Here is a 218,506-nt window from a genome sequence, read left to right as displayed (position 1 = left end):
CAGTCGTGGATCGGGTTAGTCGAGCGAGATCTTGGCGGCGGCGGCCACCTTCTTGTTCTTGGCCACCTCGGCGGTGATCTGCTGCGCGAAGTGCTGCGGCGTGTCGCCCACCGGGGTCGCGCCGAGCTTTTCCAGCTTGGCCTTGACCTCGGGCATGGCCAGCACCTTGATCGCGGCCGCGTTCAGCTTGGCCTGGATGTCGGCCGGCAGCTTGGCCGGGGCGATCAGGCCAAACCAGGCGGCGTCATTGACCTCGGGCAAGCCCAGTTCGGCAAAGGTAGGCACGTTCGGCAGGGCGGCCACGCGCTTCGGGGCGGCCACGGCCAGCGCGCGCAGCTTGCCGCCTTCGATGAATGGCAGCGACGACGGCAGGTTGTCGAACAGGATCTGGACCTGGCCGGCCAGCGCGTCGTTCAGCGCCGGGCCCACACCCTTGTACGGCACGTGCAGCAGTTCGGTCTTGCTGCTCATCTTGAACAGCTCGCCCATCATGTGCGACACGCTGCCGTTGCCGGCCGAGCCATAGGCCAGCTTGTTCGGCTCGGACTTGGCCAGCGCGATGAACGACTTCATGTCGGTGGCCTTGACCGCCGGGTTGATGCTCATCACGTTCGGCACCGAGGCCAGGTTCGTGATCGTCGTGAAATCCTTGGTCGCGTCGTACTGCAGGCGCGGGTAGACGGCCGGGTTGATGCCGTGCGTCGATGCGGTGGCGATGCCGAGCGTGTAGCCGTCCGGCGCGGCCTTGGCCAGGTAGCCCGTGCCGATGCTGCCGCCGGCGCCGCCGCGGTTGTCCACGACCACGGCCTGGCCCAGTTGCTGGCCGAGCTTGTCGGCCACGATGCGCGCGACGATGTCGGTAGTGCCGCCGGCCGGGAACGGCACGACGAGCGTGATCGGCTTGGTCGGATAGCCCTCGGCAAAGGCGGGCAGGGTCAGGCTGGCGGCCGCGAAGGCGGTGGCGGCGGCAAGGACTTTCAGCAGGGGACGGCGTTGCATCGAAGGGATTCCGTTGAAAGAAGAGAGGAAGGACGGTCTCTGGCGGACCTGGCGACCGGATGGATCGCGGGACGCGGCGGGCCGGCGGGCCCATCGGCATCGTAGGAAATCCATGTGTCGAGCGCTTTTCGATTCTGCGCGCCCGAGCACGCGGCTGGCAAACGATTTAAAATCCCAGGCTCATTCCATTTGGTATTGAAGTAGGAGTGCATCATGCGGCGCTTATGTCCGTCGATGACCGAACTGGTGGCTTTCGAGGCGGCGGCGCGGCATAGCAGTTTTACGGTGGCGGCCCGCGAGCTGCATGTGACGCAGGGCGCCGTCAGCAAGCAGGTACGAAGCCTGGAGGCGTTTCTGGGCGTCGAGCTGTTCGAGCGGGTGCGCCAGCGGCTGCTGCTGACCGAGGCCGGCGCCCGCTACCTGGAGCGGATCGGCCCGAGCCTGGCGGCCATCGAGTCGGCCAGCGTGGAGTTGATCGCGCGGCAGGGGCGCGGCGGCATCCTGCATATCGCCAGCATGCCGACGCTGGGCGCCAAATGGCTGATCCCCCGGCTGCCGCAGTTCTTTGCCCGGCATCCCGAAGTCACCCTGGAATTCGTGCCGCACGCGCAGGGCTACGACTTTTCCCAGCCCGATCTGGACGCGGCCATCCGCTTTGGCGACGGCGTCTGGCCCGGCACGCAGGCCGACTACATGACTGGGCGCGAAGTATTGCCGGTCTGCCGGCCTGGCCTGCTCGTGCACGAGCCCGACGGCGTGGCCAAAACGCCAGCGGCGCTGCTGCGTTATCCGCTGCTGCACCATACGACGGTGCCCGAGGCGTGGCCCGACTGGCTGGCCGCGCTGGGCATCTCCACGCGCGAAGCCTGGGCCGGCGCGCGCTTCGACCAGTTCACGCTGCTCACGCAGGCGGCCATGTCGGGGCTGGGCATCGCGCTGATCCCGCGCTGCCTGATCGAGGAGGAACTGGCCACCGGCACGCTGATCGTCGCGCATCCGGCGCGCGTGCTGGCCCGCAAGGGGTATTACCTGTGCTATCCGGAGCAGAAGGCGCACCTGCCGGCGCTGCAGACGTTCCGGCAGTGGGTGATGGAAGGCGTGGACGTCGTCGCGTGACCGGGCGGGCGGCCCGGTGCCCGGTTACTTGGTCAGCACCTTCATGGCTTCTTCCAGCCCGGCCAGCGTTACCGGATACATCCGGTTCTTCATGATCTGGTTGATGACCGTGATCGACTGGCGGTACTGCCACAGGCCCTCCGGCTCGGGATTGAGCCAGACGAAGCGCGGGAACTGCTCGATCATCCGGTTCAGCCAGACCGCGCCGGCCTCCGGATTGTTGTACTCGACCGATCCGCCCGGCTGCAGGATCTCGTAGGGGCTCATCGTCGCGTCGCCGACGAAGATCACCTTGTAGTCGGGCGTGTACTTGTGCATCAGGTCCCACGTGGCGATCTTTTCGGCGTGGCGGCGCCGGTTGTTCTTCCAGACGTAGTCGTACAGGCAGTTGTGGAAGTAGTAGTACTCCAGGTGCTTGAACTCGGTCTTGGCGGCCGAGAACAGCTCCTCCACGCGCTTGATGTGGTCGTCCATCGAGCCGCCCACGTCCATCAGCATCAGCACCTTGACCTTGTTGTGGCGCTCGGGCCGCAGCTTGATGTCGAGCAGGCCGGCGTTGGCGGCCGTGGCGTGGATGGTGTCGTCCAGGTCCAGCTCGGTGTCGGCGCCCTCGCGCGCAAAGCGGCGCAGCCGGCGCAGCGCCACCTTGATGTTGCGCGTGCCCAGTTCCACCTGGTCGTCGTAGTCCTTGTAGGCGCGGCTTTCCCAGACCTTGATCGCGGTGCGGTTGCCCTTGGACGGCCCGCCGATGCGGATGCCCTCGGGGTTGTAGCCGCCGTGGCCGAACGGCGACGTGCCCCCGGTGCCGATCCACTTGTTGCCGCCCTCGTGCTTTTCCTTCTGCTCGTCCAGCAGCTGCCTGAGCCGCTCCATGAGCTTGTCCAGGCCGCCCATGGCCTCGATCTTCGCCTTCTCCTCGGCCGACAGCTCGCGTTCCAGCGTCTTCTGCAGCCAGTCCAGCGGGATGTCGCTCTTCCCGTCCACCAGGCTCTGCACGCCCTGGAAGTACGCGGCGAAGGTCTGGTCGAACTTGTCGAAATGTTTCTCGTCCTTGACCAGCGTCATGCGCGACAGGTAGTAGAACTCGTCGATCGACGGCGAGATCACCTGGGCGCGCAGCGCTTCGAGCATCGTCAGGTATTCCTTGACCGATACGGGCAGCTTGGCGTGGCGCAGCGAGAAGAAGAAGTCGATCAGCATGGCGGGCCTCCGATCAACGCGGGCGGTCGAGCTGGAATTGCAGGTGGGCGCGCACGGCCGGCCACTCGCTGGCGATGATCGAGAAGACCACCGTGTCGCGGAACGACCCGTCGGGCATGCGCTGGTGGTTGCGCAGCACGCCGTCCTGCCTGGCGCCCAGCCGGGCGATGGCCGTGCGGCTCTGGTGGTTCATCCAGTGCGTGCGGAATTCCACGGCGATGCAGTCCAGCGTCTCGAACGCGTGGCGCAGCAGCATCAGCTTGCATTCGGTGTTCAGCGCGGTGCGCTGCACGCGCTGCGCGTACCAGGTGGAACCAATCTCGACGCGGCGGTGCTTGCCGTCGATGTTCATGTACGTGGTCATGCCGGCCACGCGGCCGGCGGCGTCCAGCACCGTAAACGGCTGCATCGTGTCCTGCGCCTGCAGCCCCAGGCGGCGCTCGATCTCGGCGGCCATCGCCTCGGGCGCCGGCACGCTGGTGTACCAGAGCCGGTGCAGCGCGCCATCGGCGGCGGCGGCCTGCAGGCCGGCCAGGTGGTCCGTCGACAGCGGCGCCAGCGTGGCGTGTTGCCCGGTCAGCGTGACGGGCTGGACAAACTTCGTCATCGTGCCGGCTCCGCTCAGCGGTTGGCGCGGTTCATGAACACCAGCCGCTCGAACAGGTGCACGTCCTGCTCGTTCTTGAGCAGCGCGCCGTGCAGCGGCGGGATGGCGGCCTTGCGGTCCGGGCTGCGCAGCGCCTCGGCCGGGATGTCCTCGGCCATCAGCAGCTTGAGCCAGTCGATCAGCTCCGACGTGCTCGGCTTCTTCTTCAGGCCCGGCAGGTTGCGCATCTCGTAGAACGCCTCCAGCGCCGCGGCCACCAGTTCGCGCTTGATGCCGGGGTAGTGGACGTCGACGATCTGCTGCATCGTCTCGGCGTCCGGGAACTTGATGTAGTGGAAGAAGCAGCGGCGCAGGAAGGCGTCGGGCAGCTCCTTCTCGTTGTTCGACGTGATGATCACGAGCGGGCGGTGGCGGGCCTTGACCAGCTCGCGCGTCTCGTAGACGTAGAACTCCATGCGGTCCAGTTCGCGCAGCAGGTCGTTCGGGAATTCGATGTCGGCCTTGTCGATCTCGTCGATCAGCAGCACCACGGGCGCGTCGGCCTCGAACGCCTGCCAGAGCACGCCCTTGACGATGTAGTTGCGGATGTCGTGCACGCGGTCGTCTCCCAGCTGGGAGTCGCGCAGGCGCGACACGGCGTCGTACTCGTACAGGCCCTGCTGCGCCTTGGTGGTGGACTTGATGTGCCACTGCAACAGCGGCATGCCCAGCGCGGCGGCCACTTCCTCGGCCAGCATGGTCTTGCCGGTGCCGGGCTCGCCCTTGATCAGCAGCGGCCGCTGCAGCGTGCGCGCGGCGTTGACGGCGAGCTTCAGGTCGTCGGTGGCAACGTACTGGGCGCTGCCTTCGAACTTGGCCTGCTGGGACGGATTGGCGTTGGCGGTGGCGGTGGTGGACATGGGGCAACCTGGCGGAACGCGGCCGGCCTGCCTGGCAGGCCGGTCGAATGACAATGGGAAGCGACAACCGGCGGGGCCGGAGCGCGCCGACAACGGGCCTCGACAACCCGAAATCCGGCCGGAATGGGCCAGTATAAGAGCAGATCGGCATTCGTGTTCAGTGGGGCACACCCGAAGGCGGGTGGCGTGGACCGCCGCGTGCACGCTGCGGTACAATGCGCCGGTTTGACGCGCCCCCAGTCAATATCCTCCTCAAGCCCGGCAGTTCTGCCACCAGAGACATGGCAGAGCATCGGGAGGCGGCAACAGCGCGAGATGGTTGCAGAATGGTGTTCGAGCACCGCGGCACATCAGCACACGCCCCGGCTGCGCCCCGGGCCCGACCGGCAATGCCCGGCCGGCCCAGCGGCGATCCGCTCCATATCCCCATTTCCGCCCGGCCGTCTGGCGCCCCAAACGAGGGCAGGTCACACGCGGTTTAACACTTCCCAATCAGCTACGACAATGAAAAAGCTCCTCACGACGGTAGTGTTGGGCGCTGCCGCAACGGCTGCGCATGCCCAGGACACGGGCACTGTCGACGCCGCCAAGGACAAGGTTGCCATGTGCATCGGCTGCCATGGCATTCCCGGGTATCGCGCCTCGTTTCCGGAGACCTACGAGGTACCGATGCTGGGCGGCCAGAGCGCCAAGTACATCGAGAATGCGCTCAACGGCTATAAGAAGGGCGATCGCAAGCATCCCACCATGCGCGCCATCGCGGCCAGCCTGACCGACAAGGACATCGCCGCCGTGGCGGCGTACTACGCGCAGCAGAAGCCGGGTACCCAGAACAACACGCTCAAGTAGGAAGGCCGCAAACCATGAAGAAGCTGAACGTTGTGTCGTACGCGCTGGCCGCCGCGGTGCTGGGCGCCGCCGCGCTGTCCGCGCAGGCCGCCGATATCGCGGCGGGCAAGGCGCTGGTCGAGAAGGGTGGCTGCGTGGCCTGCCACGGCAAGGACATGAACGCGCCGATCTCGCCCGATTACCCGAAGCTGGCCGGCCAGCATCCGGACTACCTGTACCACGCGCTGACGTCGTACCAGGTCAGCGGCAACCCGCTGGTGGGCCGCACCAACGCGATCATGGCCGGGCAGGTCAACAGCAACCCGGCCGTGACCGGCAAGGACGGCAAGCCGCGCCCGTTCACCAAGGCCGAGCTCAAGGACATTGCCGCCTATATCGGCTCGCTCAAGGGTGACCTGGTGCTGAAGAAGTAGGCGGCCGGCGCGCTGGCCGCGCCAGCCCCATGAAAAACGCCGACCCGTGGGTCGGCGTTTTCGTATCCGGGGCCAGGCTCAGTTGCCGCTGCCGGACACGAGCCGGCGCTGCTTGACCGCGTTGGCCAGTGTTTCCAGGATCCCGATCGAATCGTCCCAGCCGATGCAGGCGTCGGTCACAGACTGGCCGTAGGTCAGGTTCTCCACGGGCGTGCCCTGCACGTGATCCTGGCGGCCGGCCACGAGGTGCGATTCCACCATGACGCCGACGATGCGCTGGTCGCCGCCGGCGATCTGGTTGCCGATGTCCTGGCACACCGGCAACTGGTTCTCGTGCTTCTTGCTGCTGTTGGCGTGCGAGGCATCGATCATCAGGCGGGCGGCCAGGCCGGCCTTGGCGATGGCGTCGCAGGCTTCCTGCACGCTCGCGGCGTCGTAGTTCGGCGCCTTGCCGCCGCGCAGGATGATGTGGCAGTCCTCGTTGCCGGCCGTCGACACGATGGCCGAGTGGCCGCCCTTGGTCACCGAGAGGAAATGGTGCGGCTGCGACGCGGCCTTGATGGCGTCGACCGCGATCTTCACGTTGCCGTCCGTGCCGTTCTTGAAGCCGACCGGGCAGGACAGCCCCGACGCCAGCTCGCGGTGCACCTGCGACTCGGTCGTGCGCGCCCCGATGGCGCCCCAGCTCACCAGGTCGGCAATGTATTGCGGGCTGATCATGTCCAGGTATTCGGTGCCGGTGGGCACGCCCATCTCGCTGATGTTCAGCAGCAGTTCGCGGGCCGTGCGCAGGCCGTCGTTGATCTTGAAGCTGCCATCCATGTGCGGGTCGTTGATCAGGCCCTTCCAGCCCACCGTGGTGCGCGGCTTTTCGAAGTAGACCCGCATCACGACCTCCAGCTCGCCCGCAAACCGCTCGCGCTGCACCTTGAGCAGCTTGGCGTATTCCAGCGCCGCGCGGGTGTCGTGGATCGAGCACGGCCCGATGATCACGATCAGCCGGTCATCCATGCCGTGCAGGATACGGTGCATGGCCTGGCGGGCGCCATAGATCACGTCGGACGCGGCTTCCGAGCAGGCGAACTCGCGGATCAGGTGCGCCGGGGGCAGCAGCTCCTTGAGTTCTCGAATACGCAGGTCGTCGGTGTTCTTCAGCATGATGGCTCCGGGTCTTGTGAGGTCTTGATTCTGTTGGGATGGTGCGTCGCGGTCGTGGCGGACATAAAAAAACCGCCAGGGTCGCTGGCGGTTTCTCTTGCATTGGGGGTCTGCCTACAGCCGTCCCTCTCTATCCGCCAGCGGTGTGAGATGCCAAAAGAAGTAAAAGTAAAACTTGGCGGACATGGCGGGAAACGGTCTGGCTGTAGCGAGCTTGTGTCGGTTTGACGCCGAGGCGTGAAATTAATGCTGCGGCGCGGGGTGGCGTGGCATTTAATTGCGCCGCGGCCTGCAGATTCTGCGGGCGCGGTCGCCGCCCGTGCGACAACGAAGCATCTTTATAGCGCTTTTCCCGGGGCCTTGCAAGCGGCAACCGCAACAGTTTTAAGCCGATGCAGGATATTCCGGCTGCCTATATTACAAAGGCAAGCCCTGGTACGAAGGGGCGGCGAACAATAATCAGCAGGCGGAGGTGCCGATCATGTCAGTCGATGAAGCAAGGCTGAATGCCTTTATGGAGAAGTTCGTGCATGACATCGGGGCCGTGATGCACGCGGCCACCGTGGTGGTGGGTGACGAGCTGGGCCTGTACAAGGCGCTGGCCGAAAAACCGATGACCAGCGACACGCTGGCCGCCAAGACCCGGACCGACGGGCGCTACGTGCGCGAGTGGCTGTCCGCCCAGGCCGCGAGCGGCTACGTGGAGTACGACCCGGCGACCGACCAGTTCTCGCTGACCGAGGAACAGGCGTTCGCGCTGGCCCAGGAAGGCAGCCCGGCCTTCATCCCGGGCGCGTTCCAGATTGCGGTGGCCCAGTTCCGGGCCATCCCGCGCATGATCGAGATCTTCCGCAACGGCCGAGGCCTGGGCTGGCACGAGCACGATCCGGCGCTGTTCCACGGCACCGAGCGGTTCTTCCGGCCCGGCTATGCCGCGCATCTGGTCAGCGAATGGATTCCGGCGCTCGAAGGCATGGCGGCCCGGCTCGCGGCCGGGGCCGTGGTGGCCGACGTCGGCTGCGGCCACGGCGCGTCGACGATCATCATGGCCCAGGCGTTCCCGCACGCCACGTTCCGCGGCTTCGACTACCACGAGCCGTCGATCCGCTACGCCACCGAGGCCGCCCGCCGCGCCGGCGTGGCCGACCGCGTGCAGTTCGAGGTGGCATCGGCCAAGGACTACCCGGGCCGCGACTACGACCTCGTGGCCGTGTTCGACTGCCTGCACGACATGGGCGACCCCGTGGGCGCGGCGCGCCACGTCCGCGAGACGCTGAAGCCCGACGGCTGCTGGATGATCGTGGAACCGTTTGCCAACGACAGCCTGCAGGACAACCTGAATCCCGTCGGCCGCGTGTTCTATTCGGCGTCGACGTTCATCTGCACGCCGGGATCGCGGGCGCAGGACGGCGCGATGTGCCTGGGCGCCCAGGCCGGCGAGGCCCGCATGCGCGGCGTGACCGAGCAGGGCGGCTTCGGCAGCTTCCGCCGCGCGGCGCAGACGCCGTTCAATCTGGTGTATGAGGTGAGGCCGTAGAAAAAGGCCGTCCGGTGTGCTCCCCTCTCCCGCGCGGGAGAGGGGAGAAAGACGTCAACCCATCAGGCCGTGCCGCCCACCGTCATGTTTTCGATGCGCAGCGTCGGCTGGCCCACGCCCACGGGTACGCTCTGTCCTTCCTTGCCGCAGACGCCTACGCCCGAATCCAGGCGCATGTCGTTGCCGATCATCGTCACGTCCTTGAGCGATTCCGGGCCGTTGCCCACCAGCGTGGCGCCCTTGACCGGGTACGTGATCTTGCCGTCCTCGATCATGTACGCCTCGCTGGCCGAGAACACGAACTTGCCGTTGGTGATGTCCACCTGGCCGCCGCCGAAGTTCACGGCGTAGAGGCCGCGCTTGACGCTGGCGATGATTTCCTGCGGGTCGCGGTCGCCGTTGAGCATGTACGTGTTGGTCATGCGCGGCATCGGCAGCGCGGCGTAGCTTTCGCGGCGGGCGTTGCCGGTGACCGGCATCTTCATCAGGCGCGCGTTGAGCGTGTCCTGGATGTAGCCGGTCAGGATGCCGTCCTCGATCAGCGTCGTGCACTGGGTCGGGTTGCCCTCGTCGTCAAGGTTCAGCGATCCGCGGCGGTTCTCGATCGTGCCGTCGTCCACCACGGTCACGCCCTTGGCGGCCACGCGCTCGCCCATGCGGCCGGCGAACGCCGACGAACCCTTGCGGTTGAAATCCCCCTCCAGGCCGTGGCCCACCGCCTCGTGCAGCAGCACGCCGGGCCAGCCCGGGCCCAGCACCACGGTCATCGCGCCGGCCGGGGCGGGGCGCGCCTCCAGGTTGACCAGCGCCGATGCCACGGCTTCGTCCACGTACTTGCGCAGCAGGTCGTCGGTGAAATAGCCGTAGGCGTAGCGGCCGCCGCCGCCCGACGAGCCAATCTCGCGCCGGCCGTTCTGCTCGGCGATGACCGTCACCGACACGCGCACCAGCGGGCGGACGTCGGCCGCGATGATGCCGTCGCTGCGCGCCACCAGCACCACGTCGTACTCGCCGGCCAGCCCGGCCATGACCTGCACCACGCGCGGGTCCTTGGCGCGGGCCATCTTCTCGATCTTTTCCAGCAGCGCCACCTTCTCGGTGGCCGTCATCGAATCCAGCGGATCGTTCGGGGCGTACAGGCTGCGCCCGCCCTGCGACGCCATCGCGCTGGCCACCTTGACACGCCCGCTGCCGGCGCGGCCGATCGTGCGGGTGGCCGCCGCGGCCTGCGACAGCGCGGCCAGGCTGATGTCGTCGGAATAGGCAAAGGCGGTGCGGTCGCCCGACACGGCGCGCACACCCACGCCCTGGTCGATGCTGAAGCTGCCCGACTTGACGATGCCTTCCTCCAGGCTCCACGCCTCGTTGCGCGTGTGCTGGAAGTAAAGGTCGGCGTAGTCCACCTTGTGCGTGAAGACGTCGGCCAGCACGCGCTGGAGCGCCGCCTCGTCCAGGCCGTAGGGCGCCAGCAGCAGCTCTTGCGCCGTGGCCAGGTTGCGAATTCCGAGATCTCCGGCGTTCATGATTGTCCTTGGTCTTGAAGCGCCACGGCGCGCGGCCATGGCGAAAAGCAAACGGTAATGCCCTGCATGCTACAGCACGCGATGCCGCAGCGCCGGCAGGTTCTGACGCACCTCGGCCAGCCGCGCCGGGTCCACCAGGCCCGACACCACGCCCTCGCCCTCGGGCAGCACGCCCATCAGCTCGCCCCATGGGTCCACCAGCATCGAATGGCCCCACGTGCGCCGGCCATTCTCGTGCCGCCCGCCCTGTGCCGCCGCCAGCACATAACACTGGTTCTCGATGGCGCGGGCGCGCAGCAGGATTTCCCAGTGGGCCTGCCCGGTGGTGTAGGTGAAGGCGGCCGGCATCAGAATCAAGCTCACGCCGTTGGCGCCGCGCGCCAGCCCCCGGTACAGCTCGGGAAAGCGCAGGTCGTAGCAGACCGACATCGCCACGCGGCCGCAGGGCGCCTCGAACGTCACGGGCGTCTTGCCGGCCAGGATGGTGCGCGACTCGTCGAAGTTTTCCTCGCCCTTGGTAAAGCCGAACAGGTGAATCTTGTCGTAGCGGGCCACGCGTTCACCGTGCGGGTCGAATGCCAGCGAGCTGTTGTAGACGCGGTTGTCGTCGCCGCACCACATCGGCAGCGTGCCGCCCACCAGCCACAGCCGGTGCCGGCGGGCCGCGTCGGCCAGAAAGCGCTGCACGGGCCCGTCGCCGTCGCGCTCGCGGATGGCCACCTTGTCCGATTCATGCCGGCCCATCATGCAGAAGTACTCGGGCAGCAGCACCAGCTCGGCGCCGCCGCGCGCGGCATCGGCGATCAGCGCGTCGGCGCGCGCGAGGTTGTCGTCGAGCGACGTGCCCGTCACGGTCTGGATGGCGGCGACGCGGAACGGATGGGCTGCGGTCATCGTGGCTTCCTTTCTCGGCGGGTGGGGCGGGGGCGCGGGGGCGGGGCGATCAGCGCGGGAACACGCTGGAGCGGTCCTGCACCGGCGCCGGGCGCGACTTATTGTCCTCCACTTTGCTGACCTTGGGGTCGGCCCACGATCCGCTCACGTGGTAGTGCTGGGTGAACACCTTCGAGAACTCGTCGGCGAACAGCAACTGCGCGGCCAGCGTGCCGATGCCGAGCACCGGGTTGATGAACGCGGCCGCCACCGACGTGGTGGTGGCGTTGATGCGCGGCACCACGTCCACCTGCACGTCCTGCGTCTCGCGCAGCAGGTCGGCCGTGCCGGTCATCGACGCCATCACCTGGCTGCTCTTGAAGCGGAACTCGTCGATCTTGCCCACGCCGTTCTCGATCGTGCCCGACCCGCTGATGTCGTCGAACACCAGGCCCTTGCTCGACAGCGACCGGAAGTCCAGCGTGGCAAAGCGCAGCAGGCTCTGCAGGCTCAGCACGCCCAGCAGTCGCGCGGCGCCCGGCTCCACGCTGAGGATCTGGCCGTTTTCCAGCTTCAGGTTCAGCCGGCCGGACAGCGTCGGGTAGTCGATCGACATGGGCGACCCGCGCCACGCGATGCGGCCTTCCAGCGCGCCGTTGCCGTCGCGCACGGTGTGCGGCAGGCCAAAGCGGTCCAGCACGTCGCCGGCGTTGCGGATGTCGAGCTTGAAGTTCAGCAGCGTGCGGCGGCCTTCCGTGGGCGACACATTGCCCTGCGCGGCGGCCTCGCGCAGCCGGCGCGGCAGGCGCCAGCTACCGCTGCCGGTCAGCGTGGCGCCGGGCTGCTCGATGCTCAGGCTGTCCAGCGTCCAGACCGGCTGGTTGTCGGTATGGCTGGTGTGGGCCTTGACCGCCAGCTTGCCGAAGTCGCGGCCGTGCAGCACGAAGCGGTCGACCACCAGGTCCAGCGCCGGCATCTCCTCGACGCTGCGCGTGATGGCCTCGGCCGCGTGGCCGTCGTCGGTGGCCTCGGGGATGTCCAGGTGCGACAGCCGCACCGTCAGCGCGCCGGTGGGGTTGCTGCTGTCGCGGCGCCACTGGCCGTTGCCGGTGATCTGGCGCGACGCCATCTGCAGGTTCCAGCCGGCGGCCTCGCGGGCGGCGTCGATCGACACGTCGTCCAGGCTGCGGCCGAACGCGTCCAGCGTCCGCGCGCGCACGCCCACGCGCTCGGGCAGGAACGGCGACGAGCGGTCGACCGTATCGGCAGGCTTGCGCTCGCCCGAACCCGTGTCGAGCACCATGCGCCAGCCGTCAAGGTCGAGCTTGTCGGCCGTGATCGCGGCGGTCACGCCGCTGGCCGGCTGCGGCGCGGGCTGGCCGATGCCGATGCCGCCCGACACCACGTCGGTCGTCTCGCCCCGACGCAGCACGTAGCGCACGCTGGCGACGTTGCCGGCCTGGATCGTCATGTCGTCCAGCGCGGGCCGGCTGGCCGATGGCCGCAGGTCGAAACGCAGCGGCAGGTCCTGCCCGGCCGGCTTGCCCAGCGGGGCGGGCAGGTTCAGCGCCAGCCCGTTGAGGTCGGACGCCACCTGCACCTGCAGGCGCTTGTCGCGCACGCCCACCACGGCCGTGTAGGGCGTGGTGCCGTCGATCCGGGCGCCCAGCCCGCCGGCGCCGGCGCCCAGCGCATCGCGCAGGCCCTGCGCCGTGGCCGTGCCGCCAATCGCCACGCGCGTCGTGCCGTCCGGCTGGGTGCCGCCCGTGATGCGCGTCTCGCCGCCGACAAAGCGGCCGCGCACGTTGTGGAGCTGGAAGCCATGCTCGTCGAAGGCCACCGCGCCGGTGGCGCCGAACAGCGTGGGCAGCTCGGGCATCAGCGTCACGTCGTTGCCGGGAAAGCGGAACTCGCCGTTGACCTTGGCGCCCGCCGCGTGGCTCAGCGGCAGGTCCAGCTTGAGCCGCAGCTCGCCCTGGCCGGGCGCGTGCGCGGCTTCGGTGACGTTGCCGGTCCAGCCCTTGACCGGGGTGGCCGCGACGTAGCGCAGGAAGCCCTGCACGGGCCCGGTGGCGCCGCCATCGACCATCAGGTGGCCGTGGTCGCTCAGGTCGTCGATCTGGCCGTTGACGTCGCGCAGCACGATGCCGGGGATGCCGCGCACGCCGGCCTGCTTTGCCTGGAACGACATCGTGCTGCGCTCGAACAGCAGCGTGCCGGAGATGTCGGTGAAATCGGGCCACGCCATGCCGGGGGGGCCATTGCCATTGCCGGTGCCGTTGCCGGTGCCATTGGCCGCGCCGCCCACGTTGGGGCCGGTCTCGTGCGGGGCGATCTGGTAGCTGACGTTGCGGATCGGCACTTCCACGCGGAAGTCGCCGGCCTTGGCGAACGGCGGGTGGAACGGAAAGTGGTACAGGTCGCCCTTGACCAGGAACTTGACGTTGTAGGCTTCGCCGCCCACCAGCGCGCCTTCCAGGTAGTGGCGCGTGGCCGGCATCGTCGACGGCAGGTAGCGCGGCACGCGGTGCGCCAGCGCGCGGTCCAGCTCGCCGGACAGGTCGGCGATGCCGCTGTGGCCGTCGCCGCCCTCGCGCCAGTTGCCGCGCACGGTGCCGGCCGTGTCGGCATTGGCAAAGCGGATGCCGTCGGTGGTGACCACGAGCTTGCCGTTGTCGCGGCGCCAGCGCACCTCGCCGCGCAGTTCGTCGAACGGCACCAGCGGGTCGTCGAACACGCCCGGAAAGCTCAGCGTGGCGCCGGTGCTGTCCACGCGCGCGCTGCCCTGGCGGTCATCGAAGCTGAAATTGCCGGACAGCCGGGTAAAGCCGGGCGTGCCGGTGTGCGGCTTGCCGTCCGGGCCCACGGCCGGCACGGCCGGCTGGCTGTTGACCGATACCCCGCGCAGCGTGCCCTGCACCGTGTAGTGCGGCGTGCCGGGCGCGCGCGCCAGCAGCCCGGCGCGCTCGCGGGCCCATGCCACGTCGAGGTTGTCGATATGGCCGGCCGGCTGCAGCGCGCGTAGCTGGCGCAGCACGGCCGTGTCGATCGGCAGCGACGTGGCCAGCGCGCGCACCGTGTTCAGGTCGAACGTCGGCGCCCGCAGCGCGAACTTGCGGAGCTGGCCGTCGTTGTCGCGCGCCCAGTCCACGGTCACCTTGCGCATGCCTTCGCGCCACGACGGATCGGTGGCGGACGGCGGGCCGGCCTGGGGCTCGGCCTGCCACAGCAGCGTGTCGATGGTCAGCGAATGGTTGCCGTTGCGGTCGCCCTTGTGCAGCAGCAGCGCCTGCGCGTTGGCCAGCTTCAGCGGCTCCGGCGCGCCGGTCAGCCGCAGGTCCACGCCGCTGGCGCGCAGCCGGGTCTGGCTGCGCAGCACGTGTCCGCCGCGGAAGTCGATGGTGCCGTCGGTGCTGAACACGCCGCTGTCGACGCGATCGAAGATGGCCAGGTAGCGCTGCACCACGGGCAACTGCAACTGGTTGAAGGCCCAGTTGGCCTGGCCGGTCCAGTGCTGCCAGTTGCCGGCGCCGTACAGGTAGTCGTGCCGCAGGCTGGCCTGGAATACCAGCGGCTGGGGCGCCAGCGACGTGCTGCTGGCATCGAGCCGCACCGTGTGCTGGGCGCCGTGGCGGCTGGCCAGGAAGTGGATGTCGGCCACTTCAAGCTGTGGCAGGCCGGCTTTCTCGTCGAGCCAGCGCAGGTTGCCGCTCTTGAGTTCGATGCGGCCCTGCGACAGCAGCCAGTTCAGGAACGGGTCGTTGTCGGTCGACTGCTGCGACGCCTCGATCGGCATGCCGGCCACCAGCACCCGGCCGGCCGGCGTGCGGCGCACCAGCACGTCGGCGCGGTCGGCGGTCAGGCTGGCGAACTGCAGCGCCAGCGCGGGCACCGACTGCCACGACAGCCGGCCTTCCAGCGTGGCCGTCGACAGCAGCATGCGGCGCTGGTCGTCCACGGCCTGCACGTTGCTGGCGCGGAACGCGGGATGCCAGCCGTCCCAGTAGGTGTCGAGCTGGCCGATCGTGAGCTGGGCCGACAGCGCGGCCGAACCCTGGCGTTCCAGCCACTGCCGCGCGGCATGGGCCTGTGGCCAGAGCACGAAGCGGATCAGCAGGACGGCGACGACGGCCAGCGCGGCCAGCACCGCGACGATGCGGGCGAGCATGCGCCAGAGCCGCCGCCAGGCGGGATGCCGCGCCAGCGTGCCCAGGCCGTCCCAGACGGCGCGCGGCCAGCGCCGGACGTGCGCCAGCGCCCGGCGGCCACGGCCGGGGACGTGCGGATGCGGGACTTGGGAAGCGGCCACCGGGGGCGCGACGGAAGCGGCGGCCGGCGCGGTGCGGTCACCGCCCGCGCGTGGGGCTGTGGAACCGTCGTCGGGGGCGGTGGAGCGGCTGGACATGCGCAGATTATCCGACAATACTAGCCGCTCTCCAAAGTGGTGCGTGCAAGCGCCACGGCGGTTCCCCGGCGCCTGCCCAATTGCAACGTAACTGGAATGACTGTCCCTGATCCGACGAGTTCCGCCGCGGGCACCGCCCCGGCATCGACCGGCCCGCAGCACCCGATGGATGGCGCCGGCACCACTTCGCTGCCAGCCTCGGCGGGCGCCGCCGGACCGCTCGGCAACATGGCCCACGGGGCCTTTGCCACGATGACGGCGCAGGGACTGACCCCCGCCGACTGCGAGGGCCACACATTGTACTCGGCGGCGTACTCGCATTACGCGCGCCGCGTGCTGGCCGCGCGGCCCGGGCTGCCGGCCATCGTGGCGGACGCCGCCGTGGGCCCCATCACCCGCGACTGGATGGAAGCGCGCCTGCAGGCGCTGCACGCGCCGTCGGCCGACGCCGAGGCCGCCGCCGGCCAGGCGCTGCGCCGGCTGCGCGCCGAGGTGATGTGCACGGTCATCGAGCGCGACCTGCGCGGGCTGGCCACGCTGGCCGAGATCACCGGCGCGATGACCGACCTGGCCGAACTGGCCATCCAGTACGGCCTGCGCGTGCTGGGCGACGACCTGGCCGCCACCTATGGCCGCCCCACGGGCGCGCAGGGCGGCGAGGTGCAGGAACTGGTGGTGGTGGGCATGGGCAAGCTCGGCGGGCGCGAGCTGAACGTGTCGTCCGACATCGACCTGATCTTTCTGTATGACGAGGACGGCGACACCCAGGGCGGGTCGCGCAGCCTGTCGAACCACGAATACTTCATCCGGCTGGGCCGGCGGCTGATTACGCTGCTGTCGGAAGTCACCGGCGACGGCTACGTGTTCCGCGTGGACATGCGGCTGCGGCCCAATGGCGATGCCGGCCCGCTGGTCTGCAGCTTTGGGATGCTGGAGGAATACCTGGTGGTGCAGGGCCGCGAATGGGAGCGCTACGCCTGGATCAAGGGCCGCGTGGTGTCGGCCGTCGACACGCCGCACGCCCAGCGTGCCGCCGCGCTGCTGGGCCGCATGACCACGCCGTTCGTGTTCCGCCGCTACCTGGACTATGGCGTGATTGCCGCCATCCGCTCGCTGCACGCGCAGATCCGCGCGGAAGCGGCCAAGCGTAGCGGCGGGCTGGCCGGGCACGGCGTGAACCAGCGCTCGTTCAATATCAAGCTCGGGCGCGGCGGCATCCGCGAGATCGAGTTCATGGCGCAGGTATTCCAGCTGATCCGCGGCGGCCAGGACCCGGCGCTGCGCGTGCGGCCCACGCTGGAAGTGCTGGACGTGGCCGTGGCGCGCAACCTGCTGCCAGCCGGCCAGGCCGAGCAGCTGGCCGATGCCTACCGCTTCCTGCGGCAACTGGAACACCGGCTGCAGTACCGCGACGACGCCCAGACGCACCACCTGCCGACGTCCGACGACGAGCGCCAGGCCGTGGCCGAGATGATGGGCTGCGCCGACTGGGACGCGCTGGCCGCGCAGATGTCGGCGCTGATGGCGCCGGTGGCGCAGCAGTTCGAGGCCACCTTTGCCGATCCGTTCGCCGATGGCGAGTCGGGGCAAAGCGAGCCGCTCTGGCCGGCGCTGGTGCGCGAGGAAATGGCGTCGCGCGCCACGCAGGCCAACCCCGGCGACGAGGACGAGACCGATCCGCAGTCGTCGCCGTGCCAGGCGCTGCAGGCCGCCGGGTTTGCCGACTGCACCGGCCTGTACGACCGCCTGCGCGCCATCGGCACGTCGCTGCGCTACCGCGCGCTGTCGGAAACCAGCCGTGGGCGCTTCGACCTGCTGGTCAACCGCGCGCTGGACCTGGCCGCGCGCCAGGACGACGCCGACGCCACCATCGCCCGCTTCCTGGACTTTCTGGATGCGATCAGCCGGCGCGCGTCGTACCTGTCGCTGCTGTCCGAGTATCCGCAGGCCATGGACCGCGTGGCGCAGACGCTGCACGCGTCGCGCTGGGCGGCCACCTACCTGACGCGCCATCCGCAACTGCTGGATGAACTGCTGGACAGCGACGCGCTGGCCAGCGCGCCGGACTGGCCCGGCTTCCGCCAGCGGCTGGCGGAGCGGCTGCAGGCGTCGGACGGACAGGTCGAGACGCAGATGGACATCCTGCGCCGCGAGCACCATGCCGAGATTTTCCGCATCCTGCTGCAGGACCTGCAAGGCATGCTGACCGTCGAGCAGGTGGCCGACCGCCTGTCGGACCTGGCCGACGCGATGCTGGAAGTCACGATGCAGGCGGTCTGGCGCCAGCTGGCCACGCGCCACTGCGAGACGCCGCGCTTCGCGGTGATCGCCTACGGCCGGCTGGGCGGCAAGGAACTGGGCTACGCGTCGGACCTGGACCTGATCTTTCTCTACGACGACGACCACGAGCGGGCGCCCGACGTCTACGCCGCCTATGCGCGCCGGCTGATCACCTGGCTCACGAGCCATACGGCGGCCGGCATGCTGTTCGACGTGGACACGCGGCTGCGGCCCAATGGCGCGGCCGGGCTGCTGGTGACCAGCTTCGACGCGTTCCGCCGCTACCAGCTGCGCGAGGGCGACAACACGGCGTGGGTCTGGGAGCACCAGGCGCTCACACGCGCGCGCTTCTGCGCCGGCGACCGCGAGATCGGCAACCGGTTCGAGGACTTGCGCGACGAGATCCTGCGCCAGCCGCGCGACGCCGTGGCGCTGCGCGAGGAAATCGCCCAGATGCGGGCCAAGGTGGCGGAGGGGCATCCGAACCCGACCGCGCTGTTCGATCTCAAGCACGACCGGGGCGGCATGGTCGACATCGAGTTCACGGTGCAGTACCTGGTGCTGCTGCACAGCGGCGCCCACCCGGAGCTGACGCGCAACGCGGGCAACATCGCGCTGCTGCGGATGGCCGGCGTGCTGAACCTGATCGACGCCGGGCTGGGGCTGGCCGTCGGCGACGCCTACCGGCTGTTCCGCGCGCGCCAGCACAAGCTGCGGCTGGACGGCCAGGACCAGGCGCGCGTGGCGCCGGACAGCGTGGCCGAGCAGGCCGCATCGGTGCGCGCGCTCTGGCACGCCGTGTTCGGGCAGGGGTGACGCGCGCCGTGCCCGTCGTGCCGCCAGAGCGACCGCCCGAACCTGTGCCCGCCGTCCTGCCGCCGGCGCGCCTGCCCGGCTGGCCGGCCATGCTGGCCACGGTGGCCGGCATGGCGGCGGTGGCCGCGCTGTTTTCGTTCGTCCCATGGATGCATGCGCACGGCCTGTACGTGCGCGACGCCGTGCGGCTGGACCACCAGTGGTGGCGGCTGGTCACGGCGATGTGGGTTCATCTTGGCTGGCAACACTACCTGGCCGACGTGGCCGCGACGGCCGGGCTGCTGCTGCTGGCCGGCCGCGTGACGCGCGTGCGCGAGATGGTGACGGTGCTGCTGATCTGCGGCGTGGCCGCCCAGGTGGCGCTGCTGCGGATGCCGGCGGTCGGCTGGTACGGGGGGCTGTCCGGCGCCGCCCACGGCCTGGCGCTGTGGACAGCGCTGCGGCTGCTGCCCGTCCCCGGCTGGTCACGGCTGATCGGCGTGGTTACGTGCGTGATCGTGCTGGGCAAGGTGTGGATCGAACAGTCGTGGCTCGCGGCCATCGTTTTCGACCCGTCATGGGGCTTCGGCGTCGTGCGCGGCGCCCATGCGGCGGGGGCGGTGGCGGGGCTGGCTTGCTGGCTGCTGCAGGAGTGGTGGGGGCAGCGGGGGCGGCGGGATTGATGCGTTGACAGGGGATGAGGCGCCGGCCCTCACCCCCGGCCCCTCTCCCGCGATGCGGGAGAGGGGAGACAACAATCTGTACTTGAGGAATTGCCCGATCCCACGGTCTTGCTCCCCTCTCCCGCTTGCGGGAGAGGGGTTGGGGGAGAGGGCCAGCCGTCGAGCCGCGACGTGTTCACGCCGCAGCCCCCCGACTACCCCCGCCGCCGCGTCACAAATCCCGCCAAGCCAATCCCCAGCAGCAGCACCGCGCTCCACGGCGCGAATGCGCCGCCGCCGCCGTCACCGCCACTGTCGGCGGCCGACGACCCGGTCGATCCGGGGGCTGCGCCGGCGGTGGCCGGGTTCGGTGCCGCCGCCAGTGCCTGGTCGGCGTCGAGCAGGCCGGCGCCGCACTTGCCCGTGTTGCCGCTCGCTGTGCAATAGGTGCCGGCCGGATGCGGTCGAGCCGTGGCCTTGAGCACCTGCGTGACCTGCGCCGGCGACAGCGCCGGGTTGAGCGACAGCATCAGCGACACCACGCCCGAAACCATCGGCGCGGCAAAGCTGGTGCCCTGCGAGCCGACGATGCCGTAGGTGGTGGGGCTGGCGGCGCCCGCGTTGGTCAGCGTGCGGATGAACGACTGGCCGCCCGTGCAGCCGGTGGCCACGTTGTTGTTGACGATGACCTTCGAGTTGCCGCAGCCGCCGCCCGGCGCGCTCAGCGCCACCTGCGGGCCCACGTTGGCAAAGCTGGCGTTCTCGCCGTCGTTGGCGTGGGCCGTCACGGCGATCACGCCCGAGCAGTCGGCCGGGGCCTCGACCGCGCCGGCCGAGTTGCCGGCCGCGGCCACGACGATCACGCCCGCCGCGTTCAGGTCGTTGACGGCCTGCTGCTCGATGGTCGAGCAGGTGCCGCCGCCCAGGCTGACGTTGACCACGCGCGCTGGCGTGGCGTTGTTCGGCACGCCCGGCACGGCCAGGCCGCCGGCCCAGCGCATGCCGTCGACGGTGTCCGACAGCAGCGCGCCGCAGCGGCCCGATACGCGCACCGGCTGGATCCGCGCGCTCCAGTCGACGCCGGCGATGCCCGACACGTTGTTGGTCGCCGCGCCCAGCACGCTCGCTACGCGCGTGCCATGCCAGGTGCTGTTGGTGGCGCCGCTGCCGTCGGGGCAGGTCGTGCCGGCCGGCACGTAGTCGCCCGGATCGGTCGGATCGCTGTCGCGGCCGTCGCCATCGGCTGAAACCGTGGTCGTCGAGATGAAGTCGTAGCCGGCCACAAGCCGGGGCGCCAGGTCAGGGTGCGGCAGGTAGCCCGTGTCGACCACGGCGATCACGATGCCGGTGCTGCCGCGCGAGCGGTCCCACGCGCGCGGCAGGTTGGCGCCGCCGACCACGGTGGCGGGCGCATTCATATAGACCTGGTTGGCAAAATCGGCGTCGTTGGGCACCGTATCGTGCAGCCGCAGCCAGCGGTCGGGCACGGCGTCGGCCACGCGCGGGTCGTCGCGCAGCCGTTTTGCCACGGCGTCGGGGGTCTCGCCGCGGCTGTCCTTGACCGTGACGAGGTCCATGGTGCCGGCCATCGGCCGCTTGACCGACAGCGACAGGCCCGTGTTCGACGCCACCCGCTTCATGCGCGTGGCGCTGGCGTCGGTATCGAGCGACTGGCCGCCGTCGCGCCAGCGCACGATGTAGTTGCCGGTGTAGACCGGCGCGGGGCGCGCGGTGGGCGTGGTGTCCGCCTGCGCGGCGGGGGCCAGGCTCAGCAACGAGCCGACGACGGCCAGCAGCGCGGGCAGCCGGGACCGGTGGCGGGGATTCATCTGGGGGCGCGGCATCTCTGCTCCTGTGGAGTTCTGGTGATGCGGTTGCTACGGCGAACGGTGAATCGGACTTCGTCTGGGCGATCTCTCGGTGCTCAATGTCTCGGGTTGGTGCCTCCGGTCATGTCAGCCCGCCGTCTACGGCTTGGGCATGTCCCGGCTGACCGGGCGGTCGCGATGGGGCCGCAGCAGGCGGTCCGGCGTGGCCGAGGTCACGCGCGGCGCGGCCTGCAGCGTTGCCACGGCCTGGTCCAGCGTCACGTCGGCCGATGCCGTGATGGCGGTGACCAGCCACGTGCCGCCCGACATCGGCCGCTTGACCACGTAGCGCACCGGACCGGGGATGGCGGCCAGCAGCTTGCCGGCATCCTCGGACACCGTCACCTCGGGCGGCGAGAACTGGACGAGGATGTCGCCGATGGCGCGGTCGTCGGTGATGCTGCCGCGCGGCGGCGCGAACGATTTCGACTCCGACGCGCAGCCGGACACGGCGCTCAGCGCGGTCAGCGTCACCGCGGCCAGCGCGGTGGCGGCGGCGCGGCGCACGCCCGGGTGCAGCGGCTGCAGGCGGCGCAGGCAGTGGGGGCGGGGCAATGGCAGCTTGCCATGTGTCATCGGTTTCAAACTCCTGTTTCCGGATCGCCGTGGCATGGTGTCAGCCCGCCGCGCGGCGCGGCTTGCGGCCGCCGCCGTCGCGCGGCGCATTGGCGGCCTGGGCCGCCGTGCGGGCGCCCTGGGCCAGCCCCTGGGCCAGCATCTCCTCGGCATGTTGCATGGTTGTGGCAGTCACCGTGGCGCCGCCGAGCATCCGCGCCGTCTCGCTGACGCGGCCCTCGGCGTCGAGCACGCGGATGCGGGACCGCGTCACGGCGCCCGACTTGTCGGCCTTGCTTTCCTTGCTGACCAGCAGGTGCGTGCCGGCCTGCGCGGCCACCTGGGGCAGGTGGGTTACGCACAGCACCTGGCGCGACCGGCCCAGTTCCTGCAGCCGGCGGCCCACCACCTCGGCCACCGCGCCGCCGATGCCGGTATCCACCTCGTCGAAGATCAGCGTCGGCGTGGGCGCGGCCTCGCTGGTGATCACCGAGATCGCCAGGCTGATCCGCGCCAGTTCGCCGCCGGAGGCCACGCGCGCCAGCGGGCGCGGGCTCACGCCGGCATGGCCGGCCACGAGGAATTCCACCTGTTCGAGCCCGTGGCTCTGGCCTTCGTCCAGCGGGTGCAGCGCCACGGCGAACGCCCCGCCGGCCATCGACAGGCCCTGCATGGCGTCGGTCACGGCGGCCGACAGCGCGTCGGCGGCCACCTTGCGCGCGGCCGACAGGTGCTGGGCCAGCGTCAGGTAGGCGGCGCGCGATGCGGCCTCGCGGGCCAGCACCTTGTTGATGTCCTGCGCGGCCTGCAGGTCGTCGAGCTGCTGCCGGCGTGCCAGCAGTTCGTCGGCCAGCTGCTCGGGCGGCAGGCGGTACTTGCGCGCCGTGGCGTGCAGCGCCTGCATCCGTTCCTCCACGGCCTGCAGCCGCTCGGGATCAAGTTCGAGCCGGTCGACGTAGCGGTTCAGCGAATGCGCGGCTTCCTCGACCTGCACCAGCGCCGGTTCCAGCGCCGCCAGCACGTCGCGCAGCGCCGGGTCGACATCGGCCAGTTGCTGCAGCCGGTGCACCACGCCGTTCAGCACCGACGCCACGGCGCCGTCGGCTTCGGACAGCGCGTCCAGCGCGGCGCGGCTGCCGTCGATCAGGCCGGCGGCATGCGACAGCCGGTTGTATTCGGACTGGATCTCGTCCCACTCGCCCGGCTGCGGGGCCAGCTTGTCGAGTTCGCCCACCTGCCATTCCAGCCGCTCGCGTTCGAGCTGCATCTCGCGCGACTGGTGCTCCACGGCCTCGCGCTGCTTGACGCAGGCCCGCCACGCGCGCCACGCCTCGGCCACGGCGCCGGCCTGCTCGGTCAGCCCGGCGTGGGCGTCGAACAGCTGGCGCTGGGCGTCCGGGCGCAGCAGTTGCTGGTGCGCGTGCTGGCCGTGGATGTCGACGAGCTGGTCGCCCACCTCGCGCAACTGGGCCAGCGTGGCGGCGGCGCCGTTGATGAACGCCTTGCTGCGGCCCGACGCGTCGACGGTCCGGCGCAGCAGCACGGTGTCGTCGTCGCCGGCCAGTTCGCGGTCGGCCAGCCAGGCGTCGAGCGCGGCATGGGTGTGGAACGTGGCGCTGATGCCGGCCCGGGCCGCGCCTTCACGGACCACACCGGCATCGGCGCGCTCGCCCAGCACCAGGGCCAGCGCATCGATCAGGATCGACTTGCCCGCGCCGGTCTCGCCGGTGAAGACGGTGAAGCCGCCGGTGAAGTCGAGGTCGAGCGTATCGACGATGACGAAATCGCGGATGGACAGGCTGCGCAGCATCTTGGACCGGGGCGTCAGGCGGAGGGGTTGGATACGGGCGGCTCAGAGCCGGTTGTCTTCGGTGGGGTACTCGTGCCAGTGCAGCTTCTTGCGCAGCGTGGCGTAGTAGTTGTAGCCCACCGGATGCAGCAGGTTGACGGTCTTGGCCGAGCGGCGCACCACGATGCGGTCGCCCGGCAGCAGCGACGCCAGCGACTGCATGTCGAAGTTGACGCTGACATCGCGCGCGCTGGCCACCTCGATCGTCACCTCCGCGTCGTGCGGCAGCACGATCGGGCGGTTGGACAGCGCGTGCGGGGCAATTGGCACCAGCACCAGGCCGGACAGCGTGGGATGCAGGATCGGCCCGCCGGCGGCCAGCGCGTAGGCGGTGGAGCCGGTGGGCGTGGAGACGATCAGGCCGTCGGACCGCTGGTTGTACATGAAGTAGCCGTCCACCGAGACGGCCAGTTCGACCATGCCCGAGATGCCGGACCGGTTGACGACCACGTCGTTGAACGCCAACGCCGAGAAAATTACCCCATCGTCGCGGATCACGCGCGATTCCAGCAGCATGCGGGTCTCGGCCTCGTAGCGGCCGGCCAGCATCTCGGGCAGCGTGCGGGTGACGTCTTCGAGCGGGATGTCGGTCATGAAGCCCAGCCGGCCGTGGTTCACGCCGATCACCGGCACGTCGTGGCCGGCAAGCTGGCGGGCCAGGCCCAGCAGCGTGCCGTCGCCGCCCAGCACCACGGCCACGTCGGCCTCGCGGCCGATTTCCTCGGGCGTCAGCACCGGGTAGCCGGTCAGGCCGGTGGCCGCGGCGGTCTCGCGCTCGAACACCACGTCCTGGCCGTTGCGGGAGATGCAGGACGCCAGTTCCTCCAGCGGGCCTTCGATACCGGCGGTCGAATGCCTGCCCACCAGGGCGACGGTCTTGAACGGCGCGCGCGTGGCGCTGGGCTTGGAGGGGGCAGACATGGCGGGATTAGACCATACCGGCATGACCATTGCCAGCGTCGGCAGGATCGGTGCGGCCGGCGCCCGAACGGGCCAGATTTGATTAAAATCCGATGCATCATGGACGAACGTTCGAAAACCCTTCTCAAGACCCTGATCGAGCGGTACATCGCCGAAGGGCAGCCGGTGGGCTCGCGGACCCTGTCGAAGTACTCGGGTCTGGACCTGTCGCCGGCGACCATTCGCAATGTGATGTCCGACCTCGAGGAGATGGGGTTCATTGCCAGCCCGCACACGTCGGCGGGCCGCATCCCCACGCCGCGCGGCTATCGGCTGTTCGTCGACACGATGCTCACGGCGCGGCCGCTGGAGGGCCAGACCGGGCTCAGCGCCGAGCTGGCCGGGCTCAAGGACCAGATCCAGGGCCAGATGGCCAGCCAGCAGCTGGGGCCGCAGCGGATGATCACGGCGGCGGCGCACACGCTGTCGAACCTGTCGCGGTTCGCGGGCGTGGTGATGACGCCACGGCGCGCGCAGGCGTTCCGGCAGGTGGAATTCATGCGGTTGTCGGACAAGCGCATCCTGCTGATCATCGTGAGCCCCGAGGGCGACGTCCAGAACCGCATCATCCAGACCGAGCTGTCCTACACGCCGGCCCAGCTGATCGAGGCGGCCAACTTCTTCAACACGCACTACGCGGGCATGAGCTTCGACGCGGTGCGCGACCACCTGCGCGGCGAGCTGCAGGCGCTGCGGCGCGACATGTCGTCGCTGATGCAGGCCGCCGTGGAAGCCGGCAGCAGCGCCATGGCCGAGGACAACACCGAGCAGGTGTTCATCTCGGGCGAGCGGCGGCTGCTGGAGGTGGAAGACCTGTCGTCCAGCATGGACAAGCTGCGCCGGCTGTTCGATGTCTTCGAGCACAAGACCAGCCTGCTGCAACTGCTGGACGTGTCCAGCCACGCGCAGGGCGTGCAGATCTTCATCGGCGGCGAAAGCCAGCTCGTGCCGCTGGAGGACATGGCCGTGATCACGGCGCCGTACGAGGTGGATGGGCAGATCGTCGGCACGCTCGGCGTGATCGGCCCCACGCGCATGGCCTACGAACGGGTGATCCCGATCGTCGACATCACGGCCCGGCTGCTGTCCAGCGCCCTGAGCCAGAACTCCTGACGCGCCGCCAGGATCTGTACCCTGCGAGGCGGCGCCTCGCGGCCGCCCGCGTGCGTCCCCCGTCGTATGATGCGACTTGTTGCCAGCGCCCCGGCACCCGACCCGGAACCTCCATGACGTTTTCGCCTGAACCGGCATACCAGCACGGCCAGCCGCCGCGCACCGCAATCCTGCTGATCAACCTCGGCACCCCCGACGCCCCCACGCCCAAGGCGGTGGGCCGCTACCTGAAGGCGTTCCTGTCCGACCCACGCGTGGTGGAAATCCCGCGGCTGGCGTGGCTGCCGATTCTGCACGGCGTGATTCTGCCGTTCCGCTCGCGGGCATCGGCCATGAAGTACGAGTCGATCTGGCTGCGCGAGGCCCATATGACGGGGTCGCCACTGCTGGTGCACACCGAGCGCCAGGCCCACGCGCTGCAGTTGCTGCTGCACAAGCTTGGCCACGACGTGACCGTGGCCTGCGCCATGCGCTACGGCAATCCGTCGATCGACTCGGTCATGGAGGCGCTGCGCCGGCAGGGCACCGAGCGCGTGCTGGTGCTGCCGCTGTATCCGCAGTTCTCCGGCACGACCACGGCCACCGCGTTCGACGAACTGTTCCGCGTGCTGGCCGGCTGGCGCAACCAGCCGGAACTGCGGCTGGTCAAGCATTTCCACGATCACCCGGCCTACATCGCGGCGCTGGCGGCCCGCGTGCGGGAATACTGGGCGGCGCACGGCCTGCCCGACTTTGCGCGCGGCGACCGGCTGATCCTGTCCTTCCACGGCCTGCCGCGCAGGCTGCTGGACCTGGGCGATCCCTACCATTGCGAATGCCTGAAGACGGGCCGGCTGCTGGGCGAGGCGCTGGGACTCCAGCCGGGCCAGTACCAGGTGACGTTCCAGTCTCGTTTCGGCAAGGCCGAATGGCTGCAGCCCTATACCGCGCCGACGCTGGTGGAACTGGGCAAGGTCGGCACGCAGCGGGTGGACGTGTTCTGCCCCGGCTTTCCGGCCGACTGCATCGAGACGCTGGAAGAAATCGCCATGGAAGGCCAGAGCGAGTTCCGCGTGGCCGGCGGGCAGGATTTCCATTTCATTCCGTGCCTGAATGATTCGGAGCCGTGGATTGCCGGGCTGGCCGACATCGCGTTGCAGCATCTGCAGGGCTGGCCGCTGGACCTGCCGCATCCACATGAACTGGAGGCACGGCGGACGCGGGCGCAGACGCGCGGCGCGGCGGCCTGACGGCGGCAGGAAGGAGAGCAAGATGCAAGTGGATTTCGACGCCGATGCGCGGATGCGGATCGACAAGTGGCTGTGGTGCGCGCGGTTCTTCAAGACGCGCTCGCTGGCGGCCGATGCGGTGGAGCGCGGGCGGGTGACGGTCAACGGCCAGCCGGTCAAGAATTCGCGCGAGGTAAAGCCCGGCGACACGGTGGTGCTGGACGCCCACGAGCAGCGCTGGGAGGTGGTGGTCAAGGGCGTGCCGGCGTCGCGCGGATCGGCGCCGATCGCCCAGACGACCTACGCGGAAACGCCGGAAAGCCAGGCCCGGCGCCAGCAGGAGGCCGACCGGCGGCGCCTGCAGCCGGAACCGGCGGCGCAGTTGCAGGGCCGGCCGACCAAGCGCGACCGGCGCCGCATCGACGACTTCAGAAGTTGATGAGGCAGGAAAGGAAACGCGGCGGGCCAGCCGGAGCGCTTGGCCTCGGCTGGCGGATGAAGAGGGGTCAGCGGACGTACTGGACGATGTAGTGCTTGAACACGGCCTTGCCGCTGCCATATTCGGTATCGCGCGGGGCGACCGCCTCTGACAGGCAGATGAAGGCCGTCATCGCCGACAGCGCGGCAATCAGGCATAACGTCACGACAGGCAACTTGTGCATGGTGAAGCGTCCCAAAGATGCACCAATGTGATCCACCTTCTTGCTCCCGTTATTTTTGTCATTTTTCCTGCTATGAATCTTAGTGTTTGCGTTGCAGCAAAGCAATAAACACCAGATGTCATGAAACGCCCCTTTGTAACGGCGTATTTCCGGGTCCCTGAACGCGCACACCTTGAAAAAGTGGAACCGTGTCGCCATCTGCGGCTAGACTTGCCGGTTGGCATCCGATCCATCCCGTGGCCACGTCGTTGCCTTGAGCGGCCGCGGTTTTAGCTATTTGATACGAATCGACATGGAAGAACAGAATCTGACGCCAGACCAGAACCCGCAGCAGGCGGCCAATGCCGCCGCGGCTGCGCCGGCGCCCGAGGCTGCGGCCGCCGGTGCTGACGAGATCGCACGCCTGACCCAGCAGGTGGCCGAGCTGGAAGCCAAGGCCAAGGAGCACTACGACATGTTCCTGCGCGCCACGGCCGAAGGCGAGAACATCCGCCGCCGCTCGCAGGACGAAGTGGCCAAGGCCCACAAGTTCGCGATCGAGAATTTTGCCGACAACCTCGTGCCCGTCATGGACAGCCTGCAGGCCGCGCTGGCCGACAATACCGGCGACCTGAAGAAACTGCGCGAGGGCGTGGAGCTGACCGCCCGCCAGCTGGCCGCCGCCTTCGAGCGCGGCAAGATCGTCGAGGTCAATCCGGTGGGCGAGAAGTTCGATCCGCACCGCCACCAGGCCATCTCGATGGTGCCGTCCGAGCAGGAGCCGAACACCGTGGTGTCGGTGCTGCAACGGGGCTACACGATTGCCGACCGCGTGCTGCGTCCGGCGCTGGTGACCGTCTCGGCGCCGCGCTGACCGGCACGATGTGAATGGTTCGAACGACGCCCGGGGGCCGCAAGGCTGCCCGGGCGTCGTCGTTTCTGGAGATACCGCCATGGCGGACAACGCATCGCACACCGCATCAGACACCCAGGGCGACGCCCCGCACCTGGACCATCGCGCCTTCGACGCGCTGGCCATGCAGGCCGTGGATCCGGCCACCATCGACCCGGCCATCGCGTCCGCTGGCGACGACCTGGTCTGCGTGTTCTTCTGGGGCGTGGACTGCTTCAACTGCGAAATGGCCAAGAAGGCGATCCTGGCCGATCCGGACAAGCTGCGCGTGCTGAACCTGCGCTGGCTGCACACCAACGTCTACGCCCATCCCGAACTGGGCCGCCGCTTCGGCCTGCACGGCATTCCGGTGTTCATGTTCTTCCACCGCGGCAAGCGGCTGGGCCGCGCCACGGGCTGGCACGGCTACGGCCAGTTCGCGGCGGCGGTGGCCAACGCCCGGCTCAAGGCCGAGGGCAAGCCGCTGGCGGGCTGATCAGCGCGACAGCGCGTAGCCCACGCGGAACTGCCACGGCGTCTTTTGGTTGTAGTACAGCAGGCTCTCGCCGTAGCCGTAGAAGAAGCCGGCCATCAGATAGCCGGCCGTGCCGGGCAGCAGCCGCGCCAGCGGGTAGGTGAGCTGCGTGTCGACGCTGCCATAGCCCTTGCGCGTGCCCTTGCGCAGCGTGGCGGCCACCTCCCACGAATCGGGCCGGCCGTAGGCGATGTTCAGGTCCATGTAGCCCCGGTAGTGGGCGATGTCCTCGTTGTCGCTCTTGCCCACGTAGGCGTACAGCTTGGGCGCCACGCGCCAGTGGAAGTCGGTCTGGTCCCCGAAATACATCGTCGGCTTGACGAACAGCGTGTTGACGGCGCGCGAGTTGTCGCCGTCGCGGCCGTTCGATTCGTGCTCGAAGCCGGTGGCGATCGACATCCGGCTGATCACGCTGTTCTTCACGCCCGTGTCCGACAGGTAGTAGTACAGGCTGGGCCGGTAGTTCGTGTCCTTGAACGGGCGCGATTCGCTGGCCAGGTCCCACAGCGAGAACTGCGTGTAGGCGAAGTACAGGTTGTCCAGCACCGACTTCGACTTGGGGTCCTCGCCCTCGAAGATCCGGTACTTGAAGCTGATCTGGAACTTGGCGTTGGCGCCGTTGTGGCCGCCGAACATGATGTACATCGGCTCGTTGAACGACAGCCGCTGGGCGTCGCGCAGGTCGACCGGGGCGGGCGGCGGGGCGCCGCCATCGGCGGTGACGATGGGCGTGACCGGCGTGGCGGCCGGGTTGGCCACCGGGGCTGGCGCGGTGGCGCCATCGGCTGGTGCCGCCGCCACCACGGGCGGCCGGGCCGGGGTCTCGCCCGGTACGGGCGCGCGGTTCAGCGTGACCAGGACCGGCGCGGCGTCGATGCCGGTGACGTCGATCCGCACCAGGCCGCGCAGCGTGGCGGGCCATTCGGCGGTGTAGCTGATGGTGCGGTTCTCGCCGCGCCGCAGGTTCAGGATGGCCGGGCCGCTGCCAACGCGCCGCAGCGTGACGCGCACCGGCGCGGCAAGGTCGCCGGAGACCGTGGCTTCGAGCGTATCGGGCACGGCGTAGCGGCGCAGGTCTTCGTCACCGGTGGCCAGCAGCGTCAGCGTGAGCGGCCGGGTGCCGTCGATCTGGCGCGGCGGCTGCAGCAGCGAGACGGCCGCCTGCGCGGTCATCGGCATGGCCAGCGTGCCAAGCGCGGTGGTGGCGGTCAGCGCGGACAACAGCGCGGCGGCGCGGCGGCTGCCCGCGCGCGGGGAAAGAGGGTAGGACATGGGACATCGGCACGCCGGCGCCGCGCGGCATCCACGGAGCGGGCTCCGGTGGCGCCGACGAGACGGGCAGGCGTGGCAAGGAATGGCAACCGGCAGAGATTAGCATGCGCCGCCCGCGCCGCTTGTCAGTGTGCGTCGGACAAATCAGCCTTTGGCGCGGCGCTGGATATCGTCGACGTAGGCCTGACCGTCGGGCGGCATGCCGGTGCGCTGTGCGTTCCAGAGCATCTGGCCCAGCGCTTCCATGATCTCGTGCTGGGCGTCGTGCGGCGAGTCGAGCCGGCGGCTCAGCGCCTCGTAGGCGGCGCGGATGCCGGGCGGCTGGTCGATCGACACCTGTTCGGAGATCGACAGGTGCATCGCCAGGTGCAGGAACGGGTTGGTCTGGCCGGCCTCGGGCGTGTAGTCGCGCGCCAGGGCGCCTTCGGTGTCGTCAAGCTGCGCGTGGTACTCGGGATGTTGGTCGATCCAGTCGACCGCGATCGCCTCCAGCGGCGTCAGGACACTGCCCGCAACGCGCTTCTGCCACGCTTCGCAGAAGAACCGGCGGACTTCTTCTCTTGAGGGATTGAACATGATGGCCGCTATTGTAGTGCAGCGGTCCGGGCGCTGCCGGCCGGGCCCGGCGCGTGCGTAGAATGCGAGGTTTCGATCCCTTGCCGCCACCATGACCGTCTCTGCCGCCGCCGCCCGTGGCCAGGCCCGCGACAAGCTCGCGGGCGTGCTGCTGATCGCGCTGTCCGCCAGCGCCTTTGGCGCCATGGCCATCTTCGCCCGCTTTGCGTATGCGGCTGGCGCCGATGTCTACGGCCTGCTGGCGGTCCGGTTCGTGGTGGCGGCGGTGGCGATGGCGCTGGTGATGCGCGCGCGCGGGATCCGCCTGCCGCCGTGGCGCCGGGTGCTGGCGCTGGCGGCGATGGGCGGCATCGGCTACGTCGGGCAGTCGTACTGCTTCTTTACCGCGCTGAACCATGCGCAGGCCAGCCTCGTGGCGCTGCTGCTCTATCTCTATCCGCTGTTCGTGACGCTGCTGGCGGCGGTCTTCCTGAAGGAGGCGCTGACCACGCCGGCCGTGATCGCGCTGGTGCTGTGCTCGGTCGGCGCGGGGCTGACGGTGGGCGGTGGCGAAGGCGAGCCGATCGGCATTGCGCTGGGCGTGGCGGCGGCGGTGATCTATTCGGTCTACATCGTCGTCGGCGCGCGGGTGACGGCCGGCGTCAATGCCATCGCCACGACCACGGTGATCTGCACGGCGGCCGCGCTGGTCTACGTGACGGTGGGCATCCTGCGCAGCGGCGCCGGCGTGCCGCCCCAGTTCCCGGCCACGGCCGGCGGCTGGCTGGCGCTGGTGGCCATTGCGCTGGTGTCGACGGTGCTGGCCATCCTGACGTTTTTCGCCGGGTTGCAGAAGCTGGGCGCGGCGCGGGCGTCGATGCTGTCGACGCTGGAACCCGTGGTGACCGTGGTGCTGGCCGCCCTGCTGCTGGGCGAGCACATCGGGCCGACGCAGGCCGAGGGCGGCGGGCTGATCGTGCTGGGTGTCCTGTGGCTCACACGGCGGGCCAGTGCTACGCCGCCGCTGGAGTCCGCCGACGAACGGAATTGAACGGCTTCGTCAAACCGGCTGTCTACGGCGACGCCCTGCTTGGGTACAATCGCGCCTTCTTCCTTCACAAAACCCGGAAACCGCGCAATGAAACCCGTCGATCAGGCCGTGATTGCACAATTGTTCACCGAAGCCCGCACCCATAACGTGTGGCAGGACAAGCACGTGGACGATGCCCTGCTGCAGCAGGTCTACGAGGCGATGAAGTTCGGCCCGACGGCCGCCAATGGCTCGCCGGCCCGCATCGTGTTCGTGAAGTCGGCCGAGCAGAAGGCCCGCCTGGTGGAGTGCGTGTCCGCCGGCAACGTCGAAAAGACGCGCTCGGCGCCGGTGACGGCCATCATCGCCTTCGACAACGCGTTCCACGACCAGCTTCCGAAGCTGTTCCCGCATGCCGACGCCCGCGCCTGGTACGCCGGCAACGACGAGAAGATTGCCCGCGACGCGCTGATGAACAGCTCGCTGCAAGGCGCCTACTTCATCCTGGCCGCCCGCGCGCTGGGCCTGGACTGCGGCCCGATGGCCGGTTTCGATGCCGACAAGGTCAACGCCGCGTTCTTCCCGGACGGCAAGTGGTCGGTCAACTTCCTGGTGAACCTGGGCTACGGCGACGCCGACAAGCTGCACCCGCGCCTGCCGCGCCTGTCGTTCGACGAAGCCTGCCGCATCGTCTGACCGGCCCTTGCGCCATGGAAAAAGGCGACCCTCGGGTCGCCTTTTTTGCGTCCACGGACGATGGGTTGGCTGCTCAGGCCGTCCACGCCTGCATGGGGCTGCAGGCCAGATAGCGCACCGGATCGGCAATGCCCAGCCGCGCGCGGGCCGCGTCCAGCGGTTCGTGCAGCAGCCTCTCGTAGTCCTCGCCCAGCAGCCAGCCGGCACGGCGGCCCCGGCGGTAGCCTTCCAGCACGGCTCGCGCAAAGGCCAGGCTGCGCGTCACGCGCCAGCTTTTCAGCGAGGCGGCGATGGCGATGAAAGCCCAGCCCTTGCCGTCGGTCTGCGCGTAGCTGAACGCCACGAGCGCGGCTTCGCCCAGGCTCTCGTCGGCACGGTAGCCGGTCAGCACGTGCCAGATGTCGTGCACGTCGCGCGTCCGGCGGCCAAACCACATGTAGGCGTCCTCGACGATCGGCTCCTGGTTCAGGTTCGACACCTTGGCCAGCCCGTCGGCGCTGTAACCGGTGGCTTCCAGGAAGCCACGGTACGCGGCGCCCACCGTGCCCGGCGCGAAGCTGGCGATATAGGCCGGGTCCGATAGTTTTTCGGCCAGTTCGATGCGCTGGTAGGCCATGCGGCGGCCGTCGGGCGTGCTCAGCAGGCGGCTGTAGTTGCGCGGCATCGACGGCCCGTTCAGCGCGCGCATGATGCGGAACACCTGTTCGGTGTCGTTGCCATCGGCCAGCAGCTTGCGGATGGCCTGGAACGCGGTGGGCAGGTCGCGCCGGTACGGGTTGGAGCCTGTGGAGGTAGCCATGGACGGGTCCTTTCGGCGGGAGGGCGATGGGTCAGGCGGTGGCCGGCTCGCGCAGCCGGGCGGCGGCCGTGCGCACGAAATCCACGCTGGTGTCGATGGCCGTCACGGGCAGCATATGCCCGCCCGGCACCAGCGTCAGTTGTGCGGCGGGCACGCGGGCGACAAATGCTTCGCCGTTCTTGCGGTAGTCGAGGATGCGGTCGTCGCGGCCGTAGAGGATGCTCACCGGCACGCGCAGGTCGGCGTACTGCGCCACCAGCGGCGGCAGGCTGTGCGCGGCGCCGATCAGGTCTTCGGACGCGCCAAGGAAATGGCCCGGCCGCAGCGCCAGCAGGCCGCCGCCGCGCACGGGAAAGTCGGCCGGCACGGCGTCGGGGCCGAACACGATGTCCATGACCTGCGCGCGATTGCGGATCGACATCGGAATCAGCAGCGTCCACGCGATCAGCTTGCGCAGGGCCGGGCTGGGGATCGTCATGGCCTTGAACACCGGCGAGATCTGCTCGGGCGGGTGCGTCAGCGGCGCAATCAGCGCCAGGCCGCCCACGCGCTGGGGGTGGTAGGCGGCCAGCGCCAGCGCGATGGCGCCGCCGAGGGAATGGCCGACCACGAGCGGCTGGTGCAGCCCGAGTTGGTAGATCAGTGCCGCGAGCGTGTCGGCCTGCGCGCGCAGGTCGGCCGGGGCGCCGGCATCGCGCGTGGACCAGCCGGCGCCGGGCCGATCGACCGCCACCACGCGGAAGTCGCGCGCCAGCGGCGCGATCATCCCGTAGTCGAAGTTGGCAAGCTGGCCCGACAGGCCATGGACCAGCAGCACGGGCTGGCCCTGGCCCTGTTCGACGACATGCAGCCGCGCGCCCGGCACATCGACGAAGCGGCCCGTGGGCGGCAGCCCCGCCTCGATCTTGCCGACGGTGTGGCGGGTAAACAGGTAGAGCAGGGCAAGCAGGATCAGCAGCGCGGCGGCCAGCACGGCCACGGCGGCGATCAGCGTCGGCAGGAGGGTCAAGGTTGGGCCTCGGCGAGTGGGTCGTTGGGGGCGGTGGCCGGCACGGCGGTGGCCGGCGCGCGGGCAAAGCGCAGCACGCCGTCGTCGATGCGGCCATGGCGGATCGTCAGCATGTCCATCAGGTAATTCTGATACACGCGCCACGGCTTGCGGTGGCCCTGGCGCGGCAGCACCGACGCGGCGCGCTGCACGTAGCCCGACGTGAAATCCAGGAACGGCACGGCCTGCACGGTTGGGTCTGGCGCGGGCATGGCGATGCGGTAGCCGCGGCGGTCCATGAAGCGCAGCAGCCGGCAGGCGTACTCGGCGGTCAGGTCGGCCTTGAGCGTCCACGACGCATTGGTATAGCCGAACGCCAGCAACAGGTTCGGCACGTTGCCGAGCATCATGCCCTTGTACGCGAGCGATTCCGACGGGCGGCGCGGCTGGCCATCGACGGTCAGGGCGATGTCGCCGAGCATGTTCAGCTTCAGGCCGGTGGCCACGACCACCACGTCGGCCGGCAGCGTCTGGCCCGATTGCAGCACGATGCCGTCGGCCGTGAAGCGCTTGATCTGGTCAGTCACCACCGAGGCACGGCCGTTGCGGAGTTCGCGGAACAGGTCGCCGTCGGGCACCAGGCAGACGCGCTGGTCCCACGGGTTGTAGCGCGGCGTGAAATGCGTGGCGACGTCGAAGCCCGGCGCCAGCTGCGCGGCAGCCATCTCCACCAGCCGCGCCTTGACCTTGGCCGGGCGGCGCCGCGCGAGCTGGAAGAAGAACATGCCGAGCAGCACGTTCTTCCAGCGCGTGGCGCGGTAGGCCAGCCGTTCGGGCAGCACGTCGCGCAGCTTGCGGGCGATGGCGTCCTCGCCGGGGCGGGTGACGATGTAGGTCGGCGATCGCTGCAGCATTGTCACGTGCGCGGCGGTCTCGGCCATCGCCGGCACCAGCGTGACGGCCGTGGCGCCGCTGCCGATCACGACCACGCGCTTGCCGGCATAGTCGATCGACGGGTCCCAGAACTGCGGATGGACCATCTGGCCACGGAAGGCGGCCTCGTCCGGGAAGCTCGGGCGGTGGCCCTCGGCGTAGCTGTAGTAGCCGGCGCAGACGTAGAGCAGGCGGGCGCGCAGGCGCTGGCGGCTGCCGTCGGCGGTGCGCTCGGCATCGACGGTCCAGCACGCCTCGGCGCTGTGCCAGGCCGCCGCGACGACCTTGTGCCCGAAGCGGATGTGGCGGGTAATGCCCGTCTCCTCGGCGGTCTCGCGGATGTAGGCCAGGATCGACGGGCCGTCGGCGATGGCCTTGGCGCCGCGCCAGGGCTTGAAGCGGTAGCCGAGCGTGTACATGTCGGAGTCGGACCGGATGCCCGGGTAGCGGAACAGGTCCCAGGTGCCGCCGATGGCGTCGCGCGCCTCCAGGATGGCGAAACGCTTGTCCGGACAGCGCTGCTGCAACTGCCGGGCGGCGCCGATGCCGGACAGGCCGGCGCCGACGATCAGCACGTCGAGGACATCGTCTTCGGGCGGGGGAGGGCGCATGTCAGGGACCGGAGGCGAGTGGGTATTCTGACAACATAGGTTGTCAGACGCCATCTGACAATAGGGAATGTCATAATGGCCGCCATGACCACCGAGCTCTCTCCCGCCCGCCGCTACCGCGGTGCCGAAGCCGAGGAGCGCCGCGCCCAGCGGCGCGCGCAGCTCATTGCCGCCGCCGTGCAGGTCTACGGCGAGCGCGGCTACCAGAACGCCACGGTCAAGGCCGTGTGCGAGGCGGCCGGGCTGACCGAGCGCTACTTCTACGAATCGTTCGCCAACTCCGAGGCGCTGCTGCTGGCGTCGTATGAAACGGTCACCCACCGGCTGCTGCAGACGCTGGCGCGCGCCGGGGACGAGGCCGGCGGCGACGGCGAGCATCGCGCGCTGGCCATGCTGCGCGCGTACTTTGGCGCGCTGCAGTGCGAGCCGCGCTCGGCGCGTGTGTTCCTGGTGGAGATCCGGGGCGTCAGCAAGCTCGTCGACGAGGCGCTGGCCGTCTCGCTATGCGATTTTGGCGCGCTGCTGGCCCGCACGCTGGCGCCGCCGGGCACGCCGGTCGACCCGATGCTGGCCGCCGGCGTGGCGGGCGGCGTGGTGCACGTGGCGCTGTACTGGATCCGCAACGGCCATGCGCCCGGCGTGGATGCCGTCGCGCAGACCGCGCTGCAACTGGCGCGGGTGCTCGGCCAGCGCTAGACGTTCGGCGCCGGCGTCTTGGGCCGGAATTCGCAGAGCGGCTCGATCGCGCAATGCCAGCACTCGGGCTTGCGCGCCTTGCAGACGTAGCGGCCGTGCAGGATCAGCCAGTGGTGGGCGTCGTGCAGGAATTCGGTCGGCGTCACCTTCAGCAGCTTCTGTTCCACCGCGTCGGGGTTCTTGCCAGGCGCCAGCCCGGTCCGGTTGGCCACGCGGAAGATGTGCGTGTCCACCGCGATGGTCGGCTGGCCGAATGCCACGTTCAGCACCACATTGGCCGTCTTGCGGCCCACGCCGGGCAGCGCTTCCAGCGCCTCGCGCACGGGCGGCACCTTGCCGCCGTGCTGCGCCACGAGGATCCGGCAGGTTTCCATCACGTGCCTGGCCTTGGTCTTGAACAGGCCGATGGTCTTGATGTACTCGATCAGCCCGGCTTCACCGAGATCGAGGATCTGCTGCGGCGTGTGCGCGACCGGAAACAGCTTGCGCGTGGCCTTGTTCACGCCGACGTCGGTGGCCTGCGCGGACAGCAGCACCGCGATCAGCAGCTCGAACGGCGAGCTGTATTCGAGCTCCGTCTCCGGATTGGGGTTGACCTCCCTCAAGGTCTCGAAAATGGCGAGGCGCTTCGCAGGATTCATCGGTGGGAATCGTCGGTATCGCTGGTATCGTTCCGGTCGGGCGTGCCAGCCAGGCCAAGCCTGGCGCGACGGGCTTCGGCAGCGTCGATCTGGGCCTGGACGGCCGGCGACACGTTGTCGGTGTTGCGCGGCTGCACGGCGGCGGCTTTCTGGCGCGCGCGCTCGATGGCGGCCTGGATGATCGCCTTCTTGCGCGCCTGGGCGGCCTGCTCGGCTTCGCTGGCGGCGGCTTCGCTGGCGGCGGCTTCGGCCTGCAGCGCTTCGAGCTTGGCAGCGGCCTTGGCGGCCAGCCGCGCGTCGTTTTCCTCGCGCTCGCGCACCAGCCGGGCCTTGCGTGCGACGTAGCGCGCATGGGCCGCGTCGGCCTGGGCCTGCGACCACGCGGCCCAGCCGGTGCTGGCGCCGGTCACGGGAATCATGTCGATGCAGTCGACGGGGCAGGGCGCCACGCAGAGGTCGCAGCCGGTGCACCAGTCGGGCAGCACGGTGTGCATCTGCTTGGGGGCGCCGACGATGGCGTCGACCGGGCATGCCTGGATGCACAGCGTGCAGCCGATGCAACGCGATTCGTCGATGCGGGCCACGGCGCGCGGCTGTTCCACGCCGCGCGCGGGGTCCAGCGGCTGGGGCGGCGCATCGAGCAGCGCCGACAGCCGCACGATGCCCTGGGCGCCGCCGGGCGGGCAGCGGTTGCTGGCCGCCTCGCCCGCGGCCATGGCCTCGGCGTACGGGCGGCAGCCGTCGAACCCGCACTTGGTGCACTGGGTCTGCGGCAGCAGGGCTTCAAGGCGGTCCGCCAGGCTGGGGGCGCCGGCGGCGGGTGGGGAAGAACGAGTCACGACAGCAAGACTGCAAAGGGATTCGGGGGGACGACTGTGGCGTCGGGCATGCCTCTATCGGGCGTGTGCGCGGCAAGGATTATCCCCGATTTCGCGGCAGTGCAGAAAAGGCGATCATGCCGCGTCACCCATTCGGGAGGGGAGCCCGGACGAGGTGGCGGGCTGTGCCATAATCCGCGCAACTGACAGATCAGATATTCATGTCGAACGAGCCAAAAACCAAGCGGGATCCAGAGGGCACGCGCCGGCGCATCATGGCCGCCGCCACCGAGGAATTTGCCAAGGGCGGGCTGGCCGGCGCACGCGTCGACCAGATCGCGCGCCGTGCCGAAACCAACGAGCGGATGCTCTATTACTACTACGGCAGCAAGGAAGGGCTGTTCCTGGCCGTGCTGGAAAAACAGTACGCCGAGTTCCGCGCCGCCGAGGAGCAACTGCACATCACCGACGAGGACCCCGTGGCGGCCGTGCGCACGCTGGCCCGCTTTGTCTGGGACTGGTACTACGCCCACCCCGAGTTCATCCGGCTGGTGAACAGCGAGAACCTGCACGAGGCGCGGCACCTGAAGAAATCGGCGCAGCTCCACCAGCTCATCAACCCCGTGGTGGACGTGCTGGCCGACATCATCCGGCGCGGCCAGGACCAGGGCGTGTTCCGCGACAACATCGACGTGCCGCAGTTCTACCTGACGATTTCGGCGCTGGGCTACTACGTGCTGTCGAACCGGTACACGATCAGCGCCGTGATCGGGCGCGACGTGGCGTCGGAAGAGGAGCACGCGCGCTTTGCCGAGCTGCACACCGACATGCTGCTGTCGTACCTGACCAACCGCTGACCGACCGCTGACCGGCACCCGCCGCCGCAAACGAAAACGCCCGCGACTTCCACATCGCGGGCGTTTTTGCTTTGCCCGGCCTGCCGGTCAGGCTTTCTCGGCCTTGCGGATGAAGTCGCGCAGCTCCGGGTAGATGTTCTCGCGCCAGCGGCGGCCCGAGAAAATTCCGTAATGGCCGCACTTCGGCGCGGTGATGTGGTGCTTCTTGGCCTTCGGAATGCCCGCGCACAGGTCGTGCGCCGCGGCGGTCTGGCCGGCGCCCGAGATGTCGTCGAGCTCGCCCTCGATGGTCAGCAGCGCGGTGCTCTTAATGTCCTGCGGGCGCACCGGCGCGCCGTCGATTTCCCACGTGCCATTGGCCAGCCGGAATTCCTGGAACACCTCGCGGATCGTGTCGAGGTAGTACTCGGCAGCCATGTCCAGCACGGCGTTGTACTCGTCGTAGAAGCGCACGTGGGCCTCGGCGTCGTCGGCGTCGCCTTCCACCAGGCTCAGGTAGTAGTCATAGTGCGACGACAGGTGGCGGTCCGGGTTCATCGCCACGAAGCCGGCGTGCTGCAGGAAGCCCGGGTACACCTTGCGGCCGTGGCCCGGGTAGTTGGCCGGCACCGTGTAGATGACGTTGTTCTCGAACCACTCGTACGACTTGTTCGTCGCCAGCGAATTGACGGCCGTCGGGCTCTTGCGCGCGTCGATCGGGCCGCCCATCATCGTCATCGTGCGGGGCGTCTTCTCGCCGGCCGACGCCATCAGCGAGATGGCCGCCAGCACAGGCACCGTCGGCTGGCACACCGAGATCACGTGCAGGTTCTCGGCGCCGATGTGGCGGATGAATTCCTGGATGTAGTAGATGTAGTCCGACAGGTGGAAGCTGCCGTTTTCCACCGGCACCATGCGGGCATCGACCCAGTCGGTCACGTAAACCTTGTGGTCCTGCAGCAGCGTGCGCACGGTGTCGCGCAGCAGCGTGGCATGGTGGCCGGACAGCGGCGCGCAGACCAGCACCACCGGCTCGTCCTTGAGCAGCTTGATGGTCTCCGAATCGTCCGCGTAGCGCTTGAAGCGGATCAGCTTGCAGAAGGGCTTTTCCAGCACGGCCTGCTCGACGATCGGGATGTCGCGCCCGTTGGAGCGCACGGCCTTGATGTCGAAGGAAGGTTTCTCGTACTCCTTGCCGAGCCGGTACAGCAACTCGTAGCCCGCCGCCATGCGGGGGGCGCCCGGCAGCAGGGAAAGGGGGCTGAGGGGGTTTGTAAACGTCTTGGCGGTCGCCTGGGCCCACGCGGTCAGCGGGTTCAGCATCGAGCGCTGGAATTCATGCAGTTGGTAAAGCATGCCGGTACCTGTCTAGCCTTTCTTGTCGCGAGTGCTTGTCGCGCAACGATTATGCCCGCAATCGAACGATCGTGCTCTGCAGCATATGTCTTCAAGTTACTTCTTTAGCCGACGAAGACAATAGGACATTGGCGCTAATTCCGGATGACACTGGCTGACAGGAAAGAAAAAGGCGACCGGAGTGGCCTCCAGGTCGCCTTTGGCGTCCGACGCGCGCGTCAGGTGTTGCTTTTTAGTACACGGCGGCGATGGCGTTGACCACGGCGTCGATGTTGCGGCTGTTCAGCGCGGCCACGCAGATGCGGCCCGTGCCCACGGCGTAGATGCCGTGCTCGTTGCGCAGGCGATCCACCTGGTCCGAGGTCAGGCCCGAGTACGAGAACATGCCGCGCTGCGCCTTGACGAACGAGAAGTCGCCCGGCACGCCCTTGGCGGCCAGCTTGTCCACCAGCGCGTTGCGCATCAGCTTGATGCGGTCGCGCATCTCGCCCAGTTCCTGCTCCCACATGGCGCGCAGTTCCGGGCTGTTCAGCACGGTGGCGACCACGGTGCCGCCGTGCGTGGGCGGGTTCGAGTAGTTCGTGCGGATCACGCGCTTGATCTGCGACATCACGCGCTGGGCTTCTTCCTTGCCCGTGGTGACGATCGACAGGGCGCCCACGCGCTCGCCGTACAGCGAGAAGCTCTTCGAGAACGAGCTGGACACGAAGAACGGCAGGCCGGAGTCGGCAAACAGGCGCACGGCCGCGCCGTCCGGCTCGATGCCGTCGGCAAAGCCCTGGTAGGCCATGTCCAGGAACGGGATCAGGTTGCGTTCCTTGACCAGTTCCACCACCTGCTTCCACTGGGCCTCGTCCAGGTCCACGCCGGTCGGGTTGTGGCAGCACGCGTGCAGCACGACGACCGTGTTGGCCGGGTACGACTTCAGCGACGCCACCATGCCGGCGAAGTTCAGGCCGTGCGACGGGGCGTCGTAATAGGCATAGTTGACCACCGGGAAACCGGCCGACTCGAACAGCGCGCGGTGGTTTTCCCAGCTCGGATCGCTGATGGCGACCGTGGCGTCCGGGTACAGGCGCTTCAGGAAGTCGGCGCCGATCTTCAGCGCGCCGGTGCCGCCAAGTGCCTGGGCCGTCACGACGCGGCCTTCGGCGATCAGTGCCGAGTCCTTGCCGAACAGCAGCGTCTGCACGGCCTGGTCATAGGCGGCGATGCCCTCGATCGGCAGGTAGCCGCGCGGGGTGGCGGTGGCCAGGCGGGCCTTTTCGGCTTCCTGCACGGCGCGCAGCAGCGGAATTTTCCCTTCGTCGGTGAAGTACACGCCAACGCCCAGGTTCACCTTGGTGGCGCGGGTATCGGCGTTGAACGCTTCATTCAGGCCCAGGATCGGGTCGCGCGGGGCCATCTCGACGGCAGAAAACAAACTCATTTGGGATCTCGTGGTCAGCTTTGTAACAAAACGGAGGGCGTAGAATGCTTCGAACTGCGCTGGCTGCGGCGGCGACTGGCTCCCGCATGACTGCCTCTCCTGACAAAACCTGACAGGAACCTCAGGCAAACTGGACTTGAACCGATCCGCGCAACCCCAAGATTCTAGCGTAATCCGCCCGCATTCCTCAGGTTTTTCCCTACGTTTATGACGAATCTCGCCGAAGTCGCCCCGCCCCTGGACGAAGACAAATTCGTCACGTTTGCGGGTTCGCCGTTCCAGCTTTACCAGCCGTTCCCGCCTGCCGGCGACCAGCCCGAGGCCATCCGCCAGCTTGTGGAAGGCGTGGAGGACGGCCTGTCGTTCCAGACGCTGCTCGGCGTGACGGGGTCGGGCAAGACATTCACGATGGCCAACGTGATCGCCCGCATGGGGCGCCCGGCCATCGTATTTGCGCCAAACAAGACGCTGGCGGCCCAGTTGTACTCGGAATTCCGCGAGTTCTTCCCGCGCAACGCGGTCGAGTACTTCGTCAGCTACTACGACTACTACCAGCCTGAGGCGTACGTGCCGCAGCGCGACCTGTTCATCGAGAAGGACTCGTCGATCAACGAGCATATCGAGCAGATGCGGCTGTCGGCCACCAAGAGCCTGCTGGAGCGGCGCGACACGATCATCGTGGCCACGGTGTCGGCCATCTACGGTATCGGCAACCCGAACGAATACCACCAGATGATCCTGACGCTGCGCACCGGCGACAAGCTGAGCCAGCGCGACATCATCGCCCGGCTGATCGCCATGCAGTACACGCGCAACGAGAGCGATTTCCAGCGCGGGACGTTCCGCGTGCGCGGCGACACGCTGGACATCTTCCCGGCCGAGCATGCCGAGATGGCCGTGCGCGTGGAACTGTTCGACGACGAGGTGGATTCGCTGCAGTTCTTCGACCCGCTGACGGGCCGCGTGCGCCAGAAGATTCCGCGCTTCACGGTCTACCCGTCGAGCCACTACGTCACGCCGCGCGAGACCGTGCTGCGCGCCATCGAGAACATCAAGGTCGAGCTGCGCGAGCGGCTGGACTTCTTCTACAAGGAAAACCGGCTGGTCGAGGCCCAGCGGCTGGAGCAGCGCACGCGCTTCGACCTGGAAATGCTGTCGGAACTGGGCTTCTGCAAGGGCATCGAGAACTATTCGCGCCACCTGTCCGGCGCCCAGCCGGGCGAGCCGCCGCCGACGCTGGTGGACTACCTGCCGCCGGACGCGCTGATGTTCCTGGACGAGTCGCACGTGCTGATCGGCCAGTTGAACGGCATGTACAACGGCGACCGGGCGCGCAAGACCACGCTGGTGGAGTACGGCTTCCGGCTGCCGTCGGCGCTGGACAACCGGCCGCTCAAGTTCGACGAATACGAGCGCAAGATGCGCCAGGCGATCTTCGTCACCGCCACGCCGGCCGCCTACGAGCGCGACCATGCCGGCCAGGTGGTGGAGCAGGTGGTGCGGCCGACGGGCCTGGTCGACCCGGTGATCCAGGTGCGGCCGGCCACGACCCAGGTGGACGACCTGCTGGGCGAGATCCACGAGCGGGTGAAGGTCAACGAGCGCGTGCTGGTGACCACGCTGACCAAGCGGATGGCCGAGCAGTTGACCGAGTTCCTGTCCGAGAACGGCGTCAAGGTGCGCTACCTCCATTCGGACATCGACACGGTCGAGCGCGTGGAGATCATCCGCGACCTGAGGCTGGGCACGTTCGACGTGCTGGTCGGCATCAACCTGCTGCGCGAGGGGCTGGACATTCCCGAGGTGTCGCTGGTGGCCATCCTCGATGCCGACAAGGAAGGCTTCCTGCGCGCCGAGCGGTCGCTGATCCAGACCATCGGCCGCGCCGCGCGCAACGTCAACGGCACCGCCATCCTCTACGCGGACCGCATGACCGATTCGATGAAGATCGCGATCAGCGAGACCGAGCGCCGCCGCGCCAAGCAGATGGCGTTCAACGAGGCCAACGGCATCGTGCCGCGCGGCGTGGTCAAGCGGATCAAGGACATCATCGACGGGGTCTACGATGCCAACGACGTCAAGGCCGAGCTGAACGCGCAGGCCGAGCGCGCCAAGTACGAGGACATGAGCGAGAAGCAGGTGGCGCGCGAGATCAAGCGGTTGGAAAAGCAGATGCTGGACCACGCCAAGAACCTCGAATTCGAGAAGGCCGCCCAGGTGCGGGACCAGCTGGCCAAGCTGCGGGCCCAGGTGTTCGGGGCCGGCGCCGAGGGCGATCACATCTGAGCGCTGCCGGCCGCCGCAACCGGGGCGCGCCCCGATGGGCACGGTGCGCCACGGCATCCTATAGTGGTTAGGCAGTCGGCCCGAACGGGGGCGCGCCGGATCACGAACCTGAGGAGTGTGCCGTGGTGACACAGTTCGAATATGGGGGGTATGCGGTGGTCGCCCGGGCGGTTGCGCGGGCCGGCGGCGGTTTTGCCGGGGTGCTGACCATCGCGGACGCGTTCGGCGAGCCCGGCGGGCCGACGTTCGAAGTGGAAACCGGCGCGGCGGAGACGCCCGAGGCGGCCATCGCCCTGGCCGAGGCCGAAGCCATGCGAACCATAGATGCCGGCGAGGTGAGTTGATTCCGGACAGCCGGCACATCAGGAGACACGCTGATGTCCTACAGCAGTGAATGGAAGAAGAGGGTTTTCGAGACGCACGAGATCCAGGTGCTGGTGAAACCCCGGTCGCCGATCGAGTGGGACTACACGGTGCGGGTGTGCCGCAAGGGCACGAACATCCGGGCCGCCGACACGCTGGTCGAATCGTCCCCGCCATCGGAACACTTCAAGGCGCCCGAAGCCGCCGAGGCGGCCGGCTTTGCCCGCGGCAAGCAACTGGCGGAACGGCTATAGCGCACTCCCGGCGGGATGGGCTGCAAGTTGCCGAAGCGGTAGAATCCCGGGCCCGGACGGCCGGGATACCCGCAGGCGGGCGCCGGCGCGCGCCGATTGGCGATACCTGATCGCCACTTCTGCCATGTCCCCGATCAAGCCTGAGCGCTTTCCATGGCCGTTCGGCCAGTATGGTTGCCCGGATCGTTATCGCAGGCGGAATAGTGCGTTGCTGGACAGGGAACTTGACTGATTTAGTCGGGATATCTTAAACTCGACCGAAATTCTCAAGTATTCCCTCTCCCCGAGCATCATGAGACTGACCACCAAAGGCCGTTTTGCGGTAACCGCCATGATCGACCTGGCCATGCGCCAGGATCAGGGCCCTGTCACCCTGGCAGGCATCAGTCAGCGTCAGAAGATCTCCCTGTCGTACCTGGAGCAGCTTTTTGGCAAGCTGCGCCGTCACGAGATCGTGGAAAGCGTGCGCGGTCCGGGCGGCGGCTACAGCCTGGCGCGCAAGGCCGAAGACGTGACGGTGGCGGACATCATCATCGCCGTCGACGAGCCGCTGGACGCCACGCAGTGCGGCGGGAAGGGCAATTGCAATGGCGACGACGGATCGGGCCGCTGCATGACCCACGAGCTGTGGGCCACGCTGAACCAGAAGATGGTGGAGTACCTGGATTCCGTTTCGCTCAAGAACCTCGTTGACCAGCAACGCGCCCGCCAGCCCGCCGTGCTGCACGACATGCGCGACGACGCCGCGCAGCAGCCGGTGACGGTGTCGCGCTCCAAGGCGGACAAGCAGGAAAAGCCGGCGCGCGCCCGCGTGGTCAATTCGGTGTTCAGCCTGGCACAGTCGTAAGCAAGGTTGCGGCACCTGCATTAAACTATCGGTAGGCAGTACGCGATTAGCGATCCCTATAAGGCAGTCATAAGATGAGCACCACCCCACATTTCCCGATCTACATGGATTACTCGGCCACCACGCCGGTGGACCCGCGCGTGGCGGACAAGATGATTCCGTATCTGCGCGAGCAGTTCGGCAATCCGGCCTCGCGCAGCCACGCCTACGGCTGGGACGCCGAGCGTGCCGTGGAAGAGGCGCGCGAGCAGGTGGCCGCGCTGGTGGGCGCCGATCCGCGCGAGATCGTGTGGACGTCGGGGGCTACCGAGTCGGACAACCTGGCCATCAAGGGCGCCGCGAACTTCTACTCGGGCAAGGGCAAGCACATCATCACCGTGAAGACCGAGCACAAGGCCGTGCTCGACACCACGCGCGAGCTGGAGCGCCAGGGCTTCGAGGTGACGTACCTCGACGTCAAGGACGACGGCCTGATCGACATGGACGTGTTCAAGCAGGCGCTGCGCCCGGACACGATCCTGGTGTCGGTGATGCTGGTCAACAACGAGATCGGCGTGATCCAGGACGTCGAGCAGATCGGCGAGATCTGCCGCGACAAGGGCATCATCTTCCACTGCGACGCCGCGCAGGCCACCGGCAAGGTCGGTATCGACCTGGGCAAGCTCAAGTGCGACCTGATGTCGTTCTCGGCCCACAAGACCTATGGCCCGAAGGGTATCGGCGCGCTGTACGTGCGCCGCAAGCCGCGCGTGCGGATCGAAGCCCAGATGCACGGCGGCGGCCACGAGCGCGGCATGCGCTCGGGCACGCTGGCCACGCACCAGATCGTCGGCATGGGCGAGGCGTTCCGCCTGGCCCGCGAGGAAATGGCGACCGAGAACGAGCGCATCCGCATGCTGCGCGACCGGCTCTGGAACGGCCTGTCGTCGATGGAAGAGGTGTATCTGAACGGTTCGATGGAACACCGCGTGCCGCACAACCTGAACGTCAGCTTCAACTTCGTCGAAGGTGAATCGCTGATCATGGCCATCAAGGACGTGGCCGTGTCGTCGGGTTCGGCGTGCACGTCGGCGTCGCTGGAGCCGTCGTACGTGCTGCGCGCCCTGGGCCGCAACGACGAACTGGCACACAGCTCGATCCGCTTCACGGTTGGACGTTTTACGACGGAATCGGAAATCGACTACACCGTCGAGCTGCTCAAGAGCAAGATCGGCAAGCTGCGCGACCTGTCGCCGCTGTGGGAGATGTTCAAGGACGGCGTCGACCTGAATTCGATCCAGTGGGCCGCGCACTGATCGCGACCCGCGTCACAACAAGAACCCCATAAAGATTCGTCAGAGGTAACCAAAATGTCTTACAGCAACAAGGTTCTCGACCACTATGAAAATCCGCGCAACGTCGGTTCGTTCGACAAGAACGACGACGCGGTGGGCACCGGCATGGTCGGCGCCCCGGCCTGCGGCGACGTGATGAAGCTGCAGATCAAGGTGAACGAGGCGGGCGTGATCGAGGACGCCAAGTTCAAGACCTACGGCTGCGGCTCGGCCATCGCGTCGTCGTCGCTGGTGACCGAATGGGTCAAGGGCAAGACCGTGGACCAGGCGCTGGAGATCAAGAACACCCAGATCGCCGAGGAACTGGCGCTGCCGCCGGTGAAGATCCACTGCTCGATCCTGGCCGAGGACGCCATCAAGGCGGCGGTCGAGGACTACAAGAAGAAGCACGGCGGCGCCGAGCAGAAGGCTGCCTGACAGCGGCCTGCCGCGTCAGATGGTTTGGTGTGGCCACGCGCGCTCCAGCATGTGCGCGTGGCGTTCGACAGCAAGGCAAAGATGATCACGATGACCGAAAAGGCGGCGAAGCACGTCGCCCGTTACCTGGAACGCCGCGGCAAGGGCCTGGGCCTGCGCCTGGGCGTGAAGACCACCGGCTGCTCCGGCCTGGCCTACAAGCTTGAGTACGTGGACGAGCTGCAGCCAGAGGACCAGGTGTTCGAGACCCATGGCATCAAGGTGATCGTCGATCCGAAGAGCCTGCCGTACATCGACGGCACCGAGCTCGACTTTGCGCGCGAAGGGTTGAACGAGGGCTTCCGCTTCAACAACCCGAACGTCAAGGACGAGTGCGGCTGCGGCGAGTCGTTCCGGGTCTGAGGGCCGGGCCTCGCCGCGGATCGGCTACCGATACGCGGCGCGGCGACACGACAAGGGGCGGCATGACCGCTCCTTTTTGTTGCGACTGTTTGGGAACCACGTGCTTTGAAAGACGATTTTTTCTCGCTGTTCGGGCTGCCTGCCCGGTATGAAGTGGACGAGGCCGCGCTGGACGCGGCCTATCGCACGGTGCAGTCGCAGGCCCATCCGGACCGCTTTGCCAACGCCGGCGACGCCGAGCGCCGCGTGGCCATGCAGTGGGCCGCGCACGCCAACGAGGCGTACCGCACGCTGCGCCAGCCGCTCAAGCGCGCCATCTACCTGCTGCACCTGCGCGGCGTGGACATCCAGGCCGAGAGCAACACGGCGATGGCCCCGGCCTTTCTGATGCAGCAGATGGAATGGCGCGAGGCGCTGCAGGACGCGGTGGACGCCCGCGCCGTGGACCGGCTCGACGCGCTGCTGCGCGAGCTGCGCCAGGAAAAGCGCGAGCGCCACGCCGCACTGGGCGCGCTGCTCGATGCCGGCGACGACGAGTCCGCCGGCGCCGCCGCGCGCCAGTTGATGTTTATCGAGAAGATCGAGCACGACGCCAGCGAGGCGATCGATCGGCTCGAAGATTAGAAGATTCCCATGGCACTGCTTCAGATTTCCGAACCCGGCATGTCGCCGGCGCCGCACCAGCGCCGCCTGGCCGTCGGTATCGACCTTGGCACCACCAATTCCCTGGTGGCCGCCGTGCGCAACAGCATTCCCGAAGTCCTGCCCGACGACGATGGCCGCGCGCTGCTGCCGTCGGTGGTGCGCTACCTGCCGGACGGCCGCGCCCACATCGGCTACAAGGCGCAGGACGAAGCGGTGCGCGACCCCAAGAACACGATCGTGTCGGCCAAGCGGTTCATGGGCCGCGGGCTGCGCGACGTCTCGAACATCGAGCACAGCCCGTACGACTTTGTCGACGCGCCAGGCATGGTGCAACTGAAGACCGTGGCCGGCATCAAGAGCCCGGTCGAGGTGTCGGCCGAGATCCTGGCCACGCTGCGCCAGCGCGCCGAGGATTCGCTGGGCGACGATCTGGTTGGCGCCGTGATCACGGTGCCCGCGTACTTCGACGACGCGCAGCGCCAGGCCACCAAGGATGCGGCCCAGCTTGCCGGGCTGGACGTGCTGCGGCTGCTGAACGAGCCGACGGCGGCGGCCATCGCCTACGGGCTGGACAACGCGGCCGAAGGCATCTACGCCGTGTACGACCTGGGCGGCGGCACGTTCGATATCTCGGTGCTCAAGCTGACCAAGGGCGTGTTCGAGGTGATGTCCACCGGCGGCGATTCCGCGCTGGGTGGCGACGACTTTGACCAGCGCCTGCTGTGCTGGATCGTCGAGCAGGCCGGCCTGCAACCGCTGTCGGCCGAGGACACCCGGCTGCTGATGGTGCGCGCCCGGGCCGCCAAGGAAGCGCTGTCGGCCAGCGACAGCACGGTCATCGACGCGGTGCTGACCACCGGCGAGATCGTGCACCTGCCGCTGGACGCGCAGACGTTCATCGACATCACGGCCCATCTGGTGCAGAAAACGCTGGCGCCGGTGCGCAAGGCGCTGCGCGATGCCGGCGTGACGCCCGAGGACGTCAAGGGCGTGGTGCTGGTGGGCGGCGCGACGCGCATGCCGGCGATCCGCAAGGCCGTGGGCGAGTATTTCGGCCAGCAGCCGCTGACCAACCTGGACCCGGACAAGGTGGTGGCGCTGGGCGCCGCCATGCAGGCCAACCTGCTGGCCGGCAACCACGCGCCGGGCGAGGACTGGCTGCTGCTCGACGTGATTCCGCTGTCGCTGGGCGTGGAGACGATGGGCGGGCTGGTCGAGAAGATCATCCCGCGCAACAGCACCATTCCGGTGGCGCGCGCGCAGGAATTCACGACGTTCAAGGACGGCCAGACCGCGATGGCGATCCACGTGCTGCAGGGCGAGCGCGAACTGGCCAGCGACTGCCGCTCGCTGGCGCGCTTCGAGCTGCGCGGCATCCCGCCGATGGTGGCCGGCGCCGCGCGCATCCGTGTGACGTACCAGGTGGACGCCGACGGGCTGCTGTCGGTGTCGGCGCGCGAGACGCTGTCGGGCGTGGAGGCGTCGGTGTCGGTCAAGCCGTCGTACGGGCTGGCCGATGACGACATCGCGCGCATGCTGCAGGACAGCTTCCGCGAGGCCGAGCACGACATGAAGACCCGCGCGCTGGCCGAGGAGCGCGTGGAGGCCGAGCGGCTGGTGGAAGCCACGCGGCGCGCGCTGGAGGTGGACGGCGACCTGCTGTCGGCCGAGGAGCGCGGCGCCGTGGACGCGCTGATCGCCCGCGTGACCGAGATTGCCACCGGCGACGACCATCGCGCGATCAAGGCCGCCGTGGAGCAGTTGTCGCACGGTACCGACGAGTTTGCCGCCCGCCGCATGGACCGCTCGATCAAGAGCGCGCTGGCCGGGAAGAAGGTGCAGGAACTGGGCTGAACGCCAGACCGCCACCACACGCGCCAAGCCTGCGAATAAGGATAGAAATGCCACAGATCATTGTTTTGCCCCACGTAGAGTTGTGCCCCGAGGGCGCCGTTTTCGAAGCCGGTAGCGGCACGACCATTTGCGACGCGCTGCTCGCCAACGGCATCGAGATCGAGCATGCCTGCGAGAAGTCCTGCGCCTGCACCACGTGCCACGTGGTGGTGCGCGAGGGGTTCAACTCGCTGGAAGACGCCGAGGAAAAGGAAGAAGACCTGCTGGACAAGGCGTGGGGGCTGGAGCCGAACTCGCGGCTGTCGTGCCAGGCCGTGGTCGCCGACACCGACCTGACCGTCGAAATCCCGAAATACACGATCAACCACGCCAAGGAAGGCCACTAAGGCCCGCGCGAGGAGTTATCCGATGAAATGGACCGATACCTACGACGTTGCCGCCGCGCTGTATGACAAGTTTCCCGATGTCGATCCGCTGACGGTGCGCTTCACGCAGTTGCGCCAGTGGGTGCTGGAGCTGGACGGGTTCGACGACCTGCCCGAACGCTCGGGCGAGAAGATCCTGGAGGCGATCCAGCAGGCGTGGATCGAAGAGGCGGCCTGACCGCCGCCCTGCGGCCCGCACCGGGTCAGCCCGAAAAAAAAGCACGGCAGATCGCCGTGCTTTTTTGCTTGACCGGCGCGCGCCGGTGGATCAGCCGCGCACCAGCACCCCGCGCTCCAGGTGGACGCGCTCGCCCACCTCCACCCCCGGCGGGTTCTGGTACGTGAACGTGCGGCGCGTGCCGTCGTCCATCTTCACGCTGACGCGGTAGCTCTTGTCCTTGTTCAGCTTCTTCTCGGCGTAGTTGCCGCCGAAGCCGCCGGCTGCCGCGCCGGCCACCGTGCCAAGGATCCGGCCATTGCCGCTGCCGATCTGGTTGCCGACCAGCCCGCCAACCACCGCGCCACCGAGCGCACCCAGGCCGCTGGTCGGCTTTTCAGCCTCCACCACCTGCACGCCCGTCACGCGGCCCGCCGTGTGGCTGGGCTTGGGCGCCTGCTGGGGCTCGGCCTGCGCCTGCTGGGCGGCGGGGGGCGGCGGCGCAGCGTCATAGGCAGGCGGCCGCGTGGTCGATCCCGGCGCCGGCTGCGTTCCGGCCGGCGGGTCCACGTTCTGACTGTAGTTCTGGCTATATTGCGATGCCGCCGGCTCGGCGTTCGGGGTGGCCTTGCCCACCGGCAGCACGCCGGTCACGGCCGCGACGGCCGTCAGGCTGGCAATCACCACCGCAATCGCCGCCGTCGCCACCAGCGGATGAATCCGCCGCGAAGGGGGGAGGGAAGGAAGCGTGTTCGGACCAGACATCGTCGAATCTCCAGGTTGCTGCAGCGACGCAGCCAATACTTGAAGTTTCTCCGATCAGCGGGACGATTTCCGTTCGATTTTGTAAGGGTTTGTTGCGCGGAAATCGCTTTGGAATCAGTGGGTTACGGCGGATGTCGGCGGGTGTCCGACGAGGGCGGCGTAACAATTGGCGGTGGTGACTGAATCCGCGATGGTTTGCTCCCCTCTCCCGCAGGCTGTACAGCAGGCGGGCGAGGGGAGCAAAGAAAAAAACCGCCGCTCAATCCTCCCGCCGCAGATGCGGGAACAGGATGACGTCGCGGATGTTCGGGCTGTCGGTCAGCAGCATGACCAGGCGGTCGATGCCGATGCCGCAGCCGCCGGTCGGGGGCATGCCGTATTCGAGCGCGCGGATGTAGTCGGCGTCGAAGTACATCGCTTCCTCGTCGCCGGCGTCCTTTTGCTCCACCTGCTTGCGGAAGCGTTCGGCCTGGTCTTCCGGATCGTTCAGCTCCGAGAAGCCATTGGCAATCTCGCGGCCCGTGATGAACAGCTCGAAGCGCTCGGTGATGCCGGGCTGGGTGTCGGACCCGCGCGCCAGCGGCGAGACCTCGACCGGGTAGTCGACGATGAAGGTCGGTTCCCAGAGCTGCGACTCGGCCGTTTCCTCGAACAGCACCAGTTGCAGCGTGCCCAGGCCGGCGTTCAGGAACTGGGGCGCGCTGGTGTTGATCTTGAACTTGTCCTTCAGCTCGGCGCGCAGGAAGGCGGCGTCGGCCAGTTGCGCGTCGGTGTACTCGGGCGCGTATTTCTGGATGGCCTGGCAGATCGTCAGGCGGTGGAACGGTTTGCTCAGGTCCAGCTCGCGGCCCTGGTACGTCAGCACGGCGCTGCCGCTGGCGTCCACGGCGGCCTCGCGGATCAGGTTCTCGGTGAAGTCCATCAGCCAGCGGTAGTCCGTGTAGGCCGCGTAGAACTCCATCATCGTGAACTCGGGGTTGTGGCGCGGGCTCACCCCCTCGTTACGGAAATTGCGGTTGATCTCGAACACGCGCTCGAAGCCGCCGACGATCAGCCGCTTCAGGTACAGCTCCGGCGCGATGCGCAGGAACATCTGCATGTCCAGCGCGTTGTGGTGCGTGATGAACGGCTTGGCCGCGGCGCCGCCCGGAATCGGGTGCAGCATCGGCGTTTCCACTTCCATGAAGCCGGCGTCGGCCATGTGGCGGCGCAGCGACGACATGGCCTTGGTGCGGGCGCGGAACGTGTCGCGCGTTTCCGGCGAGACGATCAGGTCGACATACCGCTGGCGGTACTTCATTTCCTGGTCGGCCAGGCCGTGGAACTTGTCCGGCAGCGGGCGCAGGCTCTTCGACAGCAGGCGCAGCTCGCGCACCTGCACCGACAGCTCGCCCTTGTTGGTGCGGAACAACTCGCCGCGCGCGCTGATGATGTCGCCGAGGTCCCAGTGCTTGAACGCCGCGTAGACGTCCTCGCCCACCTTGTCGCGCGTGATGTAGAACTGGATCTGGCCGCTGCCGTCCTGCACGGTGGCAAAGCTGGCCTTGCCCATCACGCGCTTGAGCATCATGCGCCCGGCGATCGACACCTCCACGGGGCTTGCCTCCAGCGCGGCCTGGTCGGTCTCGCCGTACTGGGCGTGCAGCGCGCCGGCCTGGTGCGTCGGGCGGAAATCGTTCGGGAAGGCCACGCCTTGCTCGCGCAGGGCCTGCAGCTTCTCGCGCCGCTCGGCGATGATCTTGTTCTCGTCTACGGCAGGCGCGTCGGCGGCGGGCGTGCGGGTCGGTTCGGTCATGATGTCAGGTTCGGCCGCGCGGGACGGGTGCCCCGCGCGATGGGTCGGTTCAATGGTTGCGGATGTCGTCGAGCTCGGTCTGGCCGAAGTCGGGGCGGTCCAGGTAGGCGGCGATGCGCTGCGCGACGTCGTCCGGCGAAGCGAGCTGCTCGTTGGCCTTCAGGTCGCGGAAGCGCTGCACCTGCGCAAAGTCGGCGCCGCGGATGGTTTCCTGCATGCCGGTGTCCACCACGCCCGGGGCCAGCGCCACGGCGCGCACCGCCCGGTCGCCCGGCAGGCCCGCGTATTCGGCGTTGACCGAGCGGATGAACATGTCCAGGCCAGCCTTGCCGGCGCAGTAGGCGCTCCAGCCCTGCACCGGGTTGCGGGCCGCGCCCGACGAGATCGCCAGCACCTTGCGCGGGCAGTCGAAGCGCGCGGTGGCGTCGATGAACGCGCCGGTCATCGTCATCGGCGTGACCAGGTTGGTCTGCAGGTGCGGCACCAGCGTGTTCTCGTGCAGCGCCGTGATCGGGCCGATCGGCTCGACCACGCCGGCGTTCAGGATCAGCGTCACGCTGGCCGGGGTATCGTCGACGGCCTCCAGCACGCTCGCCAGCCAGCCGGCCGACGGGCCGGGCTGCGACAGGTCCTGCAGGTGCCACGCCACCGGCACGCCGCTGGCCGCGGCTTCGCGTTCCAGGTCGGTGTTGCGGCTGCGGGCCACGCCGATGACGCGGTTGCCCGGCTTGAGCAGCGCGCGCACCAGCGCGGCGCCCAGGCCGCGCGAGGCGCCGGTGACGATGTAGAGGTGGGTGGAGCGGGGCGATCCGTTGGACATGGCGAGGACCTGTTCGAATGAGACAGCGGCTTCGGGGGTGGAGACTCTGGGTTGTCGTCGCACCGCCCCGCCGGCTTGGGGGCCGGCGGGCGGGGCTCGGGGTCTTGCGGCGTTACAGGCCCTGTTTCAGGCTGGCCTCGATGAACGGGTCGAGGTCGCCGTCCAGCACCTTCTGCGTGTTGGACATTTCCACGTTGGTGCGCAGGTCCTTGATGCGGCTCTGGTCCAGCACGTACGAGCGGATCTGGTGGCCCCAGCCCACGTCGGTCTTGCCGGCTTCGAGCTTGTCGGCCTCGGCCTGGCGCTTGCGCATCTCGTGCTCGTAAAGCCGCGATTTCAGCATCGACATGGCCTCGGCACGGTTGCGGTGCTGCGAGCGGTCGTTCTGGCACTGCACGACGATGCCGGTCGGGATGTGCGTGATCCGCACGGCCGAATCGGTCTTGTTGATGTGCTGCCCGCCGGCGCCCGACGCGCGGTACGTATCCACGCGCAGGTCGGCCGGGTTGACCTCGACCTCGAACGAGTCGTCCACCTCGGGGTAGACGAACACTGACGAGAACGACGTGTGGCGCCCGCCCGACGAATCGAACGGCGACTTGCGGACCAGGCGGTGCACGCCGGTCTCGGTGCGCAGGTAGCCGAACGCGTAGTCGCCCTCGATCTTGATCGTCGCGCTCTTGATGCCGGCCACGTCGCCTTCGGACTCTTCCAGCACCTCGGCCTTGAAGCCCTTGCGCTCGCAGTACTTCAGGTACTGGCGCAGCAGCATCGACGCCCAGTCGCACGCCTCGGTACCGCCCGCGCCGGCCTGGATGTCGATGAACGCGTTGGCCTGGTCCATCTCGCCCGAGAACATGCGCCGGAATTCCATGTCGGCCACGATGGCCTCGAAGCCCTGCACGTCGGTCTCGATCGACACCAGCGTGTCGTCGTCACCTTCCTCGCGCGCCAGCTCGAACAGCTCGTCGGCGCCGCTCAGGTCGTCGGTGAGCTTGCCGAGGGTCTGCACCACGGCTTCCAGCGCCTTCTTTTCCTTGCCCAGGTCCTGGGCGCGCTTGGGGTTGTTCCAGACGTCCGGGTCTTCCAGCAGTCCGTTGACTTCGTCTAGGCGGTTTGCTTTGACATCGTAGTCAAAGATACCCCCGTAGATCTTCCGTCCGGGAACGGAGATCGGAGATGGCACCGGAGATGGCGTTGAGGCGTTCTGCTTCCATGGAGATTCCTAGATTCTGCGCTTGCAAAACACGGAATTATAGCGGATCGGCGGCCCGATTCCGCCGCCGCCTGCACGATGGGCGGCACCTTTTCGCTGAACTGTTCGGGAGGCGAACTGTCTGTTGCCAGACATTGGTGGCCGGCAGTTGCCGATTTTTGGTGTGACTTCGGCGACAATGGCGGCCACGATCAGGAGTTTCCCCGTACGCATGACAGGAATCCACGCAGTCCATCCCCACGCCCGGCATCGCCCGGGCGCCCGCCGCCGTTTGCTGGGGCGCCTGGCGGCGCTCTCGCTGGCCGCCGCGCTGGCCGCCTGCGGCACCACGCCCAGCGAGCCGGCGCCCGAGGGCTACTACCGCGTCGAGCGCGGCGACACGCTGTACTCGATCGCCCGGCGCCACAACCGCTCGGTGTCCGAACTGGCGCGCTGGAGCAACATTTCCGATACCAGCCAGATCGAGGTCGGCCAGCTTGTCCGGGTCAAGCCGCCCGCCGGCGCTGGCATTTCGGCGGCCAAGGCCAACGACCGGCCCGCCACGCAGGCCACGCCGCCGCGCGGCACGGCGTCCGAGCCGGCCCCGTCCCGGCCGCCCGCCAGCGCCATCCGGCTGCAATGGCCGGCCGACGGGCGCGTCACGGGCAGTTTCTCGCCCCCGGCCGAAAAGGGCCTGCGCATCGAGGTACCGGCCGGCGGCAAGGTGCGCGCCGCCGCGCCGGGCTGGGCCATCCATGTGGGCACGCTGCGCGGCTACGGCCAGCTGGTCATCATCAAGCACAACGACGACTGGCTGACCGTCTACGGCAACCTGGACCGCCCGCTGGTCAAGGAAAACGACCGCGTGGCGGCCGGCCAGGACATCGGCAGCATGAGCCGCGCCAGCGAACTGCACTTCGAGGTGCGTGGCAACGGCAAGCCGGTGAATCCGGCAAGCTATCTGCCGCCGAGGGGGTAGGCGGGTTGGCCGACCTTTGTTGAGGTTGGGGACGTAATCCCTACTGCGCGTGTTCCACCACCAACTGCACGCGCGTCACGCCGTTGAACGTGTTGTTGTCGAGCCGGTAGGCGACCAGTGCGCTGGCGCCGTCCAGCGCGTCGGCGTGGTTGAACCAGATCGCGTCGAAGCGCTGGCTGCCGCGCCCAAGCTGCAGCTTCAGGTGCTTGCCCTTGAGCACGGTCTGGCGCAGCACCTCGAATTCGCCCGAGAACGTCGGCGGCGGAAAGCCCTGGCCCCACACGTGGCCCTCCAGCAGCGTCACGAATTCCGGGCTGAAGCAGGCGTCCTCGATGTCGCCGTCGGTCTCGATCACGCGGGCAAGCTGATCGTCGTTGAGCCATTCGCGGCCGACGGCCTCGAAGGCCGCCACGAATGTGTCGAAATGCTCGGCGCGGACGGTCAGCCCGGCCGCCATCGCATGGCCGCCGAATTTCACCAGCAACCCCGGATGGCGCTTGGACACCAGGTCCAGCGCGTCGCGCAGGTGGAAGCCCGGGATCGAGCGGCCGGAGCCCTTGATGTGGTCGTCGTCCCCGCGCGCGAACGTGATGGTCGGGCGGTGGTATTTCTCCTTGAGCCGCGACGCGACGATGCCGATCACGCCCTGGTGCCACGTCTCGTGGAACACGCTCACCGTGTAGCGCGACGCCGGGTCCAGCCCGTCCAGCGGCTGCTCCAGGATCTGCAGCGCCTCCTGCTGCATGCCGGCCTCGATGTCGCGCCGCTCGCGGTTCATCCCGTCCAGTTCCTGGGCGATTTCCCACGCGCGGTTGGCGTCGTCGGTCAGCAGGCATTCGATGCCCAGCGACATGTCCGCCAGCCGCCCGGCCGCATTGAGCCGCGGGCCCAGCCCGAAGCCGAGGTCGAACGTGTTGGCGCGCGCCGCCTCGCGGCCGGCCGCCCGGAACAGCGCGGCCACGCCCGGGTGCATGCGCCCCGCGCGCATCCGCTTGAGCCCCTGCGCCACCAGGATCCGGTTGTTCGTGTCCAGCTTGACCACGTCGGCCACGGTGCCCAGCGCCACCAGGTCCAGCAGCGTCTGCAGCGGCGGCTGCGTGTCCTTCGTGTAGACGCCGCGCTGGCGCAGCTCGGCGCGCAGCGCCAGCAGCACGTAGAACATCACGCCCACGCCGGCCAGGTTCTTGCTCGGGAACTCGCAGCCGGGCTGGTTCGGGTTGACGATCACGGCCGCGTCGGGCAGCACCGCGCCGGGCAGGTGGTGGTCGGTCACCACGACGTCGATGCCGCGCGCATTGGCGGCCGCCACGCCGTCGACGCTGGCGATGCCGTTGTCGACCGTGACGATCACGTCGGGCTGCTGCCGGGCCGCCAGTTCGACGATCTCGGGCGTCAGCCCGTAGCCGTACTCGAACCGGTTCGGCACGATGTAGTCCACGCGCGCGCCCAGCATGCGCAGGCCGCGTACGCCCACCGCGCAGGCGGTGGCGCCGTCGCAGTCGTAGTCGGCCACGATCAGCAGCTTGCGGCCCGCGGCGATGGCGTCGGCCAGGTAGGTGGCCGCGTGGCCGATGCCTTTCATCCGCGACGGCGGCACCAGTTCCGGCAGGTCGGTGGCCAGTTCGGACGGATGCAGCACGCCGCGCGCCGACAGGATGCGGGCCAGCGTGGGATGCAGGCCGGCCGCGGCCAGCACGCCGGCGTGTTCGTGGGAATGGGAGCGAATGGCGATCCGGGTCATGTCTGGATAAGTCGGTCAGGCGGCCATGGCCAGGTTCGAAAGCAGCGCGCGCCAGTCGCCCCGGGCACCCATGCCGCGCCAGAACTTGCGCAGGTCGGCGCGCGTGACGGTGAATTCGGCAAAGTGGTTTTCCCCGCCCAGCACCAGCGTGACGGCCTGGAGCCGGCCGGCGGCCAGCGCGTCGAGCACGGGCTGGAACCAGTCGGCATCGAGCGCGTGCATCTGGTCCAGCCACAGGCCCCAGTCCGATGCGATATGGGCCTGCGTGGCGCCGTCGAGCATCACCATCGCGCTGCCGTCCGTGGCGTCCAGCGCGGCAAAGCGGGCCGGCGCCGGGCCCGTCCGGCTGCCGGCGGCCAGCGCCAGGCCGGCCATGAACGGGTCGTCGGTCAGCACCGTGTCGGCCAGCTTGCGCACCGTGCCGGCCTGGCCGCCGCCATGGAGCCAGACCGAGTTGACCGGCAGCTCGCCGGCGTCCTCGCGGGCCGCGTTCACGGGATGGGCGTGCCAGGTCATCTGGATCTCGTTCTGCAGCCGGCGCCAGTCGCGGGCGCGCGGGCCGGCCTGCATCCAGATGTCGATATTGCGGCCGGTGGCGCGCACCGGCGTGGTGGCTTCCAGGTCGCCGAACACGTCGGCCGGCACGTACCAGCGGGCCGGGTGGGGCGCCTCCAGCGGGATGCCGGTCTCGGCCATCAGGTCGGCAATGGCGGCGCGCAGCGCGTCGGCCTCGTTCGGGCGGATGGCGATCTGGTCGGGATGCAGCAGCACCAGGTGGTCGCGCGCGGCATGGATGTGCACCGGCTGCAGGCAGGCCCAGCCGGCCGGGGCGGCATCGGGCGCATCGGGCGTGGCCGGCAGACCGGCGGCGGCGCGGTCGGCCAGCCGCATAAAGGGCGCAGTCGGCACCCGGGCCGTGTCCAGCCCGGCGCGGGCGGCCAGCCAGCGTTCCTGCGGCAGCGATCGCAGGTACGGGTCGTCGTGCGTTTCGCGGGGTCCCGGGGTGGCGCGCGTCAGCAACTTTCCGAGCGCGGGCAACTCCAACTGGCGCAGCAGCGCGCCGGGGACGACGTCGTCCGTGGCGTCGTCGCCGGCGCCAGGCGGGACGGAAAAGGGCACAATCAGGGTCAGGTGCGTCATCATGGTTCGCGAGATTGTAAACTTCCGGCTGGCTGGCGCCAGTTTTCCGTCACCCGTGACAGGGTAGACTGCCGCCCGGCGCATTCCCAGAACAACAGGACTCTCCTCTTGAACTTCCCCTACGAGTGGCAGATCGGCTGGCGATATACCCGCGCAAGCAAGCGGGCCAGCCGCAATACGTTCATTTCGTTCATCTCGATGATCTCGATGCTCGGCATCGCCCTGGGCGTGGCCGCGCTGATCGTCGTGCTGTCGGTCATGAACGGCTTCCAGAAAGAGGTGCGCGACCGCATGCTGTCGGTGCTGTCGCACATCGAGGTCATCGGCGCGGCCCCGCTGCAGGACTGGCAGAAGACCGCCGCCGAGGCCGAGCGCAACAAGGAAGTGGTGGGCGCCGCGCCCTACGTGGCCGCCCAGGCCATGCTGACCCGAGACGACGCCGTGCGCGGCGTGCTGCTGCGTGGCGTGGACCCGGCGCAGGAGCCGAAGGTGTCGGACATCGGCAGCCAGTTCCGCGCGGGCAGCATGAACGCGCTGGTGCCGGGCGGCTTCGACATCGCGCTGGGCAGCGAACTGGCCAGCGCGCTGGGCGTGCGCGTGGGCGACAAGGTCACGCTGGTGGCGCCGCAGGGCACCATCACGCCGGCCGGCATCCTGCCGCGCCTGAAGCAGTTCACCGTGGTCGGCATCTTCTCGTCCGGGCATTACGAATTCGACAGCGCGCTGGCGCTGGTCAACATGGAGGACGCCGAGGTGCTGTTCCGCCAGAACGGCCCGTCCGGCGTGCGGCTCAAGCTGCAGGACATGCAGCGCGCCCCGCAGGTGGCCCAGGAACTGGCCGGCACCATGAGCGGCGACCTGTACCTGCGCGACTGGTCGCGCCAGAACCGCAACTGGTTCGCGGCCGTGCAGACCGAGAAACGCATGATGTTCATCATCCTGACGCTGATCATCGCCGTGGCGGCCTTCAACCTGGTGTCGACGCTGGTCATGACCGTGACCGACAAGCAGGCCGACATTGCCATCCTGCGCACGATGGGCGCCCAGCCGCGCTCGATCATGAAAATCTTCATCGTCCAGGGCGTGGCCATCGGCTTCATCGGCACGGTGCTGGGCGTGCTGGGCGGCACGCTGATCGCCACCAACATCGACGTGATCGTGCCGTTCATGGAACGCCTGCTGCACGTCCAGTTCCTGCCCAAGGACATCTATTTCATCAGCGAACTGCCTTCGGACCCCCGCGTGAACGACATCGCCACCATCGGCATCATTTCCTTCGTGCTGGCCACGCTGGCCACGCTCTACCCAAGCTGGCGGGCCGCCCGCGTGAACCCGGCGGAGGCGCTGCGCTATGAGTGACACGACGCTGATCCGCGAGATGGAGGCCGCCGCGCCCGCCGGGGCGGCGCCGGCCGGCGGCACGCCGGTGCTGGTGGCGGAGGGCCTGACCAAGCGCTTCCGCCAGGGCGGGCTGGACGTGGACGTGCTGCGTGGCGTGGACATCCGCATCGATGCCGGCGAGAAGGTGGCCATCGTCGGGGCGTCCGGCTCGGGCAAGTCCACGCTGCTGCATGTGCTGGGCGGCCTGGACAACCCCGACGCGGGCCGCGTGGCGCTGCTGGGCAAGCCGTTCACGGCGCTGCGCGAGAAGGAACGCAACATCGTGCGCAACCGCGCGCTGGGCTTCGTCTATCAGTTCCACCACCTGTTGCCCGAGTTCACGGCGCTGGACAACGTGGCGATGCCGATGCGCATCCGCGGCCTCAACGAGCAACCCGCCCGCGACGCCGCCCAGGCCATGCTGGAGCGCGTGGGGCTGGGCGGCCGGTCCAGGCACCGGCCCGGCGAGCTGTCGGGCGGCGAGCGCCAGCGCGTGGCCATCGCGCGCGCGCTGGTGGGGCAGCCGGCCTGCGTGCTGGCCGACGAACCCACCGGCAACCTCGACGACCACACGGCGGGCGGCGTCTACGATCTGATGCTGGAGTTGTCGCGCACGCTGGGCACCAGCTTCGTGATCGTCACCCACGACATGGACCTGGCCGGCCGCTGCGACCGCGTCTTCCGCCTGCGCGACGGCCACCTGCATCCGGAACGCTGACCCGGCCGGCCCATGTGGATCGATACCCACTGCCACCTCGATGCGGCCGAGTTCGACGCCGACCGTGACGCCGTGATCGCGGCCGCCACGGCGGCGGGCGTCTCGGGCATCGTGCTGCCGGCCGTGGCGGTGGCCAACTTCGACGCCGTGAGCGGGCTGGCCCAGCGCCACGCGCACTGCGTCTACGCGCTGGGCATCCATCCGCTGTGCACGCCCGGCGCCGGCCAGGCTGACCTGGATGCGCTGCGCGCCCGCGTGGCCGCGGCCATCGACGACCCGCGCCTCGTCGCCATCGGCGAGATCGGGCTCGATTTCTTCGTGCCCGGCCTGGACGCCGCGCACCAGACCTGGCTCTACACCGAGCAGCTCAAGATCGCCCGCGAATTCGACCTGCCGGTGCTGCTGCACGTGCGCAAGTCGCAGGACCAGGTGTACGCGGGGCTGCGGCGGGTGGGCGTGCGGCAGGGCATTGCCCACGCGTTCAACGGCAGCCACGAGCAGGCGCGCCGCTATGTCGAGCACGGCATGAAGCTCGGCTTTGGCGGCAACGTCACGTTCTCGCGGGCGCGGCAGATCCGCCGGCTGGCGGGCGAACTGCCGATCGAGGCCATCGTGCTGGAAACCGACGCGCCCGACATCGCCCCGGCGTGGCTGTCCGACGACCAGTTCGGCGAGCAGCACAAGGCGCGCAACACGCCCGGCGAGGTAGCCGGCGTGGCGCGCGTGATGGCCGACCTGCGCGGCCTGCCCGAGCGCGAACTGGCCGATGCCATGTGGCGCAACGCCGTGGCGGCCCTGCCACGGCTGGCCGCCTTTGCCGACGTGATGGCGCCGCGCTGAGCGCGTCTTTCCTCCTTTTTCCTCCGCTTTCCCTCCGTTTTAACCTGTTGACACATCGCCGCAGCAGACGGACACGTTTTGCCGTGTGCCGGCGCGGTACAACTACGCCCGTTGTTCAACCGGTCGGAGGGTTTCGATGCGCGTGCTGCTGCTGGCGTTGGTGGCGGGCTGCTGGCTGCTGCAGCAACAGGCTGAACTGCCGGCGTCGCGCGCGTGGTGGATCGGCTGGGCCGTGGCGGCCATGCTGGCGGGCGCGCTGCTGGTGCGCGGACGCCCGGCCTGTTGGCGTGATGCGCGCTGGGCACTGGTCATCGCTCTGGCCGCGCTGGCGGCCTTCGGCTGGGCCGCGTGGCGCGCGGAGCTGCGCATGGACCGCTGGCTGCCGCCGGACCTGATGGCGCGCGACCTGGTTGCCGAGGGCGTGGTGGCGGGCCTGCCCGACGACGCCGGCCATCGCACGCGGTTCCGCTTCAACGTGGCGCGCTGGGACGACGATCGGGCGCAACGCGCCGGCGTGTCGTCGGTCATGCTGACGTGGCGCGATCCACCGGAACGGCTGGTGCCGGGGCAGCGCTACCGGCTGACGGTGCGGCTGCGGCCGCCGCGCGGGCTGGCCAATCCGCATGGGTTCGACTACGCGTACTGGCTGCTCGCCGAAGGGATCGACGCCACGGGCTACGTGCGGGAGGGCCAGCCAGCCGGGGGCGACGACGGCGCGCTGCCGTGGATGGTCCGCGTCGCGGCGTGGCGGGCGGCCGTGCGCGACCACCTGCGCGCGGCGATGCCGGCCGATGCGCGGTACGGGCCGGTGCTGGTGGCACTGGTGATCGGCGACCAGCGCGGCATTGCGCAGGCCGACTGGGAGGTGTTCCGGCGCACCGGCATCTCGCATCTGGTCAGCATTTCGGGCCTGCATATCACGATGGTCGCCGGGGCGGCCGGCGCGGTGGCGCGCGGGCTGTGGCGACGGTCGTTCGGCCTGGGCGGCGTGCTGCGGCGGCCCTTGCCGCTGCGCTGGCCGGCGCAGCAGGCCGGACTGGTGGTGACGGTGCTGGCCGCGCTCGGCTATGGCCTGCTGGCCGGCATGCAGATTCCGGCGCTGCGGACGGTCACGATGCTGATCGTGGCGGCCGTCGCGCTATGGAGCGGCCGGGCGCCGCCGGTGTCGGTCGTGCTGGCGTGGGCGGCCGGGGTGGCGGTGGCCATCGACCCGTGGGCCGTGATGTCGCCCGGCTTCTGGCTGTCGTTTGGCGCCGTGGCGGTGATCTTCTTCCATGCGCGGCGGCCGGAGGCGGGCGAGCAGGAAGCGGCGGGGCAGGAAGCGCGGGGCGGCGGGGCGCCTGTCATCGGCCAGGGCTTCGGCGGGTTCGTCGCGCGCTGCTGGCGGCGGATTGTCCGGGCACTGGTCGAGGCCGCGCGGGCGCAGTGGGCGGTGACCGTCGGGCTCGTGCCGTTGACGCTGCTGCTGTTCGGGCAGGTGTCGGTGGTCTCGTGCCTGGCCAATGCCGTGGCAATACCGGTCGTCAGCCTGTTCGTGACGCCAATGGCGCTGGCCAGCGCCGTACTGCCCGCCGACGTGGCGACGATGCTGCTCGGCGTGGCCCACGCGCTGCTGGCATCGCTGGTGGACGGGCTGGCGTGGCTGGCGGCGCCGTCATGGGCGGTATGGGAAGCCGCGCAGCCGGGGTGGCTGGTCACCGGCCTGGCGCTGGCCGGTGTGGTGGTGCTGCTGACACCGGGCCGGGTGCGGCTGCCCCGGTTGCGGGCGAAAGCGGGTGGCCGGGCACTGCCGCGCTGGCCCGGTGCGGTACTGATGCTGCCGATGTTGCTCGGCGGGCGCGACGCCATCGCGGAAGGGGAAATGCGGGTCACCGCGCTCGATGTCGGGCAGGGCACCGCCGTGCTGGTCGAAACGCGCCGGCATGCGCTGCTCTATGACGCGGGGCCGTCCTACGTATCGGGCGCCAGCGCGGGCGCGCAGGTCGTCGTGCCGTACCTGCGTGCCGTCGGCGTGCGCCGGCTGGACATGCTGATGGTCAGCCACGAGGACGCGGACCACGCGGGTGGCGTGCTCGATGTCATGCGCGCGGTGCCGGTCAGCGCGCGCCAGACCGCCGCTGCGCCCGGTCACCGGCTCCTGACCCTGCCGGGACGGCCGTGGGTACCTTGTGCTGCCGGGGCAGGGTGGGTGTGGGACGGCGTCCGGTTCGACGTGATGCATCCCACGGCGGAAGACCTGACGCGCGCGACGCTATCGAGCAACGCCAGAAGCTGTGTCCTGCGCGTGGCAACGGCCCACCGCAGCGTGCTGCTGACGGGCGATATTGGCGTGAACGAGGAGCTGGGGTTCATCGCCCGGGCGCCGCCGGCCCAGGTGCGGGCCGACGTGCTGGTCGTGCCGCACCATGGCAGCGGCACGTCGTCGCATGTGGCGTTCCTGCGGGCCGTCCAGCCGGCGGTGGCGGTCTTCCAGCTCGGGTTTGCGAACCGCTACCGGCATCCGCGCGAGGACGTCTGGCAGCGGTACGGGCGAGCCGGCATCGCAAGGTACCGGACCGACGAGACCGGCGCGGTCACGATCGTCACGGATGGCGACGGGCTGCGGGTGGTGCCGTATCGGCAGCATGTCCGCCGCTACTGGCGCGACCGGCCGCCGGCGCCGCGTTGAAGGGCTAGTCGACCTTGGCGGGCGTCCTGCCGCGCCGGGCGGACGGGGCCGGGGACGCCTTGGATGCTGGCTTGGGGGATTTCCTTGGGGCGCGTGTGGTGGCGGGGGTGTCGGTGTCCTCGGGCTGCGCGGCCAGCGGGGCCGGGTCGGCGCCGGCGATGCGGCGCTCGCGCAGGTGGGCCTTGGCGCGCTGCAGGCCGGCGGCGACAGACTCCGCGCGTTCCAGCGCCACGCCGGCGGCCAGCACGTCGCCGAGGACGAGGTGGCAGATGCGCGAGGTCATCGGCGTGTAGACCTCGCTGTCCTCCTCGACGTCGGAAAACACGCAGACGTCGGCCAGCCGGGCCAGCGGCGACCCGCTGTGGGTCAGCGCCAGCACGCTGGCCCCGCTGCCCCGGGCCAGCGTGGCGGCGGCCAGCATGTCCCAGGTGCGGCCGCTGTTGGACACGAGCACGGCCACGTCGCCGGGCCGGAGCAGGGCGGCGGACATGCTGAAGACGTGCGAATCGGAGTAGGCCGTGGTGGGAATGCCCAGGCGGAAGAACTTGTGCTGGATGTCGAGCGCGACGATGCCGGAGTTGCCGCAGCCGTAGAACTCGATGCGCCGGGCGCTGGCCAGCAGGCGGATTGCGTGCTCGATCTGGTCGGCGGACAGCGCGTTGCGCACGCTCATCAGCGTGGCGATGGTGCGGTCGAACACCTTGCCGGCGATGTCGGCCGGGCGGTCGCTGGCTTCCACGTCCTGGTGGACGAACGGCGTGCCGCCGCCGACGTTCTGGGCGAACTGGAGCTTGAATTCCTTGAAGCCGTCGTAGCCCAGCGCGGCGCAGAAGCGGGCGATGGTGGGCTGCGAGACGCCGGCGCGCTCGGCCAGTTCCGGCATGGTCAGGCGGATGACGCTGGCGCCGTGGCGGGCCACATAGTCGGCCAGCCGGCGTTCGGACGGGCGTAGCGTGTCGTAGACGGCGAGGATTCTGTCGCGCATGGTGAGGGTCGGACGGGAGGTCGTGGGTGTCGTACCGGGCTTCTGGTTGTACCGGGCTTCGAGCTTCAGCTTCTCGGCTTCGCTTCTCGGCTTCGCTTCTCGGCTTCGCTTCTCGGCTTCGCTTCTCGGCTTCGCTTTTCGGCTTCGGTGGCAGCCCTGAATTTTGTAGAGATTCTACACATTTGAATCATGAAATCGAACCATTGTTGCGTGACGTCGCCCTCGGGATTTACCCGGATTCCACTGGAATTTGCGCGTATAACGCCATTTCGCCGCCGAGGCAAGGCTTCCGGGCGCCTCCCGGCCGTGGCTATAATGTAGAAAATCTACAGATTCGGACGGCCCCGGGCTGCATTGACTGCCCGTTCGGATCGCCCCACGAGGACCCATTCCGCCATGACCCAAGCCGCCAGTGGCAATGTCCGCGCCGAAATCTCGGCCGTGACCCAGCGCATCATCGAACGTAGCCGCACCAGCCGCGCCGCCTACCTGGCGCGCTGCACGCGCGCGCAGCAGGACCTCGGGCCGCTGCGCGGCATGTCGTGCGCCAACCTTGCCCATGGCTATGCGGCGCTGCCGGCCGACGACAAGCTCAAGCTGCGCGTCGAGCATGCGCCGAATCTCGGCATCGTCACCGCCTACAACGACATGCTGTCGGCGCACCAGCCCTACGAGCGCTACCCAGCCGTGATCCGCGAGGCCGCCCGTGCCGTGGGCGCCGTGGCGCAGGTGGCGGGCGGGGTGCCGGCCATGTGCGACGGCATCACGCAGGGCAATGCCGGCATGGAGCTGTCGCTGTTCTCGCGCGACGCCATCGCCATGGGTACCGCCGTGGCGCTGTCGCACAACACGTTCGACGCCGCGCTGATGCTGGGCGTCTGCGACAAGATCGTGCCCGGCCTGCTGATGGGCGCGCTCCAGTTCGGCCACCTGCCGGTCGTCTTCGTGCCGGCAGGCCCCATGGCGTCGGGCCTGTCGAACAAGGAAAAGGCGCGCGTGCGGCAGCTCTACGCCACGGGCCAGGTGGGCCGGGATGCGTTGCTGGAGGCCGAATGCGCGGCCTACCACGGCGCGGGTACCTGCACGTTCTACGGTACCGCCAACAGCAACCAGTTCCTGATGGAAGTCATGGGCCTACACATGCCGGGCGCGGCGTTCGTGCATCCGGACAGCGGCCTGCGCGATGCGCTGACCACGGCGGCGGCCCAGCGGGCGCTGGCGCTGATCGCCCGCGGGCGCGAGTACACGCCGCTGGCGCAGATCGTCGACGAGCGCGCCATCGTCAACGCCATGGTGGGCCTGCTGGCCACGGGCGGGTCGACCAACCATACGATTCACCTGGTCGCTATGGCGCGGGCGGCCGGCATCCTGATCGACTGGAACGACTTCGACCAGCTCTCGGCCGTGACGCCGCTGCTGGCCCGGGTCTATCCCAACGGGTCGGCCGATGTGAACCACTTCCATGCGGCCGGCGGCGTGGCCTTCGTGATCGGGCAACTGCTGGACGCCGGGCTGCTGCACGAGGACGTCAACACCGTGGTCGGGCGCGGGCTGGCCCGCTATACCGAGGAACCGGTCATGACCGACGGCAAGCTGCGCTGGCGCGACGGGCCCACCACGAGCGGCGATACCGCCGTGCTGGCGCCCGCGTCGGCGCCGTTCTCGGCCGAGGGCGGGCTGCGGCTGATGGCCGGCAACCTCGGACGCGGCGTGATCAAGGTCTCGGCCGTGTCCGACGAACACCGCGTGGTCGAGGCGCCGGCGCGCGTCTTCGACTCGCAAGAGGCGCTGCAGGCCGCCTTCGAGGCCGACGAGCTGAACCGCGACGTCGTGGCCGTGGTGCGCTTTCAGGGGCCGAATGCCAATGGCATGCCCGAACTGCATCGGCTGACGCCGGCGCTGGGCGCGCTCCAGGATGCGGGCCACAAGGTGGCGCTGGTGACCGACGGGCGCATGTCCGGCGCGTCCGGCAAGGTGCCGGCTGTGATCCACGTCGGCCCCGAGGCGCTGGCCGGTGGCCCGCTGGCGCGCGTGCGTGACGGCGACATCATCCGCGTCGATGCGGTGGCCGGCACGCTCGAACTGGTGGGCGACGCCGCCGCGCAGCAGGCGTTCGCGGCCCGTCCGGCCGCGCCGGCACCGGCCGACCCGTTCGCGGACTTCAGCATGGGTCGCGGGTTGTTCGGCCTGTTCCGACGCCACGCCCGCATCGCCGAGGAGGGCGGCAGCGCGCTGGACCTGTCCGAGGCCGACGCGGCTGTCCAAACGGGCGCCGCCGTCGCACAATAGGCGCCGTCAGGGCGCCGGCTTTCTTCCGAAACTTTGTATTCCCCGGCCAGGGCGTGCCGGGGCACCGCCGTGCCGCGCCGCACGTGGCCGGCGGCTACCGACAAGGGTGGCAACACCACCCGACACCATGTTCGATGGAGCAGACATGATCTATATCCTGATGGGCGTTTCCGGCAGCGGCAAGACCACGGTCGGCCAGTTGCTGGCGCAGCAACTGCACTGCGGCTTTCATGACGCCGACAGCTTCCACAGCGAGGCCAACAAGGCCAAGATGCACGCTGGAGTGCCGCTGACCGACGAAGACCGCTGGCCGTGGCTGGATGCCATGCGCGCGGCCATCGACACCGCCCGCGCCGAAGGCCGGACCCACGTGTTCACCTGCTCCGCGCTGCGCCAGGCCTACCGCGACCGCCTGACCCCGTCCGACGGCGGCGTGACGTTCGTGTTCATGAAGGGCGATGCGGCAACGATCGGCAGCCGGCTGTCGGTCCGCTCGGACCACTTCTTCAACCCGGCGCTGCTGCAGAGCCAGTTCGACACGCTCGAAGAACCGCACGACGCGCTGGTGCTGGACATCCGCCGCCCGCCCGAGGCACTGGTGCAGGACATCCTGAGCAAGTGCCCGCCGGATTCGGTGTCGTGCGGGAGAGGCGAGCAAACCAGGCCGTAGGGCCTGCCACCCCCACCCCCTGGCGCGCATCTTGCTAAATCGTTCCGCGTACCCCAACCCTGCCAGATGCATGCCCCTTGCGGGTTTGGCCGGTACGGATATGCTTCAAGCGTCGACTCGACGAGGCATCGATAACAAGGGCGGCTGGCGGTATGGCCGTGCGGGACGGGACCGGTAGCTGGCTGGCGGCACGGCCCGGGCGGCGGGCGCCCACATCCACGAAGGAGCGGCCATCATGGCGGCGCGGTTTTTCGACGAGATGCTGGAAGGGCGGGAGGACGGCACGGTGCCGGCCATCGAGGCCGGGCAGGCGTTGCCGCAGGGCGCGGTGCGGCCCCATTACCGGAGCTTTGCCGACTGGCTGGGCCGGCAGTCGGCGGCGACGATGGACAACAAGCGTGCCGAGGCCGACCTGATCTTTCGCCGGGTGGGCATCACGTTCGCGGTCTACGGCGACAAGGACGAGTCCAACAGCGGCACCGAGCGCACCATTCCGTTCGACGTGATCCCGCGCGTGTTTCCGGCCAGCGAATGGGCCACGCTGGAGCGCGGCCTGCGCCAGCGCGTGGCGGCGCTGAACCGGTTCATCCACGACATCTACCACGGGCAGGACATCATCCGCGCGGGCGTGATCCCGCCGGACCAGATCTACAACAACGCCCAGTACCGGCCCGAGATGCTCGGCATCGACGTGCCGCGCGACATCTACGCCCATGTGGCCGGCATCGACGTGGTGCGTGCCGGCGAGGGCGAGTTCTATGTGCTGGAGGACAACCTGCGCGTGCCGTCCGGTGTGTCGTACATGCTGGAAAACCGCAAGATGATGATGCGGTTGTTCCCGGACCTGTTCGCGCGCAACCGCGTGGCGCCCGTGGCCCACTACCCGGACCTGCTGCTCGACATGCTGCGCAGCGTGTCGCCGCAGAACATCGCCGATCCCACCGTGGTCGTGCTCACGCCGGGCATGTACAACTCCGCCTACTTCGAGCACGCCTTCCTGGCCCAGCAGATGGGCGTGGAGCTGGTGGAAGGCAGCGACCTGTTCGTCGACGACGACCACCTGTACATGCGCACCACGCAGGGCCCGCAGCGCATCGACGTGATCTACCGCCGCGTGGACGACGACTTCCTGGACCCGCTGGTGTTCCGGCCAGACTCGGCGCTTGGTGCCGCCGGGCTGCTGTCGGTCTACCGGGCCGGCAACGTGACCATCTGCAACGCCATCGGCACCGGCGTGGCCGACGACAAGTCGATCTATCCGTACGTGCCGGACATGATCCGCTTCTACCTGGGCGAGGAGGCGATCCTGTCCAACGTGCCGACCTACATGTGCCGGCGGCCGGACGACCTGCAGTACGTGCTGGACCACATGGCCGACCTCGTGGTCAAGGAAACGCACGGCGCGGGCGGCTACGGCATGCTGGTGGGGCCGGCGGCCACGAAGGCCGAGATCGACCAGTTCCGCGAAGTCGTGAAGGCCCGCCCCGAGCAGTACATCGCGCAACCCACGCTGGCGTTGTCCACGTGCCCGACCTATGTGGAATCGGGCATCGCGCCGCGCCACATCGACCTGCGGCCGTTCGTGCTGTCGGGCAAGGAGGTACGCATGGTGCCCGGCGGCCTGACGCGCGTGGCGCTGCGCGAGGGGTCGCTGGTGGTGAATTCGTCGCAGGGCGGCGGCACCAAGGACACCTGGGTGCTGGAGCGCTGATCCATGACCGCCGACCGCCGGGAGAACCTGCCATGCTGAGCCGCACCGCCGACCACCTGTTCTGGATGGCCCGCTACACCGAGCGCGCGGAAAACACCGCGCGGATGCTCGACGTCAACTACCAGACCTCGCTGCTGCCGCAGTCGGCCGAGGTGGCCGAGCAGGGCTGGTGGGCGATGCTCGACATCTCCGAGCTGACCCGCGCCTACGACCACAAGTACGGGCTGCTGCACCGCGACGACGTGATCGACTTCATGGTGCGCGACATGACCAACCCGTCGTCGATCATGAGCTGCCTGCGCGCGGCGCGCGAGAACGCGCGGGCGGTGCGCGGGTCGCTGACGACCGAGGTCTGGGAGACCATCAACACCACGTGGCTGGACGTCCAGCGCATGATCGCCGATGGCGAGCTGCGCGACGACCCGTCGCGCTTCTTCGAATGGGTCAAGTTCCGCTCGCACCTGGCGCGCGGCGTGCAGTTCGGCACGATGCTCAAGGACGACGCGTTCCACTTCATGCGGCTGGGCACGTTCCTGGAGCGGGCCGACAACACGGCGCGGATCCTCGATGTCAAGTTCCAGGCGTCGGCGCGCGAGCACGGCGACCTGGACCCGAACCGCGAGCAGAACGACTTCTACCACTGGGCCGCCGTGCTGCGGTCGGTCTCGGGCTTCGAGGTCTACCGCAAGATCTACCGCGCCGTCATCACGCCGCAGCGCGTGGCCGAGCTGCTGATCCTGCGGCCGGACATGCCGCGCTCGCTGGTGTCCAGCCTGGACGAGGTGGTGGCGATCCTGGCGCTGGTGCGCAACCAGCAGTCGGCCGAGACCGAGCGCCAGGCTGGTAAACTCCACGCCGACCTCAAATACGCGCGCATCGACGACATCTTTGCCGTCGGGCTGCACGCCTTCCTGACCAGCTTCCTCGAACGCATTGGCGACCTGGGCAACGGCATCAGCCAGGACTTCCTGGTGCCGCTGCTGGCGGCCTGAGCGCCACCCGGGTGCCGGGCACGCCACGTCGCTGGCCGGCAGGGCGGCAAGGCATGCCATGTGCGCGATACGCAACGTGAAATACAAGATCCACCACAACACCGTCTACCGATACACCGAAGCGGTCCGCCGCAGCGTGCATGAGCTGCGGCTGGCGCCGCGTTCGGGGCCGCTGCAGTCGGTCGAGACGTGGCAGCTTTCGGCGCCGGGCAACCTGTCCGAGGCGCGCGACGGCTTTGGCAACATCGTCCACAACTTCACGATGACGGGCCCGGCCCATACGATCGCCATCGCGGCGTCGGGCGAGGTGGAGGTGACGGCCGGCGAGGGTGGCGACCACCGCGCATTCGTTGATGTGCCTGTGCCTGGCGAGTCGCGCGTGTCGCCGCTCTACTTCATGGCCGGCACGCCACTGACCGAGGCCCCGGCCGACATGCGCGCGTTCGCCGCGCCGTACCTGGCGGCCGGCCACGACGCCCCGGCGCTGGTGGCGCTGGCCGGCGGCATTGCCGACCGCGTGCGCTACCAGGCCAATACGACCCACGTCGGCACGTCGGCCGCCGAGGCGTTCCGCGAAGGCAGCGGCGTCTGCCAGGACCAGGCCCAGGTGATGGTGGCGGCCTGCCGGGCGCTCGGCATCCCGGCGCGCTATGTCAGCGGTTACTTCTACGACCCGGCCGCCACGGCGCTGGCCAGCCACGCCTGGGCCGACGTCTGCCTGGACGCGGCGCAGGGCCTGTGGTGCAGCATCGACGTCACGCACCGTTGTGTGACGGACGCGCGCCATGTGCGGCTTGCCGTGGGGCGCGACTACGCGTCGGCCGCACCGATCCGGGGCATCCTGGAAGGCGGCGCCGGCGAGACGCTGGAAGTCGATATCTCGATCACGCCCGTTTCCTGACGGTTGTTCCGCCCGCTCCGGGGGGCGGGCGCCGGGCAGAATGTCCGCGCGCCGTTCAAACGCTTGACCCCCAGGGCTTCCCCATTTCCGCGACCGGCTAGAATGCAAGCTTGCCGTCGCCAACCATTGATACTCATGACGTATTGCGTAGCCATGCGGCTCGATGCCGGCCTGGTATTCCTGTCCGATTCCCGCACCAACGCCGGCGTGGACGCCATTTCCACGGCCCGCAAGATGACCGTCTTCGAGGAACCGGGCGACCGCGTGATGGTGCTGATGACGGCCGGCAACCTGGCCATCAGCCAGTCGGTGCGCCAGTTGCTGGCCGAGGCGCGCGACGAGAAGCGGTCGCTCTGGACGGCCCGCGACATGTTCGAGGCCGCCTCCATCGTCGGCGACGCCGTGCGCGCCGTGCACAAGCGCGACGCCCACGCGCTGCGCGAGGCCGGCATCGACTTCAACGTCAGCATGATCTTTGGCGGCCAGATCCGTGGCGAGCGCCACCGGCTGTTCAACATCTACGCGGCGGGCAACTTCGTCGAGGCCACGCCCGAGACCTGCTATTTCCAGATTGGCGAGGCCAAGTACGGCAAGCCGATCGTCGACCGCGTGGTGTCGCCGTCGCTGCCGCTGGGCGAAGGCGCCAAGTGCGCGCTGATCTCCATGGATTCGACGCTGAAGTCGAATATCTCGGTGGGCCTGCCGCTGGACCTGCTGGTCTACGAGACCGATTCGCTGCGCGTGACGCGCTTTGTCAACATCGACGAGAAGAACGCCTACTTCCGGATGATCCGCGACACCTGGGGCCATCGCCTGCGGCAGGTCTTTGGCGAAATCAGCAACCCCGAGTGGGACGCCACCCAGCCGGCCGAATTTCCGCTGGCCCGCGACGACGTGGACCGCTGGGGCCAGCCGGTGCGCGCGCGCCGCGAGCGGTAGGGCGGCCGGCGGCCGACGCCCGGCGGGTAGAAGGATTCCCCTACGCGCCGGACGGGTCGGGGGCCCCGAACGGCGCGGGCGCGGCATTACACTCTGCGGCGATCCTTATCTTCCCGACGCCATCGCCCCCATGCGCGACCTCCTGCTGTTCTCCCATGCCAACGGCTTCCCCGTGCCGACCTACCGCAAGCTGTTCGGCGCGCTCGAAGACGAATTCGAGATCCGCGCGGTCGAGCGCTACGGCCACGACCCGCGCCTGCCGGTCACGCGCGAATGGCCGAACCTCGTCGAGGAACTGCTGCGCGAGATGGCGCAGGCCCGGCGCGGCGGCGACGATCCGCGCAAGGTCTGGCTGGTCGGCCATTCGCTGGGCGGCTTTCTGTCGCTGATGGCGGCACTGCGCGATTCCCGGCACGTGCGCGGCGTGGTCATGCTCGATTCGCCGATCATCGCCGGCTGGCGGGCGTCGCTGCTGCGGGCGTCGCAGGTGCTGGGGCTGGACGAGAAACCCAGCCCGGCGGCGGTGACGAAAAAGCGCCGCACCCACTGGCCCGATGCCGAATCGGTCTGGACTCACTTCCAGGCCAAGCGCAACTTCCAGGTCTGGGACCCCGACGTGCTGCGCGACTATGCCGAACACGGCACCGAGCCCACCGGCCGCGCCGCCGAACGGCGCCTGCGCTTCGACCGCGACGTCGAATACCGGATCTACCGCACGCTGCCGACCAGCCTGGGCCGCCGCGTGGCGCAAGGCGTGCCGGTGCCGGTGGGCTTTGTCGCCGGCACGCGCTCGCGCGAGGTGCGGCAGGTGGGGCTGGGCGCCACGCGCAGGCTCGTCGGCGAGCGCCTGCGCTTTGTCGAGGGCGGCCATCTTTATCCGATGGAACGCCCGCTGGAGACGGCCGGCGTGGTGCGCGACCTGATCGGCGGAATGCGCCAGGCCGAGGGGCAGGCCGGGCGTTGACGGCGGCGCGCCGCTGCCGGGCGGCGCATGCGCCGCAGGCGGCCGGGCAGGGCCCCGGGACACCCCGTTGTCACAAATTCCGGGTCGGCGGCGCTCGGGCTCTCATGTATAATCCCGATTTCCCCGGCAAGCTCGGTTTATGACCAAATTCGTCTTCGTCACCGGTGGCGTCGTCTCTTCTCTCGGCAAGGGCATCGCTGCTGCTTCGCTCGCGGCCATTCTCGAGTCGCGCGGCCTCAAAGTCACCCTCCTCAAGCTCGATCCCTACATCAACGTCGACCCCGGCACGATGAGCCCCTTCCAGCATGGCGAGGTGTTCGTGACCGAGGATGGCGCTGAAACCGACCTGGACCTTGGCCACTACGAACGCTTCGTGTCGGCCAAGATGCGCAAGTCGAACAACTTCACGACGGGCCAGATCTACGAGTCGGTGATCCGCAAGGAGCGCCGCGGCGAATACCTGGGCAAGACCGTGCAGGTCATTCCCCACATCACCAACGAGATCCAGGCGTTCGTGGAACGCGGCGCGGCCGCTTCGCACGACGGCAAGGCCGACGTGGCGCTGGTGGAAATCGGCGGCACGGTCGGTGACATCGAGTCGCTGCCGTTCCTGGAGGCCGCGCGCCAGATGAGCCTGCGCCTGGGCCGCAACCACTGCGCGTTCGTGCACCTGACGCTGGTGCCGTTCATCGCCAGCGCGGGCGAGCTGAAGACCAAGCCGACCCAGCACTCGGTGCAGAAGCTGCGCGAGATCGGTATCTCGCCCACGGCGCTGCTGTGCCGCGCCGACCGCCCGATCCCCGACGACGAGCGCGCCAAGATCTCGCTGTTCGCCAACATTCCGCAGGACGCCGTGATCTCGGTGTGGGATGCCGACAGCATCTACAAGATCCCGCAGATGCTCAACGAGCAGGGGCTGGACCGCCTGATCTGCGAGGAACTGCGCCTGGACCCGAAGCCGGCCGACCTGTCGATGTGGCAGAAGCTGGTCAACGCGCAGGAAAACCCCGAGCACGAGATCAAGATCGGCATGGTCGGCAAGTACGTCGACCTGACCGAGTCGTACAAGTCGCTGATCGAGGCCCTGCGCCACGCGGGCATGCACACGGCCACGCGCGTCAATATCGAATACATCGATTCCGAGGAACTGGAATCGGGCCACCTGGAAGTGCTGCAGCCGCTGGACGCCATCCTGGTGCCGGGCGGCTTCGGCAAGCGCGGCACGGAAGGCAAGATCCGCGCAATCCAGTACGCCCGCGAGAACAAGGTGCCTTACCTGGGCATCTGCCTGGGCATGCAACTGGCCGTGATCGAGTTTGCTCGCCACGTGGCGAGCATGGCCGACGCCAACTCGACCGAGTTCAACCTGGAGACCGAGCACCCCGTGGTGGCGCTGATCACCGAGTGGGTGGACCGCGAAGGCAAGGTCGAGCAGCGTTCGGCCGAGTCCGACCTGGGCGGCACGATGCGCCTGGGCGCCCAGCGCGTGCCGGTGCAGGCCGGCACCAAGGCCGCGCAGATCTACGGCGCGGAGGTCAACGAGCGCCACCGCCACCGCTACGAGGTCAACAACCACTACGTGCCGCAGCTGGAAGCGGCCGGCATGGTGATCTCGGCGCGTACCCCCACCGAGAACCTGCCGGAAATGATGGAGTTGCCGGCGTCGATGCACCCGTGGTTCGTCGGCGTCCAGTTCCACCCGGAATTCACCTCGACGCCGCGCGACGGCCATCCGCTGTTCAAGGCGTACGTGGAAGCCGCGCTGGCCGCGCAGCAACGCAAGGGCGCCTGACGCCGCGCGACGAAGGAGAGAGAAGCCATGAAACTGTGCGGATTCGATGTCGGCCTCGACAAGCCGTTCTTCCTGATCGCCGGCCCCTGTGTCATCGAGTCCGAGCAGATGGCACTCGACACGGCCGGCCAGTTGAAGGCCATCACGGCCGAACTGGGCATCCCGTTCATCTACAAGTCGTCGTTCGACAAGGCCAACCGGTCGTCGGGCAAGTCGTTCCGCGGCCTGGGCATGGAGAAGGGCCTGGAGATCCTGGCCACGGTCAAGCGCGAGATTGGCGTGCCGGTGCTGACGGACATCCACGAGATCGACGAGATCAAGCCCGTCGCGGCCGTGGTGGACGTGCTGCAGACGCCGGCCTTCCTGTGCCGCCAGACCGATTTCATCCGCGCCTGCGCGCAGAGCGGCCGGCCGGTGAACATCAAGAAGGGCCAGTTCCTGGCGCCCCACGACATGAAGAACGTGATCGACAAGGCCCGCGACGCCGCGCGCGAAGCCGGCCTGGCCGACGACGTGTTCATGGCGTGCGAGCGCGGGGTCTCGTTCGGCTACAACAACCTGGTCTCGGACATGCGCTCGCTGGCGATCATGCGCGAGACCGGCGCCCCGGTGGTGTTCGACGCGACCCACTCGGTGCAGTTGCCGGGCGGCCAGGGCACCAGTTCGGGCGGCCAGCGGGAGTTCGTGCCGGTGTTGTCGCGGGCGGCCGTGGCCACCGGCGTGGCGGGCCTGTTCATGGAGACCCATCCGGACCCGAGCAAGGCGATGTCGGACGGCCCGAACGCGGTGCCGCTGTCGCGGATGAAGGAACTGCTGGCCGTGCTGAAGGACCTGGACACCCTGGTCAAGCGCGCCGGCTTCCTGGAAGACAACTTCGGCTGGCCGGCCTGCGCCTGACCCAGCCTGCAGTACCCGCCGCCCGCGCCCGCCGCGGGCGGTGTCGCTTCCGGCGACGCGCCGGTATCGAAAGACAATACAAAAGATTCGGAGATAGCGTATGGCCGCCGGCCTTATCATCGCGTACGTCGACGTGACCGACCCCCAGCAGTACGAGCAATACAAGGTGCTTTCCACGCGCGCCATGCAGGCGCACGGCGCGGAGGTGCTGGTGCGCGGCGGCCGGACCGAGCCGCTGGAGGGGGATTGGGCGCCGACGCGCGTGGTCGTGCTGAAGTTCCAGAGCTACGAGGCCGCCAAGGCTTTCTACGACAGCGAGGAATACCTGGCGGCGCGCCGCTCCCGCGAGCACGCGGCAAAGATGAACATGATCGTCGTGGAAGGCGCCTGAGACTTCCACCCGTCATCTTGCACGTAGAAGATTCACGAAGATTCAACAGTCCTGAGAGGAAATATGAGTGCAATCGTAGATATCATCGGTCGCGAGGTGCTGGACTCGCGCGGCAATCCCACGGTCGAGTGCGACGTGCTGCTGGAGTCGGGCGTGATGGGCCGCGCGGCCGTGCCGTCGGGCGCATCGACGGGCTCGCGTGAAGCCATCGAACTGCGTGACGGCGACAAGTCGCGCTACCTGGGCAAGGGCGTGCTGAAGGCCGTCGAGCACATCAACACCGAAATCTCCGAAGCCATCATGGGCCTGGACGCGTCCGAGCAGGCGTTCCTGGACCGCACGCTGATCGAGCTGGACGGCACCGAGAACAAGGGCCGCCTGGGCGCCAACGCCATGCTGGCCGTGTCGATGGCCGTGGCCAAGGCCGCCGCCGAAGAGGCCGGCCTGCCGCTGTACCGCTACTTCGGCGGTTCGGGCGCCATGCAGATGCCGGTGCCGATGATGAACATCGTCAACGGCGGCGCGCACGCCAACAACAGCCTGGACATCCAGGAATTCATGATCATGCCCGTGTCGCAGACCAGCTTCCGCGAAGCCCTGCGTTGCGGCGCCGAGGTGTTCCACGCGCTCAAGAAGATCCTGGCCGACAAGGGCATGTCCACGGCCGTGGGCGACGAAGGCGGCTTCGCGCCGAACTTCTCGTCGAACGAGGAATGCCTGAACACGATCGTCCAGGCCATCGAGAAGGCCGGCTACAAGGCAGGCGAGGACGTGCTGCTGGCGCTGGACTGCGCCGCGAGCGAGTTCTACCACGAGGCCGAGGACGCCTACGCGCTGGAAGGCGAGGGCCTGAAGCTGTCGTCGACGCAGTTTGCCGACTACCTGGCCAACCTGTGCGACAAGTTCCCGATCGTGTCGATCGAGGACGGCATGGCCGAGGGCGACTGGGAAGGCTGGAAGACGCTGACCGACAAGCTCGGCAAGCGTGTGCAGCTGGTGGGTGACGACCTGTTCGTGACCAACACCAAGATCCTGAAGGAAGGCATCGAGAAGGGCATCGGCAACTCGATCCTGATCAAGATCAACCAGATCGGCACGCTGACCGAGACGTTCGCCGCCATCGAGATGGCCAAGCGCGCCGGCTACACCGCCGTGATCTCGCACCGCTCGGGCGAGACCGAGGACAGCACCATCGCCGACATCGCCGTGGGCACCAACGCTGGCCAGATCAAGACCGGCTCGCTGTCGCGCTCGGACCGGATCGCCAAGTACAACCAGCTGATCCGCATCGAGGAAGACCTGGGCGACATCGCCACGTACCCGGGCAAGAGCGCGTTCTACAACCTGCGCTAAGCCCCGGCGCGCGGGTGGCCTGGCCGCCCGCACGCATGAAAAACGCCGCTGCCGGATTGCCGGCGCGGCGTTTTTTTCATCGAAGCTGTGGCGATTGTGCCGATGGCGGACGGCCGGCGCACCGTTGTTGCGCTTTGTAGCGTCTTTTGTTTTGCAATCTTCGGCCGCTTGATGGATCATTGGTGCCCATCGGAAACGTCCGACACGCCCTGACACGCCCTTTCCCTAGCGGCTTTTGCTCCGATGCGCCTGATTTCCCTGCTGCTGTTCGTGCTGTTGCTGGCCATTCAGTACCCGCTCTGGCTGGGCAAGGGCGGCTGGCTGCGCGTCTGGGACCTGAACCGCCAGGTGACCGAGCAGGCCACGCACAACCAGGGCCTGAAGCTGCGCAACGCCAAGCTGGAAGGGGAAGTGAAAGACCTGCAGGACGGCACCGGCGCCATTGAGGAACGAGCCCGCTACGAACTCGGCATGGTCAAGGACGACGAGGTATTCGTCCAGTTCGTCGCCCCGGCGCCGAAGGTCAGCGCCACGCCGCCGCTGCCGCCGCCCGCGAATTCCGTCGCCGGACGCGGCGGCCACTAGCCATCAGGGCCACCAGAGCTACCTGGCTGGCGGGCCGCTGCCGTCCCCGCCTCCTCCATCAAACCGGTACGCCGGTTACCACCAGCCGTACGGGTAGCCGCCCCAGCCGTAGCCGCCGTAGCCCGGTGTGCTGAATCCGACGCCGGCGCCCCAGCCGCTCCCCCATCCGCCCCCGCCCCATCCACCGTAGTAGAGACTCATGCTCGTGTTCGGGTAGGCGTACGCCGCGCGGCTCCATGCCGCGGCCTGCTGCTCGCTGGCCATCACGGCGGCCTGCTCGCGCAGGATCTGCTGGTTCAGCGTGGCCAGCCGCTCGCGCTCGGCGTCGTTGAGCGGGGCGGGCGGGGTGGACCCCGGCGCCAGGCGCGCCGTGGCGGGCACGCCGTTCACATCGCGCGGCACCGGCGCCGCGCAGCCGGCCAGCACGGCCGCGCCGACGGCCACGGCCAGCAGGGAAGGAAAGATCGCAGTCATGTCGGACTCCGTTCGGCGGCCGGAAAAGCGGGCCTGCCATCGCCAAGCATGCCATTGGACCCGGCGGACCGGGTGTGTGGTTCCGTACGGTGCGCCTGCCTGGCCGATGGTGGGCGCCGGTCTGCCGCATTGCGGAAACGGCGCCGCCCAGGTCAATGCTGCTGCTTCGCCCCGTCGCCGGCACCGGTCGCCACCGGCGACGTGAACAGTTGTGCCGCGTCCACCGGGTCGAACGCATAGCGCTGGCCGCAGAAGTCGCAGTGGATTTCCACCTCGCCGCGCTCGGCGATGATGCCTTCGATCTCTTCCTGGCCCAGCGTCTGCAGCATGCCGGCCACCTTGTCGCGCGAGCACGAGCAGGCGAAGTGCGGCGTCATCGGCTCGAACACGCGCAGGCCGGCGTTCTGCAGTTCCTCCCAGAACAGGCGGCGCAGCAGCGTTTCGGGCGATTCGGCCAGCAGTTCGTCTTCCTTGAGCGTGGCGCCAAGCTGGCAGGCGCGGTCCCAGGTGTCCAGGTCCTGCGGCTGGCCTTCGTCGGTCAGCGCGCTGCCGGTCTCGCCGATGCCCGCGCCGGCCGTGCCGCCATAGGCGGGCAGCTTCTGCAGCAGCATGCCGGCCGCTACCTGGTCGTTCGACGCCAGCCACAGGCGCGTGTCGAGCTGTTCGGACGCCTTCATGTAGTGCTCCAGCACCTCGGTCATCGTCGCCAGCGGGCCGTGCTCGTCGGCCAGCGGCACGATGCCCTGGTACGGCTGCTGGCCCGGCAGCTTGTCCTGCGGGTCCAGCGTGATGGCGAAGCGGCCCTTGCCGTGCACGTTCACAAGCTGCTTGAGCGTGGCGTCGTCGGGCACCTCGGCGCCCTCGGCCAGCTTGGCCGTGGCGCGCAGCGACAGGTCGGACAGGCATTCCACCACCAGCATCCGCACCGGGCCGTCGCCGTGCAACTGCATGACCAGCGCGCCGTTGAACTTCAGGTTGGCCGACAGCAGCGCCGCGGCCGCCATCATCTCGCCCAGCACGCGCCGCACGGGCAGCGGGTAGGCGTGGCGGTTCAATACCTCTTGCCACGAGGCCTCCATGCGGACCAGTTCGCCACGCACGGGGGCGGCGTCGAACAGGAATTTCTGGAGCGTATCGGGATTCTGGGAAGCGGTCACGGTTCTGGTCTGTCGGTTGAAAGTGGCGGTCGGCGGGGGTCAGCCGATCCGCTTCAGTTGTGTCTTGTAGACGGCCTGGCGCCGGGCATACGTCTCGGCGTTGCGGTACAGGTTGGCCACGTCGTCGTCGGTCAGTTCGCGCACCACCTTGGCGGGCGCGCCCAGGATCAGCGACCGGTCCGGGAACACCTTGTTCTCGGTGATCACCGCGCCGGCGCCGACCAGGCATTCCTTGCCGATCACGGCGCCGTTCAGCACCACGGCCTGGATGCCGATCAGCGAGCCCTCGCCCACCGTGCAGCCGTGCAGCATGGCCTGGTGGCCCACGGACACCTTGTCGCCCAGCGTCAGCGGCCGGCCGGGATCGGTGTGCAGCACAGAGCCTTCCTGGATGTTGGTGTCCTCGCCCACGACGATCGGCTCGTTGTCGCCGCGGATCACCACGCCCGGCCAGGCACTGGCACGCGCCTTGAGCGTCACGTTGCCGATGATGGTGGCCTCGGCCGCCACATAGGCATCCTCGTGAATGGACGGGGCGATATCGCCGAGCTGGTAAAGCGCCATGGGGTCTCCTGCTGAATGTGCGTAATTGGGGATGGCCGCCCCGATTAAAAGAGCCCGATGGGGGCCGGACCGGTGCCGGCGAAGCTCTACAATGGCGGCTTCCCGAATTTTACGCCTATGCCAGTGATCGCACCCGCCGACATCGCTGAAGCGCCACATTCCGCACGCCGGCAGGCGCTGGACGTGCTGTGCATGACCGATGCCCGCGCCAAGGCCGCCGCCGCGCGGGCGCTGTACGCCCGGCTGCAGGCCGGCCAGGACACCATGGTCGATCCCGATGAAGTCCTCGTGGCGGCGCCCGGTGCCGTGCCCGGCCGGCCGGCGCGCCCGGAGCTGGTGCCGCCGATGCGCGTCGAGCGCCGCCGGTCCATCCACACCACGGCGGGCCGCGCGAACATGATCCACGCGCTGTGCCACATCGAGTTCAACGCCATCAACCTCGCGCTGGACGCCGTCTGGCGCTTCGCGGGCATGCCGCACGACTACTACCGCGACTGGCTGCGCGTGGCCGACGAAGAGGCGTACCACTTCACGCTGCTGGCCGACCACCTGCAGACGCTGGGCGCCACCTATGGCGACTTTCCGGCGCACAACAGCCTCTGGGAAATGACCGACAAGACGTCCGGCGACGTGCTCGCGCGCATGGCGCTGGTGCCGCGCACGCTGGAGGCCCGCGGGCTCGATGCCTCGCCGCCGGTGCGTGCCAAGCTGGCCGAGGCCGGCGACGCCGCCGCGGCCGCGATCATCGACATCATCCTGCGCGACGAAGTGGGCCACGTCGCCATCGGCAACCGCTGGTACCGCTGGCTCTGCGCCGGGCGCGGGCTGGAGCCGGTAGCCACCTACGCGCGGCTGGCCGAGCAGTACCAGGCGCCCAAGCTGCGCGGCCCGTTCAATCTCGACGCCCGGCGCGCCGCCGGGTTCGACGACGCCGAACTGGCCTGGCTCGAAGCCTCGGCCGGCTAGCCGGCGCGCTGTGCCGCCTGCTGCGCGCGCTCCTGCTCCAACAGCCGCAGCACGCGGCGCTGGATCTTGCCGGTGGTGGTCATCGGCAACTGGTCGATGAACTCGATGGCCTTGGGGTACTCGTACGGCGCCAGCTGGCCGCGCACGTGCTGCTGCAGCTCGGCCACCAGCGCCGCATCGTTGTCGAACGACCGCGCCACGGCCGGCGTCAGCACAATGAACGCCTTGACGATGGCACCGCGCTCCGGGTCCGGCGACGGCACCACGGCGCAGTTCGATACGGCCGGATGCTTGAGCAGGCAGTTCTCGATCTCGCTGGGGCCGATGCGGTAGCCCGACGACTTGAACACGTCGTCGGCGCGGCCCTGGTACCAGAGGTAGCCGTCGGCGTCGATGCGCGCCAGGTCGCCCGTGCGGCACCAGCGCAGCCCGTCGTATTCCGAATACTTGCCGGCCGTGGCGGCCTCGTTCTTCCAGTAGCCCAGGAAGAAGACCGGGTCCGGATGGCCGTGGATGTCGGTGGCGCAGACCGCCACCTCGCCGTCCTCGCCGGGCGGGCAGGGCCGGCCGTCCTCGTCGATCACGGCCACGCGGTGGCCGGGGTAGGGGCGCCCCATCGATCCCGGCCGCGCCGGCCAGCCGAGCCGGTCGTCGTCGTACTGGGCGGTGCAGTTACCCACGATGTAGTTGATCTCGGTCTGGCCGAACATCTCGTTGACGATCACGCCGAGCGCGTCGCGGCACCACGAGAACACGGTTTCGCCCACGGCCTCGCCGGCGCTCATGATCGCGCGCAGCTTGAGATCATATTTTTCCGAAGGCGCCGGGCATGCCTTCATCATCTGCTTGAGCGCCGTGGGAAACAGGAACGTGTTGGTCACGCCGTAGCGCGCCAGCAGCTCGAACGCGCGCTCGGCCGAAAACCGGCCCTGGTAGCCGACGATGGGCCGGCCGAAGTAGAGCGCCGGCATCAGCGCATCCCACAGGCCGCCGGTCCAGGCCCAGTCGGCGGGGCTCCAGAACACGTCGTCGTCCTGCGGATACCAGTTCTGCGAGCAGACAAAGCCGGTCAGGTTGCCGATCAGCGCGCGGTGCGGGATCAGCGCCCCCTTGGGCGGCCCGGTGGTGCCGCTGGTGTAGATCAGCACCGCGGCTTCGTCGGCCTTGGTCTGCTCGGCGGTGAAGGCGGGCAGTTGCGCGGCCAGCAGCGCATCCCAGTCCAGGTCGCCGCGCCCGGTGGCGTCGCCCACGCCGATGATGGTCTGCAGCGTCGGGCAGTCGGGGCGGGCGGCCAGCAGGTTGTCGATCGACGTCTCGTCGGCAATGGCCACGCGCGTCTCGCTGTGGTCGATCCGGTAGGACAGCGCCTCCGGGCCGAACAGCATCGACAGCGGCATGGCGATGGCGCCAAGCTGGTACACGGCCATGCCGGCGATCACGGTTTCGATGCGCTGGGGCATGACGATGGCCACGCGGTCGCCGCGCTGGACGCCCAACTCGCGCAGCGCGCGCGACAGCCGGTTGGCCTCGGCCTGGATATGGGCGTAGGGGTATGCCGCGCGGCGCCCGTCGTCGTGCTCGGTGTACACGGCGATGCGGTCGGCCGTGGCCGGGTCGCGCGCCCAGCGGCCGCAGCAGACTTCGGCCAGGTTGAAGAACTCGGGCACGTTCCAGTGGAACGCGTCATGCAGCGCGTGATAGTCGTCACGGCGCGTGGCCGGCAGGGCGGTCATGCGATTGTCTCCAATGTTCTCGATCGCCCGGCGCGCCTTTCGTAGCCGTTTGGCTATAATCCGGCGAGCGAACGATCGTTCTATTTTTATCCGGGCCGCCGCGTGGCCAAGGCTGCGCGCGCATCAGAAGACCCGGGCACAGAGGGTAGACACCATGACCATCACGGAAACTTCGCGTTCCGAATTTATCACGCTGCGCGGCCTGCGCACGCACGTCCGCCACTGGGGCCAACCCGGGGCGCCCAAGCTGTTCATGCTGCACGGCTGGATGGACGTGGCCGCGTCGTTCCAGTTCCTGGTCGACGCCTTCACGCGCGACTGGCACGTGATTGCGATGGACTGGCGCGGGTTTGGCGAGACCGACTACCCCACGCGCTACCCGGGCACCGGCTCGTACTGGTTCCCCGACTACGTGGCCGACCTGGAGGCGCTGCTGGACCACTATCAGCCCGACGGGCAGGTGGACCTGGTGGGCCACAGCATGGGCGCCAACGTGGTGTGCATCTACGCCGGCGTGCGGCCCGAGCGGGTGCGGCGCGTGGTGGACCTGGAAGGCTTCGGCCTCACGCGCACCCGCCCCGAGCAGGCGCCGGGCCGGCTGGCACGCTGGCTGGACGAACTGCGCACGGCGCCGGAACTGAAGACCTACGAGAGCGAGGCCGCCGTGGCGGCGCGGTTGCAGAAGACCAACCCGCGCCTGCCCGACGACCGCGCGGCGTTCCTGGCCGCGCACTGGTCGCGCCGCAACGACGCGGGCCGCTGGGAGATCCTGGGCGACGCAGCCCACAAGATGACCAACCCCACGCTGTACCGCATCGACGAGATCATGGCGATCTGGGCCCGAGTCACCGCGCCCGTGCTGCACGTGGAAGCGCGCGATTCGGCCACGCTGGCCCATATCGCCCACAAGCAGAGCATCGAGGAGTTCAAGGAACGCTTCCGCGCCTTCCCGGACTTCCGCGAGGTGTTCGTCGACGACGCCGGGCACATGCTGCACCACGACCAGCCAGCGGTGGTGGCGAGGTTGATCGAGGAATTTCTGGCGTAAGTACGATTTTCGCCAGCTTTGCTCCCCTTTCCCGCACGGCGGGAGAGGGAGGCTGAACCCAATCCCTCAACCGTGCGTCAGCTTTTCCTTGAGCGCCGCGTTGTTGCTCGTGTGCACGTGCACGAGCGCCTTGTCTGGGAAGGCGTAGTGGTAGGCCTTGCGCAGGGCCAGCGCGGCTTCGTGGAAGCCGGAGAGAATCAGTTTCTGCTTGTTCGGATAGACCGCGATGTCGCCGGCCGCGAAGATGCCGCGGCGGGACGTTTCGTAGGTGGTCGTGTCGTCGATCTGGATGCGGCCAGCGCGCATGGCCAGGTCCCAGTGGGCGATGGGGCCGGGCTCGGAGACCAGCCCGTAGAGCGCCACGAGTTCGTCGGCCGGTACCGTGTGGTCGCCGTCGCGGGTCTTGATGCCGGCCTCGGTCAGCGCGCCCGACGCGTCGGTCTGCAGGCTGCCGAGCATGCCGACGACGAAATCCATCTCGCCGGCGTCCACGGCCGCGCGCATGGCGGCCACGGTGTGGTCCGCCGCGCGAAAGCCCTCGCGCCGGTGCAGCAGCGTGACGCGCGCGGCCACGCCGCGCAGGGCCAGCGCCCAGTCCAGTGCCGAATCGCCGCCGCCGGCCACGATCACGCGCTTGCCGGCAAAGCGCGACAGGTCGCGCACGGCGTAGTGCACGTGGCGGTCTTCCAGCGCCGCCGCCTCGGGCAGCGACACGCGCTGCGGCGCGAAGGCCCCGGCGCCGGCGCAGATCAGCACCGCCGCCACGTCGAACCGCTTGCCGCCGTCGGTTGTCACCAGCAGCCGCGGATGGCCGTCGGCGCCCGTGGTGTCGCTGACCGACTGCGCGCGCTGTCCGAAATGCATGGGCTGGGCAAACGGCGCGCATTGTTCGAGCAGCCGGTCCACCAGTTCCTGCGCCAGGCAGCCCGGCACGGCCGGGATGTCGTAGATCGGCTTTTCGGGATAGAGCTCGGTGCACTGGCCGCCGGCGCGGTCCAGCACGTCGATCAGCTCGCACCTGAGCCCGAGCACGCCGGCCTGGAACGCCGCGAACAGGCCCACGGGGCCGGCGCCGACGATCAGCACGTCGGTCTGAATGGTTTCCGGGGTCGGGGTGGCGTGGGCGCTGGGCGTGGAGGACATGGGGGGAACAGGCGGTCGAGGCGGTTGCAACAAGGCCCCCATCATACCGCGCGGGTTGCCGCAATCCGGACACGCCACCGCTGGCGGCAGGGCTAAAAAACCCTGCCGGGAGTAGAATGGCACCCATGCAAAATGCCCACGCCGTCAACGCCGACCTGCACTGCCATTCCACCGTGTCCGACGGGATGCTGCCCCCGTCCGAGGTGGCCGCGCGGGCGCATGCCGGAGGCGTGGCGTTCTGGGCCCTGACCGACCACGACGAGGTGGGTGGCCAGACCGAGGCGCGCGCCGCCGCCGAGGCGCTGGGCATGCGCTACGTGCCCGGCGTCGAGATTTCCGTCACCTGGGCGGGGCAGACCGTCCACATCGTCGGCCTGCAGATCGACCCGTTCAACGCCGACCTGATCGATGGCCTGGCACGCACGCGCGATGGCCGGGCCCGCCGCGCGCAGGACATCGGCGAGGCGCTGGCGAAGGTGGGCATCCCCGACGCCTACCAGGGCGCGCTGCGCTACGTCGGCAATCCGGACCTGATCTCGCGCACGCACTTCGCGCGCTGGCTCGTGGACGAAGGCCGTTGCAAGACCATCGGCGACGTGTTCAGCGAGTACCTGTCCGAGGGCCGGCCGGGTTTCGTGCCGCACCGCTGGTCGTCGCTGGCCGAGGCCGTGGGCTGGATCCGCGGCGCCGGCGGCATCGCCGTGATGGCCCACCCGGGCCGCTACAACTACACGCCGCTGCAGCACGACGCGCTGTTCGACGAATTCACGCAGCTCGGCGGCCGGGCCGTCGAGGTGGTGACCGGCAGCCATACCCCCGACCAGTTCCGCCGCTATGCCGACGTGGCGCGCCACTACGGCCTGCTGGCCTCGCGCGGGTCGGATTTCCACGGTCCCGGCGAAGGCCGCGTGGAAATCGGCACGCTGCCCCCGCTGCCGTCGGACGTGACGCCGGTCTGGCACGACTGGTAAGCTGATCCGTCCCGACTTTCCGCGCCCTCCATGTCCCAGTATTTCGAGATCCATCCCGACAACCCCCAGGCGCGGCTGGTCAAGCAGGCCGCGCAGATCGTGCAGAAGGGCGGCCTGATCGCGCTGCCCACCGATTCCAGCTACGCGCTGGCCTGCCAGCTCGACGACAAGTCGGCCGTGGAGCGGCTGCGCCGGCTGCGCGGCATCGACGAGAAACACCACCTGACGCTGATGTGCAGCGACCTGTCGGAACTCGGCAACTTCGCCCGGGTCGATAACCGCCAGTACCGGTGGATCAAGGGCGCCACGCCGGGGCCGTACGTGTTCATCCTGGAAGCCACCAAGGAAGTGCCGCGGCGGCTGTCGCATCCGGCCCGCAAGACCATCGGCGTGCGCGTGCCCGGACATGCGATTCCGCTGGCGCTGGTGGCCGAACTGGGCCAGCCGCTGATTTCCGCGACGTTGCAGATGCCCGGGGACGAGGCGCCGATGAACGAGCCGTCCGAGATCCGCGCCCGGCTGGAAAAGCAGCTCGACCTGGTGATCTGCGGCGGCCCGGCGCCGGCCCAGCCGACCACCGTGATCGACCTGACCAGCGGCGAGCCCGAACTGGTGCGGGCCGGGCGGGGCGACGTCGAGCGCTTCGGCCTGACGGCCGCCGCCTGATTACCTGATCCCGCAGCCGTGGCGCGCCATGTTTCCGTCGGCCCGCCATTTTTGATACATACCGCACACCCGCAAACATGCCGGACAGCCTCGCGCGCCGGCGGCCCGATAGAATAGCCCGCATGGATTCCTCGATCGTCCAGACCCTCGCCGTATATGCGCTGCCCGTGCTGTTCGCCATCACGCTGCACGAGGCCGCCCACGGCTACGTGGCCAAGTATTTCGGCGACAACACCGCCTGGCTGCTGGGCCGCGTGAGCCTGAACCCGGTGCGCCATATCGACCCGATCGGCACCGTGGCCGTGCCGCTGCTGTTGTATTTCCTGACGGCCGGGCAGTTCGTGTTCGGCTTTGCCAAGCCGGTGCCGGTGGTGTTCAGCCACCTGCGCAACCCGCGCTGGCACGGCATGTGGGTGGCGCTGGCCGGGCCGGCCAGCAATATCGCGCAGGCGTTCCTGTGGGCGCTGGTGGCCGTGGGGCTGGCGCTGGCCCAGGTGCAGGAGCCGTTCTGGGCCCAGATGGCGCGGGCCGGCATCCTGGTCAACGCCGTGGTGGCCGCATTCAACCTGTTCCCGATCCCGCCGCTCGATGGCGGCCGCGTGCTGACCGCGTTCCTGCCGCAGTCGATGGCCGCTGCGGTGGCCCGCATCGAGCCCTATGGCATCTTCATTGTGCTGGCGCTGGTGGCCGCGGGCGTCATCACGCGGATCTGGATGCAGCCGGTGATGACCGCGCTGCTGTCGCTGGTGGAGTTCATGCTGCGGCCGGTGCTGATGATCCTCCAGTAGCGGCATACCCGCCGCCCGCCGTTTCCCATATCCCGATTCTTCGCCGCGCATGACCCCGACGCATCCGCCACTTGCCGCGCCTTCCCCCTGGCTGACCCGCTGGGCCCATCTGATCCGGCCCGGCGGCCGGGTGCTTGACCTGGCCTGCGGCAGCGGGCGCCATGCCGCCTGGCTGGCCGGCCACGGGTTTGCGGTGCTGGCCGTGGACCGCGATGCCGACGCCGTGGCGGGGCTGCCCGCCGGCGTGCAAGGGCGCGTGGCGGACCTGGAGCAGGGCACCTGGCTGCTGGCCGATGACGGCCCGTTCGACGCCGTGGTGGTCACCAACTACCTCCATCGCCCGCTCTGGCCGCACCTGCTGGACGCGCTGGCGCCGGGCGGTGTGCTGGTCTACGAGACCTTCGCGGCCGGCAACGAGACGGTCGGCAAGCCGTCGCGGCCCGATTTCCTGCTGCGGCCGGGTGAATTGCTCGATGTGGTGCGCGGCCGGCTGCGCGTGGTGGGTTACGAGGACGGCACGCTGGAATCGCCCCGCACCGCCTTCGTCCAGCGGCTGTGTGCCGTGCGGGAGGCGCCGGGCGGCCATTCCGACGGCGCGCCGCCGCGCTACCGGCTGCCCGGCTGAGGCGCCGGGGGCGCACCGCGCGGGGCGGCGCCGCTGTCAGCGAGACGGCCCCGCCACACGTTACGCCCGTTAACGTTTTCCCTCATTGATAGGGGGTCCGGAGCCCCTGACGGTTCCGGTACAATCCCGGTTGTCCGAATTTCCCGAATTCCCTGAGATATGACACAGATTACCGGCAGCATCGTGGCCATCGTCACCCCGATGCATGAGGACGGCAGCCTGGACTACCCGGCCCTGCGCAACCTCATCGACTGGCATGCGGCGGAAGGCACCGATGGCATCGTGATCGTGGGTACCACGGGCGAGTCGCCGACGGTCAACGTCGAGGAACACTGCGAGCTGATTCGCGTGGCGGTGGAGCAGTCGGCCGGCCGCGTGCACATCATCGCGGGTACGGGCGGCAATTCCACGCGCGAGGCGATCGAGCTGACCGCTTTTGCCAAGCGGGTGGGTGCCGATGCGTCGCTGCAGGTCGTGCCGTACTACAACAAGCCGACCCAGGAAGGGATGTACCGCCATTTCCGCACCATCGCGGAAGCCGTGGACCTGCCGGTGGTGCTCTACAATGTGCCCGGCCGTACCGTGGCGGACATGAGCAACGAGACGATCCTGCGGCTGGCACAGGTGCCGGGCATCGTGGGCGTGAAGGAAGCCACCGGCAACATCGACCGGGCCGCGCAGCTCATCAAGGACGCGCCCGAGTCGTTCGCGGTCTACAGCGGCGACGATCCGACGGCCGTCGCACTGATCCTGCTTGGCGGCAAGGGCAATATCTCGGTGACCGCCAACGTGGCGCCGCGCAAGATGCACGAGATGTGCGCGGCCGCCCTGAAGGGCGACGTGGTCACGGCCCGCCGCCTGCACATGGAACTGATCGACCTCAACCGCGCGATGTTCGTCGAGGCCAATCCGATCCCCGTGAAGTGGGCGCTCCAGCAGATGGGCAAGATGGGTGGCGGTATCCGCCTGCCGCTGACCCCGCTGGCGGAAGGCCAGCACGAAACCGTGCGCCGCGCGCTGGCAGCGGCCGGCCTGCTGGGCTGAGATTCGCCGGCTGAACGTTCGGCTATTCGCCGATTCTTGAAACCAGGATTACGTGTCAATGAAACAGAAGCTTAACCGTCGCGGCGCGACGCAGGTTCGCCGTGTCGCAGTGGTTGCGCCCATGCTGGCGCTGACGCTGATTGCCGGCTGCAGCAGCATCAACGAGGCCATGCAGCCCGACAAGATCGACTACAAGTCCCAGGGCAAGAAGACCGCTTCGCTGGATATTCCGCCGGACCTGACGAAGCTCGAAGGCGATCGCCGCTACACCGTGCCCGACGCCGCGGGCACGTCGACGCTGTCGAACTATCAGCAGGCCACCAAGACCCGCGAGGCCGAGCCGGCGACGAACGTGCTGCCGTCCACGCAGGGCATCCGCATGGAGCGCGACGGCAACCAGCGCTGGCTGGTGATCAGCAACGGCATGCGCGCCGACCAGCTCTGGGAGTCGCTGCGCGGCTTCTGGCAGGAAAACGGCTTCCTGCTGACGCAGGATTCGCCGCAGACCGGCATCATGGAAACGGACTGGGCCGAGAACCGCGCCAAGATTCCGCAGGACATCATCCGCAACACGATCGGCAAGGTGTTCGACGGCCTGTACTCGACCTCCGAGCGCGACAAGTTCCGCACCCGCGTGGAGCGGGCCCAGAACGGCCAGCTGGAGGTGTTCATCAGCCACCGCGGCGCGCAGGAACAACTGACCGGCGTGGACAAGTCGACGACGGTCTGGACGCCGCGTCCGGCCGATCCGGAACTGGAAGCCGAATTCCTGTCGCGCCTGGCCCAGCGCCTGGGCGTGCAGAAGGAGCAGGCCACCCAGATGGCCAAGAACCCGACGGCGGTGGGCAACGCCGCCGCGCCGGCGCCGGCACCGTCGGCCAGCGCCACCGGCATCGGTGCGGCTGCTGCCACGGGTGCCTCCGGCGACGCCGAAGGCAAGTCTTTCCTGAGCCAGGTCAATGGCACGCCGGCGCTGCAACTGCCGGAGCCGTTCGATCGCGCCTGGCGTTCGGTCGGCCTGTCGCTGGACCGCGTGAACTTCACGGTGGAAGACCGCGACCGCGCCCAGGGCCTGTACTACGTGCGCTACGTCGATCCGAAGCAGGCGGTGGACGATCGCGGCTTCTTCTCGAAGCTGTTCACCAAGGCCAACGACGGCAAGACCGCGAAGAAGTATCGCGTCTCGCTGAAGGGCAGCGGCACGGGCACCACGGTCACCGTGCAGAACGACGCCGGCCAGCCGGAAAACACCGAAGTCAGCAAGCGCATCCTGTCGCTGCTGGACGAACAACTGCATTGATGTTCGTTTTCTGTTGCAATTCGATGCCGACGGCGCCCGCCGTCGGGCATCGCACCCGGCGAGCGCATCGATGATGCGCTTTGCTTTTTTGGGCAGCGGCAGCGAGGGTAACGCGCTGCTGATCGAGGCTGGCGAGGGCGTCTCCGTGACGCGCGTGCTGCTGGACTGCGGCTTTGGCATCAAGGAGACGTCGCGGCGGCTGGAGCGGCTGGGCGTATCGCCCGACGACCTCGACGCCGTGCTGGTCACGCACGAGCATGGCGATCACGTGGGCTCGGCCTACGCGTTTGCCGCGCGCCACAAGCTGCCCGTCCACACGAGCCACGGCACCTGGCTGGCCACGTCCCACATGCGCGGCGCCGACCAGGCCGACGTGCGCGTCTGCTGCGCCGACCATGTCTTCTCGGTAGGCGGGCTCCAGATCCATCCCTATACGGTGCCGCACGATGCGCGCGAGCCGCTGCAGTTCGTGCTGACCGATGGCGACGCGCGGCTGGGCGTGCTGACCGACGCCGGCATGGAAACGCCCTATGTGACGGCGCGGCTGGCCGGCGTGCACGCGCTGGTGCTGGAATGCAACCACGACCGGGACATGCTGCAGAACTCGGCCTATCCGTGGTCGCTCAAGCGGCGGATCGGCGGCGATTTCGGCCATCTGGCGAACGATATCGCCGGCAGCATCCTGTCGCGGGTTGCCCACACGGCGCTGTCGCGCGTGGTGGCGGCGCACCTGAGCAAGCAGAACAACACGCGGGAACTGGCGGCCGGCGCGCTGGCGGCGGCGCTGGGGGTCTTGCCTGAGGAAATTCTGATCGCGGATCAGGAGGAAGGGCTGGGCTGGCAGCCGGTGCGGGCATAATCGGCGTGGCCGCCGGCGCCGCTAATGTGGAGGCGTCAGATAATCGCCCAAACAAAAAGCCGACCCGAAGGTCGGCTTTTTGTTTTTCGGAAAGATCCGATTACTGCTTGGCAGCCGGAGCCGAAGCGTCAGCAGCCGGGGCCGATGCGTCAGCGGCCGGAGCCGAAGCGTCAGCAGCCGGAGCAGCGGCCGGAGCCGATGCGTCAGCAGCCGGAGCAGCAGCGGCCGGAGCCGAAGCAGCCGTGTCAGCGGCCGGAGCGGCAGCTTCTTCCTTCTTGCCGCAAGCGGCCAGGGCAACAGCAGCCAGCAGGGATGCGATCAGGAGAGACTTCTTCATTGTTCGTCCTTTAACTTTTAATAAAACGAAAACAGGCGATGAATAATTACCGGTAATTATCGCTCTTGTGCTGCAAATATAGGCTCTCCCGGGTGCCGACAGTGCAGTGGTCCACAGTACTAGCCAGCGGGCGATTATATCCGCGTTTTCCCGCCTTGTGTACAGCGAAAATATGCCGGTTCATTCTGTTACGCAAAATTACACACGTGCCGGCGCAAACTGCAACCAGCCCTCCATGGCCCAGTCATGGAACGTGTCCATGAGATCCGGAAGCGCCGCGCACGCGGCCACTTCCGTGGCCGTCAGTTGACGGTGGTCAGCCAGCCTGCGCAGCCATTTTGCTAGCGGCGGGGGCGGCTCGTAGGCTTCGCCGTTCAGGAAGAAGTGCGTGCGATCGTATAGCGCTATGGAAGCCGGAGCAAGGACCACGCCATGCGCCTTGGCCAGCTTCGTGTACTGCTTCAGGCTGATTTCGGCCACCTCGTCGAACTGCACCGACGGCTTGGGCTCCGACAGGTACGACCCCAGGAACTCGGACACCATGCCCGCGTTCCACTTCAGCGACTGCAGCCGCTCGGCCACGGTCTTGGCAAGCCCGGCTGGCAACTGCGCCGGGGTGGCCGTGGCGGCCTCGCCGGCATCGGCGTAGCGGCCGTCGAGCCCCTCGTTGTGTTCCACCGTCTCCGACAGCCACGCGAGGAAGTGCCCGGCCAGCTCGCGATAGGCGGGCGCACGGAAGCCGATGGAGGCGGTCATGCATTCGCCCTCGGCGATGCCGTCGTGCGCGTACTGCGGCGGCAGGTACAGCATGTCGCCCGGCTCCAGTACCCACTCCTGCTCGGCGCTGAAGTCCGACAGGATCTTCAGCGGCATGTCCGGGATCAAATCAAGCTTGGTCTGCGACGAAATGCGCCAGCGGCGCCGGCCCGATACTTGCAGCAGGAACACGTCATACGAATCGAAGTGCGGACCCACGCCGCCGCCGTCTGTGGCGTAGCTGATCATCACGTCGTCGAGCCGCGCATCGGGCACGAAGCGGAACTGGCTCATCAGCTCGGCCGCGGCCCGGCTGTGCAGGTTCACGCCCTGGACCAGCAGCGTCCACTTGCCAGTCTTGCGTGACGGCAGGTTGTCTTCGGCGAACGGGCCATGTTCGAGCTTCCAGCGGTTGCGAAAGTACGACACCAGGCGTGACTCCACGTCGTCGCGGTCGGCCAGTTCGAAAAGCGCTTCGCGCGACACAGGGGGCACGATTCCGGGCACGGCCTGTCGAATCAGCAACGGTTTGCGGTGCCAGACGTCGCGCATGAAGGCCGCGGGCGTCATGCCCCCGAGCAGCGTGAGCGGTGCGTCGGGATCAAGGGGGCCCGCAGGCAGGGCCTGCGCGTATAATGCGGAATCGCTCATGGAGTCAAGAATTGAAAATCGCTAAGAACACGGTGGTGTCCGTTGTGTACAAGCTGTCGGACGCGCAGGGCAATCTCATCGAGGAATCCGATGAGCCCATGGTCTACTTGCACGGCGGGTATGATGGCACGTTCCCCAAGATCGAGGAAGCGCTGGACGGCCACGACGCCGGCTTCCAGACCGAGCTTCAGCTCGAGCCCGAAGACGCGTTCGGCGACTACGACGCCGAACTGGTGAAGGTGGAGCCGCGCGACCGTTTTCCCGAGCCGCTCGAAGTGGGCATGCAGTTCGAGGGCGTGCCCGAGGACGGCGACGACGAAGATTCCATCATCTACACGGTGACCGACGTTGCCGAAGACAAGGTGGTGCTGGACGGCAACCATCCGCTGGCCGGCATGGCGCTGCGCTTCTGGCTCAAGGTGTCGGAAGTCCGCGAGGCCACGAGCGAGGAAGTCGAGCACGGCCACGCCCACGGCGCCTCGGGCATCGAGGTCGTTGACGAGGACGAGGAAGAAGGCGGCGAGGGCAACAGCCCGCGCACGCTGCACTGAACCCGTCGAGCGATACGCGACAGGTCATCGCGAACACGAGAAAAGCCGGCTCCCGCCGGCTTTTTTCATTGCTGCGCGCGTGACGCAGGTCAAATCCGGCGGGGTGCCCGTCCGGCGTCTCGTCAATTCGTTCGCGGCCCGTCTTCCAATGCCACCTGGAACACCGACTTCGTGCCGGGCGTGACGGTCAGTTCCACCCAGCGCGACGGGTTGCCGATCGGCAGCGCCACGCGCGTGAAGTTGCCGACGACCTTGCCGGCGGTGTCGCGCAGCGGCTTGTCGACGCTGAAGCCGCTGTCGCTGGCATGCACCAGCAGCACCTGGCCGGCGTACTTGGCCGACAGGTCGCGTAGCTGGCGCTTGAATTCGAGATAGCCATCGCGCGTGCCGCGCCGCAGGAAGCCGTCGAGCAGCGTCGGCTTGCCGCGCTTTTCCCAGCCGTTGCCGAACTGCGGGTCGGCATGCACCACCACCAGCACGCCGGCCAGGTCGCGCTGGCCCGCGATCGAAAACGCGCGGCCCAGCCACTGGCGATTGGCCTCGCGCCGGTCCTCGAACTCGCCGTTCCGGCCGCCTTCGCTGCGATAGTGGTTGTTGTCGCCGGGCAGGTTGAGGCCGACGACCAGCACGTTGCCGATCATCAGCCGCACGTTCTCGCGGAAGCTGCGGAACATCGCCTGGTCCGACTGGCGCACCACGGGCAGCGTGCGGCGGCCCAGCGTGGTGTCGGCCGGAAAGTACAGCTCGCGCAGCCGGTTGAGCCGCTCCACCGCATCGAACTTGCCGTTGACGGGCTTGTGGCATTCGGCCCAGTCGGTCTCGCCGGGCACGAACAGCAGCGGCGCCGGCGCGTCGTCCAGCACCCGCAGCCGCGCGCTGAGCACCGGGTCCGCGCACGATTCGGTGTCGCCCTTGATGCCGCCGGCGTGGACGATCAGCGCCACCTTCTGCGACGCCATCTGTTCGAACAGCGCGGACGTGTCGGCTTCGGCAGTCGGCCACTGCGGCACGTCGGCGATCAGCGCCATGCGCGTCACCGGTTCCGCCGCCGCGGCGGGCGGCGCGACCTTGCCGGCGCGCGCCGCGTGGACCGCCATGGGCGCCAGCAGGCAGGCACCGCAGGCCAGGGCCGCCAGGGCCCGGGCCGCGCGCGCGGGGCGGAGGGTGGGTGTCATGCGTTGCGCGTCGGGGCTGCCAGCGCCTTGAGCCGGTACAGCACCTCCAGCGCATCGCGCGGCGACAGGCTGTCCGGGTCGATCTCGGCCAGCGCATCGAGCGCGGCCGCGTGTTCGGCGGCCAGGGCCCCGGCCAGCTCCGGGGCTTCGTCGTCGTCGAGCGGCGTGGCCGGAGCCGCGAACAGGTCCATCTGCGGCGTCGGCGTGGCGTCCGCCGACTGCTGTTCCAGCCAGGCCAGGTGCTTGCGCGCGGCGCGGATCACGGGCTGCGGCACGCCGGCCAGTTGCGCCACCTGCAAGCCGTAGCTCTGGCTGGCCGGACCGTCCTGCACCGCGTGCAGGAACACGATGCCGTCGCCATGTTCCACGGCGGACAGGTGGACGTTTGCCGCCTGCGGGAATTCCTGCGGCAGTTGCGTCAGCTCAAAGTAGTGGGTGGCAAACAGCGCGTGGCTGCGGTTGTGGGACAGCAGGTGGCGGGCAATCGCCCACGCCAGCGCCAGGCCGTCGAAGGTCGACGTGCCGCGCCCGATCTCGTCCATCAGCACCAGGCTCGACGGCGTGGCGTTGTGCAGGATGCCGGCCGCCTCGGTCATTTCCACCATGAACGTCGAGCGCCCGCCGGCCAGGTCGTCGGCCGCGCCAATGCGCGTGAAGATGCGGTCGATCGGCCCGATCACCGCGCGCTGCGCCGGCACCCAGGCGCCCACGCAGGCCAGCAGCACGATCAGCGCGGTCTGGCGCATGAACGTCGATTTACCGCCCATGTTCGGGCCGGTGATCAGCAGCAGCTTGCGCGCCTCGTTGAGCTGGCAGTCATTGGCGATGAACGCCACCGATTCGGCCGCCAACTGGCCTTCCACCACGGGATGGCGGCCCTGCGCGATGTCGATGACGTTCTCGGCCACGCGCTCGGGCTGGCTCCAGTCCAGCGTGCGCGCCCGTTCGGCCAGCGTGGCCAGGACGTCCAGCCGGGCCAGCGCGGCGGCCACGCGCTGCAGGGGGCCGATATGGGGCAGCAGGGCCTGCAGCAGCGCGTCGTAGAGCTGTTTTTCGCGTGCCAGCGCGCGGTCCTGCGCCGACAGCGCCTTGTCCTCGAACGCCTTCAGCTCCGGGGTGATGTAGCGCTCGGCGTTCTTGAGCGTCTGGCGGCGCCGGTAGTCGTCGGGCACCTTGTCGGCCTGGCCGTTGGTGACCTCGATATAGAAACCGTGCACGCGGTTGTACTCGACGCGCAGGTTGTTGATGCCCGTGCGCTCGCGTTCGCGGGTTTCCAGTTCGATCAGGAACTGGCCGCAGTTTTCCGAAATGTCTCGCAGTTCGTCCAGTTCGGCGTCGTAGCCGCGCGCGATCACGCCGCCGTCGCGGATGACCGACGACGGTTCCTCGGCCACCGCGCGCTCCAGCAGCGACAGGCACGCCTCCGGGATGCCCAGCTCGTCCATCGTCTGCGCCAGCAACGGCGATTCCTGGGCGGCGCTGACGCTGGCCTGCACCGTCGGCAGCGCCTTGAGCGTGTCGCGCAGCGCGGACAGGTCGCGCGGCCGGGCCGACAGCAGCGCCAGCCGCGCCGTCACGCGCTCGACGTCGCAGAGCTTGCGCAGCGCCGCGCGCACGGCGTCCGGGTCCTGGGCGATCAGCGCGCCGATGGCCTGCTGGCGCGCACGCGGCAGCGCCGGGTCGCGCAGCGGGTGGTGCAGCCAGTGGCGCAGCGCCCGGCTGCCCATGGTCGTGGAGCAGGTGTCGAGCAGCGAGAACAGCGTCGGCGATTCACCGCCGCGCAGCGTCTCGGTCAGTTCCAGGTTGCGCCGCGTGGCGGTGTCGAGCCCGACGAACTCGGATTCACGTTCGACCGTCACGCCCTGCACGTGGCGCAGCGACTGGCCCTGCGTCGTGGCGGCGTAGTTGAGCAGCGCGCCGGCGGCCCCCAGCGCCGCGCCCAGCCCGGCGCAGCCGAACGGCTCCAGGCTGGCCACGCCAATCTGCTCGCGCAGGCGACGGGTGCCGGCGTCCTGGTCGAAATGCCATTCGGGCAGCCGCGTGCGGGCGCAGGTGAAAGCGGGCAGGTCGATGCCATCGGCATAGAGCAGTTCGGCCGGCCGGATCCGCTCCAGCTCGCGCGACAACTGCGCCGCGTCGCATTCCATCAGCCGCAGTTCGCCGCTGGCCAGGTTCAGCCACGCCAGCCCGACCTTGCCCACGCCGCGGCGCAGCGTCTGCTGGTGCACGGCCATCAGGTAGCTGTCCACCTTGTCGGGCAGCAGCGCGGCGTCGGTCAGCGTGCCGGGTGTGACGATACGGACGACCTTGCGCTCCACCGGCCCCTTGCTCGTGGCCGGATCGCCAATCTGCTCGCAGATCGCCACCGATTCGCCCAGCTTGACCAGCCGCGCCAGGTACTGGTCGACCGAGTGGAACGGGATGCCGGCCATGCGGATCGGCACGCCGCCGGACTGCCCGCGCGACGTCAGCGTGATGTCGAGCAGGCGGGCGGCCTTCTCGGCGTCGTCGTGGAACAGTTCGTAGAAGTCGCCCATCCGGTAGAACAGCAGCGTGTCCGGGTGGTCCGCCTTGATGCGCAGGTATTGCTGCATCATTGGGGTATGCGTCTCTTTGGCAGTCTTCTTAACTGCTTGATCTGCCTCGGTTTTCGCCCGCAATCCCTTTGTGGGGGCGGTTTCTACGTCTTTTGGCTCGATCTCGCCAGCCACGTCAACACTCGTCATTGCAAGCCTTCACTCCAGTCGTCGGCGTAGGTTTTTGGCGTATCATCTAAAAAAACCTACGCCGCATCGCATCCATCCCTTTGCGGCAAAACCTACGCCGGGGAAAACCTACGCCATGTACTTCGACGCGCGCGCAGCCAAGCTGCTCAAGCCCGGGGAGCATATGACAATCGCCGACCATCCTGGTCTGCGTCTCGAATGCACCGTCACGCGGCGGACCTGGATCTACCGCTACAAGTCACCCATCGACGGGAAAATGAAGCAGTCGAAGATCGGCGCCTGGCCGGCGATGTCTCCGGCCGCCGCCATCGTCGAATGGGAGCGGCTGAGGGCTGTGCGCGATAGCGGCCGGGACGTCGCCGCCGAGAAAAAGGCAGCGCGAACCATGGCGCGGTCGGTATCGGAGGGCAGTTTACCCCAGCCGGGCCCTTATACAGTGCGCCGGCTGTGCGATGACTTCCTTGTCGGTCACATTGAGCGCAAGAGAACAGCCAAGGGAGCAAAGGAAGTCCGTCGAATGTTCGACACAATGCTGGGGGACTTCGCCGACCTGCGACCGGAAGAGGTGACAAGGGCGCGCGCATTCGACCTCCTGGACTCGCATGCCCATATCCCGGTCCAGGCCGCGAAGCTGCGCTCGGAACTGGGCGCCGCCTGGGACTATGGCCTAGATTCAGGCCGGCTCGATCCGGCCATTGCCAACTGGTGGCGACAGATCATGCGCGGCCGGCTGCAGAGCCGCGGCAAGATGATCGAAGGCAAGCCGATCGGCGAGGTAAAGCGGGTACTTTCGGAGGTTGAGGTAGGAGAGTTGATCCGCTGGTTGCCGAACTTCAGCCGGGTCGTTGCCGACGTCCTAACGCTCTATCTTTGGACCGGGACGCGGGGCTCCGAGATCGTCAGCATGGAAGCGGGCGAGATCCAGGAAGAGTCCGGTGGCCTTTGGTGGACGATCCCGAAGGAAAAAACCAAGAACGCGAAGCGGGCGGGCGCGACGGACTTGCGCGTGCCGCTGTTCGGTCAAGCCGAGCAAATTGTCAGGCGTCGGCTTGCGGTTGCAGGAAGCGGCTACCTGTTCCCATCAAGATTCGGCGGGTCGATCGAACAAAAAGCGATCCAGACCGCGGTGTTCTATCACCAGCCTTACTCTAAGACTCGTCCGAAGGCCAAACGAGCCCGGCTAACGGTCACGCACTGGGCCCCGCATGACCTTCGGCGGACCGTCCGAACGATTCTCGCTTCAATGGGCTGTCCAAATGAGGTTGCGGAGTCGATCCTCGGGCATATGCTTCCCGGCGTGCAGGGTGTTTACAATCGGCACACCTACGATAAAGAGCGGCACGAGTGGCTGGGCAAGCTGTCCGCCAGGCTTGAGGCGCTGGCGTCAGCTCGACCATCAGCCGCGCCGTGATGTGTTGGCGGGAGGAGGGAGGTCTGATACGGGCCGTGTTTCGGCCCATTCTTCGACCTCCCGCGTCAACCAGGCGACGCGGCGTCCAGATAGCACCCGCGGTTTCGGAAACTTCCCTTCGCGCACCAACTTTTCCAGGCTTGTGTCTGACAGGCTAACGGCGGCTGCGGCCGCGTGCCGATCAAGATAGATCGGTTTCATCAAACTGCACCTCCAATCCATGCTGCGGCCGGGTCGCGGTGCGGCACCCAGGTTGCAGCCCATTTTGCATGGGCGTTGAGTACCTCGGTGCGCGCGATCTCAGCGAAATCACTGCCGTCGTTCTCGGCCTTCTTTCCTCGCATGCCGCCAGTCCAATAGGGTTCCGGTCTGGGCACGTCATTCAACTGGCCGGCAGCATACGCGGGCTGACCTTTACGCCATGTAGCGACGTAGATTTGCCCTTCTTTGTGGAGCTTTTTAATTGCGGCGAACGATCCGTCGAGCCCGATATCGATGCGTCGCTGAAGTTCGGCGCGCGTCAAGCCGCCAGCTCCGACTGACGCGAACGCTTTCATCGCCTCGCCGGCCAGCCGTTCGAGTTCTTCGCCGATCGCCGCAGGGCGCCGAAGGCGGTTCGTTCCAAATACTGTCTTGCCCGGCTCGCGGGGTCTCCTCTTGGACATTTCTACTCCTCCAGATTCATTGCTTCCGCGACCTCGCGCTTGATGGCTAGGCGGACGGCGGTACCGCCTTCCCTGGCGCCCATCTCGTAGCACCGGTCGTGGGCCAGCCCTTTGCATTCGTCGGGCATGATGGCGATGTGGGCTGCCGCCTCCAAAGCTTTGAGCACGCGTGCCCGCTCGCTCGCGTGGGCGGAAGCCATTGCGTTGATCAGTTCGGCCAACCGGCCTGTCATCTTGGAAAGCGTCGCGGCGATATCCGCGCGGACGTACTCGACGCCGTCTGGCACCGGAGTCAAGCTGACACCGGAACCGCCCACGTAGATGCGCTCCGCCGCCGGGTTGTCGTCTACAGGCGTGGAGTCAATCGCCACGTTCAGGCAGTGGGCGATGTACCGGGCGGCTGCCACTTTCTTGTCGAGCGACGCGAACTCGCCCTCCACGGAAAGCCGGACATCGGGCAGCAGGCGGGCATGCACGACGTCGCCGCGCTCGTCCGCGAGCCAATGGCCGGTTGCCAGGCTCTCCATGATCAGTGGCCGCAGGGGGGCGTTTCGCCGTCGATGACTTCTGCGCCGCAGCCGATGCAGCGCTTGGTCGGCTCGGATGCCGGCTCTTCCGACAGGGATCGGTCCGGGGTGATCCAGTCCTTCGGGTCCGTTGTGTGGTTCATGGTATATGTTTGTTGAGTGTGCAAATCGCACACATGTTAGCCAATGCGGCGAAAAATAAAGGCGGCAAGAAGCAGGGCGAGCACCAACCCGTAAAGGGCGCCGGCAATAACCGCTCTGACGTCGGCCGCTTTCACAGGTAGCCCCTCGACTCCATCCAGCGATCTTCCCCAAATGCATAGGCGAGGTCCGAGCGGGCATCGTCTTCTCGATCCCTCCACGCGCGCAGGGCGGCATCTGCGAGCTCGTCTTCGTCCAGGTCGTCCACGGAAACGGGGTCATCAGCGTCAGCCTGCTTGATGATGGCGGCTTGGTGGATAGAGAACGATTCCGGCTCGGGCGGCGATACGTCGCCGGAGTAGCCGGCGTAGTGGTAACCGGTCACCTCGACCTTATGGCCGTCGAAGTCGAATGTGAGTCGAGTGAGGTTCATGGCCTAATTCCTAGATCGGAAGGCGGTACTGTCCGGGCCCGGTACGCGACACCAGCGTGCGGAGCAGCGTTACGACCTCGTAAAGCAGCGTGAACAGCGGGTCGGCCGGCAGGCCCTCCGAACTGGTCGTATTGGGTTCGGCGCTCTGGTCAGGATCTGCGGGCGCAGGCGCCCGCTCATCCAGCCAGGCGCGCGGAACGTAGTAGACCGGGTGCTCGCCCGCCCCTGCGATGTTCTCCAGCGGAATCTCGTTCGCCATGTACAACTGGAGTTCCTTCGCCTTGTCGTGTGGCGAAGACAGGCCGAGCCGGGCCAGTGCCTCGCTGGGCGGTACATGCGTGTTGCCGCCGCGTCGCGCGATCGCTCGGGGGCCGGCGTTCGGTCCCTTGCGCCACACCATGACTGCCACCTTGCGCCGGCCGGTCGCGCCGTCGTACGTCTTGTCGCCCGGGGCATGGACTACCCCGGTCGTCTCCAGGTGGCGGAGGGCATTGGTAATCATGGATGGCTTGTGCTCCGGCATACGTTGGGCAAGCACGCGCACGTTGAAGTCAGGCGGAAGGTCCTCGAAATGGTCCCGCATGATGCTGCGCGCGCATTCGATGTACTCGGGCGTTCTTCTCTGCATGGTCGGTCTTCCTGTCAGGGATGCGGTTAGGCGGCCTGCTTGTGCAGGGCGGCCTCGATATGACGGGTCAATGCTGCGCAGATCAGCTCGAAGTCGCTTTCGTGATAGAGCCGTGCGGCTTTGTCCGTCGCTGCATGCTTGAACCCGAGCGAAGCCAGACCTTCGGCCGTCAGCGTGATGGGTGCGAGTCGCTCGTTGATCTGGCCCAAGCGGAGTGTTGGGGCGCTGGTCGAGGCCGAACGTGAAACGACCGGGCGAGCGACAACGATCGGCGATTGGTCGAGCGGTCGCGGCGTTGCCGTTTCGATAATCGGCTGCAGTTCTGCCTGAGCCTTCGCCTTCTCCTCGTCTTTCCGCTTGTGCTCGGCAATCCGCGTCGTCACTGCCAATTGGAAATCTTCGACCGGCTTCTGAATCAGCGTCTGCAGGTCGCGGAACAGGAAAGCGTGTTCGGCGTGCGGCTTGTACCAGTCCAGCTTGGCGCGGAGATCCTTGGCCGCCGCATCGGCGGCGATCTTGCCATTTGCCAAGGCCGTGTCGAGCTTGTCGTAAAGGCTGGCGATGGTCTTCAGTCCCTTGATCGCGCCCAGGAAGTCGGGAGCCTGGACGACGATGCTGACCTCGCCCAGTTCGGCGTTCAGCGCAGCAACGTGCGCCATGTACTTCTGGCGTCGTTCGGCGACGGCGTTTTCCTTGATCTGCTTCTTGCGCTGTTCGACCAGTTTGTCCAGCGCAAGCCGTTTGTCACGGAGTTGGGCCTTGATGTGGTCGACCGTGCGCATCAGTTCGTCGATACTGGCCGTTTGCGCGATGGCCGCGTTCTTCGCTACTTCGAGGTTGTCCTCGGCTTCCTTGCAGAACTTGACCGTCGCGTCGGCCTGGACGAAATCTTCGTCCGTCTTCAGGTCGGTTTTGATGTTCGCAATGAACGTCTCGGCAGCGCTACGGAACGCCGGCAGGTTGCTCGCGATGACTTCGCCTCGGATCTGGACAGCCAGCGCGGGCAGCGCCATCATTGCTTCGGCCTTGGGCTTCACAGGGATGTCGACGGGCACGTATTCGGCGAGATCCTTTTCGAACTGCGCCCAGCCGGCGATGATGCGCTCTTGCCACGCCTGGTCCGGATGGACCTCCATGTATTCCATGTTCTCGCGGGTGCCGTCAGAGACGACGAAGATCACCCGCTTGGCGTCATGCACCAGCATGATTTGTTGGCATTGGGGCTGATACTCGTCCGGCAATACCTTGGCCCGCACCGAGGCGGCCAAAGCCTCGTTCCATTGCTTATGCTCGAACGCGGTTTCGTCGTCCAACGTCAGGCCGTCGCAGGACGCAGACAGTAGCCCCAGGGATCGCGTCACCGGGTACAGGTCCTGCCCGATGATTTCTTCAATGATCGGGCGAGCCAGCGCTTCGACTTCGTGGCCGTAGTCCAAAATATTCGTCTGTACCCAGTCGCTGAACTCCTGCGGCGTGCCGGTGTGCTTCATATGAAGCAGTTCGTTGCGCTTGACCTTCGTCGAAATGCCGAGCATGGCTGCCGCTTCGCTGGCGCCGAACTTCGTCAGGCGGAACTGAGCCCATTCATCAGTTCCCTGGACCAGGCTGTGTGTGACGCGCTCAGTCATTCTCGTGGCTCCAGCTATCGATAGTGTTCTTCTGGTCTTCGGTCAGCTTTTCTTTCGTCTCGATCATCGCGATCAGGTCGGCCGGCGTCTTCTTCTTGTCGAGGATCAGCTTCCGCCACTCCGGCGTCTTTTCCTTGAAACGCTCGTCGCTGCACACAGGGGTCACCTTGGTTTCCGGCTTCTTCTCGTCGCCGCTGTTGCCCCCGGCGTGCTCGGCCTTGTTTTCCATGACGGACTTCCAGGTGGCTTCGCCATCCCGGATTGCGCCGTAGATACCCCGGAGATCGACGAGTTCGGTCGGGGAGCAACTGTCCAGGGCATGACCCAAGTAGGCCACCAGATCCGACGCCTTCACGCCGATCTCGGCGAAAGCATCGGCAATGCGCTTGCGCTCTGCGTCGGGATCCTTCGCCGCCTCGTCCATACGGATGTCCTTGATGATCCGCTCGGCTTCGTCCTGCAGGTCCCCGGGGACGATGCGCAGCCCAAGCGTCCGAATGGCCTTGGAAATCTGCGCCGCGCGCTTGTTCAGCAGGTCGTCGTCATTGGCCGGCACGGTGTACACCGGCTTGTTGTAGCTGTTCTTGCGCATGGAGATGAAGCTGCCATCGTCCATCGGCTTCGAGCGCTCCACGGTCTTGGACACGCGGACGTCGAGCGGGTAGGTCAGGTTCGACTCCAGGTCGGTCACCGAGACGCGATGCACCTCCTTGCTGTCGTCCTCGAAGATCATGGTCGTTTCGACCAGGACGTTGGTCATGCAGCGCAGCGCCACCTCGACGAAGCGGATGCCGAGCCCTTCGACGCCTTGGCCGATCGGCTTGCGGTAGTAGGCGCTCTTGTTATTGGCGAATGACGGTCGGCGGCACTCGCGCAGGAGCGTCTGACGGACTTGGTCCCAGTCGCGCGGCCGCTGCATGGCCATGACATAGCGGGCTTCGACCATGGCCTTCGCCTGGGCCGCTACTGCGGTGGACGCGGTCTCGACGAGCGCGGTGGTGGTGGTTTGGGCGCCGAATTCGTTTCGGGTGGCCAGTGCGGTTCCAGTGTTCATCTTCTCCTCGCAGGCGGTTTGCTAACTGACATGCACACACATTAGCAAAAGAATAACGCGTGCGCAAGTGGGATTCAGCGCCGCGCGGAGCGCGACGCCGAATTAATCAGTGGAGTTGGGTCAGGGCAGGGCTGCGGGCCGTCAGCCACGCGGCGTGGCCAAGAGTTCCGAAGAAGCCGCAGTAGTGGCCTTTGAGGATGTGGAAATCCATCCAGCGGCAGGCACCAGAAGCGGAAGGGGGAGTTGACGTCGATGAACGGAAGCGACAGGAACTCGGTCGGCGTCGCCACCTTCCTCTCCACCGGCGCTGCCGGCGTCTCGTAGCGCCCCGTCTTCCGGATGGCCGGCAACACCTCAGCCGTCACCCACTTGCGGAATTGGCGTGCCTCCGGCTTGCGGCTGCGCAGCACCAGGGCATAGAGGCCGGACTCGCTGATGATGGTGACGCGTTGTTCGCCACCAGGGGTACTCATATTGTGAGTACCCTTCTCGTCTGCATCTAGGATGCGTACAGCATTGAAAGCGTCACGATAGTCGAGTACCGCGCATACGTCAGAAGCCACGAACCAAGGCTCGTCCAGAACCATGACTACTCGGATGGGATGAGCTTCGTGAAAACGGAATGAGAGGGTCGACATGTCACGCTCCCAAGCCAGTGGTATGAGCGTGCTGTGCCGTTGAGGCGTGCGGCAGCGGACGACGATTAGTGTGGAATTCGTCGAACCGTGCTTCGCGGGCGCATTCGATAGCGCGGAAGAGGTCCAGCTTAGGGTGCGCGACGGCGCGGCGAGTCGATACTTGCATGACAACTCCTGTGTTAGCGGGTAATCCGCCCCCCGACGCCAATCGGGGTGGTGGACCGAAACGAGGTTGGCGTGCCGGAAACACAGGAACCGGTGGGCCTTGCGGCCCCCTCGCCCGGCCCACCATAGGAGATGCCAAGCGTTGCGAACAAAAAAGCCGCGAGCATATGCGGCGCGGCTTAGTTGTGCGCCTGTGTATCCGGGACGCCAATCCCGTATCGCTGTTGTCTCAGCGATGAGCAAAGGTTAGCCACGCGACGCACGAGTGTCAAGCTTCATTTTATGCTAACACGTTAGCGTTCCTGCGCGCAACACCTTGCATCGTAGAATTCCGGCCAGCGGTGCTCTTACGACTCCAAGAATGACCGCGTCATCATTGCGCAGGTAAACGAAGGCCGTCTTTAACCCACAGACATGACTAACGGATACGTACCCCCATCAGCAGATGCCCAACGATTTTCCTGCCCGCACTGCGGAGCGTACGCGCACCAGACTTGGGTGCGAGCGCTGGCGTTTTCGGACATAGGCGGCAAACCTTTCGCGAACAAAGAAGACGGGCCAGTGTCTCTAGCAGAGAACGTTGGTCGGACTGCGCCCCTTATGAAGAATTTTGCTGCCTCAATGTGTGCCTCGTGCAAGGGTGTTGCGCTATGGCACGGTCCGAGATTGATCCATCCCACGGCGACTGCCGCCCCTCCTGCCAACCCTGATCTTCCAGACGCCTGCAGGCAAGATTACGAGGAGGCTGCTGCGATCATGGCGGTTTCTCCGCGCGGAGCTGCTGCTCTTCTTCGACTGGCAATACAAAAGCTGTGTAGGGAGTTGGGGGGTAAGGGCGAAAACATCAATGAGGACATCAAGTTTCTGGTGAAGGAAAAGGGGCTTCCCGAGCCGGCGCGCCATGCACTTGATGCCATACGGGTCGTTGGGAACAACGCGGTGCATCCCGGTGAGATGAATGTCGACGACACGCCAGACGTCGTGGCAAGGTTGTTCGCCGCTTTGAACTTTGTCGTTCAGACAACCATTACAGTGCCGAAAGAGATGGAGGCATTGTATGGCGCCATTCCTGCGGGGGCACAGGCGGCGGCGGACAAACGTGATGGGAGGGGAAATTAATGCTCAAGAACGTGGCTCTCGTTATGCTCGTTGCAGCAGTGCTCTACCTTTCTCACGTTATAGCGCGGGTCGAAAATGAGAGGTATGCGCTTCTGACAGGTATGTGCCAGCGCAACTCCGACGGAATCGTTGAAGCCGACTGTCTGAAGAGCGCTGATAGTAGAACCAGCGCCTTATGGCATATCTACCACGCGATCACGGGGTCATGATGGACGCTACCACCCAAGCTTTCGTGACCGAGATCGTTTCCAGGCGCATCGCCGAGAACTGGCTTTACTGGTGCCTCTTCCTGGCAGCATCGTTCCTTGCCTCCTTCGCAGGCGCATACATCAAGCGCCGTGCCGAGAATCTTGCAACCCGAGATGATTTCGATGACCTCAAGCGGCAACTGCAGGAAAACACGCGAGTCACCGAGGAAATCAAAACCGAGATCGGTCATGCCGAGTGGAGGGCGAGGGAAGCCAATGCGCTAAAGCGCGTCAAGATTGAGGAACTTCTTCGAGATATTCTGGCTAGCCACCAGAAGGCTAGTGACTTTTTTAAGCAATGTGCAACGGGCACTGTAGAAAGCTTTGATTCGACGGACGTGGATACTGCGAGCGTCATAGCGACTCTGTACTTTCCAAATCTCCGGATGCCCGTGGAAAATTACGCGTACCATATATTTAGCATGGGGAGCATAGCTTTTGATGTGGCGGCTGCCGTATCGAAGGCCACGAGGGAGCGGAGCCCGGACCTTGAGGTCGTGAGGGCTTCAGCAAGAGAACAGTACGCCGATAACTACCAAACGTTGGCAAGATTTAAGCGTGTGGTGGAGGAGGCGGCGCGTGCTGAAATGGACGCGCTGCTTTACGTCGAGCGTTAAGCCGCCTTTCTTGCCAGCTCCAAACAAGCCGTAACCGCCCGCTGGCACATCGGCACATCGAAGCGGCCGATCTCGCACTCCTCCTCTGGGATGCCGAGCTTGCCGGCCAGCCAGCGGACGGCGTCTGCCTTGGTCATGTGGCCGCTCTGCCAGACGCCGCTGAATAGCTGCTTGGCCCAGCCGCGGGCCTGGCGGGTGGCAGAGTCGGCCAGCGTCCCGCGCGGAATGCCGGTGCCGGGGTACATGTCGATGTAGGCGCGGCACTCTTTGTTGCCGCAGAGGAAGATCCACGGCCAGTCACCGTGCGGGCTGCCGTAGATCTCGCTGTTCTTCACGATCGACACACGGGCTTGGCACCATGGGCAGTGCGTCGGCGCTGGCAACGGGGCTTTCACGCGGCGCACGGCCCGGGGGTCGGGATTCCATGGGGTGAGGGCGGTCATAGCTGCCCCTCCGTCACCATCCCCACGAGCGCGCTGTCGAGCAGGTACCCGAACATCCGGAGCTGGCGCGCCAACTCCCACCGCTGCGCCGGGCTATGGGTGAGCCACATGCAGCAGTCGACGGCTCTCTCGATCGTTTCGAAGGTGTTGCCGCACTGAGGACAGCATGCCTTCGCTAGGTCGCGCTCCGGTTCATCGACGTCATCGCAGCAGTCGACGGCATCCTCTTCGTCGTCGAACTCCTCGAAACACTCCGGGCACTTGTAGACGATGATGGCCACCTTCGAGCGCTTGGCGCTATTTGCGGGCGGAGGAGCGTCATCCATTTCTGCAGGGCGGGGAAGGCGGATGGTCAGCATACTCAGTCCTCCGCATCGCCGCGATACGCCGCCCGGAACGCATCCTGATCGCACTGCGACACCCATGCGCTTTCGCCTTCCCCGAACTTGTACGTAGCGGGAAACGCCCCGCCCGGAAAGGTGAAGCAGGCTTGGTCGTGGCCGTGCTTGGCTTCCAAGCGGTGGCCATAGACATTGACGTGGGTCACCGCGCTGCCAGGGAACTTGGTTTCCACCAGCTCAATGAGCGCCGACTCGGCGGCTTTCCGGGATTGCCGCTCCGCGCGCTCCATTGCCGCGCAGGAGTGGCTGCAGTACACCATCTGACCCACAGCAACGGGGCCTACCTCTGACGCGTCGAAGTGCGGGTCCGGCTCGACGTCATCCATGTCCTCGTCAACGCGACAGCCGCAGTGGCCGCACTCGTAATGCCAGCCTTGCTCGATGAGTGCAAGCGGCGGCACGGGGCCAGGGGCGTACTGATCGAGCGCGGGTCTGCGGCGGCAGTGGTCGACGTCCTCCCAGTCGCAGCCGCACTCGCTAGCGCCTTCACGGCGCGCGGTGGCAGAGTTGGTGGCGAAGACAATCGTCCAGTTGTCGCCGCCGTCGTAGACCTCGTATGCCTTCAGGGGTTTCATGCCGGGCTCCCAGCTTCCTCAAACATGTCGATGGTGCGGGTGTCGCGCACCGGCTCAGTCTCTGGCAGCAGATCCTTCAGGCGCGTCTCGCCGTCGCCGCCGTAGGGGATGCAGTCTGCATCCCAGCCCTCCGGCAGCCTGTCCAGAGATTTCAACTCTCCAATAACGTCGAAGTCGTCCAGGCTGTCGCTCTGGATGTCGTACTTTCGAGCGTCGGCCACAATGCGCGCGTGCCTTTCGTCATCTGCCATCACCACGGCGGTTACGGTCAGTTCCACGGTGAAGAGTTTCATGCTGCCCTCCGAAACTCGACGACCCATACCCACGGGTTCGCAGCCCAAGCGCCTGCGCCGTTGATCTGGTCCCATAGCTCCCGATACTCGGCGGTAGCCATGCCACGTTGGCAGTAGACGATCTCGTTCCCGTCCGAGACTCGCTCGACGCACGGGCCGATGGGAAGGTTGCCGCTAGGGCCCGGTTTGAAGACGCCCTCCGCGAGCGCGTCCTCCTCGCTGCAGTCGTTCAGCCGCTCGACCAGTACGCTGGTGATTTCCAACGTGATGCGGCTCGCCCAGCGCGGCATGTGGATGCTGACGCGAGTCTTCCCAGGCGATACGTCGCGTGCCGGCGGGGTGCCGACCCACATCCAGTCCCGGCGCTCGCCGTCTGCTTCGTAGTGGATCGGGGCCCAAGGTTTCGTGTAGCCGGCATCGATGCAGCGCTCGCCCACGCGTGCAGGGCTGTCGCCGTCGAAGTCGGACGTGAACCGGAAAGTCTCCCGCACCCACAGACGATCGCCTGGCGCTCCGTAAGGACAAGGGATGATCTCCCCAAGGCGCCCAAGCGCCATGTCCTTCGGCGTGTGGCGGGCAACGATGTCCCCATGGACGATGTCGGGGACCGGTTTCACCACACGCCGCGTCTGCGTCTTCCGGCCGTCGAGGATGGCGCGCACCATGGCGCCGCTGAAGAGGATGGGGCGCTCTTTCATGCGACCTCCTTGCTTGCGTTAGCTTCCTTTGCCGACCAACTAGCCATTTCAGGGGCGTTTGCGCGCACGAGAGCCGCTGCCATGGGAGGGCTGACGCTGTTTCCGCACATACGCACTTGGGCACGCTTTGGAAGCGGTTTCCCATTGGTCATGATCGGCGCAATCACATAGGTGGAAGGGAATCCCTGCGCGGCGTAGAGCTCGTGGGGCTCCAGCATGCGCATGCCGATGTCGGCAATCTGGTATTGCTCGCCGGCGACGGTCACCAAGCCCAGGCGGTCCTTAGTCGGAATCGTGTGCATCGGGTCTCGGCAGTCCTGATCCTGGCCGCCTTCGCTGTAGTACTTCACGAGGAAGGCGCGCACTTCGCCAATGTGGTTGCCCTGGGCCGAAATGGTTGGCACCGGCTCGCCCGTCGCGCTTCCCGTGCATTGGCCGCGCAGCTTTACCAGGTGCGACGTGGTGATGGCGGTATCGCCCTTGGCCGTGATCGTCTGCATTGGCTCGCCTGCGTCGCGCGGGCGGCTCTGACCGGCTCGGCCGCCGCAACCGACCAACTGCGCCGCTACCAGCGCGTGGTGGTCGGTGGTCGTGATGGTGCTGGCCGGGTCGGTCAGCGAAACACCGGGTCCCTCATAGTTCCCGCCATAGTGCTTGGCGAGGAAGGCGGACACCACGGCGTGCTTGGCTCCGCCAGCAACGACGGTACCCAAGGGCTTGTCCAATCCTGGTGCGCGTGGCGCCTGGCCGGCACGCTCGCCGTATCCAGTCTGCACAAGCGTGGCGCTCGCCAGTGCGAAGTGGCCGCCCTTGACCTCGGCACACTGGGTGCGCAGGGGCTCGTCGGTGCGGAAACTGCGCTGCCCGGACGCATTGGCGCATTCGGTCAGAACGGGAGCGACGACGGCATATGAACTGTTCGCAGTAACCGTCTGGAACGGGTCGTCAGTGCTACGGGCGCCCGAACCCCAGCGCCGGGCCGCCCCCGGCTTTCCTTCGCCATGGGAAAGCGTAACGATGAAGGGCTTTGCCGCGCCGATGACGTAGCGCCGCAGGCCTCGCGCGATACGGCGCTGCGTGGCTTCGGCCAGCGGCTTGGCCCGCTCGAAGATCGACGGGCAGGGAATCGACCAGTCAATGCACTCTGCGGCTGTACGCCACGGTTTGCGCTGCTTCGCCTTAACGAGAGGGCTATCGGGCGCGCCATGGGTCGGCTCGGGCCAGACGATGGGCTGCCCGTCGCAACGTGCAATCAGGAATAGGCGTTTGCGGATAGTCGGTGCGCCGAAGTCGCAAGCGCGCAACTCACGCCATTCGACGGCATAGCCCTTCTCCTGTAACTGGCGCACAAACGAGCGGAATGTGTCGCCTTTCCGTTTCGGGCAAGGCGTGCCGTCATCGAGCACGGGGCCCCACGTCTGAAACTCCTCGACGTTCTCCAGCATGATGATGCGCGGGCGCACGAGGGCCGCCCATCGCATCGCCACCCATGCGAGGCCCCGGATTTTCTTGTCCCGCGGCTTCCCGCCCTTGGCTTTGCTGAAGTGCTTGCAGTCTGGGCTGAACCAGGCCAGACCAACTGGGCGACCCTGCACCAAGGCGAGTGGATCGACGTCCCAGACGCTCTCGCAGTGGTGCTCGGTCTGCGGATGGTTCATCGTATGCATATGCACCGCTTCGGGATCATGGTTGATTGCGATGTCGACGTGGCGGCCGAGCGCCAGTTCGATACCGCAGCTTGCTCCACCGCCGCCGGCGAAGTTGTCGATGATGATCTCGGGAGCGATGTCGAGAATGAACTGATCTCTGATCATTTGGCAGACTCAGTAGAAATAGAAAGGCGGCGCCCCGGCGGGGGGATGCAGGGCACCGCAAAAGGGGTGTTCAGAACCGGTACTTGAGCATCAGCGTCGTGGTGCTTTTCCAGATGGGAAAAGCCGGGTCGCCGCGCGTCTTGTTGAAGTAGTGGAGGGCGGCAACGCTGAATCCGCCGCGGCCGATCGACACGCCCACGACCGGCGCAACCTGAATCCGACTGTCGCTAGCAACATTCAGGGTCTGCGGCTCGCAGGTCTTGCACGGAGGCACGTCGTAGACCGTGGCGTGCCAAGTAGGCCGGAACATGTAGGCGCCGGCTTCGAGACCGAACCGCCATCCCATGTAGGTGTAGTTCGGCTCGATGGTCAGCTTGATGCCTTGGTTGTGCCCGTTGGCCACGTACCGTGACATGGCGTAGCACTCGCCGAAGCACGTCTTGTTGACCTTGTCGTAGTTGCTGTCGACCGGCGTCGCAATGGCGTCCGAGTGGACGTTGCCCATATAGACGTAGCTCGCGTGCCAGTCGATGCCGAAGCGGCCGTTCTGGTAGAAGTTGTCTGCGAGACCGGCCTCGAAGGCGGGGGCGTTCAGATCCAGTGTGTGCGGGAAGCCTTCCTGGTACCACATCATGTTTCCGCGCGTGGTGTACCGGGCGACGCCCGCTCCGACCTCGAAGTCCAGGGCATGGGCGGCCAGCGGGAACAGCGTCGACGCAATCAGCGCCACGCTGAGGAGCAACTTCTTCATTTTTCTTCTCCTGGGAAGACTCAGTGGTGCGCTTCGGACACCCGCTCGCGGTAGTTGGAGCGGGCGTTGCGACGATCCTCGGCGGCGGCCGTGATCACGGAATCGACGTTGTCGGCGATGACCTGCTCGGTGAACTTGGCGAGTTCGCCGGCAATTGCCAGATTCACTTGGCGCAGGTGCTCGACCATCGGGATGCCCGGCTTGGCTCGGGCGTGGAAGAGCTTGACGAGGTTGCCCAACACCGCCAGTGCCGTATCGCCGTCGACGTACTCGTCGATGGCGCCGGCGCGCAGGTTGTATTCGATCTCGTCCTCGGCTTGGTAGCGGTCCACGGCCGGCTCCGATCAGTGCAGATCGGCGCGGCGGATCGAGACGATCTCGCCGTGGCAAACGCCTACCTGCTCCATCAGGTCGATGGCCGCTTCCTGAGCGTCGTCGCGGTCGAATGCGGCAACGTCGACGCGCATCGTGCCGAGGCTCGTTGTGAAGGTGACCTGGTAATTGTTCATCTCGCGCTCCCTGTTTGCTAACGTATGTGCACACTGTAGCAAACAGATAACACGTGTGCAAGAACATTAGCAAAAGAAATTACGGCAATATCAGGCCAGCCCCCACAAAGTAGGGGTCGAGCGCGTCGAAAAATTGAGCGGTGACCGCCTGCATGGCCGATTTCACTGCGGGTTCGTATCGTTGGATGGTTCTCTTATGGACGCCGATCTTCTCTGCGATGCGTTCGCAGGACATGCAGCGGTGTTGGCCGAACTCGATGTGCCGGCGCATCAGCAAGAAGCGCATCCGGTTGTTTCGAATCGCTGTTACTTCGGCGAGGTGTTGGTCGAGGACGTGATTGCCGGCCTTTCGCTCGTGGTCTTCCCAGGAGTAGGCGGCCCAGCAGTAGGCGCTGAGCAGCTCCGGCAGGTTTTCCACGTGCCCGCGGATCATGGCGGCTTGGGCATGCTGGTCCTGGATGCTCAGGTCACCGTCGGCGCTCTTGTTTGTAGCGCTGGCGCCGGCCATGGCGCGTTGGGCGTCAGACACCTTGCAAATGGGTTGCTGGGGCAGGGCATACGCCCAGCGCAGTACGGCGTCCGTGTCCCGGAATACCTTCATTCATCTCTCCCGTCGAAATACGTTCTGTGGCTCAGATCAGACCTTCGCACGCCAGGATCACGAGCGATCGGATGTGACCGGTCATCCAATCGAGGTCTACTTCCTCTTTTGTCATGCCTGGGGGGCGAGGGCGCTGGCCGTCATAGACTGCGTCGCAGGCTGTGCAGGCATAGGCGCCGCACAGATCGAGCGCCTTGATGCTCAGGCCCTTGCCGCCGGCCGAGCCGCGGTAGTGGGACCAGATCGTGTGGGTCGGGTCGAAGGTGCAGACGCCAGCGATACGAACTTGGCAGTCCTTTCCGTTGGCGGATTTGCGGATCTTGCTCACTGCGCTTCCCATCTCAGCTTGCCCTGCGTCGGGTGCGTATCCACGCGCGGTCTACTTGGGCAACTCCATGTGCCGCCATCCGTCTGCGCGACGACATGCCAACCAGCTGCGCGAAGGGACGCGCCGCCCTCCTCAGGAAGGGTGTAGGTGATCAATTTCTGATAGCCGAGCGCGCGGGCCGCTCGCCAAGCCGCGGCATAGAGCATCGAACAGGCGTTCTTCGTGCCGTCTGTGCAGCACCTGTTCACTTCCAATGTCCAGCCATCATCTAGCGCGCGAGAGACCGGCCGACCGATCAGCGCGACACCGGACACTGCGGCATCGGTTGCGACAGCCACGCAGAACTTCGTGCCAGCGACGGGCTTATGGTGGCGGTGGTGCTGTGCGACAAACGCATTCGCCTCTGCAAAGGAGATTGGTACGACGCGTAGGGTCATCGCTCGAACTCCGCAAGCACTGCCTCAACCGCTTGCTCGGCTGCGCCCGGCTTCAGCGCCGGCCACAGGTAGCGCTGCGCATGCGGCGTGCGCAGGAACGCGACGGCCGCCTCGTGAAACTCGCGCATCTCGCCTTCTTCAAGCTTGGCGTACGAAATCGACTTCGGTACAGGGAACACGCCGCCCTTCGCGCCAGGCATCCACGTCACGTGTCCGGCGCCAAGCTTCAGCCAGAGGCGGAACTGCTCAAAGTCTTCGATCCGCTCTTGAGCTTCGAATACACGCTGTTCGAGTGCCATATGGAATCGGTGAAACGGCCCGCTGCGCGCCTTGTGCGTGATGATCTCGACCATCTCGCCCGGCTCCAGGCTGAAGAGGCCGTTGACGAACCTGCGCCATTGCTTCCGACCCTTCTCCCCAAGTCCGTCCACGGCTCCGAAGAGCACGCGTCGAGCTGCCTCCCGGTCTGGCTGCGAGATCTCGGCCGTTGGCCTCCGCACGAGGGTGATTTCGCTCATGGCCTTTACTTCGCGTGAGGCGCCTTGGCGCTGTTGCCGCGCCATTGGTGACGCACGTCCGGCGTTCCTTCCGGTCTGGGATCGGGGAATACCTCCTCGACGTCGTCTTCGCCAAGCTTGCCGCCGGCTGTCAGCGACCAGGCCACGCCGGCGGCTACCCCGACAATGATCAGGAGCCACATCAGTAGCTTCAGGCCGAATCCGAAGGCAAAGCCGATGGCGACCAAGGTGACGGCGACTACGATGTTCTTTTTCACGGCGCTCCTTACATCACAAAGGTTGTAAATTCCGCTTACAACGTATCGGTTGTACTCACTTCCGCTTGCCCGACTCGCGCCAAGCGCCGGCGTACCCCTGCAGCCAGTTGTCGTGCAGGACGGTGCCGGGCGGGTAGGGGTTGAAAGCGAAGCCCTTCGGCATGGCATGCATGCACATGGCCTGCCCACGCTCGAAGGCCGCGGCACCTTCTTGCTCGACGCCGGGGAGGGCGATCAGGGGCTCGGGCATGTGGACTCCCGAATTTGGTGTGCCGCAGTGACCGCCACCCCCAAAGCCGCCCAAGCGTGGGAGCGAACCCCATGAGTCGGGCCCGGCGCCTTCTTGGTGCCCTGCGGGCCGATTAGGTCGATCAGGGCTTGGCGAACATTGGCGTCTTTGGCTTGAGTCGTGCCGCAAAGGTGCAGCTTCACGTCGCGGCGGTAGACCAGGCGAACTTCGTTTGGCGCATGCCATGCCTGGACGAAACGGCCGATCCACACGCAGGTTTCGAACACCTCGCGGCCAACCGCCATGCCGTAGCTCGCGATCATTTCCATTGCCAGAGCGTCGGCCGGCATGTGGCCGATCTCCATCAGCATCAGATCGTTCGGCTTGACGCCTGCGCCGAGAATGCCGCGCTCGGGGTGATAGAGGCACCAGCCGCTTTCCGTCGTGCCTGGATCGATGGCGAGGATCGTCATGCCGGCACCTCGGTTGCGAGGATTTTTTCGCGCACGCGCGCGACCGCCGCTTCGATGGCCTCAAGCCCGCCAATGTTGGCGAACGTGAAGACGGCGAGCGTTTCCCCTTCTTTGGCGGGTTCGTTGCGATCTCGGACAACCCCCATCCCCTGGCCATCGTTACCGAACCACAGAGCTGGCAGGCCGCTCCACACAGCGTCGCCGACCTCGATCTTTCCGTGACCCATGGCGATGATCGGAAAATCAGCAGTGACCATCGGGACGTCATGGAATTCCTGGAGTCCGAGCTTCCTCGCGATGTGCGCTTCCAATGACGCACCGCGCGAGTTCTCCCATCCAGGCAGCAGATAGATGGCGTCACACGTCACCAGTTCGCGGATGTCGGCCCGCATGCAAGTAAGCCAGCCTGCAGACGGGTCAGCGTTGATTTCTGCTGGGTTGACGACGTCGTAGCCTTCCGCGCGAAGGCGCTCGGCGGTGGCGTGAAACAAGGGGAAATTGAGTTCCGGAATCCCCGTCATCGGACCGGCGACGTAGATCCTCATGCGTACCTCGCAAAGGGAGCTTCTTCGGCGATCCGCCAGTGCGAGAACACGTAGGCTTCGTAGCCGCGCATGTCGCCTTTGTGGCGGTTGCGCTCGACCTCCTGCTCGCTGATCGTCGGCGCCCAGTAGACGACGTCGCCTGCAACGTCACGACCCTTGCGGAGTAGGGCGGACTCGGAGGCCCGGTTGGCGATCTTTGCCAGCTTCTCCGGCGTTGAGCCGAAGCGGGCTACCAGATCCGCAAGGGTGAACTGCTGGCCGGCGTGCGATACCAGCGCGTCGACGATCTCGATCTGACGCACGGTTCGGGCGCGGTCGGCCTTCGCGGTTCTCATGACGGGGGACGGCATCAAGCGTTCTCCTTTTCGACTCTGAATACGTGTTCCGGGTTGGCTTTGCGGCGGTTCATCTCGCGCAGCACGGCAGACATCTGCGCTTGTGTTGCGATTTCGAGCTGCTGGTCGTGGAGATCAATTGCCTGCTCAATCGCCGCGATTCCGGGGCCGTCCAATCCCCATTTGCCGGTGCGCTCGGCACGCGCCTTACAGCGCATGACGGCTTCCTGGCCTGCAATGGCGATGCTTAGGTATTCGCGCCCTACGCCGATCTCCGACAGCAGCATCGACAGGTTCATCGCGACGGCTAGGCACCCCACGTCAAAATCCGATCCCTTTCCTTGCGTCAGCGCCGTCAGGGATTGGTGGGCTACCAGTGAAACGTCTTGCTGCTTGTCGACCGCCATCGGCAGTCGCGCGGCGAATGCGTCGACGATCGCTCCGGGATTGATATGCTTCGGCCGGTACTGCTTGCGAGGGCGCTTGCTTCGAGCCATGACAGGGACCTCAACGACGGCTTGCCCACTGGACCCGTTTGTCGACGAGGTCCTGAGAAAGGCGCTCAAACTTGTCGCATTCAATCTCTCGCTCGAATGCGCGGAACTTGCCGGCTTGCGTATCCTTCTCGCAGTGACCCCAACCGAGCCGCGCCATCGCGGGATCGCTCTTGAGGTTGCAGCTTTGGCAGGTGAGGCAGGTCGGCATGGCTAATAGCGAAACAAAACGCTAACACGTTAGCATGATAGTCAAAAAGAGGCGGCTTGGGGAGTGGTTTCGTCACCCGTCTTACGAGCGTCGTTCGCTACCAATCGCAGCGCTTGTGTTTGGGGCCTCGTGATTTGGAGGAGGGGGGTATTGGTGCCGCGTCTGGCGACCATGGCAGCGGTATCCGGGTTTCCCAGCAGCAGCGGTGCTTCCACATGGAACCCAGCTTTTGCGTTCTGCGCCTCGGAAATGCCAATCAGGTGAGGCGGATAGTCCGGAGTTTCGCTGCGCATGCGATAGCCGCGGTACCGATTTACGAACTCGTTCCGAACGAAGGGCCATTCGTCTTCGGACTTTCGGCCGACTTCGATCCATCCCCCCATTTCCGTCAGCACGCGATGGATGAGTGGATCGTCGAAGACGACAGACCGATAGGTGCCGACAGTCCGTACGGAACGGTCAACTTTCGCCCATGCGACCAGCGCGCTATCCTGCGTCGAGCCTTGCAGCATCTTGACGACATCAGCCGGCTTGGGCATGAACTGGCCGGAATCCGGGTTGACGCAATGGCGGTTCAATGCGTCGGCTACGGCCGTGAAGTCGAATGGCTGCATTGCCTGCCACCAGACCTTGACCGCAAAGGTCGATGAGTCCTGGCGATAGAAGGCATACACGTCGGAGATTAATGCGGAAAAGGGGGCGACGTCTTGCGGGGTCATTGCGTGGCTCCAAGGATCTCTGCGGCTGCTCTCTCGGCTACCGCTCGGTTATTCGCTTCGAGTGCTTCCTGCCGATTCGGCGGCTTGCGTTCGCCCTTCATACGCTGGCAGGCTGCCTTGAGGTACGCGACGGGATCTGCAGGGCGTTCGACGACCGCCGCTCGCACGGCGTCCACGACGATCTGAGGGTCGTAGTCCTTGACCAGCCTGCCCACGAAGCTGCCGCATTGCTCCTTTGGCATGCCGGACTGCTGCAGCAGTGATTTGCCAGCAGCCCATAGCTCGTCCTTGGTCATCTGCTCGGCGGTCTTCACAGGCGGCTCGCCGCCTTCTATTCCGTCAGGAATAGAAGAGATATAGGTACTGGTACTGGTTCTGGTTCTGGTGTCGTCCGTCCCATGAGAATCCACCGTCTTTCCGGCGTCTGTCCCGTGGGACAAATCAGTGACGTCGTGTGTTGTCCCGTGTGTTCCCGCAGCCTTCCGCGCTTCTTCCTGCCTCCGGCGCCACTCGGCCTTGCGGTTTTTCTCCTTGTCCCGCAGCGCTAACATCTCTACGACGCGTCGAGTCAATGTGTCGTGGTAAAGACGGCCATCTTCAGCCTTCCACCAGCCGCGCATGAGCTTGGCGCGATGCTTGGCGAAAAGATCTGCGTCCATGCCGAGCCGGACGGCGATCAACTCGTCGTCATCGGGAAGGGAGCCGCATGGGGTCTGACGCCAAGACACGGCCCAGAGCATCAGCAGCCAGGGGCGAATCTCGGCGGGTGTCAGCGCCCATGTATCGGACTGGTCGATCTGCTCTAAGTCCAACTCGAAGCGCCACCCTTTGGCGCGGGTGTCGGCTGGGTATGGTGCGGGTCTATCGCTCATGAAGAGCTCCCCCTTGGGCGACCGCCACTCTGCTGTATCTCATCATTCTGAGTCCCTACTGCCCAAGAAATAGGCCGGGCGGCGCGAGCCAGGGCGAGCCCGCGCGGCGGTGGCCACCGCCTGCCCGATTGATCGGTGATGCACGAAAGCGACGCACACATGTATGCATGCGTCGAAGTTCGTCAGGATTCGGCTTCGGCGGCGGCTTGTTGCCCGCGTTTGCTGAGTTCCGCGGTGAGGGCCTCGGGCAATCCCTTAGCGTCCTCGGGCCGGAGTTCCGTAGACGGAAGGTCCGCCGGCGGAGGGTCGTTGTCCACCTTGCCGCGCAGCTCCGGCATCTGGTCGAGCAGCTTGAACTCGGCAAAGGTGCCCTTGGTGGCCGCTTCCAGCCGTTTCGCCAGGTCGCGGCCCAGCTTGCCGCGGCTGTGCGAGATTCGGATCGTGCTCATGCTGGTCTTTGCGCGCTTCAGGACCCGCGCTCTGTACTCGCGTCGGCGCTCTCTTTCGCCCGAGGTGATGTCGGAACCGTTGATGCGCGTGGCTTCCAGCCATTCCCGGAGGTTCATTTCGCGTCCTTTCCTTGTTGATGGCGACGCTAATAGTTTAGCAGGAGTAACGGGTTAGCTAGACGAACATGTGTTGACAGCGATGTGGTGACACATACAATAGCGAAATGGACATCAAAACTATCCGCAAACTGAACGTGCGCCTGCTGGAGCGGGATATCGGTAGCCTCTCCGGACTCGCCCGGATGGCAGGCACGTCTCAGTCATACCTGTCGCAGTGCGTCGGGCCGGCCGCGATTCGATCCATTGGTGACGAGATGGCCCGCCGTCTCGAGCACGCCATGGGGAAACCGTTTGGATGGCTGGATGAACTGCACACGGACGAGAGCGAAATTCTGCTCGCCCGTAGGGTCTATGATCGTCTGCTGACGGTGCCGAGCAACAAGCTCCGCGCCATCGCGGAGTTGCTGGACGTCCGCACGGACGATGTAGAGATGCCCGTAGACGAGGCGACTGTTCAACAAGGGAATCAAAAACAAACGGGACGGGTCATTACCCTGGAAGACGATGGAAAAACCAAGAAGCAGCGAAGTGGTAAGTGAGGGTGTCATGGTCCTGGAGCAATTGCTCGAGGACTTCAAAGCCGGGAAGGTCAGCGGCGTTGTGCTGACCTATCAGACAGCCGACGGCGCTAGCAAGCACCAGTTGATGGGTGAATTTGCTGACGACCTGTTGGCGGCATGCAACCAAGTGAGGAAGCTGGATGTGGCATTGAACCGCCATTCTTTGTGCCCCGAGAGCTAACATGTGTGCAAAGTGTTTGCATATGTGCGCCGAGTTTGCTAAGATTCGGCTAGCTTAGAGACTGGTCACCCGAACCAAATGAAGCGACCCAACAGCAGAGCCCGGCATTGTCCGGGCTCTTGGCGTTTCTGGGACGGGGTCCGACCATTCTACGCGGCCCTCAAAAGCCAAGAGCCCCACGGCGGTGGGGCTCTCGTCTTGTTCTGGTCTGGTGTTCTGGCGCGGGAGGGCAACCCCCGGGCTCTTCCGGATTAGCGCGCGACCCGTGCGCCAGGTACTTGGGGTCGCGCGCGGGCTCTTCTTTTGCGGCACCCGGGCGCCGGCGGTCTTCTGGCGCTGGATGACGTGTAGAGGGCGTTGTTCATAGGCTGTACTCCTTGTCGGGTGGGCTATGAGCAACATGCTAATGCATGTGCCGTTTGCGCGAACTATAGCGCAACGATTAGCAGAAGGCAAACTACTTTTCTGCGGCGAAGGCGTTCAGCCGTTGGTAGAAGCCTCAGAAGAAGGCCGGGAGAGCCCGGCTCTCTCACGTTTGGCGGTGTTCGCGTGCTAGGCGCGTGAGCATCCGAGCGATGGTCGGGGACGCCCTGACGCCGCCAACCTTGAGGGATAGCGCAGAGATGCGCTGTGGCATGGCAACGCCTTGGAGGCCATGGACCGCAGGAGCTGGCAGCGGACGCATTCGTGCGATTGACCGCGGGTGATCTGAGCACGGGTCGGAAGGAAGGCTCCCTCAATCTGTACGCGGCCCGCAGGGGCGGCGAAGCGGTCCCCTTAACACGGGACGCCGGGCGCAACCGGCACCTTCACGCATGAGACCTGATGCCCGTGCTAGCCGGGCGCGGCGATCCCGCCAGGTTTCAGTCGTGAGGGGATGCGAAAGCTGACGGTCTTGCCCACTGCGGGGCAGATGGAGAACCCCGCCCCTCAACCTTCACGTAAGGCGGTAGTTCAATTTCAGAATCCGGCTGCGCGCTCGAAAACAGGAGAGCCGGGGTTGCCGGTGGAAGCCCGCCGACCTAACCATAACCCTTAGGAGAAAGCATGTCGAAGATGCGCGCCAAGATGCGAGTGATGGAAGTTTCCGCTGGCGAAGGCCACGGCCCGAAACACAAGCCCGGCGACCCGATGGTTAAGGTAAGCGAACGACTGAAGCTATGCGCGGTTGGCAACGGCCAGCCGTACAACGCTGATGGCACCGGCGACGAAGACAACACGTTCTCGCGCTGGACGCCTTGCGCCAACCTGGACATCACGATCCAGAATCCAGCGCTGTTCGACCAGTTCAAGCCGGGTGACAAGTTCTACGTGGACTTCACGCCGGCCTAAAGGACGAAGCTTCGCGCAAAGCGAGGCGCCTCACGCATGGCGTAGCTCAGTCGGTAGAGCCGAATGCGATAGTTGCGAAGGGTCGTTGGTTCAAATCCAACCGCCAGCCGTGAGGGAATGCGCAGGCTGATGCGCGGGGAATGGAAACAACCGACGTGGGTAGAGCCTCCTAGGCCAGTCTGCTGGCTGCTATGAAAAATGGTGCCCCACTCTGTGCCGGAGATCAGCACCGGCCCCTCCGACATTTGCGGGCTTGGCCGAGACGCCGGTTCGATCCCGGCAGCCCGCTCCACGGTGTTACGCGACGACAACGTCCAGGTGCTTGCCCAGAACAGCCAGCGCCTCGCCAATCCGATCGATCTTTGTGGTGTGCTCCAGGTTGATGAGACGATTCACTTCCTGCTTCGTCGTCCCCAGTCGTTCAGCCAGGTCGATAGGGCGGATCTGCTGCGCGACCATTTCGTTCAGTAGAAGCACCTTTGCCGCCACGCTGGCAGGAAGCGCCACCAACTGCTCGCCTTTGCGAGCCTTCGAGGGTGCCGGAACCGCGCGCTGGTCGTCAAAGTAGAAGTCCATCGCAGTTAGAAGCGCGTCGGTAGCCATATCGAGGGCTTCCGCCTCGGTATCCCCTTGAGTGATCGCCTCGGGGATATCGCGGAAGGTCACGACGAAGCCGCCTTCGGATGCAGGTTCCAACAGTGCCGGATATTGCATGGTCTCAGTCCTCAGTTTCTGGTTGTGAGGTGAAGCGAGTGGGACAAGCCCCTTTCGGGGCCGCCCTCACTTAAGTCCGAGTTGTTTCTTGATCGCCTCGACTGTGCCGGTCTTCAACTCCGCAGCATGTCTTGGCACCACCGTTTGCTTGCCGTTCAGGGAAACCTTCAGGTGTTTCTTGCCCTGCTTGAAGGTAGCGCCTTGATCGGCTAGCCAACGGACAAACTCACTTTGCTTCACCGCACCTCCGTTGTTTGTTGCGATGAATGAATAGTAAACAAAAACGATTACCCAAGCAAGGACTTTCGTAATCTTTTTTGTGTACCGGTTTTGCGGAATAGCTCAGCGGTAGTAGCGACGGGCTCATAACCCGTAGGTCGGTGGTTCGATTCCACCTTCCGCAACCAGCGTCTCCTCCCGGCGTGCTTGCACGTCTTGCCCGCTTCGGCGGGCCTTTCTATTCCTTGAGGTGTGCCCATGTGGGGAATGACCTACGCCGGCTACTGCGTCGGTCTGTGGTTACTCATGTGTGGCGTACCGATGTGGCCGAAGAACGACGGTTGAAGCGATGGAACTGACCGAAGCACTCCGCATCGCTCAGGCCGCGCTGCTCGATACGCCGGGGATTGTGCTGAACCGCAAGACCGGGTTGGCTCACGTTCTGCCGGGTGCGGCGGATGACCTATACGCTCGGGCGGACGCCTACAACCTATTGGCGCGGCATGTCGCGGCTCTCGAGGGCTGCGGGAAGTAACCCATGGCCAAGACGAAGACCCAAAAGGCTGGCAGGCCGATGCCCCCCGCCAACATGGGGGAGTGGGATGGGACACGATGGGGCCCGCTTTACGTGCCGGTGCCTGCGCTGAACGACTGGGTGCACGCCAACATCCTCCGGGACGGTGCGCCGCTGTACAACCCGGACCACGATCACCTGGCCCATGCGGACGTTGGGTATCTCTGGGCTGGGGAGCCCAACAAGAGCAAGATGCGCAAGATCATCGGACAGACGGAGGAACTCGTCTTCCGGGTGGGCCGATGGCAGCGCGGGCGCCAAGAGCAGCAGCTATCGGAGTGGTTCGGCCGTGTGCCTGGGTGGTTGATCACGCTCGACGCCTCATATTGCGCCACATGCACGGACGCTGAATTCTGTGCGCTCATAGAGCATGAGCTCTACCACATCGGTCACGACCTCGACGACTTCGGGTCGCCGCGCTTCACGAAGGAAGGTTTGCCCAAGCTGGCCATGCGGGGGCACGACGTGGAGGAGTTTATTGGGGTGGTACGAAGATACGGCGTTGGCCATTCCGATGGGGCTCTGGCGCGGCTGATCGATGCCAGCAACGCGGCGCCTGAGGTGGCTCGCTTGAACGTCGCTAGGGCATGCGGCACATGTTTGTTACGTGCCGCATAGCTTTTACTCCACTTTTACTGATCGCTCTCTATGGCAACGCTTAACGATGACGTGAAAGCGTTCATTGTGCAGGCGCTGGCGTGTTACGACACGCCGAGCCAAGTAGTGGACGCCGTGAAGGAAGAATTTGGCCTCGAAGTTAGTCGGATGCAGGTGCAGGCATACGACCCGACCAAGGCGCAGGGTAAGGCTCTAAGCCAAAAGTGGCGGGACGTCTTCGCCGCGACCCGTGACAGCTTCGTCAAGGCGACGGCCGAGATTCCAATAGCCACCCAGGCGTATCGCCTCCGGGTGCTGAATCGACTGGTGTCGAAGGCAGAGAAGCAAGGGAACATGGGCATGGTCAGCCAGTTGCTCGAGCAGGCTGCCAAGGAAACTGGCGGCATGTTCGTCAACCGCCTGCGCGGGGATACGCCGGACGACACACCGCCAGCGCCGAAGACCTTCACTTTCAAGGTGCAGGACGCGCGCCGGCCGGGGGATGACCCTGATGGGGATGATTGAGACGCTGTCCGATGGCATCGAAGCCACGCTGAACATCCCGCAAGCGCAGTTCCTGCAGATGCCGCACAAGTTCCGCGCCTACGTGGCGGGGTTCGGCTCTGGCAAGACGTGGGTAGGCTGCACGGCCATCGCCGAGCACTTCTGGAACTGGCCCGGCATCAATCAGGGCTACTTCGCGCCGACCTACCCGCACATCCGCGACATCTTCTACGAGACGATGGAAGAGGTGGCCTTCACCATGGGGCTGCGGGTGGTGATCAACCAGGCGAACCACGAGGTGCACGCCTTCGAAGGGCGCAAGTGCCGCGGTACGGTGATCTGCCGCTCCATGGAGCACCCGGCAAAGATTGTCGGTTTCAAGATCGGCCACGCGCTGATCGACGAACTGGACGTGATGCCGCTGCTCAAGGCCGAAATGGCCTGGCGCAAGATCATCGCGCGGATGCGCTACAAGGTCCCCGGCCTGAAGAACGGCGTGGACGTGACGACGACCCCGGAAGGGTTCAAGTTCGTCTACCAGCAGTTCGTGAAGCAGTTGAGCGAGAAGCCGAAGCTGCGCGAACTGTACGGGCTGATCCAGGCCAGCACGTATGACAACGCGCTGAACCTGCCGGACGACTATATCCCGTCGCTGCGGGAGAGCTACCCGCCGCAGCTAATCAACGCGTACCTGCGTGGCAAGTTCGTCAACCTGACATCTGGGTCCGTGTACCCAGATTTCGACCGCGCGCTGAACCATACGGACGACGTTCTGCAAGAGGGCGAGCCATTGCACGTCGGCATGGACTTCAACGTGCTTAAGATGGCGGCCGTCGGATACGTGATCCGGGACGGTGAGCCGCGCGCGGTGACGGAACTGACCGAGGTGCGTGACACCCCGGCCATGGCCAAACTGCTCAAAGAGCGGTTCAAGGACAAGGGGCATCACGTCAAGATCTACCCCGACGCCAGCGGCCAGAACACGAGCAGCAAAAACGCGTCGGAGTCGGACCTCTCCATCTTGAAGGCCGCCGGCTTCCAGATCGAGGTGAATTCGACGAACCCGGCCGTGAAGGACCGTTTGAACTCAGTGAACGCGCTGATCCTGAACGACCAGGGCGCGCGCCGGCTGAAGGTGAACACCAGGCTCTGCCCGGTCTACACCGAGGCGCTGGAGCAGCAGCCGTACGACAAGAACGGCGAACCCGACAAGACGACCGGGCACGACCACGTCAACGACGCCGGCGGATACCCGCTGGTGAAGATGTTCCCGATCGTGAAGCGTCAGACGCGCGTCACCAACCTCGTTATGTAAGCGAACCACATGGATCAGCAGCCAAACGTCCGCACTCGCTCGAAGGCGGCCGAAAAGATGGCCGCGAACTGGGCCCTGATCCAGGCGCTGCTTGGCGGAACGTCTGCCATGCGCGCCGCCGGCAAGGAGTATCTGCCGCAATGGCCGAACGAGGAAGCGAAGTCGTACGAGAACCGCCTGAAGACGGCGACGCTGTTCCCAGCATTCGCCCGTACCGTCGAGGTTCTGGCTGCAAAGCCGTTCTCCAAGCCCGTCACGCTTGGCGACGACATGCCGGCCAAGATCAAGGCGTGGTGCGAGGACATCGACCTCGAAGGACGGAACCTGCACGCATTTGCCGCCGCCACGTTCACGGATGCGCTGGCCGCCGGCCTTGTTGGCATCCTGGTCGATTTCCCGACGGTCAACACCGCCGAGGTGAAGACGCAAGCTGCGGAAGCGAAGATCGGCGCGCGGCCGTACTTCGTGCCGATCACCGTCGACGCCATCCTTGGGTGGAAAGACAAGCGCATCAACGGGGTTCGTACGCTGACGCAACTGCGCCTGCTTGAGACGGCCGTAGAGGACGACGGGCCGTTCCACGAGAAGGAAATCGAGCAAGTCCGGGTGCTGGAGCCTGGCCGCTGGGAGATCTGGCGCAAGAAGAAGGTCGACGGCAACAAAGAAGACTGGGCAAAGTACGACGAAGGCGTGACGACGCTGCAGAAGATTGCTTTCGTGCCGTTCTACGGCAAGCGCAAGGACTTCATGATCGGCGTTCCGCCGCTGCTCGAGCTTGCACACATGAATGTCGAGCACTGGCAGTCGAAGAGCGACCAGCAGACCATCCTACACGTCGCGCGCGTGCCGATTCTGTTCGGCAAGAAGCTGGACGTCGATGATGCAGGCAATGTAAAGCTTGTGGTCGGCGGCTCAGCCGCGGTTACTACCGACGACGCTGACGGCGACCTGAAGTACGTCGAGCACACCGGCAAGGCAATCGAAGCAGGACGGCTGTCGTTGCAGGATCTGGAGCACATGATGCGACAGGTCGGCGCCGAGTTGCTGGTGATCAAGCCGGGCAACACGACGATCAAGCAGACCGAGGCTGACAACGAGCCCGCCATGTGCGCGCTCCAGCGGATGGCCGAGGATCAAGAGGATGCGCTCGACGCGGCGCTTCAACTGATGGCCGAATGGGTCGGAGAATCGACAGGCGGTCACGTCCAGTTGTTCAAGGACTTTGGCGTGACGTCACTGTCCGAGGCCTCGCTCGAGCTGCTGCGTGAGATGAATGTCGACGGAACGCTCTCGGATGAGACGCTGTTCGAAGAGACGCAGCGCCGCGGGGTCATCGGCCCAGAGCGGCAGTGGGACGAAGAGAAAACCCGAATCAAGGCCAACGCGCCGAAGCTGCCGGCTCCCGCCACCAGCCCTAACAAACCAGCTAACCCGGCCGCAGCCTAACCCGCTGCAGCTTTTTCTTGCCCGGATACGGTGGATGCCGTAGGGCGCGTCGCGGTGGATGCCGCAAAAGTCTCAGGGCGGATGCCCAAGGAAAGTCACCATGCCATTCAAGTACGACGAAGCCGGAAACATCGTTCTCCAGGAAGTGAGCGGCAAGAAGCTGCCTGTGTTCATCGGCGCCGACGGCAAAGAAGCGCCGTTCGATGGCGATAGCACGGTCGGCACCATCTCTCGACTCAACGGCGAGGCCAAAAGCCACCGTGAGCGCGCGGAGACTGCCGAAGCCGCCCTGCGGACGTTCGAAGGGATCTCGGATCCGGCTGCCGCCATCAAGGCGATGGCCACGGTCAAGAACCTGGACGACAAGAAGCTGGTGGACGCCGGCGAAGTCGAGCGGGTGAAGGCCGAAGCGATCCGGTCTGTCGAAGAGAAGTACGCCCCCGTCGTCAAGAAGGCCAAGGACCTCGAGTCGCAACTGAACTCGCATCTGGTCGGAAGTGTTTTCAACCGCTCGAAGTTCATCGCCGAGAAGTTTGCCGCCGAAGGGCCGGCCGGCGCCGAGATCGCGCAAGCGCTCTTTGCGAACCGGTTCAAGGTCGAAGACGGCAAGGTGGTCGGCACCAACCCTGACGGTACCAAGATCTTCTCGCGCACCCGCCACGGCGAACTCGCCGATCCGGACGAGGCGCTGGAGATCATGGTCGATGGTTATCCGCACAAGGCTCACATCCTGAAGGGCTCCGGCGCTTCGGGGAGCGGTGCTCAAGGCGGCCAGGGTGGCACCGGTGGCAAGCGCACGATCTCCCGTGCTCAGTACAACGCAATGACGCCGGCCGATCAGGCCGCCGCTGCGCGCGATCAGAACACGGTGATTACGGACTAAACGTCCGCCCTCAAGCAATCCCAGGCCGCCTAGAGCGGCCATCTTCTTTTTCAAGGGTCTATCCAAATGAAGAGCACTTTCTCGAAGCTGCGTGTGATGACGCTTGCCGCGGTGGCGTTCGTCATCGCTTTGTACCCGATGGCGGTCGTGGCCAAGGTCACCGCGCGCCTGTTCGAGGTGATGCAGGACGCGGTAACGCGACCCCCGCAGTTCGGCGTGGCGGCCTCCAATACGCTGACGGGCCTGATCCCGACGCTGTACAACGCGTTGGACGTCGTCTCCCGTGAACTGGTCGGATTCATCCCGGCCGTTACCGGTGACATGACTTTCGAGCGAGCGGCCGTCGGACAGACTGTCATGTCGCCCGTGGTGGGCGCCTCCCAGGCAACCGACATCACGCCCGCCGTGACCCCGCCCAACGACGGTGATGCGACCGTCGGCAACGTTCCGATGCAAATCACCAAGGCGCGCCGCGTGCCGATCCGCTGGAACGGCGAGGAAAAGCTCGGCCTGGACAACAACGGCGCCAGCTACAACATCATCCTTTCGAACCAGATCCAGCAGGGCATGCGCACGCTGGTCAACGAAGTCGAATCGGATATCGCCGCACTGAACGTGTTCGCGTCGCGCGCCTACGGTACGCCGGGCACCGCACCGTTCGGGACCGCGAACGATCTGACCGACTCGGCCGGCGCTCTGCGCATCCTGGAAGAGAACGGCGCGCAGGGGCTGGACTTCCAACTGGTGCTGGGCACGGCGGCGATGTTCAACCTGCGCGGCAAGCAGTCGGTGCTGTTCAAGGTCAACGAAGCAGGCCGCTCCGACATGCTGCGTGACGGGATTACCGATCGCCTGCAGGGTCTGGCGCTGCGCCAGTCGGCGCAGGTCAAGCGACCGGCAGTCGGTACCGGCGCGGCCGCAACCACCAACGCCGCTGGCTACGCTGTCGGCGCGACCGTCATCACCCTGGCGTCGGCCGGTACGGGCACCATCGTCGCCGGTGACGTGATCACCTTCGCGGGTGACACCAACAAGTACGTCGTGGCGGCCGGCGACACCGACGTCTCGAACGGCGGGGCCATCACTCTCCAAGCCCCCGGCCTGCTGCAGGCGATTCCGGCGGCCGCGACGAACATCACGGTGGCCGCTGCTGGATTCCGGAACATGTTCTTCGCCCGTTCGGCCATCGTTCTGGCGACCCGCGCGCCCGCGCTGCCGGCACAAGGCGACTCGGCGGTGGACCGCATGATCATCACCGACCCGCTGACCGGCCTGTCGTTCGAGATCGCGATGTACGCCCAATACCGCCAGATGCAGTACGAAATCTCGCTGGCATGGGGGTGCGCCGCGGTCAAGCGCGAGCACATCGGCCTGCTGCTGGGCTAATCACCGGCTCGTCACGCTCCGGGGCTCGGGCCCCGGAGTGCTGCAACTGCACTGGAGACACAACCGTGAAGACCATCAAAGTGATGCCGTGGGGCGAAGATCAAGGCGATTTCGTCCTCATCAACGAGGAAGACTTCGACCCCAACGTCCACAAGCGATACGACGAAGGCGCCAAGAAGGCCGCCACGCAGCCGAAGGCCAGCGTGGACGAACTGAGGGCCGCGCTGACTGCCAAGGGCATCGAGATCCCCGAAGGCGCCAAGAAGGCAGACCTGCAGGCGCTGCTCGACAAGGCGGATGCCGAGGGCGCGAGCGACGGCGACAACCAAGGCTAAGCCATGCTGACGGATGCGCAGATGGTGGACGCGCGGCGCTATGCGGGCTACTCGCTGGTCGGAGATACCGTCGTCGACGACCGGAGCGACCTCGCTTGGGGCGTGGTCGGTCCGATCCAGTGGCAAACGCTCGATCACCGCCTGCGCAACCTCAGTGCCGCCGAAGAGTCGGTAGCAGCCAGTTTCCTCGGCACGCTAAACGTCCTGGAGAAGGCAATCACCGATTCCGGGGACAACCTGGACACCGCTCAAGCGGCGGTGTGGACACACAACCCCAATGAAGTGCGAGACCGGACGAAGCTGTACAACCAGCAGCGTCGCAGCTTTTGCGGCTTCCTCGGTATCCCGCCGGGCCCTGCACTAGGGGATGGCGTCGTCAGAGTCGGAAGGGCGTGAAATGACTGTAATCGCATGGGATGGCGAAACGCTTGCCGCGGATCGCCGGGTCACCTCCGGCGGTGGCATCGCCAGGTCGGTCACCAAGATTCAGAAGCATGGCGACGTGCTACTAGGGATGACCGGCAACTGGGATGTCGCCGCTGAAATGCGGGAATGGTTTAAAGCCGGTGCCGTGCCGGCGGACTTCCCCGCCAAAGCGCGCGACGGAGACGCAACGCTGATTGTGATCCGGCGCGCTGGGATCGAATCGTTCCATTCTGGACCGTTCCCGATGCCCATCGAGGTAGCGCAGGCGGCGTGGGGCTCCGGACGCGACTACGCCGAAGCCACGATGTATCTCGGCGGAAGCGCGGTACAGGGCGTGCAGGTCGCCAGCCACTTCCAAACAGACTGCGGGAACGGCTTCGACACGCTCAAGCTGGACTAAGGAGGGCGAATGGACGCGGCCAAGCTGCAGGACAAGATCTACGCTGGCTATGGCAAAGCCGCGAAGCGAATCGGCTACGTCTATGACGTGTTCCGACCGGCTGGCGCCGCTGACCCGCTGACTGCCAAGGTCGCAAGCCTGAACGCGTCGTTCTCGGCGCAGGAGTGGTCGTACACCCGGCCCGGGCTGCCTGAAAAGCCGTACTGGTACTGCCTGATCGATGGTCGGCAGACCCAGTTGGGTGACTACCTGGTGCGTGGCGGGCAGATCTACTTCATCGGCGGCATGCAGGACAACCTGCCTATCGTCGCGGTGGAGTGCAACCGGCGTATCTGGGTCACTCGGCCGACATCGGACGACGATGCAGTGGGCGACGTTGGCTATGGCGGTCTCTGCGCTGGCGACGACGAACCTGTACTTGGCTCCCCGGGCGGGCTAGGCGGTTGGCCATGCGCCGAGCTCTTCGGCGGAAAGACCCGGACTCATGCCGAACTGCCTGCGTCCGGCGATGAGCACGGTTTCCGCATCTGGTTGCCGGTCAGCGTGCCTATCGTGATCGCTTCTGGCGACATCGTGGTCGACGACCTCGGGCGCCGGTTCAGCGTGGGCGGCGCGGAGCGCTCCGAGCAGATGTGGCGGCTAGATCTGACGGAGGTGCATGTGTAATGGCTGGACTTGCAGAGGTATCCGCTGCGCTAGTCGCCCGCATTGCCCAGATCGTCTACCCGAACGGCACCGGCCAGCTTCCGATCGCTGGGCAGGCGATCAAGATCTACGGCGGCTGGCCGACTCCGGACCAGTTGGCGAAGGACCTGAAAGCTGGGAAGCAGCACATCTCCGTGTTTCCGCGCACTGTGAAGTACCTCCAGAGCGCGAAATCGAAATGGCGAACGATCACGCCAGCGGTCCACACCATATCCCTAACCGTGGTAGGACAGACCGTGACGGTCGGCGGTACCGTTTCGACTCCGCAGAATGCCTCCCTCGTCGTTGACGGCCGCGCCTATCCGTATGCAGTGCAGGCTGGCGACACGCTCGCCTCCATTGCAACCGCGCTGGCGGCTTTGGTGGCGGCTGACCAGGCGGCCACTTCGGTTGGAACAGTAGTGACGATCCCAGGCGCTCATGCGATCTCGCAGAGAGTCGGCGGCAGGGCTATCCGAACCCGCGACGTCAGGCGGCAGGATCAGGAATTCCTCATCTCGGTCTGGGCGAACTGCTTTGAGACCCGCGACCCCTTGGGGGATGCGGTCGATGCTGGATTGGCGCGGATTGACCGGCTGGACCTACCCGACGGCAGCTACGCCAACCTGCGATCGCGGCCGCTTTCCAATCCGTGGGATGACGACGGACAGAAGGAGGGCGTGTATCGACGCAATCTCAGTTGCTGGGTGGAGTTCCCGACAACCGAGGTCCAGGAGCAGTACGAGGTGACGCAGGGCCAGGTCGATCTCGATCTGCCGGGCGGCGTAACGAAGACCACCATCATTTGAGGACACCATGATTCTCCGCGTCATTTCGCCGTTCAACGGCTACCAAGTCGGTGACGAGATCACCGACGAGAAGGCCATCGCCGCAATCCTGGACTCTGAGCAGCAGGTCCACGTCGTGAAGGTCGCCGCGCCGGCCGCGAAGGCGACGAAGTAGGCCCTCCCTCGATTTCCGTCTCTCCAAGCCACCTTCGGGTGGCTTTTTCGCTTTCTGGAGTCATTCCATGACCGTTGTTCAAGCAGGGCAGGTGAACCTGACCGCGCAGCAAGTGCCCGGCATGATCGTCGCCATCCAGCCTCCGGGCCCGGCGCCGATCAATGGCGTGCCGAGCAATATTGGCGGCATCGTCGGCACGGCCGTTTGGGGCCCGGTCGGGGTGCCCGTGATGGTCTCGGACTATGGCGGCGGCGCTGCCATTTTTGGCCCGATGCAGGCGCGCAAGTACGACCTGATGACAGTCCTCAACTGGGCTCGGCTCCAGGGGGATGTGGGCGCCTATCAGTTGGTGCGCGTCACCGACGGCACCGACGTAGCAGCCACGCAGACCTTCGGCACGAACTTCGTGACGCTGACGTCGAAGTACACGGGGACGCTGGGGAACAGCATCTCGGGGACGCTGGCCGCCGGCACCGCCGCGAACACGACCAAGCTGACCATCACGATGGCCGGATTCCAGCCCGAGATCTACGACAACATCCCCGGCACTGGCGCCACCCTGCGCGACAACATCGTCAAGGCGGTGAACCTGGGTAATAGCCAGTTTCGCGGTCCGTCGAACATGTGTGTGGCGACTGCCGGTGCAGGCACGGCGGCGCCCGCGTTGCCGGCGACGATCACGCTGGCGGGGGGCACCGATGGGGCGACGACCATTACCGGCTCGGTCCTGGTCGGCGTGGACACAGCACCTCGCAAGGGGATGTATGCCCTTCGCAACACCGGTGCCAGCGTCATCGCACTGGCCGACTGCGACGACTCGACAACCTGGTCCACTCAGGTCCCGTTCGGGCTGTCCGAAGGGGCGTACATGCTGTTGGTCGGGCCGGCCGGCGACTCGATCACGAATGCAATTGCGACGAAGGCATCCGCCGGCATCGACAGCTATGGCGCCAAGGTCATCCACGGCGACTGGGTGTATGTCAACGACACCACCATTAACCAGCTCCGCCTGATCTCGCCGCAAGCATTCGCGCTCGGCAAGATGGTCAACCAGTCGCCGCAACAGAGCACGCTGAACAAGCAGTTGCAGGGCATCGTTGCGACGCAGCGCACCTACAACAGCCAGCCGTACCAGAAGGGCGACCTGCTCCAACTGGTGCAGGCCGGCATCGACGTGCTGACGAACCCGTCGCCGGGCGGCAAGTACTTCAGTTTCGTGCTTGGTCTGAATTCCAGCAGCGACGCCGCCTTGCGCGAAGACAGCTACACGCGGCTGACCAACTACATCGCCTTCAGCATCGACCAGTGGGGCGGAAAGTTCGTCGGTGAGCTGCAGGGATTCGACGACGAGGACGAGACGCGCGCCGCGGCTTTCGCTGGCCTTGATCAGTTCATGTCGGCCATGAAGAACGTCCAACCGGCCATGATCGACGACTACGTCGTCAAGCTGGACAAGACGAACAACCCGGACGATCGCATCCGTGCCGGCTGGATGCAGGGCAATGTGCAAGTCCGCTATCTGGCCGTGGTCCGGAACTTCCTCGTGAACCTGCAGGGCGGCCAGACAACTGTGATCGTCAAGCCGTAACGCCAACCCGATAACTCCTGAGCCCGGTACGCCGGGCGCTTCCTTTTCCGGAGAACAACATGCCGCAACAAGGGCTTTCCGTCGGGCGCGACACTACGCTGGTGTTCCAGACACCGACCGGCCGCCTGTCGGTTCCGAACCTGACCGGATTCCGCAAGAAGCAGGACGCCACCATCGAGCGTGTCAAGCTGATCAGCGGAATCACCAAGACGCTGCGCTTCTTCGACGGCTGGTCCGGTTCCTTCAACGTGAGCCGGGCAGGCCCCGAACTCGACATCTACTTTGCACAGGCTGAAGCGGACTACTACGCCGGCCTGGACGAGCAAGGCTGTCAGATCTACGAAACGATCACCGAGCCCGGCGGCATCATCACCCAATGGCGCTACGACGACGTCATGCTCGAGTACGCCGACGCCGGCGAGGCAGCCGGTGACGCGTCGGTCAAGAGCATGGTCAACTTCACGGCCTCGCGCCGCACCCGAATCGCCTAACGATGAGCGCAAACCAGCAAAAGACAAGGGTCACGGTCAATCCGTCGACGCCCTCGCAGCAGATCGTTGCGCGGGCTAATGCCGAGGTCGTCGAAATCGACGGCAAGGGACGCCAGATCACCATTCGGCGCCCTGGCATCCTGGCTCAGTACCGTCTTGTCGAGGCGATGGGTGCTGAATCAGCCGCCAACGAGGTGTATCGGAACATGTGCATGCCGCTGTTGTACGTAGCGGCCATCGACGGCGATGACGTGTTCATGCCGACCAACAAGCGGGAGTTGGAGGCGCTGATCCAGCGCCTGGATGAAGACGGGATGCTCGCGATCCAGCTCGGCATCGCCAAACTGGAGCCGAACACGTCGGGCGGCGGGGAAGAGTCGGCAAAAAACTAGCCCAGAGCCCAGTGTTTCGGCAGGCACTGTGGCTCTTGAAGAACGGCGTTCCCTTCGACGTCGCGTTTAGTTGGAGCGATGCGGAGCGGTTTGCCGCCGGCATCGTCTTCAGCGAGTTCGAGGGCAGGCGGTTCGACTGGACCGAGATGGCATTCAGGGAGCAGGAATGAAGACGTTCAAAAGCATGAGCGACTTCGCCGATCACCTGGTGCGTCTCGCTGCCGAATCTGAGGTGGTGACGAACCACCTCACGGAAAGCGCCGCAGCCGAGATCGAGAAGGTGGCCAAGTCTGAGATTGGCCATTACCAGCCAGCGGTCGGGAAGTTTGCTGCTTGGGCTGAGCTAAAGCCGGAGACCGAGGCGGAGAAAAGCAGGCTCGGCTACAAGCTGAACGCCCCTCTGGAGCGTACCGGCGAGATGCGCGACAGCATCCAGCGCACGGTCATTCGGAATGAGGCGGCCATCGGGTCGAACAGCGACAAGATGGTTTGGCACGAGCTTGGGAAAGGACGGAACCCGCCCCGGGCGGTGTTAGGCCCGGCGGCTATCCGTGTCGGTGAGGACCTGCAAAGCCGGTTTGGCCGGACTGTCGCCGCTTGGCTGGCTGGTCGGAACTGGCGTCGTCCACGACTGAAATAGCCCCGAGACAGCACCGCATAGGAATGGAATCCCTACCAGTGCAACGAAGATCGCGCCAGTGATACGCCGCGCGCGGCGGTCGAGATGGCTGAACACCGTCTCCGGAATGGGCTCGCGCGGGAATTCGCGCTTTGGATACTGAACCCACGAAAGGTGATCCGCTAGCCACTCGTGCGTGCGGTGTTTGATCGAAGCCATGTGGACGTCGGTTTTACGCATGAATGAACAGTATAGGTCACCATGATCGACGTCTATAAGATTGGCACGACTCTGGTTCTGAACGACCTGATCGCTCCGCAGTTGCTGAAGCTGGCTGTGGAGTTCAAGAAGGTCGACGCGCTTTCGCAGAGCCTGAACCTTCATCTGTCGCGGATTGCCAGCCACGCGCCTGGCATTCGGTCGATCTCGACTTCCACCCGTACCCTGGCGACCAACATGGGGCGGGCCAATGCCGAAGCGGCGCAATTGGCCCGCAGCATCAACGCGGTGCACGCCGCGGGGGCGGCGGCATCTCGGTCGTCCTTCATGGGAACGATCGGCGGAACAGGCTCGGGCGGCGGTGGCGGTGGGCCGCGTGCACCCCTCATGATTCCCGGTCCTCGCGGATACGGCCGTCGTCCTTATGGTGGAACGGCTGCCGGTGGCGGGGGTGGCGGCGGATTCCATGGCGGCAATGTCCATGTCGGCCCGGGGGGGTTCGGCGTCGGCGCGGTTGGGGCGGCGCTTCCCGGCGGCATGCTGGCCCCGGTGGCTGGGGCCGGCGCCGGCCTGTACATGACCAAGGTTCTGTACGACGCCGGCAAGGAGTACCAGACCGCCTACACCCGGTTTCGCACGCTGAACCTCGGGGAAGAGGTGAACCGCCAGGCTGATCAGTTTGCGCGCGGAACGAAGGTGTTCGGCACGTCGAGCGCCAACCTCATGGAGACGCTGCGCGAATCCGTCGGCATGTTTGGCGGCTTGGATATGGCGAAACAGGTCGCCCCGACACTGGCCGCGCTCAATGCCGCGAACTCTGGCCTGTTTGGCGGGAAGGTGGGCTCTATCGACGAGGGAGCCGCGCGCTCGGTCATGCGCTTCAACGACATGCGCGGCAAGACCAACAACGCGCAGGAATTCCTCGCTGGGCTGGATCTGGCACAGCGCATGGTGACCGGTTCCGGCGGCGCGCTGACCTTCGGCGATCTCGAACAGATGGCTAAGACTGGCGGCGCGGCGTTCAAGGGCCTCAGCGACAAGGGCATCATGAATCTTGCGACGCTGGCTCAAGAGCAGGGCGGGGCGCGGACGGGTACCGCACTGATGTCGCTGTATCAAAACCTGATCGCTGGCCGGACCCCAAAAAAAACGATGGCCGCGCTGGCGGACGCCGGCTTGGGCGAGATCGGTGAAGTCGTCAGCGGCAGTGTGGGCGGCAAAACGATCAAGTCCACCGTCCTGAAGAACATCAAGGACGAGCAGATGCTGCGCGAGGATCCGGCAGGCTGGCTCATGAAGTACGGTACGGAAGCTGCCAAGCGCGCGGGTAAGACCACCGATTCCGAGGTCATCGGCTTTATGAACAACCTTGTTTCGAACCGGCAGGGTTCGAACATGGCGGCCAACTTCACCACGCAGCAGGCCCAGGCGCTGCGCGATGCGAAGCTGGTTTCCAACGCCAAGGGTGTGCAGGGCACGATCGAAGAGTTCAAGAAGTCGGCGCCTGGTGCCGAAGCCGACTTCGTCGCCGCATGGACGTCTATGAAGGCGGAAATGGGCCGCGGCATTCTCCCTGCTGTGGTCAAGATTCTGAACGCAGGCACGGAACTCTTTCGTGGCTTGAACGACTTCGGGCAGAACAACGCCGGGTTGTACGAGCGGCTGAAGGGTGCCGGCTCGCCGGTTTCCTTCGATCCGACGGACCTTGGGCCAATCGGCTGGGCGTGGCGGACGGGCAAGGCGTTCTTTAGCGGTGACTCTACTGCTGGGAAGGAAAGGAACGATCGTCTCTCCTCGGCGGACCCCGTTGGGGCCGGAGCGCCCAAGATGGTCCAGGTCAATACTGCGATCAAGCTCGATAGCCGCGTGCTAGCGGAGGTGACTACGTTTCATCAATCGAGAGATTTGGCGCGGCCGCAGACAGGGCCCAGCGGCTTTGACTCTTCGATGACGCTGAGGCCGCCATCACTTAGGAACTGAAATGGCTGATTTGGTGCTGTTCCTCGGGGACTTCGAGTTCAAGAAGGAAGAGGTTCCCGAGCGCATCGCCATCGGGGGCGAGCAGCGCCTGGTGACACGCGAGCTCGTTGGTGGCCTGAAACAGGTCCATGCGATGGGAGCGTCTGCCGACCCTATCGAGTGGCGGGGTTGGTTCCGCGGCCCGGATGCGCTTGAGCGCGGCCGCTATCTCGATACCCTGAGGGTGCAGGGCAATCAACTGACGCTGGTGTGGTCAGAGTTTGTCTACACGGTTTTGATCCGCCGCTTTGCCGCGGACTTCGAGCGCTACTACCAGTTGCCCTACACCATCGTCCTGGAGGTGGTCGAGGACCTAAGTCAACCAGTGCGATCGCAGTCCGCCCAAAGCATCGACAGCCTCATCTCCGGAGATATGCTTTCCGCAGGCGGTCTGGTGGAGAGCTTGGGCATGCCTAGCATCACATCGCTCTACGCGGACGTGCAAAGTGCCATTGGAACAGTCAGTTCGTTCGCAAACGCCGCGCAGTCGACGTTGAACAGCGTTCTGCAGCCGATTGCTGCCCTTCGGAATGAAGCGTTGACTCTGGCGGCCACCGTGAACAACACCCTGGTCAACGTAACGACCGTCGGTGGAATCTTGCCGAACAACCCCATCGCCCAGCAGGTGCAGAAGATCTCCAGCCAGATCGTCGCCGCTCAACAATTGCCGGCCCTCATCGCGCTGGACCGGACGATGGGACGGGTGCAGGGGAACATTGGCAGCATCTACAACAGTGCAAAGCGTCAGACAGTGGCTGGTGCCAATCTGATGGACATGGCGTCAAAGATCTACGGTGACGCCATGGCCTGGACAGGCATTGCGAAGGCCAACGGTATGACCGATCCCCAGGTTGCCGGTGCCGCGGAACTGACGATTCCGCCAACAGCCGACAAGAGCGGCGGGGTTCTCAACTCGTAGGAATCTCATGCTGAACAGTATTCCCGCGGTGGCGGCCGTCCGCGCACCGCGCGGGATCGTGCGCATCAACGACGAGCAGGTAGTTGGATGGGTCGATTGGGCGGTTGACCAGAATACCTACTACCACGCCGATACCTTCCGGGTGACCTTCGACGAAGATCTGCTGCCGGCTGATCGCAATGGCGATTGGCTATCCAGCATCGACGAAGGATTCGTAGAGATCTTCGGTGGGTATCCGGCGGATCCGGCGAGCTTCACGGAATCCGACCTGGTCAGCCAGATCTACGGCCGAATCGACGACATCGATTATGACCCGGCGGCGCGGCAATTCATCCTGGCCGGCCGTGATCTCACTGCGGCATTCATCGACACCAAAACGTCGCTGCAGTACCAGAACATGACTTCGTCTCAGATCGCTGAGAAGCTGGCGGCCGCGCACGGGATGAGTGCGTCGGTCACGAAGACGACGGAGCTGGTCGGCACCTATTACATGCGCGACCACGCTCGCATGAGCGAGGAGCGCAGCGAGTGGGATCTGCTGACTTACTTGGCCAGTAACGAGGGGTTCCTCTGCTACGTGCGGGGCAAGACGCTGTATTTCCACCCTCGGCCGACGGACAACGGGGAGCCTTACGTCATCCGGTGGGAACAGCCAACCCTTGAGCGGGCCGCTCGCCAAGCCAACGTTGAGGACATGCAGTTCTCGCGCAGCCTGACAGTCGCCAAAGGCGTAGTGGTGGTGGTGAGGTCATGGAACACCAAGCAGAAGGGCGGCTTTACGGCTTCGTATCCGAGTAAGGGCAAGACGATCCAGGCGGGCAAAGCCACGCCCTTCGGCAACTCGCAGATCTACAGCTTCCGCTTTCCAGGGCTGACGATGGACCAGGCGACCAAGAAGGCTATGGAGTTGCACCGCGAGATCTCGTCGCACGAGATGAAGTTCTATGCGAGGTTGCCGGCCGATGACCTACTGACTGCCACCGCAATTGTCGAGGTCGAAGGTACTGGCACCAAGTTCGATCAGACCTACTTCCCGGTGTCGGTTTCGAAACGGATGAGCATGACGGATGGTTACACCATGACTGTTCAGGCCAAGAACCATAGCCCGGAATCGGAGCCTTCGCCATGATGCAGCACTTCCGCAACCAGATGGCGCTCTCGGCCCGGCTTGCCGCCGGCGAGAAGGCCGAGACCCGTGCGGGCATCGTTCGCAGCTATGACCCTGACCAGGCGGCGGCAAAGGTGGAGTTTCTGGATCGTTCGAATCCGGATGATTCCAGCGGGCAGTATCTCTCCGGTTGGCTCCCAGTGACGTCGCCCTGGGTCGGCAATGGCTGGGGGCTGGACGCACCGCCGAGCCCGGGCGATCAAGTGGAAGTCAAGTTCTTCGACGGAGACATCGAGAACGGTTACGTCGGTGGACGGCTGTATAGCGACGCTGACCGGCCGCCGGGCGCGCCGTCTGGCGAGTTCTGGGTCGTGCACGAGTCAGGGTCGTGTCTGAAGTTCAAGAACGATGGCTCAGTGGAGGTTGTGGCGTCGACAACAGCTAAGTACACCGCGGCCCTTCATCACTTCACTGGACCGGTGCAGATGGACGACACGCTTCTGGTGGAAGACACCATCACCGGAATGGGCGGCATGGCCGTTTCGGGCGACAACGGTGGCGGAAAGTCCATGACCATCAACGGCGATTTCGAAACGGAAGGCACGTTCACGAACAACGGTCATGACGTCGGCAGTTCGCACCGACACCTCAACTCTGGTGGTTCAGGACTCGGCGGAGTACCCCAATGACGCAGCAACTCCTCAGCGACGCCGATCATTGGTTCGGCGGCGACATTGGCGCGTCGCCGACAGGCGACATCGGCCTGTCCAGCGGCGAAGTGCGAACTCAGCAGCGCATCGTTCGCCGGCTGTGCACGAATCCGGGTGACTACATCGCACATCCATCGTATGGAGCTGGCCTGCCGCGAAAGATCGGCGAGAACGCTGACCTGGCGGCCCTGCGTGCTTTGGTTCGGACGCAAGTCTTGCTGGAAGAGTCGGTGGCCAGGCTGCCGGAGCCGAAGGTGGAACTGGTCCAGATCAACTCCGGGTTCTCGATCACGATCAAGTACACGGACGCAAACACCCTTAACCCGGTGACGCTAAGTTTCGAGGTGAACCGCTGACATGGCCATTTCCACAAAAGACTTCACGACGCTCGTGCGCGAGCAGGTCACCGCTGTCCAGGGCTATGCCAGGGTCCTTGTTGACCTGACGGTCGGATCTGTCTTTCGAGCCATCGTCGAGACAAGCGCATCTGGCACTGTCTGGCTTCAGAGCCTGATTCTTCAGGTACTAGCCATCACGCGCGCCGCGACGTCGAGCGGTTCTGATCTCGACTCGTGGGTCGGCGATTTCGGTGTGACGCGACTTCCCGCCACGTTTGCAACGGGGCAGGTCACGTTCAGCCGATTCACGCCGGCACAACAGGCAGTGGTGCCGGTGGGCGCCACTGTGCAAACCGGGGACGGAAGTCAGCAGTACTCCGTTGTGGCTGACGCGTCGAGCCCAGCGTACAACGCTACCCTCGGCGGGTATGTGGCGGCGGCTGGGGTTGCCAGTGTGACCGTGCCGGTCGTCGCCGTGTCTGCGGGGTCGGCGGGGAATGCCATTGCGGGGGCAGTGTCCGTCATCTCGGGCGCTATTGCTGGAATCGACACAGTCACCAACGCGGCGGACTTTTCCAACGGCGCCGACGCCGAATCTGATCCTGCGCTGCGGACGCGTTTTGTTGCATATGTGCGGAGCCTGTCCAAGGCAACGAAAGACGCCGTGCGGTATGCCGTCACGTCGCTCCAGCAAGGCGTCACGGTCTCGCTGGTGGAGAACCAGACCTACGCCGGCGCGGTACAAATGGGCTACTTCTATGCTGTGGTCGATGACGGGACCGGCGCCCCGACCGGCACATTCCTTTCGACGGTCGCCAACGCAATTGATGCAGTTCGTCCGCTATGCAGTAGCTTCGGAGTCTTTGCACCGGTACTGGTTGGGGCGTCAGTTTCGATGACCGTGACGGTTGCCGCCGGTTATGACCCGGCCGCAACTAGAGCGGTCGTTTCGGACGCTCTCAAGTCCTATATCAATTCCTTGGTCCGGGATCCAACAACGCAGGTCATGACACTGCCATACAGCCGGCTGGCACAGGTGGCCTACGATGCGTCTCCGGGGGTGACGAACGTCACGGCGGTGACGCTCAACGGGGGCGCATCGGACCTGACGGCAAACGCCAAGCAGGTGATCAAATGGACGTCCGTTACGGTGCTCTAAATGGCTACAGGTGATCAGCAGGACGTCTACAACCGGCTTCGTGGATTTCTTCCGCCGTGGTTTGGCGACGAAGAGGATTCGCCAGATATCACCGGGATTCTGAACGGCCTGGCGTACGTAGGTGCGTTCATCTACAGCCTGATCAGTTACACCCGTCTGCAGACCCGCATCAAGACGGCCACCGACGGGTGGCTCGACATGATTGCTGCCGACTTCTTCGGCAACGCATTGCTGCGGGCCGCGAATCAGTCCGACGAGTCGTTCCGAGCCCGGATTCTGATCAACATCTTCCGGGAGAGGGCGACGCGCGCTGGGCTGATCAGGATCCTGCAGGACCTGACCGGCCGCACTCCGATAGTCGTGGAGCCGACCAGGCCCGCGGACACCGGTTCGTACGGTGGACCCTTGATTGGCTATGGGGTGGCGGGTGCTTATGGCTCGATGCTGATGCCTTTTCAGGCGTTCGTGACGGCGTTCCGCCCGACCGGGTCAGGAATCCCGCTGATCGCAGGCTACGGGGTCTCGACAGGCGGATATAGCCAGCCGTCCCGGGCGTCGTATGCCTCGTTGAGCATGATCCAGGGATCGGTGACCGATGCGGACATCTACGCCGCCATCGACAGCGTGAAGCCGGTGGCCACCATCGTGTGGGCGCGGATTTCTAGCTGAGAAGATTCGCTAATCCGGGCGCGGCTATCGCGGCAAGCGACGCGGCGATCGACAGACCTTTCTCCAGCCCTTCTATATGGGGCCAAAGCCTGCTTTGCTTGACCACGTCAATTCGTGAGGCTTCGTCAGAGGCGGTGGATTTTCTGAGCTCCTCGAGGCATGAACGCAAGTCTTCCGGGTCCGTGGTTCGGGGCAACCCTCTAGTCATCACTAGTTTCTCGAAAAGAACCGTCAACTCAGTGACTTGACTGTTCTCGGAGATGTTTGCATTCGTGATCTTGGCGCCCGTCCCGACGGACAGAAGTGTGGCATCGCCAAAAGTCTTGTTGTTCGAGATATTCAGCCCTACAACCTCGACTCCGTCCCCAATTTTGATGAACTCGGTCACAGTCCCCTCCCTTAGTCGAATGCCAGGTATGTGCAGATCACTTCTGCATTGTCATGTTAGCTCAACGAATCCCGCGTCTGCGGGATTCATTCCTTCCGGAGCCTGAATGGACCGCCAGATTGTATATCCGGGTCAGATTCCCCTCGAAACCGACCTGCTCAACAGTAACCGCTTTGCGATGATCGCAATCGCAAAGTTGGCCGCGGCCATGCTCGGAACGGGCACTGTCGCAAACGGCTTGGCATGTGCCCCGACGTCCCCGGCGTCCCTCCAGGTGAAAGTGGGTCCGGGCGAGATGTACAGCCTCGCGGCGCTCGATGCGACCGACTACTCGTCTCTGGCCGCCGACACGACCCACAACATCCTGAAGCAGGGCATCTCGTTGGACGATGTCCTCCTGACCTGCACGCCGCCGGCGACAGCGGGGCAGAGCATCAATTATCTAGTGCAGGCCGCTTACCAAGACTCTGACACCGGTCTGGTGACGCTGCCGTACTACAACGCCAGCAACCCACAGCAGGCATGGTCGGGGCCCAACAATTCCGGGGCACAACAGGCTACCGCGCGCAAAGGCGTAATCAGCATTAACGCGAAAGCGGGGGTTGCTGCGACTACGGGCTCGCAGACCACGCCGGCGCCTGATGCTGGCTGCTCCGGCCTCTGGGTGGTGACGGTAGCAAATGGGCAAACGACCATCACGGCGGGCAACATCGTCGCCTACAGCGCCGCTCCGTTCTTGTCGGCGCCGCTCCTGACGCAGGTCAAGCAGGCGCCGGCAGTGGTCGGGATGGTCCGGAACCTTGTCATGTCCGTCACGACGGCGTCGGCGACCGCGACCCTGTCGGCCGATGAGATCGTGGTGGAAAGCGCCCTGGGTGGCAACACTTACAAGCTTGCCAACTTCAGTCAGGTAATCAACCTCGGCGCCACCGGCGCAGGTGGTATGGATGCCGGTGCCGCGCCCGCCAACGGGTGGGTCGCGGTGTACGCGATCTATAACCCGGCGACGGGAGCGCGCGCCCTCCTTGGCGTCAACGCAACGTCCGCGGCCGCACCTGAGGTGTATGGCGGCGGCAATATGCCTGCCGGGTACTCTGCATCGGCGTTAGTCTCGGTGCGCCGAACGAACGGGAGCGGTCAGTTTGCGGTCGGCGCTCAGCTTGATCGCTCCGTGGAAACCGGCGTGGTGAGTGTGCTGGCGTCGGGGGCTGCAACCACTTACACGGCGGTGAGCATTTCGTCCACCGTGCCGCCAAACGCTCGGTATGTCAGCTTCACTTTTGGGATGTCAACAAACGGTGCGAGCAATGGGGTGTACGTGATCGCGACGGATCCCACGAACGAGGTCGGCCTGCGTCGCGCCCTCAGCCCAGTCGCCACTCAGATTCTGGGAGGAGCATGGAACGATGTGCGGCTGGTCACGCCGCAGTCGGTCCTTTACAAGAACGACGCAGTCGGAGGCACGTTGGGCCTCAACGTCGTCGGCTACAAGTTCTAAGGAGAGTTAGACCATGACCACTGCATTCATCAAGACCGCCGAGCGCTTTCTTGTTCGCATCGCTGAAGATCCGACCCCTTCGCCGGACGAGAGCGCCATCCCACTGGCAGACGGCGAGTTCCTGGAGGCTGGCAAATGGCGCTGGACCGGAGACGGATGGGAGCCCGGGGAACTGGTGTGGGAGAGCAGCCTCCCGGGCTATGTTTTTGTCCCCAACTAGAACGCGCGCGGCAGGCACCGCGGTCATCGATATCGGTGCGGACTGGTCACCGCACTTCAGACCACACCAGTTTCTAGAGCCCGCTTCGGCGGGCTTTTTCATTATCTCCGGGGAAATTAATGATCGAGGCCGACATGGCAAACGAAGCAGTGAAGCTTGCACCGGCGGCGCCTGTGACCGTGATGACCTTCATGGGTTATAGCGTGCAGGACTGGGCCAGTTGGCTGACGGCCTTTTATGTACTACTGCTGATCGGGAATTTCATCTGGAAGGCCGTCCGCCCCTGGCTGCGACGTGGGCCGGATGCGGAGGCGCCCGATGCTTAAGCAGCGGATTGCGGTCGCAGCGCTAACGATGTCGGCGGCGGGCTTCGCCGGATGGCAAGCCTCGGAAGGTTTCACCGACCACGCCGTCATACCAACGAAGGGAGACGTCCCGACAATCGGCCATGGATCGACCCGGTACGAGGATGGTCGGCCGGTTCGAATGGGCGACAAGATTACGCGGGAGCGGGCGGCGATACTCGCCAGAAATCTGATGACGGCTGACGAGAAGCGCTTTGTTGCGAGCCTGCCAGGCGTAAAGCTTCACCAGGCGGAGTTCGACGTCTACATGGACTTCGTCGGTCAATTTGGTATCGGGAATTGGCGGGCGTCCAGCATGCGCAGGGACTTGCTGATGGGCGACTATGTAGGCGCGTGCAATGCGTTGCTGCTCTACAAGTACTCGGCCGGGTACGACTGCTCGACGCCGGGGAACAAGCGCTGTTATGGCGTATGGACTCGCCAACTGGGTCGCAACCGCAAATGCCTGGAGTCCCAATGAGATACGGAAGCCGCAAGTTCCTGGCTGCGTTGCTGGTCATCGTGTCCGCCGACGGCATGCTGCTGATCGGCACAATCGATGCCGCGGTGTGGGGCGCGACTGTAGGCAGCGTCGTCGCTGCCTACATCGCAGGCAACGTTGCGCAGAAGGCGGTGACGAAGTGAGGGCCCCGATCTACCGAGTGGTGGCTGTCGTCGCCTTGGTCGCTGCCATCTTTGCCGCCGGCTGGGTAACGAACGGGTGGCGCAAGGACGCCGAGATTGACCGGATGAAGGCGGCCGGCGCTCAGGCCGACCTCGCTGGTGCCAACAAGGCGATCGAGGACCTGGGTGTGGCCACGCGGACCATCCGGTCCAAGGCCGACGAGTTCAACGCCAGCCAGGCCACGCTGGCCGCCAAGGTCGATCAGGCCGTGAAGGAATTCCGAAATGCGAAAAAGCCTCTGCCCGTGGATTGCCGCCCTGATGATTTCCGGGTGCGCAAGCTATCCGACGCCGTCGATGCGGCCAAGCAGGCCGCCGCCGCTCGATAGTGCATTGGCCGCGCCATGCCGGATCCCGGACGCGCCGGCGGCGGCCGACTATGACGCTTGGCAGGAATGGGTGATGGGCGATGTCCTCAAAGCGCTAGGTGACTGCGCCGCCCGGCATCGCATGACCGTAGAGGCGTGGCCTCGGTAGCGGAAAAAGACGGCGAGACGTGCGGGGCGCCACCTCGCCGGGTGAACGCTGTGATCTTTCACAGCAGCAAACCTTTGTTATCGGCGGCACGCCGAAATTCCGTAGGACTTAGCGTGCGGCGGGCGCCAGCCCGGTGAACGCATTGAACTGGCGACGAAAGCCCGTGTTGATAGAAATCAGAAGGGCGAAATCGAGGAGGAGGCCAAAACACAGTCCGATCAGCGCGCCCACCAGCTTCTTGGGCTTGATGGGACGCTCAGGTGCGTAGATAGGAGCAACCGCTCGTGTGTTAAACGTGCGTGACGGGTCCAGTTGTTCTTCCAGGGAGCGTTGCATTTCGCGCAGTACGCGCAGTTCCGTGTCGCTGGATCGAATCGCCTCGGAGAGCATCACGTTCTCAGAGAACTTCTTGGCTGCCGAGTCTCCGTTGCTCTGGATCCGTTCCAAGATAAGCGTGCGTTCACGGGTCAAGGATTCAATCGACTTGTTGGTGTCCGCGAGGCTCTTTTCAAGCCGCGCTTTTCCCGGCTGAAGAATCTGAGCATGTTCTGCTTGCAGGATGCCCAATGCGGCCTCAGCAACTTTCATTGCTTGGTCACGGGATCGAGCTTCTACGCTGAGTTCGACGAAATGGTCGCCCCCACGCGCTACCGTTGCCTTCAGCGTACTCATCGGGAGAGCCGACATATCGACGCTGGAATCCGGGGGTAGCCCGGCCGCTTTCAGCGCCTGTTGCGCGAAACCCTTGAAATTGACGCGCTGGACCAACGCACCTGGATCAGTCAGGCGACGGTCCCTTCCAATCCCGATTTGGCCGATGCCGACAAGAACGGTAGCCTGCCACCTGGGCGCAAACGTGGTCGATATGAAAGCGCCGCATGCTGCGGCGGCTAGTACGATGACGATGAGGAGTGCTGCGACGCGAGTGCTCGACTTCATATCTCTCGGCTGGGTCCGTGAAGATTCACCTTGTCAATGTATCGAGACAAGGAACGGCGGACCCTCGAATATACAACCAACTGCGGCAACTCGTTCCCTACCTTTGTGGGGATTTTGCTATGCGGAACAGATTTGGCATTCTGGCTAATGTGAGGCAGACATACCATACCGCCCCGTTTCGCCGTAAATGCTGCTTTGCGCGGTGGTCGGCCTAGCGGCAAACTTCCGGAATGAAGGTTAGGGCGGGGTTAGAGCGAGGCACGCGGTCACAATCCTCTTCTTCGGCGGCTAGCAGCGACCAAATGGAGATGGCCGCGAGGGCGGCGCAGATGAGGATGGTCTTCCAGTGCTTTTTCATGGCGCGGATTGTAACGCATCGTTCTGGACAAAAAAACGCCACGGCCGCCATAGCCTTGGCTCAATCGATTTAGGAAGTAATCGCCGGTTTTCCCGGCGGTGCCGAGGATGTCACGGGAAAGCGGCCTGGCGCATCGCCCAAAAGGGTGATAACTACCGCTTAAATCGCTCGGGGTACAAAAACCGCGGCCCGGATGGGTCGTGGCTGAATGTAAGTTCCAGTTCCCGGAACTGTCCTACGCTGGCGCCCCGCTAGGGGCGTCTAACGCGCAATACCCGTGGGCCTCAATATCGTTCATGACGGCGGACGGCATCAGACCCAGCATGGGGGTGTCGACGTCTAGTCGAGAGTCTGCCGATGTTTCGATGGGCCCTAACCACTCGATGACGTGAGAGGGGAGCGTCGCCAAATCGGTACCAACGCGGACAAAAAGCGCCCGATGTCCGCTGCGATGGAGCGTGATCAACATGATGATTTGGGCACTTCCAGATGGGCATATCGTTCGGCGCATGGCCGGCTTCAAAGGGAACGTGTTTGGGGCGATTCAGGCGATAACGTTTAGCTGGCCAGGCGTGATGCCGAGCGCAGAGGCTACCTTCACCCGCGTCGCCTTGCGCATCTTGCCGTTGCCGTTCTCCATCTCGGCGTAGCCAGGCTGGGAAATGCCCATGCGGTTGGCAACTTCTTTCTGGGTCAAGTTCAGATGCTCGCGCCAGGCGCGGGCCGGGCTAAGGCCCTCCACCAGGAGACGGTGGGCAACCTCATTGGGAACCCAGTCACGGTCAGCGCCGCTTTCGGAGACATAGTCGGCGTATGGGATCACCACGAAGGCCGGCTTGCCTTGTGCGTCGTGGATGATCTGAATGTTTGGCGGTGTGTACATCGTGTTTCGTGTTGTCCGGGTAAAGAAGTATAGGACAACATAAGAAAACGTAAAATTAAAATATAGGAAAGGTATGCGGAAGCGCTACGGGCTCTCCGGGCGGGGACGATCCGTTGTGGAAGGTCATCGCTTGAAGCGTTCAGGCGGCACCGCGCCGGGGCGCTTCACCTTGATCCAGTCCGCCGAGCGTACCCCGTTCTGATAGGGCGAGCCGAGCCGCTTCCCGACCACGCCCTCCAGCTTCAGCTCTAGGGCGGAGCGATACAGCCAGTCGCCGTCGTCGACGCCCGTGACATGGAGCACCTGGCCGCCGTGCGAGCGCAGCAGCTTGGCCAGCATTGCCTTGCGCTTCTCCAACGCTACGGGCCGGAAGTCCCTACCCATGGCGACCAGAACGTCGAACACGCAATAGACGACCAGGTCCGCGCCTTCGTACCAACCCTTGCGCCGCGCACGCGCGTGCAGGCGGTCGAAATTGCTCCGACCCAGGTCGTCCAACACGCATACCTCTCCATCCAGCACGCTGCCACTCGGCATGTCCGCGACTGCGGCGGCCACCTCCGGGAACCAGGCAGTCGCGTCAATCCCGCCGCGGCTCTTCAGCCGGGCCGTGGATCCGGTACTGGCCAAGACGCGGTAGCCGTCGTACTTGATCTCGTAGAGCCAGTCGCCCTCGCGCGGAATGGTTTTTCGCTCTGTAAGCAGCATGGGGCAGAGCTGGTCCAGTGTCGGGGCGCCGTCGCCTCGGGGCATGGCGCTTAGCCCTTGACGTCGCGGGGGTCATGGCCGAAGGAGTTCCGAGCGCGGATCTGGCCGTCGAGGCCGTGAATCAGCAGCTCGACCTTGTCGCGCTTGGCGCGCTCGGTGCCGGCGGCAATCGCTTCCTCCTGCGTGAAGAACATTGTTCGGTCGCCGCCGCCGGCCGTCTCGACGGCCCATTCGTTCCCGGCCGGTACCACATGGATATCTGCTGCCATGGCTGTCTCCTAGAGTTATGAAGACAGTCTGCGCGCGGTCCACGCATCGCCACTATCGGTAGGCGTCTGACATCCACCTAAGGGACGCGGGCAAAAAAAACCACGCAGGGATGTTCCGCGTGGCGACATGGAAAATCGCGGGGTCAATCGCGAACCTTTAGTGTGCCCCGGTCGTGTGATGTTGTCGTCCCTACGCCGGGGGGGCGCCACGCTCTAAAGTTAAATCGTGTTGTGACGTAATACCGGATTCACTTGCTTTTCCAGTGAACCCGTTCCGTAGTAGTTCGGGGCTGGCGGCCCCGCCGGCCTCGCTTTTTTGCATGCAGCTACGACCCGTCCTTGGCAGGCAGGGTCCGCCGAATCTTCTCTAGCACCCTGCGGTGCTTGTCCTCAGCCTCTTCCCACGTCTCAGACTCGAAGGACTTGCTCATGCCGCCGTTGACGGTGGTCCGGAACATGGGCGGCTTGTCGTCTCGTAGGCTCGCCCAGCCGGAGAAGTAGGTCCAGACCTCGACCGCGTATTCCGGCAGCAAGTCCTTAATCTGCCAGGCTTTGCCATCGCAAGTCATCCACATGGCGTGCTCGGTGTAGTCGTAGCAACGCCGCGGCGCGCCCGCTTCGTCCAGGACGTAATAGCGGTCGTAAGCCGGCTCGATTGGATTGCTGGGCAGGCCGCCCGGCGGCGCGGGTGGGCGGGGCAGGGCTTTAAGCCGAGGCATCTAGCAACACCTCCAGTTCCCGTCTCGCTTCCTCGACGGCCTCACCGGCTGGTTCGCCGTACCCGTTCTCCCAGCCGTGGAAGCCAGCAGCCTCCGTTCCGGCCGTCAAGTTATCCAGCGCAGCTAGTAGGCGCCTGGCCGCGTCGATCACTGTCCGGCGAGCCAGCAATGGCTCTCCGCACCGGTCGTTCATCTCGCCCTCATGTCTTTAATGTATGCCGCTCAATGGGTGTCAAGAAGCACATTGAAAAACCCAATTGGCAGGTTGTGGCAACAGCACTCACACTGGCTATATACTGTATGAATATACAGTAGTTGTACAGGGGTTCGGTGGGACTTGCGCGGGTCCCCCGGTCGGTCAGGCAGGGATGGTCAATCCAAAAAAGTGAGGGGTACGTGAACGCAATGAACGAAAGAAGCACGCCGCCGGTGCCGGCCGGCTTGGAAGGGGCAAGGAAAATCGCAGAGGGTGTCGCTGGCATCTTCAGCGCCTTGCAAGCGCTGGGGGTGGACGACCAAGAGGTCGAGCGGCTTTGCCAGGTGGGAGCCGCCCTAACGCAGAACCTCAGCAACGAGCTGGAGATCGCGCAGGAGGAGAGGGCGGCCCGGCCTCAGTTGCGCGCAGTGCCGGTGGTCAGCTTCTTCAATGCCGACGATTCCCTAGAAGGCGAACACTAGGCGCAAGCCTGGGCCCGCGCGATTGCGACCAGACGCGGGTCCGCCTGCGTCAGCACGTCCAGAAGCGGCCGTTTCTCCTCGAGGTAGAGCTTGGCAAACTCCGGGTCGTGCATGACGATGCTCGATGTATTGCTGATCAGGTCGGCACACTTGACCGTTTGGACCCAGCCTGGCGCAGCGGCCAGGCGAGCCCTGGAAGCGGCTTTCCTTTCGGCCCGGTTACCCTGTTCGAGGTCGGACAAGAACATGACTCCACGCGAAACGAACTCACCGAAAGCCTCGGTCAAATGATCGGGCGTTACGGACTGGTCTTCTACGCAGTCATGGAGCCAAGCGGTGGCCACCATTTCCTCTGCGCGATCCCCATAGCTTGAGAAGGCAACCGAGCTCACAATCCCCGCTACCTCGGCAAGATGGTCCAAATAGGGGTTGTTTGTGTATTTCCGCCGCTGGTCCTTGTGGACTTGGCGGGCGAACATCATGGCGTTGTAGGCAATGCTCATGCTTCCTCCGTACCTGATTCTGCGAGTCTCGTGCTTGCGAGCAGTATACGGCGGCTGCCCGCACCTGAATTATTGGTTTTGAATAATTTGGACTAAACGGAGGCGCGGCTTGAATGGCCCGCCCAGTTTGCCTATCGTAGAGGTCCGCACCTTCAGGGGGGAGGCGGCCATGTGGATCTGCATCCGATGCCGCGCCGAAATCTCCGCCGACGCCGTGGAGCCTGGCATCGACGACTTCGGCATCTACTTCATCTGCCCGCATTGCGGTCGGCGCAACAAGCTGATCAACGTTAGCGCGCGGGACAGAAACGGCCGCCGGCGAGGTGGACTCTTGCTGCAGCAGACCGGTAACTGACGCAGGCGGCTGCTTGCATCAGTCTTTCTGCATGGCCGGTGGTTGCGGTAGGGGCATCCAGTTGGTGTATGGCGCCTGCTCGCTCGGGCCCGGTCCCATGGAACCGCCTACACAGAGGTAGTGCTCGTAGTCCTCCGAGTGCTGGCGCCAAATGCCTTCGTCCTTGAAATCGAAGGCATGACGTTCCGGATGCTCTATGTCGCCCTTGTCCAGCCAGAGCACAACGACAAGCTGCCCATCGGGCGCCGTCGCAATCGGCTGCCACCCAGCCTGCTTGCGCGATTCTTGCCATGCGGCGCGAGCCCCTTCCTCATCGGCCGGGTACAAGCGCTCAGCGACTACCTCTGCTCGGAACCACTTCTCAAATTCCTTGTTCACGGTTGTCCCCCGCCAGCTCCATATCGGCTATTCCAATTGGCAATAGCTGCATCGATATTCATCTTCTCCCCGATTGCCTCTGCGACTGTCACGATGGCATGACGGGTGGCACTGCATGCATCCCCGCCGTGCTCAATTGACGACAATGCGTGCCATACGCCATCAGAGTAGGAAACCGATGTGTATCCGCGGGCGATATCCACATGGACATTGAGTCCCAACTTAACCGCTATCCTCATAGCGTCACCATCACTCGCCAAAGGGTCCCACTCCACCCACCAGTTAGGTTCTTTTTCGATCTTCCAATGATCTGGTGTACGGTCGGAATAGTCAGTCATTTCCGCACCAACAGCTTTTGCTGCCGCTGCCAATTGTTTAGTGTATTTCGCCATGGTTGTTACCCTTCCTCCCTCCGCCCGTCCAGCGAAGCGCGGATCATTGCTTGCCAGTCTTTGGTTGCGTTCGTCGCTTTCCAGACGCCCCATTCTTCGTCGGTGAACTCTGAATAGTTCGGGTCCTTAATCTTGAAGTCGTCGGCACCACTGTTATTCCACGCCTCGATCATCGCTGTTGTAGGCACTAACGGCACGATTGCGTACCCGTCCGCCGGAACAGCCTCCCGCCACCAGGCTGGCTGGCGCGCTCCAGTTCGCGGGCGTCGTGCCACGCAATTTGCCACGTGAACCAATCTACGTTCACGCCAGAACGCCGTTGCGCTTCGAATCCTTCACGCATCGCGTGTTGTAGCTTCTCACTCATTTCCCGCCCTCCATTTCGCCAACACGGCGCGGGCAGGCTCGTTGGCTTTCCAGTAACGAACTTCTTCTCTCTCGGCGATCTGCTCATCCGTCAGCGCCACCCCCTCCGCATTGCGGGCCTTACGAATGCCAGCCGCTTCCCCGGCGGCGAATCCAGAATTGAATGCATCACATACTTCTTTGTCGATCGCATTGCGGGCATCCGCAGAATGGGCGGCGAGTAGCACGTCATCCAAGTCCGTGACCGAGATGGTGACTAGCGTTTGTTCTTTGCTTCGCGCATCGGCGATGACGCCGTAAAGCTGCTGGATTAGCTCAGTCAGCCCCGCTTGGCGTGCGGTGGTGTTGGGGTTCGTCATGATTGCTCTCCCTTGTCGAACCGCCCGTTGAAGTTGCCCCATGCATAGCCAAAGATCAGCCCAAGGCCAAACATGAATAGCGATATAAGAAGTACATCCCAACGGTCGTAAATCATGCTTGCTCCTTGGCTGCAATAGCGTGGTCTACTGCATCGATGGTTTCGCGCACCTCGATTGCGCCGTGCTTTCGCAGCATCATCCTGACATGCATGCGCCAGCGCGCAGCGTCACGCTCATGTACCGAACCAGATTGCTCTCCCTTTGCTTTGGCGAGGATGGCGTCTGCCCGTTGGATTGCGGCTTGCGCGCCTTTCACGTAAGCCGGGTCGAAGCCACCGGCGAGGTGAATCACCGCCTGACAGGCGTGAAGTTCGCGGCGCGCTTCTTCGAGGGCACCAACCAATTCCACCCCCTTCGCAGCGCCCAACGCTTCCGGGGCGGCGTTCCGGGCAGAGATTTCCTTCTCCAACTGTTCTAGCCGGTCTGATCGATCGATCAGACGACGCGCTTCCCTTACGCTTGCTTCGTTTCCGTGGAGATTAAAGCCACTCCATGAGATCGCGGAGGACAACGCTTCCTGGGCGGGGCGGGCGAGGATTCGAAGCTCTTCTGCAAGCTCCGTCAGCGTCGTGTAGTGGTCCATCTCTTCTTGCCGACCGAAGCAAAGAGTTCCGCCAACGCCGTAGCCAAGATCGTTGGCATGAGTTTCTGCTTTGCGTTCGATATGGGCGGCCGCATCCTCAACAGTCGCCAGCGTTCCGTGTTTGCGCTGCAACGCCTCCCGCGCATCAATATCGCGTTGGTCCTGCGCCTTGTCGGCACTCGCGGCACTTCGAAACTGCGCAACCGATTCCAGCAACCGTTCGCCATTCTTGCCGGCCAGCAGGTATGCGGTCTCGTCGGCCATCGCGTTGACGGCTGCCGCGATCCCGGCTTTGCATTTCGCAATGCTGCTTTCCGGCCAGTCGTAAACAGCATTGCAACACCAGTGCTCGTTGAACGCCTCCACGGCTTCCATCGGCACCTTTTCGGCTGTCCATTCCCCGTCGTTGGTCTTTTGGGTCATGTCTTTCTCGTTCAGTTCAGGGGCGGGCAAGCGTTACCCGGGCGAATCTGGTCCATGGACAACCGGCTACGGTGTGGTCGCCGGCGCCGCAGTAGCAGCAGATGTAGGCTTTCATCGCAGCGTGGAAAGCAGGGGCACGCCGACAACCAGCACGAAGGCCAGCAGCGCCCAGATCATTACGAAGTCGTCCATGTCCAGACTCCTGTTAAAGGGTGATCAGGCAACCGTGGCCGGCTCGACCTTGGTGAAGGGATACTTGGCCGTCTCCGGTTTGATGTACTTGCCGAAGTAGGCGCCGATCGATTCCGCGTTCTTGAATGCCTCGAACTCTGCTGCCGTGAAGTTGGCGTAGTGGTACAGGCTCCCCGCACCGGCCTTGCTTTTGAACCGGATGGCGAGGGTGTTGCTGGTGACGTCGTGGCCGATGCTGTGGAATTGCGACGAGTCGACGTCCTGCATTGCGATCTGCGGCATGGTTGTCCTCTCTGGTGAATGGATTTGGGGTTAGCGATAGGCGCCCGTCAGGAACGGGAAGGCCATTGCCAAAGCTGCGATGACGGCGATGCCGACGAGAGTCCAGCGCTGCACGCGCTTGCTGTCTCGAAGCCGGATGAAGATGGGGTCTTGCATGTCGATCATGGCGCGCGCTCCATCGTTTCCACGATCAGCTTTGCCCAGCACTCGGCACGAATCAGGCGCTCGTCGCCGTTGTAGGGGAACCGATGGGGTCCGACCTGAAGGGTGGTTTCGGTGACCTCGATTTCGTTGGCTTCTTCGTCGTGAATGAAGCCGACGCGAAGGAAGCCTTCGAGCACCGCGCCGTGCGGCCCTGTGAAAGGCGCGTCCAGCGTGAAGGTGTGGCCCGTTCCGATCACGATTGAGTTCCGACTTTTGCAAGGGCGGCATCGGCGGCCCGGATCTCGTCCGACCGCGCTGCGTCCGACGCCAGAAGGCGCTCATGGGCCCGCTTAAGGTTGGCGAGGGCCTGGACAAGTTCAGGCATCAGGTTTTCATGCGCCGCTTGTCTTGCCGTGGCTTGGCTCGTATTCATTGCCGCCTCCGTGCATTCGTTATCAACATGCACACATATTAGCACACGCATTAGCAAGCGCAAGGTTGACGACGAAGCAGTTCTAAATTCGGGAGGGGAGTAAGACGCGCCGGAAGCGGCGCAAAAGAGGCGTAGCTTTTAGCGTAGGTCGCTGCTGGGACCTAGCATTGGCGCGCTACAGGTATTGCTGCATCATCGGCGTCTGCTTGTCAGCCTTGTCGGCCGGCTCCGCCTTGTCGGCGCGGCCCTTGCGCGGGGGCTTGCCTTCCGCGGCGGCCAGGGTCTCGGCGGACACGGGCGCGGCGTCCGGGACGGCATCGGGGCGCGTGGTTTCGGCTGGTTGGGAAAAGGCTTCTGCGGACATGCATTCCTCTCGGGCGGCCCACGGGCCGGGCCGCCGGTATATCGGTTCGCGCCGGGGCGCAAAGGGGCATTTTACTGCCTGCCTCGCCAATCTAGCGGGAAGCCGGTGCGTTGTAATGCGGAGGATTCTTAAACTGGGTCGGACCAGACCGAGGATGTCGGCTGGCGGCCCGCCGTGCGGCGCGGGGAGGGGCCGGCACAGGCGCCGGCGGCAGCACGGATGGCAGGCGGGAAGGCAGCGGGGGCGCCACAGCGGGCCCCCGGCGCTGTCCGGCTTCAGCCCTCGATGGGCTTCAGCGCGGGCTTGGCGTTGTCCAGCGAGTATGGCGACAGCAGGCGCACCATCTGGGCGAACGCCTTGGGGTTGCCGGCCAGCACCTCGCCCTGTTCCATCTGGCGCGATTCGCCGGCGTAGTTGCCCACCAGGCCGCCGGCCTCGGTGATCAGCAGCATGCCCGCGGCCATGTCCCACGGCTTCAGGCCGCGCTCGAAGAAGCCGTCCAGGCGGCCGCAGGCCACGTAGGCCAGGTCCAGCGCGGCGGCGCCCGGGCGGCGCAGGCCGGCGCAGCTGCGCGTCATCAGCGCGAACATTTCCAGGTATTCCTCGACGCCTTCGAGGTCGCGGAACGGGAAGCCGGTGCCGATCAGGCAGTCGGCCAGCTTGTCGCGGCGGGTCACGCGGATGCGGCGGTTGTTCAGGAACGCGCCGGCACCCTTGCTGGCCGTGAACAGTTCGTCGCGGGTGGGATCGTAGACCACGGCCTGGGACGGCGCGCCCTTGTGCAGCAGGCCGATCGAGACCGCGTATTGCGGAAAGCCGTGGATGAAGTTGGTGGTGCCGTCCAGCGGATCGATCACCCAGGTGAATTCGGCCTGTTCCTCGCCCTCGGCCCAGGACTGGCCGGACTCTTCCGCTAGAATGGCGTGCTCGGGGTAGGCGGTGCGGATGACCTCGATGATCGCGGCCTCGGCGGCGCGGTCGACTTCGGTCACGAAATCGTTGTGCTGCTTGCGCGAGACGCGGACCAGATCGACGTCGATCGACGCGCGGTTGATGATGGATCCCGCCTTGCGGGCCGCCTTGACGGCGATATTGAGCATCGGATGCATGAATCTCTCCAGGGGCCCGCGGACCTGCCCGGATGGCGGCCTGCCGCCAGGATCATCATGGCGGACGGGGCGCACGGACAGTCCGGCCAGGGCCGAACAGCACAACGGATTGTCGAAGAACGAGGGGCGTCGCCAGAGCTTCGGGCGCCGCGCCGCAATTGGAAGGCTGCATTGTATAGGAACCCGGCCCGCCATACGAGTCGCGCACGGCAAACGCCGCGGCCAGGGCATCCCAGATGACTGACGCATTGAATTCCCAGGCGGGGCAGGCCCCCGCGGACGCCGTCGCCGGTGGCTTGTCCGGCATTTTTTCCCGTGTGCGCGTGGTGCTGGTGGAAACCAGCCACCCGGGCAATGTCGGGTCCGTGGCCCGGGCCATGAAGACGATGGGCTTTGGCGACGCGCCGGGCAGCCTGGTGCTGGTGTCGCCGCGCGAGCCGGGCGTGCTGGCCCATCCGGACGCCGTGGCCATGGCCAGCGGTGCCGACGACGTGCTGGCCGGCGCGCGGATCGTCGGCGACATCGAGGCGGCGCTGGCCGGCACGGCCTTCACGGTGGCGATGACGGCCCGCCAGCGCGAATTCGGCCCGCCGCGCCTGCTGCCGCGCGCCGCCGCGGCCCGGGGTAGTGCGCTGCTGGCGGCCGACGACGGCGCGGAGATCGCCCTGGTGTTCGGCAACGAGCGCTACGGGCTGCCCAACGAAGCGGTGCTGCGCTGCTCGGCCGTGACCCATATTCCTGCCAATCCGGCCTATGCGTCGCTGAACCTGGCCCAGGCCGTGCAGCTGGTGGCCTACGAGCTGCGGCTGGCGCTGCTGGACGCCCACGCGGCGGCCGGCGTGGTGCCGGACGGCGCACCGAATATCGGCTATGCTGGCGAGCCGGCCACGACGGAGCAGGTCGAATCGATGTTCGACCATTTCCAGGCCGGGCTGGTGGCCATCGGCTTCCTGGACCCCGACAACCCCCGCAAGCTGATGCCGCGCCTGCGGCGCATGTTTGCCCGGGCCGGGCTGGAGCGCGAGGAAGTGAACATCCTGCGCGGCATCGCCAAGCGCATGCTGCTGGCCGGCAGGCAGACCGAAGGCAACAAGGAAGGCTGAATTCCGTGACCCGCGTCCCGGCACCCGACATGCAGCGCGCCATCCGCGGCCCCGCCCCCGGCCGTGAGACGCCGCGCGCCTGCGCCGGCCAGCCCGCGCGATGTTGAAGCCGCCGCGACCCGAAAAGCCCTGATGGCCTCAGGGCCCGGCGGCAGGCGCTTAAATCTCTTACACTCCCTGCTCGCCACCGCGAGGCCGTCCCCCTACCAGAATCAGGCCCTACCGGCTCATGACCGTGCCGGCGCCGTCCGCATGCCGTGCGGACGCGCGCACGGCCCGGCAACACGACACGACGAAGATGTTCACTCGCCTGAAGGAAGATATCGATGCCATCATGCGGCGCGACCCCGCCGCGCGCAGCCGCCTGGAAGTGCTGACCTGCTATCCGGGGCTGCACGCCGTGATGTTCCATCGCGTGGCCCACGCCTGCTGGCGCGGCGGATTCCACTGGCTGGGCCGCTGGATCTCGCACTGGTCGCGCTGGCTGACCGGCATCGAGATCCATCCCGCCGTCCGGCTGGGCCGGCGCGTGTTCATCGACCACGGCATGGGTGTGGTGATTGGCGAGACAGCCGAGATTGGCGACGACTGCACGATCTACCAGGGCGTGACGCTGGGCGGCACGTCGCTCTACAAGGGCCAGAAGCGCCACCCGACGCTGGGCGCGGGCGTGGTGGTCAGCGCCGGGGCCAAGGTGCTGGGCGGATTCGAGGTGGGCGACGGCGCGCGCGTGGGATCGAACGCGGTGGTGCTCAAGCCGGTGCCGCCGGGCGCCACGGCCGTGGGCATCCCGGCCCGCATCATCATGCCGGACGCGCCGGCCACGCAGCAGGGCGCCAAGCAGGAGTTCTCGGCCTACGGCATCACGCCGAATGCCGACGATCCGGTGTCGCTGGCCCTGAAGAGCCTGATCGACAACGCGGCCAAGCAGCATGACCGGATCGAGGCCGTGCTGGCCGCGCTGGACCGGCTGGGCGAGCACCTGGAAAACACGCCGAACGATCGCTTCGACGCCAGCGAACTGCGCAAGCTGATGAAATAGCGCCCGCCGGCGTGCGGCGGGGCAGGACCGGCGGCTCCGGTCAGTCCACCCGCGGCAGCAGGCGGAAGCCGTCGGCGTCCAGTTGCAGGACGGCCGCGCGCGGGCGCCGGCCGTCGAGATCCCAGTCGGTCAGCACCCAGCGTTCGCCGCCGGCATGCGTGTGGCGCGCCGGGCGATGGGTGTGGCCATGGACCAGCGTGCGGGCCGCGCTCGATGCCAGCAGCGCCTCGACGGCCGCCGGCGACGCATCGCCATAGTCCGGCGGCGCCGCACCGTCGGCCTGGCGCGCACGGCCGGCCTCGCTGTCGGCCCGCAGCCGCCGGGCAATCTTCAGCCGCGTGTTTAGCGGCAACGCCAGGAACAGCCGCTGCACCCAGCCCTTGCGCGTCCAGTGCCGGAAGCGGTTGTAGCGCGGGTCGTCGATGCAGAGCAGGTCGCCGTGGCTCAGCACCACGCGCGCGCCGCCGCAGACAATCACGGTCGGGTCCGGCAGCAGCGTGGCACCGGCCGCCCGCGCAAAGCGCTGGCCGATCAGGAAGTCGCGGTTGCCGTGCATCAGGAAAACCGGCACGCCCGTATCGGCCAGCCGGCGCAGCGCCGCCGCGATGCCGGCCGCGAACGGCGTATCGGTCTCCTCGTCGCCTACCCAGAACTCGAAGAAATCGCCCAGGATGAACAGCGCGCGGGCCTGCCGCGCGGCGTCGTCCAGCACGTGCTGGAAGGCAGCCAGCGTGCGGGGCATGCCCGGCGTCAGGTGGAGATCGGAAATGAACCACGCCGGCGCCGGCACCTCGATCGGTGCGGCTGCCGGCGCGGGCAGGGTTGCGGTCATGCGGGTCGGAAAGGTCGGTTCACGAGCGGCATGCCGCGTGGGGGAGGAAGAGGGCGGTCGAACGATTATTCGACGATGGTGGCCTTCTGGATCACCACGTCGTCCATCGGCACGTCCTGGTGGAAGCCCGAGCTGCCCGTGCGCACGGCCTTGATGGCGTCCACGACGTCGGTGCCTTCCACGACCTTGCCGAACACCGCGTAGCCGAAGCCCTGCGGCGTGGGCGAGCTGAAGTTCAGGAAGTCGTTGTCCACCACGTTGATGAAGAACTGCGCCGTGGCCGAGTGCGGCGCGTTGGTGCGGGCCATGGCCACCGTGTAGCGGTCGTTCTTCAGGCCGTTGCCGGCTTCGTTCTCGATCGGTGCGTCGGTGTCCTTCTGCTTCATGCCCGGCTCGAAGCCGCCGCCCTGGATCATGAAGTTCTTGATGACGCGGTGGAAGATCGTGTTGTCATAGTGGCCCTTGCGCACGTACGACAGGAAGTTCTCCACCGTCTTGGGGGCCTTCTCGGCGTCCAGTTCGATGGTGATGACGCCTTGCGTCGTTTGGAGTTGTACCTTGCTCATGGGTGACCTCTGTCTGGTGACGGTGAGGCCCGCGCGGCGGCGGGCCGGGAGTTACTTGGTGACGACGGTGGCGGACTCGATCACGACCGGGGCGGCCGGCACGTTGCGCATGGCGCCGTAGGCCGTGGTCGGCGTGGTCTTGATCTTGTCGATCGTGTCCATGCCTTCCACCACCTTGCCGAAGACGGCATATCCGTTGCCATCGGGCTGCGGGTAGTCGAGGTTCGGATTATCCACCACATTGACGAAGAACTGGGCCGTGGCCGAGTTCGGGTTCGACGTGCGCGCCATGGCCACGGTGCCGGCCTTGTTCTTGAGGCCGTTCTGCGACTCCAGCGGGATTGGCGCGCGCGTGGGCTTTTCCTTCATGTCGCGGTCAAAGCCGCCGCCCTGCACCATGAAGCCGTTGATCACGCGGTGGAAGATGGTGCCGCTGTAGAAGCCGCTTTTCACGTATTCCATGAAGTTGGCCACGGTCTTGGGCGCGGCGTCGGGGTAGACCTCGATCGTGAACTTGCCGGCGTTGGTGACGAACTGCACACGCTCGGCCTTGGGAGCGGCGGCGGCCGGGCTGGCGCCCTGGGCCATGGCGGCCAGCGGGCTCAGCGCGGTGGCGGCGGCCACCAGGCCGGCCAGGACGATGCGTCGGGAAAGGGTCATGTCTGGAACTCCGTCTTTCAGTGCAGGTAAATCAAGGGAGATCGGGCGGCAGCGGCCGGGCGCGGGCCCGTCCGCCGCGATGTGCCGGGGTCAGCGGGCCGCGGGGGCGCTGGCGGGCGCCTTGCGCACGCGCGGCGCGGCGGCCGGCGCACTGGCCGGGGCCGGCGTGCCGCCAAGCTGCTGCAGGCTGGCGGCGGCGCGGGCGTCGGCGGGGTTGCGGCGTACCGCATCGCCATACGCCTTTTCCGCCAGGCGCCGGTAGACGTCGCCCAGGTTGCTGTAGGCGATGGCGTAGTCGGGCTTGGCATCGATGGCCAGCAGCAACTCGGCCTCGGCGCGCTTCAGGTCGCCGCGCTTGGCATAGAGCAGGGCCAGGTTGTTGTGCGGCTCGGGCAACTCGGGAAAGTCCTGCGCCATCTCGGCGAAGGCCTGGATGGCTTCGTCCTCGCGGCCGGCCTTGGCCATGGCCCACGCGCGCTGGAAGCGGGCCTGGGCGTTGCGCGGGTTGCTGGCCAGCACCTTGTCGAAGCCCTTGATGGCGTCGTCGTAGCGCTGGTCGTTGACGGCCTTCTGCGCGGGCACCATGCCGGGGTCCGCCGACGCCACGCCGCCGGTGGTCACCGTCGCCGCGGGCATCGACATCGGGCCGTTCTGGGCGGCGGCCGGCCGGGCCAGCAGCGCCCCGGCGATCGCCAGCGCACCCGCGACGGGAAGCGCGACGGAAAGGGCGGCGCCACGGCGGGCCGTCGCGGAGATCGGGAAAGGCAGAAGCAGGCTCATGTAAGGGCGGTCCGTTATACTCCGCGGCATTCTAGCAAAGCGGCACGGCGTGCACGGCGCGCCCCAGGCGCCGCCACCCGTCCCCCGGCCGGCCCAGCGGGGTTCCGGTAAGATATGGGGCCCGTGCGCCATGGCGCGCCCGCCGCGCACGCCGCCCTGCCACTCATCACACAAGCTCCATGCAGCAACTGAACATCTACAACACGCTCGCGCGTGAGAAGCAGCCTTTCGTGCCAATCGAACCCGGCAAGGTCCGCATGTACGTGTGCGGCATGACCGTGTACGACTACTGCCACGTGGGCCACGCGCGGGTGATGGTGGTGTTCGACATGGTGCACCGCTGGCTGCGCGCCGCCGGCTACGATGTGACGTATGTGCAGAACATCACCGACATCGACGACAAGATCATCCGCCGGGCGGCCGAGAACGGCGAGACCATCGGCCAGCTCACCACGCGCTTCATCCAGTTCATGCACGAGGATGCGGCCGCGCTGGGCGTGATCCGGCCCGACTACGAGCCGCGCGCCACGGAGTTCGTGCCGCAGATGCTCAACATCATCGACAAGCTCGAAGCCCGTGGCCTGGCCTACCAGGCGGCCGACGGCGACGTGAACTTCTCGGTGCGCAAGTTCCCGGGCTACGGCAAGCTGTCCGGCAAGTCGCTGGAGGACCTGCGCGCCGGCGAGCGCGTGAGCGCCAACGACGCCAAGCAGGACCCGCTGGACTTCGTGCTGTGGAAGTCGGCCAAGGAGTCTGAGCCGCCCGAGAGCAAGTGGGATTCGAAGTGGGGCAGCGGCCGCCCGGGCTGGCATATTGAATGCTCCGCCATGAGCTGCACGTTGCTGGGCGAGCATTTCGACATCCACGGCGGCGGCGCCGACCTGCAGTTCCCGCACCACGAAAACGAGATCGCGCAGTCCGAAGGCGCCAGCGGCAAGCCGTTCGTCAACATGTGGATGCACAACGGCTTCGTGCGTATCAATGACGAGAAGATGTCGAAATCGCTTGGCAATTTCTTCACGATCCGCGAAGTGCTCAAGCAGTACGACCCCGAGGTCGTGCGCTTCTTCATCCTGCGCGCGCACTACCGCAGCCCGCTGAACTACAGCGACGCCCACCTGGACGACGCCCGCCATGCGCTGACGCGCCTGTACACGGCGCTCAAGGAAACGCAGCCGGGCGGCTGCGCCGTGGACTGGGACGAGGCGCACGCGCGCCGCTTTGCCGAGGCGATGAGCGACGACTTCAACACGCCGATCGCCATGTCGGTGCTGTTTGACCTGGCCAGCGAGGTGAACCGGTCCGGCTCGCTCCAGGCCGCCCACCAGCTCAAGGCGCTGGCCGGCACGCTGGGCCTGCTGGAGCGCGATCCGCACACGTTCCTGCAGGGCGGGGCCAGCGTGGACGGGCTCAGCGCCGAACAGATCGACGCGCAGATCGCGGCACGCCGCGCGGCCAAGGCCGAGCGCAACTTTGCCGAGGCGGATCGCATCCGCGCGGCGTTGCTGGAGGTCGGCGTGGTACTGGAAGACAAGCCGGGTGGTGCCACCGAGTGGAGGCGTGCTTGAACGCTGCCGCGCGCAAGCCGAAATCCGCAACCGTCGCGCCCAAGCCTGCCGGCAAGGCCGCCGCCAGGCAGGCGCCCAGGGTGCCGGCGCGCGACGAGCCGAAGGCGGCTGCCGCCACCAAGACCGGCGGCAAGGGCCGCAAGGTCGACCTGCCCGAGGCGCGGGCCGTGCCGCTGCCGGTGGAGACCGTGGTCGACGCCGTGCGCCCGGCCTACTGGGACGAGGCCTGCGCCGACCTGATGAAGCGCGACCGCATCCTGCGCAAGATGATTCCGACCTACGGGCCCGCCCACCTGGTGTCGCGCGGTGACCCGTTCATCACGCTGGCGCGATCCATCGTCGGCCAGCAGATCTCGGTCAAGGCGGCGCAGTCGGTGTGGGAACGGCTGGTGACGCTGTGTCCGCGCGTCACGCCGGCACAGTTCCTGCGCGCCGGTAACGAGCAACTGGCCGGGTGCGGGTTGTCCAAGCGCAAGGCCGAGTACATCACCGACCTGGCCAGCCACTTCAAGGCCGGCACGGTCCACGTGAACGACTGGGCCGGCATGGACGACGAGGCCGTGATCGCCGAGCTGACGCAGATCCGGGGCATCGGGCGCTGGACGGCCGAGATGTTCCTGATGTTCAATCTGATGCGTCCGAACGTCCTGCCGCTGGACGACGTGGGCCTGATCAACGCGATCTCGGCCAACTACTTCAGTGGCGAACCCGTCACCCGCAGCGAGGCGCGCGAGGTGGCGGCCAACTGGGAGCCCTGGCGCACTGTGGCCACGTGGTACATGTGGCGCAGCCTGGACCCCCTGCCAGTGACGTATTAGCGGCAGGAAGTGGCAGCATGAGGCATCGGCGGGTTGACGCCTGCCAAAAATGCATAGAAATCAACATATTGGGTCGCAGTCTTCTGGAGTTTTTCCGGTAGAATGCGCCCCTTCACAGACAGGTCCGCGTTTTTATGAAAACCACCTTCCTGGATTTCGAGCAGCCGATTGCCGAGCTCGAGGCAAAGATCGAAGAACTGCGCTTTGTGCAGGACGACTCGGCTGTCGATATTTCCGAAGAGATTTCGCGGCTGGCCGGCAAGAGCCAGCAGCTGACCAAGGATATCTATGCCAACCTGACCCCGTGGCAGGTTGCGCAGATCGCGCGCCACCCGCAGCGTCCGTACACGCTGGACTATGTGCGCGAGATCTTCACCGACTTCCATGAACTGCACGGCGACCGTGCGTTTGCCGACGACCTGTCGATCGTCGGCGGCCTGGCGCGCTTCAACGGCCAGGCGTGCATGGTCATCGGCCACCAGAAGGGCCGCGACACGAAGGAACGCGCGCTGCGCAACTTCGGCATGTCCAAGCCCGAGGGCTACCGCAAGGCCAAGCGCCTGATGGAACTGGCCGACAAGTTCGGCCTGCCGATCTTCACGTTCGTCGATACCCCGGGCGCGTTCCCGGGCATCGACGCCGAGGAGCGCGGCCAGTCGGAGGCGATCGGCCACAACCTCTACGTCATGGCCGGCCTGAAGGTGCCCCTGATCGCCACGATCATCGGCGAGGGCGGCTCGGGCGGCGCGCTGGCGATTGCCGTGGGCGACGTCGTGCAAATGCTGCAGTTCGCCACGTACGCCGTGATTTCGCCGGAAGGCTGCGCGTCGATCCTGTGGAAGACGGCTGAGAAGGCCCCGGAAGCCGCCGAGGCGCTGGGCCTGACCGCGCACCGCCTGAAGGCGCTGGGCCTGGTCGACAAGATCATCAACGAGCCGCTTGGCGGTGCCCACCGCGACCCGAAGGGCATGGCGACGATGCTCAAGCGGTCGCTGGCCGAATCGCTGCGCCAGTTCCAGGGCATGAGCGTCAAGGAACTGCAGGCGCGCCGCCACGAGCGCCTGATGGCCTATGGCAAGTTCAAGGAAACCGGCGCCCAGGAGTGACGTGGGCACCGAAGACCCGACGCACCTGACCGCGCGTCTGACCGACAAGGTCGCACAGGCTCTACAGGCCAGTGCGGCCTTTGTTGTTTCTGGCGCCCCGGAAGCCGCCGGCACGCCGCCCGCCACGGTGGCCGTGGCGCTGTCGGGCGGGCGCGATTCCGTGGCGCTGCTGCATGCCGCGCGCGCGGCGCTGGCCGCTACGTGGCCGCTGGCGCGGCTGGTGGCGCTGCACGTCCATCACGGGCTCCAGCCGCAAGCCGATGCATGGGACGACTTCTGCGCGACGCTCTGTGCCGAGCTCGACGTGCCGCTGGCCAGTACCCGTGTCGCCGTTCGGCCGATGGCGGGCGAGGGCATCGAGGCCGCCGCGCGACGCGCCCGCTATGACGCCCTGGGGCGGATGTGCCGCGAGCAGGGCGCCCGGCTGCTGCTGTTCGCCCATCATCGCGACGACCAGGTGGAGACCGTACTGCTGCGGCTGTTCCGGGGCACCGGCGTGGCCGGCATGGCCGGGATGCCGGCGCGCCGGCCGCTCGATGCGCGCGGCGACGTGCAGTTGCTGCGGCCCTGGCTCGACGTGTCGCGTGCCGAGGTCGACGCCTATTGCCACGCGCACGGCCTGCGCTGGATCGACGACCCTTCGAACGCCGACACACGGTTCGCCCGCAACGCGCTGCGCGCGCAGTTGCCGGGGCTGCTGCAGGCATTTCCCGCGCTTTACGAGAATGTGACCCAGGCTGCCGCCCATTTCGGCCAGGCCGCCGGCATGCTCGATGCGCTGGCCGAGCAGGCGCTGGCGCGGCTGGTCTGCGCCGGGCGCGATGCCGATACCCTTTCTGAACTCGACCTCGCCGGCCTGCGCGCCTTGCCGGCCGAGCACGCCGATGCGGTGCTCCGGCACTGGCTGCGCGACCTCGGCGCCCAGCCGCCCAGCACCGCGCGGCTGGCGGCGATGCGCGCGCAGTTGATCGAACATGGCGGCGGAGAGCCCGCCATTGCGCACGATGGACTGGTGCTGCGCCGGTTCCGTGGCCGCGTGCTGGCCTGCCAACGCGTGCCCGACGAGACGCCGGCGCCGTTCGCGTTCGACTGGCACGGCGAAGCCCGCATCGTGGTGCCAGCATGGCGGGGCGAACTGCATTTCGCGCGGGACGACACCTTCGGCGTGCCCGAAGCCGTGCTGCGCGCACCGCTGCGGCTGACCGCGCGGGCGGGGGGCGAACGCATCGTCCTGCGGCCCGGCGGCCCGGCGCGGGCGCTGAAGCAGGCGTACCAGGAGGCCGGCATCCCGGCCTGGCGCCGCCTGTATCTGCCGCTGCTGTGGAGCGCATCGACCGAGGGTGGCCAGCAGCTTGTGATGGCCGGCGGCCTGGGCATGCATCGCCGCTGGCCGGCCGCCGTGGAGGGGGCGCCGCGCTGGCGCGTGGAGTGGCTGGCGGCGCCGGTTGCCGGACGCTGAAGCGCTGGCAAGCGGGCCGGGTGGCCCCACCTTACGTCATAAATAGGGACAGATTTAATTCTCTATGTGAATAGAATTCACATAAAAACAGCGTCAAATTTGCCACGTTTTTGGCCTTTCTTCGCCCGCTGGCCTTTACGGGACGCGACACATCGTGTAATTTCATCGGCTTTGCACAATCGCTGGCGTCGACAAGAAGATGGCTCTCATCGTTCACAAATACGGCGGCACTTCGATGGGTTCTACGGAACGCATCAAGAATGTCGCCAAGCGCGTGGCCAAGTGGCACCGCGCCGGTCACCGCGTAGTCGTGGTGCCTTCGGCCATGTCGGGCGAGACCAATCGCCTGCTGGGCCTGGCCAAGGAAATTTCCGCGCAGCCGGACCCGCGCGAGCTGGACATGCTGGCGTCCACGGGCGAGCAGGCCAGCGTGGCCCTGCTGGCCATCGCGCTGCATGGCGAGGGCATCGACGCGGTCAGCTACACGGGCTGGCAGGTGCCGGTGAAGACCGATTCGGCCTACACCAAGGCCCGCATCGAATCGATCGACGACGAGCGCATCCTGGGTGACCTGGAGGCGGGCAAGGTGGTGGTCATCACCGGCTTCCAGGGCATCGACGACGACGGCAACATCACCACGCTGGGCCGCGGCGGCTCGGACACCTCGGCCGTGGCCATCGCGGCCGCCATCGAGGCCGACGAGTGCCTGATCTACACCGACGTGGACGGCGTGTACACGACCGACCCGCGCGTGGTGGAAGACGCCCGCCGGCTCGACCAGATCACCTTCGAGGAAATGCTGGAAATGGCCAGCCTGGGCTCGAAGGTGCTGCAGATCCGCTCGGTGGAGTTCGCCGGCAAGTACCGCGTGAAGACCCGCGTGCTGTCGTCGCTGACCGATCCCCTGATGCCGCTCGAGCAGGAAATGCACTCGGGCACGCTGATTACTTTTGAGGAAGATTCTGAAATGGAAGCAGCCGTCATCTCCGGCATTGCCTTCGCTCGTGACGAGGCCAAGATCACCGTGCTCGGCGTGCCGGACAAGCCGGGCATCGCCTACCAGATCCTGGGCCCGATCGCCGACGCCAACATCGACGTCGACATGATCATCCAGAACCAGTCCGTCGAGGGCAAGACCGACTTCACGTTCACCGTGCCGCGCGCCGACTACCAGCGCGCGCTGACGATCCTGAACGACGGCGTGAAGGCCCACATCGGCGCGGCCAGCGTGTCGGGCGATCCGAAGGTGTCGAAGGTGTCGGTGGTGGGCGTGGGCATGCGCTCGCACGTCGGCATCGCCAGCAAGATGTTCCGCACGCTGTCGGAAGAGGGCATCAACATTCAGATGATTTCCACGTCGGAAATCAAGATCTCGGTGCTGATCGACGAGAAGTACATGGAGCTGGCCGTGCGCGCGCTCCACAAGGTGTTCGAGCTGGATCAGGCGTGATCCGCGGCTGGTAAGGCCGTTCCGGCGCGACACGATCGCGGCGCCGATTGCCGCGATTTTTGTCACGGTTCATCGAAAATTCGTTGACCAGTCGGGACTGCCTCGCTAGAATACGCGCTCTGTTGTGCAGCCTCCCTTGCACAACAAAAGTTTGGGAGACGTGGCCGAGAGGTCGAAGGCACTCCCCTGCTAAGGGAGCATCCGGGCCAAAACCTGGATCGAGGGTTCGAATCCCTCCGTCTCCGCCACTACATCTGTATTGGCGGCGAACCCCGGAAGATCGCGGTCTTCCGGGGTTTTGTTTTTTGGGCCCGCTTCCGACGCGCGCGCCCTGGACGGTGGCTGTTGCACCGGCCCTCACCGACGGGGTCTTCTCGCCCTGGCAAGCCCAAGCCGCATGCCGGTACATCGCAGTGATCGGCATCCTGCAACCTCGCTGTAGTCGCCCGTTTCCCTGCTCCGCCCGCATCCGCCGAGGCTTCCCCGCCGGGGAGCATGCCATCGCCGCCCTGTGCCACCTTTTCGGCGTCCCTTAGACCTGGATTAAGAAACCCCCACGACAAGCCCGCTGCGCGTTGCGTATCGGTCACGATCGCCTTCTCGACCGGTTTCGATATTGCTAGAGTCGCGCCCCAGAAAAACGTGGCCCGGGCCGGATGCGCGGCATGGCAGCGACGTTCCACACCATGTCGTGAGAAGGGGTCGTTCTTTGTACCGATTCTGGCTTTCAGGAAGCGGCGCTTGGGTGCCGCTGATGTTGTGCGTGTTCGCTGCGCCTGCGCTGGCGTCCGGCATCGTGCCGGATGGCAGCACTGCCACGACGGCTGCCGTCGGGGCCGGCGGCCGTATTGCCGTGGGCGTGGCCGCGGCCGTGGGCGGCGTGTCCACCAACAACTATCGCGAGTTCAACGTCCCGGCGGCGGGTGTGGACCTGAACAACGCCACCGCTCGCGCCCGGACGATTCTCAACCAGGTCACGGGCACCCGCCCGTCGCTGCTGGAAGGCCCGCTGAACGTGCTGGGGCCGCGTGCCAACGTCGTCATCGCCAATCCCAACGGCATCAGCGTCAACGGCATGGTGGTCCAGAACATCGGCAACCTGGCGCTGACCACCGGGCAGGTCACCTTCAACGACGTCTCGGTCAACGGCCAGCTCCAGCGCAACCTGGTGCTCAGCACGCGGCAGGGCGCCATCGATATCGGGCCCGGCGGGTTGTCGGGCACGCTGCTGAACCTCGAACTGATCGCCAAGCAGCTCCGCGTGGCCGGGAAGGTCGAGAACCGCTATACCGATCCGAACTCTCGCGTCCGGGCCGTGGTTGGCGACAGCCACGCCGAGATCGATGCCAGCGTATCGCCGGGCGACAACCTGTCGCCGTGGATCTCGTACGCAGCCGGCGGCGCCTCGTCCGGCAACCTCGCGCTGGACATCACCAGCGCGGGCAGCCTGCTCGGCGGCCGGGTGGAAGTCATCGTGACCGATCAGGGCGCGGGCGTGCGGCATGCCGGCGCCGCGTATGCGACGGCTGGCGATTTCCTGATCTCCGGCAGCGGCGACCTGCAGCTTGGCGCGGGCAAGGTCGGTGCCACGCGCGATGTGTGGATCGATAGCGGCGGGCTGTTCGGCAGCGGATCGATGACCGCAGGCCGTCACGTCCAGGTAACTTCCGAGCGCGTCGCACTGGCCGACAGTGCCATCGCGGCAGGCACGTCGACAACAGGCGACATCGTCATCGGGGCGCCGGGCCAGACGCGCAGCCGGACGCTGGCGCTTGCCGACACCGCCCTGGACGCCAGCGGCGGTATCGGCCTGTTCGATGCCGGCGCGGGCATTGCGCTGGCCGGTGTACGGCTCAACGCCAACGGCAACCTGGTGATCGAAGGCCAGGGGGTGCGCGGACTAAGCGTGAGCGCCGGGCGCGGGCGATCGGCACTGACTTCCAGGCAGGGGGTGCTGTCGGTGCTGGCCACGGACCTGCTTGCCAGCGGGGCCGATATCGACGGCGTCGGCGGGGTGTCCATCAGGACCGGAGACCTGACGTTGCGCGATGCGACGCTGTCGTCCACGGGCGGTGCCGTGGAGGTCCAGGCAGGCGGGCTCTGGCAGCAGCAGGACGCGGACGTGCTGGCGGCGTCGAACGTCAAGATCCAGGCCGGCGCCATGCAACTGGCTTCGGCCACGCGCCAGTCGACCGTCATCGCCAGGCACGGCGGCGTCCGCGTGAGCATTGATGGCGATCTTGTCAACGACGGCGCGCTGGTGCAAGGCCAGACCCGCTCCGATCAGGCCGGGTCGGAAGGCGCGCTGGCGGTGCGCGCGGGTGGCGCCATCCTGAACAGCTCGACGCCGCAGTACCTGGGCATCTTCTTTGGCGCGGCCGACGATGTCGTCGTGCGGGCCGGGGGTGACATCGTCAACCGGCACGCGCGCATGCTGTCGAACGCGCGCCTCGATGTGGCGGCGACGGGCGACCTGATCAATGAGATCACCAGGCAGCCCGGCGCCAACGGCGACCGGGCCGTGGTGGACGCCACGTCGGGGCGGCGCTGGCTGGTGCTCTCCAAGCGGTCCAGCACGTACGACATCGACTATGGCGCGGTGGATCGCCCGGGACAGACTGCCTATCTGCTGTCGGACACCGGCACGACGCTCAGCGGCCGCAACGTGATCAACACCGGCGGCGAGATCTACGCCAACAACGGCGCGATATCGATCCATGCCGCGGACACGTTCCGCACACAGGGCGTGCCGACCGGGCAGGCCCACTACGCCCGCACCTGCATGATCGTATGCCGGACGTCGGCGGCGTCGAACACCGCGGTGACCGGCGGCCTGCTGTCGGCGGGCGGCGGTATCGACATCACGGCTGGCCGGGCCGCCGAGAACATCGGCGGCCGCGTGCTGGCGCTGGGCGACCTGACCGTGGATGCGCCGGTCACGTATGCGTCGGGGCTCACCGGCTACACGGCGATCGCCCGCGACCGGGGATTCAAGGCGTTCTTCGGCGATACCTGGGCGCGGCTGTATGCGATGGACGTCGGCGGAAGCTGGATGGCGACCGGCCGCACACGCATCGGCGGGGATGCCGTCGTCAATGGCGGCAGCTTCGATGGCGACGTGGCCATCGCGGGCGCCACCACCGTGAGCCGGCCGCGCCAGCAGGATCCCGTATCAGTGGAAAGCCATCTGGGCCTGACGACATGGCTGTGGCGATGAAGCGGGTGGCCGCCGCCGCGCTGATGGCGATGATGGCTTCGGCCGGCGTGCAGGCGCAGGTGTCGCCCATCGGGCCCCTGCCGCCGGAGGACCCGGCGCAACGCCTGCTCCGGGAACAGCGGCAGCGCGATCTGCAACGCGAGGCCACCCAGCCGCCGCCGCAGATCGACAGCCGCGTGCCGATGGCGCCCGACGTGCGCGTGGAGGACGTGGAGGAGACGGCAGCAACGTTCGACATCCGCCGCATCGAGGTGGAAGGCAACACGGTGCTGTCCGATGCGGAGGTCGATGCCGTGACGGCGCCGTTCATCGGTCAACGGCTCGGCGCCAACCGCATCAACCTGCTGCTGCGCCGGTTCACCGAGGCGTTCGTGGCCAAGGGCTATATCACCACGCGCGCCTACCTTGGCGAGCAGAACCTGGCCAGCGGCGTGCTGCGCGTGACGGTTGTGCCGGGCCGCGTGGAATCGCTCCAGCTCAACGGCAAGACACTGCGGCCGGGGCCGCTGCCGCTGTTCGACACGGCGGCCGGCGGCTGGATCACCGATGCCGGGACGGTGTGGCAGTTTCCCGCGCCGGGCGACACGCTGCGGCTGGCCGACCTCGAACAGGGTGTCGATCAGCTGAACCGGCTGCGCCGCAATCGCGCGGAGCTGCAGATCCTGCCGGGGCAGACGCCGGGAGGCTCGGTGGTAGCGCTGGCGAACCAGCCCGGCGACCGGTTCCGCTTCAACGCGGGCGTGGACAACTACGGCAGCCGCGTCACCGGTATCTCCCGCACACGGCTGGGCGTCGACGTCGACAACGCGCTGGGGCTGCAGGAATCGCTCGGCGTGAGCTACGTGGGCACGTCGGACACCAATGCCGCCGTGGCGTCGGCTGCGGTGCCGTTCGGCTACAACACGTTCAGCTACACGGCTTCGCTGTCGGAATACCAGAACACGATCGGTGACACGGCGCTGCTGTACGGCCGGTCGATGGGCCATACGCTCGGATGGAACCGCGTGCTGACGCGCAACCAGCGCGGCCGGCAGGCCGTGGACCTGACGCTGACGTGGCGCAAGAGCGAGCGCGAGATCAACAACCTGCAACTGGACCCGCAGCGGCTGACCGTGTTGCGCGCCGCCTGGAACGGGCTGTGGCGGTTCGCCGCCAATGCGCAGCAGGGCTACGTGACGGCGGAAGCCGGCTACTCGCGCGGCCTGACATCGTTCCACGCGACCGACGATCCGTCCGATATCCGCCGGGACGAAGCGCACGCGCAATTCAACAAGTTCGACGCCAGCACGACCCTGCAACTGCCGCTGCCCCCGGTGGCCGGACGGGTGCAGGTGGCGTGGCGGGCCCAGCTGGTCGGACAGTGGACCAACGTCGCGCTGTTCGGGTCGGAGCAGGTCTACGCCGGCGGCATGAGCACGGTGCGCGGCTTCCGGGAAGGCGTGATCGCCGGCGACCGTGGCGCCTATCTGCGCAACGAATTCGCGTGGATCAACGCGCCGGTGCTGGGCGGCCTGCGCATGGAACCGTATGTGTTCCTGGATGGCGGCGAGACGCAGTACGTGGCTACGCGCCAATGGCAGGCCGTTGCCGGCGCGGGCGCGGGTATCCGTCTGTCGGCGCAGTGGGCGGGACAAACCTTCACAAGCGAAGTTCTGGTGGGCGCGCCGCTGGCGCAGCCTGCCAGCCTGGGGCCCCGGCGCGCGATCGCGCTGGCCACCCTGAACTGGATTTACTAGGAGCAGCAAGCCATGCAAGCGAAAGTCACCCGCGCAGTCCTCGGTGCCGTGATGGCCATCGGCCTCCAAGGGGCGCACGCCGCCACGGTCAATGGTGTGGCGATTCCGGACAGCGCCATCACCCAGGCCGTGCAGGCAGCCGGGCTGCCGGATTCCCCGGCCGCGCGCGAGGCCATCAAGCAGCAGCTCATCGCGCGCGAGCTGTTCCGGCAGGAAGCCGCCAAGGACAAGGCGCTGGAGCAGCGGCCCGAGGTGCAGGCGTTGCTGCGCGAGGCACGCCAGCAGATCCTGACGCAAGCCTGGCTCAAGGACCATATCAAGCCCGCGCCGGTGACCGACGCCGAGGTGCGCGCGCGGTACGACGCCATCGTCGCCACGCTTGGCGACAAGGAATACAAGGCGCGCGTGATCGAGGTGGCGGACGATGCCGCCGCCAATGCCGTGCTGGGCCGGATCAAGGCCGGCGAGGATTTCGCGAAGGTCGCGCAGGACGTGAGCCTGGCGCCGTCGAAGGCGGCCGGCGGCGCGATGGACTGGGTGAGTTTCAAGGTGCCGGCGCAGGAGGGCAAGACGCAGACCCTGCCGTTGCCGATTGCGCAGGCCGTGTCGATGCTGCCGCCGGGGGCCGTCAGCCCGTCGCCGGTGGTGCTCGGCGAGCGCCGCTACGTCGTCAAGGTCGATGCCGTGCGGCCCACGGAGGTGCCGTCCTTCGACACGGCGGCGCCTGGCATCCGGCAGGCCCTGCAGGCGCAGGCGCTGGAACGCGCCACGGTGGCGCTGGTGACCGGCCTGCTGGCGAAGGCAAGGATTACCCAGTAACGACGGGCGCCGGGCGCCCGAGCGCTCGTTCTCCCCTTCCTGTCTTCGACGGCATGCCCGCAGGGCACGCCGGTTGACGACCTCCGACTGAAGCACGCTGTTCAGCCATTCCATGCATCGCGACCGCCCGGCCACGCTGTACCCCGTTCCCTCGTCCAACGCTTCCGCCACCGACGTCTCGCTGGCCGACCGCGGCCGTCGCAGCCTCGTCGCGCGCGCCTTGTCGACGTTGCTCGCCATCACAATGTGGGTGGGCCCGATGTCGATCACGCTGCAGCAGTCCAGGCAGGCGGCTGGGGTCATTGCGGCGGGCGTTACGCCGGTCGACGGCCTGGCGACCCATGTGGGCGCGGTGCGGCAGGGGCTGCTCAGTTGGGCGATGGCCCGCCTGCCCGTCGTGGTGAGCTTCGGCCCCGCCGAGGCCGCCGCGGCACCCGTGGTCGACCCCAACGCGCCGATCCGGTTTACGCCGGCAATCACCGCAACGACGGGCCCCGGTGCGCCGGCCGGCGGCGTGCCGGTCGTGGGGATTACCACGCCGAACGCACAGGGCGTCTCGCTGAACCAGTACCGGTCCTTCGTCGTCGACCCCATCGGGCTGATCCTGAACAACAGCGTCACCGGCGGCGGCGCCTTCCTGGGCGGACAGGTGGCCGGCAACGCCAATCTCGCGGCGTCGGGCCCCGCGCGGCTGATCGTCAACCAGGTCACCAGCAGTGCGCCGGCGCAGATCAACGGCATGGTCGAGGTCTTCGGCGCGCAGGCCGGCGTGGTGATTGCCGCGCCCGGCGGCATCTATACGAGTGGCGCGGGCTTTACCAATACTTCGCAGGTCACGCTGACGACGGGCACGCCGCAGTGGTTGTCGGCTTCGGGGGCGTCCACGAGCTTCGATGCCGCGGCGACGGCGGGCTTTCTGGTGGAAGGCGGCCGCATCCAGATCGGCAACCCCACGCCGGGCGCGTCGAGCACGGGCATCGAGGGTAGCGTCGGCAGCATCAGCCTGATCGCGGAATCGATCGGTGTCGACGCCGCGATCAACGCCGGGCGACAGATCAACCTGATCGCTGGCCGGCAACTGGTCAGGCCCGATGGCGACGGATTGGCGACGAGCCCGGCTGGCGCCAATACGGCCGCGGTGAACACCACGGCGGCCAACGGGCTGGCCATCGACGCCACCGCATTCGGCGCGATGAATGCCGGGCAGATCCACATTGTCAGCACCGCCGCTGGCGTGGGCGTGCGCGCGGACGGCAATCTGGCCGCGTCGGCTGGTGGCCTGACAATCGACGCCGCGGGGAACCTGAGGATCGGCAGCAGCTACGCCAAGCAAGAGGTTGCGCTGAAGGCGGGCGGCGCGCTGGAGGCGGCGGGCAATGGCATCGGCGAGGCGGGTTACACGGTCAATGCCCAGGGCGACGTGGCGCTGGGCGGCACGCTGGAATCGGGGCGCGGCTTGACGGTGACGTCGGCAGAAGGCGCGATCCAGGGCGCCGGCGGCGTCAGGGCGCAGCAGGCGGTGGCGCTGGACGCCGCAACCCATGTCGACGTCGGCGGCGCGGTCAACGGTGCCACGATCTCGGTCAAGGCGGCTGGGCAGGGCGGCAGCGGCGATATCCGGCTCGGCGGCGACGTCACCTCGCCGGGAACCATCGCCCTGCAGGCCGCGCGCGACACGGTGATCGACGGCAGCGCGGTGTCGGCAGGCGACCTGAACCTTGCGTCCCAGCGCAACCTGACGATCCGGGGCGCGGCGGGCAGCACCACGGGCAACGTCTCGCTTGTCGGCGTGGATGGCAGCGTGACGACATCGGGCAACGTCGTGTCGCCCGGCACGCTCAGCGTGAAGGCCGGGACCGACGTCCAACTCGGTGGGCAGGTGGTGGCCGATGGCGCGCTTGACGTGACGGCGCAGACCGGCAGCATCGCAACGAGCGGGCAGATCGGCAGCAATGCGGGCATGACGTTGCGTGCAGCGCGGGACGTGACGATCGGCGGCCAGGCGCAGAGCGCCGGCGATGCCGCCATCACGGCGACCCAAGGCAACGTCGCCGTCAACGGCGCGATGATCGCCAACGGCAACGCCACGGTTTCGGCGGGTGGCAATGCAGTGGTGTCGGGCAGCCTGTCGAGCGGCGCCAATGCGAACGTGACGGCTGCCACGGGGTCGGCCACGATCAGCGGTGCGCTGACGAGCCTGGGCAACGCCGGCGTTTCGGCGGCGCAGGACGCCACGTTGTCCGGCAGCACGATGACGGGCGGCAATCTTGGCGTTTCGGCGGGACGCACGCTCCAGGTGGGCGACCTGACGTGGGTTGGCAAGGACGCCACGCTGCGCGGCGGCGATGTGGCGATCGGCGCGCCAGCGGGCAAGCAGAACGCCATCAACGGCACGCTCGACGCCGCTGCCACGCGCGGCCTGACGATGACCGGCGACACCACCGCGACGAACATCACCCTGAGCGGCGCCACGGTGAACAATGCCGGCGGCACGGTTGCCGTACAGCGGTTGCAGGTGTCGGCAGGGTCGCTGACCAATGCGGGCACGCTGGCTGGCAGCACGGTGAAACTCGACGCCGCGAACCTGACCAACCGGGGCGTGCTGGGCGGGCAGACCGTCAACATCACCGTCGCCAATGCCTTCGACAACGCGGCGGGCCTGCTGTCCGGCGCACAGAGCCTGACGGTGTCGACGGGCGCGCTCGCCAGCAATCAGGGCGGCACGATTTTCGCGGGCGACCTGAGCGGCCAGAATCCGCTGGCCGGCAATCTCGTGATGTCGGTGCTTGGCGGCGATGGCAGCTTCAACAACGTCGGCGGGCAGTTGCTGGCTGGCAATGACCTGACGTTGCACGCGTGGAACCAGGTGTTCGATCCATCCGCGGCGGCCATGGGAAAGATCGATGCCAACGGTACGGTGACGCTCGGTGCGCTGGCGATCCACAACACGGGCACCTGGACCGTCCCCGGCGGAAGCGTCGTGCTCGATGCGAGACAGGGCATCAGCAATAGCGGCACCATCCAGAAAGCCGGCGATCTGTCGCTGGCGACCGGCGGGGCGCTGACCAACACGGGGCAGATCGTGGGCGGGAGCAACGTGTCGCTGTCGGCGGGCAACCTGACCAACACCGGCACCCTGCACGCCAACGCCGACCTGGCGCTGGATGGCAATGTCACGAACCGCGGGGTCGCGGAGGCCCTGGGCAACATCGCGATCACCGGCAGCCACTACGACAACACCGGCGCCAAGACGCAGGCCAACGGCAGCCTGAAGATCGACATCGACGGCACCGTCACCAACACGGGCGGGGTGCTCGGCGCCATCGGTGACCTGCATATTGCCGCAGGCGCCGTGGTCAACGACCGCGCGGGGCCCGTGGATGCGGGAAGCACGACGGGCAAGGTGAACAACGACGCGCTGCTGGCCTCGACGGTCATCGGCAGCTATGCGCCGTGGGTGTTCGGCAACACCTTCTGGCCCAGGCCCGGGGTGCCGGTCAATCTCACGCTCGGCGATATTCGCAAGACGGCCGACGGCAAGGGCATCGCGCCCGAACTGGGCTGGCAGCCGTACTCACCAGGTGGCGACGCCGGCATCACCTACCTGCAGATGTGGCAGCTCGTCGACGCGACCAGCCGGTACCCGGTGAACGGCGCAGGCACGACGCTGGCGCTGCCGACCGTGGACCGTACGGTGGTCAAGCAGACCGATGGGACTGCCGGCCAGATCATCGCGGGCGGCAATCTCGACATCGCCGCGTCGACCCTGTCCAACAAGGGTGGCGTCATCTCGGCGGCGCGCGACGTCACGCTCGATGTCGGCAGTCTCGACAACGGCCGCTCGGCAACGCTGGTGAATGGCGTGACAGACGCCGTCAACCAGGCGGAGTTTGCTGCGCTGCTGGCCAGCCTGAAGGATCTGGCCCAGAACGTGCCCAACAGTCAGCTGCGCAACGAGAACAACAAGCTGCTGTTCGGCACCATCCCGCCGCCCTGTATGGCCGACAGCTGCGGTGCGGCGCCGATCACTGCGGCACCGGTGAACGTCGGGCTGGACAGCAACAATGCGGCAGTGGCGGCGCCCACGCAGTCGTCGACCACTTACCAGCTGGGCAAGGCCGGGCAGATCACCTCGGGCGGCAACCTGGCGCTGAACGGCACCGGCGATCTGACCAACGCTGGCGATATCGCGGCGGCCGGCAATATCCGGATCACCACGCCGGGCACGTTCACCAACCAGGGCGTGCACGAGGTCAACGTCAGCACGGTGCAGGGCTGCGTGCCCGGCGCAGACTGTCCGGACGACAGCAGTCCCACGGTGCAGTCGGTGGTGTGGAAGCAGACGCCCAGCACGGTGGCTGCCGGCAACGCCCTCACGATCAACGCCGGCGGTGTGCAGAACCTCAGCGCGACGCTGGCGGCGCAGGGCAGGGTGGATATCACGGCGGGTGGCACGGTGACCAACGAGGCCGGCGCCATCCAGTCCGTCGCCGGGGACGTGGCGATCACGGCCGCGTCGCTCGTCAATACGTCGCTGGACCCGGTGCAACTGCACAAGAGCTACGGCGGCCAGAATCCGCCCTATGCCGGCGGCTGCAATCCGGGTGGCACCTATGGCAACAGCCAGTGCGCGGCCAAGGAGGATGCGGCGACGGGCCCAGCCGGCGTCATCAGCGGCGCGCGCGACGTCACCATCGAGACGGAATCGCTGGACAACCACGGCGCGTTGATCAGCGGCGGCCGGGACGTCAGCATCCGCGCCAGCGGCGGCGTGGACAATACGGCCATCGCACTGAACGCCGACTGGATCGGCCGCTGGCAGGAAGACCGCAGCGGCGGCGACCGCTGGCACGACACCGGCGGCCGCGCGGCCATCGGCAACATCGCGTCGGGCATCCGGGCGGGCAACACGCTGTCGGTCAGCGCGGGCGGGCAGATCGTCAACACCGGCAACCTGATGGGGGCTGCCGTGGATCTGACCGGCGCCTCGATGGTCAACGGCATCACCAGTCCGGACCAGCCGACGCCCGGCAACGCCGCGCCACGCCAGGTGATTCCGCTCGGGCCCATGCCCGTGCCAGCCGGATCGCTGCCGGCCACGACCCCGGCCGCCGACCCGACCCAACCGTGGCAGTTCACCCCGGTGATCGTCGCCACGCCGGGCGCGCCGACGACCGGCTCCACCCCGACGGTGGACTGGCATTTCAGCGCCAGGCCGGACGGCACACCAATTTCGACGCCAACCGGCCAGGATGATCGCGCCCGGTACGTCAGCCCGAACCCGGCGACGGGCGTCCTGGCGGGCGTGACGCCGGACAGCCTGATCGGGCAGCTCCCGCCGGCACTGCGCCCGGGGAACGTGACGTTCTACTACGACCCGTACACCGAAGGCCAGAAGCTGCAGCAGGCTGCGCTGGCGCAGACCGGGCAGGACAGCTTCATCAATGGCCTGGCGTGGGACAGCCAGAACAACCTGTCGGTCGCGGACCAGGAAAAACTGGCGCTCTACAAGAACGCGGCGGACTACGCGAAGGCGCACCACATCGCGCTGGGCACGGCCCTGAGCGATGACCAGGTGAAGGCGCTGGACGCGCCGATGCTCTGGTACGTGGAGCAGGCCGTGCCGGATCCCCGATGCACGGCGGCGAGCACGATCTGTCCGCCGGTCAAGGCGCTGGTGCCGCAGGTGTACCTGCCGGAAGGCTACGCCCAGGCCCTGGCGGCGCCCACGGGCGGCACCATCAGCGGCGAGACCATCAGGCTGACGGTCGACGGCCAGCTACGCAACAGCGGACAGGTCATTGCCACCGACACGCTGGCGGTCAAGGCGGGCAGCCTGGACCTGAGCCCGAACGTGGTGTCGATCGGCACCAATGCCTACAAGGCACAGGGCGGCTGGAACGTTGTTACCGGCACCGTGGTGCAACCGGGCGGCTTCCTGTCGGCGATGCATATGGAGATCGAGGCGGACAGCATCCGCGCGATCAACGACGCGTTCCGCATCACACGCCCGGACGGGTCGGTGGACGAGGAAGCCAGCGCGGCACTGGTGGCCCAGCTCAAGGAAAGCCTGGGCCTGGACTACACCGAAGGCACAGTCGCCGACGACATCCACACGCGGTTCATCAAGGAAAAGAAGGGCTTCGGCGTCATCGGCCAGATCGTGGCGATGGTGGCGGCGGTGGCGATCTCGATTGTCACGGCGGGGGCGGGGGCTGCCCTGATGGGCGTGGCCGTGGCACAGATGACGGCGATGCAGGCAGCGGCCGTGGCCATGGTGTCGGGCACGTTGTCCAGCATGGTGAGCCAGGTAATTACCACCGGTTCGCTGAACATCGGCGCTGCGTTGAAGGCCGGTGCGATCTCCGGCCTGACGGCTGGACTGACGCATGGCGCGCTAGGCGCGCTGGGGCTCGACAAGGCTGGCATCGGCAGCATTGGCGACAACATCGCGCAGGGAAACTGGACCCAGGCGGCAGGGCAGCTGGGCAGCTATGCCCAGGCAAGCGTTGTCCGCTCGGCGATCAGCGCCGGGATTACGACGGTCGCATACGGCGGCAGCTTCGGCCAGGCATTTGCGGGCGGACTGGTGAGGGATGCCGCAGCGCTCGCGGCGAACGCGGCCGGGGTGAAGTTGCCGGGAATCGGGTCGGAGGGGGCGACGACGAACAGCATCATCGCCAACGCGGCAGCCCACGCGTTGATCGGCTGCGCGGCGCAGGGGCTGACGGGTGGGGATTGTGCGGGTGGGGCGGTTGGCGGGGCGGCGAGTGCGATTGCGGCGCCGTTGATTCGGGATGGGATCTACGCCGACAGCCCGGTGCTGAACTACAGCGATGACCCGGTGCGTCAGGCGGTGACGGTGGGGTTGGCGACGCTGATCGGCGGGGCGACCGGCGCGCTGCTCGGCCGCGATGCCACCTCGGCATCGCTCGCAGCGCAGAATGAGGCGCTGAACAATGCGACTTCGACGGGACCGGCACGCGGCATTGCGAATCGTGAAAATGCGCGGCTGACTAAGCTGTGCGAGCCAAATTGCACGCAGGAGGACTTCAACCGCATCGATACCCAGGTGCGGCAGGTGGAGGCAGCGGCGACGCTCGCTCGGTTGAACAATCTCACGCCGGAACAGGCACTGAAGCTGGGCGACATGTTGACCAGCTTGCTTCCTCTCTACGGCACCCCGGCAGCACTCTATCAAGCCGTCACAGGTCAAGGCCTGAGCGGCCAGCCGCTGGGCACGGCGGAGCGCTGGCTGATGAGCATTGCTGGCGTACTCCCAGTGGCCGGGGTAGCCTATAGCAAGATCAGTGAGTTTATAGCGACAAAGGGGGCCGCTGCCACTGCCGAGATAATCTTCAAGACAGCGCACTATGCGTCGCGTCTTGACGCGGCTGGTGTGAACATTGCTCGGGCTGAGGCAGCCGTGGTGAAGGAAGTCAACGCCATGCGCGGCAACATGGCCGCGAATGCAGACGTCGTTGGTCGTCTGATTGTCGATGGCGTGAAGGTTGAATATCGGGCGCGGCTGCTGCCGAATGGCACGGTAAATGTCGGAACGCTCTTTCCAGTGAAATGAACATGCGCCCACTAACTACCGAAGAGAGAAAGCTCATAGCCGGCTTCGCTTCTAAGCTTGAGGAAGCTGAGCGGATACAGCTCCTCAAGGATCTGAGGAATTCCTCAGCAATTCCGGCCAGCTCTGATGGATCTAGAGTCATGTTTGAAATCGCAGGTTACAAGCGGCCCATGTATCGTGGACAGCATCCGTTTGGCGTTGAAGGAAGAATGCTTGACAGTGACGGCGTCGAAGTATCTGTCCTGCTCCATGCTGATGAGAACGGACGTTTGCTTGAACTGGAACTCATACGTTGGGACTCAAATGATCTTCTCGGGCCGCGTTGGGAAACGCTTCGGCTGCAGTAATTTCTTGCAGGAAAGGAGCATGGCGGCGACCCAAGTATGAAATAACGATCCAACTGTAACGCTACTGGGCTGCGCGGCCCAGAGCCTGGACGGGGGGCGATTGCGCGGGGCGGGGCGGCATCGCTATTGCCGCGCCGTTGATTCGTGACGGGCTGTATGCGGGTAGCCAGACCGTGATCGACAACTGGGATGGTACGCAGACGGTGAAGTACGAGAACACCGGCTACAACGCGGCGACCGTGGCACTGGCGACGCTGATCGGCGGTTCTGCCGGGCAATTGCTCGGCGCGAACGCAACGGCTGCGGCACTGGCGGCACAGAACGAGGCGCTGAACAACTCCACGTCCGACAAGGTGGTGAAATGGGCTAAGGAGACCTACAAAAATCCTCTTGGGGACTTGGCACGTTGGGGCAAGGAGTTTCTCGGCATGCTGCCGGGGCAGACGCCGCCGGCTGAAGCGAATCCTTTGGTGGACGCGACGAACGCTGGTAATCCGCCGGTGACGGGCGGCGCGGTAGTTACGCCGCCGACTATGGCCTGCAGCCCCACTGGCCAATGTGTCATGACTCCGCCGATAGCGTCGCCTGGAGTACCAGGGAATGCGATCCTGTCGAGTGGTACGGGTGCTAATGAAGGAGGCTCGACCGGGAGCAATCTTGAAAATGCGGGGCAAGCTGTTATAGATCCGTAGAAAGTCACTGGTTATGCTCTTGACCCGACTCATCCTGTCGGAGGAAACAAGGCGATTGTTTTTGACTCGGCATTGGGCTTCAATCAGTCGAATGCAGATCAGCTCATAAGTCAAATTCAAAAGGGGGTCACTGAGAATCCCGCAATACCTGGAAAGTCAGACCAGTTTGGCCAACGGTTTACCGTCGATATGCCGATAACGGGGCCAAATGGCAACACTGTGACTGTTCGCTCAGGTTGGATATACGATCCAGGTTCATCCACTCCTCGACTGACTACTTTGTACGTGAAGTGATCCTAGCTATGACGAACGCGAATCTATTAGACGTTGTGGTCTTGTTAGAAGACCTACCGGCTGACGGGCTTCAGGTGGGTATGAGGGGTACGGTAGTTGACATCCACCATAGCCCATGCCTTGCCTACGAAGTTGAATTCTGCGATGACCGAGGCGAGACAATTGCATTAGTTGCCTTGCTCCCGAATCAAATTGAACGAGTATGGATTCGTCGCTGAGCTACTGAGCCGGGCTACGGCCGGGTTCGTCGTTTCTGCTGGTTGCTTTACGGTTCCGACGCGGAACCGGATACCGTTTGCACGTCATCGACGACGACGTGCTCGCCCTGCAGATCGAAGCGCACGAACTGGCGCCGACCGTCGGGGAAGCGTTTCTCGACGAGCCCCTTTGGGGTGTCTGGGGTCGGGACATAGATGGGGTTGCCACGAGCGAGGTGGGCGCGTGCGGCCTCGTTGGAGATCGAGGCGGACAGCATCCGCGCGATCAACGACGCGTTCCGCATCACACGCCCGGACGGGTCGGTGGACGAGGAAGCCAGCGCGGCACTGGTGGCCCAGCTCAAGGAAAGCCTGGGCCTGGACTACACCGAAGGCACAGTCGCCGACGACATCCACACGCGGTTCATCAAGGAAAAGAAGGGCTTCGGCGTCATCGGCCAGATCGTGGCGATGGTGGCGGCGGTGGCGATCTCGATTGTCACGGCGGGGGCGGGGGCTGCCCTGATGGGCGTGGCCGTGGCACAGATGACGGCGATGCAGGCAGCGGCCGTGGCCATGGTGTCGGGCACGTTGTCCAGCATGGTGAGCCAGGTAATTACCACCGGTTCGCTGAACATCGGCGCTGCGTTGAAGGCCGGTGCGATCTCCGGCCTGACGGCTGGACTGACGCATGGCGCGCTAGGCGCGCTGGGGCTCGACAAGGCTGGCATCGGCAGCATTGGCGACAACATCGCGCAGGGAAACTGGACCCAGGCGGCAGGGCAGCTGGGCAGCTATGCCCAGGCAAGCGTTGTCCGCTCGGCGATCAGCGCCGGGATTACGACGGTCGCGTACGGCGGCAGCTTCGGGCAAGCATTTGCCGGCGGACTGGTGAGGGATGCCGCAGCGCTCGCGGCAAACGCGGCCGGGGTGAAGTTGCCGGGGATCGGGTCGGAGGGGGCGACGACGAACAGCATCATCGCCAACGCGGCAGCCCACGCGTTGATCGGCTGCGCGGCGCAGGGGCTGACGGGTGGGGATTGTGCGGGTGGGGCGGTTGGCGGGGCGGCATCGGCTATTGCGGCGCCGTTGATCCGGGATGGGATCTACGCCGACAGTGCGGTGCTGAACTACAGCGATGACCCGGTGCGTCAGGCGGTGACGGTGGGGTTGGCGACGCTGATCGGCGGTGCCACTGGGCAGTTGCTGGGGGCGAATGCCACGTCGGCGGCGCTGGCCGCGCAGAACGAGGCGCTAAATAATGCGACCTCGCGCGGTCCAGCGCGAGGCATTGCTGCACGGGAAAATGCGAGGTTGATGACCGAGTGCGGCACGGAGTGCACGCAGGAAGACTTCGTCAACATTGATAAGCAGGTTCGCGAAGTTGAACGCGTCGCCACGTTGGCGAAGTTGAATAGACTTACGCCTGAGCAGGCGATGCAATTGGCTGACTCATTGTCGAATCTGTTGCCGTACTATGGTTCAGCGGCGATGCTGTATCAGGCGGTGACGGGGCAGACGCTCAGCGGCCAGGAACTGGGGACGGCGGACCGGTGGTTGTCGGGAATTCTGGGGGCGATTCCGGCGGGCGCGGCCGCTTATGGCAAGCTCAGCGAGTTTGTAGTTACCAAGGGCCCACTTGCTAGTGGGGTACTTGCGACGTCTGGGGGAACAGCGAATGCAGCAAATGCAGCTAAGCTTGCGGACGATCTCGCATCGAAGATGGCCAAACCTATTGTCTCAGACACAAAGCTTGGCGGTTTGATCGACGACTTGTATCGTGATGGTGCGAAAATTGGCACAGGAAGCACAGCTGATGCTGTCCGTTATGAAGCCCACACCGGCAACCCTGTAGGTGGTGTGTTCCATACTCAGAAGGCACAAGACTATTCGGTTGCGCTGCAAAAATGGCTGGACTCGAATCCAAACGCGCCGTTTAACGATCGCTCCGCAGCTCAGAACGTTTTGCGAGACCTTCAGAATGCATTGAAAGGGAAATTATGAGTACTTGGCAAGAGTTCGTTACTGAACTGATCCGATGCGATGTGCTCAGTTCGGCCAGAATACAGGCCATTGAGGAGTGGGGTGAGGACATTCCCACAACCGTTCTGTTTGGAAAACTAGGCAAGGCTCTCGCCGAACATTTTGACGAACTGAATCCTGATGCACGTACCCATATTTTCCAAGTTATCGAGAGCGGCCTCATTACCAACGACGGCGCTCTCAAAGCGTTTGTGGCAACTGGCTTGCTAGAGGCGCTTTATTTACGTGCATCTACTGGGCCTGGGCGTTGGAATCGGATTAGCGACTATCTCGGCCCGCTTTCCGCGGCCTATCTGGCGGAGTGGGAAAGACTGCATCATTAGTAGAGGAACCGGATTTCGCAATCGAAAGCCACAGCCGGCGGCTAGACTTGCGCATTGGCGCGCCCATGTGGGCGCGCCTTGCTCTTTGACGAAGCCTGATTGTTCGGCCAAAAACGGCGTCTGGGGCAAAAACTCGGAAGGGAACCTGCGTCGGGGCGCTGATGGCCTGCAAAGCCAGGTTGCATAGGTTGCGGGCCGTCGCCAACGTGGGGCGCGTCGGGTGCTGGATATGGTGCCATTGGCGGCGCGGCCTCGGCCATCGCTGCGCCGTTGATTCGGGATGGGCTGTATGACGGTAGCCAAACCGTCGTAGAAAACGACGATGGCACGCAGACGGTGAAGTACGAGAACACCGGCTACAACGCGGCGACCGTGGCACTGGCGACGCTGATCGGTGGCTCTGCTGGTGCGTTGCTCGGCGCGAATGCAACGGCTGCGGCACTGGCGGCACAGAACGAGGCGCTGAACAACTCCACGTCCGACAAGGTGGTGAAATGGGTTAAGGAGACCTACAAAAATCCTCTTGGGGACTTGGCACGTTGGGGCAAGGACTTCCTCGGTATGCTACCGGGGCAGACGCCGCCGACAGAAGCCAACCCGCTGGTGGACGCCACCAACAGCGGCAACCCGCCGGCGATGGGCGGCGCGGTAATTACACCGCCAGTGGCAGCGTGTACGCCCGGTGGACCGTGCGTGATGACGCCTCCGATCGCTGCGCCGGGGGCCCCAGGCAATGCAATGCTGTCAAATGAAAATGGTGGCGAGAATGCAGAAAATAAAGCCACGAACTCTGGTGATTCTTCGCTTCTGGACCCCAAGGCTGAGAAGCATGTTCTCTACGGCGATGGTCCCAATTCCGGAGGCCACCTTGCCGGTGTTGGTAAACCAGGGAAATCAGAGTTTCTGACATCGTGGGGGCCACAAGAAGTCACCAATGCGATATTGGATATTGCCACCAACCCTCAGACGCGGTGGTCCGCATCTGACCCAAGAAATGGGTATGTGACGGGTTCGGGAACAGTCAACGGTGTCGAAATCAAGGTGGTCATTGATCCAAATAAGGGGCGCATCGTGACCGGCTACCCAACCAATTTGCCGAGGAATCCAAAATGACCACGCTGTCGAACAATGATCTGATTGAAGCCAACTTGCTGTTCGTTCTGAATGAGTTGGAGGGTCAGCCAGAGATTGCGGCCTACTACTCGACGACGACGTTATCGTATGAGGAGCAGATGGCACAAATACGCGAGTTCATTGAGCTAGCGGGGGAGTACGGTCTTGCCTATGAATACATCGGTGGCGCGCTGGAGTCCTTTCCATTCAGAGTCTCCGGAGCTGCGGCTATCAAGCTCTTGGAGGTTGGTCTGCTAATGGGCTTTAAATCGGAGCTGGATTTGGACAAGAGGTTTGACCGACGCTAGCAGGGTTGGTTACTTACCCCTGTGCGGCGAGACCCGGCTCCGGCGGGTTCGTCGTTTCTGCGGGTTGCTTTACGGTTCCGACGCGGAACCGCATACCGTTTGCACGTCATCGACGACGACGTGCTCGCCCTGCAGGTCGAAGCGCACGAACTGGCGCCGACCGTCGGGGAAGCGTTTCTCGACGAGCCCCTTGGGGGTGTCCGGCGTGGAGACGTAGATGGGATTGCCCCGAGCCAGGTGGGCGCGGGCGACCTCGTCACTGTCGTCGTTGGCCATAGCGTCGAAGAGCGCGTCCTGCTCGGCGGGCGACATCTGATCGAACGGTGTCAGCGGTGACATAGCGACGTGGGACAGTTCTCCAAGGCCGGACAGCCTGATCGGGCAGCTCCCGCCGGCACTGCGTCCGGGCAACGTGACGGACCCGTACACCGAAGGCCAGAAGCTGCAGCAGGCTGCGCTGGCCCAGACCGGGCAGGACAGCTTCATCAATGGCCTGGCGTGGGACAACCAGAACAACCTGTCGGTCGCGGACCAGGAAAAACTGGCGCTCTACAAGAACGCGGCGGACTACGCGAAGGCGCGCCACATTGCGCTGGGCACGGCCCTGACCGATGACCAAGTAAAGGCGCTGGACGCGCCGATGCTCTGGTACGTGGAACAGGCCGTGCCGGATACCCGATGCACACGTTCGACGATTTGGCTAAACTGCAGATAAAAAATAACAAGCTACCGCCTACAGGGAGTTCCGACATTCCAAGAAGGAGTAAAAAATGAAGGCAGGTCGATGTATTGAGGTGCTGAATCCTTATGATTGGATGCCGCCGTATGGCGAAAACGGTGTTTCACTCGTTAATCAAGGTTTAGATTTAGTTATTTCGATCGGATTCGATGGTCCAGAAGGTCTTCCAAATCATAAAGAATTGCTGTTCACACATGCGCCATTTTTTTGTAAGAGTTCGTTCCCTGGGCCGGGAATGCTTGTTTTGGACCCTGCCAGAACCATCGACCCCGAGCTATTGGGAGCACTCGTCGAGTATCCAGAATCTGAGGCGGCTGTCGTTTGGAGCGATCACTTCGGCGGGCTTTGGAAAATGAAACATTATAGAATAGCGTTTCTTTCCGAGAATTTGATGATCGAGGTTATCGCCAATAACGTTATATTAAGAAGTGCTGCGGAGTCGTCCAATTTGTAGAGTTTTGTTGGATTTTGTCGCGTCGCTGCCTCCAAGGGGTAATGAGCGGGGACCGCCGCCATGCCCGACGACGTGCGCAAGATGGCCAGGTAAATGAAATGAATGAAAGGTTGAAGGTGAATGAAGCCTATCGTGCGATGTTTATCTTCTTGGAGCAGTACTACGAGAGGGATGGTTGCCAAAGCGACGACATCGCAGTAATGCTGAGCGGGATGGCGCAGACGATTTGGGCTGACGGAGGTACAAACGATCCCGCTCAATGGAGCGATTGGCTAAAGGCAGTCCGCACCGCCAAGAGTGAAAACCCATGATAGATTTGCAGAACCTGGCTCCAGGCCGGTTCTTCGCTTCTGCGCGGCTGCATTACGGGCGCAGACTGTTTGTTACCTTTCAACTCGGCTGACTTTTTTGCTGCGCTGTTGAGGGACCTTGAAAGCAATCGGTCGGAGTGGGAGAACATAACGCTCGACAGCTTTTTAGAGACGATGGAAAACTGAATCCGATCGATGGATAACTATTCCGCACAGGAAGTCGGGCCGCAAGTGGGCAAATTCCCTTGATCTAGCACCGGCCCTCCAAGCCGGACATTTACTCATAGATCCTAGACGCATACAGAATATCGGCCAACGTCCTCCAACTCGGCGTAATGGGAATCTCTTGACCCGTGTTCTTATCTGAATTCGAATGGCTTAGGGGCCAAATGTGTAGTTGGGGTGACGCTGGAGCAGCTAGCGGTTGCGACAGCAAGTGGGAACCCGGCAAATATGAGCGAAATTCAAAATTTACGGCTTGTCATTGCCGAAGTACTGGATGAAGTGGCTTCTTCTTTTCCTGACGACACTGCGAAGAATGTTCAGGAGCTACTGAGCCACGGCGAGCCTGGCGTGGCATTAGAGATCTTATGTACGCAACTGGCTGAGTATGAGATCGAGGTGGCTCCTGACAGTAAGTCCCGGCTGCGGCTGGCTGCTGAGTTATTGGGCATGTCTTGGACCGCCCTTTGGGGGGCAAATAGCCCGCCATGATGTAAGTACACGGGACGAGGCCCTAGCACCGGGCGGCATGGGACTGTGCAGGCGGGGCCATTGGCGAGGCGGCGAGTGCGATCGCGGCGCCGATGATCCGGGACCAAATCTATGCAGATAGCCCGGTGCTGAACTTGGTTGTCGGGGATTCTGGGGGCAACCTGCTGGTGCGGTGGCTTACAGCAAGCTCAGCGAGTTTATAACGGTACTCCGTTACCAAAATTAGACTAGCTATGACCTATACGCACTACGCCGTTGTTAGCGAAACTTGCCCGGTTTGTAGTCAAGGCCGTGTACTTGTGGCATCGGAGGGGGCTGGGGGCGACCTATTTGTTTTCTGCGAAGACTGTGAGTCCGAATGGTGTGGGCCGCAAGATTCACGCGACGCTAGCTTAGCTACCCGAGATAAGCACCCGTTCTCGCGTTATCTCGAGCCGGAAGATTTGGTGGGCCATCAGTGGTGTGCCCGGGTGCTAAATAGGTAAATACAAGCGGTAGCGCCGAGTGAAAGATCTCGGTATGGGACCATGGGCGATATCTTGGTCGAGAGAACCTTCGGAGGAATCAAAAGTGACCGCAGATCCCGACCGTTACGCGAAGCTCGAAAAGTTACTCCGCGATGCCTTGGATAAGGTCAGCACCGTCCTGCCTGAGCGCGATAAAACGGATGTGTCCGAGTACTTGGACTATGGCGAATATGGGGTTGCGTACGAGCTACTAACCTTCGTGCTCGACAAACAGCAGATTGCGCATCCGAAAGAGTTGCGTCAAGCGGGGGGGGAGATGGGCTTGCTTGAATAAGCAGGTTTGCGAAGTTGAACGCGTCGCCACGTTGGCGAAGCTGAATAGACCTACGCCCGAGCAGGCGATGCAATTGGGCGACTCATTGTCGAATCTGTTGCCGTACTATGGTTCAGCGGCGATGCTGTACCAGGCGGTGAGGGGGTAGACCCTCAGTGGTCAGGAACTGGGGACGGCGACCGGTGGTTGTAGGGGATTACGGGAGCGATTCCGGTGGGTGCGGCGGCCTATGGCAAGCTCAGCGAGCACGGGCATTGGTGGAGGTCCAACCGGGGCGGTCTGGGCCTCAATAAAGGTGACCCAGCCAACCTATCCGGGGGCCGTCATTCCCAAGTCTTTTGAGACGTAATTGCCAAATGGGCAAAGTGTTTGCGTGCATGGCAATGCGACCTAGCATTTGGCTGAATATGCTCAGATGGTGGCTACAAACAATCCTCCAAATGTTGTCCGGCTCACGACAAACAGCAACTGGCGAGCTTTCGGAACGCTCTTTCCAGTGAAATGAACATGCGCCCACTAACTACCGAAGAGAGAAAGCTCATAGCCGGCTTCGCTTCTAAGCTTGAGGAAGCTGAGCGGACACAGCTCCTCGTGGATCTGAGGAACTCCTCAGCAATTCCGGCCAGCTCTGATGGATCTAGCGTCATTTTCGAGATCGCGGGCTACAAGCGGCCCATGTATCGTGGGCAGCATCCGTTTGGCGTTGAAGGAAGGATGCTTGACAGTGAAGGCGTCGAAGTATCCGTCATGCTCCATGCTGATGAGAACGGACGTCTGCTTGAACTGGAACTCATACGTTGGGACTCAAATAATCTTCTCGGGCCGCGTTGGGAAACGCTTCGGCTGCAGTAATGCCCTGCAGGAAAGAAGCATGGCGGCGACCCAAGTATGAGATAAGGATCCACCTGTAACCTCTGGTGTGAAAGTCGAAGGCTTCACTTCTCCACGAGTTACTGTGTACCCAATTTACCAAGGATCTAAATGAAGCTCGTATTCTCATATGCAGATGGCGGCGTTCATCCGGTCGCGGGACAAGTGTATTACTGGCGACCTATGGCGGTCGACGTGGAGGATGCTTCTCGCTATAACCGTTATGTTTGCGGCGCCCTAGGCGCGATTGCTCAGACCACCGATGACTGTGATCGTTTGTTATCCGCTTTCGATGCAGTCGAAATGGGCCAAGAGAAGATGATTGAAACAGGCGGCAATGATGTCACCTTGACAATTACTTTAAGCGGAGTCCAGATCGACATTGAGGCAAACGACAACTGGGTGGGAACGCCAGAAGGGAAGTTTAGTTTGCGGGAGTGGCGTTTGATATTGGAGGGTTGGAAACGCTTTCTTGCAATGCCAGAAAGCTTGGATTCAATTGTCGAGGTGTTGCTGTAGCCCTTTACGCCTGTAATTTCCACGTAGAGTCCGCTGAATCGTGATTGTGCGAAGGGTGCCATTGGTGGCGCGGCCAGTGCGATTGCGGCACCCCTGATCCGGGGTGCGTTATATGACGGTAGCCAGACCGTTGTGGACAACGGCGACGGCGCTCAGACGATCAAGTACGAGAACACGGTCTCCAACGCTGCGATGGTCGCTCTGGCAACACTCATTGGCGGTCTGCACCGCAGCTCGAGGCGATGTACGCTAGGAATCTTGAGAAGTACGGCGATAAGCTGGGGCCAACAGTCGACTGGCTTAGAGCCAAAGGAAAGAGCTGGGAGGAAATTAAAATTGAATCTGCAAGCTTGTCTGGCGGCAAGGATTTGGGATTCTAAGAATGGGCACAGAGGAAGCAACTATTATTCTCGGAAATGAATATGACGATGCCCTTAGAGATGCCATTCATACTGTCCTTGTAAGGAACGGTGCGGTCGGTATCGATAAGCTTTGGGGCGTTGGTGGATCCCAAGAAATTGAAAATCTGGTAGTTAGGCTCGGCATCGACTTGATAACGATCGAGGCAGAAACTTTCGTCGGCCTCACTATTGCTGGGCCGAAGGCGATTGTGGAGGATATTGCTCGACAAGTGGGGCAGATACACTCTTCTGACTGTACAAGGGAGCGTTAATGAAAATCTCAATTTACAACCGCGTGCGATATGTCGGCCGGGAGAACCCGCACGACGGACTTAGCGTGGGAGCTATCGGGTACGTTATCGAAGACTATGGCGATGGCAACTACGAAGTCGAGTTCTCCAATGCTGACGGCACAACGAGGGTACAAGCTGTGATCCAGATACGGGATCTAGAACTTGCAGAAGTGTAGCAAGGCGAACCCGGCCGGGGCAGGGTTCGTCGTTTCTGCGGTGTTGCTTTACGGCTCTGGAGAGGAGCCGGATACCGTTTGCACGTCATTGACGACGACGTGCTCGCCCTGCAGATCGAAGCGCACGAACTGTCGCCGGCCGTCGGGGAAGCGCTTCTCGACGAGCCCCTTTGGGGTGTATGGGGTCGAGACATAGATGGGGTTGCCACGAGCGAGGTGGGCGCGGGCGACCTCGTCGCTGTCGTCGTTGGTCATTGCGTCGAAGAGCGCGTCCTGCTCGGCGGGCGACATCTGATCGAACGGTGTCAGCGGTGACATAGCGACGTGGGACAGTTCTCCAAGGCCGGACAGCCTGATCGGGCAGCTCCCGCCGGCACTGCGCCCGGGCAATGTGACGTTCTACTACGACCCGTACACCGAAGGCTAGAAGCTGCAGCAGGCTGCGCTGGCGCAGACCGGGCAGGACAGCTTCATCAATGGCCTGGCGTGGGACAGCCAGAACAACCTGTCGGTCGCGGACCAGGAAAAACTGGCGCTCTACAAGAACGCGGCGGACTACGCGAAGGCGCACCACATCGCGCTGGGCACGACCCTGAGCGATGACCAGGTAAAGGCGCTGGACGCGCCGATGCTCTGGTACGTGGAACAGGCCGTGCCGGATCCGCGGTGCACGGCGGCGAGCACGATCTGTCCGCCGGTCAAGGCGCTGGTGCCGCAGGTGTACCTGCCGGAAGGCTACGCCCAGGCCCTGGCGGCGCCCACGGGTGGCACCATCAGCGGCGAGACCATCAGGCTGACGGTCGATGGCCAGCTACGCAACAGCGGACAGGTCATTGCCACCGACACGCTGGCGGTCAGGGCCGGAAGCCTGGACCTGAGCCCGAACGTGGTGTCGATCGGCACCAATGCCTACAAGGCACAGGGCGGCTGGAACGTTGTTACTGGCACCGTGGTGCAACCGGGCGGCTTCCTGTCGGCGATGCATATGGAGATCGAGGCGGACAGCATCCGCGCGATCAACGACGCGTTCCGCATCACGCGCCCGGACGGGTCGGTGGACGAGGAAGCCAGCGCGGCACTGGTGGCCCAGCTCAAGGAAAGCCTGGGCCTGGACTACACCGAAGGGACGGTGGCCGACGACATCCACACGCGGTTCATCAAGGAAAAGAAGGGCTTCGGCGTCATCGGCCAGATCGTGGCGATGGTGGCGGCGGTGGCGATCTCGATTGTCACGGCGGGGGCGGGGGCTGCCCTGATGGGTGTGGCCGTGGCACAGATGACGGCGATGCAGGCAGCGGCCGTGGCCATGGTGAGTCGCTAAATAACGCTACTTCGCAAGGGCCGGCACGCGGCATCGCTGCTCGGGAAAATGCGCGGCTGATGGCGGAATGCGATACCTCGTGCACGCAGGAGGACTTCAACCGCATTGATACCCAGGTTCGGCAGGTGGAAGCTGGGGCGACGCTTGCGCGAATGAGCAACCTGACACCGGAACAGGCGCTGAAGCTGGCCGGCACGCTATCGAATCTGTTGCCGTATTATGGTTCGGCCGCGATGCTGTACCAGGCAGTGACGGGGCAGACGCTGAGCGGTCAGTCGCTGGATGCGGCGGATCGGTGGTTGTCAGGGATTCTGGGCGCAATTCCGGCAGGTGCGGCCGCTTATGGCAAGCTCAGCGAGTTTGTAGTTACCAACGGCCCACTTGCTATTGGGGTACTTGAGACGTCTGGGGGAACAGCGAATGCAGCAAATGCAGCTAAGCTTGCGGACGATCTCGCATCGAAGATGGCCAAACCTATTGTCTCAGACACAAAGCTTGGCGGTTTGATCGACGACTTGTATCGTGATGGTGCGAAAATTGGCACAGGAAGCACAGCTGATGCTGTCCGTTATGAAGCCCACACCGGCAACCCTGTAGGTGGTGTGTTCCATACTCAGAAGGCACAAGACTATTCGGTTGCGCTGCAAAAATGGCTGGACTCGAATCCAAACGCGCCGTTTAACGATCGCTCCGCAGCTCAGAACGTTTTGCGAGACCTTCAGAATGCATTGAAAGGGAAATTATGAGTACTTGGCAAGAGTTCGTTACTGAACTGATCCGATGCGATGTGCTCAGTTCGGCCAGAATACAGGCCATTGAGGAGTGGGGTGAGGACATTCCCACAACCGTTCTGTTTGGAAAACTAGGCAAGGCTCTCGCCGAACATTTTGACGAACTGAATCCTGATGCACGTACCCATATTTTCCAAGTTATCGAGAGCGGCCTCATTACCAACGACGGCGCTCTCAAAGCGTTTGTGGCAACTGGCTTGCTAGAGGCGCTTTATTTACGTGCATCTACTGGGCCTGGGCGTTGGAATCGGATTAGCGACTATCTCGGCCCGCTTTCCGCGGCCTATCTGGCGGAGTGGGAAAGACTGCATCATTAGTAGAGGAACCGGATTTCGCAATCGAAAGCCACAGCCGGCGGCTAGACTTGCGCATTGGCGCGCCCATGTGGGCGCGCCTTGCTCTTTGACGAAGCCTGATTGTTCGGCCAAAAACGGCGTCTGGGGCAAAAACTCGGAAGGGAACCTGCGTCGGGGCGCTGATGGCCTGCAAAGCCAGGTTGCATCTAAGGTTGCGGGCCGTCGCCAACGTGGGGCGCGTCGGGATCGGTGGCTCTGCTGGTGCGTTGCTCGGGACGAATGCAACCGGTGCGGCGCTGGCGGCACAGAACGAGGCGCTGAACAATTCGCTGAGTGTGAAGATCGTGCCACGGCCGGTCCCGACGCCGTTTGGCGTGGTGATGATGCCGATGCCGGTGGTGACCAATGACCCGATGGGCACCCCGAACAACGGGCCGCAGAAATCAGATTCGCTTACGAATCCGCTGGAAGAGCAGAACAGCAAGGGCAATGCCATTGCGACGCCGAACAATGGACCGCAGGGTTCGATATTGACGGGCACTCCCGCGAGCGGTCCTCAGGGGCGAACGATTCTGGGCAATCCAGGGTGTATGCTGGCGCCGGTGCTTTGCGCGGGTCTTACCGCAATTGCCCAAGCTCAGGACGGGATTGACGCGCTGTCCAATGCGTCCGGAGCTTCAAACGTTGCTTCCTATGGACCATTAAAGGATCAACTCTCAAATCAGAATCTTGCGAATATAGCGGCGCAAGATTCAAGGCTGGCTGCCGCAGTAAGCGGGTCTGGCACAGGAAACCCCAATTTCTCCATCGGCTCCGGTACTGCTGTTGAAGCTGACCGACTTGGGAAGGCTTGGGTCGGCGATGGTGCAACTCGTACTAGTGATGGACTCGGTTGGATAAGTGCTGACGGTGCCCGCGTCTACAGGCCGCCAACGGAGAAGTCCTCGCCGTTCGCCACTACAGGAGTGCAGGCGAACTTTGAGTCGTACACGTGAATCCCGTGACTGGTCAACGCACTAAGATTAGCAATGGCCACTTGAACGTAACGAAATAGGAGCCCTCCGTGCATGCTGTTGTGAAAGAAATAACTTGCGATCAAACTGATTTGGCGTCCTTTACCCCGCCGAATCCCGCTTGCTTCACGTTGACACTTCGGCTGCGCATCGGGCTGCCTGATGCCCCTGGTGCCGACGACTTCGAATGTCACGTTTGCACCCCCACGTGGTTGACGCAGACTATTTCGGGGCCTACTTGGGGGCGTCATCTCATGATCGTCCCTGAGTACGACCTGGCGAAGATGGAAGACTCCATACATCGCTATGTTGCATCCTGCTCAGGCGAGAATTGGGCGAACATTGCGTCGAAGTTGGCAAGAGTTTTTGCCTGGGAATTTGAAGATTACGTCGCTTAAGCCCCGCCTTCTAGCGCTATCTCGAGCCGTAGGCTTGGTTGGCATCTAAGCGCCCGCGATGGCGCGCCTTGCTCTTTCGAAACCGAATTGCGCAGGCCAAAACCGCGTCTGGGGCAAAAAAATCGGAAACCCTGTGAGTACGTGGAAGCCCATTAAATGAAGACTATTCGTTTCGGTGCCGTCTATGGTGCCCCTCCAATCTTCTGTGCTGACGTTGATCAAATGGGTTACGTGGAGCCGGAGTCGCTACCGTTGAGCGAATCGCTACTTGCCGATCTTAGAGTTTGGGACCATGAGTATCAGGTAACTTTCCGGGAGGACTATCCTCCTGACTCGCAATTTCCTTCGGATAAGGATCGGATTCACCATAATCAGCGCGGACTAGAGCTTAGCCGGCGGCTTGGAGAGGAACTGGGTCCAGATACCCTCGTCGAGTTCCGCCGGCTGAAGGATTAGGCTGAAACCTCTGCAGTGCATTGGTCGGCGCGGCGCGGATCTGCCAAGGGAGAAAACTGCGCTTAAGGGGCGATTGGTGGGGCAGCGAGTGCGATTGCGGCGCCGTTGATTCGGGACCAAGTCTATGCTGACAGTCCGGTGCTGAACTACCGCGATGACCCGATGCGTCAGGCGCTTACGGTCGGCCTTGCAACGCTGATCGGTAGGTCGGCCGGTGCCCTGTTCGGTACGGACGCCACTTCCGCTGCGCTTGCAGCGCAGAACGAGTCGCTGAACAATGCGACCAGTGGTACGAAGAAGCCGCCCATACCGGACGACGTGTGCAAGATGATGGAGGCTGAACGACGCGCGCTGGGTCAGGTTAGCAATAAGCCGGGGATGGCCAATGCCGATGTGCCGCCGGTGGTGGGGCCGAGTCCGTTGGTGCTTGGTGGAGCCAAAGCCGGAAGCGGCAATATTGGTAGCATTCTGATGCCAGGGGGACGGCCAATCGGTACGTCAATCCTGGCGCGGGCCCCGGTATCAGAACGGTGACAACGGATCAATTCAATCAACTGCAGTTGCAATTGCTGAATGGAGCTACTCCGGTCAATACGCCAGCGGGATATGCTGGTACTTGGTACCAGAGGCCTGATGGCTCTGTCTTCGGCATTAGAACTAGTACCGGTAGTGGTACAACCATTGACGTGATTAAGAGTGCCGATCCTGCTCTGCCACCTGGATTTAAGGTTCACCCGAAATGACATTTGATCTTCAAGCCAGGGACAACTTCTCCGGTCTGACTGTCGCGGAGTACATAGAGACGGTTCCGGGTGAGTTGCCGATAGACGCTGTCGGGCTGTGGCAAATTGTTCCGACCGGACGATATGGCTATGAGCTGGCAGACGCGGATTTGACAGAATTTGTCAGAAGATGTGTGTTCGCCTTGTTGGAGAGCGGTGCAAAGCCAGTTGTGGGTGGCGGGGGAACCGAGTACGACTGGATTCTGGAACCCAAATATGGCGTTGATAACAAGGAGGTCGCAGATGCGGTGGTACAGGAATGGCTTTCTAATGGTGCAGGCGACACAGACCCAGGTGGCTTGTGGTTTGCCTTACCTTCACCGTATGTTGGAAAGCGCAAATAGTGCGTACGTCTTGAGGGCCCACGGGGGCGTGCACCAGCGCGTGACTCTCACATACCGAGGCACGGCGGTCCAGCATGCCCCAAAACTGGTCGAGTTTTTTCGCAGTAAGCATCGGGAGCCATTGGCGCGAGCTGACCGACGACGCGACGTCCTTCAGTGCGTTAAGGCGCGTGACCAGAGTGGGATTCGAAGCGACACTCGACAGTAGGGCGGAGATGCCGTCGGCCAGTTGCTTGTCATTCAGAACACCTAGCATGAAAGTGAAGGCGGCGTTGCCGAACGACGGCATCTGGGCCTTGTTCATACCGCTCAGCCTGGCTTCGCCTTCCTTACTCGCCAAGGCCTTTTGAACGGCCGCGACTTCATCGTTCTTGATTTGCTGATGGCGCAGATTTCTCAGCGGCGTAGGCAATGGCGTTGGCCGCCTTCATTCGCGCTTCCAGTAGTCTCTGGTGTGACTTTGGAGCAGCTAGCGGCTGCAACGGCAGGCGGCAATCCGGCCATTTTGGCAATGAGTCTTACACGCGGTGGACATGCCGTTGTGGTGGACGGCGTGACAATGCGTGCGGGGCAGGCCGTTGTTGCAATTCTAGACCCCGCTCTTGGCTGGCAGTATTTCACGCCCGTTGAGCAATTTGTCAGGCAATTCTCCGGCCAAGCGATCTTTACAGGGAGGTAAGACTTTGGGCGAATGTATTGAATTTGATGGTGACGCAAAATCTCTAGAAAATCTTTATGGTAGTACTTTGACAATCAAGACGACCTTTGTACTCAAAGGTTCGGAGTGCTATCTGACCGCGCCCAATTCAGATCTATCGGCCAATGACAACATCGAGATTTTTTCCCCGGGATTGGAGAGAAGACTTGAGTTATTGGTTCCCATGTGGGTTGGCGGACCTGTATATATGGATACCGTCGAGGTATCAGGGACATTAGACCGGGCGACAACGCGCAATAAACTTGCGTCGATCTCGTGCATTTCAAAGTTTGTACTATTCAGAGATGATGAAGTGTATGAGGTGGTTTGATGCTACTGCCTGCTGCCCAAAGACGCCAGAATCCACGCCGCGCAGCACATTAAGCCGAACCTCGTCCATTAGCGTCCTGCGGGCACTCTTCCCAGTTCCCGCGCCAAGTCCCCAAGAAGCCGTTGGTTCGTAGCTGTTAAGGGCATCAAAAACGCGTTCCGCGTCACGCAGGCCGCCGCGCCCGGAGCGCAGAGCATTGGTGCTTCCACAGACGCGTTGAGCCTGGAAAAAATTGCTAGCCACGCCGCGCTGGAGTGCGCCGCGCAGAGCGCAACGCTCGATACGACGACAGCGGCAAAGATCGCCAATCCGGCGCAGGTTTACTCATCGTTGAAGGTGAATATCGATGCTGCTGCGAATTTCACGCAAGCTAGGCTCGGAAGCACCGTGTTGAGGGAACAGGGAATAACTGCTCGGGAACTGCAGGTGGCGATACCTGCCGGCACGACGCCGGCGCAATGGTAAAAAAATAGGTCGAGCCATTCAGTATGGCCAGAGCCAAGGGGTGAAAGTAACCATCACAGTAGTGAGGTAAAAATGAGTGAGCCGATTTGGGAGCGTATGGTTATTGTGACGGCCAACGATAAATTCATTTGTCTCGTGCCTCAATCTGGGTACCGATTAGCGATGGCTGATCCGACGGCGCCAGAGCGGTTGTTCGCGCCGGATGCTCCCGATAGCGTATTGAGTGAGGCAATTAAAGGTGCACTATCGGAGAGTAGATTCTTGACTCTCGAAGAAGCAAGGGTGATGAGATCACTGGCCGATTCGCGCGATGCAGAATGGGCACGATTCTTAATGGAACGCTACGGATACAAGTCGAAGCAAGCACTGTTCAAGAACATGAAGGGTTGTAGCGTCGTGATCTCGGGCAACGAGCTCATTCTTTCCCCTAGTCACCACGATAAGCTTGATAGCTGGGGTCGAAGCAAGGATGACGGCATCGAGGACGTGATCATTCCGTCCAACAGTTCGTGTTCAGCATTCGGGACGGCGTTGCGTTTAGCGCTTAGTCGATGTACGGGCTAGGTGCGTAGTCCGCGCACCCATGCGGGCGCGCCTTGCTCTTTAACGAAATGCTGTTACGCGGCCGAAAACCACGTCTGGGCAAAAAACTTGCAAAGGGCCCCGAGTCGGGGCGTTGCCCACCATCCAAGCCTTGCTGCATCTCTAGGGCTGCGGGCCATCGCCATCGTGGGACGCGTCGGGTGCTGGATACGGGGCCATTGGCGGGGCGGCGAGTGCGATAGCGGCGCCGCTGATTCGCGATGGGCTGTATGACGGGAAGCAGACCATCATCGACAACGGTGATGGCACGCAGACGGTAAGGTATGGAGACATCGGCTACAACGCTACGACCGTCGCGTTGGCGACACTCATCGGTGGCTCTGCTGGCGCGTTGCTCGGCGCGAACGCAACGGCTGCGGCACTGGCGGCACAGAACGAGGCGCTGAACAACTCGCTGAGCGTGAAGATCGTGCCACGGCCGGTGCCGACGCCGTTTGGCGTGGTGATGATGCCGATGCCGGTGGTGATCGATGACCCCATCGGCACACCGAACAACGGACCGCAGAAATCCGATCCACTTACGAACCCGCTGGAAGATCCGAACAGCAAGGGCAATGCAATTGCGACGCCGAACAATGGGCCGCAGGGTTCGACGCTGACGGGCACGCCCGCGAGCGGTCTACAGGGCCCAACAATTCTGCGTAATCCTGGGTGTATCTTGATGCCTGCGGTGTGCGCAGGCCTGCCGGCAATTGCGCAGATCTCGGACGGCGCCACAAACACGGCGGTTCGCCAAGCGGATCTAGACACACTTGCCCGCGAATGGCGTGAAATTTACACCGCAGAATGTCGTTGCTACAGGGACAACACCAAGCGGTCAGACGGTGTTCCTTGAAACCGGTAGTTCAAGCGCTGGTCTCCAGCATATCGTCCAGGAGCATGGTGCGGAGTTTGCAAACATGGGGGTGTCGCCGGCACAAATTCCAGAGGTTGTTATGCAAGCTGTCACGCAAGGCAAGATCGTTGGCTACCAGGGTTCGGGGACGGGACGCCCAATTTATGAGGTGACGGTGAACGGCCAACAACAACGGATCGCTGGATCGCTGTTACAGTCGGAGGCAATGGTTTTATCGTGGGTGCGAACCCACGCGGGAGCGTAAAGGGAGAAGAATAAAGGTAATGGCAGACTACCAATGTCACCCCTTGTGGGACTTGTCGCCGGGGGCGTATGGGGACATCGACCCTTACGCCTTGCCGATCTCGGACGAGTTAAAGCAGCGGCTTTCTGACTGGGCGCGTGCGTTTGATGAAACATTGAATTTGGCAGACCCCGCAAGCTCTGGCTTCAAGAACATGGACGAGGAAGCGGCCTTCAAGAGGCAGGGTATCCAGCTCGCGGAGCAACTGCAAAACGAACTTGGTCCCGAATACGTCGTTTCGGTCAAAGTTTGACTGATCGCTGCGCTGCGCTGCACGGGTCACGGCTTGCCTGCGTAGCAATCGTGCTCTGATTTGGATTCGACCGGTGCATCCGCGTGCCCTTGTGGGCGCGCCGTGTTCCTTAACGTGATGCTACTGGTGGTGGTCATCTGTGGCCAGGGGCGCCGGGTAAATCAGTGTTCCCACAGGACTGGTCGCCATCGAAGATCATGAATGACGTTTCAGACATTGCTACTGATCCGTATATTCCATGTACGGTCCAGTCCAATGGCAGAATCGTGAAAGATGGCACGCGCGACGGCATTGACATTCGCGTAGTGCTTGAGCCACCGAGCTAGGGGGGAGGAATCGTTACTGCCTTCCCCACAAACGTCCCGAGGAATCCAAAGTGACCGCAGATCCCGACCATTACGCGAAGCTCGAAAAGTTACTCCGCGATGCCTTGGATCAGGTCAGCACCGTCCTGCCTGAGCGCGATAAAACGGATGTGTCCGAGTACTTGGACTATGGCGAGTATGGGGTTGCGTACGAGCTACTAACCTTCGTGCTCGACAAACAGCAGATTGCGCATCCGAAAGAATTGCGTCAAGCGGGGGGGGAGATGGGCTTGCTTGAATAAGTAGGTTTGCGAAGTTGAACGCGTCGCCACGTTGGCGAAGCTGAATTGACTTACGCCCGAGCAGGCGATGCAATTGGGCGACTCATTGTCGAATCTGTTGCCGTACTATGGTTCAGCGGCGATGCTGTATCAGGCGGTGACGGGGCGAACCCTCAGTGGTCAGGAACTGGGGACGGCGACCGGTGGTTGTAGGGGATTATGGGAGCGATTCCGGTGGGTGCGGCGGCCTATGGCAAGCTCAGCGAGCACGGGCATTGGTGGAGGTCCAACCGGGGCGGTCTGGGCCTCAATAAAGTTGACCCAGCCAACCTATCCGGGGGCCGTCATTCCCAAGTCTTTTGAGACGTCATTGCCAAATGGGCAAAGTGTTTGCGTGCATGGCAATGCGACCTAGCATTTGGCTGAATATGCTCAGATGGTGGCTACAAACAATCCTCCAAATGTTGTCCGGCTCGCCACACAACAGCAACTGGCGAGCTTTCGGAACGCTCTTTCCAGTGAAATGAACATGCGCCCACTAACTACCGAAGAGAGAAAGCTCGTAGCCGGCTTCGCTTCTAAGCTTGAGGAAGCTGAGCGGATACAGCTCCTCAAGGATCTGAGGAATTCCTCAGCAATTCCGGCCAGGTCTGATGGATCTAGAGTCATGTTTGAAATCGCAGGTTACAAGCGGCCCATGTATCGTGGGCAGCATCCGTTTGGCGTTGAAGGATGGATGCTTGACAGTGACGGCGTCGAAGTATCTGTCCTGCTCCATGTTGATGAGAACGGACGTTTGCTTGAACTGGAACTCATACGTTGGGACTCAAAGGATCTTCTCGGGCCGCGTTGGGAAACGCTTCGGCTGCAGTAATGCCTTGCAGGAAAGGAGCATGGCGGCGCCCAAGTATGAGATTTGGATCCACCTGTAACGCTACTGGGCTGCGCGGCCCAGAGCCTGGACGGGGGGCGATTGCGCGGGCGGGGCGGCATTGCTATTACCGAGCCGTTGATTCGTGACGGGCTGTATGCGGGTAGCCATACCGATCGACAACGGGGATGGTACGCAGACGGTGAAGTACGAGAACACCGGCTACAACGCGGCGACCGTGGCACTGGCGACGCTGATCGGCGGTTCTGCCGGGCAATTGCTCGGCGCGAACGCAACGGCTGCGGCGCTGACGGCACAGAAACTGCGGCGTACCACAATCCGTCGAACGACTTGACGATGATCATTGACTCCAATGAGCGGCAGAATAATTACCGTTGACTATGGCAAGATCAAGCAATGAGCCACATCAATATCAATGAATACGAGCTACGTCAGTTGGCTCTGATGTGTGACTTCCTTATTGATTACACAGATCATAGGATCTCGCTGAACCGGCTACTTGATGTGCTGGAAGGGCTATTGTTGTGCGTTCCCAACTTGCCCTCTAACTGGCGTACGGAGTTCCATGAGCATTGGTTCTCGCTGGAACAAGCCCGGGCAATAGCACTAGATCGAGGTGAAGACGTATCAGTGTTTGCCGCAGAAATTGAAGCTGCCATTGCAGCATTGAAGGACTTAGTGGCTAAGCAACTCGATGTACCAGCGAAATGACGGCCTACACCTAGGATAAGTCCGTTCAATTGTTGCTTGGACAGCGTGCACGAAGGACCCGGCTTCGGCCGGGTTCGTCGTTTCTGCGCGGCTGCATTACAGTTCCGGAGCGGAACCGGATACCGTTTGCACGTTGTCGACGAGGATGTGCTCGCCTTGCAGGTCGAAGCGCACGAATTGTCGCCGACCGTCGGGGAAGCGCTTCTCGAGCCCCTTGGGGGTGTCCGGGTCGATACGTCGATCGGATTGCCCTGAGCGAGTTGGGCGCGGGCGACCTCGTCACTGTCGTCGTTGGCCATGGCGTCGAAGAGCGCGTCCTGCTCGGCGGGCGACATCGGATCGAACGGTGTCAGCGGTGTCATAGCGACGTGGGACAGTTCTCCAAGGCCGGACAGCCTGATCGGGCAACTCCCGCCGGAACTGCGTCCGGGCATCGTGACGTTCTACTACGACCCCGTAAACCGAAGGGCAGAAGCTACAGCAGGCCGCGCTGCCACACCCAAATTTCGTTGGATTTGGTCGCTGGGATCATGGAAAGGGCGGTGCCGGCGAGTTTTCCGCGTTAATCCCGCCCCCGCGACAGAACCCCGAAGGCTGCCATGGCGCGATCCCGCAAGAGCCCACTTTCACACCGGATCCAACCATTTATCTGCACGCTCCAGGTCACGACCGAGTATCACCGCCAGAAACCTGATCATGCCGTCCCGATAGGAGAACTCGACTTCAAAGCTACCATCATCGTGGTCTTTGGTAACGTACCCGATATCCCCAAAGCGAACGCCCGGCGTGCGGTCATCCGGACCGATATATCGCACATGATTGAAAGTTGCAATTGTCATTGGCGTCCCCTTTAAAAACCAGCGAGATGTTGACCAGGGGGCCGGCTGGGACCCCCCAAACCCTACCTGCGTGACACTACATTTTTGGGGGCTTCAGAGATTTGATGCCAGACAATCCCCGACTACTCGGGCAGACCGACGTCGCGGAGAGCGGTTGGTAGCGGGAGACCACAGGGCACCACCGTCGCCGCGGCACAACGGCCTGCACCCTGGAAGCGGCGTGGCTGCGCGGGGGTCCGCGCCCAGATGCCGGTTGACAGTGCACTGCAACTGAAGATCACCCCATACCTTCGGCTCCCATCCCCTTACAAATGAGAATGCGTCTCATGTAGAATTACCCCCCGACCGGCACAGATCACAAAGATGCCAGTCAACCGCAGGGTCGATGGACGGGTTTGTTGGGAAAGGGGGGGGGACAGTCATGCGTGTGCTGATCGTCGAGGACGATTCGCGGGTGAGGCAATGGTTGGGGACCAAGCTGCAGCAGAAGGGCCATGATTGCCGGCTGACCGATACGGGCGAGCACGCGCTCGAACTGATCCGGGGCGAGGCGTTCGATGCCGTGTTGCTGGACCGCATGCTGCCTGGCATCGATGGCATCGGCGTGCTGCGTGCGCTGGCCGATTATCCGCATCCTCCCGTCATGGTGCTCTCCGCCGTAGATCAGCCCAGCGACCGCGTAGAAGGGCTGCGGGCCGGTGCCGGGGACTATCTGGGCAAGCCGTTCGATTTCACCGAGTTGCTGCTGCGGCTGGAAGGGCTGGCCAAATGGCGTGCAGCGCCCGCTGACGCCGACTGGGTGACCCGGCTGGAAGACCTCTGCATCGACTGGCGAGAGCGCCGCGTCTCGCGCGGCGGCCAGGTCATCGATCTCACCGAAAAGGAATTTGCGTTGCTGCAGGTGCTGGCCGCCCATATCGGCCGGACGGTCACGCGCGCGATGCTGCTGGAGAAGGTCTGGGGTTACCAGTTCGATCCGCAGACCAATCTGATCGACGTCCACGTCTCGAAACTGCGCAGCAAGATCGACCGGAATTTCCCGCGCTCGCTGCTGCGCACCGTGCGCGCAGTGGGCTATGTCCTGGGCTGAGGGCGCCGCCCACCTGCTGGAGACGCGCACGTTCCGGCATGCCTCCGTGGTGGCGTTCCTGTTCCTGCTGGTGGCCATTGGCTCGGTCCTGCTGAGCGCGCATCAGATCGATGTGCTGCTGCACGGCCACGTGCGCGACATGGTGCTGGCCGACGTCCGCGCGCAGGAGCGCGGCCAGCATCTTGCCGATGCCCGGCGGCTGGCCGTGGCGCTGGCCCGCGACGAGGGCCGCGAGCGCGAGGGCAGCCGGTCGCTCGTCCTGTCCCCCGCGGGCGGGCTGTTGTTCGGCGACGCGCGCGTCCATGCCGCGCTGCGATGCGTGCCGCCGTGCGCGCTGGCCTGGCGCAATGTCACGGTCAGCAACCCCGATGCCGGGGAGGCGCGGTTGTTCGGCGTGCTGGTGCCGCTGGCCGACGGCGGCGTGTTTTTCAGCGGCTACGACATCCTGCCGATGCAGGAGCGGCTGCGCGTGATTCCGCTGGTGGCCGGCGCCGGCCTGTTCGCGGTGTTGCTGACGAGCCTGGCGATCGGCCTGCACGCCAGCGTGCAGAGCATGCGCCGCGTCGACCGCATCCGCAATGCGCTGCGCCGCTACGTGACCGGCGAGCGCGACGCCACGGTGCCGTGCCGCCGCAACGGCGACGAGATCGACCTGCTGGCGCAGGACATCAACCACGTGCTCGACCGCGTGAACCGGCTGATGGAAGAGGTCAAGAGCGTCAGCAGCCATCTGGCCCACGAACTGCGCACGCCGCTCACGCGGATGCACAACCGGCTGGCCAACCTGGCGGAGCGCGTGGACGACCCCATGCGCGACGACGTGCTCGGCGCGCTGGAAGAGGGCGAGCGCATCCAGCGGATGGTCCGCGCGGTGCTGCGCATCGGCGAAGTGGAGGCCGGCCGCTGCGCGCATGCCTTCGAATGGTTCGACGCCCGCACGCTGCTCGACGACCTGGCCGAGTACTACGCGCCGCTGGTGTCGATGTCCAACCTCGCCCTGCGGATCGACGCCGAGCCGGGCCGCGCGCTCTACGGCGACCGCGCGCTGCTGTTCCAGGCCCTGTCCAACCTTGTCGAAAACGCGATCAAGTACGCCCCCGACGGCAAGACGCTGCTGTTGCTGGCGCGGCGCCGGGGCGATGCACTGGCGCTGGGCGTTGCCGACCACGGGCCCGGCATTCCGGCGGACCTGCGCGGGCAGGCCGTCGAGCGGTTCCGGCGCCTGGGCGGCGCGTCGCAGTCGGGCAGCGGGTTGGGACTGGCGCTGGTCAACGCCATCGCGCGGCTCCATGGCGCCCAGTTGGTGCTGGAAGAAAACCGCCCCGGTGGCCTGCTGGCGGCGCTGGTGCTGGACCGCCGGCACTGGAGCGACCGCGCCACCCTCAAGGGCGCGATGAAGACGTAGCAGTCGGCTTGCCAGCCGCCAAGCCCTGCCGATCTTCCTCACCGCGCTGCATGTCCGACGGCCGCGGCTGCGGGTCTTCCACCAGCCGCTGGTACTGGTAGCGGAACGCGTTGCCGCCCACGCCCAGCAGGCGCGGCAGCGGCGTCAGGAAGTCGCGCCGGATCTCCACGGTCACGCGCCAGACCGGCGCGGCGGCGCGGGTGTTCGCCGGGGCGGCGCCAATCGTATCGAGCGACGCGAAGCGCTCCACCGCCACCGTCGGAATGTCGCCGTCGTCGAGATACTGGTGCGACGCCGCCGCCATCCGCGTGCGCAGTTGGCGGGCCACCACGGCGGGCGCCGACGGCGCGGCGGCGTCCACGTGGAACCGCTCCAGCGCGCGATCCAGCGCCACGCGCCCGACGGCGATGGTCAGGCCGATATGGCCGAGTTCGGCGAACATCATGGCGCCGGCGACGATCACCGGCAGCGCCAGCGCGGCCGGCTTGAGCGCCCCCAGCGCGTGCAGGACGGTTGGCAGGCGGGGCGTCATGACAAGTCTCTGACGGGGCGCCGCCGTCAGCCGAACACGACGAACGGCACGCCCGCGTGCACCGGCGACGCCATCACCGTGGCCGGCAGGCCGTAGACGTGGGCCAGGTTCGCCGCCGTCAGCACCTCGGCCGGCGTGCCACAGGCGGCCGCATGGCCGTCGGCCAGCAGCAGCAAGCGGTCGCACCAGCGCGCGGCCAGATTCACGTCGTGCAGCACGACCAGCGCGGCCAGCCCGTCGGACCGCGCGAGCGAGCGGACGCTGTCGAGCAGCCGCAACTGATGCCAGGGGTCCAGGCTAGAAATCGGCTCGTCCAGCAGCAGCGCCCGATAGCTGTCGGCTGGCTTGCACGCCAGCACCTGCACCAGCGTGCGCGCAAACTGCACGCGCTGTTGCTCGCCGCCGGACAGGCTCTGGTAGTCGCGGCGCGCCAGATGCGAGACATCGGCCAGCGCCAGCGCGCGCGCCATCAAACCGTCCAGCCCAGGCCGATCGAGTTCCGGAAACGGGTAGCCGCCCATGGCCACCACCTCGGTCACGTCCAGATCGAAATGCAGCCCCGGCGACTGCGGCAGCACGGCGCGGGTGCGGGCCAGCGCATCGGCCCGCCAGTCCGCCAGCGGACGGCCGTTCAGCGTGAGCATGTCGGCCGGATGCCCTGGCGCGGCAATCTCGCCGGCCAGTATCCCGAGCAGCGTGCTCTTGCCGGCGCCGTTCGCGCCCAGCACGCCCAGCACTTCGCCGGGCGGCAAGCGCAGGTCGATGCCGGACAGCACCTGGCGGCGCCCCCGGTGGCCCTGCAGATTCCGGGCGACCAGCATCAGCGGGCCCTCCGCGTCAGCATCCAGAGCAGGAACGGCCCGCCCACCAGACTCGTCACGATGCCGATTGGCAGCTCGGCGGGCACCACCACCATGCGCGCCAGCCAGTCGGCCAGCGTCATGGCGATGGCGCCGCCGGCCAGCGTGTTCGGCAGCAGCCAGCGATGATCGGCGCCAAGCGGCATGCGCACCAGATGCGGCACGACCAGCCCGACGAACGATATCGTCCCGGTCACCGCGACGATGGGGCCCACCAGCAGCGCGGTCAGCACGATCAGCCGGCGCCGCAGCCGCTTCAGGTCGAAGCCCAGGTGCTGGGCCTCGCGCTCGCCCAGCAGCAGCGCGTTCATCGCCCGCCAGTCACGCAGCAGCAGCGCGCTCAGCGCGGCCACTAGCGGCACCAGCCACGCCAGCATCGGCCACGTGGCGCCCGCCAGGCTGCCCATGTTCCAGAACGTCAGGTTGCGCAGTTGCACGTCGCTGGCCTGATAGGTAAAGAAGCCGACGATGGCCGCGCAGATCGCGTTGATGGCGATGCCGGCCAGCAGCAGGTTGGCCATGCCGGCGCGGCGCGAGCCAAGCCGGTAGGCCAGCATCGTCGCCGCCAGGCTGCCGGCGAACGCGGCCGGCGCGACGCCGGACAAGCCGTCGGCGCCAAGCACGATGGCTGCCACCGCGCCCGCCGCGCCGCCCAGCGAAATCCCGATCAGCCCCGGTTCGGCCAGCGGATTGCGAAACAGCGCCTGCATCACGGCGCCGGACAGCGCCAGCGCGGCGCCCACGGTGACGGCCAGCACGATGCGCGGCAGCCGCACTTCGATCAGCACGTTGCGCCACATCGCGTCGTCGCCCTGGGCTGCGGGCGACCACAGCAGCGGCAGCAGCCGGTCATGCGGGATCGATAGCGCGCCGCTGGCCGCCGTGCCCAGCGCGGCCAGCACGACCATCCCGCACAGCGCGGTGAAGATGGCGGGTCGATGCCGGCGCATCAGCGGCCCGCCGGCTGCGGCGCGGCCAGCCCGGCCTGCAGCAGGCGCAGGGCTTCGGGCAGGCGCGGGCCAAAGCCCAGCAGCAACAGGTCGTCCATCACGACGATGCGGCGCTGGCGCGCGGCCGGCGTGGCGTTCAGGCCGGGCTGCGCCAGGAACGCCTCGGGGCCGCCGCTCGCATTGACAGACATCGCCGTGGTCACGATCACGTCCGGCTTCAGCGCCGCGGCGGCCTCGGCCGAGAACGGCTTGAAGCCGGTCTGGTTGGCCAGCACGTTGGTGCCGCCGGCCAGCATCAGCATCGCGTGGCCCGGCGTGTCCTGGCCCATGCCCTGCATCCTGCCGGTATGGCTGCTGACGATCAGCACGCGCACCGGCTGCGCGGCCGGGCGGATGTCGCGCAGTTCGGCGTGCAGCCGGTCGACCAGCGCGCGGCCCCGCTCCGGTATCTCCAGCGCCGTGGCGGTGCCAAGGATGCGCTGGTCCAGCGCCGCCAGCGTGGACGCCGACGGCAGCGTCACGATCCGCGTGCCGAGCCTGCGGATCTGCTCCAGCGCCTGCGGCGGGCCGGCGTGGTCGGCGGCCAGCACAAGGTCCGGCTTGAGGCTGGCCAGCCCTTCGACCGATACCGACCGGTAGTAGCCAACCTTGGGCAGCTTCAGCGCCGCCGGCGGGTAGATGCTCGACGCATCGGCGCCCACCAGCGACGCCTGCGCGTCCAGCGCGTACACGATCTCGGTCACCGCGCCGCCCAGCCCGACCACGCGGGCGGGCGGCCCGGCCTGGGCCAGCCCCGCCGCGCACAGCAGGGACATCAGCGCGGGGCGCCACAGTGTCATGGTGAAGTGGAACATGGGTCAGGCGGCCAGCGCGACCGGGCACAGCGATTGCAGCAGCGCGCGCCAGGCCGGCAGTTCCGGCTGGCCCGGCTTGCGCTCGCCGAAGAACTGCACCACCAGCCCGCCGTCCGCATCGAACAGTTCCAGCGACGTCACCCAGCCGTCGACGGTCGGCTTGTTGACGATCCAGCTCGACGCCACCGCGCCGGTGTTCAGGTGCAGGTTGAAGGCGGGATCCAGCACGTTGAACCACGGGCCGGTGCGCACCAGCTTGTGCACCGGGCCGCTGTGGATCTGCACGATGCCCCGGTTGGCCACGAAGCACATGATCGGCAGGCCCGCCTCGGCGGCCCGGCCCAGCATGGTCTCCACGGCGATGTTGTCCACCTGTTGGGCCAGGTCGTCGCCCGCCGCGCGCAGGGCGCCCAGGCGCGACACCTTGAACTGGCGCAGCATCGCAAAGAAGTCGTGCGTGTCCTGCAGCCCGCGCCAGTGGGTGCGCAGCGCGGCCGGGTCGGCCGGGGCAGCCGCCTCGGCGACGGCCGCGATCGGCTCCACCGTCACCGGCGCCAGCGCGTCCAGCGCGTGACGGGCGACGTAAGCCTGCCATGCTTCGGCGTCGGTCGCGTCGGTGCGGTAGACCTTGTGCACGGCATCGCCGGCCTTGTCGAAGAACTGCAGGCTGTCGCGGCCGTTCTCGGTGACGGCGTAGAAATACCGCCAGCTACCGAAGAACAGGCGCAGGTCGATGTCCGGCCCGAGCACCAGGCCGACGGGGCCGTCGGCTTCGATGCCCTGGTACTGGCCGTGCCGCTCGTGCACGGCATGGTCGTTGCGCGACAGCGCCATGACCGGCCCCAGCGTGCCAAGGTCGCGGACCAGTTGCTGCGGCGTGCCGCCGAGCTGCCGGGCCGTCACGCCGCACCCGGCGGCCACCAGTTCGGCTTCGGTGACGCCCAGTTGCCGGGCACGATCCCGGATGCGGAGGTTCGGTTGGGCTGCCACCAGCGCCTGGTGGCGCTGGCGCAGCGTGTCGATGTGATGCGGTTCCATGTCCATCGTGTTGGTCGACGCGCCCGGTCAGGGCTGGATGTCGAAGTTGATCGTCCAGGTCTGCTGGCTGGTGTTCAGGGTCGGGTCCGCGTAGGCGATCTTGGTCAGATGGAAGCGCGCATACGTGGTGCCTTCGCCGCCGCGGATCAGGCCGCCCGCGTCGGGATTGGCGGCGATCACGTGCGCCACCGACGGCAGCCCGTTCGCGGCTGCAGCGGCGGCCGTCGGGAAGTACGTGAACCAGCCATAGTTCAGCGGGTTCGGGAAGTTGCCCGTGAAGGCCGGGTTCAGCACCGAAGCCGTCGCGTCCTTGATCCAGGCCGTCGCCGTGGCCGGTACGGCCAGCGTCGCGTCGGCCAGGTCGGCCAGGGTCGCGGTCAGGTTGTTCGTGTCGGTGAACCGGGCCGCCACCGGCTTGTTCGACGCATCGTAGAAACCGGCCGGGGTGCGCCCGACAAAGCCGGCCACCGTGCCCGTGCCCGATTCGCCGCCGTTCAGCTTGACGTTGTAGCGGTTGAACGCGATGTGCCACGTGCCGGTGGCGGTGGTCACGGCGCGGTTCACGAGGTCGTAGTAGACCCAGTCGGCCGATGCATTGACCTGCGCGGTGTGGACGGTGCCCGGCGCGTTGCGGTCGACGAAGCGGAAGCTCGGATAGCCGGACGTCGTGCCGCTGGCGCCGCCGTAATAGCCGGTGACCTGCAGGGCGAACACCGTGGACGGCGTGGCGCCCGTGGCGTCGGCCACGGCGCTGTTGGTGGTGATGACGAAGGTGCGGAACGTCGGGTACAGCGAGTGGTCGGTGGCCGCGCCGGTCACGCCGTACTCGAACACGGCCGAGCCGATGGCGTTGGCGCTGGAGAACACGCCGCTGGCCGAATCTTTCAGGAACACGGTGGCGGGCAGGGCGCCGCTGACCGGATCGGTCGTGGCGTTCTTCCAGGCTGACAGCGCGGTCCAGGTGTGGTCGAACGGGCTGCCGAACGCGCCGCCGTTGCCGGTGCCGCTGGTGCCGCTGTTGGTCCACAGCTTGGCCGTGCGGCCGCCGGTCTCGGTCTTGACCTTCAGGTCCCAGCCGGTGCCCGTGCAGGCCGTCTCGGCCTTGGTGTTGAAGTCGTAGCACAGCGACGCACCGGCCGCCGGCAGCTTGAAGCTCCACTCGGCCGTCTGCGTGAACGCCGATGTCGATGCCGGCGGCGTGGTCGTGCCGCCGCCGGTGTTGGTGCCGCCCGTGCTGGTGCCGCCGCCGGTGGCCGGCGTGGTGGTGGTGGCGCCGTCGTCGCCGCCACCGCAGGCGGCAAGGGCCAGCGCCAGCGAGGCGATGCCGAGCGCGCGCAGCGCGCGGCGGTGCAATGCGAGAGTGTCGTTCATGATGAATGCTTCCCCGATGTGTTCTTGTCAGCGGGCGACGTCCACGCGGAACCGTGCGCCCAGGTAGATAAAGCGCCCCGCCACGGGCCCGAAGTCACTGGCATTCGCAAAATCGCGTTGGCGATCGAAAAGGTTGTTGACGCCGACAAAGGCCGTCACCGACTTGCCGATCTTCTGGTTCAGCACCAGGTCCAGCGTGCCCCACCCCGGCGACCGCGCGCCCGTGGCGGCATCGGTCAGCTCGCTGCTCTGGAAGCGCGCGCGGGTGGTCAGCTCGGTGGACGGGAACAGGCGCCAGTCGGCCCCCAGCCGGCCCATGTGGCGCGGCCGCCGGGTCAGCTCGGCGCCGGTGTTCAGGTCCTCGGTGTCGGTGAACGTGTAGGCGGCCGTCAGGTTCAGCGTGTTGCTGGCGCGCCAGCGCAGCGACGTCTCGGCGCCCTGCGTGCGGGCCCGCGCCACGTTGCGGTACGTGTAGACCGCAATGCCGTTGACCATCGTGAAATTGGTCATGTCGGTCTGGATCAGGTCCGTCACGCGGTTGTAGAACAGGTTGGCGTCCACCGTCACGCGGTCGCGCCAGCTCAGTTGCCCGCCAAGCTGGAAGCTGTGCGACGACTCGGGCTTCAGGTCCGGATTGCCCAGCACGATGTAGCCCAGCGAGCTGTGGTCGAACAGGTAGTGCCGCTCCTTCAGGTTGGGCACGCGGTAGCCCTGGCCGTAGTTGGCGCGCAGCACGCCCTTCCAGGTATCGGTGGACAGCAGGTGGGCCCGCACGCCCACCTTGGGCGCGAAGTGGCTGCCGAAGTCCGAGTCGTGCTGGCCGCGCAGGCCGGCAATCACTTCCCAGGTCTCGCTGAGCAGGATGTCGTTCTGCAGGTAGAGTTCGCCCGACTGGCGCGACGCGCTGCCGGCGCCGGCCAGCTCCGACGTGCCGTTGACCGACTGGTCGAGCGTTTCTCGATGGAAGTCGCCGCCGAACTGCCAGAGCTGGCGGTACCACGCCGGCAGGTCAAACTGTGCCGACACGTGGTCGGTCTGCTGGGCCGATTTGCGCTCGGCCGTGCGGAAGTCGTTCGAATACTCGCGCGACGTGCTGTCGTAGGTCTCGTGCACGCCCGCCAGCCGCGCCCGCACGCCATTGTCAAAGCGCCACTGGCCGCCGTACGCATAGCGGTTGCGGTCGATGTCCTCGGTCTTGCGCTGCGGCACGTAGCGCGGCGGCACGTAGTACTGGTAGCGCTGCTCGTCGGTTTCGCGGTACGCGCTGGCGTCGAACCAGACGCGGCCGGCCTGGCTCGGCAACCACTCCAGCCGTCCGGCGTACTGCTCGCGGCGGATCTTGTCGCCGCGGCGCGTCCAGCCGTCCGGCTCGACGGCAAAGCCCTTGTTGTCCAGCCCGTCGGCGCTGATGCGCGCGCGGAACTGCTCGGTCCCGCCTTCGAGCCGCACGTTGCCATGCAGCGCGCCCGGCGATCCGTCGGCGTTCTGGCCGCCGTAGCTGCCCGCATCGGCTGTCACCGCGCCGGAGAATCCCTTGTCGATCGGCCGCGTGATGACGTTGATCACGCCGCCCATCGCCGAACTGCCGTACTGGGCCGAACTGGCGCCCTTGACCACCTCCACGCGGTCCACCTCGGTCAGCAGGTACTGCGAGACATCGACCGTGGAGCCGGTGCTGGCCGAGATTGGCAGCCCGTCGATCAGCACCAGCACCTGGTCGCTGGTCATGCCCTGCAGCGTCACCTCGTAGCCGGACTTGCCGTGGATCTCGCGCAGCTGCAGCCCGGGCACGTTCTCTAGCGCGTCCTTGAGCGTGCGCGCGTGGATCCGCTCGATCTCCTGGCGGTCCACCACTTCGGTACGGACGGGCGTCTCGTCCAGCGTCTTCTCGCTGCGCGTGCCGGTCACCACCACCGTCGGCAGCGGATCGCCGGTGCCGGACGGCTGGGCCCGCAACTGCGGCGCGGCGGAAAGGAGGGTGCCGGCAACGACGGCAAGATATTTGAGGCGCATTCAGGGGCGGATCGGGTCGCGCAAGGGCCCGGGGCGATGGCAGAAGAGGACCAAATGATAATGATTCGCGTCCGCATCTTTCCTTAAGAATGCTTAATGAAGCGTGCCGGGCGTTCACGAACTCCTGGCGATGACCGGCGCGGCTGCGTGAGCGGCGGCGGCCAGGTGTTCCACCAGCAGCCGCGCCGCCGGCGACAGGCTCGACGCGGCCCGGAACACGATGGCAAAGCGGCGCTGCGCCCAGTCGTCGGTCAGCGGCACCACGCGCACGCCCAGCGATGCCTCCAGCGTGCCGACCACCTCGCGCGGCACGATGGCCAGCCCCAGGTTGGCGCGCACGCAGCGTAGCGACGCGTCGAACGACGACACCACCACGCGGTACGCCATCGGCTTGCCCAGGATCGCGGCCTGGCGCATCAGCATCGTATGGACCGCGGTCTGGCCCGGCATGCCGACGTGCTCGAAATCCAGCGTTTGCGCGAACGCGCAGCCCGGCTGGTCGGCCAGCGGATGGGACGGATGCACCACGGCCGACAGCGAATCGGTGCGGTACGGGCGGGTCTCGAAGCCTTCCAGGTCGGCGGCGTCCCAGCAGACGCCCAGCGGCGCCGACCCCTCGCGCAGCGCCCGCACCACGTCCTTGCTCAGGTTTTCCTCGATCGACACGCGGATGTCGCGGTGCGCAGGCTGGACCAGGAAGCTGGCGATGTCGTCGGGCAGCGACTCGGCCATCGACGACACCGTCGCCAGCAGCCGCACCTGGCCGCGCACACCGGTGCCGTGGTCGCGCATGTCGCGCGCGGCGCGGTCGGTGGCGGCCAGGATGGCCCGCGCGTGCTCCAGCAGGATCTCGCCGGCCGCGGTCGGAATCACGCCGCGCCGCCGCCGCTCGAACAGCGCGGCGCCCACGGTCTGCTCCAGCTGGGACAGCCGCTTGCTGATGGCCGACGCGACGATGTGCTCCTGCTCGCCGGCGCGCGCCATGTTCCGCGTCTCGCAGACGGCGACGAACAGGCGCAGGGAGGTGAGGTCGAGATCACGCATGGCGGGTTTGCCTCCGGAAGGGGTGCGGGCATGGTAGCGGCAAGCGCCGAGACTTTCCAGATTGGAATCGATAACGTGGCGGATTACCGCTTCAGAGCGATCCTGGCACGTCATATAGTGGCTCCATCGCTTCCGCTCCGCCCCATTCCTACCCATGACATCCCATCCCCAAGCCCGGCCGGCGCCATGGCCGCGCCACGCCGTGATCCGCGAAGTCGGCCTGCGCGACGGGCTGCAGAGCCTCCAGACCATCGTGCCGACCGCGCAGAAAATCGCGTGGATCGCGGCCGCCCATGCCGCCGGCCAGCGCGAGATCGAGGTGGGCTCGTTCGTCCCGGCCCGGCTGCTGCCGCAACTGGCCGACACGGCCGAGCTGGTCGCGTTTGCCCGCACGCTGCCGGGGCTGTTCGTCTCGGTGCTGGTGCCGAACCTGCGCGGCGCCGAAAGCGCCATCGCCAGCGGTGCGGACCTGATGCTGGTGCCGCTGTCGGCCAGCCATGCCCATAGCCTGGCCAACCTGCGCAAGACGCCCGACGACGTGGTGGCCGAGGTGGCCCGCATCCGGGCCGCGCGCGACGCCGCCGGATCGAAGACGCTGATCGAAGGTGGCGTGGGCACGGCCTTCGGCTGCACGATCCAGGGCCATGTCGACGCCGACGAGGTGCTGCGGCTGCTGCAGGCGCTGCTGGATGCCGGGGCCGACCGCGTCAGCCTGGCCGACACGGTCGGCTACGCCGATCCGCGCGCGGTGCGAGCGTTGTTCGAGCGGGCGCTGCGGATCGGCGGCGAGCGCTTTCACTGCGGCCACTTCCACGACACGCGCGGCCTGGGCCTGGCCAACGTGCTGGCCGCGCTGGATACCGGCGTCACGCGCTTCGACGCCTGCCTGGCCGGCATCGGCGGCTGCCCGCACGCGCCCGGCGCCAGCGGCAACGTGGCGTCCGAAGACCTGGCCTACATGCTCGCCAGCGTGGGCATCGACACCGGCGTCGACATCGACGCGCTGCTGGCCCTGCGCCGCGAGGTCGCGCAGATGCTGCCTGGCGAGACGCTGCACGGCACGCTCTGGCGCGCCGGCCTGCCCCGGACATTCGCGCCGGCCGCCGCCCGCGCCGCCGCCTGACCCTTTCCGCGAGACCACCATGCAACAAGACAACTCCCTTCCGCTGGCCGGCATCCGCGTGGTCGAATTCACGCACATGGTCATGGGGCCGACGTGCGGCATGATCCTGGCCGACCTTGGCGCCGAAGTGATCAAGGTGGAGCCGCCCGGCGGCGACAAGACGCGCAACCTGCCCGGCCTGGGCATCGGCTTCTTCCGCGCGTTCAACCGCAACAAGAAGAGCGTGATCCTGGACATCACGACCGACGAAGGCCGCGCTGCCGCCGCCGAACTGGCCGGCCAGAGCGACGTGCTGCTGGAGAACTTCCGCCCCGGGCTGATGGAAAAACTCGGGCTCGACTACGCCACGCTGTCCAGCCGGTATCGCCACCTGATCTACGTCTCGCACAAGGGCTTCCTGCCCGGCCCGTACGAAAAGCGGCTGGCGCTGGACGAGGTGGTGCAGATGATGGGCGGGCTGTCGTACATGACCGGGCCCAGGGGCCGGCCGTTGCGCGCGGGGACGTCGGTCAACGACATCATGGGTGGCATGTTCGGCGCCATCGGCGTGCTGGCCGCGCTGCGCGAGCGCGACCGTACCGGCCAGGGGCAGGAGATCCAGAGCGCGCTGTTCGAGAACTGCGTGTTCCTGGCGTCGCAGCACATGCAGCAGTTCGCGATGACCGGCGAGGCGCCGCCGCCGATGCCGTCGCGCGTGTCGGCCTGGAGCGTCTACGACGTCTTCACGCTGGCCGACGACGCCCAGCTTTTCATCGGCGCCGTCAGCGACAAGCAGTTCGTCACGCTCTGCCACGTGCTCGGCCACCCGGCGCTGCTGGAGCGACCCGAATACCGCGACAACGCCTCGCGCGTGGCGGTGCGCCCGCAACTGCTGCAGGAACTGGGCGCGATCCTCGCCACCCGCCGCGCCGACGAACTGTCGCCGCAGCTCGAAGCCGCCGGCATCCCGTATGCGCCAATCGTCCGGCCCGACCAGTTGCTCGACGACCCGCACCTGAAGGCCAGCGGCGGGCTGGTGCCGATGCAGGCCGACGACGGCTCGATGGCGCCCACCGTGCTGCTGCCGCTGCTGATGGGCGGGCGCCGTCCCGGCGTGCAGCGGCCGCTGCCAAGGCCGGGCGAGCACACCGAGGAAATCCTCGGGCGCCTGCGCGGGCGCTGACCCGCCGCCGTACCGCTTCACTACAAAAAAACATGACGGAGACAACGATGTACCCATCCCCCGCATTGCGGGCCGGCCGGCGGTCGGCTCTGAAACTGCTGCTGGCCGCGGCCACGGTATCGGTGCTGCCGCCGGCCCTGGCCCAGGGCGGCAAGCCGCTGCGACTGGTGCTGCCGATCAGCGCCGGCTCCGGCGTCGATGCCATCGTGCGCGCGGCCGGCCCCGCGCTGGGCAAGACGCTGGGCCAGCCCGTGGTGATCGAGAACCTGCCCGGCGCCGGCGGCATCAGCGGCGCGGCCGCCGTGGTCAAGGCCGCGCCGGACGGCAACACGCTGGGCGTGGTGTCGAACAACCACGTCATCAACCCCAGCGTCTTCAAGTCGATGCCGTTCGACGCCATCAAGGACATCACGCCGATCAGCGTAATCGGCGCCACGCAACTGGTGCTGGTGGCCAATCCGAAGCTGCCGGCGCGGTCGGTCAGGGAACTGACGGCGCTGCTCAAGTCCAGGCCGGACGGCTACAACATGGCGTCGTCGGGCAACGGCACGATCATCCACCTGGCCGGCGAACTGTTCCTGAGCGAAGCCGGCGTGCGCGCCAACCATATCCCGTACAAGGGTACCGGCCCGATGATCACCGACCTGATCGGCGGCCAGGTCGACTTTGGCGTGGTGGCGCTGAACGCCGCGCTGCCGCACATCAAGGCCGGCACGCTGCGCGCCATCGGCCTGTGCGGTGACGAGCGGTCGGCCGTGGCGCCGGACATCCCGACCATCGCCGAGCAGGGGCTGTCGCACTACGACGTGGAAGGCTGGTTCGCCGTGGTGGGCCCGGCCGGGATGAAGCCGGCCGACGTCAAGCGCCTGCACGACGCCTTCGCCACTGCGTTCGCCAGCCCCGAGGTGGTCGAGGCGCTCCGGAAGCAGGCCACCGTGGTCAAGCCCACCACGCCCGAGGCGGCCGCCCAGTTCTTCCGCAGCGAGGC

At 65.8% G+C, this 218,506-nt stretch carries 249 protein-coding genes, 3 tRNA genes and 2 pseudogenes (1 of these 254 only partly in view); 147 read left to right on the top strand and 107 right to left on the bottom strand.

The window, feature by feature from the left end; translation table 11 throughout:
- Positions 1-15 precede the first annotated feature (15 nt).
- Positions 16-999 (bottom strand): tripartite tricarboxylate transporter substrate binding protein BugE, encoded by a 984-nt coding sequence (locus EHF44_RS17465; protein ID WP_124684818.1) that lies wholly within the window; start codon positions 997-999, stop codon positions 16-18.
- 213 nt (positions 1,000-1,212) lie between these two features.
- Between EHF44_RS17465 and EHF44_RS17460 the strand changes: the two genes are divergently transcribed.
- A complete protein-coding gene (locus EHF44_RS17460) occupies positions 1,213-2,115 on the top strand; it encodes a LysR family transcriptional regulator (protein WP_124684817.1) in 903 nt (300 codons plus the stop codon).
- A gap of 24 nt (positions 2,116-2,139) precedes the next feature.
- On the opposite strand, the gene EHF44_RS17455 is transcribed toward EHF44_RS17460, so the two are convergent.
- Genes EHF44_RS17455 through EHF44_RS17445 form a run of 3 tightly spaced genes read right to left on the bottom strand, consistent with a single transcriptional unit; the run spans position 2,140 to position 4,821 of the window.
- Positions 2,140-3,315: a vWA domain-containing protein gene (locus EHF44_RS17455; protein ID WP_124684816.1), complete on the bottom strand. Its 1,176-nt coding sequence runs from the start codon at positions 3,313-3,315 to the stop codon at positions 2,140-2,142.
- 13 nt (positions 3,316-3,328) lie between these two features.
- Positions 3,329-3,922 (bottom strand): GNAT family N-acetyltransferase, encoded by a 594-nt coding sequence (locus EHF44_RS17450; RefSeq protein WP_124684815.1) that lies wholly within the window; start codon positions 3,920-3,922, stop codon positions 3,329-3,331.
- 14 nt (positions 3,923-3,936) lie between these two features.
- Positions 3,937-4,821 carry an AAA family ATPase gene (locus tag EHF44_RS17445; RefSeq protein WP_124684814.1) on the bottom strand — a complete coding sequence of 295 codons (885 nt, stop codon included), beginning with the start codon at positions 4,819-4,821 and terminating at the stop codon, positions 3,937-3,939.
- 504 nt (positions 4,822-5,325) lie between these two features.
- On the opposite strand from EHF44_RS17445, the gene EHF44_RS17440 reads away from it, so the two are divergent.
- Together EHF44_RS17440 and EHF44_RS17435 are read left to right on the top strand one after the other, a co-directional pair.
- Positions 5,326-5,670, top strand: a complete 345-nt coding sequence (locus tag EHF44_RS17440) for a c-type cytochrome (protein ID WP_124684813.1) — start codon at positions 5,326-5,328, stop codon at positions 5,668-5,670.
- Between the two features lie 14 nt (positions 5,671-5,684).
- Complete coding sequence (locus tag EHF44_RS17435) at positions 5,685-6,083, top strand: c-type cytochrome (protein ID WP_124684812.1); 399 nt, start codon at positions 5,685-5,687, stop codon at positions 6,081-6,083.
- A gap of 78 nt (positions 6,084-6,161) precedes the next feature.
- On the opposite strand, the gene aroG is transcribed toward EHF44_RS17435, so the two are convergent.
- Positions 6,162-7,241 carry a 3-deoxy-7-phosphoheptulonate synthase AroG gene (gene aroG, locus EHF44_RS17430; RefSeq protein ID WP_172966084.1) on the bottom strand — a complete coding sequence of 360 codons (1,080 nt, stop codon included), beginning with the start codon at positions 7,239-7,241 and terminating at the stop codon, positions 6,162-6,164.
- A 481-nt stretch (positions 7,242-7,722) separates the two neighbouring features.
- Here aroG and EHF44_RS17420 point away from each other — a divergent pair, with 481 nt between their 5' ends.
- Positions 7,723-8,778 carry a class I SAM-dependent methyltransferase gene (locus tag EHF44_RS17420; protein WP_124684809.1) on the top strand — a complete coding sequence of 352 codons (1,056 nt, stop codon included), beginning with the start codon at positions 7,723-7,725 and terminating at the stop codon, positions 8,776-8,778.
- Between the two features lie 62 nt (positions 8,779-8,840).
- Here the strand turns inward: EHF44_RS17420 and tldD are convergent, their stop codons facing one another.
- From tldD to EHF44_RS17405, 3 genes are all read right to left on the bottom strand, one after another.
- Positions 8,841-10,301, bottom strand: coding sequence for a metalloprotease TldD (gene tldD / locus EHF44_RS17415; protein WP_124684808.1), 1,461 nt, complete (start codon positions 10,299-10,301; stop codon positions 8,841-8,843).
- A 69-nt stretch (positions 10,302-10,370) separates the two neighbouring features.
- Positions 10,371-11,195 (bottom strand): carbon-nitrogen hydrolase family protein, encoded by an 825-nt coding sequence (locus EHF44_RS17410; RefSeq protein ID WP_124684807.1) that lies wholly within the window; start codon positions 11,193-11,195, stop codon positions 10,371-10,373.
- A 49-nt stretch (positions 11,196-11,244) separates the two neighbouring features.
- On the bottom strand, positions 11,245-15,579 hold the full coding sequence (locus EHF44_RS17405) for a YhdP family protein (protein ID WP_124684806.1): 4,335 nt from the start codon (positions 15,577-15,579) through the stop codon (positions 11,245-11,247).
- A 96-nt stretch (positions 15,580-15,675) separates the two neighbouring features.
- Between EHF44_RS17405 and glnE the strand changes: the two genes are divergently transcribed.
- Positions 15,676-18,675 (top strand): bifunctional [glutamate--ammonia ligase]-adenylyl-L-tyrosine phosphorylase/[glutamate--ammonia-ligase] adenylyltransferase, encoded by a 3,000-nt coding sequence (gene glnE, locus EHF44_RS17400; protein ID WP_124684805.1) that lies wholly within the window; start codon positions 15,676-15,678, stop codon positions 18,673-18,675.
- An 89-nt stretch (positions 18,676-18,764) separates the two neighbouring features.
- Positions 18,765-19,337, top strand: coding sequence for a rhombosortase (gene rrtA, locus EHF44_RS17395; protein WP_124685161.1), 573 nt, complete (start codon positions 18,765-18,767; stop codon positions 19,335-19,337).
- Positions 19,338-19,531: 194 nt separating this feature from the next.
- On the opposite strand, the gene mprA is transcribed toward rrtA, so the two are convergent.
- The 4 genes from mprA to EHF44_RS17375 all read right to left on the bottom strand — a co-directional run bounded on the left by mprA (position 19,532) and on the right by EHF44_RS17375 (position 24,509).
- A complete protein-coding gene (gene mprA, locus EHF44_RS17390) occupies positions 19,532-21,160 on the bottom strand; it encodes an MprA protease, GlyGly-CTERM protein-sorting domain-containing form (RefSeq protein ID WP_253699917.1) in 1,629 nt (542 codons plus the stop codon).
- A 123-nt stretch (positions 21,161-21,283) separates the two neighbouring features.
- A complete protein-coding gene (locus EHF44_RS17385) occupies positions 21,284-21,760 on the bottom strand; it encodes a hypothetical protein (RefSeq protein ID WP_253699915.1) in 477 nt (158 codons plus the stop codon).
- Positions 21,761-21,800: 40 nt separating this feature from the next.
- Positions 21,801-23,549, bottom strand: a complete 1,749-nt coding sequence (gene recN / locus EHF44_RS17380; protein ID WP_124684804.1) for a DNA repair protein RecN — start codon at positions 23,547-23,549, stop codon at positions 21,801-21,803.
- 42 nt (positions 23,550-23,591) lie between these two features.
- Positions 23,592-24,509, bottom strand: coding sequence for an NAD kinase (locus EHF44_RS17375; protein ID WP_124684803.1), 918 nt, complete (start codon positions 24,507-24,509; stop codon positions 23,592-23,594).
- A gap of 99 nt (positions 24,510-24,608) precedes the next feature.
- On the opposite strand from EHF44_RS17375, the gene hrcA reads away from it, so the two are divergent.
- The 3 genes from hrcA to EHF44_RS17360 all read left to right on the top strand — a co-directional run bounded on the left by hrcA (position 24,609) and on the right by EHF44_RS17360 (position 27,308).
- Complete coding sequence (gene hrcA / locus EHF44_RS17370; protein ID WP_124684802.1) at positions 24,609-25,661, top strand: heat-inducible transcriptional repressor HrcA; 1,053 nt, start codon at positions 24,609-24,611, stop codon at positions 25,659-25,661.
- Between the two features lie 113 nt (positions 25,662-25,774).
- Positions 25,775-26,890, top strand: a complete 1,116-nt coding sequence (gene hemH / locus EHF44_RS17365) for a ferrochelatase (RefSeq protein WP_124684801.1) — start codon at positions 25,775-25,777, stop codon at positions 26,888-26,890.
- Positions 26,891-26,912: 22 nt separating this feature from the next.
- On the top strand, positions 26,913-27,308 hold the full coding sequence (locus EHF44_RS17360; RefSeq protein WP_124684800.1) for an RNA-binding S4 domain-containing protein: 396 nt from the start codon (positions 26,913-26,915) through the stop codon (positions 27,306-27,308).
- 67 nt (positions 27,309-27,375) lie between these two features.
- On the opposite strand, the gene EHF44_RS28400 is transcribed toward EHF44_RS17360, so the two are convergent.
- Positions 27,376-27,531, bottom strand: coding sequence for a hypothetical protein (locus EHF44_RS28400; protein ID WP_172966083.1), 156 nt, complete (start codon positions 27,529-27,531; stop codon positions 27,376-27,378).
- A gap of 292 nt (positions 27,532-27,823) precedes the next feature.
- Here EHF44_RS28400 and grpE point away from each other — a divergent pair, with 292 nt between their 5' ends.
- Positions 27,824-28,384 (top strand): nucleotide exchange factor GrpE, encoded by a 561-nt coding sequence (gene grpE / locus EHF44_RS17355; protein ID WP_124684799.1) that lies wholly within the window; start codon positions 27,824-27,826, stop codon positions 28,382-28,384.
- A 79-nt stretch (positions 28,385-28,463) separates the two neighbouring features.
- On the top strand, positions 28,464-28,898 hold the full coding sequence (locus EHF44_RS17350; protein ID WP_124684798.1) for a thioredoxin family protein: 435 nt from the start codon (positions 28,464-28,466) through the stop codon (positions 28,896-28,898).
- Here the strand turns inward: EHF44_RS17350 and EHF44_RS17345 are convergent, their stop codons facing one another.
- Together EHF44_RS17345 and EHF44_RS17340 are read right to left on the bottom strand one after the other, a co-directional pair.
- Positions 28,899-30,209, bottom strand: a complete 1,311-nt coding sequence (locus EHF44_RS17345) for a phospholipase A (protein WP_124684797.1) — start codon at positions 30,207-30,209, stop codon at positions 28,899-28,901.
- A 144-nt stretch (positions 30,210-30,353) separates the two neighbouring features.
- A complete protein-coding gene (locus EHF44_RS17340; protein ID WP_124684796.1) occupies positions 30,354-30,785 on the bottom strand; it encodes a DUF1841 family protein in 432 nt (143 codons plus the stop codon).
- Between the two features lie 91 nt (positions 30,786-30,876).
- Here EHF44_RS17340 and EHF44_RS17335 point away from each other — a divergent pair, with 91 nt between their 5' ends.
- Together EHF44_RS17335 and EHF44_RS17330 are read left to right on the top strand one after the other, a co-directional pair.
- Positions 30,877-31,815: a DMT family transporter gene (locus EHF44_RS17335; RefSeq protein WP_124684795.1), complete on the top strand. Its 939-nt coding sequence runs from the start codon at positions 30,877-30,879 to the stop codon at positions 31,813-31,815.
- 87 nt (positions 31,816-31,902) lie between these two features.
- Positions 31,903-32,490 carry a malonic semialdehyde reductase gene (locus EHF44_RS17330; RefSeq protein ID WP_124684794.1) on the top strand — a complete coding sequence of 196 codons (588 nt, stop codon included), beginning with the start codon at positions 31,903-31,905 and terminating at the stop codon, positions 32,488-32,490.
- Between the two features lie 73 nt (positions 32,491-32,563).
- On the opposite strand, the gene EHF44_RS17325 is transcribed toward EHF44_RS17330, so the two are convergent.
- From EHF44_RS17325 to EHF44_RS17315, 3 genes are read right to left on the bottom strand one after another with little or no spacing between them, the layout of a single operon-like run.
- On the bottom strand, positions 32,564-33,289 hold the full coding sequence (locus tag EHF44_RS17325) for a Coq4 family protein (RefSeq protein WP_124684793.1): 726 nt from the start codon (positions 33,287-33,289) through the stop codon (positions 32,564-32,566).
- A 31-nt stretch (positions 33,290-33,320) separates the two neighbouring features.
- On the bottom strand, positions 33,321-34,289 hold the full coding sequence (locus tag EHF44_RS17320) for an alpha/beta fold hydrolase (protein ID WP_124685158.1): 969 nt from the start codon (positions 34,287-34,289) through the stop codon (positions 33,321-33,323).
- A gap of 5 nt (positions 34,290-34,294) precedes the next feature.
- On the bottom strand, positions 34,295-35,821 hold the full coding sequence (locus tag EHF44_RS17315; RefSeq protein ID WP_124684792.1) for a flavin-containing monooxygenase: 1,527 nt from the start codon (positions 35,819-35,821) through the stop codon (positions 34,295-34,297).
- Positions 35,822-35,896: 75 nt separating this feature from the next.
- On the opposite strand from EHF44_RS17315, the gene EHF44_RS17310 reads away from it, so the two are divergent.
- On the top strand, positions 35,897-36,517 hold the full coding sequence (locus EHF44_RS17310) for a TetR/AcrR family transcriptional regulator (RefSeq protein WP_124684791.1): 621 nt from the start codon (positions 35,897-35,899) through the stop codon (positions 36,515-36,517).
- Here the strand turns inward: EHF44_RS17310 and nth are convergent.
- A complete protein-coding gene (gene nth, locus EHF44_RS17305; protein WP_124684790.1) occupies positions 36,514-37,158 on the bottom strand; it encodes an endonuclease III in 645 nt (214 codons plus the stop codon). The genes EHF44_RS17310 and nth overlap by 4 nt on opposite strands.
- Positions 37,155-37,997, bottom strand: a complete 843-nt coding sequence (gene rsxB, locus EHF44_RS17300) for an electron transport complex subunit RsxB (protein ID WP_124684789.1) — start codon at positions 37,995-37,997, stop codon at positions 37,155-37,157. Before rsxB ends, nth begins: the two co-directional genes overlap by 4 nt.
- A gap of 200 nt (positions 37,998-38,197) precedes the next feature.
- On the opposite strand from rsxB, the gene EHF44_RS17295 reads away from it, so the two are divergent.
- On the top strand, positions 38,198-38,833 hold the full coding sequence (locus EHF44_RS17295) for a TetR family transcriptional regulator (protein ID WP_124684788.1): 636 nt from the start codon (positions 38,198-38,200) through the stop codon (positions 38,831-38,833).
- 87 nt (positions 38,834-38,920) lie between these two features.
- On the opposite strand, the gene EHF44_RS17290 is transcribed toward EHF44_RS17295, so the two are convergent.
- Both EHF44_RS17290 and EHF44_RS17285 read right to left on the bottom strand, forming a co-directional pair.
- Entirely contained in the window at positions 38,921-40,168 is a 1,248-nt protein-coding gene (locus tag EHF44_RS17290) for a polyhydroxyalkanoate depolymerase (RefSeq protein ID WP_124684787.1), read from the bottom strand.
- 232 nt (positions 40,169-40,400) lie between these two features.
- The gene (locus EHF44_RS17285; protein WP_124684786.1) at positions 40,401-41,597 is read right to left on the bottom strand and encodes an amino acid aminotransferase; all 1,197 of its coding nucleotides are present in this window, start codon (positions 41,595-41,597) and stop codon (positions 40,401-40,403) included.
- Positions 41,598-41,804: 207 nt separating this feature from the next.
- On the opposite strand from EHF44_RS17285, the gene uvrB reads away from it, so the two are divergent.
- The 11 genes from uvrB (at position 41,805) to iscX (ending at position 50,602) form a co-directional block, all read left to right on the top strand.
- Complete coding sequence (gene uvrB, locus EHF44_RS17280) at positions 41,805-43,883, top strand: excinuclease ABC subunit UvrB (protein ID WP_124684785.1); 2,079 nt, start codon at positions 41,805-41,807, stop codon at positions 43,881-43,883.
- A 122-nt stretch (positions 43,884-44,005) separates the two neighbouring features.
- A complete protein-coding gene (locus EHF44_RS17275; protein ID WP_124684784.1) occupies positions 44,006-44,227 on the top strand; it encodes a hypothetical protein in 222 nt (73 codons plus the stop codon).
- Positions 44,228-44,260: 33 nt separating this feature from the next.
- Positions 44,261-44,500, top strand: coding sequence for a hypothetical protein (locus tag EHF44_RS17270; RefSeq protein ID WP_124684783.1), 240 nt, complete (start codon positions 44,261-44,263; stop codon positions 44,498-44,500).
- Positions 44,501-44,792: 292 nt separating this feature from the next.
- Positions 44,793-45,347 carry a Fe-S cluster assembly transcriptional regulator IscR gene (gene iscR / locus EHF44_RS17265; RefSeq protein WP_124684782.1) on the top strand — a complete coding sequence of 185 codons (555 nt, stop codon included), beginning with the start codon at positions 44,793-44,795 and terminating at the stop codon, positions 45,345-45,347.
- A gap of 74 nt (positions 45,348-45,421) precedes the next feature.
- Positions 45,422-46,642, top strand: coding sequence for an IscS subfamily cysteine desulfurase (locus EHF44_RS17260; RefSeq protein WP_124684781.1), 1,221 nt, complete (start codon positions 45,422-45,424; stop codon positions 46,640-46,642).
- Positions 46,643-46,696: 54 nt separating this feature from the next.
- Complete coding sequence (gene iscU, locus EHF44_RS17255) at positions 46,697-47,098, top strand: Fe-S cluster assembly scaffold IscU (protein ID WP_061956036.1); 402 nt, start codon at positions 46,697-46,699, stop codon at positions 47,096-47,098.
- Between the two features lie 81 nt (positions 47,099-47,179).
- On the top strand, positions 47,180-47,500 hold the full coding sequence (gene iscA / locus EHF44_RS17250) for an iron-sulfur cluster assembly protein IscA (protein ID WP_124685157.1): 321 nt from the start codon (positions 47,180-47,182) through the stop codon (positions 47,498-47,500).
- 105 nt (positions 47,501-47,605) lie between these two features.
- A complete protein-coding gene (gene hscB, locus EHF44_RS17245; protein ID WP_124684780.1) occupies positions 47,606-48,124 on the top strand; it encodes a Fe-S protein assembly co-chaperone HscB in 519 nt (172 codons plus the stop codon).
- Between the two features lie 9 nt (positions 48,125-48,133).
- Complete coding sequence (hscA, locus tag EHF44_RS17240) at positions 48,134-49,999, top strand: Fe-S protein assembly chaperone HscA (protein WP_124684779.1); 1,866 nt, start codon at positions 48,134-48,136, stop codon at positions 49,997-49,999.
- 47 nt (positions 50,000-50,046) lie between these two features.
- Positions 50,047-50,385 (top strand): ISC system 2Fe-2S type ferredoxin, encoded by a 339-nt coding sequence (fdx, locus tag EHF44_RS17235; RefSeq protein ID WP_124684778.1) that lies wholly within the window; start codon positions 50,047-50,049, stop codon positions 50,383-50,385.
- 22 nt (positions 50,386-50,407) lie between these two features.
- Positions 50,408-50,602 carry a Fe-S cluster assembly protein IscX gene (gene iscX, locus EHF44_RS17230; protein WP_124684777.1) on the top strand — a complete coding sequence of 65 codons (195 nt, stop codon included), beginning with the start codon at positions 50,408-50,410 and terminating at the stop codon, positions 50,600-50,602.
- Between the two features lie 90 nt (positions 50,603-50,692).
- On the opposite strand, the gene EHF44_RS17225 is transcribed toward iscX, so the two are convergent.
- From EHF44_RS17225 to prfB, 4 genes are all read right to left on the bottom strand, one after another.
- A complete protein-coding gene (locus EHF44_RS17225; protein ID WP_124684776.1) occupies positions 50,693-51,346 on the bottom strand; it encodes a glycine zipper 2TM domain-containing protein in 654 nt (217 codons plus the stop codon).
- Positions 51,347-51,605: 259 nt separating this feature from the next.
- A complete protein-coding gene (gene lysS, locus EHF44_RS17220; RefSeq protein ID WP_124684775.1) occupies positions 51,606-53,141 on the bottom strand; it encodes a lysine--tRNA ligase in 1,536 nt (511 codons plus the stop codon).
- 49 nt (positions 53,142-53,190) lie between these two features.
- The gene (locus tag EHF44_RS17215) at positions 53,191-53,961 is read right to left on the bottom strand and encodes an SDR family oxidoreductase (RefSeq protein WP_124684774.1); all 771 of its coding nucleotides are present in this window, start codon (positions 53,959-53,961) and stop codon (positions 53,191-53,193) included.
- A 112-nt stretch (positions 53,962-54,073) separates the two neighbouring features.
- Positions 54,074-55,178 (bottom strand): peptide chain release factor 2 gene (prfB, locus tag EHF44_RS17210; protein WP_124684773.1). Its coding sequence is split into 2 segments (ribosomal slippage): positions 54,074-55,096 and positions 55,098-55,178, totalling 1,104 coding nucleotides; the frame shifts between segments, so codons are not numbered across the junction.
- Positions 55,179-55,388: 210 nt separating this feature from the next.
- Here prfB and EHF44_RS17205 point away from each other — a divergent pair.
- Entirely contained in the window at positions 55,389-56,135 is a 747-nt protein-coding gene (locus EHF44_RS17205; protein WP_124684772.1) for a peptidoglycan DD-metalloendopeptidase family protein, read from the top strand.
- A 40-nt stretch (positions 56,136-56,175) separates the two neighbouring features.
- On the opposite strand, the gene recJ is transcribed toward EHF44_RS17205, so the two are convergent.
- Together recJ and EHF44_RS17195 are read right to left on the bottom strand one after the other, a co-directional pair.
- Positions 56,176-57,876, bottom strand: a complete 1,701-nt coding sequence (gene recJ, locus EHF44_RS17200) for a single-stranded-DNA-specific exonuclease RecJ (protein ID WP_124684771.1) — start codon at positions 57,874-57,876, stop codon at positions 56,176-56,178.
- A 15-nt stretch (positions 57,877-57,891) separates the two neighbouring features.
- A complete protein-coding gene (locus EHF44_RS17195; protein ID WP_124684770.1) occupies positions 57,892-59,019 on the bottom strand; it encodes a hypothetical protein in 1,128 nt (375 codons plus the stop codon).
- A gap of 105 nt (positions 59,020-59,124) precedes the next feature.
- Between EHF44_RS17195 and EHF44_RS17190 the strand changes: the two genes are divergently transcribed.
- The 4 genes from EHF44_RS17190 (at position 59,125) to EHF44_RS17175 (ending at position 64,622) form a co-directional block, all read left to right on the top strand.
- Positions 59,125-60,375, top strand: coding sequence for a lipoprotein-releasing ABC transporter permease subunit (locus EHF44_RS17190; RefSeq protein WP_124684769.1), 1,251 nt, complete (start codon positions 59,125-59,127; stop codon positions 60,373-60,375).
- Positions 60,376-60,394: 19 nt separating this feature from the next.
- Positions 60,395-61,114: a lipoprotein-releasing ABC transporter ATP-binding protein LolD gene (lolD, locus tag EHF44_RS17185; RefSeq protein WP_253700121.1), complete on the top strand. Its 720-nt coding sequence runs from the start codon at positions 60,395-60,397 to the stop codon at positions 61,112-61,114.
- A gap of 12 nt (positions 61,115-61,126) precedes the next feature.
- Positions 61,127-61,954 (top strand): TatD family hydrolase, encoded by an 828-nt coding sequence (locus EHF44_RS17180; RefSeq protein ID WP_124684767.1) that lies wholly within the window; start codon positions 61,127-61,129, stop codon positions 61,952-61,954.
- A 136-nt stretch (positions 61,955-62,090) separates the two neighbouring features.
- On the top strand, positions 62,091-64,622 hold the full coding sequence (locus EHF44_RS17175; RefSeq protein ID WP_124684766.1) for a DNA internalization-related competence protein ComEC/Rec2: 2,532 nt from the start codon (positions 62,091-62,093) through the stop codon (positions 64,620-64,622).
- A 4-nt stretch (positions 64,623-64,626) separates the two neighbouring features.
- Here the strand turns inward: EHF44_RS17175 and EHF44_RS17170 are convergent, their stop codons facing one another.
- The gene (locus EHF44_RS17170; RefSeq protein WP_124684765.1) at positions 64,627-65,607 is read right to left on the bottom strand and encodes a MurR/RpiR family transcriptional regulator; all 981 of its coding nucleotides are present in this window, start codon (positions 65,605-65,607) and stop codon (positions 64,627-64,629) included.
- A 396-nt stretch (positions 65,608-66,003) separates the two neighbouring features.
- On the opposite strand from EHF44_RS17170, the gene edd reads away from it, so the two are divergent.
- The 12 genes from edd (at position 66,004) to ftsB (ending at position 79,091) form a co-directional block, all read left to right on the top strand.
- Entirely contained in the window at positions 66,004-67,896 is a 1,893-nt protein-coding gene (gene edd, locus EHF44_RS17165; protein ID WP_124684764.1) for a phosphogluconate dehydratase, read from the top strand.
- 145 nt (positions 67,897-68,041) lie between these two features.
- Positions 68,042-68,566, top strand: a complete 525-nt coding sequence (locus tag EHF44_RS17160; protein ID WP_124684763.1) for a gluconokinase — start codon at positions 68,042-68,044, stop codon at positions 68,564-68,566.
- Positions 68,567-68,801: 235 nt separating this feature from the next.
- Positions 68,802-70,277: a circularly permuted type 2 ATP-grasp protein gene (locus EHF44_RS17155; RefSeq protein ID WP_124684762.1), complete on the top strand. Its 1,476-nt coding sequence runs from the start codon at positions 68,802-68,804 to the stop codon at positions 70,275-70,277.
- Positions 70,278-70,309: 32 nt separating this feature from the next.
- Positions 70,310-71,269 carry an alpha-E domain-containing protein gene (locus EHF44_RS17150; protein WP_124684761.1) on the top strand — a complete coding sequence of 320 codons (960 nt, stop codon included), beginning with the start codon at positions 70,310-70,312 and terminating at the stop codon, positions 71,267-71,269.
- A 76-nt stretch (positions 71,270-71,345) separates the two neighbouring features.
- The gene (locus EHF44_RS17145) at positions 71,346-72,170 is read left to right on the top strand and encodes a transglutaminase family protein (RefSeq protein ID WP_216643969.1); all 825 of its coding nucleotides are present in this window, start codon (positions 71,346-71,348) and stop codon (positions 72,168-72,170) included.
- A gap of 135 nt (positions 72,171-72,305) precedes the next feature.
- Positions 72,306-73,109: a peptidase gene (locus EHF44_RS17140; RefSeq protein ID WP_124684759.1), complete on the top strand. Its 804-nt coding sequence runs from the start codon at positions 72,306-72,308 to the stop codon at positions 73,107-73,109.
- A gap of 130 nt (positions 73,110-73,239) precedes the next feature.
- Positions 73,240-74,073, top strand: a complete 834-nt coding sequence (locus tag EHF44_RS17135) for an alpha/beta fold hydrolase (protein ID WP_124684758.1) — start codon at positions 73,240-73,242, stop codon at positions 74,071-74,073.
- Positions 74,074-74,212: 139 nt separating this feature from the next.
- The gene (locus EHF44_RS17130; RefSeq protein ID WP_124684757.1) at positions 74,213-75,865 is read left to right on the top strand and encodes a CTP synthase; all 1,653 of its coding nucleotides are present in this window, start codon (positions 74,213-74,215) and stop codon (positions 75,863-75,865) included.
- A 27-nt stretch (positions 75,866-75,892) separates the two neighbouring features.
- On the top strand, positions 75,893-76,762 hold the full coding sequence (kdsA, locus tag EHF44_RS17125; RefSeq protein ID WP_124684756.1) for a 3-deoxy-8-phosphooctulonate synthase: 870 nt from the start codon (positions 75,893-75,895) through the stop codon (positions 76,760-76,762).
- A gap of 100 nt (positions 76,763-76,862) precedes the next feature.
- Positions 76,863-77,153, top strand: a complete 291-nt coding sequence (locus tag EHF44_RS17120) for a DUF1330 domain-containing protein (RefSeq protein ID WP_124684755.1) — start codon at positions 76,863-76,865, stop codon at positions 77,151-77,153.
- 63 nt (positions 77,154-77,216) lie between these two features.
- Positions 77,217-78,506, top strand: coding sequence for a phosphopyruvate hydratase (gene eno / locus EHF44_RS17115; RefSeq protein WP_124684754.1), 1,290 nt, complete (start codon positions 77,217-77,219; stop codon positions 78,504-78,506).
- Positions 78,507-78,749: 243 nt separating this feature from the next.
- Complete coding sequence (gene ftsB / locus EHF44_RS17110; RefSeq protein ID WP_124684753.1) at positions 78,750-79,091, top strand: cell division protein FtsB; 342 nt, start codon at positions 78,750-78,752, stop codon at positions 79,089-79,091.
- 75 nt (positions 79,092-79,166) lie between these two features.
- Here the strand turns inward: ftsB and EHF44_RS17105 are convergent, their stop codons facing one another.
- The 3 genes from EHF44_RS17105 to EHF44_RS17095 all read right to left on the bottom strand — a co-directional run bounded on the left by EHF44_RS17105 (position 79,167) and on the right by EHF44_RS17095 (position 81,286).
- The gene (locus tag EHF44_RS17105) at positions 79,167-79,565 is read right to left on the bottom strand and encodes a hypothetical protein (RefSeq protein WP_124684752.1); all 399 of its coding nucleotides are present in this window, start codon (positions 79,563-79,565) and stop codon (positions 79,167-79,169) included.
- A 152-nt stretch (positions 79,566-79,717) separates the two neighbouring features.
- Entirely contained in the window at positions 79,718-80,722 is a 1,005-nt protein-coding gene (locus tag EHF44_RS17100; protein ID WP_124684751.1) for an Hsp33 family molecular chaperone HslO, read from the bottom strand.
- Between the two features lie 39 nt (positions 80,723-80,761).
- Complete coding sequence (locus EHF44_RS17095) at positions 80,762-81,286, bottom strand: gamma carbonic anhydrase family protein (protein ID WP_124684750.1); 525 nt, start codon at positions 81,284-81,286, stop codon at positions 80,762-80,764.
- A 117-nt stretch (positions 81,287-81,403) separates the two neighbouring features.
- On the opposite strand from EHF44_RS17095, the gene EHF44_RS17090 reads away from it, so the two are divergent.
- Positions 81,404-82,252, top strand: coding sequence for a ferritin-like domain-containing protein (locus tag EHF44_RS17090; RefSeq protein ID WP_124684749.1), 849 nt, complete (start codon positions 81,404-81,406; stop codon positions 82,250-82,252).
- On the opposite strand, the gene EHF44_RS17085 is transcribed toward EHF44_RS17090, so the two are convergent.
- Positions 82,249-83,985 (bottom strand): acyl-CoA synthetase, encoded by a 1,737-nt coding sequence (locus EHF44_RS17085; protein ID WP_124684748.1) that lies wholly within the window; start codon positions 83,983-83,985, stop codon positions 82,249-82,251. The two genes, EHF44_RS17090 and EHF44_RS17085, sit on opposite strands and share 4 nt — an antisense overlap.
- A 154-nt stretch (positions 83,986-84,139) precedes the next feature.
- Here EHF44_RS17085 and EHF44_RS17080 point away from each other — a divergent pair, with 154 nt between their 5' ends.
- Positions 84,140-85,033: an alpha/beta fold hydrolase gene (locus EHF44_RS17080; protein WP_124684747.1), complete on the top strand. Its 894-nt coding sequence runs from the start codon at positions 84,140-84,142 to the stop codon at positions 85,031-85,033.
- A 66-nt stretch (positions 85,034-85,099) separates the two neighbouring features.
- Here EHF44_RS17080 and EHF44_RS17075 read toward each other — a convergent pair whose 3' ends face one another.
- A complete protein-coding gene (locus EHF44_RS17075; RefSeq protein ID WP_124684746.1) occupies positions 85,100-86,176 on the bottom strand; it encodes an NAD(P)/FAD-dependent oxidoreductase in 1,077 nt (358 codons plus the stop codon).
- A gap of 125 nt (positions 86,177-86,301) precedes the next feature.
- Between EHF44_RS17075 and EHF44_RS17070 the strand changes: the two genes are divergently transcribed.
- From EHF44_RS17070 to EHF44_RS17040, 7 genes are all read left to right on the top strand, one after another.
- Positions 86,302-87,147: a 3',5'-nucleoside bisphosphate phosphatase gene (locus EHF44_RS17070; protein ID WP_124684745.1), complete on the top strand. Its 846-nt coding sequence runs from the start codon at positions 86,302-86,304 to the stop codon at positions 87,145-87,147.
- A 30-nt stretch (positions 87,148-87,177) separates the two neighbouring features.
- Positions 87,178-87,813, top strand: coding sequence for an L-threonylcarbamoyladenylate synthase (locus EHF44_RS17065; protein WP_124684744.1), 636 nt, complete (start codon positions 87,178-87,180; stop codon positions 87,811-87,813).
- A gap of 122 nt (positions 87,814-87,935) precedes the next feature.
- A complete protein-coding gene (locus EHF44_RS17060) occupies positions 87,936-88,601 on the top strand; it encodes a site-2 protease family protein (protein WP_124684743.1) in 666 nt (221 codons plus the stop codon).
- A 49-nt stretch (positions 88,602-88,650) separates the two neighbouring features.
- Positions 88,651-89,226: a class I SAM-dependent methyltransferase gene (locus EHF44_RS17055; protein ID WP_124684742.1), complete on the top strand. Its 576-nt coding sequence runs from the start codon at positions 88,651-88,653 to the stop codon at positions 89,224-89,226.
- A 159-nt stretch (positions 89,227-89,385) separates the two neighbouring features.
- The gene (gene dapA, locus EHF44_RS17050; protein WP_124684741.1) at positions 89,386-90,270 is read left to right on the top strand and encodes a 4-hydroxy-tetrahydrodipicolinate synthase; all 885 of its coding nucleotides are present in this window, start codon (positions 89,386-89,388) and stop codon (positions 90,268-90,270) included.
- 58 nt (positions 90,271-90,328) lie between these two features.
- Positions 90,329-91,570, top strand: a complete 1,242-nt coding sequence (gene bamC / locus EHF44_RS17045) for an outer membrane protein assembly factor BamC (RefSeq protein ID WP_124684740.1) — start codon at positions 90,329-90,331, stop codon at positions 91,568-91,570.
- A 70-nt stretch (positions 91,571-91,640) separates the two neighbouring features.
- On the top strand, positions 91,641-92,429 hold the full coding sequence (locus EHF44_RS17040; RefSeq protein ID WP_124684739.1) for an MBL fold metallo-hydrolase: 789 nt from the start codon (positions 91,641-91,643) through the stop codon (positions 92,427-92,429).
- Positions 92,430-92,529: 100 nt separating this feature from the next.
- On the opposite strand, the gene EHF44_RS28710 is transcribed toward EHF44_RS17040, so the two are convergent.
- On the bottom strand, positions 92,530-92,766 hold the full coding sequence (locus tag EHF44_RS28710) for a hypothetical protein (protein WP_084003951.1): 237 nt from the start codon (positions 92,764-92,766) through the stop codon (positions 92,530-92,532).
- Positions 92,767-92,964: 198 nt separating this feature from the next.
- A complete protein-coding gene (locus EHF44_RS17030) occupies positions 92,965-94,173 on the bottom strand; it encodes a ribosomal protein uL16 3-hydroxylase (RefSeq protein WP_172966082.1) in 1,209 nt (402 codons plus the stop codon).
- An 11-nt stretch (positions 94,174-94,184) separates the two neighbouring features.
- Here EHF44_RS17030 and EHF44_RS17025 point away from each other — a divergent pair, with 11 nt between their 5' ends.
- Entirely contained in the window at positions 94,185-94,724 is a 540-nt protein-coding gene (locus tag EHF44_RS17025; protein WP_124684737.1) for an FKBP-type peptidyl-prolyl cis-trans isomerase, read from the top strand.
- A 122-nt stretch (positions 94,725-94,846) separates the two neighbouring features.
- Here EHF44_RS17025 and EHF44_RS17020 read toward each other — a convergent pair whose 3' ends face one another.
- Together EHF44_RS17020 and mutS are read right to left on the bottom strand one after the other, a co-directional pair.
- Positions 94,847-95,899, bottom strand: coding sequence for a hypothetical protein (locus EHF44_RS17020; protein ID WP_124684736.1), 1,053 nt, complete (start codon positions 95,897-95,899; stop codon positions 94,847-94,849).
- A complete protein-coding gene (gene mutS / locus EHF44_RS17015; protein ID WP_124684735.1) occupies positions 95,896-98,496 on the bottom strand; it encodes a DNA mismatch repair protein MutS in 2,601 nt (866 codons plus the stop codon). Before mutS ends, EHF44_RS17020 begins: the two co-directional genes overlap by 4 nt.
- Positions 98,497-98,740: 244 nt before the next feature.
- Here mutS and EHF44_RS17010 point away from each other — a divergent pair, with 244 nt between their 5' ends.
- Positions 98,741-100,036: a tyrosine-type recombinase/integrase gene (locus tag EHF44_RS17010; protein WP_124684734.1), complete on the top strand. Its 1,296-nt coding sequence runs from the start codon at positions 98,741-98,743 to the stop codon at positions 100,034-100,036.
- On the opposite strand, the gene EHF44_RS17005 is transcribed toward EHF44_RS17010, so the two are convergent.
- The 9 genes from EHF44_RS17005 to EHF44_RS16970 all read right to left on the bottom strand — a co-directional run bounded on the left by EHF44_RS17005 (position 100,022) and on the right by EHF44_RS16970 (position 105,750).
- Positions 100,022-100,237: a helix-turn-helix transcriptional regulator gene (locus tag EHF44_RS17005; protein ID WP_124684733.1), complete on the bottom strand. Its 216-nt coding sequence runs from the start codon at positions 100,235-100,237 to the stop codon at positions 100,022-100,024. The genes EHF44_RS17010 and EHF44_RS17005 overlap by 15 nt on opposite strands.
- Positions 100,237-100,701 carry a hypothetical protein gene (locus EHF44_RS17000; protein ID WP_124684732.1) on the bottom strand — a complete coding sequence of 155 codons (465 nt, stop codon included), beginning with the start codon at positions 100,699-100,701 and terminating at the stop codon, positions 100,237-100,239. The genes EHF44_RS17005 and EHF44_RS17000 overlap by 1 nt, the downstream gene beginning before the upstream one ends.
- Positions 100,702-100,703: 2 nt before the next feature.
- Positions 100,704-101,228 (bottom strand): hypothetical protein, encoded by a 525-nt coding sequence (locus EHF44_RS16995; RefSeq protein WP_124684731.1) that lies wholly within the window; start codon positions 101,226-101,228, stop codon positions 100,704-100,706.
- A 2-nt stretch (positions 101,229-101,230) separates the two neighbouring features.
- Positions 101,231-101,371, bottom strand: coding sequence for a hypothetical protein (locus EHF44_RS28395; protein ID WP_172966081.1), 141 nt, complete (start codon positions 101,369-101,371; stop codon positions 101,231-101,233).
- 131 nt (positions 101,372-101,502) lie between these two features.
- The gene (locus tag EHF44_RS16990; RefSeq protein ID WP_124684730.1) at positions 101,503-101,802 is read right to left on the bottom strand and encodes a hypothetical protein; all 300 of its coding nucleotides are present in this window, start codon (positions 101,800-101,802) and stop codon (positions 101,503-101,505) included.
- A 10-nt stretch (positions 101,803-101,812) separates the two neighbouring features.
- Positions 101,813-102,430: a hypothetical protein gene (locus tag EHF44_RS16985; protein WP_124684729.1), complete on the bottom strand. Its 618-nt coding sequence runs from the start codon at positions 102,428-102,430 to the stop codon at positions 101,813-101,815.
- 26 nt (positions 102,431-102,456) lie between these two features.
- Complete coding sequence (locus EHF44_RS16980) at positions 102,457-104,058, bottom strand: YqaJ viral recombinase family protein (RefSeq protein ID WP_124684728.1); 1,602 nt, start codon at positions 104,056-104,058, stop codon at positions 102,457-102,459.
- Positions 104,051-105,112 carry a hypothetical protein gene (locus EHF44_RS16975; RefSeq protein ID WP_124684727.1) on the bottom strand — a complete coding sequence of 354 codons (1,062 nt, stop codon included), beginning with the start codon at positions 105,110-105,112 and terminating at the stop codon, positions 104,051-104,053. Before EHF44_RS16975 ends, EHF44_RS16980 begins: the two co-directional genes overlap by 8 nt.
- A 74-nt stretch (positions 105,113-105,186) precedes the next feature.
- A complete protein-coding gene (locus tag EHF44_RS16970; RefSeq protein WP_124684726.1) occupies positions 105,187-105,750 on the bottom strand; it encodes a BRO-N domain-containing protein in 564 nt (187 codons plus the stop codon).
- Positions 105,751-106,515: 765 nt separating this feature from the next.
- On the opposite strand from EHF44_RS16970, the gene EHF44_RS16965 reads away from it, so the two are divergent.
- Together EHF44_RS16965 and EHF44_RS16960 are read left to right on the top strand one after the other, a co-directional pair.
- Positions 106,516-107,034: a DUF4145 domain-containing protein gene (locus tag EHF44_RS16965; protein WP_216643968.1), complete on the top strand. Its 519-nt coding sequence runs from the start codon at positions 106,516-106,518 to the stop codon at positions 107,032-107,034.
- A gap of 205 nt (positions 107,035-107,239) precedes the next feature.
- A complete protein-coding gene (locus tag EHF44_RS16960; protein WP_124684724.1) occupies positions 107,240-107,899 on the top strand; it encodes a hypothetical protein in 660 nt (219 codons plus the stop codon).
- Here the strand turns inward: EHF44_RS16960 and EHF44_RS16955 are convergent.
- The 23 genes from EHF44_RS16955 to EHF44_RS16850 all read right to left on the bottom strand — a co-directional run bounded on the left by EHF44_RS16955 (position 107,896) and on the right by EHF44_RS16850 (position 119,968).
- Positions 107,896-108,342 carry a zinc-finger-containing protein gene (locus tag EHF44_RS16955; protein WP_124684723.1) on the bottom strand — a complete coding sequence of 149 codons (447 nt, stop codon included), beginning with the start codon at positions 108,340-108,342 and terminating at the stop codon, positions 107,896-107,898. The genes EHF44_RS16960 and EHF44_RS16955 overlap by 4 nt on opposite strands.
- Positions 108,339-108,701, bottom strand: a complete 363-nt coding sequence (locus EHF44_RS16950) for a hypothetical protein (protein WP_124684722.1) — start codon at positions 108,699-108,701, stop codon at positions 108,339-108,341. Before EHF44_RS16950 ends, EHF44_RS16955 begins: the two co-directional genes overlap by 4 nt.
- A 2-nt stretch (positions 108,702-108,703) precedes the next feature.
- Positions 108,704-109,318 carry a hypothetical protein gene (locus EHF44_RS16945; protein ID WP_124684721.1) on the bottom strand — a complete coding sequence of 205 codons (615 nt, stop codon included), beginning with the start codon at positions 109,316-109,318 and terminating at the stop codon, positions 108,704-108,706.
- Entirely contained in the window at positions 109,315-109,611 is a 297-nt protein-coding gene (locus EHF44_RS16940) for a hypothetical protein (RefSeq protein WP_124684720.1), read from the bottom strand. The genes EHF44_RS16945 and EHF44_RS16940 overlap by 4 nt, the downstream gene beginning before the upstream one ends.
- Positions 109,608-110,309, bottom strand: a complete 702-nt coding sequence (locus tag EHF44_RS16935; protein WP_124684719.1) for a hypothetical protein — start codon at positions 110,307-110,309, stop codon at positions 109,608-109,610. Before EHF44_RS16935 ends, EHF44_RS16940 begins: the two co-directional genes overlap by 4 nt.
- Positions 110,306-112,123, bottom strand: a complete 1,818-nt coding sequence (locus EHF44_RS16930) for a DNA cytosine methyltransferase (RefSeq protein ID WP_124684718.1) — start codon at positions 112,121-112,123, stop codon at positions 110,306-110,308. The genes EHF44_RS16935 and EHF44_RS16930 overlap by 4 nt, the downstream gene beginning before the upstream one ends.
- Before the next feature lie 70 nt (positions 112,124-112,193).
- On the bottom strand, positions 112,194-112,874 hold the full coding sequence (locus tag EHF44_RS16925) for a hypothetical protein (RefSeq protein ID WP_124684717.1): 681 nt from the start codon (positions 112,872-112,874) through the stop codon (positions 112,194-112,196).
- 20 nt (positions 112,875-112,894) lie between these two features.
- On the bottom strand, positions 112,895-113,206 hold the full coding sequence (locus tag EHF44_RS16920) for a hypothetical protein (protein ID WP_124684716.1): 312 nt from the start codon (positions 113,204-113,206) through the stop codon (positions 112,895-112,897).
- A 12-nt stretch (positions 113,207-113,218) separates the two neighbouring features.
- A complete protein-coding gene (locus EHF44_RS28390; RefSeq protein WP_172966080.1) occupies positions 113,219-113,383 on the bottom strand; it encodes a hypothetical protein in 165 nt (54 codons plus the stop codon).
- A 79-nt stretch (positions 113,384-113,462) separates the two neighbouring features.
- Positions 113,463-113,984, bottom strand: a complete 522-nt coding sequence (locus EHF44_RS16915) for a hypothetical protein (protein WP_124684715.1) — start codon at positions 113,982-113,984, stop codon at positions 113,463-113,465.
- A 31-nt stretch (positions 113,985-114,015) separates the two neighbouring features.
- A complete protein-coding gene (locus EHF44_RS16910) occupies positions 114,016-114,312 on the bottom strand; it encodes a nuclease domain-containing protein (protein WP_172966079.1) in 297 nt (98 codons plus the stop codon).
- The gene (locus tag EHF44_RS16905; RefSeq protein ID WP_124684713.1) at positions 114,309-114,749 is read right to left on the bottom strand and encodes an XF1762 family protein; all 441 of its coding nucleotides are present in this window, start codon (positions 114,747-114,749) and stop codon (positions 114,309-114,311) included. The genes EHF44_RS16910 and EHF44_RS16905 overlap by 4 nt, the downstream gene beginning before the upstream one ends.
- Complete coding sequence (locus EHF44_RS16900; protein WP_124684712.1) at positions 114,746-115,267, bottom strand: DUF1367 family protein; 522 nt, start codon at positions 115,265-115,267, stop codon at positions 114,746-114,748. The genes EHF44_RS16905 and EHF44_RS16900 overlap by 4 nt, the downstream gene beginning before the upstream one ends.
- A gap of 5 nt (positions 115,268-115,272) precedes the next feature.
- Positions 115,273-115,524 (bottom strand): hypothetical protein, encoded by a 252-nt coding sequence (locus EHF44_RS16895; RefSeq protein ID WP_124684711.1) that lies wholly within the window; start codon positions 115,522-115,524, stop codon positions 115,273-115,275.
- 55 nt (positions 115,525-115,579) lie between these two features.
- Positions 115,580-115,774 carry a hypothetical protein gene (locus EHF44_RS16890; protein WP_124684710.1) on the bottom strand — a complete coding sequence of 65 codons (195 nt, stop codon included), beginning with the start codon at positions 115,772-115,774 and terminating at the stop codon, positions 115,580-115,582.
- On the bottom strand, positions 115,759-116,226 hold the full coding sequence (locus tag EHF44_RS16885; RefSeq protein WP_124684709.1) for a hypothetical protein: 468 nt from the start codon (positions 116,224-116,226) through the stop codon (positions 115,759-115,761). Before EHF44_RS16885 ends, EHF44_RS16890 begins: the two co-directional genes overlap by 16 nt.
- Positions 116,223-116,771, bottom strand: a complete 549-nt coding sequence (locus EHF44_RS16880; RefSeq protein WP_124684708.1) for a DUF4406 domain-containing protein — start codon at positions 116,769-116,771, stop codon at positions 116,223-116,225. Before EHF44_RS16880 ends, EHF44_RS16885 begins: the two co-directional genes overlap by 4 nt.
- Positions 116,768-117,121, bottom strand: coding sequence for a hypothetical protein (locus EHF44_RS16875; protein ID WP_124684707.1), 354 nt, complete (start codon positions 117,119-117,121; stop codon positions 116,768-116,770). The genes EHF44_RS16880 and EHF44_RS16875 overlap by 4 nt, the downstream gene beginning before the upstream one ends.
- Positions 117,121-117,603 carry a hypothetical protein gene (locus EHF44_RS16870; protein WP_124684706.1) on the bottom strand — a complete coding sequence of 161 codons (483 nt, stop codon included), beginning with the start codon at positions 117,601-117,603 and terminating at the stop codon, positions 117,121-117,123. Before EHF44_RS16870 ends, EHF44_RS16875 begins: the two co-directional genes overlap by 1 nt.
- A 10-nt stretch (positions 117,604-117,613) precedes the next feature.
- Positions 117,614-117,811: a hypothetical protein gene (locus EHF44_RS16865; protein ID WP_124684705.1), complete on the bottom strand. Its 198-nt coding sequence runs from the start codon at positions 117,809-117,811 to the stop codon at positions 117,614-117,616.
- A 41-nt stretch (positions 117,812-117,852) separates the two neighbouring features.
- A complete protein-coding gene (locus EHF44_RS16860; protein WP_124684704.1) occupies positions 117,853-118,530 on the bottom strand; it encodes a DUF6475 domain-containing protein in 678 nt (225 codons plus the stop codon).
- Complete coding sequence (locus tag EHF44_RS16855; RefSeq protein ID WP_124684703.1) at positions 118,527-119,402, bottom strand: DUF1376 domain-containing protein; 876 nt, start codon at positions 119,400-119,402, stop codon at positions 118,527-118,529. Before EHF44_RS16855 ends, EHF44_RS16860 begins: the two co-directional genes overlap by 4 nt.
- 182 nt (positions 119,403-119,584) lie before the next feature.
- On the bottom strand, positions 119,585-119,968 hold the full coding sequence (locus tag EHF44_RS16850; protein ID WP_124684702.1) for a hypothetical protein: 384 nt from the start codon (positions 119,966-119,968) through the stop codon (positions 119,585-119,587).
- A 107-nt stretch (positions 119,969-120,075) separates the two neighbouring features.
- Here EHF44_RS16850 and EHF44_RS16845 point away from each other — a divergent pair, with 107 nt between their 5' ends.
- From EHF44_RS16845 to EHF44_RS16830, 4 genes are all read left to right on the top strand, one after another.
- Complete coding sequence (locus tag EHF44_RS16845) at positions 120,076-120,510, top strand: hypothetical protein (protein WP_124684701.1); 435 nt, start codon at positions 120,076-120,078, stop codon at positions 120,508-120,510.
- Positions 120,511-120,517: 7 nt separating this feature from the next.
- On the top strand, positions 120,518-120,712 hold the full coding sequence (locus tag EHF44_RS16840; RefSeq protein WP_124684700.1) for a hypothetical protein: 195 nt from the start codon (positions 120,518-120,520) through the stop codon (positions 120,710-120,712).
- 1,047 nt (positions 120,713-121,759) lie between these two features.
- On the top strand, positions 121,760-122,044 hold the full coding sequence (locus EHF44_RS16835) for a hypothetical protein (RefSeq protein WP_124684699.1): 285 nt from the start codon (positions 121,760-121,762) through the stop codon (positions 122,042-122,044).
- Between the two features lie 34 nt (positions 122,045-122,078).
- A tRNA-OTHER gene (locus tag EHF44_RS16830) sits at positions 122,079-122,153 on the top strand.
- Positions 122,154-122,341: 188 nt separating this feature from the next.
- Here EHF44_RS16830 and EHF44_RS16825 read toward each other — a convergent pair.
- Together EHF44_RS16825 and EHF44_RS16820 are read right to left on the bottom strand one after the other, a co-directional pair.
- Complete coding sequence (locus EHF44_RS16825) at positions 122,342-122,758, bottom strand: type II toxin-antitoxin system HicB family antitoxin (protein ID WP_124684698.1); 417 nt, start codon at positions 122,756-122,758, stop codon at positions 122,342-122,344.
- A 66-nt stretch (positions 122,759-122,824) separates the two neighbouring features.
- Entirely contained in the window at positions 122,825-122,998 is a 174-nt protein-coding gene (locus tag EHF44_RS16820; RefSeq protein ID WP_124684697.1) for a type II toxin-antitoxin system HicA family toxin, read from the bottom strand.
- Between the two features lie 91 nt (positions 122,999-123,089).
- Between EHF44_RS16820 and EHF44_RS16815 the strand changes: the two genes are divergently transcribed.
- The 26 genes from EHF44_RS16815 to EHF44_RS16700 all read left to right on the top strand — a co-directional run bounded on the left by EHF44_RS16815 (position 123,090) and on the right by EHF44_RS16700 (position 142,721).
- A tRNA-Met gene (locus EHF44_RS16815) sits at positions 123,090-123,165 on the top strand.
- Between the two features lie 161 nt (positions 123,166-123,326).
- Positions 123,327-123,512, top strand: a complete 186-nt coding sequence (locus tag EHF44_RS16810) for a hypothetical protein (RefSeq protein WP_124684696.1) — start codon at positions 123,327-123,329, stop codon at positions 123,510-123,512.
- Between the two features lie 3 nt (positions 123,513-123,515).
- A complete protein-coding gene (locus EHF44_RS16805; protein WP_124684695.1) occupies positions 123,516-124,169 on the top strand; it encodes a putative metallopeptidase in 654 nt (217 codons plus the stop codon).
- A gap of 30 nt (positions 124,170-124,199) precedes the next feature.
- Complete coding sequence (locus tag EHF44_RS16800) at positions 124,200-124,673, top strand: DUF2280 domain-containing protein (protein WP_124684694.1); 474 nt, start codon at positions 124,200-124,202, stop codon at positions 124,671-124,673.
- Positions 124,666-125,967, top strand: coding sequence for a terminase large subunit domain-containing protein (locus EHF44_RS16795; protein ID WP_124685156.1), 1,302 nt, complete (start codon positions 124,666-124,668; stop codon positions 125,965-125,967). The genes EHF44_RS16800 and EHF44_RS16795 overlap by 8 nt, the downstream gene beginning before the upstream one ends.
- 9 nt (positions 125,968-125,976) lie before the next feature.
- Entirely contained in the window at positions 125,977-127,413 is a 1,437-nt protein-coding gene (locus tag EHF44_RS16790) for a DUF4055 domain-containing protein (protein ID WP_253699912.1), read from the top strand.
- Positions 127,414-127,513: 100 nt separating this feature from the next.
- Positions 127,514-128,296, top strand: coding sequence for a DUF6651 domain-containing protein (locus tag EHF44_RS16785; RefSeq protein WP_124684693.1), 783 nt, complete (start codon positions 127,514-127,516; stop codon positions 128,294-128,296).
- Between the two features lie 66 nt (positions 128,297-128,362).
- Positions 128,363-129,682: a P22 phage major capsid protein family protein gene (locus EHF44_RS16780; protein ID WP_124684692.1), complete on the top strand. Its 1,320-nt coding sequence runs from the start codon at positions 128,363-128,365 to the stop codon at positions 129,680-129,682.
- 65 nt (positions 129,683-129,747) lie between these two features.
- Positions 129,748-130,017, top strand: coding sequence for a HeH/LEM domain-containing protein (locus tag EHF44_RS16775; RefSeq protein ID WP_253699910.1), 270 nt, complete (start codon positions 129,748-129,750; stop codon positions 130,015-130,017).
- Positions 130,018-130,020: 3 nt separating this feature from the next.
- Complete coding sequence (locus tag EHF44_RS16770; RefSeq protein WP_124684691.1) at positions 130,021-130,413, top strand: hypothetical protein; 393 nt, start codon at positions 130,021-130,023, stop codon at positions 130,411-130,413.
- A gap of 1 nt (position 130,414) precedes the next feature.
- Positions 130,415-130,843 carry a hypothetical protein gene (locus EHF44_RS16765; RefSeq protein WP_124684690.1) on the top strand — a complete coding sequence of 143 codons (429 nt, stop codon included), beginning with the start codon at positions 130,415-130,417 and terminating at the stop codon, positions 130,841-130,843.
- Positions 130,844-130,852: 9 nt separating this feature from the next.
- Complete coding sequence (locus EHF44_RS16760; RefSeq protein ID WP_124684689.1) at positions 130,853-131,509, top strand: hypothetical protein; 657 nt, start codon at positions 130,853-130,855, stop codon at positions 131,507-131,509.
- Positions 131,509-132,336, top strand: coding sequence for a hypothetical protein (locus tag EHF44_RS16755; RefSeq protein WP_124684688.1), 828 nt, complete (start codon positions 131,509-131,511; stop codon positions 132,334-132,336). The genes EHF44_RS16760 and EHF44_RS16755 overlap by 1 nt, the downstream gene beginning before the upstream one ends.
- Before the next feature lie 7 nt (positions 132,337-132,343).
- Positions 132,344-132,490: a hypothetical protein gene (locus EHF44_RS28385; protein ID WP_172966078.1), complete on the top strand. Its 147-nt coding sequence runs from the start codon at positions 132,344-132,346 to the stop codon at positions 132,488-132,490.
- A 67-nt stretch (positions 132,491-132,557) separates the two neighbouring features.
- Complete coding sequence (locus EHF44_RS16750) at positions 132,558-134,078, top strand: phage tail protein (RefSeq protein WP_124684687.1); 1,521 nt, start codon at positions 132,558-132,560, stop codon at positions 134,076-134,078.
- A gap of 59 nt (positions 134,079-134,137) precedes the next feature.
- Complete coding sequence (locus EHF44_RS16745; protein WP_124684686.1) at positions 134,138-134,569, top strand: hypothetical protein; 432 nt, start codon at positions 134,138-134,140, stop codon at positions 134,567-134,569.
- Positions 134,570-134,571: 2 nt separating this feature from the next.
- The gene (locus EHF44_RS16740) at positions 134,572-134,961 is read left to right on the top strand and encodes a hypothetical protein (protein ID WP_124684685.1); all 390 of its coding nucleotides are present in this window, start codon (positions 134,572-134,574) and stop codon (positions 134,959-134,961) included.
- Positions 134,962-134,996: 35 nt separating this feature from the next.
- Positions 134,997-135,131, top strand: a complete 135-nt coding sequence (locus EHF44_RS28875; protein WP_301337470.1) for a hypothetical protein — start codon at positions 134,997-134,999, stop codon at positions 135,129-135,131.
- Positions 135,128-135,601, top strand: coding sequence for a hypothetical protein (locus EHF44_RS16735; protein WP_124684684.1), 474 nt, complete (start codon positions 135,128-135,130; stop codon positions 135,599-135,601). The genes EHF44_RS28875 and EHF44_RS16735 overlap by 4 nt, the downstream gene beginning before the upstream one ends.
- A 240-nt stretch (positions 135,602-135,841) precedes the next feature.
- A complete protein-coding gene (locus EHF44_RS16730; RefSeq protein WP_124684683.1) occupies positions 135,842-137,779 on the top strand; it encodes a hypothetical protein in 1,938 nt (645 codons plus the stop codon).
- 1 nt (position 137,780) lies between these two features.
- Entirely contained in the window at positions 137,781-138,737 is a 957-nt protein-coding gene (locus tag EHF44_RS16725; RefSeq protein ID WP_124684682.1) for a hypothetical protein, read from the top strand.
- A 7-nt stretch (positions 138,738-138,744) separates the two neighbouring features.
- The gene (locus EHF44_RS16720) at positions 138,745-139,866 is read left to right on the top strand and encodes a phage late control D family protein (RefSeq protein ID WP_124684681.1); all 1,122 of its coding nucleotides are present in this window, start codon (positions 138,745-138,747) and stop codon (positions 139,864-139,866) included.
- Entirely contained in the window at positions 139,863-140,534 is a 672-nt protein-coding gene (locus EHF44_RS16715; RefSeq protein WP_124684680.1) for a phage baseplate assembly protein V, read from the top strand. Before EHF44_RS16720 ends, EHF44_RS16715 begins: the two co-directional genes overlap by 4 nt.
- Positions 140,531-140,911 carry a phage tail protein gene (locus tag EHF44_RS16710; protein WP_124684679.1) on the top strand — a complete coding sequence of 127 codons (381 nt, stop codon included), beginning with the start codon at positions 140,531-140,533 and terminating at the stop codon, positions 140,909-140,911. The genes EHF44_RS16715 and EHF44_RS16710 overlap by 4 nt, the downstream gene beginning before the upstream one ends.
- Position 140,912: 1 nt before the next feature.
- Entirely contained in the window at positions 140,913-142,052 is a 1,140-nt protein-coding gene (locus EHF44_RS16705) for a baseplate J/gp47 family protein (RefSeq protein ID WP_124684678.1), read from the top strand.
- Positions 142,053-142,721 (top strand): hypothetical protein, encoded by a 669-nt coding sequence (locus EHF44_RS16700; RefSeq protein WP_172966077.1) that lies wholly within the window; start codon positions 142,053-142,055, stop codon positions 142,719-142,721.
- Here the strand turns inward: EHF44_RS16700 and EHF44_RS16695 are convergent.
- On the bottom strand, positions 142,714-143,109 hold the full coding sequence (locus EHF44_RS16695; RefSeq protein WP_124684677.1) for a hypothetical protein: 396 nt from the start codon (positions 143,107-143,109) through the stop codon (positions 142,714-142,716). The genes EHF44_RS16700 and EHF44_RS16695 overlap by 8 nt on opposite strands.
- A gap of 106 nt (positions 143,110-143,215) precedes the next feature.
- Here EHF44_RS16695 and EHF44_RS16690 point away from each other — a divergent pair, with 106 nt between their 5' ends.
- From EHF44_RS16690 to EHF44_RS16670, 6 genes are all read left to right on the top strand, one after another.
- Complete coding sequence (locus EHF44_RS16690) at positions 143,216-144,607, top strand: hypothetical protein (protein WP_124684676.1); 1,392 nt, start codon at positions 143,216-143,218, stop codon at positions 144,605-144,607.
- Positions 144,608-144,620: 13 nt separating this feature from the next.
- Positions 144,621-144,827: a hypothetical protein gene (locus EHF44_RS16685; RefSeq protein ID WP_124684675.1), complete on the top strand. Its 207-nt coding sequence runs from the start codon at positions 144,621-144,623 to the stop codon at positions 144,825-144,827.
- 119 nt (positions 144,828-144,946) lie between these two features.
- Positions 144,947-145,153 carry a hypothetical protein gene (locus EHF44_RS16680; RefSeq protein ID WP_124684674.1) on the top strand — a complete coding sequence of 69 codons (207 nt, stop codon included), beginning with the start codon at positions 144,947-144,949 and terminating at the stop codon, positions 145,151-145,153.
- Entirely contained in the window at positions 145,146-145,652 is a 507-nt protein-coding gene (locus EHF44_RS16675; protein ID WP_124684673.1) for a glycoside hydrolase family protein, read from the top strand. Before EHF44_RS16680 ends, EHF44_RS16675 begins: the two co-directional genes overlap by 8 nt.
- Positions 145,649-145,816, top strand: coding sequence for a hypothetical protein (locus EHF44_RS28380; RefSeq protein WP_172966076.1), 168 nt, complete (start codon positions 145,649-145,651; stop codon positions 145,814-145,816). Before EHF44_RS16675 ends, EHF44_RS28380 begins: the two co-directional genes overlap by 4 nt.
- Positions 145,817-145,833: 17 nt before the next feature.
- Positions 145,834-146,184: a hypothetical protein gene (locus EHF44_RS16670; RefSeq protein ID WP_124684672.1), complete on the top strand. Its 351-nt coding sequence runs from the start codon at positions 145,834-145,836 to the stop codon at positions 146,182-146,184.
- A gap of 256 nt (positions 146,185-146,440) precedes the next feature.
- Here the strand turns inward: EHF44_RS16670 and EHF44_RS16665 are convergent, their stop codons facing one another.
- The 5 genes from EHF44_RS16665 to EHF44_RS16645 form a co-directional block, all read right to left on the bottom strand.
- Positions 146,441-147,271 (bottom strand): hypothetical protein, encoded by an 831-nt coding sequence (locus EHF44_RS16665; protein WP_124684671.1) that lies wholly within the window; start codon positions 147,269-147,271, stop codon positions 146,441-146,443.
- A 902-nt stretch (positions 147,272-148,173) separates the two neighbouring features.
- A complete protein-coding gene (locus EHF44_RS16660; protein WP_124684670.1) occupies positions 148,174-148,512 on the bottom strand; it encodes a helix-turn-helix domain-containing protein in 339 nt (112 codons plus the stop codon).
- A gap of 123 nt (positions 148,513-148,635) precedes the next feature.
- Positions 148,636-149,220 (bottom strand): ATP-dependent DNA ligase, encoded by a 585-nt coding sequence (locus EHF44_RS16655; RefSeq protein WP_253699908.1) that lies wholly within the window; start codon positions 149,218-149,220, stop codon positions 148,636-148,638.
- Between the two features lie 50 nt (positions 149,221-149,270).
- A complete protein-coding gene (locus tag EHF44_RS16650; RefSeq protein WP_124684668.1) occupies positions 149,271-149,489 on the bottom strand; it encodes a DUF2188 domain-containing protein in 219 nt (72 codons plus the stop codon).
- A 326-nt stretch (positions 149,490-149,815) separates the two neighbouring features.
- The gene (locus EHF44_RS16645; protein WP_124684667.1) at positions 149,816-150,208 is read right to left on the bottom strand and encodes a hypothetical protein; all 393 of its coding nucleotides are present in this window, start codon (positions 150,206-150,208) and stop codon (positions 149,816-149,818) included.
- A 405-nt stretch (positions 150,209-150,613) separates the two neighbouring features.
- Here EHF44_RS16645 and EHF44_RS16640 point away from each other — a divergent pair, with 405 nt between their 5' ends.
- Positions 150,614-150,886 carry a hypothetical protein gene (locus EHF44_RS16640; protein ID WP_124684666.1) on the top strand — a complete coding sequence of 91 codons (273 nt, stop codon included), beginning with the start codon at positions 150,614-150,616 and terminating at the stop codon, positions 150,884-150,886.
- On the opposite strand, the gene EHF44_RS16635 is transcribed toward EHF44_RS16640, so the two are convergent.
- Positions 150,883-151,389: an HD domain-containing protein gene (locus EHF44_RS16635; RefSeq protein WP_124684665.1), complete on the bottom strand. Its 507-nt coding sequence runs from the start codon at positions 151,387-151,389 to the stop codon at positions 150,883-150,885. The genes EHF44_RS16640 and EHF44_RS16635 overlap by 4 nt on opposite strands.
- A gap of 169 nt (positions 151,390-151,558) precedes the next feature.
- Between EHF44_RS16635 and EHF44_RS16630 the strand changes: the two genes are divergently transcribed.
- The gene (locus EHF44_RS16630; RefSeq protein ID WP_124684664.1) at positions 151,559-151,744 is read left to right on the top strand and encodes a hypothetical protein; all 186 of its coding nucleotides are present in this window, start codon (positions 151,559-151,561) and stop codon (positions 151,742-151,744) included.
- Positions 151,745-151,762: 18 nt separating this feature from the next.
- On the opposite strand, the gene EHF44_RS16625 is transcribed toward EHF44_RS16630, so the two are convergent.
- The 11 genes from EHF44_RS16625 to EHF44_RS16585 form a co-directional block, all read right to left on the bottom strand.
- Positions 151,763-152,122 carry a hypothetical protein gene (locus tag EHF44_RS16625; RefSeq protein WP_124684663.1) on the bottom strand — a complete coding sequence of 120 codons (360 nt, stop codon included), beginning with the start codon at positions 152,120-152,122 and terminating at the stop codon, positions 151,763-151,765.
- Complete coding sequence (locus tag EHF44_RS16620) at positions 152,119-152,514, bottom strand: hypothetical protein (RefSeq protein ID WP_124684662.1); 396 nt, start codon at positions 152,512-152,514, stop codon at positions 152,119-152,121. The genes EHF44_RS16625 and EHF44_RS16620 overlap by 4 nt, the downstream gene beginning before the upstream one ends.
- Positions 152,515-152,519: 5 nt before the next feature.
- A complete protein-coding gene (locus EHF44_RS28375) occupies positions 152,520-152,687 on the bottom strand; it encodes a hypothetical protein (protein WP_172966075.1) in 168 nt (55 codons plus the stop codon).
- 186 nt (positions 152,688-152,873) lie between these two features.
- Positions 152,874-153,239, bottom strand: a complete 366-nt coding sequence (locus EHF44_RS16615; protein WP_124684661.1) for a hypothetical protein — start codon at positions 153,237-153,239, stop codon at positions 152,874-152,876.
- Between the two features lie 112 nt (positions 153,240-153,351).
- Positions 153,352-154,305 (bottom strand): hypothetical protein, encoded by a 954-nt coding sequence (locus tag EHF44_RS16610; protein WP_124684660.1) that lies wholly within the window; start codon positions 154,303-154,305, stop codon positions 153,352-153,354.
- 216 nt (positions 154,306-154,521) lie between these two features.
- Positions 154,522-154,779, bottom strand: a complete 258-nt coding sequence (locus EHF44_RS16605) for a KTSC domain-containing protein (RefSeq protein ID WP_124684659.1) — start codon at positions 154,777-154,779, stop codon at positions 154,522-154,524.
- Positions 154,780-154,809: 30 nt separating this feature from the next.
- Positions 154,810-154,944 (bottom strand): hypothetical protein, encoded by a 135-nt coding sequence (locus EHF44_RS28870; protein WP_301337469.1) that lies wholly within the window; start codon positions 154,942-154,944, stop codon positions 154,810-154,812.
- Positions 154,941-155,180 carry a hypothetical protein gene (locus tag EHF44_RS16600; protein WP_124684658.1) on the bottom strand — a complete coding sequence of 80 codons (240 nt, stop codon included), beginning with the start codon at positions 155,178-155,180 and terminating at the stop codon, positions 154,941-154,943. The genes EHF44_RS28870 and EHF44_RS16600 overlap by 4 nt, the downstream gene beginning before the upstream one ends.
- Positions 155,177-155,356 carry a hypothetical protein gene (locus EHF44_RS16595; protein WP_124684657.1) on the bottom strand — a complete coding sequence of 60 codons (180 nt, stop codon included), beginning with the start codon at positions 155,354-155,356 and terminating at the stop codon, positions 155,177-155,179. Before EHF44_RS16595 ends, EHF44_RS16600 begins: the two co-directional genes overlap by 4 nt.
- Before the next feature lie 175 nt (positions 155,357-155,531).
- Positions 155,532-155,720 (bottom strand): hypothetical protein, encoded by a 189-nt coding sequence (locus EHF44_RS16590; RefSeq protein WP_124684656.1) that lies wholly within the window; start codon positions 155,718-155,720, stop codon positions 155,532-155,534.
- 275 nt (positions 155,721-155,995) lie between these two features.
- Positions 155,996-156,829 (bottom strand): inositol monophosphatase family protein, encoded by an 834-nt coding sequence (locus EHF44_RS16585; RefSeq protein ID WP_124684655.1) that lies wholly within the window; start codon positions 156,827-156,829, stop codon positions 155,996-155,998.
- A gap of 236 nt (positions 156,830-157,065) precedes the next feature.
- Between EHF44_RS16585 and EHF44_RS16580 the strand changes: the two genes are divergently transcribed.
- Positions 157,066-157,932 (top strand): RNA methyltransferase, encoded by an 867-nt coding sequence (locus EHF44_RS16580; RefSeq protein WP_124684654.1) that lies wholly within the window; start codon positions 157,066-157,068, stop codon positions 157,930-157,932.
- Positions 157,933-158,230: 298 nt separating this feature from the next.
- Positions 158,231-158,974, top strand: coding sequence for a serine O-acetyltransferase (cysE, locus tag EHF44_RS16575; RefSeq protein ID WP_124684653.1), 744 nt, complete (start codon positions 158,231-158,233; stop codon positions 158,972-158,974).
- Between the two features lie 40 nt (positions 158,975-159,014).
- Here cysE and EHF44_RS16570 read toward each other — a convergent pair whose 3' ends face one another.
- From EHF44_RS16570 to EHF44_RS16555, 4 genes are all read right to left on the bottom strand, one after another.
- Positions 159,015-159,806, bottom strand: a complete 792-nt coding sequence (locus EHF44_RS16570; protein WP_124684652.1) for a UDP-2,3-diacylglucosamine diphosphatase — start codon at positions 159,804-159,806, stop codon at positions 159,015-159,017.
- 65 nt (positions 159,807-159,871) lie between these two features.
- Positions 159,872-160,372, bottom strand: a complete 501-nt coding sequence (locus EHF44_RS16565) for a peptidylprolyl isomerase (protein WP_124684651.1) — start codon at positions 160,370-160,372, stop codon at positions 159,872-159,874.
- A 51-nt stretch (positions 160,373-160,423) separates the two neighbouring features.
- The gene (locus tag EHF44_RS16560; RefSeq protein WP_124684650.1) at positions 160,424-161,032 is read right to left on the bottom strand and encodes a peptidylprolyl isomerase; all 609 of its coding nucleotides are present in this window, start codon (positions 161,030-161,032) and stop codon (positions 160,424-160,426) included.
- Positions 161,033-161,122: 90 nt separating this feature from the next.
- On the bottom strand, positions 161,123-161,812 hold the full coding sequence (locus EHF44_RS16555; RefSeq protein WP_124684649.1) for a tetratricopeptide repeat protein: 690 nt from the start codon (positions 161,810-161,812) through the stop codon (positions 161,123-161,125).
- A gap of 179 nt (positions 161,813-161,991) precedes the next feature.
- Between EHF44_RS16555 and cysS the strand changes: the two genes are divergently transcribed.
- From cysS to EHF44_RS28980, 14 genes and pseudogenes are all read left to right on the top strand, one after another.
- Positions 161,992-163,380 (top strand): cysteine--tRNA ligase, encoded by a 1,389-nt coding sequence (gene cysS / locus EHF44_RS16550; protein ID WP_124684648.1) that lies wholly within the window; start codon positions 161,992-161,994, stop codon positions 163,378-163,380.
- The gene (locus EHF44_RS16545; protein WP_437340302.1) at positions 163,365-164,198 is read left to right on the top strand and encodes a DNA-3-methyladenine glycosylase family protein; all 834 of its coding nucleotides are present in this window, start codon (positions 163,365-163,367) and stop codon (positions 164,196-164,198) included. The genes cysS and EHF44_RS16545 overlap by 16 nt, the downstream gene beginning before the upstream one ends.
- Positions 164,199-164,332: 134 nt before the next feature.
- Positions 164,333-165,304: an acetyl-CoA carboxylase carboxyltransferase subunit alpha gene (locus EHF44_RS16540; protein ID WP_124684646.1), complete on the top strand. Its 972-nt coding sequence runs from the start codon at positions 164,333-164,335 to the stop codon at positions 165,302-165,304.
- On the top strand, positions 165,270-166,763 hold the full coding sequence (gene tilS / locus EHF44_RS16535) for a tRNA lysidine(34) synthetase TilS (RefSeq protein ID WP_172966074.1): 1,494 nt from the start codon (positions 165,270-165,272) through the stop codon (positions 166,761-166,763). Before EHF44_RS16540 ends, tilS begins: the two co-directional genes overlap by 35 nt.
- A 199-nt stretch (positions 166,764-166,962) precedes the next feature.
- A complete protein-coding gene (locus EHF44_RS16530) occupies positions 166,963-168,213 on the top strand; it encodes an aspartate kinase (protein ID WP_124684645.1) in 1,251 nt (416 codons plus the stop codon).
- Between the two features lie 154 nt (positions 168,214-168,367).
- Positions 168,368-168,461, top strand: a tRNA-Ser gene (locus EHF44_RS16525).
- Between the two features lie 506 nt (positions 168,462-168,967).
- A complete protein-coding gene (locus tag EHF44_RS16520) occupies positions 168,968-171,430 on the top strand; it encodes a filamentous hemagglutinin N-terminal domain-containing protein (RefSeq protein WP_124685150.1) in 2,463 nt (820 codons plus the stop codon).
- A complete protein-coding gene (locus EHF44_RS16515; RefSeq protein WP_437340301.1) occupies positions 171,415-173,166 on the top strand; it encodes a ShlB/FhaC/HecB family hemolysin secretion/activation protein in 1,752 nt (583 codons plus the stop codon). Before EHF44_RS16520 ends, EHF44_RS16515 begins: the two co-directional genes overlap by 16 nt.
- A 12-nt stretch (positions 173,167-173,178) precedes the next feature.
- Positions 173,179-173,985, top strand: coding sequence for a peptidylprolyl isomerase (locus EHF44_RS16510; RefSeq protein WP_124684644.1), 807 nt, complete (start codon positions 173,179-173,181; stop codon positions 173,983-173,985).
- 112 nt (positions 173,986-174,097) lie between these two features.
- Complete coding sequence (locus EHF44_RS16505; protein ID WP_253699905.1) at positions 174,098-181,564, top strand: beta strand repeat-containing protein; 7,467 nt, start codon at positions 174,098-174,100, stop codon at positions 181,562-181,564.
- Complete coding sequence (locus tag EHF44_RS29055; protein WP_437340300.1) at positions 181,561-181,911, top strand: DUF6984 family protein; 351 nt, start codon at positions 181,561-181,563, stop codon at positions 181,909-181,911. Before EHF44_RS16505 ends, EHF44_RS29055 begins: the two co-directional genes overlap by 4 nt.
- 173 nt (positions 181,912-182,084) lie before the next feature.
- Positions 182,085-182,603, top strand: coding sequence for a hypothetical protein (locus tag EHF44_RS16495; protein ID WP_124684642.1), 519 nt, complete (start codon positions 182,085-182,087; stop codon positions 182,601-182,603).
- 12 nt (positions 182,604-182,615) lie between these two features.
- Positions 182,616-182,897, top strand: a pseudogene (locus tag EHF44_RS28985) (DUF6883 domain-containing protein); the annotation flags it as partial.
- Positions 182,898-182,905: 8 nt separating this feature from the next.
- Complete coding sequence (locus EHF44_RS28980) at positions 182,906-183,115, top strand: DUF4926 domain-containing protein (protein ID WP_124684641.1); 210 nt, start codon at positions 182,906-182,908, stop codon at positions 183,113-183,115.
- Positions 183,116-183,162: 47 nt separating this feature from the next.
- Here the strand turns inward: EHF44_RS28980 and EHF44_RS16485 are convergent, their stop codons facing one another.
- On the bottom strand, positions 183,163-183,384 hold the full coding sequence (locus EHF44_RS16485) for a hypothetical protein (RefSeq protein WP_172965991.1): 222 nt from the start codon (positions 183,382-183,384) through the stop codon (positions 183,163-183,165).
- A 34-nt stretch (positions 183,385-183,418) separates the two neighbouring features.
- Between EHF44_RS16485 and EHF44_RS28560 the strand changes: the two genes are divergently transcribed.
- From EHF44_RS28560 to EHF44_RS16465, 4 genes are all read left to right on the top strand, one after another.
- Positions 183,419-185,098 carry a DUF637 domain-containing protein gene (locus tag EHF44_RS28560; RefSeq protein WP_253699903.1) on the top strand — a complete coding sequence of 560 codons (1,680 nt, stop codon included), beginning with the start codon at positions 183,419-183,421 and terminating at the stop codon, positions 185,096-185,098.
- Positions 185,095-185,460: a DUF7674 family protein gene (locus tag EHF44_RS16475; protein WP_124684626.1), complete on the top strand. Its 366-nt coding sequence runs from the start codon at positions 185,095-185,097 to the stop codon at positions 185,458-185,460. Before EHF44_RS28560 ends, EHF44_RS16475 begins: the two co-directional genes overlap by 4 nt.
- A gap of 336 nt (positions 185,461-185,796) precedes the next feature.
- Positions 185,797-186,573 carry an EndoU domain-containing protein gene (locus tag EHF44_RS16470; protein WP_124684639.1) on the top strand — a complete coding sequence of 259 codons (777 nt, stop codon included), beginning with the start codon at positions 185,797-185,799 and terminating at the stop codon, positions 186,571-186,573.
- Positions 186,570-186,881 (top strand): hypothetical protein, encoded by a 312-nt coding sequence (locus EHF44_RS16465; RefSeq protein ID WP_124684638.1) that lies wholly within the window; start codon positions 186,570-186,572, stop codon positions 186,879-186,881. Before EHF44_RS16470 ends, EHF44_RS16465 begins: the two co-directional genes overlap by 4 nt.
- A gap of 69 nt (positions 186,882-186,950) precedes the next feature.
- On the opposite strand, the gene EHF44_RS16460 is transcribed toward EHF44_RS16465, so the two are convergent.
- Positions 186,951-187,220, bottom strand: coding sequence for a hypothetical protein (locus tag EHF44_RS16460; RefSeq protein WP_124684637.1), 270 nt, complete (start codon positions 187,218-187,220; stop codon positions 186,951-186,953).
- Between the two features lie 25 nt (positions 187,221-187,245).
- Here EHF44_RS16460 and EHF44_RS16455 point away from each other — a divergent pair.
- The 4 genes and pseudogenes from EHF44_RS16455 to EHF44_RS29050 all read left to right on the top strand — a co-directional run.
- A pseudogene (locus EHF44_RS16455) lies at positions 187,246-187,563 on the top strand (hypothetical protein); the annotation flags it as partial.
- An 88-nt stretch (positions 187,564-187,651) separates the two neighbouring features.
- Positions 187,652-188,074, top strand: coding sequence for a hypothetical protein (locus EHF44_RS16450; protein ID WP_124684635.1), 423 nt, complete (start codon positions 187,652-187,654; stop codon positions 188,072-188,074).
- 98 nt (positions 188,075-188,172) lie between these two features.
- Positions 188,173-188,385, top strand: coding sequence for a hypothetical protein (locus tag EHF44_RS16445; RefSeq protein ID WP_124684634.1), 213 nt, complete (start codon positions 188,173-188,175; stop codon positions 188,383-188,385).
- 69 nt (positions 188,386-188,454) lie between these two features.
- Complete coding sequence (locus EHF44_RS29050) at positions 188,455-188,571, top strand: DUF7660 family protein (RefSeq protein ID WP_437340299.1); 117 nt, start codon at positions 188,455-188,457, stop codon at positions 188,569-188,571.
- Between the two features lie 91 nt (positions 188,572-188,662).
- On the opposite strand, the gene EHF44_RS29045 is transcribed toward EHF44_RS29050, so the two are convergent.
- The gene (locus EHF44_RS29045) at positions 188,663-188,821 is read right to left on the bottom strand and encodes a DUF7660 family protein (RefSeq protein ID WP_437340298.1); all 159 of its coding nucleotides are present in this window, start codon (positions 188,819-188,821) and stop codon (positions 188,663-188,665) included.
- Between the two features lie 17 nt (positions 188,822-188,838).
- On the opposite strand from EHF44_RS29045, the gene EHF44_RS16440 reads away from it, so the two are divergent.
- The 6 genes from EHF44_RS16440 to EHF44_RS28975 all read left to right on the top strand — a co-directional run bounded on the left by EHF44_RS16440 (position 188,839) and on the right by EHF44_RS28975 (position 192,159).
- Positions 188,839-189,099 carry a MafI family immunity protein gene (locus tag EHF44_RS16440; RefSeq protein ID WP_124684633.1) on the top strand — a complete coding sequence of 87 codons (261 nt, stop codon included), beginning with the start codon at positions 188,839-188,841 and terminating at the stop codon, positions 189,097-189,099.
- 570 nt (positions 189,100-189,669) lie between these two features.
- Positions 189,670-189,900: a hypothetical protein gene (locus EHF44_RS16435; protein ID WP_124684632.1), complete on the top strand. Its 231-nt coding sequence runs from the start codon at positions 189,670-189,672 to the stop codon at positions 189,898-189,900.
- Positions 189,901-190,401: 501 nt separating this feature from the next.
- Positions 190,402-190,752 (top strand): DUF6984 family protein, encoded by a 351-nt coding sequence (locus tag EHF44_RS29040; protein WP_437340297.1) that lies wholly within the window; start codon positions 190,402-190,404, stop codon positions 190,750-190,752.
- Between the two features lie 129 nt (positions 190,753-190,881).
- Positions 190,882-191,289, top strand: coding sequence for a hypothetical protein (locus tag EHF44_RS16425; protein ID WP_124684631.1), 408 nt, complete (start codon positions 190,882-190,884; stop codon positions 191,287-191,289).
- 382 nt (positions 191,290-191,671) lie between these two features.
- Positions 191,672-191,962, top strand: a complete 291-nt coding sequence (locus EHF44_RS16420) for a hypothetical protein (protein ID WP_124684630.1) — start codon at positions 191,672-191,674, stop codon at positions 191,960-191,962.
- Entirely contained in the window at positions 191,962-192,159 is a 198-nt protein-coding gene (locus EHF44_RS28975; protein WP_124684629.1) for a DUF4926 domain-containing protein, read from the top strand. Before EHF44_RS16420 ends, EHF44_RS28975 begins: the two co-directional genes overlap by 1 nt.
- Positions 192,160-192,207: 48 nt before the next feature.
- On the opposite strand, the gene EHF44_RS16410 is transcribed toward EHF44_RS28975, so the two are convergent.
- Entirely contained in the window at positions 192,208-192,477 is a 270-nt protein-coding gene (locus EHF44_RS16410; protein WP_124684628.1) for a hypothetical protein, read from the bottom strand.
- A gap of 334 nt (positions 192,478-192,811) precedes the next feature.
- On the opposite strand from EHF44_RS16410, the gene EHF44_RS16405 reads away from it, so the two are divergent.
- From EHF44_RS16405 to EHF44_RS16325, 18 genes are all read left to right on the top strand, one after another.
- Positions 192,812-193,480: a hypothetical protein gene (locus tag EHF44_RS16405; RefSeq protein WP_253699901.1), complete on the top strand. Its 669-nt coding sequence runs from the start codon at positions 192,812-192,814 to the stop codon at positions 193,478-193,480.
- Between the two features lie 59 nt (positions 193,481-193,539).
- Complete coding sequence (locus EHF44_RS28555; protein ID WP_216643966.1) at positions 193,540-194,226, top strand: hypothetical protein; 687 nt, start codon at positions 193,540-193,542, stop codon at positions 194,224-194,226.
- A complete protein-coding gene (locus EHF44_RS16395) occupies positions 194,223-194,588 on the top strand; it encodes a DUF7674 family protein (RefSeq protein ID WP_124684626.1) in 366 nt (121 codons plus the stop codon). The genes EHF44_RS28555 and EHF44_RS16395 overlap by 4 nt, the downstream gene beginning before the upstream one ends.
- A 161-nt stretch (positions 194,589-194,749) precedes the next feature.
- Complete coding sequence (locus EHF44_RS28550; RefSeq protein ID WP_216643965.1) at positions 194,750-195,562, top strand: hypothetical protein; 813 nt, start codon at positions 194,750-194,752, stop codon at positions 195,560-195,562.
- 68 nt (positions 195,563-195,630) lie between these two features.
- Positions 195,631-195,978 carry an immunity 8 family protein gene (locus tag EHF44_RS16385; protein WP_367613700.1) on the top strand — a complete coding sequence of 116 codons (348 nt, stop codon included), beginning with the start codon at positions 195,631-195,633 and terminating at the stop codon, positions 195,976-195,978.
- Between the two features lie 156 nt (positions 195,979-196,134).
- Complete coding sequence (locus EHF44_RS16380) at positions 196,135-196,434, top strand: hypothetical protein (RefSeq protein ID WP_124684625.1); 300 nt, start codon at positions 196,135-196,137, stop codon at positions 196,432-196,434.
- Positions 196,435-196,572: 138 nt separating this feature from the next.
- Positions 196,573-196,968, top strand: coding sequence for a hypothetical protein (locus tag EHF44_RS16375; protein ID WP_124684624.1), 396 nt, complete (start codon positions 196,573-196,575; stop codon positions 196,966-196,968).
- Positions 196,969-197,173: 205 nt separating this feature from the next.
- Positions 197,174-197,560 carry a hypothetical protein gene (locus EHF44_RS16370; RefSeq protein ID WP_124684623.1) on the top strand — a complete coding sequence of 129 codons (387 nt, stop codon included), beginning with the start codon at positions 197,174-197,176 and terminating at the stop codon, positions 197,558-197,560.
- A 346-nt stretch (positions 197,561-197,906) separates the two neighbouring features.
- On the top strand, positions 197,907-198,239 hold the full coding sequence (locus EHF44_RS16365) for a hypothetical protein (protein ID WP_124684622.1): 333 nt from the start codon (positions 197,907-197,909) through the stop codon (positions 198,237-198,239).
- A gap of 565 nt (positions 198,240-198,804) precedes the next feature.
- Complete coding sequence (locus tag EHF44_RS16360; protein WP_216643964.1) at positions 198,805-199,053, top strand: hypothetical protein; 249 nt, start codon at positions 198,805-198,807, stop codon at positions 199,051-199,053.
- 72 nt (positions 199,054-199,125) lie between these two features.
- Complete coding sequence (locus EHF44_RS16355; RefSeq protein ID WP_124684621.1) at positions 199,126-199,617, top strand: contact-dependent growth inhibition system immunity protein; 492 nt, start codon at positions 199,126-199,128, stop codon at positions 199,615-199,617.
- Between the two features lie 337 nt (positions 199,618-199,954).
- A complete protein-coding gene (locus EHF44_RS16350) occupies positions 199,955-200,491 on the top strand; it encodes a hypothetical protein (protein WP_124684620.1) in 537 nt (178 codons plus the stop codon).
- Between the two features lie 284 nt (positions 200,492-200,775).
- Complete coding sequence (locus EHF44_RS16345) at positions 200,776-201,048, top strand: hypothetical protein (RefSeq protein ID WP_124684619.1); 273 nt, start codon at positions 200,776-200,778, stop codon at positions 201,046-201,048.
- Between the two features lie 137 nt (positions 201,049-201,185).
- Positions 201,186-201,374, top strand: a complete 189-nt coding sequence (locus EHF44_RS28970) for an EndoU domain-containing protein (RefSeq protein WP_124685146.1) — start codon at positions 201,186-201,188, stop codon at positions 201,372-201,374.
- Between the two features lie 50 nt (positions 201,375-201,424).
- Complete coding sequence (locus tag EHF44_RS16335; RefSeq protein ID WP_124684618.1) at positions 201,425-201,655, top strand: hypothetical protein; 231 nt, start codon at positions 201,425-201,427, stop codon at positions 201,653-201,655.
- A gap of 415 nt (positions 201,656-202,070) precedes the next feature.
- On the top strand, positions 202,071-202,508 hold the full coding sequence (locus EHF44_RS29035) for a DUF6984 family protein (protein WP_124684617.1): 438 nt from the start codon (positions 202,071-202,073) through the stop codon (positions 202,506-202,508).
- A gap of 199 nt (positions 202,509-202,707) precedes the next feature.
- On the top strand, positions 202,708-202,860 hold the full coding sequence (locus EHF44_RS28360; RefSeq protein WP_172966071.1) for a hypothetical protein: 153 nt from the start codon (positions 202,708-202,710) through the stop codon (positions 202,858-202,860).
- 62 nt (positions 202,861-202,922) lie between these two features.
- Positions 202,923-203,237 carry a hypothetical protein gene (locus EHF44_RS16325; RefSeq protein WP_124684616.1) on the top strand — a complete coding sequence of 105 codons (315 nt, stop codon included), beginning with the start codon at positions 202,923-202,925 and terminating at the stop codon, positions 203,235-203,237.
- 626 nt (positions 203,238-203,863) lie between these two features.
- Here EHF44_RS16325 and EHF44_RS16320 read toward each other — a convergent pair.
- Positions 203,864-204,076 (bottom strand): hypothetical protein, encoded by a 213-nt coding sequence (locus EHF44_RS16320; protein ID WP_124684615.1) that lies wholly within the window; start codon positions 204,074-204,076, stop codon positions 203,864-203,866.
- A 421-nt stretch (positions 204,077-204,497) separates the two neighbouring features.
- On the opposite strand from EHF44_RS16320, the gene EHF44_RS16315 reads away from it, so the two are divergent.
- A complete protein-coding gene (locus tag EHF44_RS16315) occupies positions 204,498-205,166 on the top strand; it encodes a response regulator transcription factor (RefSeq protein WP_124684614.1) in 669 nt (222 codons plus the stop codon).
- A complete protein-coding gene (locus EHF44_RS16310; RefSeq protein ID WP_124684613.1) occupies positions 205,153-206,571 on the top strand; it encodes a sensor histidine kinase in 1,419 nt (472 codons plus the stop codon). The genes EHF44_RS16315 and EHF44_RS16310 overlap by 14 nt, the downstream gene beginning before the upstream one ends.
- Here EHF44_RS16310 and EHF44_RS16305 read toward each other — a convergent pair.
- From EHF44_RS16305 to EHF44_RS16270, 8 genes are all read right to left on the bottom strand, one after another.
- A complete protein-coding gene (locus EHF44_RS16305; RefSeq protein ID WP_216643962.1) occupies positions 206,549-207,103 on the bottom strand; it encodes a hypothetical protein in 555 nt (184 codons plus the stop codon). The two genes, EHF44_RS16310 and EHF44_RS16305, sit on opposite strands and share 23 nt — an antisense overlap.
- 26 nt (positions 207,104-207,129) lie before the next feature.
- Positions 207,130-207,924, bottom strand: coding sequence for a heme ABC transporter ATP-binding protein (locus EHF44_RS16300; protein ID WP_124684612.1), 795 nt, complete (start codon positions 207,922-207,924; stop codon positions 207,130-207,132).
- The gene (locus EHF44_RS16295) at positions 207,924-208,913 is read right to left on the bottom strand and encodes a FecCD family ABC transporter permease (RefSeq protein WP_124684611.1); all 990 of its coding nucleotides are present in this window, start codon (positions 208,911-208,913) and stop codon (positions 207,924-207,926) included. Before EHF44_RS16295 ends, EHF44_RS16300 begins: the two co-directional genes overlap by 1 nt.
- Positions 208,913-209,752 (bottom strand): heme/hemin ABC transporter substrate-binding protein, encoded by an 840-nt coding sequence (locus EHF44_RS16290; protein ID WP_124684610.1) that lies wholly within the window; start codon positions 209,750-209,752, stop codon positions 208,913-208,915. The genes EHF44_RS16295 and EHF44_RS16290 overlap by 1 nt, the downstream gene beginning before the upstream one ends.
- 18 nt (positions 209,753-209,770) lie before the next feature.
- Positions 209,771-210,811 (bottom strand): ChuX/HutX family heme-like substrate-binding protein, encoded by a 1,041-nt coding sequence (locus tag EHF44_RS16285; protein ID WP_172966070.1) that lies wholly within the window; start codon positions 210,809-210,811, stop codon positions 209,771-209,773.
- 21 nt (positions 210,812-210,832) lie between these two features.
- Positions 210,833-212,176: an HmuY family protein gene (locus EHF44_RS16280; protein WP_124684608.1), complete on the bottom strand. Its 1,344-nt coding sequence runs from the start codon at positions 212,174-212,176 to the stop codon at positions 210,833-210,835.
- 27 nt (positions 212,177-212,203) lie between these two features.
- The gene (locus EHF44_RS16275) at positions 212,204-214,189 is read right to left on the bottom strand and encodes a TonB-dependent receptor plug domain-containing protein (protein WP_124684607.1); all 1,986 of its coding nucleotides are present in this window, start codon (positions 214,187-214,189) and stop codon (positions 212,204-212,206) included.
- A gap of 114 nt (positions 214,190-214,303) precedes the next feature.
- Positions 214,304-215,233, bottom strand: coding sequence for a LysR family transcriptional regulator (locus tag EHF44_RS16270; RefSeq protein WP_124684606.1), 930 nt, complete (start codon positions 215,231-215,233; stop codon positions 214,304-214,306).
- A gap of 154 nt (positions 215,234-215,387) precedes the next feature.
- Here EHF44_RS16270 and EHF44_RS16265 point away from each other — a divergent pair, with 154 nt between their 5' ends.
- The 3 genes in view from EHF44_RS16265 to EHF44_RS16255 are tightly spaced (at most 47 nt apart) and all read left to right on the top strand, a layout consistent with a single transcriptional unit that may run on beyond the window.
- On the top strand, positions 215,388-216,356 hold the full coding sequence (locus tag EHF44_RS16265) for a hydroxymethylglutaryl-CoA lyase (RefSeq protein WP_124684605.1): 969 nt from the start codon (positions 215,388-215,390) through the stop codon (positions 216,354-216,356).
- Between the two features lie 19 nt (positions 216,357-216,375).
- Positions 216,376-217,518, top strand: coding sequence for a CaiB/BaiF CoA transferase family protein (locus EHF44_RS16260; RefSeq protein ID WP_124684604.1), 1,143 nt, complete (start codon positions 216,376-216,378; stop codon positions 217,516-217,518).
- Between the two features lie 47 nt (positions 217,519-217,565).
- Positions 217,566-218,506, top strand: the 5' portion of a protein-coding gene (locus EHF44_RS16255) for a tripartite tricarboxylate transporter substrate binding protein (protein WP_124684603.1). 49 nt of this gene lie beyond the right edge of the window; 941 of the gene's 990 nt are visible here — the first part of the coding sequence; it begins with the start codon at positions 217,566-217,568; the stop codon falls past the right edge of the window.

The sequence above is a fragment of the Cupriavidus pauculus genome (assembly GCF_003854935.1).
Taxonomy (GTDB): Bacteria; Pseudomonadota; Gammaproteobacteria; order Burkholderiales; family Burkholderiaceae; genus Cupriavidus; species Cupriavidus pauculus_C.
The sequence above is the reverse complement of the archived record's forward strand: the minus strand, read 5'-3'. Positions and strand labels throughout refer to the sequence as shown.

Coding starts and splice junctions, on each gene's coding strand:
- EHF44_RS17465 (WP_124684818.1), bottom strand. CDS start 999: ATGCAACGCCGTCCCCTGCTGAAAGTCCTTGCCGCCGCCACCGCCTTC.
- EHF44_RS17460 (WP_124684817.1), top strand. CDS start 1,213: ATGCGGCGCTTATGTCCGTCGATGACCGAACTGGTGGCTTTCGAGGCG.
- EHF44_RS17455 (WP_124684816.1), bottom strand. CDS start 3,315: ATGCTGATCGACTTCTTCTTCTCGCTGCGCCACGCCAAGCTGCCCGTA.
- EHF44_RS17450 (WP_124684815.1), bottom strand. CDS start 3,922: ATGACGAAGTTTGTCCAGCCCGTCACGCTGACCGGGCAACACGCCACG.
- EHF44_RS17445 (WP_124684814.1), bottom strand. CDS start 4,821: ATGTCCACCACCGCCACCGCCAACGCCAATCCGTCCCAGCAGGCCAAG.
- EHF44_RS17440 (WP_124684813.1), top strand. CDS start 5,326: ATGAAAAAGCTCCTCACGACGGTAGTGTTGGGCGCTGCCGCAACGGCT.
- EHF44_RS17435 (WP_124684812.1), top strand. CDS start 5,685: ATGAAGAAGCTGAACGTTGTGTCGTACGCGCTGGCCGCCGCGGTGCTG.
- aroG (WP_172966084.1), bottom strand. CDS start 7,241: ATGCTGAAGAACACCGACGACCTGCGTATTCGAGAACTCAAGGAGCTG.
- EHF44_RS17420 (WP_124684809.1), top strand. CDS start 7,723: ATGTCAGTCGATGAAGCAAGGCTGAATGCCTTTATGGAGAAGTTCGTG.
- tldD (WP_124684808.1), bottom strand. CDS start 10,301: ATGAACGCCGGAGATCTCGGAATTCGCAACCTGGCCACGGCGCAAGAG.
- EHF44_RS17410 (WP_124684807.1), bottom strand. CDS start 11,195: ATGACCGCAGCCCATCCGTTCCGCGTCGCCGCCATCCAGACCGTGACG.
- EHF44_RS17405 (WP_124684806.1), bottom strand. CDS start 15,579: ATGTCCAGCCGCTCCACCGCCCCCGACGACGGTTCCACAGCCCCACGC.
- glnE (WP_124684805.1), top strand. CDS start 15,676: ATGACTGTCCCTGATCCGACGAGTTCCGCCGCGGGCACCGCCCCGGCA.
- rrtA (WP_124685161.1), top strand. CDS start 18,765: ATGCTGGCCACGGTGGCCGGCATGGCGGCGGTGGCCGCGCTGTTTTCG.
- mprA (WP_253699917.1), bottom strand. CDS start 21,160: ATGCCGCGCCCCCAGATGAATCCCCGCCACCGGTCCCGGCTGCCCGCG.
- EHF44_RS17385 (WP_253699915.1), bottom strand. CDS start 21,760: ATGACACATGGCAAGCTGCCATTGCCCCGCCCCCACTGCCTGCGCCGC.
- recN (WP_124684804.1), bottom strand. CDS start 23,549: ATGCTGCGCAGCCTGTCCATCCGCGATTTCGTCATCGTCGATACGCTC.
- EHF44_RS17375 (WP_124684803.1), bottom strand. CDS start 24,509: ATGTCTGCCCCCTCCAAGCCCAGCGCCACGCGCGCGCCGTTCAAGACC.
- hrcA (WP_124684802.1), top strand. CDS start 24,609: ATGGACGAACGTTCGAAAACCCTTCTCAAGACCCTGATCGAGCGGTAC.
- hemH (WP_124684801.1), top strand. CDS start 25,775: ATGACGTTTTCGCCTGAACCGGCATACCAGCACGGCCAGCCGCCGCGC.
- EHF44_RS17360 (WP_124684800.1), top strand. CDS start 26,913: ATGCAAGTGGATTTCGACGCCGATGCGCGGATGCGGATCGACAAGTGG.
- EHF44_RS28400 (WP_172966083.1), bottom strand. CDS start 27,531: ATGCACAAGTTGCCTGTCGTGACGTTATGCCTGATTGCCGCGCTGTCG.
- grpE (WP_124684799.1), top strand. CDS start 27,824: ATGGAAGAACAGAATCTGACGCCAGACCAGAACCCGCAGCAGGCGGCC.
- EHF44_RS17350 (WP_124684798.1), top strand. CDS start 28,464: ATGGCGGACAACGCATCGCACACCGCATCAGACACCCAGGGCGACGCC.
- EHF44_RS17345 (WP_124684797.1), bottom strand. CDS start 30,209: ATGTCCTACCCTCTTTCCCCGCGCGCGGGCAGCCGCCGCGCCGCCGCG.
- EHF44_RS17340 (WP_124684796.1), bottom strand. CDS start 30,785: ATGTTCAATCCCTCAAGAGAAGAAGTCCGCCGGTTCTTCTGCGAAGCG.
- EHF44_RS17335 (WP_124684795.1), top strand. CDS start 30,877: ATGACCGTCTCTGCCGCCGCCGCCCGTGGCCAGGCCCGCGACAAGCTC.
- EHF44_RS17330 (WP_124684794.1), top strand. CDS start 31,903: ATGAAACCCGTCGATCAGGCCGTGATTGCACAATTGTTCACCGAAGCC.
- EHF44_RS17325 (WP_124684793.1), bottom strand. CDS start 33,289: ATGGCTACCTCCACAGGCTCCAACCCGTACCGGCGCGACCTGCCCACC.
- EHF44_RS17315 (WP_124684792.1), bottom strand. CDS start 35,821: ATGCGCCCTCCCCCGCCCGAAGACGATGTCCTCGACGTGCTGATCGTC.
- EHF44_RS17310 (WP_124684791.1), top strand. CDS start 35,897: ATGGCCGCCATGACCACCGAGCTCTCTCCCGCCCGCCGCTACCGCGGT.
- nth (WP_124684790.1), bottom strand. CDS start 37,158: ATGAATCCTGCGAAGCGCCTCGCCATTTTCGAGACCTTGAGGGAGGTC.
- EHF44_RS17295 (WP_124684788.1), top strand. CDS start 38,198: ATGTCGAACGAGCCAAAAACCAAGCGGGATCCAGAGGGCACGCGCCGG.
- EHF44_RS17290 (WP_124684787.1), bottom strand. CDS start 40,168: ATGCTTTACCAACTGCATGAATTCCAGCGCTCGATGCTGAACCCGCTG.
- EHF44_RS17285 (WP_124684786.1), bottom strand. CDS start 41,597: ATGAGTTTGTTTTCTGCCGTCGAGATGGCCCCGCGCGACCCGATCCTG.
- uvrB (WP_124684785.1), top strand. CDS start 41,805: ATGACGAATCTCGCCGAAGTCGCCCCGCCCCTGGACGAAGACAAATTC.
- EHF44_RS17270 (WP_124684783.1), top strand. CDS start 44,261: ATGTCCTACAGCAGTGAATGGAAGAAGAGGGTTTTCGAGACGCACGAG.
- iscR (WP_124684782.1), top strand. CDS start 44,793: ATGAGACTGACCACCAAAGGCCGTTTTGCGGTAACCGCCATGATCGAC.
- EHF44_RS17260 (WP_124684781.1), top strand. CDS start 45,422: ATGAGCACCACCCCACATTTCCCGATCTACATGGATTACTCGGCCACC.
- iscU (WP_061956036.1), top strand. CDS start 46,697: ATGTCTTACAGCAACAAGGTTCTCGACCACTATGAAAATCCGCGCAAC.
- iscA (WP_124685157.1), top strand. CDS start 47,180: ATGATCACGATGACCGAAAAGGCGGCGAAGCACGTCGCCCGTTACCTG.
- hscA (WP_124684779.1), top strand. CDS start 48,134: ATGGCACTGCTTCAGATTTCCGAACCCGGCATGTCGCCGGCGCCGCAC.
- fdx (WP_124684778.1), top strand. CDS start 50,047: ATGCCACAGATCATTGTTTTGCCCCACGTAGAGTTGTGCCCCGAGGGC.
- iscX (WP_124684777.1), top strand. CDS start 50,408: ATGAAATGGACCGATACCTACGACGTTGCCGCCGCGCTGTATGACAAG.
- EHF44_RS17225 (WP_124684776.1), bottom strand. CDS start 51,346: ATGTCTGGTCCGAACACGCTTCCTTCCCTCCCCCCTTCGCGGCGGATT.
- lysS (WP_124684775.1), bottom strand. CDS start 53,141: ATGACCGAACCGACCCGCACGCCCGCCGCCGACGCGCCTGCCGTAGAC.
- EHF44_RS17215 (WP_124684774.1), bottom strand. CDS start 53,961: ATGTCCAACGGATCGCCCCGCTCCACCCACCTCTACATCGTCACCGGC.
- EHF44_RS17205 (WP_124684772.1), top strand. CDS start 55,389: ATGACAGGAATCCACGCAGTCCATCCCCACGCCCGGCATCGCCCGGGC.
- recJ (WP_124684771.1), bottom strand. CDS start 57,876: ATGACCCGGATCGCCATTCGCTCCCATTCCCACGAACACGCCGGCGTG.
- EHF44_RS17195 (WP_124684770.1), bottom strand. CDS start 59,019: ATGATGACGCACCTGACCCTGATTGTGCCCTTTTCCGTCCCGCCTGGC.
- lolD (WP_253700121.1), top strand. CDS start 60,395: ATGGAGGCCGCCGCGCCCGCCGGGGCGGCGCCGGCCGGCGGCACGCCG.
- EHF44_RS17180 (WP_124684767.1), top strand. CDS start 61,127: ATGTGGATCGATACCCACTGCCACCTCGATGCGGCCGAGTTCGACGCC.
- EHF44_RS17175 (WP_124684766.1), top strand. CDS start 62,091: ATGCGCGTGCTGCTGCTGGCGTTGGTGGCGGGCTGCTGGCTGCTGCAG.
- EHF44_RS17170 (WP_124684765.1), bottom strand. CDS start 65,607: ATGCGCGACAGAATCCTCGCCGTCTACGACACGCTACGCCCGTCCGAA.
- edd (WP_124684764.1), top strand. CDS start 66,004: ATGACCCAAGCCGCCAGTGGCAATGTCCGCGCCGAAATCTCGGCCGTG.
- EHF44_RS17160 (WP_124684763.1), top strand. CDS start 68,042: ATGATCTATATCCTGATGGGCGTTTCCGGCAGCGGCAAGACCACGGTC.
- EHF44_RS17155 (WP_124684762.1), top strand. CDS start 68,802: ATGGCGGCGCGGTTTTTCGACGAGATGCTGGAAGGGCGGGAGGACGGC.
- EHF44_RS17150 (WP_124684761.1), top strand. CDS start 70,310: ATGCTGAGCCGCACCGCCGACCACCTGTTCTGGATGGCCCGCTACACC.
- EHF44_RS17140 (WP_124684759.1), top strand. CDS start 72,306: ATGACGTATTGCGTAGCCATGCGGCTCGATGCCGGCCTGGTATTCCTG.
- EHF44_RS17135 (WP_124684758.1), top strand. CDS start 73,240: ATGCGCGACCTCCTGCTGTTCTCCCATGCCAACGGCTTCCCCGTGCCG.
- EHF44_RS17130 (WP_124684757.1), top strand. CDS start 74,213: ATGACCAAATTCGTCTTCGTCACCGGTGGCGTCGTCTCTTCTCTCGGC.
- kdsA (WP_124684756.1), top strand. CDS start 75,893: ATGAAACTGTGCGGATTCGATGTCGGCCTCGACAAGCCGTTCTTCCTG.
- EHF44_RS17120 (WP_124684755.1), top strand. CDS start 76,863: ATGGCCGCCGGCCTTATCATCGCGTACGTCGACGTGACCGACCCCCAG.
- eno (WP_124684754.1), top strand. CDS start 77,217: ATGAGTGCAATCGTAGATATCATCGGTCGCGAGGTGCTGGACTCGCGC.
- ftsB (WP_124684753.1), top strand. CDS start 78,750: ATGCGCCTGATTTCCCTGCTGCTGTTCGTGCTGTTGCTGGCCATTCAG.
- EHF44_RS17105 (WP_124684752.1), bottom strand. CDS start 79,565: ATGACTGCGATCTTTCCTTCCCTGCTGGCCGTGGCCGTCGGCGCGGCC.
- EHF44_RS17095 (WP_124684750.1), bottom strand. CDS start 81,286: ATGGCGCTTTACCAGCTCGGCGATATCGCCCCGTCCATTCACGAGGAT.
- EHF44_RS17090 (WP_124684749.1), top strand. CDS start 81,404: ATGCCAGTGATCGCACCCGCCGACATCGCTGAAGCGCCACATTCCGCA.
- EHF44_RS17085 (WP_124684748.1), bottom strand. CDS start 83,985: ATGACCGCCCTGCCGGCCACGCGCCGTGACGACTATCACGCGCTGCAT.
- EHF44_RS17080 (WP_124684747.1), top strand. CDS start 84,140: ATGACCATCACGGAAACTTCGCGTTCCGAATTTATCACGCTGCGCGGC.
- EHF44_RS17075 (WP_124684746.1), bottom strand. CDS start 86,176: ATGTCCTCCACGCCCAGCGCCCACGCCACCCCGACCCCGGAAACCATT.
- EHF44_RS17070 (WP_124684745.1), top strand. CDS start 86,302: ATGCAAAATGCCCACGCCGTCAACGCCGACCTGCACTGCCATTCCACC.
- EHF44_RS17065 (WP_124684744.1), top strand. CDS start 87,178: ATGTCCCAGTATTTCGAGATCCATCCCGACAACCCCCAGGCGCGGCTG.
- EHF44_RS17060 (WP_124684743.1), top strand. CDS start 87,936: ATGGATTCCTCGATCGTCCAGACCCTCGCCGTATATGCGCTGCCCGTG.
- EHF44_RS17055 (WP_124684742.1), top strand. CDS start 88,651: ATGACCCCGACGCATCCGCCACTTGCCGCGCCTTCCCCCTGGCTGACC.
- dapA (WP_124684741.1), top strand. CDS start 89,386: ATGACACAGATTACCGGCAGCATCGTGGCCATCGTCACCCCGATGCAT.
- bamC (WP_124684740.1), top strand. CDS start 90,329: ATGAAACAGAAGCTTAACCGTCGCGGCGCGACGCAGGTTCGCCGTGTC.
- EHF44_RS17040 (WP_124684739.1), top strand. CDS start 91,641: ATGATGCGCTTTGCTTTTTTGGGCAGCGGCAGCGAGGGTAACGCGCTG.
- EHF44_RS28710 (WP_084003951.1), bottom strand. CDS start 92,766: ATGAAGAAGTCTCTCCTGATCGCATCCCTGCTGGCTGCTGTTGCCCTG.
- EHF44_RS17030 (WP_172966082.1), bottom strand. CDS start 94,173: ATGAGCGATTCCGCATTATACGCGCAGGCCCTGCCTGCGGGCCCCCTT.
- EHF44_RS17020 (WP_124684736.1), bottom strand. CDS start 95,899: ATGACACCCACCCTCCGCCCCGCGCGCGCGGCCCGGGCCCTGGCGGCC.
- mutS (WP_124684735.1), bottom strand. CDS start 98,496: ATGATGCAGCAATACCTGCGCATCAAGGCGGACCACCCGGACACGCTG.
- EHF44_RS17010 (WP_124684734.1), top strand. CDS start 98,741: ATGTACTTCGACGCGCGCGCAGCCAAGCTGCTCAAGCCCGGGGAGCAT.
- EHF44_RS17005 (WP_124684733.1), bottom strand. CDS start 100,237: ATGAAACCGATCTATCTTGATCGGCACGCGGCCGCAGCCGCCGTTAGC.
- EHF44_RS17000 (WP_124684732.1), bottom strand. CDS start 100,701: ATGTCCAAGAGGAGACCCCGCGAGCCGGGCAAGACAGTATTTGGAACG.
- EHF44_RS16995 (WP_124684731.1), bottom strand. CDS start 101,228: ATGGAGAGCCTGGCAACCGGCCATTGGCTCGCGGACGAGCGCGGCGAC.
- EHF44_RS28395 (WP_172966081.1), bottom strand. CDS start 101,371: ATGAACCACACAACGGACCCGAAGGACTGGATCACCCCGGACCGATCC.
- EHF44_RS16990 (WP_124684730.1), bottom strand. CDS start 101,802: ATGAACCTCACTCGACTCACATTCGACTTCGACGGCCATAAGGTCGAG.
- EHF44_RS16985 (WP_124684729.1), bottom strand. CDS start 102,430: ATGCAGAGAAGAACGCCCGAGTACATCGAATGCGCGCGCAGCATCATG.
- EHF44_RS16980 (WP_124684728.1), bottom strand. CDS start 104,058: ATGACTGAGCGCGTCACACACAGCCTGGTCCAGGGAACTGATGAATGG.
- EHF44_RS16975 (WP_124684727.1), bottom strand. CDS start 105,112: ATGAACACTGGAACCGCACTGGCCACCCGAAACGAATTCGGCGCCCAA.
- EHF44_RS16970 (WP_124684726.1), bottom strand. CDS start 105,750: ATGTCGACCCTCTCATTCCGTTTTCACGAAGCTCATCCCATCCGAGTA.
- EHF44_RS16965 (WP_216643968.1), top strand. CDS start 106,516: ATGAAGAATTTTGCTGCCTCAATGTGTGCCTCGTGCAAGGGTGTTGCG.
- EHF44_RS16960 (WP_124684724.1), top strand. CDS start 107,240: ATGATGGACGCTACCACCCAAGCTTTCGTGACCGAGATCGTTTCCAGG.
- EHF44_RS16955 (WP_124684723.1), bottom strand. CDS start 108,342: ATGACCGCCCTCACCCCATGGAATCCCGACCCCCGGGCCGTGCGCCGC.
- EHF44_RS16950 (WP_124684722.1), bottom strand. CDS start 108,701: ATGCTGACCATCCGCCTTCCCCGCCCTGCAGAAATGGATGACGCTCCT.
- EHF44_RS16945 (WP_124684721.1), bottom strand. CDS start 109,318: ATGAAACCCCTGAAGGCATACGAGGTCTACGACGGCGGCGACAACTGG.
- EHF44_RS16940 (WP_124684720.1), bottom strand. CDS start 109,611: ATGAAACTCTTCACCGTGGAACTGACCGTAACCGCCGTGGTGATGGCA.
- EHF44_RS16935 (WP_124684719.1), bottom strand. CDS start 110,309: ATGAAAGAGCGCCCCATCCTCTTCAGCGGCGCCATGGTGCGCGCCATC.
- EHF44_RS16930 (WP_124684718.1), bottom strand. CDS start 112,123: ATGATCAGAGATCAGTTCATTCTCGACATCGCTCCCGAGATCATCATC.
- EHF44_RS16925 (WP_124684717.1), bottom strand. CDS start 112,874: ATGAAGAAGTTGCTCCTCAGCGTGGCGCTGATTGCGTCGACGCTGTTC.
- EHF44_RS28390 (WP_172966080.1), bottom strand. CDS start 113,383: ATGAACAATTACCAGGTCACCTTCACAACGAGCCTCGGCACGATGCGC.
- EHF44_RS16915 (WP_124684715.1), bottom strand. CDS start 113,984: ATGAAGGTATTCCGGGACACGGACGCCGTACTGCGCTGGGCGTATGCC.
- EHF44_RS16905 (WP_124684713.1), bottom strand. CDS start 114,749: ATGACCCTACGCGTCGTACCAATCTCCTTTGCAGAGGCGAATGCGTTT.
- EHF44_RS16900 (WP_124684712.1), bottom strand. CDS start 115,267: ATGAGCGAAATCACCCTCGTGCGGAGGCCAACGGCCGAGATCTCGCAG.
- EHF44_RS16890 (WP_124684710.1), bottom strand. CDS start 115,774: ATGCCCGAGCCCCTGATCGCCCTCCCCGGCGTCGAGCAAGAAGGTGCC.
- EHF44_RS16885 (WP_124684709.1), bottom strand. CDS start 116,226: ATGACGATCCTCGCCATCGATCCAGGCACGACGGAAAGCGGCTGGTGC.
- EHF44_RS16880 (WP_124684708.1), bottom strand. CDS start 116,771: ATGAGGATCTACGTCGCCGGTCCGATGACGGGGATTCCGGAACTCAAT.
- EHF44_RS16875 (WP_124684707.1), bottom strand. CDS start 117,121: ATGCCGTCCCCCGTCATGAGAACCGCGAAGGCCGACCGCGCCCGAACC.
- EHF44_RS16870 (WP_124684706.1), bottom strand. CDS start 117,603: ATGGCTCGAAGCAAGCGCCCTCGCAAGCAGTACCGGCCGAAGCATATC.
- EHF44_RS16865 (WP_124684705.1), bottom strand. CDS start 117,811: ATGCCGACCTGCCTCACCTGCCAAAGCTGCAACCTCAAGAGCGATCCC.
- EHF44_RS16860 (WP_124684704.1), bottom strand. CDS start 118,530: ATGACCCCGCAAGACGTCGCCCCCTTTTCCGCATTAATCTCCGACGTG.
- EHF44_RS16855 (WP_124684703.1), bottom strand. CDS start 119,402: ATGAGCGATAGACCCGCACCATACCCAGCCGACACCCGCGCCAAAGGG.
- EHF44_RS16850 (WP_124684702.1), bottom strand. CDS start 119,968: ATGAACCTCCGGGAATGGCTGGAAGCCACGCGCATCAACGGTTCCGAC.
- EHF44_RS16845 (WP_124684701.1), top strand. CDS start 120,076: ATGGACATCAAAACTATCCGCAAACTGAACGTGCGCCTGCTGGAGCGG.
- EHF44_RS16840 (WP_124684700.1), top strand. CDS start 120,518: ATGGTCCTGGAGCAATTGCTCGAGGACTTCAAAGCCGGGAAGGTCAGC.
- EHF44_RS16835 (WP_124684699.1), top strand. CDS start 121,760: ATGTCGAAGATGCGCGCCAAGATGCGAGTGATGGAAGTTTCCGCTGGC.
- EHF44_RS16825 (WP_124684698.1), bottom strand. CDS start 122,758: ATGCAATATCCGGCACTGTTGGAACCTGCATCCGAAGGCGGCTTCGTC.
- EHF44_RS16810 (WP_124684696.1), top strand. CDS start 123,327: ATGGAACTGACCGAAGCACTCCGCATCGCTCAGGCCGCGCTGCTCGAT.
- EHF44_RS16805 (WP_124684695.1), top strand. CDS start 123,516: ATGGCCAAGACGAAGACCCAAAAGGCTGGCAGGCCGATGCCCCCCGCC.
- EHF44_RS16800 (WP_124684694.1), top strand. CDS start 124,200: ATGGCAACGCTTAACGATGACGTGAAAGCGTTCATTGTGCAGGCGCTG.
- EHF44_RS16795 (WP_124685156.1), top strand. CDS start 124,666: ATGATTGAGACGCTGTCCGATGGCATCGAAGCCACGCTGAACATCCCG.
- EHF44_RS16790 (WP_253699912.1), top strand. CDS start 125,977: ATGGATCAGCAGCCAAACGTCCGCACTCGCTCGAAGGCGGCCGAAAAG.
- EHF44_RS16785 (WP_124684693.1), top strand. CDS start 127,514: ATGCCATTCAAGTACGACGAAGCCGGAAACATCGTTCTCCAGGAAGTG.
- EHF44_RS16780 (WP_124684692.1), top strand. CDS start 128,363: ATGAAGAGCACTTTCTCGAAGCTGCGTGTGATGACGCTTGCCGCGGTG.
- EHF44_RS16770 (WP_124684691.1), top strand. CDS start 130,021: ATGCTGACGGATGCGCAGATGGTGGACGCGCGGCGCTATGCGGGCTAC.
- EHF44_RS16765 (WP_124684690.1), top strand. CDS start 130,415: ATGACTGTAATCGCATGGGATGGCGAAACGCTTGCCGCGGATCGCCGG.
- EHF44_RS16760 (WP_124684689.1), top strand. CDS start 130,853: ATGGACGCGGCCAAGCTGCAGGACAAGATCTACGCTGGCTATGGCAAA.
- EHF44_RS16755 (WP_124684688.1), top strand. CDS start 131,509: ATGGCTGGACTTGCAGAGGTATCCGCTGCGCTAGTCGCCCGCATTGCC.
- EHF44_RS28385 (WP_172966078.1), top strand. CDS start 132,344: ATGATTCTCCGCGTCATTTCGCCGTTCAACGGCTACCAAGTCGGTGAC.
- EHF44_RS16750 (WP_124684687.1), top strand. CDS start 132,558: ATGACCGTTGTTCAAGCAGGGCAGGTGAACCTGACCGCGCAGCAAGTG.
- EHF44_RS16745 (WP_124684686.1), top strand. CDS start 134,138: ATGCCGCAACAAGGGCTTTCCGTCGGGCGCGACACTACGCTGGTGTTC.
- EHF44_RS16740 (WP_124684685.1), top strand. CDS start 134,572: ATGAGCGCAAACCAGCAAAAGACAAGGGTCACGGTCAATCCGTCGACG.
- EHF44_RS16735 (WP_124684684.1), top strand. CDS start 135,128: ATGAAGACGTTCAAAAGCATGAGCGACTTCGCCGATCACCTGGTGCGT.
- EHF44_RS16730 (WP_124684683.1), top strand. CDS start 135,842: ATGATCGACGTCTATAAGATTGGCACGACTCTGGTTCTGAACGACCTG.
- EHF44_RS16725 (WP_124684682.1), top strand. CDS start 137,781: ATGGCTGATTTGGTGCTGTTCCTCGGGGACTTCGAGTTCAAGAAGGAA.
- EHF44_RS16720 (WP_124684681.1), top strand. CDS start 138,745: ATGCTGAACAGTATTCCCGCGGTGGCGGCCGTCCGCGCACCGCGCGGG.
- EHF44_RS16715 (WP_124684680.1), top strand. CDS start 139,863: ATGATGCAGCACTTCCGCAACCAGATGGCGCTCTCGGCCCGGCTTGCC.
- EHF44_RS16710 (WP_124684679.1), top strand. CDS start 140,531: ATGACGCAGCAACTCCTCAGCGACGCCGATCATTGGTTCGGCGGCGAC.
- EHF44_RS16705 (WP_124684678.1), top strand. CDS start 140,913: ATGGCCATTTCCACAAAAGACTTCACGACGCTCGTGCGCGAGCAGGTC.
- EHF44_RS16700 (WP_172966077.1), top strand. CDS start 142,053: ATGGCTACAGGTGATCAGCAGGACGTCTACAACCGGCTTCGTGGATTT.
- EHF44_RS16690 (WP_124684676.1), top strand. CDS start 143,216: ATGGACCGCCAGATTGTATATCCGGGTCAGATTCCCCTCGAAACCGAC.
- EHF44_RS16685 (WP_124684675.1), top strand. CDS start 144,621: ATGACCACTGCATTCATCAAGACCGCCGAGCGCTTTCTTGTTCGCATC.
- EHF44_RS16680 (WP_124684674.1), top strand. CDS start 144,947: ATGATCGAGGCCGACATGGCAAACGAAGCAGTGAAGCTTGCACCGGCG.
- EHF44_RS16675 (WP_124684673.1), top strand. CDS start 145,146: ATGCTTAAGCAGCGGATTGCGGTCGCAGCGCTAACGATGTCGGCGGCG.
- EHF44_RS28380 (WP_172966076.1), top strand. CDS start 145,649: ATGAGATACGGAAGCCGCAAGTTCCTGGCTGCGTTGCTGGTCATCGTG.
- EHF44_RS16665 (WP_124684671.1), bottom strand. CDS start 147,271: ATGAAGTCGAGCACTCGCGTCGCAGCACTCCTCATCGTCATCGTACTA.
- EHF44_RS16660 (WP_124684670.1), bottom strand. CDS start 148,512: ATGTACACACCGCCAAACATTCAGATCATCCACGACGCACAAGGCAAG.
- EHF44_RS16655 (WP_253699908.1), bottom strand. CDS start 149,220: ATGCTGCTTACAGAGCGAAAAACCATTCCGCGCGAGGGCGACTGGCTC.
- EHF44_RS16650 (WP_124684668.1), bottom strand. CDS start 149,489: ATGGCAGCAGATATCCATGTGGTACCGGCCGGGAACGAATGGGCCGTC.
- EHF44_RS16645 (WP_124684667.1), bottom strand. CDS start 150,208: ATGCCTCGGCTTAAAGCCCTGCCCCGCCCACCCGCGCCGCCGGGCGGC.
- EHF44_RS16640 (WP_124684666.1), top strand. CDS start 150,614: ATGAACGAAAGAAGCACGCCGCCGGTGCCGGCCGGCTTGGAAGGGGCA.
- EHF44_RS16635 (WP_124684665.1), bottom strand. CDS start 151,389: ATGAGCATTGCCTACAACGCCATGATGTTCGCCCGCCAAGTCCACAAG.
- EHF44_RS16630 (WP_124684664.1), top strand. CDS start 151,559: ATGTGGATCTGCATCCGATGCCGCGCCGAAATCTCCGCCGACGCCGTG.
- EHF44_RS16620 (WP_124684662.1), bottom strand. CDS start 152,514: ATGGCGAAATACACTAAACAATTGGCAGCGGCAGCAAAAGCTGTTGGT.
- EHF44_RS28375 (WP_172966075.1), bottom strand. CDS start 152,687: ATGATCGAGGCGTGGAATAACAGTGGTGCCGACGACTTCAAGATTAAG.
- EHF44_RS16615 (WP_124684661.1), bottom strand. CDS start 153,239: ATGACGAACCCCAACACCACCGCACGCCAAGCGGGGCTGACTGAGCTA.
- EHF44_RS16610 (WP_124684660.1), bottom strand. CDS start 154,305: ATGACCCAAAAGACCAACGACGGGGAATGGACAGCCGAAAAGGTGCCG.
- EHF44_RS16605 (WP_124684659.1), bottom strand. CDS start 154,779: ATGCCGCAGATCGCAATGCAGGACGTCGACTCGTCGCAATTCCACAGC.
- EHF44_RS28870 (WP_301337469.1), bottom strand. CDS start 154,944: ATGATCGACATGCAAGACCCCATCTTCATCCGGCTTCGAGACAGCAAG.
- EHF44_RS16595 (WP_124684657.1), bottom strand. CDS start 155,356: ATGAATACGAGCCAAGCCACGGCAAGACAAGCGGCGCATGAAAACCTG.
- EHF44_RS16590 (WP_124684656.1), bottom strand. CDS start 155,720: ATGTCCGCAGAAGCCTTTTCCCAACCAGCCGAAACCACGCGCCCCGAT.
- EHF44_RS16585 (WP_124684655.1), bottom strand. CDS start 156,829: ATGCATCCGATGCTCAATATCGCCGTCAAGGCGGCCCGCAAGGCGGGA.
- EHF44_RS16580 (WP_124684654.1), top strand. CDS start 157,066: ATGACTGACGCATTGAATTCCCAGGCGGGGCAGGCCCCCGCGGACGCC.
- cysE (WP_124684653.1), top strand. CDS start 158,231: ATGTTCACTCGCCTGAAGGAAGATATCGATGCCATCATGCGGCGCGAC.
- EHF44_RS16570 (WP_124684652.1), bottom strand. CDS start 159,806: ATGACCGCAACCCTGCCCGCGCCGGCAGCCGCACCGATCGAGGTGCCG.
- EHF44_RS16565 (WP_124684651.1), bottom strand. CDS start 160,372: ATGAGCAAGGTACAACTCCAAACGACGCAAGGCGTCATCACCATCGAA.
- EHF44_RS16560 (WP_124684650.1), bottom strand. CDS start 161,032: ATGACCCTTTCCCGACGCATCGTCCTGGCCGGCCTGGTGGCCGCCGCC.
- EHF44_RS16555 (WP_124684649.1), bottom strand. CDS start 161,812: ATGAGCCTGCTTCTGCCTTTCCCGATCTCCGCGACGGCCCGCCGTGGC.
- cysS (WP_124684648.1), top strand. CDS start 161,992: ATGCAGCAACTGAACATCTACAACACGCTCGCGCGTGAGAAGCAGCCT.
- EHF44_RS16540 (WP_124684646.1), top strand. CDS start 164,333: ATGAAAACCACCTTCCTGGATTTCGAGCAGCCGATTGCCGAGCTCGAG.
- tilS (WP_172966074.1), top strand. CDS start 165,270: ATGGCAAGTTCAAGGAAACCGGCGCCCAGGAGTGACGTGGGCACCGAA.
- EHF44_RS16530 (WP_124684645.1), top strand. CDS start 166,963: ATGGCTCTCATCGTTCACAAATACGGCGGCACTTCGATGGGTTCTACG.
- EHF44_RS16520 (WP_124685150.1), top strand. CDS start 168,968: ATGTTGTGCGTGTTCGCTGCGCCTGCGCTGGCGTCCGGCATCGTGCCG.
- EHF44_RS16515 (WP_437340301.1), top strand. CDS start 171,415: ATGGCTGTGGCGATGAAGCGGGTGGCCGCCGCCGCGCTGATGGCGATG.
- EHF44_RS16510 (WP_124684644.1), top strand. CDS start 173,179: ATGCAAGCGAAAGTCACCCGCGCAGTCCTCGGTGCCGTGATGGCCATC.
- EHF44_RS16505 (WP_253699905.1), top strand. CDS start 174,098: ATGCATCGCGACCGCCCGGCCACGCTGTACCCCGTTCCCTCGTCCAAC.
- EHF44_RS29055 (WP_437340300.1), top strand. CDS start 181,561: ATGAACATGCGCCCACTAACTACCGAAGAGAGAAAGCTCATAGCCGGC.
- EHF44_RS28980 (WP_124684641.1), top strand. CDS start 182,906: ATGACGAACGCGAATCTATTAGACGTTGTGGTCTTGTTAGAAGACCTA.
- EHF44_RS16475 (WP_124684626.1), top strand. CDS start 185,095: ATGAGTACTTGGCAAGAGTTCGTTACTGAACTGATCCGATGCGATGTG.
- EHF44_RS16465 (WP_124684638.1), top strand. CDS start 186,570: ATGACCACGCTGTCGAACAATGATCTGATTGAAGCCAACTTGCTGTTC.
- EHF44_RS16460 (WP_124684637.1), bottom strand. CDS start 187,220: ATGTCACCGCTGACACCGTTCGATCAGATGTCGCCCGCCGAGCAGGAC.
- EHF44_RS16450 (WP_124684635.1), top strand. CDS start 187,652: ATGAAGGCAGGTCGATGTATTGAGGTGCTGAATCCTTATGATTGGATG.
- EHF44_RS16445 (WP_124684634.1), top strand. CDS start 188,173: ATGAATGAAAGGTTGAAGGTGAATGAAGCCTATCGTGCGATGTTTATC.
- EHF44_RS16440 (WP_124684633.1), top strand. CDS start 188,839: ATGAGCGAAATTCAAAATTTACGGCTTGTCATTGCCGAAGTACTGGAT.
- EHF44_RS29040 (WP_437340297.1), top strand. CDS start 190,402: ATGAACATGCGCCCACTAACTACCGAAGAGAGAAAGCTCATAGCCGGC.
- EHF44_RS16425 (WP_124684631.1), top strand. CDS start 190,882: ATGAAGCTCGTATTCTCATATGCAGATGGCGGCGTTCATCCGGTCGCG.
- EHF44_RS16420 (WP_124684630.1), top strand. CDS start 191,672: ATGGGCACAGAGGAAGCAACTATTATTCTCGGAAATGAATATGACGAT.
- EHF44_RS28975 (WP_124684629.1), top strand. CDS start 191,962: ATGAAAATCTCAATTTACAACCGCGTGCGATATGTCGGCCGGGAGAAC.
- EHF44_RS16410 (WP_124684628.1), bottom strand. CDS start 192,477: ATGTCACCGCTGACACCGTTCGATCAGATGTCGCCCGCCGAGCAGGAC.
- EHF44_RS28555 (WP_216643966.1), top strand. CDS start 193,540: ATGGCGGAATGCGATACCTCGTGCACGCAGGAGGACTTCAACCGCATT.
- EHF44_RS16395 (WP_124684626.1), top strand. CDS start 194,223: ATGAGTACTTGGCAAGAGTTCGTTACTGAACTGATCCGATGCGATGTG.
- EHF44_RS28550 (WP_216643965.1), top strand. CDS start 194,750: ATGGCCTGCAAAGCCAGGTTGCATCTAAGGTTGCGGGCCGTCGCCAAC.
- EHF44_RS16380 (WP_124684625.1), top strand. CDS start 196,135: ATGAAGACTATTCGTTTCGGTGCCGTCTATGGTGCCCCTCCAATCTTC.
- EHF44_RS16370 (WP_124684623.1), top strand. CDS start 197,174: ATGACATTTGATCTTCAAGCCAGGGACAACTTCTCCGGTCTGACTGTC.
- EHF44_RS16355 (WP_124684621.1), top strand. CDS start 199,126: ATGAGTGAGCCGATTTGGGAGCGTATGGTTATTGTGACGGCCAACGAT.
- EHF44_RS16345 (WP_124684619.1), top strand. CDS start 200,776: ATGGCAGACTACCAATGTCACCCCTTGTGGGACTTGTCGCCGGGGGCG.
- EHF44_RS29035 (WP_124684617.1), top strand. CDS start 202,071: ATGGTGGCTACAAACAATCCTCCAAATGTTGTCCGGCTCGCCACACAA.
- EHF44_RS16325 (WP_124684616.1), top strand. CDS start 202,923: ATGAGCCACATCAATATCAATGAATACGAGCTACGTCAGTTGGCTCTG.
- EHF44_RS16320 (WP_124684615.1), bottom strand. CDS start 204,076: ATGACAATTGCAACTTTCAATCATGTGCGATATATCGGTCCGGATGAC.
- EHF44_RS16315 (WP_124684614.1), top strand. CDS start 204,498: ATGCGTGTGCTGATCGTCGAGGACGATTCGCGGGTGAGGCAATGGTTG.
- EHF44_RS16310 (WP_124684613.1), top strand. CDS start 205,153: ATGTCCTGGGCTGAGGGCGCCGCCCACCTGCTGGAGACGCGCACGTTC.
- EHF44_RS16305 (WP_216643962.1), bottom strand. CDS start 207,103: ATGACGCCCCGCCTGCCAACCGTCCTGCACGCGCTGGGGGCGCTCAAG.
- EHF44_RS16300 (WP_124684612.1), bottom strand. CDS start 207,924: ATGCTGGTCGCCCGGAATCTGCAGGGCCACCGGGGGCGCCGCCAGGTG.
- EHF44_RS16295 (WP_124684611.1), bottom strand. CDS start 208,913: ATGCGCCGGCATCGACCCGCCATCTTCACCGCGCTGTGCGGGATGGTC.
- EHF44_RS16290 (WP_124684610.1), bottom strand. CDS start 209,752: ATGACACTGTGGCGCCCCGCGCTGATGTCCCTGCTGTGCGCGGCGGGG.
- EHF44_RS16285 (WP_172966070.1), bottom strand. CDS start 210,811: ATGGACATGGAACCGCATCACATCGACACGCTGCGCCAGCGCCACCAG.
- EHF44_RS16280 (WP_124684608.1), bottom strand. CDS start 212,176: ATGAACGACACTCTCGCATTGCACCGCCGCGCGCTGCGCGCGCTCGGC.
- EHF44_RS16275 (WP_124684607.1), bottom strand. CDS start 214,189: ATGCGCCTCAAATATCTTGCCGTCGTTGCCGGCACCCTCCTTTCCGCC.
- EHF44_RS16270 (WP_124684606.1), bottom strand. CDS start 215,233: ATGCGTGATCTCGACCTCACCTCCCTGCGCCTGTTCGTCGCCGTCTGC.
- EHF44_RS16265 (WP_124684605.1), top strand. CDS start 215,388: ATGACATCCCATCCCCAAGCCCGGCCGGCGCCATGGCCGCGCCACGCC.
- EHF44_RS16260 (WP_124684604.1), top strand. CDS start 216,376: ATGCAACAAGACAACTCCCTTCCGCTGGCCGGCATCCGCGTGGTCGAA.